The sequence below is a fragment of the Streptomyces alboflavus genome (genome assembly GCF_000716675.1).
Classification (GTDB): domain Bacteria; phylum Actinomycetota; class Actinomycetes; order Streptomycetales; family Streptomycetaceae; genus Streptomyces; species Streptomyces alboflavus.
On sequence record NZ_JNXT01000009.1, the window covers coordinates 1 to 173,466 of the forward strand.

Sequence of the window (173,466 nt, forward strand, 5' to 3'; positions counted from 1 at the left end):
CTTGGGGGTGGGCGTGGGTTTCGGGGGATGCGTCGGCTTGGGGGGCTTCGGGGTGGGTTTCGGGGGTGTGGGCTTCGGCTTCGGCGGGGGTGTGGGCGGCGGCGTACACCCCGGGCCGCTGCCCGCGTGGACGACCCCGCCCTGACCGGTCGACGCGTGCGCGCACGCGTCGGCGGGCGCCGCTGCGGCGCCCGCCGACGCGCCGAGGAGCCAGGCCAGGGTGAGCAGCGCGAGGGCGCGCGTGACGGGGGCCGTGCGGCCCCTGGAGGATCCGGGCACGACCGAGATCATGGACCGCGCGCCCCTCGCGCGGGCGTGAGCGGGCGACCAATCGTCCGAACGTGGGAGCGGCCGTACGCGGGTTCGCGCGCCCCTGTCGCGGGCGGGCGCCGTCGCAACCGTTCCTGGGGTGCCGGAAATTTTTTTTGAGAGCGCGTTGAACGCTGCGCCCACTCCCGCCCGTACCTAGGGCCATGCGTGACGCAGCAGGCGTCGCCGGACGCTACTGGCGTCACAACAGCCAAGCACACAGCGGGAGTTGAACATGCGGCATGTATCAGGGGGTTCCCCCAGGGCCTGGCGGAGCGCCTCGCTCGTAGCGGCAGCTGCGGCCATGCTGGCGCTGACGACGGCATGCGGTCAGGAGAAAGGGGAGCAGACCCCCAAGGGGCAGAACGTGGGCAACGAGGCCCCGGTCAAGGACGGGGCGGGCGCGGGTGACGGCTACGGCTCGGACGGTGGCTACGGCGCGGACTCCGGGAGCGGCGCGAGCAAGGCGAAGGCCGCCGGACAGCTGGCCGTGTGGGACAGCAAGAAGCTCGGCAAGGTCGTCACCGACAGCGCGGGCTTCACGCTCTACCGGTTCGACAAGGACACCGCCGAGCCCCCCAAGTCCAACTGCGACGGCGCCTGCGAGACCGCGTGGCCCGTGGTGGCCGCCAAGGGCGCCAAGGCCGCCCCCGGCGTCGACAAGTCGCTGCTCGGCGAGGTCACCCGGTCCGACGGCAGCAAGCAGCTGACCATCGACGGCTGGCCGATGTACCGCTTCGCCAAGGACACCAAGCCCGGCGACGCCAAGGGCCAGGGGGTGGGCGGCACCTGGTACGCCGCCGCGCCGGACGGGAAGAAGGCCGCGCCCGCCGCCGACTCGGGCGCGGACTCCGGCGGCGACGCCGCCGAGCCCGCCGACCTGGCCGGACTCTCCACCCGCAACGACCCGAAGCTCGGCGAGATCGTCGTCGACAAGAACGGCATGACCGTCTACCGCTTCACCAAGGACTCCGCCTGGCCCATGAAGTCCGCGTGCACCGGCCCCTGCCTGGAGAAGTGGCCCGTGGTCAAGCCGGTGGCCAAGAACGACACCAAGGGCATCCTGAAGAAGGGCTTCGTCACCTTCAGCCGCCCGGACGGCCTCAAGCAGCAGACGATCGACTGCTGGCCGCTCTACACCTTCGCCGGCGACAAGAAGCCCGGCGACACCAACGGGCAGGGCGTGGGCGGCACCTGGTTCGCCGCCGCCCCCACCGGCAAGGCGGTGGGCGCGACCAAGTAGCCCACCGGCCACGGCAGCCTCCCCCCACGCCGACCGGTCCGTTCCTTCCGCACCAAAGGGAAGGAATGGACCGGTTCTTTGGGCTGTGTACGGCACTTGCCAAAGGCAGTGACCGAGAACGGACGGCCAATTTCCGTTTTGACTCGCTCCGTTGGCTGACGATCAGTAGCCTCGCCTTCGAACACCGGCTCGCCTTGACTACGCCTAAGCCTTGGAGTGTTGATGGAGCGTCCCGACTGGGCCCCGCCGGGCATCGACATCACGATGCCGAGCGTGGCCCGGATGTACGACCACTATCTGGGCGGCTCGCACAACTTCGAGGCGGACCGGGAGGCCGCGCGCAAGGCGATGGAGTTCATGCCGGGGCTCCCCAAGATCATGCAGGCGAATCGTGCCTTCATGCGCCGAGCAGTGCGTTTCTGTGTCGACGAGGGCGTCACGCAGTTCCTCGACATCGGCTCCGGGATCCCCACGTTCGGCAACGTCCACGAGGTCGCACAGCGGGCCGACAGCACCGCGCGCGTCGTCTACGTCGACCACGACCCGGTCGCCGTGGCGCACAGCCGTGCGGTTCTCGAAGGCAATGACCAGGCCGCGGCGGCCTACGCGGATCTGCGCAAACCCCGCGACATCCTGGGCAGTTCCGAGGTCGGAAGCCTCCTGGACCTCGATCGGCCGGTGGCGCTTTTACTGGTGGCCATACTCCACTTCGTCGAGGACGCGTACGATCCCTACGCGGCGGTCGCCGAACTGCGGGACGCACTGCCGTCCGGCAGCCTGATCGCTGTGACGCACGCCTCGTACGAAGGGATACCGGTCCCGCAGGAACAGGCCGACGGGACCGTCGGCGTGTACAAGGACATCCGCAATCCATTGATCATGCGATCGCGTGCCGAGATCGCGCGGTTCTTCGAGGGATACGACATGGTGGAACCCGGCCTCGTGCCGATGCCGCACTGGCGGGCCGACACGGAGCTCGCGGAGGAGGACCCCTGGTCCTTCTCCGGGTTCGCCGGCGTGGGGCGTGGGCGTTGAGCGCGGACCAGGACGGGCCGGAGGACAGACTGCGCAGGTTCGCCACGATCTGGAGCCGCGCGCTGTTCCCGGTGACCGCCACCTCGCTCACCCGCCCCGAGTTCGAGAGCCGATTGCTGCCGCTCGCCCGGCAGTTGCGGGCGGCCCTGGACGAGCGGGTCTTCCGCGCCGCCGCGAGCGAGCACGTGGGTGCGGCGCTGGTCGAGGCGCACTGCACCGAGCCGGAGGCCCTGAGCCGCACGCTCGACGTCGTCGACGCCTATCTGGTCCTGTACTGCGGCGCCGGTGCCGCAGACGAGGGGGCCGCCGCGGCCGAGACCGGTGACCGCGAGGAGCTGCGGGCCCGCTGCTCCCGGATCCAGCACGCCGTCGCCGCCGGGTTCGCCCGGGCGCTGCGCGAGCGCACCCGCGCCGAGCAGGAAGCCATATCCCGGGCGGCCCTCGACGCGCGCGGCACCGTCGCCGAGGCCCTGCACGCCAGCGAGGCGCGGTTCCGCGCGGTCTTCCACGGCGCCGCCATCGGCATCGGCATCGCCGACCTGAGGGGCACGGTCCTCGAGGTCAACGACGCCCTGATCCGCATGTTCGGCGGCCTGGAGCACCAGCTGCGCGGCCGCAACGTCGCCGAGTGGACGCACCCCGACGACTCCCCGCACATCTGGCGCCTGTACGAGGAGCTGGTGCGCGGCGACCGCGAGCACTACCGCGTCGAGAAGGCCTTCTACCGCCCCGACGGCACCGTCCTGTGGACCAATCTGACGGTGTCCCTGCTGCGCGACGCCGACGGCGTGCCGCAGTACCAGCTCGCGCTGATGGAGGACACCACCGAGCGCCGCCTGCTCAACCTGCGCCTGCGCTACGAGGCCACCCACGACGCGCTCACCGGCCTGCCCAACCGGACGCTGTTCTTCGAGCGCCTGGAGAAGGCACTCTCGGCGGGCGCGGGCGCCCGCTTCGGGCTGTGCTACCTGGACCTCGACGGCTTCAAGACCGTCAACGACAGCCTCGGGCACGCGGCGGGCGACCGCCTCCTCGTCGAGGTCGCCGACCGCCTCCAGGCCTGCGCCACCGCCCCCGGCGAGATGGTCGCGCGCCTCGGCGGCGACGAGTTCGTGGCGCTGACCACGGGCCCCGACACCGAGCACGAGGTCGACGAGCTGGCCGGGCGCATCATGAACGCCCTCGCCACCCCGATCCGCGTCGACGGGCGCGAGCTGACGGTCCGCGGCTCCATCGGCATCGTCGAGGGACCCGCGGCCGAGCGCGGCGCCGCCGAGGTCCTGCGCAGCGCCGACATCACGATGTACCGCGCCAAGCACGCGGGCGGCAACCGCTACGAGCTGGCCGACCCGGAGGCCGACGCCCGCGCCATCACCCGGCACGGTCTGACCACGGCCCTGCCGGTGGCCCTGGAGCGCGGCGAGTTCTTCATCGAGTACCAGCCGCTCGTGCACCTCGGCGACGGCAGCGTGCGCGGGGCCGAGGCGCTGGTGCGCTGGCTGCACCCGCAGCACGGCGTCATCAGCCCGGACCGCTTCATTCCGCTCGCCGAGCACACCGGCCTCATCGTGCCGCTCGGACGCTGGGTCCTGGAGCAGTCGGTGCGGCAGGCGCGCGCCTGGGAGGCGGCGACCGGAGCGGACCAGGCCCCGGGCCCGCTGCGCGTCAACGTGAACCTGTCACCCTGCCAGCTCACCCACCCCGGCCTGGTCTCCGACACCGTCGAGATCCTGGAGCGCGCGGGCCTCGCGCCCGCATCCCTGTGCCTGGAGGTCACCGAGTCCGCGCTGATCGGCGCCGACGACGACCTGCTCAAGCCGCTGCGCAGGCTCGCCGAGATGGGCGTGGACATCGCGCTCGACGACTTCGGCACGGGGTACTCCAACCTCGCGAACCTGCGGCGCCTGCCGGTGAGCATCCTCAAGCTCGACCGCGCCTTCACGCAGGGCATGCAGCACTTTCCCGCCGACCCGGTCGACCTGAAGATCATCGAGGGGATCGTGTCCCTCGCGCACAGCCTTGACCTGGCCGTCACCGTCGAGGGTGTGGAGACCGGTGCGCAGGCCGACCAGCTGCGTGAGCTGGGCTGCGACACGGCTCAGGGCTGGTACTACGCCCGGCCCGGGCCGCCGGACCGGCTGCATGAGCTGGCGCTGGCCGACGCGACGTAGTCTGGCGGGGGCGCCTTGGTCGGGGGTGGGTTTTCGTTTCCCGGAGCCGGTGCGAGGCGTGGCTTTGGCGCTGCGGGGTGCCTCCTGGTGCTGTGAGCGCGGCTGCGGGGCCGTGGTGGTTGAGCGCGCAGTTCCCCGCGCCCCTTCAGGGCCCGAGCCCGCGCCCCTCAGTCATGGGCGTTCGGGTGTCGACGGTGTCGCCGATGGTGAGGGGCTGGGGGTCTCCACGGGGGACGTGACGTTGTTCGCCCAGGTGGTCGCGAGCACCGTGGCCACGGCCGCCATCGTCGCCACGAGGACGGCGCTCAGTGGTGTGGCCAGTGACGACAGGCGGCGGAAGTTGCGGATGTGGCCCCACAGCAGGTCCGCTCGGCGCACCAGGCGTATCTCCCAGTACAGGGCGAGCCCGAGGGCCAGGACGGTGCTCTGGGCGAGCAGCAGGAACACCGACAGCGCCACCGGCCCCTGCGGCACCCGCAGCCTCGGCACGAGCAGCAGGACCTGCACCGCCGACATCACCGTCCACAGCCAACCAGCTTTGGCCACGGGCGTGTTGCCCCGCAGCCACGGATACAGATAGCCGTACACGAAGCCGTGTGCGAGCCACACGCAGGTCGGCGCGCCCGCGACGGTCACCGCCTCCGGCACCCCGCTGTAGCCCTGGGCCTGCCATGCCGTCCACACCGTCCACGGCAGCGTGAGCAGTGCGGTCGCGGCCACCGCGGTCCGGCCGTTGTGCCAGGCGGTACGGCCCCCGGAGCCGCCGAGCGCCACGCCCTTGAGCCGCGCCGTCTCGTCCGCCGCGTCCGCCGCGGTGGGTCTGCGCAGGCTCTGCCACTTGTCCTCCCAGTCGTCGGCGGGCAGGGACGTGTCGGCGAGGGTGCCGCGCGACGACGTCAGGAAGCGGTGCCTGCCCTCGGCGAACAGCAGGGCGCGGGCGAGGGAGTTGAGGACCCGGGCGTGCGCGGCGCCGGTCAGGCGGTGCAGCCGCTTCGCGTGCTCCGCGCGGGAGGGCGGAAGCAGCAGATGGGCGCCCGCCCAGGCCATGAAGAGCGCGGCGGCGGTGGTCCAGTACGGCAGCCAGGTGTCCGGGGCGCCGATCACGGTCGCGGCCGCGGCGAACAGGAGCAGGGTGACGCAGTCGCGCCGGGCACCGGGGCCGAGGCGGCGCGGTTCGATGCCGGTGGCGTAGAGGTGCGCGACCAGCACGACGACGGCCGCGCACCACATGATCTGGGCGCCGGACGCGATGGTGCGCACGCCGTAGATGAAGTCGTCGCCCGGCCACTGGCCCGCGAGCTGGGCGAAGAGGTCGCTGGTGGGCGGGCGCTGCGGCTTGCGCAGGGTCGTCCACCACGGGAGCAGCGCGGTGACGAACACCGCGCCCAGGGCGAGGCGGCCCTTCCAGCCGGGCCGGATCAGCGGCGGGAGCAGCGGGCAGGTCAGCAGGAGCAGGGCGGTGACCCAGGGCACGGGCAGCAGGAAGGCAAGGGGCCAGGAGACACCGGCGGTGCGGTCGTCGGTCGTCCAGGCGTTGGCGGCGGGCGACCACTGGAAGTCCCAGGGCAGGACCTGCAGGACGACGGAGGTGGCCACGGTCGTCCAGGCCGCCACGGCGAGCGGCGCCGCCCAGGGGCGCGCGCCGCTCCCGCACAGGCCGAGCCGCAGCGCCGCGTACACGGCGGCGGCCGCGAGGGAGGCGGTGACCAGGCAGGTCACCACCGCCGGTGTCCAGCCTCCGGAGCCCATGAGCCAGGCCATCAGGACGAGGGCCACGGCGGGAGCGGCGAGCAGGCTCAGCTCCCCTCTGCGCGGGAGGCGTCCGCCGCGCAGATGCAGGGTGACGGTGACCGCGAGCACGGGGAGCACGAACAGAACGGTGCCGAGGAGCGTGCCTTGGGTGCGGGACTCCAAGGGCAGGGGCTTGGGGATCAGCCCGTTGTGCGGATAGCTGACGGAGCCCCACAGCCAGAACAGGATCCGCCACTTGGTGGAGTACGAGTGGATGAGCAGCGCCCCGACGGCGACGAGGAGCGCGGTGATCGTGACCGCGATGGCGGCGCGGGTCCGCCGGGGGCTCGCCGCTGAGCCGCCCGGCGCGGTGAGGAAGGCCGTGAGCGCCCCGCCGGCGACGGCGAGCAGGGCGAGCAGGGACAGCAGGGCCTCGGGGCTGCTGCCGGGGCGGACCTGCCAGACCGGCGGGGCCGCGTTCTTCTTCGGTGTCGCGGGGCGCACGAACTCGGCGCTGACGAGCATCGTCCTCAGGTTCTTCGCGCGCGGCTCGGGCAGGTCGTACCGGACGGTGCGAGCCGTCTGGCGGGAGGGCTGGCCGACGACGCTGAACCCCCAGCCGGGCGGCAGGTCCATGCTCCAGCGCCACCGGCCCGGCGGGTCGGGCACCGGGCGCCCCTCGCCGTCGGGGGCCCGGGAGCTGATGTGGAAGGGAAGCTGACGGCCGGGCACGACATCGGCGAAGGTGACGCTGTACTCGGCCGTGACGGTCACGGTGTCGCGCGCGGACGCCTGGCTGATCGTGCAGCGCACGGGGTAGGCGGTGCCCTTGGCGGCGGGCTGCATCGCCAGGAGGGTGCCGTAACCGCCCGGGATGACGTTGGACACCTGGCTGAAGAGGGACGGCGAGGAGCGGAGCTGTGCGACGAGCGGGTCCGCGTCGCGCAGCCGGAGCCGGTAGCGCGCGGTGACCCGCCAGTCGTCCCCCTTCGCCCGGCTGAGGCGCACGGCGATCTCGCCGCTGCCGCCCTTGCCCGGCCGGAAGTTCGCCGCCGCCACGGGCACGCCCGCGTTGGCCGGGGGCGGGACCACCCCTTGCCTGGGCTGCGCGCGTTCGTGCAACTGCGCGGCCACCTGGCGCCGCGTCGTGTCCCCCCACTCGTCCGACGCCCACACCGCACACCCCACGACCACCGCGCACAGCAGCACCACCGCCGCCGTCCGGCGCGCGGCGACCGCCTTCTGCCCCGTCGTCGTGCCCCCGCCCGCAGCTGTTGCCATGGGCGCCCCCTCCCGCTCACGGACGGCCAGGTTAGAGCCGGGCGTACACCTGGAGGGACCCGTCGGATGGCGTGAAATACCCAGCGCACAGGGCATATTGAGGGGCGCGCATGAGAGCACGCGCCCCTTCGGGCGACCCTCGCCGGGGCGTCACGTCACGGCTACCTCGCCAGCAACATCCGTTGCAGTTCCCGCGCCGCCCGGGGCGGCGCGACATCGCTGCGGTGGGCCAGCGCGATGGTGCGGCGAAGCCGGGGCCGGGACAGCGGGGTCATGCGCAGACCGCTGCCCGCGCGCTCCGCGACCATGCGGGGCACGACGGCGACGCCGAGCCCCGCGCGCACGAAGCCGAGCACGGCGTCCATCTCGCCGCCCTCGACGGCGAATTCGGGCTCGAAGCCCTCCGCGCGGCATGCGGCGACCGTCAGTTCGCGCAGGTCGTAGCCGTGCCGGAACATCACGAGGCGCTCGCCCTGGAGGTCGGCGACGCGCGCGGACGCGCCGAGGCCGGGCGCGTCCGGCGAGGACACCACCACCAGGTCCTCGCGCAGCAGCTCCACCGTCGTCAGGGCGGGCGACGGCGTCGGCAGCGGAAGCACCACCAGGGCCAGGTCGAGGGCCCCGCGCGCGAGGTGGCGCACGAGGTCGTGGCTGCCGCCCTCCTCGATCAGGAGCTGGATGCCGGGGTGCCGGTCGTGGAAGTCGCGCAGGACCTGCGGGAGCAGCCCCGTGCAGACGCTCGGGGTGGCCCCGAGCCGCACCCGGCCCCGGCGCAGCTGCGCCAGCTCCTGCACCTCGATGCGGGCGGTGTCGGCGTCCGCGAGGATCCGGCGGGCCAGCGGGAGCAGGGCCTCGCCCGCGTCGGTGAGCGCGATGTTCCCGCGAGCCCTGCTGAACAGCTCGGCGCCCAGCTCCTTCTCCAGGGCCCGCACCTGCTGCGACAGCGACGGCTGGGAGACGTGCACCTGCTCGGCGGCCCGGGTGAAGTGCCGGGTCTCGGCGACGGCGACGAAGTAGAGGAGCTGCTGGAACTGCATGCGCACCACGATAGGCCATGCATAGGCCATGTCTATCGAGATGAGCGCAACCATCTCTTGGACTGATCGGGACCTTCGGCCGTAGCGTCTCTGACATGGCTCTGGCAACGCGGACGGACAAACGGCCGTCCCTCCCGCGCACGGTGTGGGACTCGACCGTCGGCAAGAAGACCGTGATGGCGGTGAGCGGCCTGATCATGCTGCTCTACCTGGTCGCCCACATGATCGGGAACCTGAAGATCTTCTTCGGCCCCGGTGACTTCAACCATTACGCGCACTGGCTGCGCACCCTCGGCGAGCCCGTCATGCGCTGGGAGTGGACCCTGTGGGTCGTCCGCTTCGGACTCGTCGCCGCCGTCGTCGCGCACGCCGTGTCCGCGTACCAGCTCAGCCGCCGCGACATCAAGGCGCGCCCGAGCAAGTACGTGCACAGCAAGCCGCGCTCCAGCTACGCGACCCGCACCATGCGCTGGGGCGGGATCATCCTCGGCCTGTTCATCGTCTGGCACATCCTCGACCTGACGACGGGCACCGTGCACCCGGGTGAGTACGAGCACCTGCACCCGTACCAGAACGTGATCGACACCTTCTCCACCTGGTACGGCAACGTCATCTACATCACGGCCGTGGTGGCCCTCGGCTTCCACGTCCGGCACGGGTTCTGGAGCGCCGCCCAGACCCTCGGCGTGGGCAACGCGGCCCGCGACCGCTTCCTGAAGGCCTGCGCCAACGGCCTCGCGCTGCTGCTGACCGTGGGCTTCGTCTCCGTACCCGTCGGCGTCATGACCGGAGTGGTGAGCTGACCGATGAACGACTTCACCGAATACACCACCGGAGAGCCCGTCGTCGACGCCAAGGCGCCGAAGGGCCCCGTCGCCGAGCGCTGGGACACCCGCCGCTTCGAGGCGAAGCTGGTCAACCCCGCCAACCGCCGCAAGCACACCGTGATCGTCGTCGGCACCGGCCTCGCGGGCGGCTCCGCGGGCGCGACCCTCGCCGAACAGGGCTACCACGTCGTGCAGTTCTGCTACCAGGACTCGCCGCGCCGCGCCCACTCCATCGCCGCGCAGGGCGGCATCAACGCGGCGAAGAACTACCGCAACGACGGCGACTCCGTGCACCGCCTCTTCTACGACACCGTCAAGGGCGGCGACTTCCGCGCCCGCGAGTCCAACGTGCACCGCCTCGCGCAGATCTCCGTCAACATCATCGACCAGTGCGTGGCGCAGGGCGTGCCGTTCGCCCGCGAGTACGGCGGCCTGCTCGACACCCGCTCCTTCGGCGGCGTCCAGGTGTCCCGCACGTTCTACGCCCGCGGCCAGACGGGCCAGCAGCTCCTCCTCGGCGCGTACCAGGCCCTCTCGAAGGAGATCGCCGCGGGGAACGTCGAGATGCACCCGCGCACCGAGATGCTCGACGTGATCGTCGTCGACGGACGGGCGCGCGGCATCGTCGCCCGCGACCTGATCACCGGCAAGATCGACACGTACTTCGCGGACGCCGTCGTCCTCGCGTCGGGCGGCTACGGCAACGTCTTCTACCTGTCGACGAACGCCATGAACTCCAACGCGACGGCCGTGTGGCGGGCCCACCGCCGCGGCGCGTACTTCGCCAACCCCTGCTTCACGCAGATCCACCCCACCTGCATCCCGCGCACCGGCGACCACCAGTCCAAGCTCACCCTGATGAGTGAGTCGCTGCGCAACGACGGCCGCATCTGGGTGCCGAAGGCCAAGGGCGACAAGCGTCCGGCCAACGAGATCCCCGAGGACGAGCGCGACTACTACCTGGAGCGCATCTACCCCTCCTTCGGCAACCTCGTGCCGCGCGACATCGCGTCCCGCGCCGCGAAGAACGTCTGCGACGAGGGCAGGGGAGTGGGCCCCGGCGGCCAGGGCGTCTACCTGGACTTCGCCGACGCGATCCGGCGCATGGGCCGGGGGGCGGTCGAGGAGAAGTACGGCAACCTCTTCGACATGTACGAGCGCATCACCGCGGAGAACCCGTACGAGGTGCCGATGCGGATCTACCCGGCCGTGCACTACACGATGGGCGGACTCTGGGTCGACTACGACCTCCAGACCACCGTCCCCGGCCTGTTCGCGATCGGCGAGGCCAACTTCTCCGACCACGGCGCGAACCGCCTCGGTGCCTCCGCCCTGATGCAGGGCCTGGCCGACGGCTACTTCGTCCTGCCCTCCACCATCAACGACTACCTCGCGCGCAACCCCCACAAGGACGAGGTCGACGCGGAACACCCGGCCGTCCGCGAGGTCCTCGCCGAGACCGAGGACCGTCTGAACCTCCTCCTCGCCGTCGACGGCGACCGCACCCCGGACTCCTTCCACCGTGAACTCGGCGAGCTGATGTGGGAGTTCTGCGGCATGGCCCGCACGGACTCGGGGCTGCGCAAGGCCCTGGAGCGCATCCCGCAGATCCGCGAGGAGTTCTGGCGCCGCATCAAGGTGCCCGGCTCCGGCGAGGAGTTCAACCAGTCCCTGGAGAAGGCCAACCGCATCGTCGACTACCTGGAGCTCGCCGAGCTGATGTGCCTCGACGCGCTGCACCGCGCCGAGTCCTGCGGCGGCCACTTCCGCGAGGAGTCCCAGACCCCGGACGGCGAGGCCGAACGCCGGGACGAGGAGTTCTCGTACGCGGCGGCCTGGGAGTTCTCCGGCACCGGCACCGCACCCGTCCTGCACAAGGAAGACCTCGTCTTCGAGTACGTCCACCCCACTCAGCGGAGCTACGCATGAAGCTCACCCTGCGCGTCTGGCGCCAGAAGAACGCCGACGCCGAAGGCGCGATGTCCACGTACGAAGTGGACGGAATCTCCTCGGACATGTCCTTCCTGGAGATGCTCGACACCCTCAACGAAGAGCTCATCGTCAAGGGCGAGGAGCCGGTCGCGTTCGACCACGACTGCCGTGAGGGCATCTGCGGCGCCTGCTCGCTCGTCATCAACGGCGACGCGCACGGCCCCGAGCGCACCACGACCTGCCAGCTGCACATGCGGTCCTTCGACGACGGCGACACCATCGACATCGAGCCGTGGCGGGCGGCCGCCTTCCCGGTCATCAAGGACCTGGTCGTCGACCGCTCCGCCTTCGACCGCATCATCCAGTCCGGCGGCTACATCAGCGCCCCCACCGGCGCCGCCCCGGAGGCCCACGCGACCCCGGTGCCGAAGCCGGACGCCGACTTCGCCTTCGAGCACGCCGAGTGCATCGGCTGCGGCGCCTGCGTCGCGGCCTGCCCCAACGGCTCCGCGATGCTCTTCACCTCGGCGAAGGTGAACCATCTGAACGTGCTGCCGCAGGGCGCCCCCGAGCGCGAGACCCGCGTCCTCGACATGGTCGCGCAGATGGACTCCGAGGGCTTCGGCGGCTGCACCCTCACCGGCGAGTGCGCGACGGCCTGCCCGAAGGGCATCCCGCTGCCGTCGATCGCGGCGATGAACAAGGAGTGGCTGCGGGCCGCGCGCAAGGGGCGTCGCTGAGCGCTATGGGGGGGGTCGCCGTTCGTCATCTGCGGGTGCGTCGGGGCTGGTCGCGCAGTTCCCCGCGCCCCTGCGGGCGCGGGTTCCTCAGCGGCGGGGCCGTAGATCCGCCCCGTACGCCGTCTTGTAGTCAGGCACCACGAGCCGCGAGCCGGGGCTCACGGCACGGACCTGGGTGAGGAAGTCGTCCAGGTCCGTGCCGACCTTCCGGGGCGGCTCGGCCAGCGGCCGCTCGAAGTCGTCCCAGTGCACGGGCACGATCACGCCGGGCCGCGCCAGCGCGTCGAGCAGGCGCGGCACATAGCGGTACGTCGACTCGGTCGACGCCACCGCGAGCATCGCCACATCCGGGGCGAGCCCTGCGAAGGACCGCTCGTCGAAGTCGCTCGCCCCCATGAACAGCGCCGACGGCGCGCCGTCCGGCGTCACCTTGAACGCCAGCGTGTCGCCCTCCGGCAGGTCCGCGACCGTCCGGGGCGCCGTCGCGGGCGGCGCGGTCAGGGTGCCGGGCGCGAAGTAGGAGTACGCGGCGTTGCGGCTGTGCCGCGAACTCGCCACCTCCACCACGTACCCGTCGAAGTCGAGCACCTCGCCGCCCTTCACGACGACGAGTTGCGCCGCGTCCACGCCGAAGGACCGCAGCACGTGGTACGTCGTCTCGGTCCCGATGACCCGCGCACCCGTCGCCTTCGCGAGGAACGGCACGTCGTTGAGGTGGTCCCAGTGGGTGTGCGTGACACAGATGACCTCCGGTGTGCCCGCGTGCCTGCGGACCAGCGGCTTGTCGGTGCGCAGGCGCGTGGTGGGGTCGAAGGCGCCGGTGAACAGGCCGGTGCGGAAGCGGGTGACATAGGGGTCGACGAGCACGGTCGCCGTCTCCCCTTGCCCCCGCTTCCCCCGCCGTATGTCCGCCCGCCATCCCGAGGTGCCGAGCCAGCGGTACGTGACGGAGTCCGCGGCGCGCGTACGGCTGGCCGCCGGTTCGGTGTCGGCGGCCGCGGTGCCCGCGAGCATCGGTGCGGCCGCTCCGAGGGCGGCGCCTCGAAGGAGGGTGCGGCGGGCGGGGGTTGTGGTTCTCCCGTGGGTGGTCATGGCGGCAGCGAAGCAGGTGACGTGGCGTCATGTCCAAGATGGGATCGATCGGGGATCGATATGGTTTCGGCTATCGCGGCAGGTCGGGTGGGGGAGGTGTCCTGCCGGAGGCTCCCCAATCCCGCCCCTTCCCGAAACTGGGGGCGCTGCCCCCAGACCCCCGCTCCTCAAACGCCGGAGGGGCTAGATTTTTCGCCGGTGCGGCAAGGTTTTAGCCCGTCCGGCGTTTGAGGACGAGGCGCGGAGCGCCGATAACGGGGTCTGGGGCGGAGCCCCAGTTTCGGGAAGGGGCGGGACTGGGGAGCCCCGCGAGGGCCTACCGCCCCAACGCCCGCGCCAGATAAGGCCCCGTCCGGCTGCCGGCGACCCGGGCCACGTCGGCGGGCGGCCCCGCGGCCACCACCCGCCCCCCGTCGGCCCCGCCCCCGGGCCCGAGGTCCACCACCCAGTCCGCCCCGGCCACGACAGCCATGTCGTGCTCGACGACGACCACGGAGTTCCCCCCGTCGACCAACTCGTGCAACTGCCCCACCAGGACCTCGACATCCGCCGGGTGCAGCCCGGCGGTGGGCTCGTCCAGGAGGTAGAGGGTGTGCCCACGCCGCACCCGCTGCAACTCACTGGCCAGCTTGATCCGTTGTGCCTCCCCGCCGGACAGCTCGGTCGCGGGCTGCCCGAGCCGCAGATAGCCGAGCCCGACGTCGAGGAGCGCGCGCAGGCTGCGCAGCACGGCGGGGGTGTCGGCGAAGAAGTCGGCGGCGGCCTCGACGGTGAGGTCGAGGACGTCCGCGACGGTGAGCCCGGCGTGGGTGACCTGAAGGGTCTCGGGGTTGTAGCGGGCGCCCCCGCAGTCCGGGCAGGGGGCGTACGTGCTGGGCAGGAAGAGCAGCTCCACGCTGACGAACCCCTCGCCCTGGCACGTCTCGCAGCGCCCGCCCGCCACGTTGAAGGAGAACCGGCCCACGCCGTAGCCGCGCGCCCGCGCCTCGTCCGTCTCGGCGAACACCTTGCGGACGACGTCGAACAGACCGGTGTAGGTGGCGAGGTTGGAGCGCGGTGTGCGCCCGATCGGCTTCTGGTCGACGCAGACGAGGCGGTCCACCCCGGGGAGGTCCGCCGAACTCTCGGCGAGCTCCCCGATGAGCGTGGACTTGCCGGACCCGGAGACCCCCGTCACGGCGGTGAACGCGCCGAGCGGGAACTCCGCGGTGACGTCCCGCAGGTTGTGCCGCGTCACCGGACCCACCTTCAACCAGCCGTGCGGCTCCCGCACCTGACGTACCGTCATCGGTGTCCGGTCGAAGAGGAAGCGGGCCGTCGCCGACTCCGCGACCGCCTCCAGGTCCGCCACCGGACCGCTGTGCAGCACCTGCCCGCCGTGCTCGCCCGCGCGCGGGCCCACGTCGACGAGCCAGTCGGCGTGCCGCATCACGTCCAGGTGGTGCTCGACGACGAACACGGAGTTGCCCGCGGCCTTCAGTCGGTCGAGGACGGTGAGCAGGGACTCCGTGTCGGCGGGGTGCAGTCCGGCGGACGGCTCGTCGAGGACGTACACGACGCCGAAGAGGCCGGAGCGCAACTGTGTGGCCAGGCGCAGGCGTTGCAGTTCGCCCGCCGAGAGGGTGGGGGTGGCGCGGTCGGGGGAGAGGTAGCCGAGGCCCAGCTCGGTGATGGTGGCGATGCGGGCGAGCAGGTCGGCGGTCAGGACTTCCGCCGTCTCCGCTCCGGCCGCACCCGAGCCCGAACCGGCGGCATCCTCGAGGCGCGTGGCCAGTTCGGCGAGGGGCAGCGCGGACAGCTCCGCGATGGTGCGGCCCGCGAACGTGACCGCGAGCGCCTCGGGCCGCAGCCTGCTGCCGCCGCACGCCGGGCACGGCTCGCTGGCGAGGAAACGCTCGGCCTTCGTGCGCAGCGTCGGGCTCTTGGAGTCGGAGAACGTCTTCATGACGTAGCGCCGTGCGCTCATGTAGGTGCCCTGGTACGGGCGTTGGATGCGGCCCGCGTCACGCACCGGATGGACCGTCACGACCGGCTGTTCGTCGGTGAACAGGATCCAGTCCCGGTCGGCCTGCGGCAGCTCGCGCCACGGCCGGTCCACGTCGTGCCCGAGGGTGTCGAGGACGTCCCGCAGGTTCTTGCCCTGCCAGGCGCCGGGCCAGGCGGCGATGGCGCCCTCGCGGATGGACAGCGAGGGGTCGGGGACGAGCAGCTCCTCGGTCGTGCGGTGCACCTTGCCGAGGCCGTGGCACTTCGGACAGGCCCCGGCCGCGGTGTTCGGCGAGAACGCGTCGGAGTCGAGGCGCTCGGCACCCTCCGGGTAGTCGCCCGCGCGCGAGAACAGCATCCGCAGGGAATTGGAGAGCGTCGTCACCGTGCCCACCGACGAGCGGGAGGTCGGCGCCGCACGGCGCTGCTGGAGCGACACCGCGGGCGGCAGGCCGGTGATCTCCCCGACTTTCGGCGCGCCCACCTGGTGGATCAGCCGGCGCGCGTACGGGGCGACCGACTCGAAGTAGCGCCGCTGGGCCTCCGCGTAGATCGTCCCGAAGGCCAGCGAGGACTTCCCGGAGCCGGAGACGCCGGTGAACACGGCGAGGACGTCGCGCGGGACGTCCACGTCGACACCGCGCAGATTGTGCTCGCGGGCACCCCGGACCCGGACGAAGGGGTCGTGCTCGTGGGCGGGGCGGCTGTGCATGGGCGGGCTCCGTACCGGGCTCGGGGGCAAACCCCACGATTCTAGGCCGGGGCCCGATCCGCACCCCGGGGCGTCCGGGCCGGGCCTCAGGCGCCCTCGGGGGCTCGCAGCCCGGCGATCCGGGCGAGCCGCCGGAACGACTCCCTGAGGCCCTCGCGGTCGTACGTGCTCGTGGTGACCAGGACCTCCTGGGCGCCGCTCTCCTTGAGCAGCGTCTTAAGATCCGCGGCTACCTCGTCCTCGGTGCCGTGGATGTGCCCGCGCAACCCCGACTCGTAGAAGCCGCGCTCCTTCTCCGTCATCGCGCCCGTCGCCGCGCGCTCCTCGACGCTCTCGGCGGACGGCAGCGGCGGGAACGTGCCGTGCGTGCGGGAGTACGCCAGCGACCAGGCCTCGGGGACGAGTAGACGGCGGGCCGCCTCCTTCGACTCCGCGACGGCGATCGTGCCCGAGATGACCACGTACGGCTCGGCGGACCAGATGGAGGGCCGGAACGCGGCGCGGTAGCGGTCGACGGCGGCGAGCATCTTCTCGCGGCCCCTGATGTCGCCGACGACCATCGGCAGCCCCGCCTCCGCGGCGATCCTGGCGCCCTCGCCGATCGCGAGGACGTACGGCGGGACGCGCATCCCCTCGGCCGGGCGCGCGTGCACGCCCGTGTCCGAGGTGCCGTGGAACCAGCCGAGGAGTTCGGTGAGGTGCTCCGCGAAGTCGTCCGCGTCGTGCTTGTCGCGGCCGAGCGCCCTGCGCACCCCGTCCGTGAACCCCACCGAACGGCCGAGCCCCATGTCGATCCGCCCCGGGAAGAGCGCTTCGAGGACGCCGAACTGCTCGGCCACCACCAGCGGCTGATGGTTCGGCAGCATCACGCCGCCGGTGCCCACGCGGATCGTCCGCGTGGCACCGGCGACGGCCGCCGCGAGCACCGTCGGCGCGGAACCGGCGACTCCGGGCACGCCGTGGTGCTCGGACACCCAGAAGCGGTGGTAGCCGAGCGCCTCCAGCTCCTGGGCGAGGGCGACGGTGTCCCGCAGGGGCTCCGCGGAGTCGTGTCCCTCACGGGTGCGGGAGCGGTCGAGGACGGAGAACCGCACCCCCTCGGTGCGGGAGGCCGCTGTCCGCGGCAGGTCGCTCTGCTGTTGCTCTCGCACGGCTGCTCCGGGGGAGTGGGATCCGGCTGTCACCCGGCTGATCTCCGCTGCAGCTTCCATGATCCGTCAGGCGTGCGGGGCGGGCAAAGTGATTCTGATCTCCGCGACGGCGGCCTGTCAGCGGCGGCCCAGCAGGTCGGTGACCCGGATGAACCCGTCGGCGCCGTGGCCCTGCCCGATGGCGCGGCGGGCCAGGCCCTCGGCGGCACGCATCACGCCCGCGTCGATGCCGTGGGCCTCGGACGTGTGGACGATGTGGGCCATGGACGAGGCGACCGACGTGAGGGGGGTGCCCTCGGCGGAGGCCGTGCCCGCGTCCACCTCCGCCGCGAGCCCCTCGAAGATGGGCGGGAGGATGTCGCCGATGCCCTTGGCGAACGGCGCAAGATCGCCCGCGGTGATCCCCTCGGCCCGCGCCACGGTCACGGCGTGGGCATAGCCCGCCATGGCCGTCCAGAAGATGTCGAGCAGCGCGATGTCGTAGGCCGCGGCCCGGCCGATCTCCTCGCCGAGGTGGGTGTGGGTGCCGCCCAGGGCCTCCAGGACGGGCCGGTGCTCGCCGTAGAGGTCCTGCGGGCCGCTGTGGATGAACACCCCGGCCGGAGTGCCGATGGTCGGCGTCGGCGTCATGATCGCGCCGTCCAGATAGCGCACGCCGTGCTCGGCCGCCCAGGCCGCCGCGTCCCGCGCCCGGTCCGGCGTGTCCGCGGTCAGGTTGACCACCGTGCGGCCCTTGAGCGCGGCGGTGACCTCCTCGTGCCGCAACACGGCGTCCACCGCGTCGTAGTTCACCACGCAGACCACCGTCAGGTCGCTCGCGGCAACCGCCTCCGCCACCGTCCCCGCGCTCACCGCGCCCCGCGCGACCAGCTCTTCGTCCCGGCCCGGCGTCCGGTTCCAGACCGTGGTGCGCACCCCGGCGTCGAGGAACGCGCCCGCCAGGGCCCGACCCATCGGTCCCAGACCGATCACGGTGACGGCAGACTGTTCCGTGGATGTGGAAGTAGAAGTGGATGTGGATGTGGATACGGGCATGGCTCGACTCCATAGATGATTGACATGACGACAGATGTAGTGAGGGGCGAGGGGGAGAAGATGACGCGCAGTCGTGCTCAGGATCCGGACGTGTGCGGGGTGACCGCCGCGATCGCTGTGATCGACGGGAAGTGGAAGACCGCCCTGCTGTGGCTCCTCGAATCCGGGCCGCAACGCCCCGGTGCACTGCGTCGGCAACTGCCGGGCCTCAGCGAGAAGGTGCTGACGCAGGCGCTGCGCGAGATGGAGAGCGACGGCCTGGTGCACCGGGAGGTGCACGACACGCTTCCGCTCAAGACCCTCTACTCCCTGACCGTGTTCGGCCGGGAACTCTCCGAGGCGCTGGGTCCCGTCTCCGACTGGGGCCACCGCCGCCTGAGCAGGCTCACCGACGTCCAGTCGGCTTCCTGACACAGCACACGACCACCCCGCTTCCCGTCCCGGATCCGGTGGCCCCGCGGCCGCCCCACATCAGGATCACCCGAGCGCCGGACACCGCCAAGTACCCACAAAAAAGTGGGTACGGCGGGCGCTCAGGCCGGCTCGGCCATCAGCCGGTGGCAGGCGTCGACCAGCGGATGGGCGTCGTGGGGCCGCCCCGCCCGCTCCAGGCCCACGAGGGTCACCGAGGTGTCCACGAGCGTGCGGCACCGCTCCGCGCGCCGCCTCACGAACGCCCCGAGACCCGCCGCGGTCGACTCGTGCCGCTCCAGTTCCTCGGCGAGCAGCAAGCCGTCCTCGACAGCGAGGGCCGCGCCGCTGGCCATCTGCGGCGCGGGCGCGTGCGCGGCGTCCCCGATGACCACGCCGTTGCCCCGGTTCCACGGGCCTTTCAGGCACCCCGTCAGCACGGGGCGGCGTACCACCGCATCCGCACCGGACACCGCAGGGCGGATCTCCCGTACCCGGGCGGCGAAGGGAGCGAGCAACTCCCGCAGGCGGGCGGCGAGTTCATGCTCGGGCAGGACGTTCCGCGCCACGCCGTTCTCCGTGAGGAACACATACGCCTGGCTGTCCGAGACGGGCACGAGGCCCGCCGAGTCCGGCTTCCCGGCGAAGTGGTGGATCCCGGTGAGCCACGAGGGGCGGGGCACCAGCGCCCGCCAGACCATCTGCCCCTGATAGCCGACCGGGCTCTCGAAGCCCAGCAGCCGCCGCACCGTCGAGCGGATCCCGTCCGCGCCGACCAGCAGCTCGACCTGACGCACCGTCCCGTCCGACAGCCGCACCCGGACGAGCCCTCCGTCCTGCTCCACCGCCATGACAGTCAGCCCGTGCCGCACCACGACGCCGCACCGCTCGGCCTCCGCGCGCAGGACGCGGTGCAGCAGCGGGCGTGCGATCCCCGCCATCGCCGGTCGCCGCGCACCGATGAGGCGCGGCAACGGGACCTCGCCCGCGGGTTCGCCGTCCACCTCCACGTGCGTGATGACGCTCATGCCGTACGCCTCGGCCAGACACGCGTCCGCGAGGCCCAGCGCGTCCAGCGCGCGCAGCGCGGGACCCGTCAGGCAGAGCCCCCAGCCGGACGTCGAATCCGACGGGCCGAGCTCGGCGATCTCCACCTGCCAGCCCTTGCGTGCCAGGGCCGTGGCCGCCGTCAGACCGGCGACGCCCGCACCTACGATCACGGCTGTCCGTGCACCGCGAGAACTCTCCATGTACGCCTCCAGAGCGACGATTTCCTTCAGAGCGACGATGTCCTCGCGACCGTAGGCGGCGGCGGGGTGCCACCCTGTCCACATCCGGCGAGGAACATCCGCCGTCGGCAACGGGCCGCCGCCCACAACCCGCCGGGAGGGCTCTAAGGTGCCTGCGCCCCGGACCTAAGGCAGCGCGCGCCCCGCAGGATCCGAAGACCTCCCGATGCGGCGCCCCCACCTTGGTGACGACGCTGGAAGCACACCGAATGACCAGCTCGTCGAAGGAGGCCGTCGTGATGCATCACGAGTTCCAGACCGCCCGGCAGGCCGAGATCCTCGCCCGGGCCGCGCACCGCCGCCTGGCCCGCGAGGCCGAGGAGGCGGCGAAGGCAGCAAAGGGGGCAAGGGAGGCGAAGGAAGCGAAGGAGGTGAAGGAGGCGAAGGAGGCCCGCACCACCACCACCGACAGCCGCCCCGGCCCGGACAGCCGCACGCGCTACGCCCGCACCGCGTGACCGAACAAGAGCCGCGCGAGGCCGTGCACCCGGCCGGGGACGCCGCCGAATCGGCTGTCCCGCCTCTCGCGCGGCATGCGATGCTCGGCACCATGCAGAGCAGCCACACCAGCCCCGTCTTCGTCGGCCGCAGCGCCGAGCTGACCGCCCTCGGCGAGGCCCTGTCCCGGGCGAACGCCGGGGAGCCCCGCGCCCTCTTCGTGGGCGGCGAGGCCGGTGTCGGCAAGACCCGCCTGATCCAGGAGTTCCTCGGCAGGGCCGCCGCGGGCGGCGCCGTCGTCGCCCTCGGCGGCTGCGTCGAGATCGGCGCCGACGCCCTGCCGTACCACCCCGTCTCCACCGCGCTGCGCTCCCTGCGCCGCCAGCTCGGCGAGGAGCTCGACGCCGCCGTCGCCGGCCAGGAAGGTGAGCTGGCCCGTCTCCTTCCCGAACTCGGCGAGATGGACCGGGGCCACCTGGAGACCGACGGCCGCGCCCGGCTCTTCGAACTCACCGCCCGCCTCCTGGAGCGCCTCGCCGCGGACCGCACCCTCGTCCTCGTCCTGGAGGACCTGCACTGGGCCGACCGCTCCACCCGCGAGCTCCTGAGCTATCTGCTGCGCGCCCTCACGGACAGCCGCATGCTCATCGTCGCCACCTTCCGCGCCGACGACCTGCACCGCCGCCACCCGCTGCGCCCCGCCCTCGCCGAGTACGAGCGGCTGCGCACCGTCACCCGCGTCGACCTGCTCCGCTTCGACCGCGCCGAGGTCCGCCGCCAGCTCGCCGCCATCCGCGGCGAGGCCCCGCCGGAGCAGGTGCTCGACCGGATCTTCGACCGCTCCGAGGGCAACGCTTTCTTCGTCGAGGAGCTGGCCTGCAGCATCCTCGATGGCTCACCGGGCGGCATCAGCGACTCCCTGCGCGACCTCCTCCTCGTCCGGGTCGAGGCGCTGCCGGACGAGGCGCAGCGCGTGGTGCGGATCGCCGCCGAGGGCGGCTCCGAGGTGGAGTTCCGCCTCCTCGCCACCGTCACGGGCCGCACCGAGGACGAGCTGATCGAGATCCTGCGCACCGTCGTCGGCGCCGCCGTCCTGCAGCCCTGCGACGACGGCGAGTCCTTCCGCTTCCGGCACGCCCTGATGCGCGAGGCCGTGGCGGGCGACCTGCTGCCCGGCGAGCGCTCCCGGCTCAACCGCCGCTACGCCGAGGCGCTGGAGGCCGACCCCACGCTCGTACGCCCCGCGGAGCTGACCGGACGCCTGGCCGGGTACTGGTTCGGCGCCCGCGACGCGGCTCGGGCACTGCCCGCCGCGATCGCCGCGGCAGCCGCGGCGCGCGGCCGGCACGCGTTCGCCGAGCAGCACCAACTGCTCGAACGCGCCCTGGAGTTGTGGGACGACGCCCCCGAGGAGCTGCGCCGCAGAACGATGCGGCAGGGCGTCGAGGACGGCCTGGGCCTGGCGTTCTCCCCGGACGTCACCGGAGACTTCGTGGACCTGCTCGCCGCGGTCGCCGTCGCCGCGCGGCTCGCGGGCGAGCGGGAGCGGGCCCTCGCCCTCTGCAAGCGGGCGCTGCGCACGCTGGAGGGCGACCCCTCGTCGGACGCGTCCGGTCGCACGGCCGCGGGAGACCCCCTGCGGGCGGCCTGGTTCTGGACCGAGCGGCACCGGCTCCTGCGCGCCCTCTCGCGCTCCGACGGCTGGGACGAGATCGCCCACGCCCAGGAGCTCGTGCAGGGGCTGCCGCCGTCCGTCGTGCACGCCGAGGTGCTGATGAACGCGGCGTACTGGTGGGCGGTGCACCAGCCGGGTCCGACGGCGCTCAAGACCGCTCAACAGGCCGTGGAGATCTGCCGGTTGACGGGCGCCGAGATCGCAGGACTTGCCGCCCAGCAGACCCTGGCCTGGCTCATCATGGACACGGGAGACCTGGAGGAGGGGCTCGCACTGGCCCGCGACGTGTGCGAGCGGGAGCTGACGCCGGGCAACACGGACGTCGTGCTGCGCGGCTACGGCAACGTGGCCACGGCGCTGCACGGCATCGGCCGCTTCGGCGAGGCCGTCGAGGTCGCCGAGAAGGGCAGCGGCCTGGCCGACCGGCACGGGCTTCCGGACATCGCCTCCTTCGTCGACGGCAACCTCGCCGAGTCCCTCACCCAGCTCGGCCGCTGGTCCGAGGCCGACGCGGTGCTCGCCCGGGCCGTCGGCCGCCGCGGGGTGAGCGCCCGCACCTGGGGGCAGGTCGCCGAGCAGCGGGCCGAACTGACCCTGGCCCGGGGCGCGTACGAAGAGACCCGGCGCGTCCTCGACGAGTCCGGCGGCTGGACCAGCGGCCCCTACCCGGAGCCGCAGCACACCCTGACCGTGGCCCGGTTCGCCATCGCCCTCGCGGCCGCCGACGGCCGGATCCTCGACGTGCGCTCGCTGCTTGCGGCGGAGGTCGGCGACGGCATCCCGTCCGGCCACCAGCGCTACGGCTGGCCGCTGCTGTACGAGGCCGCGGCGGCGGAGGCGCGGGCCCGCGGGCAGGCGGTGGCCGAGCCGGGGCGCGCGGCGGCGGTGGCGCGGATCCGCGAGGCGATGCGGGGCCAGCCCGACTTCGTGCCGCTGTGGGCCGCGCAGGCCCTGATGATCGAGGCCGAACTGGTCACGGCCGAGGACGGTGACGCCACCGCTCCCTGGACGGAGGCCGTGGCCGCCGTCGAACAGCTTCAGACCCCGGTGCTCCTCGCCGGCGCCCGGCTGCGGCTCGCCGAGGCCCTGATCACCCACGGCGGCGGCGGGGCCCGCGAAACGGCCGGTGAGCTGCTGCGGCAGGCCGAGACGGTGGCGCGCGAGCTGGGCGCGGCGCCGCTGGAGGCGGAGATCGGCACGCTGGCCGGCCGCGCGCGGATCCCGCTGCGGCAGGCCGACGGGGAGGCGGCCCCGCCCCCGGCGGCGGCGCTGGGGCTGACCGCGCGGGAGCGGGACGTGCTGCGTCTCGTCGCCGCCGGACGGAGCAACCGGCTCATCGCGGAGGAGCTGTTCATCTCGCCGAAGACGGCGAGCGTGCACGTCTCCAACATCCTGGCCAAGCTGGGCGCCTCCGGCCGGGGAGAGGCCGCGGCCATCGCGCACCGCCTCGGGGTCTTCGACGAGTAGCCCATCGGGCCCGGTCCCGCGCGGCGTCCGCCCGGCGCGCGGGATCCGGGTCAGGCGGGACTGTCCACGGGTTCCAGCACGAACACGGGAATCACCCGGTCGGTCTTCTCGCGGTACTCGTCGTACGTCGGGAACACGGCGACCGCGCGCTCCCACCACGTCGCCCGCTCGTCCCCGGTGAGCTCACGGGCCGTCATGTCCTGGCGCTCGGCGCCGTCCTGGAGCTGCACGCGCGGGTCGGCCCTCAGGTTGAAGCACCAGTCCGGGTGGGTGGGGAAGCCGCCGTTCGTGCCCACGGCCGCGTACCGCCCCTCGTGTTCCACGCGCATGAGCGGGGCCTTGCGGATCTTGCCGCTCTTCGCGCCGCGCATCGTGAGGATGACGACGGGCAGGCCCGTGTCCCACAGCGTCGCCCCGCGCGTACCGCCCGAACTCTCGTACTGCTCGACCTGCTCGCGTATCCACTGCACCGGATTCGGCTCGTACTCGCCCTCAAGAGACATCGCGGTCCTCTCCGTCGTCACTCGCGGTTGATGCCGCGCCGTTCCCCACGGGCCTCGCGCGCGAGCGGCGAGGCCCTCGCCTCCCCCCTTCGTACCCCGGCTCCTGGCGGCCGAAGAGAGGACCGCGGCCTTTATGAGCGCTCCTTGCCCGGAGTATGAGCAAACGATGACGGCGGCCGGTGGGGCGCTCCGGGACTGTTGTGCTGGGGGCATGAACAGCAAGCGCAAGTCCCGTTCCCGTGCTCCTCAGCGCCCGGCCCGCCACGCCCTGGGCGCGGTCGCCGCCGTCGCCGCCCTCGGCATCGCCCTGGTCGGATGCGGTGAGAAGGGCTCCGGCACCAGGGACGAGGGGAAGAGCACGACGGCGAGCACCGACACGAAGGTGCTGTGGGTAGGCGACTCCATCGCGGGCGCGGAGGCCCCCGCCCTGGGCGCGGCCCTCAAGGCCAGTGGGGTGGCGTTCAAGGACTCCTCGTCCGACGGCGGCGGCACGATCGTCGACAGCGGCGAGAAGATCACGCGGATGATCTCCGGCGACACCTGGAAGCAACTGGCCAAGGACATCGAGTCGTTCCGTCCCACCGTCGTCGCCTACCAGCTCACGACCTACGACTGGGGCAGCGCGGGCCGACAGCGGGCCGCCTACGAGAAGCTCGTCGACACGGCCAAGCGCGCCGGCGCCGATGTGGTGTTCGTGCCGTCCCCGCCCATCAAGATCGACGGGTTCTACAAGCAGCACGAGGCGCAGATGCGGACGGCCCCCGAGGTGGCCGCGAAGGTGGCGGGCAGGAGCGGGGGCGCGGCGGCGTTCCTCGACGCCTCGCGGGTGTGGGGCACCGACCACACGGCGAAGAAGGCGCTGCGGGCCCCGGACGGGATCCACAACTGCCAGCAGGGCGCGGCCGCCTTCGCCCAGTGGTTCACCGGGGAACTCGGCAAGCGGGAGAACTTCACACCCGCGCCGGTGGACTCCTGGGCCCAGAAGACCTGGACCGGCGACGAGCGCTACGGCAAGCTCCGCTGTGCCGCGTGACGCAGCGGCAGCCGAGCCCATGCCCCCGCACCGTCCGGCACCCCTCTCCGCGCCTCCGCCCCCGCCCCCGCACGGCCGCACGGTGCCCGCCCGGCACCGTGCGGCGCGCCCCGGTGCGGCGGGCCGTGCGCACATCGCCGCCCTCGACGGGCTGCGCGGGTTCGCGGTCGTGGCCGTGCTGCTCTTCCACGCCGGGCACCTGAGCGGCGGGTTCCTCGGTGTCGACCTGTTCTTCGTGCTCTCCGGGTACCTGATCACCGGGCTGCTGCTCGGCGAGGCGGCGGGACGCGGACGGGTCGCCCTGGGCGCGTTCTGGGTCCGCCGGGTCCGCCGGCTGCTGCCCGCCCTCTGCTGTGTGGTGGTCGTGACCGTCGCGGCCACCTGGGCGTGGGGGAGCGCGGAGCAGCTGCGTTTCGCGCTCGACGACCTGCCGTGGGTCGGGGCCCAGGCGGTCAACTGGCACTACATCGCCGAGCAGATCGGCTACTGGAACGCCTCCGACACCCGCGTCTTCGCCCACCTGTGGAGCATCGGCGTGGAGTGGCAGTTCTATCTGGCCTGGCCGCTCGTGGTGGCCGTCGCCGCCCGGGGGCGGTGGGGCGAGCGCGTCGTGGCCGTGCTCGCCGGGGCGGGAGCCCTGGTCTGCCTCGCCCTGACCGTCTCGCTCGGCGCCGCGGTGGACACCACCCGCGCCTACGAGGGCACCGACACCCGGGGTGCCGCCCTGCTGCTCGGGGCGCTCGTCGCCACCGCGCCGGTACGCGGCCTCGCGCGCCGGGTGCCGCGCCGCGCGGCCGACCCGGTGTGCCTGGCCCTGGCGTGCGGCCTCGCGGCGGCGTGGGCGGTGACCGAGGGCGAGAAGGCGCCCCTGCTCTTCCAGGGCGGGCTCTTCGCGCACTCGCTGGCCGCGGCCGTCCTGATCGTCCTGATGGCCCAGGTGCCGGGCACCCGGTCGGCACGGATCGCGGGCGGCCGCCTGCCGCGCGGCCTCGGCAAGGTGTCGTACAGCCTGTATCTGTGGCACTGGCCGGTGTACCTGCTCCTGCTGCCGCGGCTGACGGCGCTCGGGGACCTCGGCGGGACGGCCGTCGCCATCGGGGTGTCGCTGGTGGCCGCCGCGGTGACGACACGGCTTGTCGAGGATCCGGTGCGGCTGCGGACCGGGTGGGCGCGGGGCGGGCGCGGGCCGGTCGCGGTGGCGGCGCTTGCCCTGGTGGGAGCCGTGCTGTGGGTGGTGGTGCCGGAGCCGGTGATGGGGGCGGGGACCGTGGACGTGGACCAGCTGAAGTGACGCCCGGGGGTGGGCCTCGGGCCCCAGCCAGGAGAAGGCCCCACCCGCCCGTACATTGAGCGATCCACCGGATGGCTCACGCGATGCCGGAAAACCCGCCCGCTGTGGAAGGACCCCTCCATGACCCGTGTCCTGCTGATCGAGGACGATCCGGCCGTCCGCCGCGGCGTCGTCCTCGGCCTGTCCCGCAACGGGCACGAGACCGAGGCGGTCGGCACCGGCGAGGACGGCCTGGAGGCCCTGGCCGCCTTCAAGCCCGACCTCGTGCTCCTCGACCTGATGCTCCCCGGCATGAGCGGCCTCGACGTGTGCCACCGCATCCGCGAGACCAGCCAGGTTCCCCTGGTGATCCTGTCCGCGCGCGGCGACGACATCGACGTCGTGATCGGCCTGGAGGCGGGCGCCGACGACTACGTGGTCAAACCCGCGGGGGCCGCGGTCATCGAGGCCCGGATCCGGGCGGTGCTGCGCCGCGTCGCCCCCGCCCAGGCCGACACCGCCCCGGGCGCCGGGCCGACCCGCGTGGGCGACCTCGAGATCGACCGCGACGCGCTGATCGTCCGCAAGCAGGGCGAGGAACTCCCGCTCGCCCCCTCCGAGTTGAAGCTGCTGCTCTTCCTCAGCGCCGCCCCGGAGCGGACCTTCAGCCGCCAGCAGTTGCTCGAGGACATCTGGGAGCACAGCTACTACGGCGACGCCCGCCTCGTCGACGCCTGCGTGATGCGGCTGCGCGCCAAGATCGAGGAGGATCCGCGCAGCCCGGTGTACGTCCAGACGGTGCGCGGCTTCGGCTACCGCTTCGGACCGCTGCCCGCATGAAGCCCGCCCTGCCCCGCGGCCTGCGCCCCCGCCTGGTCGTGGCCTTCGTCCTCGTCGCCGCGCTCAGCGCGCTGGTCACCGCCGCGCTCACCTTCCGGCAGGCCCGCAGCGCGATCCTGGACCGCACCCAGAACAGCGCCGTCCACGATCTGCGCCTCCAGATCGACTCGCTCGCCCCCAACCTGCCGCCCGACCCCACCGACACGGACCTGCGCACCTTCGCGCGCCAACTCGACCGCGCCTCGGGCTCGCGCGCCTGGCACACGGCCGTCTCCCGCGACGGCGGACCGCTCATCGGCACCGCGGCCGACATCGGCGGCGCCCTGCGCGACGCGACCAGGAGCGGCGACGCCACCTTCTACGAGCGCGTGGAGCACGCCGAAGGACCGCGACTCCTGATCGGCATGCCGATCGACTACGCCGCCGGGCACCGAGGAACGGGCGGGGGCGGAGGAAGCGGCCGTGGGGGAGAAGCCGGCAGCGGCGCGGCGGCGGCGAAGCCGTCGGGCCTCGTCGCCTACGCCGCCATGTCCCTGAAGGGCGAACGGGCCGACATCTCCGCCCTGATCACCGCGGCCTGGGCCGGCGCCGTCCCCGCGCTCGCCTTCGCCGTCGTGCCCGCCCTGTTCGCGGCCCGCCGCGTGCTGCGTCCCGTACGACAGTTGCGTACGGCCGCCGAGAAGATCACCTCGGGCGCCCTCGGTACCCGCCTCGACGTCGCGGGCAAGGACGAACTCGCCTCCCTGACGGGCACGTTCAACACCATGGCCGCCACGCTGGAGCAGGACGCCGCCGAGCTGCGGCGGATGGAGGCCAACGCCCGCCGGTTCGCCGCCGACGTCTCGCACGAGCTGCGGACCCCGCTCGCCGCGATGGCCGCCGTCACGGACGCCCTGGACGAGGACGCCCGTTCGGAGGCGCTGCCCCCGGACACCGCCGACGCGGTCCTGCTCATCAGCGACGAGACCCGCAAGCTGACCGCCATGGTCGAGGACCTGATGGAGATCTCCCGCTTCGACGCGGGCGCCGCCGAGCTGCGCCTGGACGACGTGAGCCTCGGCACCGTCGTCCACAAGACGCTTCAGCTGCGCGGCTGGCGCGAGCCGGACGAGGTGATCACCGAGCTTCCGCGGGAGGATCCGCGCATCCGGGTCGACGCGCGCCGCATCGACGTCGTCCTCGCCAACCTGATCGGCAACGCCCTGCGCCACGGCGCCGCTCCCGTCACCGTCCGGGCGACCGCCACACCGGAGACCCTGGTGATCGACGTCGCCGACAACGGCCCCGGCATCCCCGACGAGGTGCTGCCGCACGTCTTCGACCGCTTCTACAAGGCGGACGTCGCGCGCACCCGCTCCGAGGGCAGCGGCCTCGGACTCGCCATCGCCAGGGAGAACGCACGGCTGCACCACGGGACCCTGGTCGCCGCCAACCTGCCGGGCGGCGGCGCGGTGTTCACCCTCACCGTCCCGCGCACGCTCCCGCAGGAGGACCAGCCGTGAAGCGCCGACTCGCCCTTCTCACCGCCGTGTTGGGGCTCCTCGCGGCGGGCTGCGGCGTCGGCGCCACCGGCCCGGTGCGGGCAGGCGCTCCGGCGTCCGGCCTGCGGGCCCCCGGATCTGAGGGCCATTACGCCCACCTCTACTTCGTCGGTCCGTACGGCATCCAGGCCGTCACCCGCGAGGTCGACTCCGCCACGACCCCGCAACGCGCCCTCGACCTGCTCCTCAAGGGCCCCGACGCCGCCGAACGCGCCCGCGGCCTGATCACCGAAGTGCCCCCGATCCACGGGCGGCTGATCGCGACCGTCGACGACGGCGGCGTGGACCTGCGCCTCCCGGTGCCGGTGGCGCAGACGACCGGTGGCGGCGGTCTCGGGCTCAGCCAGATCATCTGTACGGCGGCCAACGCCCGGGTCGCCGACGGCAAACAGCCCGCCGACGTGGACGTACGGGTCTACGAGGAGGGCTATGGGAGCCCCTGGACCGTCCGCTGCAACGCGGCGGGCAACGTCGTCCCCGTCTCCACGCCCTCCCCGAGCCGGAAGCCCGGGGGATAGGCCGACCAGCCGGGTCGCTGCGACTGTGCCGACTACTTGGTGAACCGGCCCAGATACGCGTCCGCGCCGTCCGGGTCCATCAGCCACTCGCGGTACGTCGACGGGTCGGCGTAGCCGTTGGCGAACCGGTGGGCGACCTCCGGGTGGTCGAAGGCGGTCTCGATGGCGCGCCGCACCTGCTCGGGCTGTGGTTCGCGCAGCATGAACTCGGTGAAGGCGTGCGTGTGCCGGGCGTTGTCCCAGTACGCGGCGAAGGTCTCCCGCATCCACTGCTCGTCGAAGGGGAGTTCGCCACGGCTGAGGATGGCGTCGAGGTAACGGGCCGCCGCCCGCGTGGCGTTGTTCGCGCCCTGTCCGGTGATCGGGTCGTGGACGGCGAGCGCGTCCGCCATGCCGAGGACGGGGCGGTCGCCGTCCACGTGGGCCACGGGGCGGCGGACGGTCGGGGTGATCGCGCCGTACAGGGCCGCGCCGGGGTCGGTGGGTTCGGCGCGGCGGAAGCGCTCGTACTCCCAGGGCGCGTGCGTCCGCAGGAGTCCGAGGGCGCGCCGCCAGCCGGCGGCGGCGTCGGGGCGGTCGCCCCAGCAGTCGTAGGCCCCGCCCCACCGCCCCTCGAACAGCACGATGTCGCAGGGCCCGCCGACCGTGAGCGCCCGCATGATGATCACGTCACCGGCGGGCGGTACGCCGGTGGTCCGGACGTGTCCGGCGGCCGGGTCGGCGGCGTCGTGCGCGACGCCGTGCACGTAGAAGCAGGCGAGAGTGCGCTGCGGGCGGTCGTGGACCGGCCAGGACGTGTCGTGGGCGAAGAGCGCGGAGAGTTCCCCGCGTCCGGTGGCGAGCACGGTCAGGTCGTGCGCGGCCGCGAGGCCGGCCACCTCCGAGGGGCCGACGGACCGGAACTCCGCGCGCCCGCCCCGCTCCTCGAACAGCTCCAGCCACGCGGCCAGCTTGACCCGCTGGTCGACGGAGCGGACCTCGTCGTCGAACGGCGCGGTGAACCTGCGCACCGGCGCATCGGGTTGCCCGTCCGGCTCCCAGTGGCTGAGCTCGAACCCCGGCATCACGGGCGCGGTGTCGTCCCAGAGCGCGAGCCCGGCCTCCCGCTCGATGCCGAGGGCCGGTCCGAACATGAGCTGGGTCGAAGTGACCCGGCCGCCCCGCACCTCCTCCGGGCGCCGCTCGGCGACCAGCGTGACCTGATGTCCGGCCGCAAGGAGCCCGAGGCCCAGCTGCAGCCCCGCCTGCCCCGCCCCCACGATCGCGATCCCGCGCACCTCGTCCTCCGTCCCGCTCCGGCCGCCTCGGCCGGGCACGGTTCAGTCGTACCCAGGTCCGGCGTCGCCATCTGCGGTCGTTCCGTACGCTGACGGCGTGACGCACCCCAAGAGCCCGAAGCGCGACGGCGCCGCGGCCGAGCGGCCCCTGGCCGTGTTCGACCTCGACGGCACCCTCGCGGACACCGCGCACCGCCAGCGTTTCCTGGAGCGCAAGCCGCGCGATTGGGCGGCGTTCTTCGCCGCCGCCCCGCACGACCCGCCGCTGCCGACCGGGGTGCGCCTCGTCCTGGACAGCGCCGAGGAGTGCGACATCGTCTACCTCACCGGGCGGCCCGAGCGCTGCCGCGCCGACACCGAGGCGTGGCTGGCCGCGCAGGGCCTGCCCGCGGGGCCGCTCCGGATGCGGCCCGACCACGACCGGCGGCCCGCGCGCCGCACCAAGCTGGAGGCGCTGCGGGTCCTCGCCCGCGACCGCGAGATCCGGATGCTCGTGGACGACGACGAGTTGGTGTGCGTCGACGCCGAGCGCGCCGGGTTCACGGTGGTGCGGGCGCGGTGGGGGAGCGCCTCCGCGGAGCTGCGGGACGCGCAGGAGCGCCAGGGCCGTACCTGAGGGCGGTCCTGGCGGCCGTATGTGAGGCGGTCCGGGCCCGGTGGCTCAGGCCGAGTCCTCCAGGCGGAAGCCGACCTTCAGGCCGACCTGGTAGTGCTGGATCTGTCCGTCCTCGATGTGGCCGCGCACCTGCGTGACCTCGAACCAGTCCAGGCCGCGCAAGGTCTGCGCGGCGCGTTCGATGCCGTTGCGGATGGCCTGGTCGACGCCTTCGTGCGAGGTGCCGACGATCTCGGTGACCCGGTAGGTGTGGTCGGACATGGGCGGGCTTCTCCTCTCCGCGGCGTTGCGGTGCCCTCCACGGTAGTGCCGGGGACGGGTGGGGGCCTGTCGACGGATGTGGGGGGAAACTGTGCCCATGCGTCCACCGAAGTGTCACGAATGAGCGCACGCCCCTTGACCGGCGGGTTGGTCCATACCAAAATCCTGCACACCCGTTCGAGCTTCTGCTCTTCCCCACGTCGGGCTTCCCCCGCCCTGTCCGCAGGCAGAAAGTGACCGACGTGAACCGCCGCCGCCTCCGCATCGCCCTCTCCCTCACCCTGGCCCTCGCCTCCACCGCCCTGCTGCCCGGCTGCGGCCATCTGCCCGGGGGCGGGGACGACAGCAGCACCGTGCAGGTGTGGCTGATGCGGGGCAGCGCGTCGGACGCCTTCGTGAAGCGCTTCACCGAGGACTTCGAGAAGCGGCACGGCGACATCGACCTGGACATCCGCATCCAGGAGTGGACCGGCATCGGCGAGAAGGTCAAGGCCGCCCTCAAGGACGACGACGGACCGGACGTCATCGAGGTGGGCAACACCCAGGTCGCGCAGTACGTCGACCAGGGCGGCCTCGCGGACCTCACCCTGGAGTCCGCGCGCGACCTCGGCATGGAGGACTGGCTGCCGGGCCTCGCCGAGCCCGGGCGCTACGACGGCGGCCAGTACGGCATCCCCTGGTACGCCGCCAACCGCGTCGTCATCTACAACAAGGACCTGTTCGCGCAGGCCGGGATCGAGCAGCCGCCGAAGACGCGCGCGCAGTGGCTCGAGGACACCCGGCGGCTCAACTCCGGCGGAAACCAAGGTCTCTACCTGGCCGGTCAGGACTGGTACACGCTCGCCGGATTCATCTGGGACGAGGGCGGCGACCTGGCCAAGGGGGAGAAGTCCGGCTCCTGGAGGGGCACCCTCGACACGCCCGCCGCGCTGCGCGGCATGGAGTTCTACAAGCAGCTCCAGGCGCTCGGGGACGGGCCGCCCGACGCCGACGAGGAGCACCCGCCGCAGTCCGGCGTGTTCGCCAAGGGCGACGTCGCGCAGATCATCGCCGTGCCCGGCACCGCGCGCGCCATCGAGGCGAAGAACCCGAAGCTCAAGGGCAAGCTCGGCTACTTCCCCATCCCCGGCAAGACCGCCCGCGAGCCCGGCGCTGTCTTCACCGGCGGCTCCGACCTGGTCGTGCGCGACGGCACCGACGAGCGCAAGGGCGCCGTCGAGGTGGTGAAGGCCCTCGCCGGGGACAAGTGGCAGAAGGACCTGGCCCGCACGATGGACTACGTCCCGAACAAGACGACGCTGGCGTCCGCCGTGTCCGGGGAGGCCGGGGTCGCCGCGATGGCGGCCGGGGCCGCGCGGGGGCGGGCCACGCCCAAGTCGCCCGCGTGGGCGGCCGTGGAGGCGGACAACCCCATCAAGGCGTACATGTCCAAGGTCCTCGCCGGGGGTGATCCGGCCCGCGAGGCCAAGGTGGCCTCCGGCCGGATCACCAAGGCGCTGGACGCCCCGGGCCCGTGAGGCCGGATCGCCGGGCGCGCCTCAGGGCGCGCCCGGCTCCGTGGACACCACGGCAGGCCTCAGGCTCCGGCCACCGTGCTCAGGGACAGCGCGAAGCGGGCCCGCTCGTCCGTCCACCAGTGGGTCAGTGACAGGTCGGCCGCCGCCAGTTCCGACTTCACCACCTCCTCCCGGAACTTCGCGGAGATCTCCGTGCGCAGTTCCTCGCCCGCCGCGAAGTGCACGGCGAGGTCGAGCGCGGGGATCTTCACGGTCTGGGCGGACCGGGACCGGAGCCGCATCTCGATCCACTCGTGGTCGCGGTCCCAGACGGCGACGTGGGCGAACGCGTCGGGGTCGAAGTCCGCGCCAAGCTCGCGGTTGATGACGTGCAGGACGTTCTTGTTGAACGCGGCGGTCACGCCCGTCGCGTCGTCATAGGCGGCCACGAGCACCCCCTCCTCCTTGACCAGGTCCGTGCCGAGGAGCAGCGCGTCACCGGGGGAAAGGAGGCCGCGCACCGACGTGAGGAACGCGGCGCGCTCGGCGGGCAGCAGATTGCCTATCGTGCCGCCGAGGAATGCGACCAGGCGCGGCCCCGGCGTGCCGGGCAGCGCGAGACCGCGGGTGAAGTCGGCGATGAGGGCGTGCACATCGAGGGCGGGCCGCTCGGCGATCAGCGTGTTGGCCGCGCCGGTGAGCGCGGACTCGCTGACGTCGACCGGGACGTAGGTGTGCAGCGACTCCATCGCGTCGATCAGGTGCCGGGTCTTCTCCGACGAGCCCGAGCCCAGCTCGACGAGGGTGCGCGCGCCCGTCGCCGCGGCGATCTCGGCGGCCCGGGCGACGAGGATCTCCCGCTCGGCGCGCGTCGGGTAGTACTCGGGCAGCGTGGTGATCTCGTCGAACAGGGCGCTGCCGCGCGCGTCGTAGAACCACTTGGGCGGCAGGGACTTCGGAGTCCGGGAGAGGCCGTGCAGGACGTCGGCGCGCAGCGCGGCGCCCGCGGCGTCCTCGGGCAGGGTGCGGGTCAGCAGGAACGGGCTCACGCGGTGGGCTCCTTGAGCGGGGTCAGCAGGATGTCGGTCCTTGTGGCGGCGAGCAGGGTGCGGTCGGGCACCTCGCGCCAGGACGGGTCGTCGTCGTAGGGCTCGGAGGCGACGACGGTGCGGCCGGTGCGGCGGCCGGGCTCGGCCAGGTACCAGAGGGTGTCGCCCCAGGCCGTCGCGGCGATCGTCGCGCCGTCGGTGAGGAGCAGGTTCAGACGGGACGCGGGCGCGGCACGCGCCACCTCCACGGTGACGTCGCCGAGCGCCTGCGCCACGTCGTCGCCGCGCCGCAGCCGCTCCAGGACCAGCGCCCACACCAACGCCGAGTCGCAGCGGGCCTCCAGGGACAGCAGATCGGCGGGCGGCAGCGTGGTCGCGACCGCGGCGAGCGAGTCCGGCCAGCCGGACACCGCCCCGTTGTGGCTGAACAGCCAGGGCCCCGCGGCGAACGGCGCCGCCGCGGCCTCCCCGTCCGCGCCCGCCTCGGTGGCGTCCCGCACCGCGGCGAGTACCGCGCCGGAGCGCACCACCCGGGCCAGGTCCGCGAAGGACTGGTCGCCCCAGATCGGCCCGGCCCTGCGGTAGCGGGCCGGCACCGGATCGCCGGCCGCGTACCAGCCGACGCCGAAACCGTCCGCGTTGACCGTCCCGTACCGCTGCCTGCGCGGCGCCCACGACTGCCGGAACAGGCTGTGCGCGGGCTCCACGAGCAGCGCGCCGAGCGCCTCGGGCTCGCCCAGGAACGCGAGGTGACGGCACATCAGATGACCCCCTCGGAGGTCTCGGCGGCCGTGACGTCGCGCGCCGTGCGGAAGCCGGAGAAGATCTGCCGCCGCACCGGATGGTCCCAGTTGCGGAACGTGCCCCGGCAGGCCACTGCGTCGACCGAGAAGGCGCCGCCGCGCAGCACCTTGTAGTCGCCGCCGAAGAACACCTCCGAGTACTCGCGGTAGGGGAAGGCGACGAAGCCCGGGTAGGGCAGGAAGTCGCTGGCCGTCCACTCCCAGACGTCACCGATCAACTGCCGTACGCCGAGCGGCGACTCGCCCAGCGGATAGCTGCCCGCGGGCGCCGGGCGCAGATGCCGCTGGCCCAGGTTCGCCCGCTCCGGCGTCGGGTCCGCGTCGCCCCAGGGGTAGCGCAGCGACCGGTCCTCGCCCGGGTGGTGGCGCGCGGCCTTCTCCCACTCCGCCTCGGTCGGCAGCCGCCGCCCGGCCCAGCGCGCGTACGCGTCCGCCTCGTACCAGCTGACGTGCAGCACCGGCTCGTCGCCCGGAACCGGCTCCAGGGCGCCGAAGCGCCGCCGCAGCCACTGGCCCGCCTCGCGCCGCCAGAACAGCGGCGCCGTCAGCTTGTTGCGGCGCACCGCCTCCCAGCCGCGCTCGTGCCACCAGCGCGGCTCCTCGTAGCCTCCGGCGTCGATGAAACGCTGGTACGCGGCGTTGGTGACGGGCGTGGTGTCGATGAAGTACGGCGGTACGAAGCGCCGGTGCGCGGGACGTTCGTTGTCGAGCGCCCACGGCTCCGCCGACGTGCCCATCATGAACGGGCCGCCGGGCACGAGCACTTCGGGCGGACCCGTGAACCCCCCGAATGCCGCCGCCGGATCCGGGTCCGGCGCGGTGAGCGCGGGGGCGCCCGCCCGCAGCTGATGGGTGATCAGCATCGTCTCGTCGTGCTGCTGTTCGTGCTGCGCGATCATTCCGAAGGCGAAGCCCGCGTCGGTGAGCAGCGAACCGTGGAACGGCGTGCTCTCCAGCACGTCGAGCGCGCGGCCCCGCACGTCGGCGGCGTAGCGGCGGGCCTCGTCCGGCGCGAGCAGCGGCAGCGAGGGCCGGGTGGCCCGGGGGTGCTCGAACGCGTCGTACAGCGAGTCGATCTCGGGCCGCAGCGCCGCACGGCCGCCGACCGCGCGCAGCAGCCACTGCTCCTCCTGGTTGCCGATGTGCGCGAGGTCCCACACCAGCGGGGACATCAACGGCGAGTGCTGCGCCGTCAGTTCGCCGTCCTCGACACAGGAGGTGAGCAGCGCGGTGCGCTCGCGCGCGGCGAGCAGCGCGCTCTGCGCCCGGGCCCGCAGCGCCTCGGGGTCGGCCGGGGATGCGTCATGGGGTCCCGTCGTGGAACCGGTCATCGGTGTGCGTCCTTCCCGAAGAGAGGGGTCCCGTCCGTGCGGGCCCCGGCCCCGTGCGTTCCGTCTGCGTGCGCCCCTGTCCCGTCCGGGGGAGCCGCGTCGAGCAGGTCGTCGGCGGGGCAGCGGCCGCGGGCCACATAGCGCTCGGTGTGCGCCGCGACGACCGACAGGACGTGGCTGTCGGCGCCGAGTCTCGGCAGCGCGTCGAGCGCGGCGGCGAAACAGGCCGCGGCGGCCTCGTGCAGCTCCGGGTCGGCGAGTCCGTGGCGCGCCGCGTCCAGCCACAGCGGGCTGTGCGGCGGCGGGGTGGCACCCGCGCGCTCGGCCAGGGGCTTGACGGTGCGGTAGGCCGTCTCCGCGGCGCCCGCGTCGTCGAACAGCGCGCTCGTCACCGCGAGCGGCACGATCCAGCCGTCCTCGCCGGGCTGCGCGTCGACCATCCGCAACTCCAGGTGGCCGCGCGGCCGGACCGGCGGGAACAGCGTGGTGAGGTGGTAGTCGAGGTCGGCGCGGGTGGGCGGGCGCGGCGCCCCGGAGCGGGCCCAGGACCGGAAGCTCAGGCCATCGGGAACCAGCCAGGGCGCCTCGTCGGCAGGGTCGGTGCGCACGCACATCACGGGCGCGTCGAGCGCGTGCCGGGTCCAGGCCGCCCGCGGCTCCTCGTCGAGGGCGGGCGCCCCCGACCTGCCCGGGTCGATGCCCGCCCACACCGCCTGCCGGGTGGAGCGCCAGCCGGTACGGCGGCCGTCCTGCAGCGGGGAGTTGGCGAACGCGGCGACCAGGACGGGGCCGAGCAGATGGGCCAGCCGCCAGCGGCGGGCGTAGCCCAGCGGCCCGGGCTCCTCGTATCCGGCGTCCAGGCAGATCTGCACGGACGCCGTGGAGCACATCATGCGCCGCCCGGCCTCGCCGGTGCGGTCGAACCAGCTCTCCATCGCGTCGTAGCGCGGCTCGTGCAGGATCCGCGCGGGCGCGCGCCAGGGGTCGGCGCCGAGGCCGGTGAGGGTCAGGTCCAGGGAGCGGAGCGTGTCGCGGACGACGGCCAGATCGGCCGATACGGCTGACACGCACTCCATGAGGGACGCGGCGGGAAGCGAGCTGAGCTCCAGCTGGCCGCCGGGTTCGACGGTGACCGTCGAGTGCAGGGGCTTGGTCCGCAGAGCCGCGCGAGCTGCTTCGACACGGGCGGACGACACGGGCGTGCGGGGCGCGTCCGGTGCGTGCAGGAGCCATTCGAGCTCCACACCGGTGATGGCGGGCGGCCCCGTCTTGAAGCAGATGCCGCGCACCAGGGCCTCTATCTCGGCCTCGGTGACGGCCTGGCCGAGACGGGCTCGGCGTGTCGTACAGTCTCCCTCTGGCATGTCGCGGGTCCTCCTGTTCGGCCTGCGCGGGCGGACTGCCCGCGCAGCGCTCGTAACACCCAAGACCTTCAACCTATTTCGCACAAGACTGCCCTCGTGGCCGGGAAATACCGTTGCGACGGCCGACAGGCACGGCACACCATCTGTTCATGTTCGACACGGGGTATGTACGTGGACATGGCACCGGGGACACCGGGAAAGGGGCCACGTCCAGCATGGGGGACAGCGCGGCACACGGCACGCGGAGCACGGTGACGCCCGGCGGGAGGCGCCGGTGAGCGCGCGGCTGCGCGGGATCGCGCAGGACACGGTGGACATCGTCGCCGCCGGGGCGTACACGGCGCCGGACGGGCGGCGCGTCGAGCTGGCGGACGCGGTGGCCGCCGCGCGGGCCGGGACCCGCCTCTACGGCCCCGATCCCGTCGAGGTGCCCCCGCGCGCGCCCGGCCCGACGACCGTCGAGGTCACGGGGGAGTCCAGCCTGGCGGCCGCCCACCGCCTGCACGGCGCGGGCGGCGGCCCCGTCGCCGTACTGAACTTCGCCTCGGCCCGCAATCCGGGCGGCGGCTTCCTGAACGGCGCACAGGCGCAGGAGGAGGCGCTCTGCCGGTCCTCCGCGCTGTACGTGTGCCTCCTGGAGCAGCGCGGCTTCTACGACCACCACCGCGCGCACCGCGACCCGTTCTACAGCGATCGCGTCATCCACGCTCCCGCCGTGCCCGTCTTCCGCGACGACCGCGGCAACCTCCTCGGCGAGATGTACGCGCCCGGGTTCCTCACCTCGCCCGCGCCCAACGCCGGAGTGGTGCGGCGGACGGCGCCCGAGCGGGCCGACGCGCTCCAGGACGCGCTCGCCGTCCGTGCCGGGCGCGTCCTGGAGACCGCCGCGGCCTGCGGCTACCGGCGGCTCGTGCTCGGCGCGTGGGGCTGCGGGGTGTTCCAGAACGACCCGGCGCAGGTCGCCGAGGCGTTCCGGGCGCTGTTGGGGGCGGGCGGCCGGTTCGCCGGGTACTTCGACCACGTGGTGTTCGGGGTGCTCGACCGGACCCGGGGCGAGACGACGCGCCGGGCGTTCGAGCGGGTCTTCGGGGCGGCGGGGGCTACGGGGGCGACGGGGCGGTCCTCGGCCTGAGGACGCGGGCCGCGGGGGCGGGTACCTGCCTCACTCCCCGCCCTGCTCGATGCGGTACTGCTCCGCCAGCTCGTCGAAGGCGTCCGTGACGGCCTCCCGCAGGTCCGTCGGGTGCGCCTCGCCCACGAACGCCCGCACCCGGTCCCTGACCTCCGCGGCCTTCTCCGCGCTCGCGAAGATGCCGAGGACGAGGTCGCACTCCGGGTCGTCCGGGCCCCGCGCCTCACCCAGCGTGAAGCCCCACGGCACCTCACAGGGGCCGACGTGGTCCTCGACGGGACACAGCAGCCGGGCGAGCGGCTCCTGGAGGGCGAGTGCGGCGTCGGTCCCGGCGAAGGCGCGGATGTGGATTTCGTAGATCTGCACGCCCTGGACGGTAGGCGGGCGGGGCGGTGGCCGCACGGGGTTTTCGGCGGGGGCGCCGGGCGCGGTGGGGTTGTGGCGGGCGTGCCGGGGCTCTCGGGTGCGGTGGGGCGGTCGGCTGGCGGCTATCGGCTGTCAGTGGGCCGGGCGCGCGGCCCGTACGGCCTCACGGCGCGGCCTGCGTGTCGGCCAGCGGCGTCGGCCACTCCTCGTGCCAGCGCAGGTCGTCCTCCAACTGCGCCGCCAGCGAGATCAGCAGGGGCTCGCTGCCCTCGGGGCCGAGCAGCTGGGCGCCGACCGGCAGACCGCCCGCGACACGGCCCGCGGGCACGTTCACGCCGGGCCAGCCGAGCACGTTCCACGGCCACGCGTACGGGCAGGCCGCGATCATCGCCTGGTCGGTGCGCCAGCCGCTGAGCGAGGCCATGGTGCCGACGGGCGGGGGCGGGGTCGCCGTCGTCGGCGCGAGCACCACGTCGTACGTGTCGAAGACCGCCCCGACCCTGCGGTGCAGCGTCGCCTCCGCCCGCCGCGAGAGCCGCAGCGGCGCGCCGCCGAGCAGCCGCCCCAAGCGCGCCGCCTCCCGGGTGCGCGGGTCGAGCAGCGACGGATCGGGCACCCGGCGCACCCAGTCCGCCACGCCCGCCGTGGCCCGCGGCACGAACGCGAGCCCGATCTGGCCGTAGCGGGGGTCGGCCTCGGTCACGTCGTGGCCGAGCGCCGCGAGCCGTTCCGCGAGTGCCACGACCTTGCCGCGCACCAGCGGGTGCAGCCGCTTCGGCGTCGCGGTGAACGGCATGCCCAGCGAGAGGGCCACCCGCAGCCGCCCCGGCTCGCGCGTGGCCGCGTCGGCGGCGCGGATCGCGGGCGGCTTGTGCAGGTCGTCGGCGTGGTTGCCGCTGGCCACGTCCAGGAGCAGGGCGGCGTCGGCGACGGTGCGGGCCAGCGGGCCGTTGACCGTGATGCCGTTGAACGCCTCCGGCCACGGCCACGTCGAGATCCGCCCGCGCTGCGGCTTGATCCCGACGAGGTGCGTCCACGCCGCCGGGATCCGCACCGAGCCCGCGCCGTCCGAGCCGAGGGCCGCGGGGACCAGGCCCGCGGCGACCGCGGCCGCCGAACCGCCCGACGAGCCGCCCGGCGTGTGCCCGGTGTGCCACGGATTGCGGGTGTCGCCGAAGGCCGGGCCCTCCGTGAACGGCCACTGCCCCAGCTCGCACGTGTTGGTCTTGCCGACGATGACGGCCCCCGCCGCCCGCAGCCTGCGCACCGCCTCGGCGTCCTCGGCCTTCGGCGGGAAGTCACCGGGGCACCCGAACGCGGTGGGCTCGCCCGCCACGTCGGTGTCGTCCTTCACCGCCACCGGCACCCCGAGCAGCGGCAGCCGCTTCCCCGCCGCCAACTCCCGGTCGGCCGCCTCCGCTTCGGCCGTCGCGGCCTCGGCGCGCACCACCCGGAACGCGTTGAGGCGGGGCTGCGCCGCCTCGATCCGGGCGAGCGCCCGCTCGGTCAACTCCCGTGCGGTCACCTGGCCCTCGGCCAGCACACGGGCGGTCTCCGCGAGTCCCGGGGAACGGTCGGCGGTCATGTGGGGGCACCTTCCAGGGGCGGCACGGCCGGGGTGGGGTGGGACATGGGGGCCGCAGAGCGGGCGGGGCGGGGGAAGAGGCGGGGCGGGTGGTCGGCGGCCCGGTCGGGCATGTGACCGAACGGTAGCCTCCGGCCGCCCAACGCGGTATCCGGACGGGGGAGTTCACGCCGCTCGCCGGGTGTGCCCCGCCCTCGTGGCGGCGCGCGGGAGAGGCGTGCGACGCCCTCACGGGGCCGTGCGTGCGCCGTCGCGGGCGTACGTGACATGCCGCGCGACCAGGGACGACGGCGTGCGCGGCCGTGCCCCGCCGCCTGCCCGGCAGCGCCCCCGCGCCCGCCTGGGTGCGCCCCGGGGCCGTCTGGAAGGATTGCGAGGGTCATGGTGCAGATACCGAAGCAGCAGCCCGCGCCGGTCCCGGCGCCGGACGCGCCGAACTCCCCGCCCGACTCCGTGCCGCAGGGCACGCCGCACTCCGTCCCGACGAGCGCCGACGTCGCCCGCCTCGCCGGCGTCTCCCGCGCCACCGTCAGCTACGTCCTCAACAACACCAGCGCCGTCCGGATCAGCGAGCCCACCCGCCGCCGCGTCCACGCGGCCGCCAAGGAACTGGGGTACGTCCCGCACGCCGCCGCCCGCAGCCTGCGCGCCGGGCACAGCCGCATGGTCCTGATGCCGACGCCGCAGATCGCGGTCGGCCCGCTCTTCAGCGAGTTCATCAACGAACTCCAGTGGGCGCTCAGCCGGTTCGACTACACCGTGGTGCAGTACGGCAGCCTCGGCCTGACCGGCGAGGAGGCCGCCCGCGCCTGGGCGGAGCTGCGCCCCGTGGCCGTCCTCGCACCCGACGCGATCGCTCTCGGCGCCCGCGGCGTCGCCGTGCTCAAACGCTCCGGCGCCAAGGCCGTCTTCACCCTCGGCCCGCAGCGGGCGGACGGCGCGCACGCCCTGCTCATGGACCAGCGCCTGGTGGGCCGCGCGGCCGCCGCGCACCTCCTGGCCCAGGGCCGCCGCCGCATCGGCGTCATAGTCCCCGAGGAACCCGGCCTGGAAGCCTTCTCCCAACCGCGCCTTGACGGCGTCCGCACGGCCGTGCGCACCGTCGAGGGCTGCTCGGTGGCCGAGCTGCCCCTGGCCTACACCGAGGACTCCGCGGCCCGCCTCGTCGACGGCTGGCGCTCGCTGGGCCTCGACGGGGTCTTCGCGTACAACGACGAGTACGCGATGCTCCTGATGCGCGCCCTCCAGGACGAGGGGATCACCGTCCCCGACGACATCGCCGTCGTCGGCGCGGACGACCTGATGCTGGCCCGGCTCCTTCGCCCGCGTCTGAGCAGCGTCCGCATCGAGCTGCCGTCGGGCCGGAGCCTCGCGGAACTCGTCGACCGGGTGGTGCGGGAGCCGGGCGGGCGGGCCGAGGTGCACGACGTGCTCGGCGCGAGCGTGGTGCACCGCGAGTCGAGCTGACCCGCGCCGCGCCCGCGGGCGCCTCCCGCGGGCCGGGGCCGTTCAGACGCGTCGGGCGCGGGCACCGGGGTCGTCCACCCCGTCGCCCGCGCCCGCACCCACGCTCGTGACCCGCTGTTACTGCTCCTGCTCCTTGGCCTGCTGCTCGGCCACGGACTTGCGCACCTCGTCCATGTCCAGCTTGCGGGCCTGACCGATGACGTCCTCCAGGGCCTCCGCGGGCAGTGCGCCGGGCTGCGCGAACACCGCGACCTGATCGCGGACGATCATCAGCGTCGGGATCGACTGGATGCCGAAAGCCGCCGCGAGCTCCGGCTGCGCCTCCGTGTCGACCTTGCCGAAGACCAGGTCGGGATTGGCCTCCGCGGCCTTCTCGTAGACCGGGGCGAACTGGCGGCAGGGCCCGCACCAGGACGCCCAGAAGTCGATCAGGACGAACTGGTTGTCCGTCATCGTCTGGTCGAAGTTTTCCTTCGTGAGCTCCACTGTCGTGCTGCTCATGGTGTGTTCTCTCTTCCTGATGAGGGCGAAGCCGTCGTGCACAACGGCCGGGGCGACGGCCGTATTCCGCGCGCGTACCCGTGTGGCCACGCCGCACACCTGGGACCAGACTGTCCCCATGACGGATGCCACGGAAGCCAGCGAAACCATCACCTACGACGTCGTGGTCGTCGGCGCCGGACCGGTGGGCGAGAACGTCGCCGACCGGGCCCGCGCCAGCGGCCTGAGCGCGGCGATCGTGGAGAGCGAACTCGTCGGCGGCGAGTGCTCGTACTGGGCCTGCATGCCGAGCAAGGCCCTGCTGCGCCCGGCCGTGGCCCGCGCCGACGCCCGTCGCGTACCGGGCCTGCGCCACCTCGTCGAAGGCCCCCTCGACGCGGCCGCGGTCCTCGCCCACCGCGACTCCTACACCTCGCACTGGAAGGACGACGGCCAGGTCGGCTGGCTCGACTCCATCGGCGTGGACCTCTACCGCGGCCATGGACGGCTCGCGGGCACCCGCCAGGTCACGGTCACCGCCGGGGACGGCACGGTCCGCCGGCTCATTGCCCGGCACGCCGTCGCCGTGTGCACCGGCAGCCGTGCCGTCGTCCCCGACCTGCCGGGCGTCGCCGACGCCAAGCCCTGGACCAGCCGCGAGGCGACCAGCTCCGACCACGTACCCGGACGCCTCGTCGTCGTGGGCGGCGGCGTGGTCGGCGTGGAGATGGCCACGGCCTGGCAGGCCCTCGGGGCGCGGGTGACGCTGCTCGTGCGCGGCGGGGGACTGCTGCCCAAGATGGAGCCGTTCGCCGGGGAACTCGTCGCGGACGCGCTGCGCGAGGCGGGCGCCGACGTCCGCACGGACACCTCCGTGCGCGAGGTCCACCGCGATGGCGCCACCGTCACGGTCACCCTCGGCGACGGCACCACGATCGAGGCCGACGAGATCCTCTTCGCCACCGGCCGCGCCCCGCGCACGGACGACCTCGGCTTGGAGACGGTCGGCCTGGAACCCGGTGCGTGGCTGACCGTCGACGACAGCTGCAAGGTGACGGGCAGCGACTGGCTGTACGCCGTCGGCGACGTGAACCACCGGGCGCTCCTCACCCACCAGGGCAAGTACCAGGCCCGGATCGCGGGCGCGGCCATCGCCGCCCGGGCCCAGAAGGTCCCGCTCCTGGAGACCGACCGCTGGGGCACCCACAGCGCGACCGCCGACCACGACGCGGTCCCCCAGGTCGTCTTCACCGACCCCGAGGCCGCCTCCGCGGGCCTCACCCTCGCCGCCGCCGAGGCCGCGGGCCACCGCGTCCGCGCCGTCGACCACGACCTCGCGGCGGTGGCGGGCTCCGGCCTGTACGCGGACGGCTACCGCGGCCGGGCCCGCATGATCGTCGACCTCGACCGCGAGATCCTCCTCGGCGTCACCTTCGTCGGCCCCGGCGTCAGCGAACTCCTGCACTCCGCCACGGTCGCCATCGCCGCCGAGGTCCCCATCGAGCGCCTGTGGCACGCGGTCCCCGCGTACCCGACGATCAGCGAGGTGTGGTTGCGGCTGCTGGAGACGTACCGGGGCTGACGGCCGCCTCGTCGAGAGCCGTCAGGCGGCGCGGCGGACACCCCGCCGCGCCTCCCACCGCTCGGCCGCCCGCCGCTTGCGCCGCAGCGTCGCCAGCTCCGCCTCGTCCTTGCCGCCCCAGACACCCGACGTCTGCCCGGACCCCAGCGCGTACGCGAGGCACCGGTCCTGCACGGGACAGCGTGCGCACACCCGCTTGGCCTCCTCCTGATCCCTTTCGGCCGGTCCTGTCGTCCCCACCGGGAAGAACAGCTCGGGATCGGCGTCCGCGCACGCGGCCCGGTGGATCCACTCCTGTCGCAGCGGTACCTCATCCATGCGGCGCGGGTGCCCGGGGCGCCCCTGGACAAACAACCCCCGGTTTGACGATTCGGCCGAGTGGTTACACGTGGGTTTCCCGGCCCTGGCCGGAGCACGCCGGAGCCGGGGCCCGCAGAGGAAGGGGAACCAGCCGTGCCACGAGGGTCGAATGCCAAGCGCGAGCGCCAGTACGAACACATCAAGGAGAGCGCCGAGAAGCGCGGCGAGAAGCCGGAGCGAGCGCGGGAGATCGCGGCGCGCACCGTGAACAAGGAGCGGGCGCGCAGCGGCGAGTCCAAGACGGCCTCCCGTACGTCGACGCAGGACATCTCGTCCGGCCGCAGGGGCGGCCTGCGCTCGCACAGCGGCGCGCAGGGTCCGACCCGCGACCAGCTGTACGAGGAGGCCAAGCGGCGCGGGGTGAAGGGACGTTCGTCGATGACGAAGGCGCAGCTGGCGCGGGCTGTGGGGCGCTGAGGGGCGGGGCGGCCGACGCGACGCCCCGCACTCCACCGGCGTACGCCGACGCCTCATGCCCCGTCCGCGAGGATCCCCTCCAGATGCCGCAGCGCCGTCGTCACCCGGGCCGGGTCCTGCTGGAAGAACGGGTCGTCCGGCACCGGGAGCGACCCGGCCAGGGCGATCCCGCGGCCACGTGCCCACATCGCCTCGTCGGCGCCGACGGCCTCGCGGAACGTGGCGCGGGCCTCGGGAGGCAGGAACATCCACGCCGGTATCAGGTCGCACGCGGGGTCGCCCACGGCCAGCGTGCCGAAGTCGATCACCCCGGTGAGGTGGCCGTCGACGGCCAGGAGATTGCCGGTCGCGAGGTCGCCGTGCAGCCACACCGGCGGTCGGTCCCACGCGGGGGCGGCAAGGGCCTCCTCCCACACGGCGGTCACCGCGTCCGTGTCGACCATCCCGCGCAGCTTCGCGATCTTGCCGCGTACGAGGGAGTCGGCGGTCAGCGCGTCGCACTCGGCGCCGACCCGGGCACCGCGGAAGGCGTTGCTCCACTGCGGCTCGGGACCGCCCGTGGCGTCGATGGCCCGCAGCGCCGTCACGAACTCGCCGAGTTCCACGGCCGTCCGCCGCGGATCGGCCAGGCGGTCCGTCGTCGCGACCTCCCCGTCGAGCCACCGGCAGACCGACCACGGGAACGGATAGCCCTCGCCCGGCTTCCCCTGCGCCACCGGCTGGGAGACGGCGAGCGGCAGCCGCGGCGCCAGCCACGGAAGCCAGCGCTGCTCGCGCTCGACCTGCCCGACCCAGCGTTCGTAGCGCGGCAGCCGCACCGTCAGATCGTCGCCCAGGCGGTACGTGACGTTGTCCATGCCCGAGCGCGGCACCGGCCGGATCGGAAGCGGCGCCCACTGCGGGAACTGCGCGGTCAGCAGCCGCCGCACCAGCGCCTCGTCGATGCGGACGTCCCCGTCCTCACCCTGGTCGCCGTCTCCGTCGTCTCCATCGTCCTCGTGGTCTTCGAAGTCGTCGTGATCCTCGTACTCCTCGTACGCGAACGGCTTGCCGGCACCACCTGTTGACACGGACTCTCCTCGACGCGACTCGACCGGACACGGCCCGGCGGCCGTGGCCACCGGATCCGCGAAGACCTCATCCCACCCACCGGACGACCCGTTGTCCACCGAGTTTCCGCACGCCACAGCCGCCCCGGCACGCTCACGCGCCCCGACGCGCGCGACAATGAGGCCGCGGTCGTGGGCGGGGGCGCGGCACGCGGACGGCGTACGGGCACAGAAGCGGGAGACGGATGAGCGGGACGGTGGCGGCGCCGCGCGACGGGTGGCCGGTCCTCGCGGCGGTGGCCGCGGGCGGCGCGGCCGGGGCGTCCGCCCGCTACGGCGCGGCCCTGCTGTGGCCGGTCGGTCCTGGCGGCTTCCCCTGGACGACGTTCGCCGTGAACGCCGTGGGGTGCGCGCTCAGCGGCGTCCTGATGGCGCTGATCGCCGCGGCCCGGAAGCCCGTCCACCGCCTGGTCCGGCCGTTCCTCGGCGCCGGGGTGCTCGGCGGCTTCACCACCTTCTCCACGTACGCGGTGGACACCGAGCGACTCCTCGACGGCGGCCACCTGGGGACCGGCCTGGTCCATCTGGCGCTGACGCCGCTGACCGCGCTCGCGGCGGTGGCCGCGGCGACGGTGGCGACGCGCCGGGTCCTTGCGGCACGGCGGGAGGCGGGCGGACGGTGAACTGGCTCTGCGTGGTGGCGGGAGCGGCGATCGGCGCTCCGCTGCGGTACCTGACCGACCGGGCGATGCGCGCCCGGTACGGACAGGCCTTCCCCTGGGGGACGTTCACCGTCAACGTGGTGGGCTGCCTCGTCCTCGGCGTCGTCACCGGCGCCGCGAGCGCGGGCGCGGCGTCCGCGCACACCCAGCTGTTCCTCGGCACCGGCCTGTGCGGCGCGCTGACGACGTACTCGACCTTCGGGTACGAGACGTGGCGGCTGGCCGAGGGCCGGCTGCCGCTCGCCGCCGCGGCGAACGTCGTCGGCAGCGTCGCCGTGGGCCTCGGCGCGGCCTTCCTGGGCGTGGCGGCCGGCGAGGCGCTGTGGGGCTGAGCGGTGCCGCACCTCACGGGAGGCACGGCACCGGGACCTTCGGTCCGTCCCGTCGCGCCCTCAGCGGACCCGGCCCAGGGCCGACGACACCTCCGCGGCCCACTGCCACGGCTGCGCCGTCCCGCCCGGCTGCGAGTTGAAGTACTCCCAGCCCATGACGCCACCCATGTCCGGGTACTTGGCGACCAGACTGCGGATCGTCGACTTCAGCCGGGTCGGCGCGACGTACCCGCTGCCGCCGTTGGAGGGGTCGGTCAGTGTGCCCGCGACCACCTTGGACGCCGGTATCAGACCGCGCCGGACGACCGCGTCGTAGCTCGACGTGGACGTCATGCTGCCCCAGCCGTTGTAGAACTGGGCGTTGAACCAGGCGATGTCGTCGCCCCGGTCCCGGTAGAGGCGCTCGTAGTCGAAGCCCGACAGGTTCCCGCCCCCGCTGAGGGCGGACCCCACCGGGGCGAGCGTGATGAGGAAGCCGGGCCCGAAGTCGGCGCGCAGCGCGTCGATGACGCGCTCGATGCCCGCGAGGGACATCCGCTCCTCCACGTCCAGATCGACCCCGTCGAGCCCGTACCGCCGAATGAAGTCGCGGAGCAGCGGATAATACGTGTCGAATTCGTTGTCGAGCCGCGTGAAACTGCCCGGCGCCGCACCACCGACCATCGCGAGGACGTGCACGCCCTGCCCCTGCACCTCCTTCAGGTCCCGCCACATCTGGTCGTACTTCGCGGCCTCCGGCGGATCGTCGTTCACGTGCACCGGCGCGTAGGGACCGTTCAGGTCGTTCAGATGCACCGCGGCGACCAGGACATCGGTCACACCGGTCTTGTTCCTGGTCAGGCCCAGCGGCGAGACATACCTGCCGTTCGTGTACTGCGTCTGGTAGTAGACGACGACACGCCTGCCCGCCGCGGCACGCGGCGCAGCCGTGGCCGCCGCCCCTGACGCCACCGTCAGGGCGAGGGCGCCAAGAAGCACGCTCCGTCTCTTCATCCCGAACTCTCCTCCAGGTCCGTTGAATTGCCGTGCCAAGGCGGTTCCAGGTCTCGGCAATTCTGACGACGGAGGGGGAGCAAGGCTAGAGCGCGGAGGCAACTAATGCGCTTTAGTTGCCTCCGTGCCCCGTGCCCCCTTGGCCGCGCTAGTCCGTGAACGTGCCCGCAAGCGCCGCCGCCATCCGCAGCTGCGGCGCGGCTTCCGCGTCCCGGCCCTGGCGCTCCAGGGTGCGGCCCAGCATCAGGCGGGCGTAGCCCTCGACGGGGTCGAGGTCCAGGACCGTGCGCAGTTCGGTCTCGGCGCGGCGGAGCTGGGCCGAGTGGTAGTAGGCGCGGGCGAGGAGCAGGCGCGGCGCGACCTGCTCGGGGGCCTCGTCGGCGAGCGGGGCGAGGATGCGGGCCGCCGTCGTGTACTCCTTGGCGTCGAAGAACTGGCCCGCGCGCTCCCAGCGCTCAGCCGCGGTGCCGTGGTCGAAGTAGGTGAACTCCACTGTGTGCCTCCTTGGTCGCCCTCAACGACACCAGAAGGTTGAATATTCCACTACTGGCATGGGCGGGCCGGGACGGGATATCGGATGTATCGGGTGTCTCGCTCGAACAGCGGCTCAGGAGGGGGCGACGGGGTGGACAATGAGCCGACTCTCAGCACACCCGTCGCAGAGCGACATCCGTGGACGTGGCGCGGCCTGCGGCACGTGGCGGAACCAGCGGTGGCGGCGGACGTGGCGCAAGCCGCGGCCGGCCGCCCGAGTAGAGGGAGCACATGCGGTGAAGGACATCTGGGCCTATCCGCCCGGCAGCGGCCACCAGGGCGTGCCGCAGGAGCCCATGACGGGATTCACGGTCGAGGCGACCGACGGTGTCATCGGCCAGGTGGACCGGCACGTGGACCAGCCGGGCCGCCAGCACCTGGTCGTGGACACCGGTGTGTGGGTGTTCGGCAAGAGCGTGCTGATCCCGGCCGGGGCCGTCACGCGGATCGACCGCGAGGCCGGGACGGTGACGGTCGGTCACTCCAAGGACCAGGTCAAGGAGGCGCCGCAGTTCACCACCGACAGCCAGACGACCGACCCCGCGTATCTCAACGAGGTGGGCGCGTACTACGCCACGCTGGACAGCGGCTCCGAGCTCTGACACCGGTGCCGCCGCGCGGTGGCGGCACCGGTCGGATCCGGGCCGGGGCGTTGGCCTGTCCGCTCCGGGTGCGCGGGGCTAAGTTGTGCCCTATGAGCAATCTTGATCGCGAGGCGGTGCCCGCGCTGTGCGGCGGCCGCGGGTTCGTCGTCGCGGAACCGGTCCGGGAACTCCTCAGCCCACGACACGTGAAGCTCGGCGAGGCGACCGAGGTACGGCGACTGCTTCCGAACCTGGGCCGCCGGATGGTCGGCGCCTGGTGCTTCGTCGATCACTACGGCCCCGACGACATCGCCGACGAGCCCGGCATGCAGGTGCCCCCGCACCCGCACATGGGCCTGCAGACAGTGAGCTGGCTGCACGAGGGCGAGGTCCTGCACCGGGACAGCACCGGCAGCCTGCAGACGATCCGCCCCCGCGAGCTTGGCCTCATGACGTCGGGCAAGGCGATCTCCCACTCCGAGGAGAGCCCCGAGGAGCACGCCCGGCTGCTGCACGGCGCGCAGCTCTGGGTCGCCCTGCCGGACGCCCACCGCCACACCGAGGCGCACTTCGAGCACCACGCCGACCTGCCGGTCGTGACCGCCCCCGGCGTCAGCGCGAAGCTGCTCCTCGGCACGCTCGACGGCGCGGAGTCGCCCGGTACGACGTACACACCCCTCGTCGGCGCCGACCTGACCCTCGCCCAGGGAACGGACGTACGCCTTCCACTGGAGCCCGACTTCGAGTACGCCGTCCTGTCCATGTCCGGCGAGGCCCACGTGGACGAAGTCCCCGTACTCCCCGGCTCCATGCTGTACCTCGGCTGCGGCCGCACCGAACTCCCCCTGCGCGCCGCCTCCGACGCGAGCCTCATGCTCCTCGGCGGCGAGCCGTTCGAGGAGGAGCTGATCATGTGGTGGAACTTCATCGGCCGTACGCAGGAGGACATCGAGCAGGCGCGCGCGGACTGGATGACGGGGTCGCGGTTCGGTGAGGTGAAGGGGTACGACGGGGCGCCGCTGCCCGCGCCCACGCTGCCCGCGGTGCCGTTGAAGCCGCGGGGGAGGGTGCGCTGACCTGCGGAGGTGTGGTCGGGGGCGGCTCGGAGTGGCGGGTGAGTGCGATCGGCAAAGTGATCGTCGAGCCTCCGAGCGGACGGCCTCCGATCGACTGCTCATGACCTGGGCGGCATCGAGCCTGATTCCAGTCTGTGGGCAGGCGCGGTCGGCTCTAGCCGGACTCTTGCTGACCTGATGCTGACTTTGTTGATGGATCGTCAGGGGTAGTTCGGTACCTGTTCCGGCTGGTCACGTGTGCCCAGAGGTGGTGGCGGTCCGGCAGCGGCCGCGACTCATGCTGATGTGACGGATGACTGTCCAGTCGCCGGTATCGTCGTCCAGGCCGACGAAGCCAAGTTCGGCGATCGCGGCCAGGCCCGTCTCGCGCAGCCCGTGCCGGGGGCGTGTGAGCGCGATTGTCTTGTGGCTCGGCATGGTGCCGTCGGTCAAGATCCGTCCTGGCCGGTCCCGGCTGTTCACGTCAAGGTGATCGTCGGCTCGGTGTTGTCCGGGGTGACGAACCTGAGCAGCTGGGCGGCTTCGTCCTGTACTGCTGCTGTCTCGCTGTCCGACAGCGGCCGGAACGGTGCGATGTGCAGGCGGTCACCGGTCAGGGTCCAGGTGCCTTCGACGAAGCCGTCGAGGAGGAACACGGGTACGCCCGCGGATGCCCGGGGTGTAATCCGTCGGCGATTCTCCTCGCTGATCACGCGAGTTCGGTCCCGGTGCCCGAGGACGGCGTTGTCGAAGGCGGGCAGAAGCCGGACCGGCGCCGGCCGGTCCGGCTCGCCCAACGGTGCGTCGGGCAGGTCGAATAGTTCGCTGCCCTGTTCGTCCCGGAAGCTGCGCAGTTTCGGCCGCAACCCTTCGACGACCTCGCGGAGCCGGGTCAACCCCGACCAGGCCTGGATGTCCATGACACCGGCCGGACCGAACGCGGCGAGGTAGCGCAGCACCATCGTCTCCGGTTGTGGCGCGTCGGCCAGCGGATGGCCGAGCCATTCGTCGGCCAGGGCGAGCGGTGTCCCATTCCGATGCCCCCACCGGCCCCAGGTGCAATGGGGCGGTGGATGCACCGACGCCTCCAGCAGCTCGACGGCCTCGGCGAGCCGACCAGGGGTGCGGCCGGGGAATCGGTCTGCGAGCAGCCGGCCGAGCTCCCGGCGATGGAGCGGCTTCCCGGCCAGCAGCCGCCGGCCGACTCGGGCGAGTTCGTCCAGATCGATCCCCTCGATCTGCTCGGCGTAGTAGGCGTCGGTCAGTGCTTTCCGCACGATGGACGCGACCGTCGGCCACAGCCAACCGAAGTCCTCGCCGCGGGCCAGGTGCTGGGTACGGCGCAACATGGTGGCGTGTACCACATCGCGACCCTCCAGCAAGGAGGTCAGGTCGTCGGGCCGGAAGTTCTCCAACCGGGCCCACAACCCCACATAGGGTCCGTTCGGCATCTGCGCCTGCATCGCCACGAGGTGCTCGATCGCTTCCAGGGGCGTCCGAGGAACGCGCCGAGCCAGCAGTTGCCGCTCCAGCAGTGTCCGATTCAGGACCCGCCGGGACAGCTCACGTACGCCCGAACTCACGACTGGTCGGCCGGCCAGTCGACCGGTACTTCCTGGGTGATGGCGATCAGGTTGCCGTCGGCCGCCTTCAGGACGGCCAGCCGGGCACCAGGCATGTCCACGATGCCGGTGGCCGGATCGATGTTGTCACCCTCAGCGGCCTCAGCGGTGCCGACCTCGGCGAGTGATCCGTCGGCGACTTCGGTCATCGCCGTGGCCCCGGCGGCGACCAGTGTGCGATGGGACTGCTCGATGTCCTGGACCGTCCAGAAGACCAGCGGATGGTCCACCCAGGGAGCCGCGGTCAGCCCGATCTCCACGCCATCACCGGAGAACGCGGCGAAGTCGTCGCTCTGGAAAGCGGGTTGTCGGTCCAGCAGCGCGGTCCAGGCCGCGATGCTCGCGGGCAGATCCCGCGCGGGCAGGACCACATTGCCGAAACCGGTCAATCGGGCCATGAATACTCCACTGAGGTTAGGGCTGTCGTGGGCCGTCCGATCATAGGTAGTTGCGACCTCATGCAGGTAGTCCCATAGCGTCGTAATCGCCCTGGTCAGGGTGGGAGGCCGAAGGATAGTCATCTGACAGGTCGGGGATGGGGTTTCCCGCTTCGGCTGTGCCCTGGACAACGGGATTCTTACGCTCCTGGGCAGCGTGCCGTTCAGCAGGGGAACCGTGTCGTCGCTGGAGAAGATCGCAGCTCGCTGTGGCGGGCTGGACCAGCTCGGGAGGCGTTGGCCAAGAAGCTGGCCGAGGTGGATGCCGATCGCGAGGAGGTGGTGGTCGCGGAACCCTCGTCTGCTGACCGGCGAGGCCCATCTCGCCCCGCACCGCGCCATCTTGAGGGTCATCGACCTGCTGCACGAGGCCGGTGTCGCCGGGATCGTCCGACCGTCGTGCCCTCGCTGCCACCGAGCGGTTCGCATCGACAAGCTGCTCGACGGTCAGCGGGTCTGCCGCAATTGCATCGCCAAATCCCGCATCGAAGAATGCGTACGCTGCGGAGCCCGCCGCGAGCCGGCCACCCGCGACGAGCAGGGGCGCCCGCTGTGTCCGAACTGCCTGGTCAACGACCCCGCGAACGTCGAGGTCTGCATCAACTGCGGGAAGCGGAAACGAGTACAGAACCGCACCTCCAACGGTCCTCTCTGCTCGAACTGTTGCCCCCTGCCCGTCCTTGTCTGCTCGATCTGCGGCCGCACCGCACCAGCCAACCGCTCTCGGCTGACCGGCCTGCCCCGCTGCGGCGGCTGCGACCGACGCCAGGCTCACTGCACCGCATGCGGACGGCTTCGGGGCATCCACTCTGGGACCGCCGAAGCACCGGTCTGCGGTCCCTGCACCGCACCGGACGCCGAGCTCTGGCGCCCATGTCCCACCTGCGGGGAAGCGGAACGACTGCGGGCCTCCGGCCCGTGCCCTCGCTGCACTCTCAAGCAACGGCTCCACGAGCTTCTCGCCGACGACTCGGGCTCCATACCCCCCGAAGCTGCAGGCCCTCAGCGACGCCCTGGCCGCGACGGAACGCGCCGGCACGGCGATGCGCTGGCTCTCGGGCGGCATCGTCTCCACCGTCTTGTCCGATCTCGGATCCGGCCGTCGGCCCCTGACACACGAGGCCCTCGACGAACTCCCCGCGGGCAAGTTCGTCGAGCACATCCGCAGCGTGCTCGTGGCCACCGGCACGCTGCCCCAGCGGGACGAGCAGATGGTCCGCCTGGAACGGCACGTGAACGATCTCGTCACCTCCCACACCACCGCCGAGGGACGGAAGATCCTGCACCGGTACGCGACCTGGCACCTCCTGCGACGGCTCCGCCGACGCAGCCGCGGCAACGACATCACGCACACCCAGCTCACCGTCGTCCGCCAGCATCTGCGGGCAGCCGTCCACCTCCTCAACTGGATCGAGGCTCAGAGCCTGACGCTTGCGACCTGCCGTCAGACCGATCTTGAACGCTGGATGACCAGCGACGACGTCCGTCACCGCCGGGAGGCAGGACACTTCGTACGTTGGGCTCTCGCCCAGAAGATCGCCCGCGATCTCAGCTTCCCGGCCGTCCGATGGAACGGCCCCTCCCAGGCAATGGACGGCGAGGCCCGCTGGGCCACCGCCCGCCGTCTGCTGCACGACGACACCCTCAAGTCCGAAGACCGCCTCGCCGGCCTGCTGTTGCTCCTCTACGCCCAGTGGCCCGCGGCGATCTCCCGGCTCACCGTCGACCACATCGAGGAGTCCGACAGAACTGTCCGCCTCCGCCTCGGCGCCGTCCCAGTCGACTTGCCCGCACCCGTCGCTGAGCTCGCCCTTCAGCAGGTTGCGGTTCGCCGCAGCCATGCCGTCCTCGCCCGGACAGATTCGCCCTGGCTCTTCCCCGGCGGCCAGCCCGGCCGCCCGATCAGCGTCTGGGCCATGGGCGAACGTCTCCGTAAGCTCGGCATCCCGCTCGCCGAGACCCGCTCAACTGCCCTGTCCCAGCTCGCCACCGAGCTGCCCGCCGCGGTCCTTGCCCGCACGCTCGGCATCGACATCACCGTCGCCGTCAAATGGCAACGAGCCGCCGCCGGAGACTGGGCCGCCTACACAGCCGAGATCAGCCGCCGGAAGAAGGATTCATGTGGGTATCGCTAACGGTCGCGCAGTTCCCTATCACCTGGGACATCAAGCGGAATGTGGAGTTGATTTCCGAGGTCTTGGCCGAAGCCCGGCCCGACGACATCGTCGTCCTGCCCGAGGGCGCACTGTCAGGCTACGGGCCTGACCTCTCCGACCTTGACGGCCTCGACACTCTGGCCCTGGCGCAAGCCACAGACCGTGTCGCCGACCTGGCACAACGGCAAGCGGTCCATCTGTTCTGCGGCACGTTGCTCTTCGATCAGGGAGTTTGGAGCAACGCCGCCGTCTACTTTTCACCCACCGGCGCGAGGTGGATCTACCGGAAGATCAACCTGGCGATGAACGAACGCGGCCGGCTGGAAGCGGGGACCGACCTCTCCACCCTTTCCATCCCGATGGCTGGCGGGCATGTCAGCCTCGGTGTCCAGATCTGCCGGGAGATCCGCTTCCCCGAGCAATGGCAGTACCTCGCCAGCAGCGGAGCACAGGCGTTCATCTATCTCACTCACGCCGCAAATACAGCCGAGCCGGCTGGAGTTTGGAGAAGCCACCTCATCAGCCGCGCAGCGGAGAACCAGCGGTTCGTCCTTGCAGCAAACGTCGCGGACCCTCACCAGCACTGCCCCAGCATGATCATCTCGCCGCGAGGAGAGGTCCTAGCCGAGGTGACCTCCGGCGACACCTCCGTCATCAGATCCACCATCGATCTTGGCCAGTCCGGCAATTGGTACCTCGGCCAGCGGCGGCAAGACCTGCTGAGGCTGTCCTACGAAGGACAGGGCAGATCAATGTAAACGGTGCAAAGCGCGGCTGCTCACAGGCAGGCATTCGGAGGGTTCCAATACCCGAGCACACCATTAACGCCTCGCAAGGACGTGGTGATCCGTCGGCTTCTGGCCCACCATGCCGAGCAGACACGGCAGGCAGCCGCCCGCATCGCTCCGCCTCCGGCAGCCGACTACCGGCCGGAAAGTCTCGATGTGCTGTTCGGAACCGGTGCCCGGTGACCGTCACCTCGTCGCCGAGCGCCAGCCGCCGCACACCGGCTGCTGGACTGGAGCCTCAACTCACCCGCGTGATGGTCGCCCGGCAGCGCTTCCCCGCCCGCAGTGTTCCCGACAACTGGCCGGGCACCGAGCGCTCCCGCGCCGAAGCGGCCCGTTTGCTGTCCCGTCCGCCCTACACGCTGGAGAACGCCGGCAGCGAACTGCACCACAAGCACGGCATCGTCATGGTGTTGGACTGGCTGGAAGATCAGCCCGGGCAGACCTGGCAGGAGCGGTGGAAGGCCAGCGGCATCGAGCAGGCCGGTGCCGCCTGGCGGCCGGTGATCAAGCAATGGCTTCACGAGCGCGGCCTGAGGGCAGACTGGCGCATGCCGGTGGTGGGCCGGGCCCTGACGACGCTGATCAGTGCTGAGCTGCTGCGACCTTCGGTGGACTGGCTGGCCGCCGGGGCCAGCCGCCAAGGAGTGCTGGTCCGCTCCATGGCACACAGCCGAGACCCAGACGGATTCGAGCGCCTGCGAGAGCTGGGTGCTCAAGCCCACGGCGTGCGGTCGGGCGCCGTCACTACAACGCTCTGCCGCAGCGCCCTCATCCTCGCGGCGAAGGGCGGCACGATCGCCAACATCACCATCGGCGACGTCCTGGAACTTCTCGAGACCCAAGCCGTGGTGCTCAAGCGGGCGATGGCGGGGACCGAGGTGTTCTACCGCCTGCTTCACCAGTTCGGAGCCCTCGGAGAAGATGCCCCACGGAATCTGCGCGAGGTCCGCTACCTGGGACAACGGACCCCGGAGGAGCTGATCGACCGCTATGGCCTGCGCTGCCGTGCTGTCCGTGACCTCCTGGTGGACTATCTCCGTGAACGTCAGTCCGCGCTGGACTGCAACAGCTTGAAGTCCCTCTCCTACCACCTCGCCAAACGCTTCTGGCAGGACATCGAGCACCACCACCCCGGCGCCGACAGCCTCCGCCTCGCCCTGGACGTCATCGGGCAGTGGAAGCAGAGGATTCGCACCAAGGACAAGACCGTCACCACGCCCGACGGGAGCCGCACGAGCACCAAGGTCGAGAGGCTCAACCACCGGGACACGCTCACTCAGGTGCGGGCCTTCTACCTCGACATCGCCCAGTGGGCCCTGGAAGACCCCGGCCGCTGGGGCCCTTGGGTGGCACCGAGCCCGGTGAGGGCTGACGAGCTGGAGAACCGCAAAATACAACGACGGCGCAAGGCCAGGATGGACGCCCGCACCCGCGAGCGCCTGCCGGTCCTGCCCATCCTCGTCCGCTCGGTTGACCAGCGCCGCAGGGACACCGCCGCGGTACTGAAAGCAGCCCGCCAGACCGACCCCGGCGAGGTATTCACCGCTGCCGGTCAGCAACTCGTACGCGCCGTGGTTCCGTACGGAACGGCCGGCCGGATCTGGACCGAGGACCCTCACACCGGAAAGCGCCGCGATCTGGGACTCGAGGACGAGCGCGCCTTCTGGACCTGGGCCGTAGTCGAGGTCCTGCGGGCCACCGGCATCCGCATCGGGGAGCTGCTGGAACTCAGCCACCACAGCCTGGTCCAATACCGGCTGCCCACGACCGGTGAACTCGTCCCCCTTCTACAAATCGCTCCGTCCAAGACGGACACCGAGCGGCTCCTACTTGTCAGCCCCGAGCTCGCCGGCGTCCTCAGCGCGACTATCTGCCGAGTCCGGAACACCACCGGCGCCGTTCCCCTGGTCTCCTCCTATGACCGCGGCGAATGCGTGTGGCAGGAGCCCGCCCCACTACTGTTCCAACGGCGCATCTGCGGCGAGGACCGGGCGTTCACCGACGAAACCGTCCGCACCATGCTGGACCAGGCCCTCACCAACACCGGCCTGACCGACGCCGTCGGCGCCCCGCTCCGCTACACACCACACGACTTCCGACGGCTGTTCATCACCGAGGCCGTCCTCAACGGGCTGCCCCCGCACATCGCCCAGGCGATCGCAGGCCACCAGGACATCAACGTGACTCTCGGTTACAAGGCCGTCTATCCCGAGGAGGCGATCCAGGCGCACATGGCTTTCCTGGCCCGCCGCCGGTCCCTCCGCCCCAGTGAGGAATATCGCGTCCCCACCGACGATGAATGGCAAGAGTTCCTCGGTCACTTCGAGCGGCGCAAGGTCTCCATCGGCGCATGCGGCCGAGCGTTCGGCACCCCCTGCATCCACGAACACGCCTGCGTCCGCTGCCCAATGCTCTGGCCCGACCCTGCTCAGCGTGACAGGCTCGTCGAGATCCGCGACAACCTTCTCGCCCGCATCGCCGAGGCCGAACGCGAAGGATGGCTCGGCGAAGTCGAAGGACTGCAAGTGAGCCTCGCCGGAGCGGAGGAGAAACTCGCCCAACTCGACCGGCGCCAGACCAGCCGCACCGTCGTCGACCTCGGTATCCCCACACCGGTCTCCGCGAGGGGAGTCGGTGCAGTGCGGAACAAGTCCAGAAATTCCAGTGCTGGACACACCCCTAGATCTCTACCGTGATGGAGGCCGGTGACAAAGCGATTCGGCCGGCCATGTCCTGAACAGAGAGGCCCGCATGGAAGACATCTCGCAGTACGACGATGACCTCTGGGACGACTTTGAAGATGATTGGTTCGCACCGCCTCAGATCACTTACCAGGAGGCTGTCGAACGCCTTAAAAGCCTTGCGGGCAAACGCACCGACGTAGTCGTCGAGTGGGATGGCAAGCAGAAGTGGGATGGCCGGCGATGGCGCGACGATGCACGTGTCGTCTTTGCCGACGCCGATGGTCTGCGCATGCGACTGAGGTCGGCAGCGCAGCTTGAGCACGTCGAGCGCATCGTCAGCTCAGGAGTTCCGCTGGCTGAGCGCCATGCCATCTGGTACCCACAGAACGGAGTGATCACAGCTCGCCTTGTCGGCGACTTCGACCAGTTCCACAGTGCTTTGGTGCGTAGTCTCCTCCCACGGCAGAAGCGAGCCGTCGACCTGGAGGGCCCTCTGGGCGCTGATCTGGCCGGCATGCTTGCCTCGACGGGGGCGTTTCACGTGAGTGAGGAAGCAGACGGCTCAGGCAGGTCGTTGCGGCTGGTCTCCGTCCCACCTGAGCTGTCCCTGCTGTACAACACGCGCCACGGAGGAGGGCTCTCACCAAGTCTGGAACTCTCGGGGGTGTCGGCCCTAGACGCAGCAGAGGCACAGAAGGTGCTGGTCGCGTACGGCACCTCGTATCTCTTCGGCCTCGCCAAGGCTCAAGGAGCGTCACTGCGCCTTTGGGACACCGGATATCGCCTCGGGAGCCGGAGGGGCCCCTCGTACTCGACGAAGCTTCGTTTCCCTCGGCGGCAATACGACGCGGAGCCCGCCGAGCTTTATGGTGCTGGCAATGCTGTGGGGCGTCACCCTGTCGAGCGGTGGCTGAAGTACTACCAGGCGCTCGAGTTCTACATGCCGAGAACCGGCATCCCGGGGAGCGAGCGGAACCAACTCGATGCCGTGATCAACCTGGCAGTGGCACAGGCAGATGTCGCCGGACTCCTACGTGATCAGGAACTGTTCACGACGCTGAGTGACCCCGCGATCATCCAGCATGTCGAGACGCTTGAGGACGATGGCTCCGGCGCCCCGCTGCCCGGCAGTGACTACCGCACGGCCATCTCTTCACGGGTGTACGACATCCGGAACAGGATCGTGCACATGAAGGAGGGAGGCGGACGGACGGGTACGCCTCTCCTGGGTCTACACAGTCGGGAAGCACGAGATCTGGCCGCCGACCTCAGGCTGGTCCGCTACCTGGCCGAAAAGGCCATGGAGCACTGGGCCACAGCCCTGCCCTAGGACTGCTGATGAGCCGCCTCTTCAACCGCGAAGCGGATATCACCTCACGAACCGCCCTGCCAGTTCAGAGAAGGGGTGATCAACCAGGGCCTCTCCTACATGGCCTGGCTGACGAACCACAAGGACGCCTTCCGGAACCTGGTCCGCGACCGGCTCGGGGTGACGGCCGCGTCCCAGATTCTGTGGAGCACACCTCGGCTGATCTGCGTGGCCGGCGACTTCGCCCGCTACGACGCGCACGCCGTACGCGAGCACCGGCGCTCGATCGACCTGGTCCGCTACCGGTACTTCGGCAGCCACCACTTCGGCCTGGAGACCGTGGCCTCCGTCACCGGGCACTCGGCCGAGGCCAAGCCGGTACGGCGCCGCGCGGCCGGGCTGCCGCCGGATCGGAAGCAGGGCGGTGTACTGGCTGAGCTGGAGACCAAGCTCCTCGTCTACCTCAAGGCCGACCCGAAGGGGGTCGACCTGGTCCCCGGCTTCACCCGGGACGTGACGGGGCTCGGCCACCATGGCGCCGGCGACTTGGAGTTGCGGCTCCGTACGGAGCGGGACCTGGAGCGCGCTGGCGACCTTCTGCGCCTTAGCTACGCCGCGGGATAGAGGTCCGTCGTGGGCGTGCGGGCCCAAGTGGAGGGTGGAGTTGTGGGCTGTCGTCGTGGTACTCCGGGGGCCCAGTTCGAAGGACGCTCCGGCCTCGGCTGTCATGCAGTCGGCTCAGCGGCGGATGTTCACCGTGATCTGGAGGCCGCTGGCGGCGGTCGCGCTGGCGCCGACGGCGCCGATCGCGATCGCGGCTCCGGAGTGGCCAATGAGCGTCAGTGCGACGACGCCCACAATCGCTACCAGCCCGGTAAAGGCTGTGATCCAGCTGAGCGTCCACGCGCTCCCCGGCCTACTGTCTCGGGTACGGTCGTCAGATGCCATGAGCTGATCCTTCTCCTCGGTCGTCAGCGAGATGGGATACGGCTCTGACAAGCGCGAGGGAGATTCCCCGGACCCATGCTTGACCGGCTGGCCCGGGGTCTCCCTTCGCGTCGTCAGGAGCGAACCCCGGTAGGACGATCGCAGACTACGACGCGGAGATATGATCCGTGCGACCCCCGCCGGAAAGTGAGCAAGGGCCCCTTCCACGCGGTGCGCTACGGGACGAATCGCTCCACAGCACCCCGTTTGACGTGCAGATTCACCTGTTCACGCCTTACCGTCGGCGCATTTGGGACCATGCACTTCTTCGTCACCGGCGGAGCCGCCGCCTCGCGCGGCAAGTAGCCGACCGCTACCAGCCTCGGAGCGCTGGTGAAGACGCGCGGGCTGCGCGTCACGATGCAGAAGCTGGACCCGCCACCAACCCTAAGTCGATGTACGACATCCCAAAGCCCCTCCACGGCGAGGGGCTGGACGCCTGCGTCGTGCGCCGCGTCGATCTGCCGTTCACGCGCACCGGTGTTTAGTGGCTCCACTGCGTACCAAGTTGATCTGGCTCCACCGGTTTGACAAGGCAGTTCGGGCGGGGTGCCGTTGGTCTGTGCGGCACGTCCTGCTCGTGATCGAATAGGGGATGACTTCGTTCTGGACTGGTAGGTGGGTACGTCTGCGCGGTATTGAGCCTGAGGACTGGAAGGCGTTCATGGGCTTCGCTGTCGATGAAGAGCGATTGGGAGACCTGCTGCATCCGCCTCGGTCTGCCGAGGGGTTCCGCGCCTGGGCGAAGGAACAGGCCGTCGCGAAGTCCGACAGCGACTGCTTCGGCTTGGCCGTAGAAGCCTTGGACACGGGGCAGATCGTCGGGGCTGTCGGCTCGCGCCACGCAGATCCGCGTGCGGGGTGGTTCGAGTACGGCATCACGATGGGGGCCGGGCATCGACGCAAGGGCTACGCGGCAGAAGCCGTGGCCGTCTCGGCTTTGCCGAGGAAGGGCGCCTGCGCGATCACGTTTTCTTCGCGGGCCGACACCATGATCTGGTCGTCATGGGCATACTCGCCGACGAGTTCGCACCGTTGCACTCGATGAGCGAACTTGAGTGAATGCAGGGTCTCCGAAGCAGAGTGAGCCTGTTTCAACTCGTCCAGCGACGAGCCCACGGTGGAGTGAATGAGTTGGGCCGTCCGCAAGACGGACGCAGGGTGTCTCCCGTCGATCACGGTCATGCCGGAGGCCGTGTTGCTAGATCACGGTCGTGCCGGGAGGCCGGGATGGGTTCGCGGACGGAGCTGTTCGCTGCGATCCGGAGAGACAAGCGTCTCGATCCGGAACTGTCGCAGCGGGCTCTGGCAGAGAAGTACGGGGGGTGCATCGCCGGACGGTGCGGCAGGCCCTTCTGTCTGCTGTCCCGCCGCCACGGAAGAAGCCAACACCACGGTCTGCGACTACGTGCCGGCCAGGCGCCCGCAGATCTAGGCCGAGGTGCTGGAAGGCCGCCGGTACCTGACGGGGATGGTTCCGCAGGTTCATCTGCCCGGCGAGGAAGCCGAGGTCGACTTCGCCGATGTCTGGGTCCGCCTGGCAGGCCAGGCCGTCAAGTGCTAGTGCCGACCGCACCATCGCCCGTTCTCGTCCAGCCGCTGCGGCCACCGGGAGGTCCGCAACCTGAGTCGAGCCGGGTCGGCAACCCTCCACGCACCTGTCGGGGGCGCGCTGACGGAGGTCCACCTAGGCTTCAAAACTACCGCCAACACCACCCCCACCCCGGCCAACGGAACCACCCGATCGAAGTGGGGCCAAATCACCTTGCTACAGGGGCGTGAATCACACCAATACACGCCCCATCGGACCGATCGGTGGAGCCAAAACAACTCCTTGCACTGGAGTCAAAACAAGTGCTTACAGACAGGCCTGGCAGGACACAGCGCCGCCGGCCTCGGCTCCTACGCGCCCCTGAGCGTCAGGGTAGGCATCGGCCAGACTGATGTGGCGGAGCGACGTGTGATCACCACGCCGCACATAAGGCCTGTACAGCGCCGCAGATATTTGGCATTCCGCAAAGGCGGGGGAAGTCGTGAGTCGACCTGTGGTCGGTCACGGCACCGGTGGACTGCACGAGGGCTCGGCCGCGGCTGGTGCTCCGGTGTATCTGCCCTCGGAGGGAGGTGTGGTTTCAGCCGCCTGATGCGGGCCGCTCCTCGGGATGACTGGCCGCCGACAGGCCTTCGCCTTCTTCCTTTGCGGTCAGCGGACGCGGGTTTGGTTCAACTGCCGCTGCGCCGAGAGGTGTTCTCGATAGGCTGGATGCAGAGCGGCCAGGAACGGAAGGGCGGTACGGCCAGGTGTTTCGCTTTTCCCTGGCCTCACGGCCTGTCTTCAGCAGTCGCGTCGTCGTGAGCGCGATGGCCACCGCGGTCCTCGTGCTGGGCGCGCTGGATCTGGCGTACCGGAACCTGCGTCCAGGCATCATGGTAGGACTCGCTGTCGTACCGGCCATCGGTCTGCTCCTTCCGGCCTCAGGCAGCCGGCGATGGCAGCGGTTCCTTCCAGGAATCATGGCCCTCGTCGTCGCGCTGCTCCTGAGCATGGCCGAGTGGCGCAGCCGCCCCTTTGTCGTGCTGTTCACTCTCTTCGATGTGGTCGCCCTGACCTGGGTGGTCGGGCGGCTGACTCGTGCTCAGGACGACAAATGCGCCGCGGACGGCGGCGGAAGACCTCAAGCTGCCGTACGGCCGGATCCTGCCGTGGAGCGCGGCGTGTGGCGGATCAATGACCTGCGGGGCGAGTTCTGTCGCCTCGTTCCCGATGCCGGTGGCTGGACGAGCGACGACTTCCACGACGTACGCGTCAGTGCTTTCGGCACGCGCCTCCTCATGGTTGACCTCCAGGGCGCGGCCACCGGATCGGCAGCGGCAGCCGCTCTCCTGCACCACTGGCGCTCGCTCGCGAGCACGGAACCCAGCCTGGCGGAGATCGTCAGAAGGCTGGACATCGTGTTCAGCGAACATGGCGGGAACCACGCCAAGGCTTTGCTGATCAACATCGACGACACCGGCGACGCGTTGGACCTGGTGTGCTGCGGTCGACAGCCCCCCTACGTGTTGGTCGAGCAGACCGTGAGCCCTGTGTCGGTTCTGGCTCTGGCGCCCGCCCTCGGGGGCATCGCTGCTCCTGACGCCGGCCCACCCCTGTACGTGACCCGGGTGCGATTCCCTCCCGGAGGTCGGTTGCTGCTTGGCACGGACGCGCTGACCGCCTCCTGGGGTGCCCTGGACGAGCCCTTCCCCACAGCGGTCCGGGCGATGTCGCTCGATGGCTGCGACTCCGGCACGCTCCTGGAGCGGCTGGTCGAAGGGGTACGCGCGCACGTGGGGGCTGCCGCGCCTCCGGCCGGGACGCTCCTGCTCGTCGAGAACGACGACACTCTTCGTCCGGCATCCGTCGTCTGTGGTGCCCGGAGCCCGGGCGCGGTCGCGTAGCACCCTCAACGGCGATGTTCACGACCTCTGAGCGAGGCAACCGTGCAAGCGGTGTCGGCGCGCCGGTCGTGTTGTCTCCCAGTGATCGGGAGAGCTTCTCGGCGAGCGGATTGCCTACTGGACAGGCCACTGAACGCATGTTTAGCATGTTGAATATGCGTTCAATGCCAGACGATCGCACCACACGGGCCGTCATCCGGGACGAAGCCCTGCGCCTGTTCGCCGAGCGTGGCCCCGACGCGGTGACCGTGCGACAGATCGCCACTGCGGCGGGCGTCTCACCGGGGCTCGTCGTGCATCACTTCCGATCGAAGGACAATCTGCGGACGGAAGTGGATCAGTACGTACTCACCGTCTTCGAAGGTCTGCTCAATGAGTTGACCGCTGACGGGGGCACGGTCGCTGTCGATGGGCCGGAGGCAGCCACCACGGGTTCGCTCAGCGAGATCTTCCTGCGGCACCTTCCGGTCGGCTCACCGCTGCCCGGATATCTACGCATGCTCCTGCTGTCCGACACGGACGCCGGCCGAGGCCTGTTCCGCCGACTGTACGCGGTGAGTTGCAAGATCCTGGATGCCCTGGCGGACGCGGGGGTCGCATCAAGAGGGAAGGACCCGCAGGTGCGCGCCGCGCTGCTGTTGGTGAACGACCTCTCGGTGTTCCTGCTGCGCGACAAGCTCACGGCGGTCCTCGGCATCGACCCTCTCTCGGCGGCTGGACTCGCCCGGCTCGGCCCCGAGCTCCTGAGCATCTACGCGGGCGGGCTGAACGCAGCGGCCGTAGCACCGGAAGCACAAGGAGGTCAGGCATGACCGTAAGGCCACAGCACGCACTCACCGCCCGGGACATCCACAAAGCCTTCGGGAAACATCGGGTCCTGCGCGGCGCCGACCTCACCGTCGAACCGGGCCAACTGGTCGCGGTGGTCGGCGAGAACGGCTCGGGCAAGTCGACGCTCCTCAAAGCGATCGCGGGCACCCTGGCGGTGGACCGCGGCGAGGTTGGCCTCCGCGGCGAGCTCGGCTACTGCCCGCAGGACCCCGTGCTCAATTCCAACCTCACCGTGGACCAGCACTTGCACTACTTCGCCGCCGCCCACCGGCTGACCGGCCTGGAGCGTGCCGACGAACTGGTGCAGCTCCTTGGCTACGAGAAGTACCGCACCACGGCGGCCGGCGATCTTTCGGGTGGCACCCGGCAGAAGCTCAACCTGACCCTCGCCCTCCTGCATGACCCCGACGTCCTGCTTCTGGACGAGCCCTATCAGGGCTTTGACTGGGAGACCTATCTCCGCTTCTGGGATCTGGTGGAGGACCTGCATCAGCGGGACAAGGCCATCGTCGTGATCACCCACCTCGTCTTCGAGCAGGAGCGCTTCGACCTGCTCGCCGACCTCGTGGACGGCAGGCTGACGCCCCGTTCGTCACAGGAGAAGGAGCCCAGCCATGCCTCAGCTTGACCTCCCTTCCGGCCCACCGCTGTTCCGGCAGTTCCCCACCGCACTGCGGTTCTCCGTGCAGGAGCAGAGTCGCAACCGTCTCGCAGCCCTCCTCCTCGGCTTGTTCGTCCCGGTCTGGTACCTCCTGATGATCTCGATCGCCGGAAACAAGGACCTGGAGTTCAAGCTGTACTCGACCGGCGAGATGCTGAAGGTCGGCGGCCGCAACGTCACGCTGATCACTGCCGGGATGAACTCCCTGACGATGATCTCCGGCTTCGTCGTCTTCGACGCCGTGCGCAAGGCGCTGAACTTCGATCGTCGGCTCGCCTTCGCGGGCTTCCGTCAGTCCACCCTGATCGGCGCGAAGATGATGGCCATCGGCATCGTCACAGCCTCGATCGCGCTCTACACGGCGCTCGCGCTGTTCCTCTTCTGGCGTCCCGGCTTCACCGGCTGGGGGGCGATCCTGCTCGGATTCATGGCGATGACGCTCACCTACGGCTCGCTTGGCCTGTTGCTGGGTGTCCTGGTCAAGAACGACCTTGAGGGCTTCTTCCTCATCATCATGGGCGGGCTCACCGACACGTTCCTGCAGAACCCGCTGGGCAATCCGGCGGCCAACAAGCCGGTCCTGCAGTACTTCCCGTCGTTCGGGCCGATGCAGTTCTCCGTCGGTAGTTCGCTCGGCGACACGGTGATGTGGCGCTACCTGGGCATGGGCCTCGCGTGGGCGGCCGCGTTCGCCCTGATCGGCCTCGTCGTGTTCCACTTCAGGACACGCAGCCGCCGCCCCACGCGCTGATAGCGCAGCGGCAACCAGTCCCCTCGTTGTCACATGGGTGAGCAGTTTCTCCCGCCCGCGTCAGCGGGGGTGGTGGCCCTCACGAACCTCGAGCCGGACGAACGGAAGGGACCGTGCGGCCTCTCGGAACGATTCCTCGTTGCCGTTGGTGGGCAGCGGTGTGACAGCGCCGAGAATCTGCGCCAGCCAGGGGTGCCGGGACTCATACCGTGCCATCGCGTCCGCACTCTGGTCAGGGGAGAGGAAACGCGCGGTGACGGCGTAGCGTCGATTGCCGAACTGGATCACCGTCCGCGGGTGTTGGCGCAAATTCCGGTACCAGTCCGCCTTCGGCCCAAAGCCTGACGCGACGGTCCATGTCCCATGGCGTGAGTCGTGTGCCACGACTTCCAGAACCACTTGGCGCCGCCGCCCGGACACACGGCCCGTGTGATGCAGAAGCAGCAGTCGCTTCCCGAGGGCCGGGCCCAGCCCCACGTGGAACAGATGGACCGGTAGTCGTGCCACCAGGCGGCGCCATCCCGTGGGGCGCCGTGGGGCCTGAGAAGAACTGGATCGCCGCGTCATCGTTGCCTTCCGACAGTCGGGGAATCGGCCTGGAAGCGTGCGCTCGTACGCGCACAGTCGACGGAGCATGGCTCGCGTGGTCCGCGCGCATCACGCGACACTCGGGTGTCCACGGGCAGGCGTAGTCAATCGGTAGGCAGGATACGGAGGCGAAAGGGCCGATGCGCGGTTCGGCGGCCGTGACGAAGGCCGCGGCGGCCAGGAGCAGCGCGGGCACAAGCGCCGGCGGAAGCTCCGCGGGGCTGGCGGAGGTCCGACGAGAGAGGCAAGTCGGGACTGGGCCAGGATCGCGAGGTGAAGCACACGACCTACGCACTTTCTGCCGTCGACCACAGCGTGTGGCTCACCGGTGTCGTTGAGCACGACGAGAACGTGGTTGGAGCGCTGCGGAGCCGAACCGGCCCGCCCGGGCGTGTGGCCCTGAAGTCGAGCGTCGCGGCGGCAACGCGGTGCGCTGCCGCCGCTTCCAGCACCCGGGCCCCGGCATGCCGGGGCCCGGACCTCCCCCGGCGACACCTTTCTCTTGCATAGTGCAAAATCTGTCAAGGGGCGGAGGGGATCTGGGAGCCCCTCAGGGGGACCCGGCCGCCTCGGTGTGTGCGTGGTAGCGCAGCAACAGCAGGGCAGCGTCGTCGTGTTGAAGCCCATCGGAGTGTTGTGCCACGTCTTCGCGCAGCAGGTCGAGGGCGTTCTGGGCGTCGGCGGTCCGCAGGAGCGCCGCCCGGTCGCCGAGCGGGTAGAAGGAACCGTCCGCGTCGCGGGCCTCGCTGATGCCGTCGGTGTACAGCAGTATCTGCTCTCCGGGTGTGAAGCCCACACTGAACGGCTGCGGGTCGTTGCCGCCGTGCATACCGCTCAGGCCCAAGGGCAGCGCGTAGGACGGCGGTTGCGGGAAGTGGACGCCGCCATCGCGGTGCAGAATCAGCGGCGGCGGATGGCCGTAGTTGAGGAAGACAGCGCGGCCCTCCTCGGGCCCCACCTCGGCCAGGACCGCGGTGACGAACTTCTCGCTGTTCAGGTCCCGCGAGATGCTGCGGTCGAGGCGGGCTCCCAGCGCGAGGAGGTCCGGCTCGTCATGCGCGGCCTCCCGGAAGGCCCCGAGTACGACGGCCGCTGACTCCACCGCTGCCAAACCCTTGCCCTGGACGTCACCCACGATCACGCGGACGCCGTGCGGGGTCGCCACCACCTCGTACAGGTCACCGCCTATCCGGGCGTCGGCGACGGCGGACGTGTAGGAGACCGCTATCTGGAGGGGGCCTGCGGTGCGTGGCACGGGACGCAGTAGGACCCGTTGGGCGACCTCCGCGATGGAGCGCATGGTGGCGAGCTCCGCCTCGCGTCTGCCGCGCATCACCGCGGCCGTGACGCCGGCTGCGGTGACGCCGCCGACGGACGCCAGCGCCGTGTAGCCGCGGCGTGAGTCGAGCAGTCCGTCGTAGATCCCCAGCGTCGTGCAGAGCAGCAGGGCCACCGCGCCGATCACTGCCGTGCGCCGCCAGGTGCCGACCAGCCCGGCGAACGCGGGCCCGAGCGAGACCAGTGGCAGAAAACCCACCTCCGGACCCGCCGTCAGATCCACTGTCGCCACGATGGCCATCACCGCACCCGGCAGTGTGGCCAGCACTAGGTGGCTGGACGGATGTTTCCCTTCGGGCACGCACTCTCCTGGTGGTCGTGGCGGCGCCGAGAGGTGCCAGGAAGGGCACGTCGACGTCATTTTTTAGAGTATGCAAAGGTCCGGTCGGCGACGGCCCCTGTCACTCGCTTGTTATGCGCCCTTGAGATCCACGCTCTCCGCGGAGCCGGCGACGTCGGGGTGAGTCAGAGGGGGCCCGGTCGCCGTCAGGACGACAGGGTGAGCCGGAAGGAGCGGATGACCGCCACCGCGCAGACCACGACAAGGGCGCCGGCCAGACTCACGACTCCGCCGAGTGGCCACAGCCCGGTGCGGACGCCTTCGGCTCCCCTGGGGGGCACGCGTCCCAGCGGGTCGTACAGCACGGCTAGCGCGTCGCCCGGCTCGGTCGACGTTCGGCAGCCGCGCCATATCCGAGCGCGGAGAGGCGTGCCGTCGCGATTCTCGACGGAGCAGAAGTAGCGGTGACCGCCCCGGCTCTGCTGCGGAACGCTCTGGACCTCGACGGACGTCACTCGTGCTTCCTGTATCCGGCCTCGATGGGCGAGCACAAGCCCTGCGGTGGCCTGGGGGGCGGTGAGAGCGAGGCAGATGCCGAGGGTCAGGGCGAGCCCGACGAAGGCGCGCCCCGCCCGGATGGCCGCGAGGCGTACACCGAGCACGCACGCGATCACGAGGCCCGCTTCTCCGCTACCCAGCGCCGTCGGCCCCGTCCACATGCCCAGGGCACCGGCGCCGACGATGCCGCCCGCGCCCAGGAGTCCCGTGAGTACGCCCTTGCCGACCAGTCGCCGCGAGGGCAGTCCGATGAACTCCGCCGGTCCCCACACCCACGTGCTCACATGGCTCGCGAGTCCCGCGTCGGGAGCCGAGCGACCGAGGAGCGGCTCGATGCGCATGCGTCCCCCTTAAGTCAGTCCTGTGGCACGTGGGTCGATCTCCGGACCCATTTCCTTGCATGATGCAAAATCCGTGGGCCATAGAGTAACGAAGAGCTGCGGCGGGGCAGGCCTCAAGGGGACTCGTCGGCGGTGCGGCACACCGGGCACATGATCTTGCGTGCGGCAAGGTCGCGCACGATCTCGCCCGTTCCCGCGGGGCGCCGCAGGTCCGCGGTTGCGGTCTGTGCGTGGTCGGCGCACACGGCCACCCCGCACACGCGGCAGACGGCCACCGCGGTCCTGGAGTGCCGCACGAGTGCGCATTCGTAGCAGTTCACCGTGTCATCCCTGAGTCGGGGCCTCGTCGGCTCCACGGTCGGCGGTTGCCGGGCTCTGGCGTACTGGCGCGGTGCCCCGAAGGCGGCTGCGGTAGTCGTCGGTACATCCACTTCGCACCACTGCCGGGGGTTTGCCGATGAAACAGCGTCCACGTTCCCGCGACACCGCCCGGATCAGGGGCCGCAGAAGATGGCTCGGGCTCGGGGCTGTGGCCGTCCTTGCCGGACTCGACGCGCCGGCCGTCTTCGGCTTCGCGCGGGACCTGTTCTGTGGCGGTCATGCCCAACTGCCTGACGGCAAGGTCCTGGTCGCCGGTGGCACGGCGCTATGAGGTGCTCAAGGGCGACGTGAAGCGCGCCGGCGGGGCGATGCTGATCAAGAACGAGGGCCCTGATCGGGCGCGGGACGTCCGCAAGGGCACGGTCTTCCGCTCGCCGTCGGGCAAGGAGTATCGCTCGCAGGTGGCGGTGCGTGTGCCCGCAGCCAAGAAGTCCGTCGGAGCTCGGACCGGTGCGGCTCACGTCACTGCGAGCGAGACCCGTGTGTTCGTCCTTCTTCCTCACCGGCGAGCGGAAGATCTTCTACTCCGGCTCCAACGCCGGATACGGCCCGGCCGACAAGGGCCGCGTGCCCGGAGTCTGGGATCTGGACACCCATGCCTTCTCCCCGGTCACGGGCCGGCCCGACCCGGACATCCTGGAGACGTCGTCCTCCGTGCTGCTGCCGCCGGCCCAGGACAAGAAGGTCATGGTGCTCGGCGGCGGTGGAGTGGGCGAGTCCGCGAAGGCTACGGCGCGGACCGCGATCGTGGACCTGGACGACACCCGGCCGGCCTTCGGGCCAGGCCCCCGCCTTCCAGCTTCCAGAGAAGGCGCGCTATCTGAGCAGCGTGATCCTCCCCGACGACACGTTTGGAGGGCGTGACGTCGTCGACCCTCCCTGGCGGCACGCTGGCCCTGCGTACTCCAGACGGCGACCGGGTCACCAGGATCCATCTGATCCGCCCTGGATCGGCCACCCATGTCACCGACTTCGACCAGCGCTCCATTGCCCTGGACATCACCGGGCGAGAAGCCGACGGGCTCACCGCGCGCGTCCCGCGCGACCGATCCCTGGTTCCGCCGGGCCGGTACATGGTCTTCGCGGTCGACGGCCGGGGAGTCCCGTCGAAGGCGCGATGGGTGCACGTCCGGCAGGCGCGATGAGCGGCGGCACGCAGGCAGGACAGGGCACCGCAAGCCGCGTGCCGCGTGGGCGGCGGTCAGATGACGGGCGCCGCCGGTACGTCCGCCCACCCCAGCGGACACACGGCCGGGCTGCCTCCTGCGGCGGCAGGGGGCTCGCCACCCGCCTCGTTGAAGGCGGCGAGCGCCTCGACGAGAACCGCACGCCGCTCAGGCGCCATGCGCTCGACGATCGAGGCGATCTCCTGATGGCGCCGCGCGGTGACGTTCTCGACCGCGAGCCGTCCTGCCTCGGTGAGCTCCAGTAGCGTCTCCCGCCGGTTCGCCGGGTTGAGCCGCCGGTGCGCAAGGCCGACGGAGATCAACCGGTCGACCATGCGCATGGCGGTGGACGGGGCGACCTGCAGTTGGTCGGCCAGAGCCACCAGCTTGGTGGCGCCCCGGGACGACAGCACCACGAGCATCCGGAACTGCGGCAGCGTGAGACGGTCTTCCACTTCGGCCAAGGAGCGGGCGGACACCGCGACCAGCAATCGCGACGCGGTGAGCACCGCACGGGTCACCGCGTCCACATCATCCCGTCCAGCTGCGCCCGCTGAGGGTTCTTCGCACTTCGGCATGCCTTCTTTTTACCGCGCCTCCTCGATGCCCCAGGCAAGCGCTTTGATGACTTGATGACGCGTCCTAAGCGAAATCCTGGCATGGACACCTGTCCTAACGCTGCTGGAGAACGGCAAGGCGGCAGATCGTCGTCCAGCCATGAGGGACGTGAGGGGAGCACGACGGTTGGTCCCGGTGCGGGACGCCGGCGGATTCGGTGCCTAAGCGTTCGACACGGATGCCGACTTCGGCACGGCGGGGCTCGGGGGAGTGCCGGTCACCCTGGCGGCGTCCTATGAGAGCGTGATCGCCTGGCTGGGCAGTCTGACGGGCTCAGTGCTGATCGCGTACTCAGGCCTTACGGAAGCGGCTCGCTTCGGTCTGAGAGTGCCCGTTCCTCCTGGCCCCGCTGGCCGGCTGGTGGGCGACACGCGTCGTCGTCGGGGGAGGTAGGCGGCATGGTGTTTTCGTTAGCTTGACTGTGATCTCCGGGGATGGGCAACGAGTCGAGTCCGGCGACCGTTTCGCGGCTCTGACGGTCCACGCGCTCAACGCGGAGGACCAGCCTGCACCCGGCCAGGCAGTCAGCTTCTACGTGAACGACTCCAACGGAACGGGTACGGACTTCCACGGCAGTTCGCCCGTGATCGTCACCACTGACATCGACGGGATCTGCAGTACCGACGTGCCGCTCAGCGCCGGCCAGACAGCCGGCTCCGTGGAGATCATCGCCTCTTCCGGCCGAGCCCGGACGACCTTCACCCTGCGGGTGGTCGAAGCGGTATGACGCTGGTCCCTCCGTCTCTGCTCCTCTCTGCGTACTTCCTCCGTATGCTTTGGCCATCCATTACGGGGACATCGGAGCGCGCGGATGCACGTGCACTGGAAGATGCGGGCCGCTGTGGAGGTCCATGCCCCCCTGCGGTGTCGCGCATCGATGAGGAACCCGTGTGTGAGGGGCTCGGCGTCGCTTCCCCCCGCTGTCGCCGCACGCCCCGACCACCAGGGCGGTAGCAAGCATCGTCAATGTGACGGACGCGCTCTTGCGTCGGCGGGCTGGTCAACCAGTTCCGGGCCGTAGCCGAGGGCTTCAGTCAGTTGGTCTCGGGCGTGACCCTCTTCAGTACCCGGTACACCAGTTGTTCCCATGATGCGTCCTTCGGCAGCTTGGAGCCGGGCACCACACTCCCGGCGCGGTTCGGACTGCGGGTACCCGAGGCCGCGTGGTCGACTCCCGCCGTAGTCCGTCCGTGTCCTCGCTCGGCGCGGAACTGCGGTGCGTGTGGGCCCAGGCTGGGCTTGACGAGGGGGAATACCGGTAGAGCCGGGAGTGGTGGCGTGAGCACCGAGCGGGCAGGCCACCGTCCCTGAGGGCTCTTGTCTGCTCGGGCTTCTCCTGTTCAGCCTCGGGGTGAATCATGGTTCTCGGTCGGATCGGCTGCGGTGGGGCTGGTCGGGCCGGAGCCGGACAAGCCATCGCGCTGGTAGATGTCGGGGACGCCGTCCGCGTCTTCGTCCAGGTTTTCCTGTTCGTACAGGCGTCGGTACACGGCGTTCCTGCGGCGCAGCAGCAGTGCGGCCAGGAGGGCGGCGGTCAGGGAGCCGACGAGGACGGCGGCCTTGACGTGCTCTTGGACAGCCGCACCGGGGAAGGCGAGTTCGCCGATCAGCAGGGCCACGGTGAAGCCGATCCCCGCCAGCATGGAGAGCCCGAGTACGTCGGCCCAGGCCAGGTCGGGGTTGAGCTGGGCGCGAGTGAAACGGGCGGCCAGGTAGGTACCGGCGAAGATGCCGAGTGTCTTGCCGAGAACCAGGCCGATCACGACGCCCAAGGGCTCGGGGCTGGTGAACACGGCGCCCAGGGCGCTCCCGGAGATGCTCACCCCGGCGGCGAAGAGAGCGAACAGCGGGACGGCTACGGCGGCGGAGAACGGGTGCAGCAGATGTGCGACCAGGGAAGCGGGGGACGCCTTCTCGTCCCGTTCGCGGATGGTGCGCAGAATCAGGCCCATGGCGACGCCGGCGACGGTGGCGTGGACGCCACTGTTGTACATCAGTGCCCAGATCGCCACCCCCAGGGGCACGTACCACCACCAGCCTCGTACCCGCAGCCGCTGAAGCGAGTAGAAGGCCACGAGCCCGGCACACGCCCCGGCCAGGGCCCAGAGGTTGAGGTCGGAGGTGAAGAAGACGGCGATGATCAGGATGGCGCCGAGGTCGTCGACGACAGCCAGGGTCAGCAGGAACGCTCGTAGCGCGGCCGGGAGGTGGGTGCTCAGGACGGCCAGGACCGCGAGGGCGAAAGCGATGTCGGTGGCCATCGGCACCGCCCAACCGCCCGTGCTGCCGCCACCCACGGTGGCGGTGGCGGCGTACAGGGCGGCGGGCACCGCCATGCCGCACAGTGCGGCGATCACCGGCAGAGCGGCGGTGGCCGGAGCGCGGAGCTCCCCGACGACCAGCTCCCGCTTGAGCTCGATTCCGGCAACGAGGAAGAAGACCGTCAGCAGCCCGTCGGCCGTCCAGTGCTCCACTGACAGCTCCAGGCCCAGGGCGGGTATCCCGAAGTGAAGGTCTCGCAATTGCTCGTACGCCGCGCTCCACGGGCTGTTCGCCCAGACGAGAGCCGCCACGGCCGAGGCCAGCAGGAACAGGCCGCCGACCGTCTCGGTGCGCAGCGCGCGGGCGACGGCCTGTCGCTCAGGCAACGGTACGAGGCCCAGGAAGAGGGGGCGGGGACGGGCAGTCATGAGGGGAACACTTTCGGGTGGTGGCGAAAAGGGCACACGGCTCTCAGGACGCCGACCAGACTTCCCGGCACACCCCGCTCATCTTGACGCGTTCTTTACACTCTATCGATGGTCGTGTGGTCCGCGCGATCTCCGCCTGCGACTGTCTGGCCAGCCTCGGCCTGGGTCGGCTGGTGCAGGTCGGGGCTGGCCGAGCAGGCCTGGGTGAGGGACGGCTGCGCGGCCTTCTTCAAGGCGGTGATCGCCGCCCGTGGATCCGGGGTCCGCCTGGTCGTCTCGCACGTAGGCGAGAGGGCGCAGTCGGCCCTCGACCAGGTCGGCTTGTGGAGGAATCTGCTCGACCACGACGACACCTAGGCGGGCACTTCCAGCGGTGCTCAGGGTGGCGGCCGGGGCTCGTCAAGAGCCTGTCAATGCGGCGTAAAGAACGTGTATGGTTCCCAGCGGTGTGCCGGGAAGCCTGGTCGGCGGTCTTGCTAGAAGTCTCTTTGCCGATCGGGGATATCGACCATGGTGCTCATCGCGGTATTCGGAGTGGCGCTGCTCATAGCCGTACTGCTGTCCGGCCTGGCCGCCCGGACGGTGCTCTCCACCTCCTTCCTCTTCCTCGTCGGCGGGGCCCTCGTCAGCGACGGTTTCCTCGGTCTGATCCACATCACGCCGGACAGCGAGATCGTGACGGTGACGGCCGATCTCGCGCTGTTCGCGGTGCTGTTCACGGACGGCATGCACGTCTCGTTCCCCAAGCTGCGCAGCGCCTGGAGGAATCCGGCCCGTGCGCTCGGCCTCGGGATGCCGCTCGCCTTCGTCTTCATGGCACTGGTGACGCACTATCTGGTGGGCCTGGACTGGACGACGTCATTCCTGGTCGGGGCGGTACTCGCGCCCACCGATCCAGTGTTCGCCTCGGCGATCGTCGGCCGGAAGGAAGTCCCGGCGCGGCTGCGGCAGTTGCTGAACGTGGAGAGCGGCATCAACGACGGACTCGCACTCCCGGTCGTGCTGCTGCTGATCGCCGCCGCGGGCCCGGCAGCAGGCCACGCGAAGTCCGCGTCGCCTGGCAAGATCGCTCTCGAACTCGGTCTGGGCCTGGCCTTCGGTGTCCTCCTGCCGTTCATCGTCAACGGCCTCGTACGTTTCCGCCTCCTGGGAGCCGAGCCAAAGCTGCAGCCGCTGCTTCCGCTGGCAACGGGCGTGATCCTGTACGCGCTCTGCCACCTCACGCACGCCAACCCCTACCTCGCGGCGTTCTCGGCGGGCGCGGTCCTGGCCTCGCTGTCGACCGAGTCGAAGGAGGCCTTCGAGCCGCTCGGCGAGTCGCTGGCCGAACTGGCGAAGTTCGCCGCACTCCTGGTCTTCGGTGCGCTGCTGACGCCCCAGCTCTTCGGCGACTTGTCGATGGGGGGTTATGTCGCGGTCGTCCTGGCCATCATGCTGATCCGGCCCGCGTCCCTGCTGATCTCCCTCATCGGCACCGGGCTGGACCGCAAGGAGAAACTGGCCGCAGCCTGGTTCGGCCCCAAGGGCTTCGCATCCGTCGTGTACGGCCTCCTCGTCCTGCAGTCCGGCATCCCACAGGCAGAACAGGCGTACACCCTCATCGCTGTGTGCATCGCCTTCTCCATCGTCGCCCACAGCAGCACCGACGTTCCGGTCGCCCGCGCCTTCCATGTCGACGACATCGCGGGTGTCCCGGCGCGCGACGACGCCCACCGCTCCGTACCGCACCAGGAGAAGGGCACCCATGCGCGCGCGTGACCTCCTGACCCCCTACCCAGCCGTGTCCGTGGACGACGAGGCCATGGACGCCCTGCGCCTGGTGAGTACCGAACGGCTGCCCGCACTCCTGGTGGTCGACTCGGACGGGCGGCCTTACGCGATCGTTGCCGTCGCCCATCTGGTCGGTCGGCTGGTCCCCGACTTCGTACGTCAGGACCCTGTGCTCGCGGCGGTGATCGGGGACCGGTTCGACGTCGACGCCCGGGAGTCGGCCATCGGCACGACCATCGGCGCGTGGCTGCCGCACAACAGGGTCAGACCTCCGGTCGTCGGACCCGACGCGGCGCCGATGCAGATCGCCGCGTTGCTGGACCGGACCCAGAGTCCGCTGGTCGTGGTGATCGAACAGCAGGGTGACACCACCCGCCTGCTGGGAGCAGTCACACCGGACAGTCTGCTGGACCACTTCGTCGGAGGATCGTGAACGACGGGCACCGCCGGGCCGGAAAGAGCGATACATGAGCCACGACCACCAGCACCGCGCTCAGCGCGTTCCGAGCGACGGCGCCTCGCTTCCCCATCAGGGACACCAGCCGATTCCGAGCGGCCACATGGTCGTCTGCGGCGACGACGCGCTCGCCGAGCGCCTCGCCGCCGAACTGCGGTCGGTCTACCGCGAGCGTGTGACAGTCGTCATTCCTCCCACCCGGCCCGGCACCGGTCCTCGGAGTGGTTCCGGCGGGCGGGCGCGGGCCACCACACTGCTGGGCCGCATGCAGGCGATCATGGCACGGGCGGCCGGCGCACCCGGCGGAGAAGGTGAGCCACAGCACGAGACCCCCCGGGTCCTCGAAGCATCCGAGCCCGACGAGGAAGCGCTGATCGACGCCGGAATCCCCGACGCCGCCGCACTGGCTCTGGTCTACGACGACGATGAGACCAACATCCACGCAGCCTTGGCCGCCCGCCGCCTCAACCCCCGTCTGCGCCTGGTGATCCGGCTCTACAACCGCAAGCTCGGCCAGCATCTGGAGGAACTCCTCGACCAGGCCGCCGCCGTCGCCGCGCCCGACCTGGACCTGGCCGCGCTGGACACGTCCACCACTGTCCTCTCCGACGCCGACACCGCGGCACCCGCGCTGGCAGCCACCGCCGTCGCGGGCACCAGCAAGGTCGTCCAGGCCGACGGCTTGCTCCTGCGTGCCGTGGAACGCCCTCCGCCCGGACTTGGCGAGGTCGCCGACCCCGGCCTGTGCACGCTCGCCCTGCTCTCGTCGACCACCAACGACCCGGCAGGAGCCGAGGGTTCGGACGATGGCGGTCAGGACGGTCCGCTGCTGCTGCCCGACGACCGCGCCGTTGCCGCCGCAACCGGTCGGGGCACCGTAGTACTGGAGACCGTCTCGCACGCCGGACCCGCGGTGCCGGCCCGCAACCTGGCCGGACGCGGACTTCCGCTCGGCTCGCTCTTCTCACCTCGTCTGCGCTGGTCACTGGCCGGACTCACCACCTGCGTCCTCGGCTTGGCGGTGGCGAACTGGCTGACCGGCCATGCGCATCCCCTGCACGCCGGATACCTGACTCTGCTGGATCTGTTCGCCATCGACGACCCGGCGCTCGGCCAGTCCAGCGCCCGCCAGATCCTTCAACTCCTCACCGGTCTCGTCGGGTTGCTGCTCCTGCCCGTACTCCTCGCGGCCGTCCTCGAAGCCCTTGGCACCTTCCGGTCCGCCTCCGCGCTGCGCCGCCCGCCGAAGGGCCTGTCCGGGCACGTGGTCCTGCTCGGCCTAGGCAAAGTCGGCACGCGGGTCCTCGCCCGGCTGCGCGAACTCGGCATCCCCGTGGTCTGCGTGGAAGAGGACCCCGAAGCACGCGGCGTCCCCCTCGCCCGCCGTCTGCGCGTACCCACCGTCGTCGGTGACGTCACCGACGAGGGCGTCCTCGAAGCCGCCAAGATCCACCGCGCGCACGCCCTGCTCGCCCTCACCAGCAGCGACACCACCAACCTTGAAGCAGCCCTGTACGCACGGTCGGTGAAGCCGGGGGTCCGTGTGGCGCTGCGTCTCTACGACGACGCGTTCGCCACGGCCGTCTACCGCACCCTGCGTGCCGCGCACCCCCAGGCTCTCACCCGCAGCCGCAGCGTCTCCACTCTCGCCGCGCCCGCTTTCGCCGGAGCGATGATGGGCCGTCAGATCCTGGGCGCGATCCCGGTCGAACGCCGTGTGCTGCTCTTCGCCGCGCTCGACGTCGCGGGACACCCTCACCTCGAAGGGCGTACCGTCACCGAGTCGTTCCGGCCCGGCGCCTGGCGCGTCCTGGCCCTGGACTCCACCGCACCGGACGAACGCCTGCCCGACCTGGCAGCCGCCCCCTCGGGTGAGGGCGCCAACCACCCCACGGGACTGGTCTGGGACCTCCACCCCGGCTACGTACTGCATCCTCAGGATCGGGTGGTCCTCGCCGCCACCCGCCAGGGCCTGGCGGAACTCCTGGGGAGGAGAGCGTCTGTGCGCACGCGACTTGCCGATCCGTAGCCCCTGGCCGCGCCAGCCCGCCGACTCGACGACGAGCACAGCACCGGCGGAACGGGTCAAGGGAGAAGCAGGAGGCGACGCGACTGCCCGAGCCGGGGCCGAAACTCCTGGAGAAAGAGGTAGACGCCGGGCAACCATCGTCACGAAGCCGATGACGATGCCCTTGTCGCCGGTGACGCCGGCCAGGTGGCTGCCCATGGCGCGCTGCGCGGTGAGCGTGTCGTCGAGCGGGGTATCGATGCCGACCCGCGTCAGTGGGTGCGGCACTGGGCCGGGGGGGGGAAGAGTCCGTCGCGGTCGGCCACGCCGAGGGTGTCCTTGATGTGCAGGTAGCCCAGCAGGGCTTGGCTGCCACCGGTGACCGGAAAGCGGGAGTAGCCCGCCTGGGCCGCTACCCGCTCAAGGCTCGCCGGAGTGACCGTGTCGTCGACGGTGCGCATCCGAGCGGCCGGTACCAGGATCTCGCCGACCGGCCGCGTGCCCAGTTCCAGGGCGCCGCGCAGCCGTTCGCCGTCGGCGGCCGACAGCCGGTGCGGTCATGCGGACGCGGTCGGCCCGAGGGTGCTCGACTGCCTCGACCGTCAGGTGCCGGCCGTCCAGGTCGACGGTGTCGCCCACGGCCGGGACGCGAGCCGGATGTGTGGCGGCGACGACGATGCCGCGGTGGCCGGTGCTGTCGACCGGCAGGGTCGGCGACAGGGAAGGCGGGAGGAGCACCCTCAGCGGTCGGCGGCACTGCGAGTGTCTTCAGCCGCAGAGGTGCGTGCCGATCTTCAGGAACGCCTGGACCAGGGGGATCTGGGGGACGGCTGGGGAGACGACCTGGGAGGCGTAGTGGACGATCACCAGGTCGAGGGCGGGGGAGATGAAGAGGCGCTGGCCGTGGATGCCGCTGGCCATGAAGGAGCCGTAAGGGTCGTTGGGGATCCACCAGAGGTCGTGGTACGAGAGTGTGGCGGGCGCCTCGGGAGGCGCGGCGGGGAAGCGGACACGGCGGGGGTAGCCGTCCGGAACGCCGGAGGCGATGGTGGAGGCGACGGCCTCCGGGACGATCTGGCGGTCACCGATCGCGCCACCGCGGCGGATCATCTCGCCGAGCCGGGCAAGGTCGCGGGCGGTGGCGCTGAATCCACCGCAGGCGGCCTCGGCGCCTTCGGAGTCGAGGAGGTAGTACGCGTCCTCCTCCGCGCCGATGCGGGACCAGATCATCTCGGACAGCAGGTCCGAGGTGGTGGTGCCGGTGACGCGGCGCAGGACCTCGGCGAGGGCCTCGACGTTGCCGTTCTCGTAGCGGAAGGCGATGCCGGGCTCGCCGGTGGCGCGGGCGGTGGCGAGGTGCTCGCGGATCGTGGCCGGCCCGGTGTAGCCGTAGGGGCGCAGTTGGGGGGCCAGGACGGCGAAGTAGCGCTGCGCCTCCAGCGCCTTGTCGTACGGGCGGCCCGCGTAGCTCAACTGCGTGCCCATGTGGAGCAGATGGTCGACCTGGGCGTCTCCGAAGGCGGTGCCGGCGAGCTCGGGGACGATTCTGGAGACCTGCATGCCGCGGTCGAGCTGCCCCTCGTGGGCCAGGACCGCGGCGACGAGGCCGAGATAGGACTTGGCAGCCGAGGCGTTGAAGTGCGGGACATGAGGCTCGTACCCGTGGAGGTACTCCTCGTGCACGAGCAGGCCGCGGTGCATGACCAGGAGGGCGTCGGTCTCGGCCCGGGAGAGCAGCTCCGTGAGCGTGAGGGACCCGCAGGGCGCTCCGGTGAACCCGAGGCCGTCGAGGGCGCCTGCCGACGCGGTCGTCGGCAACGCGGACGCGCCGTCGGAGCCGCGCCAGACACGACGGCTCGAAACGAGTTCCCGGCCCGAGGTCGTGTGCCGTCGAGCCCAGGCCGGATCCGTGTATCCCCGCGCCCACACAAGATCAGCCAGTGAGGAAATGCCCGTCATATGTCCGCTCCGCTCCGCAGGCCGTGCGCCCCTTGAGCTCGATACCGTACACCGTGTCTTGTATCTCGGCCTTGTTGCCCTGGGTGGGGAGCGAGGGAGCCGCGTGGCTGAGGCGGGCTCAGGGGGTGAGGTCGAGGGCTCCGGGGGCGTCCGACGGGGCGAGTCCGGTGGCCCAGACGCGGCCGTAGACCGACAGGTCCCGCAGATTCGCGGTGATCTCGGCCGCGCTGTAGCCGGTGTCGTTCTCGACCCACCAGGTGAGCAGGCCGATGAGTTCCCCGGTCCACGCCCGGGCGACGACGTCGAGGGGGATGCGGGGTGTCACCCCGAGCTGTTCGGTCCGCGCGCGGAAGGCGGCCTCGGCGTGCGAGCAGATGAGATCCGTGAACTCCCGCAGGGCCCGGCCGTCACCCTCGCCCCGCAGGACGACTTGGTAGACGGCCTTCTCCTGCTCGGCATGTTCGAAGATGTACTTCACCGGCAGTCCTGTGAAGCCCTCCGCGTGCGCCTGCCGGACGGCCGGCAAGAGGCGCTCGCGGTCGTCGGCGAGGTCGCGCACGATGCCTACCAGCAGGTCCTCCTTGTCGCGGTAGTGCGCGTAGAAGGTGGCCCGGCCGATGTCGGCGTGCTCGGTGATCTCCTCGACCGTGATCGAGTGGAACCCCTTCTCCAGGACCAGTTCGACCAGGGCCTGGCGCAGCGCCGCCCGTGTCCTGCGGACGCGGCGATCTCCCGCGGGCTTCATGTCCACTTCGTTTCCTTCTCGTCCGGACCGTTGACCTGACCCTAACGCTGCCTTTACGTTTCCGCACGCCAAGCTTGTTACTGAACAGCTTGTTCGGGAACGCTGGAGGTGCGATGAACTTCGGGCGGTACGTACACCGGACTGCCGGTCACCAACCCGAGGCCGAGGCGGTGGTCTGCGGACCCGCCCGGCTGACCTACGCGGAACTCGACGAGCACAGCGACCGGCTCGCGACGGCCCTGCGCGCCCTCGGCCTGAACCGGGGCGACCGCGTGGCGACCCTCGCCGGCAACCGAGCGGAACTGGTCGTCACGGAAGTCGCCCTCTACAAGGCCGGCCTGGCCCGGGCGCCGATCAACGCCAGGCTCGGTACCGCGGAAGTGGCTCACCTGCTCGCGGAGTCCGACGCGAGGGTGCTCCTGACGGACGCCGCCCACCTGGACACCGCCCGCGCCGCAGTACCCGGTACGGGGGTCAAGACAGTCATCGGCTACGACGGCCCGAGCGATCTCGGCCCGGGCTACGCCGAGACCCTCGCGGGCACCGAGCCGGAGCCCGTCGAGACGGAGTGCGACGAGGACGACATCGCCGTGCTGCACTTCACCTCGGGCTCCACCGGCAAGCTCAAGGCGGCGGTTCAGACCTACGGCAACAGGCTCGCCCTGATGCGCAAGTCCGTGATGAGCGCCGACACCCGGGTGGGCCCCGGTGACCGGCAGATCCTGGCCGGACCGGTCACCCACGCCTCCGGCATGCCGCTGATGGGCATCCTCTTCGCCGGCGGCTGCGCGATCGTGCTGCCCCGCTGGGACGCCGAGGAGTTCCTCGCCGCAGTCCAGCGCGAGCGCGCCACCCACGCCTTCGTCGTCCCGACGATGGTCAACACCGTGCTCGCGCTGCCCAACGCCCGCGCCTACGACCTCTCCACCCTGCGCCAGCTGATCTACGGCGCCGCGCCCATGTCCCCGGCCCGGATGAGGGCCGCCTGGGAGCTCTTCGGCCCTGTCCTGTCCCAGGGGTACGGGTGCGGCGAGACGACCTCCGGCGTGCTGTTCCTTTCCACGGCGGACCACCGGCGGGCGATCGAGGGCCAGGACGAGGAGCTGCTGCTGTCCTGCGGCCGACCGCTCGCCGAGGCCGAGGTCGCCATCGTCGACGACAGTGGACAGCCCGTCGCCGACGGAGAGATCGGAGAGATCGCCGTCCGCGGCCCCGACGTCGTCCCCGGCTACCACAACGAGCCGAACCTCACCGCGGCGACCTTCCGGGACGGCTGGTTCTTCACCGGCGACCTCGCCCGCCGACGCTCCGACGGCTACGTCTTCATCGTCGACCGCAAGAAAGACATGATCGTCTCCGGCGGGTTCAACATCTACGCCGTCGAGGTCGAAGCCGTCCTGCACCAGCACCCCGACGTCTATGAGGCCGCCGTCGTCGGAGTCCCCGACGAGCAGTGGGGCGAGGCCGTCAAGGCGGTCGTCGTGGCACGCGACGGCGCCGCCCTCACCGAGACCGGCCTCGTCGACTTCTGCGCCCAGCACTTGGCCCGCATGAAGAAGCCCCGCTCGGTCGACTTCGTGGCCACCCTGCCCCACAACCCCAACGGCAAGATCGACCGCCGCGCCATCCGCGACCGCTACTGGGCGGGCGCCGAGCGCCGCGTCAACTGAACAGGACCCCTGGCATGCCCTTCACTCTCGAACCCTCCTACGACGACAACCCGAGCCTCCAGGACCTCGTCGGACGCCTGCGCGCCTACCTCAACGACGAGCTCGTCCCCTACGAGCGCGAGCACGGCATCACCGCCGAGACAAAGCTCGACCGCACCACCCTCGAACACGTCTGGAAGCGCAGCGCGGAACTCGGCTTCTACGGCATCAGCCTGCCCCCCGAGCTCGGCGGCCAGGGCCTGAGCGTCTACGAACTGTGCGCCCTCAAAGAGGAGTTGACCGCCTCCGGGGCGGCTCTCTCCCACTCGGTCCTCGGCGACATGGGCGGTCCGCTGCGGGTCGGCGCGATCGTGAAGTACGCCACCGAGGAACAGCGGGAGCGCTTCCTGATGCCCGTCGTCCGGGGCGAGCGGGCGTGCTGCTTCTCCCTCACCGAGGAGGACGCGGGCTCCGACGTACGCCGCATGACGACCACTGCCACCCCGGACGGGGACACCTATGTCCTCAACGGCAAGAAGGTGTTCAGCTCCGCCGCCCCCTTCGCGGACTTCGCGATCGTCGTCGCCCGCATGGCCGGCGCCGAGGAGGCGTACAGCGCCTTCCTCGTCGACCTGGACACCCCCGGCTGCCGCGTCCTCGACGGCGAAGTCCCCATGTCCGGCCAGCAGATGGAGGGCGACCTCCTCTTCGAGGACTGCCGGATCCCCGCCGCGAACCTCCTCGGCGAGATCGGCCAGGGCCTGCGCATCGGCATCGGCCGCATCACCCTCAACCGCCTGTTGCACTGCCCGTCCCTCATCGGCGCCGCCCGCCGCGCCTGGAACCTGTCGGTGGAGTACGCGATGAACCGCGTCGTCTTCGGCCAGCCGCTCCTCGCCCATCAGGCCATCCACCACAAGATCGCCGAGATGGCCACCGAGATCTACGCCGCCCGCGCGATGGTGATGACCACCGCCGCGAAGGCCGACCGGGGCGACAACGTCTCCGTCGAGGCCAACATGTGCAAGCTCTTCACCTCCGAGGCGTCCTTCCGCGTCGCCGACCAGGCCGTCCAGATCCACGGCAAGGCCGGTCTGACCCGCGGCCACGAGGTCGAGCAGATCTTCCGCAGCCTGCGGATGTTCCGGATCGTCACCGGAACCACCGAGATCCACAAGAACGCCATCGCCAAGGGCCTTCTCTGACCGACTCCTTGGCGCCCAGGGCGGTGCCGCGGGCCCGCTTCCACGCGCGGGCCCGCGGCGGCGGGGAACGGCCGCCCACCCGTACGACCCCCTGCTCCACCCGCACCCGCAGGAGTCGCCCCATGACACCCCGCACCGCCACCGCGCAGTCCCAGCCCCTCGTCGCCCTGGCAGCCGACCACCGCAGAGCCTGGCTGATCACGGCGATGATCGTGGCCTTCATGGTCATCAACTTCGCCGACAAGTCGGTCCTCGGCCTCGCCGCCGTTCCGATCATGGAGGAACTCGACCTCAGCAACAGCACCTACGGCCTCATATCCAGCTCTTTCTTCTTCCTTTTCAGCGTCTCGGGACTCCTCGTCGGATTCCTCTCCACCCGGATCTCCAGCCGGGTCCTGCTGTTCGTCATGACCGTGGTGTGGGCCGTGGCCCAGCTCCCGGTCCTCGTGGTGGCCTCGGTGCCCACCCTGATGGCCGGCCGCATTCTGCTCGGCGCCGCCGAAGGACCGGCGGCATCCATGTCGATGCACGCCCTCTACAAGTGGTTCCCGCCGCAGCGCCGCGCCCTGCCCTCAGCTCTCCAGATCGGCGGCGCGGCCCTGGGCACACTCATAGCGGCACTCTTGGTCACCTGGCTCATCGACGGCTTCGGCTGGCGCTCGGCCTACGCCGTCCTCGCGGTCATCAGCGCCTGCTGGGCGCTCCTGTGGTGGCGCGTGGGCCACGACGGATCGTACGACCACAAGCACACGACCGCCGGATCCAGCGGGCTCCGACTGCCGTACCGCAGAATCCTGCTGACCGGCACCGTACTCGGCAGCATCGCCAGCGCCTTCGGAGCGGCGTGGGCGCTGTCCCTCAGCCATGCTTGGCTGCCCGCCTACTTCAGGACGCAGATGGACATGACGGCGGCGGCCTCCGCGACCGCCATCAGCGTCATCTCCGGCTTCGGACTGGTGCTGCTGCTTGCGGTCTCGCCCTTTGTGGACGCGCTGAAATCCCGTGGCGTGAGCAGCCGTTGGTCCAGCGGGGCGGCACAGAGCATCGCCGTGTGCGCGGCGGGGTGCGCGATGACGGCGTTCCCGTTCGTCGACGAGTCCGGCCCACGGCTCCTGCTGATCGCGCTGGCCTTCGGCGGCACGGCCATCGCCATCCCCCTCCACTACATGACGACCGCGGAGGTCGTCCCTCCTGCCCAGTGCGGCGCCGTCTTCGGTGTCGTCGCCGGTATCGGCACTCTGCCGGGCCTCGTGGCACCGTTCCTGACCGGCCACCTCATCGACACGGCCGACACCCCGGCCGTCGGCTACACCACCGCCTTCTTCGTCGCCGGCGCGGTGATGCTCATGGCCGGCGCCTTCGCGCTGGCCGCCATCCGTCCGGAGCGGGACGCACGACTTCTGGGCCTCGACGTCGGTCACCAGCGCTGAACCGCATCGCATCAGGGGTCACCAACCGATCAGGCACATCCGATCCACCGGTCCACCGATCCCCGAGGCGAATGCCACATTCAGGCGATTGCCTCAAAAGTGATCGGAAGTGATGCGAGGAAACGGAAGTTGATGCTTTCGAGCCACTCGGGCTGCGCCACCTCGCACTTCCAGTTGGTGGTCCGACGCAGCAGCGCCCGCAGTGCGACGTCGATCTCGGTGAGGGCCAGTGAGGCGCCCAGGCAGTAGTGGATGCCGTGCCCGAACGACAGGTGATCAGCGGCCGGTCGGGAGACATCCAATGTGTCAGGGTCGGTGTAGCGGCGGGGGTCACGATTCCCTGAACCAAGAACCAGGGTCACCGACTGGCCGGCTCGGATCAGGTGCTCACCGAGTTCGATGTCGGCGAGTGCCTTCCGAGTGGTGAACTGGACCGAACTGTCGTATCTCATCAGTTCGTGCGTGGCGGGTGTGATCAGCTCAGGATCTCTGCGCAGCCGCTGAGTTTCCTCGTCGTTGTTCAGCAGGGCGAGGACCGCGTTCCCGATCATATGTGTGGTGGTCGCCTGCCCCGCGTCGATGAGCAGCAAGAGGTTGGCGAAGATTTCGTCCTCGGTGTAGTCGGCTGCCTGGAGTTGGGGACTGATCATACGGCTGAAGAAGTCGTCGGCCGTGCTGTTTCGACGAGCGGTGGCAGTGCGGTCGAAGGACTCCCTCAGTGCCTGTATCCGCGCGTTCTGGGAGTCGGACTGGGTGAAGAACTCATGCAACAGCCCCTGCCAGCTCTCCAGGAGGTGGGTGGCGTCGTCGGATACGCCTGCCAGTTTCGCGATGACGCCACGGCTGAGTGGTTCCGAGAAGTCGTGAATGATGTCCATGCGCCCGCTCGGCAGGACCTTGTCGAGCAGTTCGTCGGCCAACTCCTGGACATGAAAGCGCAGTTCCCTGGAGAGGCGGGGAGAAAGGCTCGGCCTGATCAGTCGGCGTAGCCGGGTGTGATGCGGCGGATCATTGAACAGCATCATGTCCGACAGTGTGCGAGCCAGCAGTGCGACATCGCCACGGGCCTGTTCGGGGAAGCTCTCGTAGAAATCCGAAATTCTGGCTACAGAAAGACGTCTGTCTTTCGAGAGATCGAGAATTTCTGGATGGCCGAACACCGCCCACGTCTGCATCCAATCATCCCACTGCACCGGTGATTTTGTGCGCAACTCGGCATAGAACGAGTATGGCTCCGCCGCGTGTTCGGGATCGAGCAGGTGAGAGAGATTCGTCGTATGGGCAGTGCGCATGGAGGATCCTCAGAACTGCGCCGGTGATGGAATGTCGAGGAAGGCTAGCCATGTCCGCGAACTGGCGTCAAGCGTCGCCAGCAAAGCACGGTTGACAGGTATTGCGCTCTTCTGGACGCATATTGCGAGCCGCCTCGCAGGCCCTCCTTTCGGCATTGACGCCCGGGGTGAGTTGGGGGAGATTCACTGCTGATCGCATTCCTTACCCGCCGGCTCGACCAGCGTCTCGGCGTTCAGGTCCCCGCCCGGACGATGTTGGCCGCTCGCACGCCGGGGCGGCAAGCCGAGGTCGTCCTTGGCCTGTTGGCACGCCATGAACCGAGCAGCATCAGCCGAGAATCAGTGTGGGAATTTTGATGACCTTGCCAGAACAGAACTTTGTGTCGGACGCTCCACCCGAGGAGCTTGGCCCAGTCCATGAAGTCGTGGCCCGGATAGCCGGCAGTGATCCGCTGAGGGTCGCCGTTCGGAGCGGGGGCACCGAGCTGAGCTACGGCGAACTCGACGCTTGGGCCAGGCGCATCGCAGCGTCTGTCCGTGCGGCGGGTGCGGGCAGAGGCGAGCGAATCGGTGTGCTCGTTGAACCTTCGAACGCGATGATTGCCGCCGTGCTCGGAGTCCTGTACGCCGGTGCCGCGTACGTCCCGGCAGACCCGGCCCACCCTGATCAGCGGATCGCTGATGTGTTCGCCGACGCGGGCGTTTGTGCCGTGATCGTCGCAGACGGCACATCTGACCGACTGCCCACGCTCACCTGCCCGGTCATTCGAGCGGAGGACGCCCGAGAAGGAGAAGAGGCCACGGCGGCGGCAGTCACGGTGACACCCCATGACGCCGCTTACATCATCTACACCTCGGGCAGCACCGGTGAGCCCAAAGGCGTCCTGGTCGAGCACGGTCAGCTGTCCGCTTCCACCTGGGCACGCCGCGCGGTGTATCCCGGCGCTCCAGTCTTCCTGCTTGTGTCTCCCTTGGCCTTCGATTCCTCGGTTGCCGGGGTGTGGGGGACCTTGACCGCGGGGGGATGCTTGGTCGTAGCTGCGTCTGATGAAATCCGCGATCCTGAGCGGCTGGTCGGCCTGGTGGAACGCCGGCAGGTGACCCGGCTGCTCTGCGTACCGCTCCTCTACGGCGCACTGCTGGACGCGGCGACACGGCAGGGCAGGCGGCTGGACGCGCTGGACACGGTGATCGTGGCCGGCGAGTCGCCGACTGAGGCATTGGTGGAACGCCATTTCGCCTTGCTCGGCCGCACAGTCGCCCTGGTCAATGAGTACGGCCCGACCGAGGCCACCGTATGGGCCAGCTACCGCCGTTATGAGGCCCCTGGACCGATATCCATCGGCGGGCCGGTACCTGGTGTCCGCCTGTACCTGCTGAATGAGGATCTTGAGCCGGTCCCACGCGGTGTGAGCGGCGAGTTGTTCATCGGCGGCACAGGGGTGGCTCGAGGATACTTCGGCCGCCCTGAAGCGACTGCCCAGGCTTTCATCGGTGACCCTTTCACCGACGTCGATGGCGCCAAGATGTACCGCACGGGGGACCTCGCCCTGTGGAACGACGACGGTGAGTTGGAATTCCTCGGCCGCCGCGATCAACAAGTCAAGATCCGTGGCCATCGGATCGAACTCGGCGCAGTCGAGGCTCATCTGCGTACTGCACCAGGGGTCAGCGACGCCGCTGTGGTGACGAACGCGGAGCGGACCCAGCTTGTCGGGTTCGTCCTGTCGCCTCCTGACATTTCTACGCCTCCTGACATTTCTCCAGAACTCATCCGCGAGCACGTGGCCCGCAGGCTGCCACAAGCCATGGTTCCGAACTGGATTCACGTGCTCGATCGGTTTCCCGTGACTGTCAACGGCAAAATCGACCGAAAGCGTCTCAGTGCTCTGGCAGAAACCTGTCCGGACTCCCAGACAGAGGATGCAGCCGCCGCCCCCACGGACGACACGACTGGACGGGTGTCCGCCGCGTGGGCCGAGGTACTGAAGCGGAAAGACGTTCCGATCGAGGTGAATTTCTTCGACCTGGGCGGCCACTCGGTCAAGCTCTTTGAGCTTCAGAACGCCCTTGAGCGACATGCGGGAGTTCGGCTCTCGGTTGTTGCTCTGTTCTCGCACACCACGGTGGCGGCGCAGGCAACGCTGATCCGTGACGGCGTGCCCTCGGACGACGGTTCGGCTGTGGTCGGGCGAGAGGCATCGGCCAGGCGCTCTCGCGCGCTGCGGGCACGGCGCCAGCGTTTGGAGGGAGGGCAACGGCGGTGACGGTGGAGTTGAGACAACCAGCCGGAAGGACTCGTCTCATGGGGGCCCATAGGGATGTGACCCTGACATGGGGAAATCCGTGGTGACGTACTTCTTCGACTCGAGCGGCCAGGCGATACGGCCGCAGGCCGTCCTCGCGGAGCTCCAGAAACACCCGGAGCACCAGGACTTCATGACCCTCACCGACCTGTTCCGGCACCCGGCGGTGGCCGCCGTGGATGCCCAGCTCGACCAGACGGCCGAACAGAAGGCGACCCGGCGCGGCAGCGACCGCCGGGCCGCCCCGCACAAGCTCCGTTCCAGGAAGGGCACGACGCGATGACGACCGACGAAGCCGCACAGCACGACCTTGAGCAAACGGTGGCCGTCGTGGGGATGAGTGGACGCTTCCCCGGCGCCCCCGACCTCGACGCCTACTGGGCCAACCTGCGCGACGGCGTCTGCTCGCTGTCCGAGTTCACCGAGGAGGAACTGCTCGCCGACGGGGCGGACCCGGCCGAGCTGCGCAATCCCGCGTTCGTCCCGGTGAAGGGGCATCTCGCTGACGCGGACCGCTTCGAGGCCGAGCTCTTCGGCTTCAACCGCACCGAGGCGGCCGCCCTGGACCCGCAGCACCGGGTGCTCCTGGAGACCGCCTGGTCCGCGCTGGAGGACGCCGGGTACGCCCCGCTGAACGCACCGCCCCGCACCGGCGTCTACATGGGCGGCAGCTCGACGGACCACGCGCTGGCCGCCGAGACGGACCCGGCGCTCGCCGCGTCGATCGGCGCGCTCCAGCTGCGTATCCTCACCGACCGCGAGTTCCTGGCGCCCTGGATCTCCTACCGCCTTGGCCTGGACGGGCCGAGCATGATGGTCCAGACGGCCTGCTCGACCTCGCTGACGGCGGTCCATCTTGCCGTCCAGGCCCTGCTGCTCGGCGAGTGCGACACCGCGCTCGCGGGCGGCGTCGCCATCGGCACCGTGCGCAAGGAGGGCTACGTCTACTACCAGGGCGGGACCTCCTCCCCCGACGGCCGCTGCCGCCCCTTCGACGAGAAGGCGGCCGGCACGGTGCCGGGCAGCGGGGTAGGGGTGCTGGTGCTGCGGCGGCTGGAGGACGCCCTCGCCGACGGCGACCCGGTGCGCGCGGTGATCCGGGGCACGGCTGTCACCAACGACGGGGCGGGCAAGATCGGCTTCACCGCGCCGGGCGTGGACCGGCAGACGGCCGCGATCACCGAGGCGTGGACGGCGGCGGGTCTTGAGCCGTCGGCGGCGCAGTACGTGGAGGCGCACGGGACCGGGACCGATCTGGGCGACCGGATCGAACTGGAGGCGGCGAGCGCGGCGTTCACCGCCCGAGCCGGCCTCGACCGCGGCGTCGGCATCGCGCTCGGTTCGGTGAAGTCGAACATCGGGCACGCCGACACGGCGGCCGGTGTGGCGGCGCTGATCAAGACGGTCCTGATGCTGGAGCACGCCACCCTGGCCCCGACGGTGAACATCACGAGCCCGGTCGCCGCCCTCCAGGACTCGCCGCTGCGGCTGGTGACCGAGGCCCGTCCCTGGCCGCGCAGGTCGGACCTGCCCCGGCTGGCCGGCGTGACGTCGGTCGGCATGGGCGGCACGAACGTGCACGCGGTGGTGCAGGAGGCACCCGCACGCGAGCCGCGCGCGCAGGCCGACGCCCGCCCGACGGTCCTGCCGCTGTCGGCCCGCACCGAGCATCAACTCGCCCTCGTGGCGACGCGGTTGGCGGCACGCCTGCGACAGGCCGACGCCCCCGCCCTCGCCGATGTCGCGCACACCCTGCGCACCGGCCGGGTCGGGATGCCCGTGCGTGCCTACGTGGTCGCCGCCGGTGTGCGGGAGGCGTCGGACAAGCTCATGGCACTGGCCGAGGGCCACCCGGATCCGGTGCGGGACCCGTCGGGGGAGGCGTGGCTGCGCGGCGAGGAGGTGACCTGGCCGACGCCGGACGGCGAGGTGCGCCGGGTACGGCTCCCGTCGTACCCGTTCGCGGGGGAGAGCTACGGCGCCCTGACGCCGCGCGGCCCGGCCGCTCAGGCGCCGGCGGAGAGTACGGCGCCCGCGCTGGGGAGCGAACTGGAGGCCAAGGTCACCGAGTTGGTGATCGAGGCGCTGGATCTCGACGGGCCCGCCGGTCTGGAGAAGACGTACGTCGAGGCGGGCGGCGACTCACTGACGTCCGTGCATCTGGCCGGACGTCTCCGCGACGAGCTGGACATCGACGTACCGATCGAGCTGTTCCTGGAACCGGTCACGCTCAAGGAGATGACGATCCGCATCGTCGAGGTCAAGGAAGGCGGCGAGGGCGCCGGGCGTCCTGCTCGCCGAGTCACGGCCGTGCGGCGGCCCACCTTCGCCTCGGTGCACGGCGAGGGCGTGACCGAGGTCCACGCGAAGGACCTCACCCTCGACAAGTTCCTCGACGCACACCTCATCGCCGACGCCCCCGCGCTGCCCCGCGCCGAGCGTGAGCCGCGCACCGTGCTGCTGACCGGCGCGAACGGCTACCTCGGCCGTTTCCTCGCCCTGGAATGGCTGCGCACCCTGGCGCCGGCCGGCGGCCGGCTGATCGCCCTGGTGCGCGGCGATGACGCCACCGCGGCCCGGCAGCGGCTGGACGCGGCCTTCGACAGCGGCGACCCGGAGCTGGTGCGGACGTACGAGGAACTGGCCGCGGTCCATCTCGAGGTCGTGGCGGGTGACATGGCGGAACCGCGGCTCGGCCTGGACGAGGCGGCCTGGGACCGGCTGGCCGACGAGGTCGACCTGATCGTCCACGCCGGTGCGGTGGTGAACCACCTCCTGCCGTACCCGCACCTCTTCGAGGCCAACGTCGTCGGCACCGCCGAAATCGTCCGGCTGGCCCTCACCCGCCGGGCGAAGCCGATCACCTACATCTCCAGCGTCGGGGTCGCCGACTCCTGCCGGCCGGCACTCGACGAGGACTCCGACGTCCGCGTCGCCCTACCGGCCCTGAACGTCGACGGTGGCTACGCCAACGGGTACGCGACCAGTAAATGGGCCGGCGAGGTGCTGCTGCGGGAGGCGCACGACCTGTGCGGACTGCCGGTCACGAGCATCCGGTCCAGCATGATCCTCGCGCACAGCCGGTACGGCGGACAGCTCAACGTCACCGATGTGTTCAGCCGCCTCCTGTTCAGCGTGCTCGCCACCGGGGTCGCGCCGCGCAGCTTCTACCGTGCGGACGGCGAACGCGCCCACTACGACGGCCTGCCGGTCGACTTCACCGCCGCCGCCGTGGTGGCGCTGGGGGGAGGCGGCACCTCCGAAGCCCCGTCCGGATACCGCACGTTCAGCTTCGTGAACCCCCACGACGACGGTGTCTCCCTCGACGCCATCGTCGACTGGCTCGCGCAGGACGGCCACACCATCGAGCGGGTGGACGACTACGACGAGTGGTACCTGCGGTTCGAGGCGGCGATGCGCGCCCTGCCCGAGGCACAGCGGCAGTTCGCGGCGCTGCCCGTCCGGCACGGCTTCAAGGAGCCCGAGGACCCGGTACGCGGATCCGTCATCCCCTCCGACCGGTTCCGCGCCGCCGTCCGGGACGGTGCGATCGCCGGGCACGGGAACATCCCGAGCATCACGCGCGACCTCGTCGCCAAGTACGGCCGGGACCTGAAGAACCTGATGGCAGCCGGGCGCCCCATGGACGGCGGTCACGTCAACCACTGAGGTGGCGCACAGGACGCGGAGCCGGGGTCATCCCCCGGCTCCGCGTCCCGCGCGTGCGGTCACCCTGTAGGCCATGGCGCGCCTGTTCATCGAGGTCGGGCACGAAGCCGCCACCGTCGCCGCACTCGTCGAACGGGGCGGCGCCCTTCTGCAGATCCTGAAAGGCTGAACAGTGCCTTCGCGGCGGAGATCCCGATCGTCGGCTTCCTGGCCGACTCCTCGGTCATGAACGACGCCCGGCCTATCGGCCGGGCGTGAACCGTATCGGCAGAGCCTTGATCCCGTATACGGGGGTCAGATCCGGAAACCACTCGATCGCCGCGTCATCGGCGACGGTGTAGTCCGGTATCCGGTCGAACACTTCCTCCAGCATCGCCGTGAACATCTCCCGCACCATGGCCGCGCCCACGCAATAGTGCTGGCCGGCACCGAAAGCGAGGTGGCGGCCGGCGTCGCGGTCCAGGTCGATCCGGTCCGAGTGCGGGAAGACGGAATCGTCGCGGTTCGCCGCGGCCCACCCGAGCATCACCTGCTCGCCCCGGGCGATGCGCTGCCCGCCGAGTTCGACGTCCTCGGCGGCAATCCGGCCCGTGCTCTGAACGGGCGAGACCCACCGCAGGAACTCGTCCACGGCGGTGCGGATCATCGAGCGGTCGGACATCAGCCGGGACCGCATCTCGGGTTGCTGGGCGAGGGTACGCAGCGCGATCGCGGTCACGCTCGACGTCGGATGGATGCCGAGCAGCAGCAAATACATCATCGAGACGATGTCATCGTCCGGTACCGGTGCTCCGTCGACCTCACAGGTTGCCAGGTGCCCGAGCAGCCCCCGCTTGTCGCCGTCCCGTTGCGCGTCGAGTGCTTCCACCAGCTCCAGGCAGATCAGTTGCGCGCATGCGCGGGCTGTCGATGGATCGTGCGGAGCGGCGAAAAGCGCCCGGTAGAGCAGGGAGTCGATGTCGAACCACCGCTCCTCCGGAAGTCCGATGTCCCGCATGGTCAGCATGCTGGGCAGCTTCTCGGTCATCGCCAGAACGATGTCACACTCGCCGCGCTCGATCACCTCGTCGATACAGGCCGCCGCCAACTGCCGGACCTCGCCGGCGCGCGCGGCGACCTGCTTCGGGGAATAGAAAACGGAGATCAGCTTGCGGTACTTCAGGCACTCCGGCGAGTCGAGTTCCAGCGGTATCATCCGGTTGCTCTGCCCGAGCGAGGGAATGGTCACCCCCTGCACCGTGCCGTCCGCCCTGTCCTGCGCGGTGTGGAAGGCCCGGGCGTCGCGGGCCGCCGAGGAGACCTCACGGTGGCCGGTCGTGACCCAATAGCCGTCCCAGGCGCGGCTCCACTGCACCGGGCAGGATTCGCGGAGTTTCGCATAGGTCGGAAACGGATCCACCGCTATCGCCGGGTCATGGCTGTCATAGTCGAACCCTGCTCGCATGTCCACCAAGGAAATCACCTTCGTTGTTACGGAGTTTGCTCGGTTTCGCGCTCCGTGACCTTAACAGCCGAATCGGCGACGGCAGATGACGCAGCAATATTGATCCAGTATCGGGCAACGATCGACAACAGCCTGTTCTGGGTCTTCGTATCCATCCTCATGCCGCGGAAGCCCTCTTCTTCCTCGATGCCGGTTATCGGCAGATGGGGCACCCGACTCATCGACGCACGGGCAGCAACACAGATCCCGTAGCGGGCAATATCTGTCAACTGCCCCTGTCGGAGAGGACATAGATTGCTCCTCAGAAGACCTCACACCCTCGATCTATACCTCTTGCGATCTCTGTATGGGGTCGCGGTTCTCAGGTCGCGAGGACAAGGTTCTGGAGAACGATGAATTTTGATGGGGCATTGCTCGAAGACTGGATGCGTGACCACTATCATGACGCTGCGATAGACATCGGGTCGAGCGGGGTTCTCGACTACTCGCTCGGAGAGGTGCGAGAACTCGCCGGCATCGATCCCGGTGATTTGGACGAGATCGTTTTCCGGGACAGTCCGTGCCTGGGCCGGGACGACCTGCGCGAGGCCATCGCGTCGCGCTGGGGGGACGGTGACGCGCGCAGGGTCATGCTTACGCACGGCGGCAGCGAGGCTATCTACGTCGCGCTCCAGACCCTCCTTGAGCCGGGTGACCAAGTCGTCGCCCTGCACCCGGCCTACCACTCGCACGTATCCGTCGCGGAGTCCATGGGGTGCGAAGTTCTGCGCTGGCGGCTGCGCGAGGAGGACAAGTTCCGGCCTGATGTAGAGGAACTTGCGAGGCTCGTCACCGCGCGCACCAAGGTTATTGTGGTCAACTTTCCGCACAACCCGACCGGCGCGACACTCGACCTCGATGGTTTCCGTCGCCTGCTTGAGATCGCTGACAACGTTGGCGCCCATCTCCTGTGGGACGGCGCTTTCACAGACCTGGTCTACGATGACGCACCGCTGCCGGACCCCGGACTGAGCTATCCGCGCGCTGTGTCGATCGGAACCTTCTCAAAAGCTTTTGGGCTGCCCGGCATGCGTTTCGGATGGTGCATGGCCGACCCGGAGCTGCTGCGGGCGATGACCAATCTGCGCGACCGCATCACCCTGAGCCTCTCTCCGCTTCTTGAGTACATAGCGCTGCGCGTCGTACAACGCGCAGACGTCTTCATCGCTCCCCGGCTGAAGAACGCCAAGGCCAACCGACGCCTGTTGGCCGACTGGGCCGCGCGGCACGAGGACCGTGTCGACCTCCCGCTGCCCCTCGGCGGAGTGACAGCGTTCCCGCGACTGCGCCCGTGGCGGGACACGACCGAGCTATGCCGTCGGCTGGGAGAGACCAGCAACATACTGCTCGTCCCCGGCCGGGCATTCGACCACCCGTGCCGCGTCCGGCTCGGTTTCGGCGGCGATCGCAGCCAACTGAGCAAAGGCCTGGACATTTTGGGCGCTGAGTTCGCCGCGAGTCTCCAACCGTGAGGCGGAAAGGAACCCTGACGAACATGCAGAGCATTGAACTCTCGGACATTGAGTTAAAGGAAGTCAACGACGTACTCGCTTCGGTCACGGCGAAGTTCCACTCGGTCAGTGACCCGGAGTTCGTCCGGCAGTGCGCGGTGTACGCACACGAGCTGCCGCGGCGGCTGCGGGCTGAGCTGAACGCGTTCCGCCTGGAGGCTTCCGGCGGCGTGCTGTCCATCCGCGGCTTCCGGATCGACGACGTCGCTGTCGGGCCCACTCCCGAGCACTGGCGTACCCAGGTCGGCCGGGCGTCCACGCTCCCCGCGGAGGTGTACTTCATGCTCTGCGCGTCTCTGCTGGGCGACCCCATCGCCTGGGCGACGCAGCAGGACGGCCGGGTCATGCACGACATCTTTCCGATCAAGGGTCACGAGAACGAGCAGCTTGGCTCGGGCAGCGAAGAACTGCTGACCTGGCACACCGAGGAGGCCTTCCACCCGCTGCGGGCCGACTACCTGGGCCTTGCCTGTCTACGCAACCACGACCGGGTGGCAACGACCTTCGCCTCGGTCGACGACCTCGAACTCACCGACGAGATCAGGGACCTGCTCGCTCAGGAGCGGTACCCGATCAAGCCCGACCGCTCGCATCTGCCGCACCACGACGAGGACAGCCGGGAGATGTCGGCGCGCGAACGCGAGCTGCTCGCGCGCAGCTATGAATGGATCATGGCCAAGGACAGCGAGCCTGACCGAGTCGCCATCCTCTTCGGCGACCGCGAAGCACCCTATCTACGCATCGATCCATTCTTCATGGAGGACGCGTACACCGTCCCGGACAGCGCCCGCGCGATGAAGGCCATCGAAGCGGAGGTCGATCGCAACATACGGGACTACGTGCTCGAACCGGGTGAACTGCTCTTCGTGGACAACTACAAGATCGTCCACGGCAGGGTGCCGTTCACTGCCCGCTTCGACGGCACGGACCGCTGGCTCAAGAGGCTGAACGTGGCGCGCGACCTGCGGAAGTCGCGCGATCGCCGCATCAGCCACGACGCGCGAGTGATCCATTGACGACCGACAGCGCCTCGGCCCTCGCGGCCGGACGGACCCTACCCGGAAACGACTGGGAGACGTCAGTGTCGACCACCCAAGACTCTGCGATGCAACCGAAAGACGGCCAGGACCGCCGCGTTGACAGGGATTTCCCCCTTTCCCTGGCACAGGAGCGAATCTGGGTCTCCGAGCAGCTCGCCGTTGAGGGCTCGCACTACGGGGCCCCGGTCGTGTTCGCCCTGCGCGGCGAGCTGGACCCCGGGCTGCTCGAGGTGGCACTGACCCATATCGTCGAACGGCACGAAGTGCTGCACTCAGTGGTGTCCGTCGCGTCTGGCTCGCCCCGGTTCGTCGTCGTCCCCGCACGCCCCGTACGGCTCGATCCGCAGGATGTGGCCTCGGAGCAGGAGATGACTGAGCGGGTGAGCGCCGCGACGGCAGCTCCGTTCGACCTCTTGCACGGGCCGCTCGTGCGGTTCGGCCTGTACCGCCTCGGCCCCGCGGATCACCGCCTGCTGGTGGACATACATCACCTGATCTTCGACGGAGTCTCGGCCGGCGTTTTGGTCCAGGAGCTCGCCGAGCTTCTTGCCGCGGGGGACGAGGGCCGCACACCCGAACTCCCCGTGCTGCCTCTCGCCTACGGGCAGTACGCCGTCGCGCAACGTCGCTCGCTCGACGAGGGCCTGTTGGACAGTCAGGTCGAGCACTGGTGCACCCAGCTCAAGGACGCGTCCTTCGCACTTGAACTGCCCACCGACTACCAGCGTCCCGCACGCATGAGCTTCCACGGCGCCAGCCACTCCTTCACCTTGCCGGCTTCGCTGCGCGTCGAACTCGCGGAGGCGGCCCGCCGCTGGAGCGTCACCCCCTATGTGGTCATGCTCGCCGGCTGGGCTGCCGTTCTCGGCCGCTACGCAGGCCAAGAGGACCTGGTGGTGGGCACCCCCATGGTCGGTCGGACCGAGCCGGGCACCGAGGAGATGGTCGGCATGTTCGTCAATGTCCTGGCCCTCCGGGTACGTCCAGAGCGAGATCAGACCTTCCACGGCCTGGTCAACCAGACACGCAGGGCTTCCATCGAAGGTCTCGCCCATCAGGAAGCGCCGATCGAGAAGGTCATCGAGCGACTTCGTCCGCCACACGACCCGAGCCGCAATCCGCTGTTCCAGACGGCGTTCATCTACGACGAGGCGCTGGAGGAGTCCACACACGTCGCGGGACTGACGATCGAGGGAGCCGCACCGCCACCGCGCACCGCCAGCAAACTTGACCTGAGCATCGAGGTCGTTGAGCGGGACGGCCGACTCGAAGCGGAAATCGAGTACGCGACCGATCTGTTCGCGCCGGAGACGATCCGCCGCATCGCCACGCACTACACGACCTTCCTCGCCAACGCGGTCCGCTCGCCGAACCGACCGCTGTGCGAGATTCCACTGGCCTCACAGGAGGAACAGGCTCTGCTGGTGACGCAGCAGAGCGGAGACGGCGCGACATACGATCCCGTCGTCCTCCCCTCGCTCTTCGAGGCCCAGGTCGCGCGGCGCCCCGACGCGTGCGCGGTCTCCTGCGGCGAGTCGCGGTGGAGCTACCGACAACTCAACGAGCGGGCCAACCGGCTCGCCAGAGTTCTGACCGCCCGCGGAATGGGACCCGAGAAGCTGGTGGGGGTCGCGTTGCCCAGCGGCCCGCTCCTGGTCCTGGCCATCCTCGCGATCAGCAAGGCGGGTGCCGCGTTCCTGCCGCTCGACCCGGCCTATCCGACCAAGCGAATCGAGTACGTCGTTGGCGACGCGCGTCCCGCCCTGCTGCTGACCGATGCCGCGGGCGCCACGGCCCAGCCCTGGACGACGCCGATTCTGGTCCTCGACGAACAGCAGGCCGGGCTGGACGCGGACGTGGACGCGTCGAACCTCTCCGACGCACAGCGGTCGCACCCTCTCACGCTCGCGCATCCGGCATACGTCATCTACACCTCCGGTTCGACCGGGACACCGAAGGGCGTGACAGTCACGCACGCGGGCCTCGCCGGGCTCTCCGGCGCGCAGATCGAGGCATTCGGCGTGCGGTCCGACAGCAGGGTCCTGCAATTCGCCAGTCCAAGTTTCGACGCCTTTGTCTCGGAGCTCTGCATGGCTCTGCTCAGCGGCGCTACGGCGGTGTTCGTCCCGGCTCTTCACGACTTCGTCGGAGGTTCGTTCGAAGCCGTGCTCGTCCGAGAGAACGCGACGCACGTGACCGTGCCGCCCTCGGTACTCGCCTCGCTCTCCCCCGACGAGGATCTGCCCGCGGACCTGACCGTCGTGGTTGCCGGGGAGAGGCTGACCGCCGACCTCGCCGCACGCTGGTCCGGGCGTTGCAGCATGTTCAACGCTTACGGGCCTACCGAGGCCACCGTGTGCGCCACGCTGATCGGCCCGCTGACGGGGAACGAGGGGAACGAACCGCCACCCATCGGCCGGCCCATCGCCGGCACCCAGGTCTTCGTCCTGGACGAGGGCCTGCGGCCGCTGCCGGTGGGCGTGGCGGGCGAGCTGTACCTTGGCGGCGCCGGGCTGGCCCGCGGATATCTCAGCCGACCCGACCTCACTGCGGCCGCCTTCGTCGCCTGTCCCTTCGGTCCGGCCGGGGGGCGGATGTATCGCACCGGGGATCGGGCCCGCTGGCGTGACGACGGGACTCTTGAGTACGTCGGGCGCCGGGACGACCAGGTCAAGATGAACGGCTTCCGGATCGAGCTCGGCGAGATCGAGAACGTGATCGCGGCGCACCCAGGTGTGGAACAGACCGCCGTCGTGGTGCGCGAGGACAGGCCGGGGCTGCGGCAAGTCGTCGCCTACGTAGTGGCCCAGGCGACCAACGAGGAGATCCTCGGCCACGCCGCGTCACAGTTGCCCGGTTACCTGCTCCCGTCTGCCGTGGTGCGCTTGCAGAACCTGCCGTTGACCACGAACGGCAAGGTGGACCGGCGTAACCTGCCTGCTCCGGATGATCGTGCATCTGTCACGGACCGCAGCCCGGGGACCGCGCGCGAGCAGCAACTGTGCAAGCTCATCGGCGAGGTGCTGGACCTCGCTGCGGTCGGCGTGGACGAGAGCTTCTTCGAACTCGGCGGCCAGTCGCTGCACGCGGTGCGTCTGCTGAGCCGGATCCGCAGTGTCATGGGTGTGGAGATCGGTATCAAGACCCTGTTCCAGGCGCCTACCGCGGCGTTGCTCGCGGCGCAGATCGACTCTGGTCAGATCGCCGTCATCACCCGGCCGGCACTCCTCCCGACGGCCCGCTGACCCAGGGCGGGCGCCGGATGACTTCCAGAGGAGTAGGGATCTCAATGATTGAGTCAAGCCGTTCGCGTGACCACATTCGATCCTCCCGTACCGCCAACACCATGTGGGACCAGTCATGATCCCTCTGTCGTTCGGGCAGCTCGGACTGTGGTTCATCCACCAGATGAATCCGGGCAGCTCGATATACACCATGCAGCTCGCTTCGCGGCTGACGGGGCAGCTGGACAGCACGGCCCTGGAGGAGGCAGTGCGGGACGTCGTGCAGCGGCATGAATCGCTCCGCACGGTGATCCGGGACAGTGGGGGCGAGCCGCACCAGGTCGTCCTGGACATCTCGGAATGCGCGGTGAGACTGGAGTACGAGGAGCTCGCCGAGGAAGAGCTGCACGAGGCGATGCACGAGGCCTCGGAACTCCCGTTCGACCTTGTGTGCGACCTGCCGATTCGGGCATGGCTGTTCGCACTGGGGCCGCAGGAGCACGTGCTGCTCATCTCGATGCACCACATCGTCAGCGATGGCTGGTCGTTGGGTCCGCTCACCCGAGACCTCGCCCGGGCCTACGCGGCGCGGCGCCGTGGTGCCGAGCCGAACATGCCGCCGCTGCCTGTCCAGTACGCCGACTACGCGCTCTGGCAGAGGCGGTTGCTGGGCCGCGAGGAGGACCCGGACAGCCTGGCGTCGAGACAGCTCGCGCACTGGCGCTCGGTGCTCGACGGCATACCCCAGGAGCTGCGGTTGCCGGTGGATCACCCGCGCCAACCGCTGTCCGACTTCGCCGGGGGCACGATCGAGTTCACCCTCGACGCCGATCTGCATACGGCACTGACCGAGGTCGCCCGCACCGAGAAAGCGACCATGTTCATGGTGTTGCAGGCCGGGTTTGCGGCGCTGCTGAGCAAGCTCGGTGCGGGCACCGACATTCCGATGGGCTCACCCGTGGCCGGCCGCATGGATGACGCGCTGACCGATCTCATCGGGTACTTCGTCAATATGCTGGTGTTCCGCGTCGACGTCTCCGGCGACCCGAGTCTGCGAGACCTGGTCAAACGGGTCCAGGCCGTCGCCCTTGATGCCTACGACAACCAGGACATCCCCTTCGATCACCTGGTCAGGGAACTCAATCCGGCCCGCTCGCGGACCCGTCACCCGCTTTTCCAGGTCATGTTCACCGTGGAGAACGACACCGACGCCGGGCTCAATCTGGATGGATTGACCGACGTGCCATGGGACATCGACGCCGGCAGCTCCATGTTCGACCTGGCCTTGAGCCTGCGGGAGAACTTCGGCCCGGACAAGGAGCCGGCTGGGATAAATGCGTTCCTGGAGTACCAACTCGACATGTTCGAACCGGAGACCGCACAGCGCGTGGCCGACGGATACCGGCTGCTGCTGGCCGCTCTTGTCGCGGACCCGGATGCGTCGACCAGCACAGTCGATGTGCTGGGGGAAGATCCCATGAATTCGGCACGCATATCGAATTGCGCGGCCGCTGCCGGATGATGACAACTTACTCAGGGGAGTGAAAGCAATGGCGAATCCATTCGAGGACCAAGACGGCGTGTACCTGGTGCTGGTCAATGCTGAGGGCCAGCACTCGTTGTGGCCCGCCGCCGTCACTGCGCCCAAGGGCTGGACCGTAGTACACGGCGAAGCTGGGCGAGAGGACTGCCTGGAGTACGTGAAACGGAACTGGACGGACATGCGGCCCAAGTCCCTGGTCGAGGCGACAACCTCTTGACGGCCCATCGCTGTGGTATCGCTGCCCGACCGGACCCGAAGAAACCAATACCTAGCCCTCGTGCCGGGACCTGAAACCAGCACGCGCGGAAAGAGGCGCAATGAGCGATGTAGGGGTCTCCGGCGAACGAGGACGCCGAGGCAAACGCAGAAGGCTGCTGGCTGACCGACACTTCGCCTGCTTATTGGCCGCTCGGCTGGGCTCCAGCTTGGCCAACGGCTTCCTGCCGGTCGCCTTGAGCTTCGCTGTCCTCCACACCACTGATTCTGCGAGCGACCTCGGCCTTGTCCTCGGGGTTCAGGCGGTGGTCTCGCTCGCCTTGTCGCTGTTTGCCGGCGTCGCGGCGGACCGCTTTCCGCGTGCCGCGTTGCTCGTCGTTTCGTCGATCGTACGCCTGGTCGCGGCGGCGACCTTGGCGCTAGGGCTACTCACGGATACCGCGACACTCGGCTGGTTCTTCGCTCTGGCGGTCGTATACGGCGGCGCTGACGCGCTCTTCGGTCCGGCCAGCATGGCGATCTTGCCGGACATCGTCGCGCGAGATGACCTGGACGAGGCCAATGCGTTGATGGGCACCTTTTCCTCGCTGGCGTGGACGGTGGCCCCTGCGTCGGCAGGAGTGATCGTGGCGGCGTACGGTTCGGGAGCCGCTTTCCTGGTGGAGAGCGTGCTGATGCTGGTCATCACTCTTTGTCTCGTATTCGCCAGGATCCCTGCCAAGGGCGAAGCCGAGCCGGAACACCATGGCGGGACGCTCACGCAGTTGCGGCAAGGATGGCGGGAGTTCCACATACGCCGCTGGCTATGGCTGCTCACCTTGCAGTGGACGTTGTTCTCGATGGTCCTGCTGGCTCCCCTCGCGGTCCTCGGCCCGTTGGTGGCCGACACCTATCTGGGCGGTCCCGCAGCTTGGGGTGTCATCGGCACCTGCATGACCATCGGCATGGTCTGCGCGCAGTTCACCGCCGGGCGGATCAAGCCGAAGCGACCGGTGGTCTTCATAGCGTGGCTGCCACCGCTGATCGTCTTCGAAGCGTTGGCCCTCGGCTCCGGCGTGCCGACGGTGGTGGTGGGGGGCGCCGCAGTGCTCTCCGGCTGTGCGATCGGCCTGCAAGGAGTGTTCTTCCAGACCCTCATGCAGCGAGCCGTACCGAGCGCGGTACTCGGCCGGGTGGCCGCCTTCGACCTGATGGCCTCGGAGATCGCCCAGCCGGTCGGCTTCGCCGTGGCCGGCCCCCTGGGCATCCTGTTCGGCCTACGCCCGGTGCTGGTGGGCTGTGCTGTGCTCGCTGTGGTGGGCACGGCAATGTTCGCCCTTGCCCTGGCCAGGGTTGAGCAACCAGAGCTACAGGTGCAGGACGAGCCGGACGACGCCGAGCTCTCCAGGAACGCCATCGAACCGCACGTACCTGACGGCGGCAGTGAGGCGTCGGTTCGCTGAGCGGTACGCGACTGCAGACGAGCCATTGACGAAGCCGGACCACCGCGGCACGAAGGAATCAGGAAGATGATGTACAAGGACAGATTGGCCATACCGGGCCCGACCCCGCTGCCGCCCGCAGTCATCGCGGCGGCGACGCACCCCATGGTCGACGAGCGCACCGAGGACTTCGCAGGCATATTCACACGCATCATCGACGGGCTCAGGCATGTGCTTGGTACCGCGGGGGACGTGCTGGTCTTCTCGTCAAGCACCACGGGTGCGTTCGAGAGCGCGGTGCAAAACCTCTTCAGTCCAGGGGACAAGGTACTCGTGGTGGACAACGGCGCCTTTGGAAGGCGCTGGGTGGAGCTGTGCCGCGCTTATGGCCTGGAGACCGTCGTACTCGACGTCGAGTGGGGTTGCGAGCCGGACCCCGCAGCGGTCGAAGCCTGCCTGGCGGCCGACCCACAGATCGTCGCGGCGATCGTCGTCCATTGCGAGACCTCCACAGGCGTCGTCACCGACCTCGAGGCCATCGGGCGCGCGACCCGCGGTGTGCTGACGATCGTGGACTCGGCCTCCGGGGCCGGCGGCTGCGAGATGCAGGCCGACGCGTGGGGGTTGGACGTCGTGGTCGGCGGGACGCAGAAGGCGCTGATGGCGCCGCCAGGGGTCTCTTTCGTCTCGGTCAGTGAGCGCGCCTGGCGCCGGCACGCCAAGGCCAGGCACCTGCGGTACTACTTCGACTGGACGATCACGCGTGACAGCCTGAGCCACTCCGTCCCGCGTACCCCCTGGACGCCGGCGATCGGCGTGCTGCTCCAGTTGTCCGCGGCGCTCGAACAGGTACTCGCTGAAGGCATGGAGCAGCGCCACCGGCGGCATGCGGAGCTCGGCCGGATGGCCAGAGCGGGCCTGCGCGGCCTCGGACTCCGGCTGCTGACCCCGGAAGCGGCGCGCAACGGCATCGTGACGGCCGCGTTCACACCGCCCGGAATAGGCGCGCAACCTCTCGTCGACGCGGTGGTCGAGCACACAGGCGTCCAGCTGACCACCGGCAACGGAGAACTGGCCGACCAAGTGGTACGGATCGGTCACTGCGGCCACGCCGACCCGCTCGACCTGGTGACCGCGCTGGCCGCGCTCGAGACCGGGTTCGCGGCCCTCGGCGCCCCGGTGCTGCCGGGCAGTGGTGTCACACCCGTCGTGAAGCTGATGGCCGAGCAGGTTGACGCCGCCGCAGGCCTCTTGACGTCGACGTCGCCCACCCCTGAGGAGTCCGCTGCGTGAACGCCGACGTCCAATCAGCGCGTGACGACGCGCCGAAGCTCATCCCGCACCTGCTTGAGCAGCACTCAAGGGTGACGCCGCACGCCCCCGCCACCGAGGACGCACAGCGGGCGCTGACCTACGCCGAACTCATCGCCGAAGCCGAGCACATGGCGGCGCGTCTGGCGGAGGCGGGAGTGCTTCCCGGCGATCGCGTCGGCGTGATGATGCGTCACTCCGCCGACCTGCTCGTCGCGATACTCGGCGTGCTGCGTGCGCGAGCGGCCTACGTGCCCATCGACCCGGACTACCCCGACCAGCGCAAGAGTTTCCTCGCGGCAGACTCCGGCATCAAGATTCTCATCGTGGACGGAGCGCAGGACGGGCCAACCAGCTTGCCCGTCACGACGCTTGCGCCGGACCGGGGGCGCCTGTCTCCCCGCCCGGACGCCCCCGCAGCCGCACCGGACGATCTGGCCTGCGTCATCTACACCTCGGGTTCCACCGGAGCGCCCAAAGGCGTCATGATCACCCATCTCGGCCTGGCGAATCTCGCAGCCGCCGCGAGTGCCGAGTTCGGCATGGGGCCGCGTGACCGCTACCTGATGCTGGCCGCCGCCGCGTTCTCCGCCTCACTCGAGGAGCTGTTCCCCCCACTCGTGCAGGGCGGGACAAGCGTGTTCCCGGCCGACCGGGTCGCGCTCTCCCCGGTGGAGGCACTGCTCGACTTCCTCACCGCGCACGACATCACGCTGCTGGAGATGCAGACCGCGCACTGGCACCTGCTGGTTGGCCACCTCGTGGACACCGGCGGGGCGCTGCCCCCGTCGCTGCGCCTGGTCGTCATGGGAGGAGATCGCGCCATGCCCGAAGCCGTCCGGCACTGGAACCGCTTCCGCCTTCCGCTGGCGCACGTCTACGGGCCGACCGAGACCACTGCGACCGCGTCGTACTGGAGCGTGCCGCCCGGACAAGCACCCAAGGACGGGGTGCTGTCCATGGGCGATGCCATCGCCGGAACCCGCATGTTCGTCGTCGACGAGCGGCTCGAACTCGTTCCCGCAGATGCCGAGGGCGAGCTGCTCGTCGGTGGTGACTCGCTGGCCCGCGGCTACCTGGGCAGACCCGACGTCACCGCGGAGAAGTTCGTCGCCGACCGCTACTCGGGGATTCCGGGGGCCAGGCTGTACCGCACCGGCGATCGGGTACGCCGTCTTCCCGACGGTCGGCTGCAATTCCTCGGACGCGGCGACCAGCAAGTCAAGGTGCGTGGATATCGCGTCGAACCAGGCGAGATCGAGGCTGCGCTCGACCGGCACCCAGCGGTGCGTCAAGCCCTGGTCACGACTGGTCGAGACGCGTCGGGCGAGCAGCGTCTGATCGGCTACGTGACTGCTGACCGGGACACGGTGAGCGCCGGTGAGCTGCGATCTTTCCTCGCCGACGAACTGCCGACCTATCTGATCCCTTCGGCGCTGATGCGGCTGGACGAGTTTCCGCTGACGACGCATCGGAAAATCGACCACGCGAAGCTTCCGCAGCCGCCGAGGCGTCGGCCCGACCTGCCCACCGAGTTCGTGCCGCCGACAGGCGAGATCGAGCGGCGCGTCGGCGCCGCCGCGGCGGAGCTACTGGGACTCGACGAGATCGGTGTGCTCGACAACCTGCTCGACCTGGGCGGGGATTCGCTGTTCATGCTGCGGCTGATCAGCTGGATCCGCACAGACGTGGGCATCAGCCTCGGTTTCCGGGAGGTCTTCGACGCGTATACGGTACGCGGCGTGGCAGCGCTGGCCGACGCGAAGGCGGACGTCACGGCGGTGGGCAAGCCGGGCAGTGGCCGGTGAGCATGCTTCCCGACCTGCCAGTGGCAGTGCTTCCGGAACCGGCGCCCGCCGATCTCATGACAGCGCTGCATGCTTCAGGCGTTCGACTGGCTCCGCCGGACCGGGCTCAGGGCCTGATCTGGACGGGCGAGCGGCCCTCGGCGCTGGCAGCCGCGCTGGAGTGCGCGCCGTCCGTGCGCTGGGTTCAACTGGCGAGCGCCGGCGTCGAGAACTACCTGCCGCTCATGGATCAGCGGATCCGCTGGAGCCGTGCCGCGGGCGTCCAGTCCGAGCTGGTGGCTGAACACGCCCTCATGCTCGCGCTGACCGTGCTGCGTCAGGGCACCGCCTCCGTGAGGGCCGGCGCGTGGCTGCCGCGCCCCGCCGTCGGACTGACGAACGCCGAGGTCCTTGTGGTGGGCGGCGGCGGGATCGCCCGGGCACTGCTCGCACTGCTGCGCCCGTTCAGGGTCCGCCCCAAGGTGGTGTGCCGTGGCGGCGCCCCGATGGCGGGCGCCGAGGTCGGCACGCCCGACCGCCTCGACGCATGGCTGCCCGAGGCTCGTGTGGTCTTCCTCGCGGCGCCGCTGACCGCGGACACGGCCGGGCTGATCGACGCGGTCAGACTCAGGTCCATGCGTCGGGACGCGTGCCTGGTGAACGTGGCGCGCGGCGGGCTTGTCGTCACAGATGACCTCGTACGTGCGCTGACCTCCGGGTGGATCGCCGGCGCCGGCCTGGACGTCACCGACCCCGAGCCGCTTCCTCCGGAGCACCCGCTGTGGTCCCTCCCCACCTGTGTGATCACCGCGCACTGCGCGGGCGATCTGGACCACGCACTCGGACCCTTCGTCGACCTGGTCCGGCGCAACATTCGTCGACTGGCGAACGGCCTTGAGCCGATCGGCCTGATCGACCGGGAACTCGGTTACTAGCCGACTGTCAGGAAGAGCGGATCATGAAGACCGAGCCAACCACCACTCCGAAGGCCACGCACCCGACCGGAGCACCCATGGGCAACCGACCGAGCGAGAGGATCTCCCTCCTGCAGGAGCAGATCTGGATCGCTGAGCAACTCGCCCCGAGCCGCAGCGTCTACGGAATACCCATGGTGATCCGACTGCGTGGCGCCTTGGACACGGACCTCGCCGCGCGCTGCGTGACCGAGATCGTGCGCCGGCATGAGGTGCTGCGCTCCCGGGTGGGCGAGGAAAACGGCGAACTGCACCTCATCACAGATCCGACGGAGCCCTTCGCGCTGCCTGTGTTCGACTTCCGCGCCCGGCCCGACGAGTGGCGTGTGTTCGTCGAGACCACCGCTCGCGAGCCCTTCGACCTTGTGCACGGCCCGCTGCTGCGGGCTGCTGTGCTGCGTCTTGAGGACGACGCCTACGCGTTCTACCTCGACATGCACCACATCGTCGCGGACGGTTGGTCGCTACGTCTGTTCTGGACCGAGTTCGTCGCGCTCTACACCGCATGGCACGCGGGCGGTGAGCCCGATCTGCCCGACCTCACCACGCAGTACCGCGACTTCGCCGCCGAACAGCGGCGCATCACCGAGGACGGCGGGTACGGCAACGCACTCGACGCGTGGGCCCGGGAATTGGACGGTGCGTCGACGATCCTCGCACTGCCGGTCGATCACAGTTCAGGGGAGTCCCGGGACTACCGGGGGGACCAGTTCACGACAGTGGTGCCGGAGCGGCTTCGGGCCGATACCTACGTCTGCGCCAAGCGGCTCGGGGTCACGCCCTTCGCGATGCTCGGCGGTGTCTGGGGCGTGCTGCTGGCCCGCCACACCCGTCAGGACGACCTGCTGATCGGAACGCCTCTGGCAGGACGGACCCGGCCCGAGTACCAGTCGCTCATCGGGCTGTTCGCCAACACCATGCCGTTGCGACTGCGGCTGGACGGGGACGTGTCCTTCGCCTCCCTGGTCCGCGAACTCCAGCTGAGTACTTTCGACGCGCTCTCCTCACAGGACGCGCCCTTCACCGAGCTCGCCAGACGGGTCGGCTCTCAACGCACCTCGCGTGAGACTCCGCTCTTCCAGACGATGTTCTCCTTCGAGCAGTCCACGGAGTTCGAGGCCACGCTGCCGGGCTGCGCGGTGACGGAGCTGTACGAGTTGCCCAATGGCGGGGCCCGGTTCCGTCTCAGCCTCGGCGCTGTGGACGCGCTGGGGGAGCTGAGCCTTCAGTTCGAGTACGACAGTGAACTGTTCGACCCGGGCACCATCGAGGCAATGGCCGAGAGCTACCTGGCGTTGCTCGGTGAGGCCGTGTCCCACCCCGAGTCCCCACTGGGAGCGCTTCGCACGTCGACCGACGCCGCGCCCGATCGGGAGCTCACCGGCCGACCCGTGCCGGGGGACGAGGCGGCCACCCTGCACGCGCTGTTCGAGCGACGGGTCCGGCAGAGCCCAGATGCGCCGGCGATCGAGCGTGAAGACGGTACTCCGGTCAGTTACGCACAGCTCAACAGCCAGGCCAACCGGCTCGCGCGGCATCTGCGTCAGCTAGGCCTTCGCACGGGCGATCGGGTGGCGCTCGCCCTGCCCCATGGCTCCTCCTGGCCGTCCGCCGTGCTCGCCGTGCTGAAGGCGGGCGGGGCCTACGTCCCTGTGGCTCCGGACGCGCCCGGCAGCCGCAAGGCGCATGTCCTCGCCGAGACCGCGCCCCGCTTGGTGCTCACGGTCGTGGACCTTGCCGAGGACTTTGCCGGGGCCCACCATGTGGTCGCCCTCGACGATCCGGCGGTTGCTTCCTCGATCGGGGCCCAGACCGATGAGGATCTCGATGACGTCGCTGTGACAGCCCGTCAGGTCGCGTATGTCCCGTTCACCTCCGGCTCGACGGGAGTGCCCAAGGGCACCCTCGTCACCCATGTCAACCTGACCGCGTTCACCCGCGCCGCGGTGGACACGTTCGAGCTGGGCCCGGAAGACAGGATGCTGCAGGTCGCCGCGATGACCTTCGACGTACATGTCGAGGAGCTCTTCCCCACCTGGCTGGCCGGTGGCTGTGTCGTCTTCTTCGACGGCGTGCTCGGCCGGACCAGCCCGGAGCAACTGCTGCACCTCCTCGCAGAGCGCGAGATCACCATGTGCGAGCTCCCCACCGCCTACTGGATCGATGTGGTGCGCCTGGTCGACCCGGCTGTCGTCCCCATTCCGCACACCTTGCGGCGCGTGCTGGTCGGCGGTGAACGCGCGCCGATCGAGGTCTACCAGCGCTGGTTGGACTTCGGGATTCCGCTCACCAATGTCTATGGGCTCACCGAAACGGCGGTGACCAGCACGACGTACCGGCCTGGTGCTGACTTCGACCGCGAGGCGCTGCCGATCGGACGCCCCATGCCGCACGCCGCCGTCTACGTGCTCGACGCCTTGCTCGCACCGGTCGGACGCGGCGTGCCAGGGGAGATCTACCTGGCCGGCCCCGGCGTCTGCGACGGCTTGCTCAACCGGCCCGAGCAGACCGCCGAGCGCTTCTTGGCGGACCCCTTCGCGGCCGAGCCGGGCGCACGTATGTATCGCACCGGCGACCAAGGCCGCTGGACCACCGAAGGTGACCTCGAATTCCTCGGCCGCGTGGACCGTCAGCTCAAACTGCGCGGCCATCGGGTCGAGCTCGCCGAGATCGAATCGGTACTCGACGGCCATCCGGACGTGGCGCGCAGCCTGGTCGTGCCTCGGCGCACCGAGGCTGATCCAGCGGCCGAGCTCGAACTGATCGCGTTCCTGATCGGTGCGTACGCCGACGAGGCAACAGTCGCGGCGTACGCTCGCACCCAGCTTCCCCCGCACCTGGTTCCCGCTCACATCTCAGTAGTTGAACGGTTCCCGCTCACCTCGCACGGCAAGGTTGACCAAGCAGCCCTGCTCGCACTGGAGAGCCGCGAGCCTGTCGTCCCCGAGGAGGCGCAGGGCAGCGAGCTCGAAGTCAAGGTCGCGGAGGTCTACTGTGAGGTACTCAAAGTACCGACGATCGACCTGCGGACGGACATTTTCGCGCTGGGTTTCCACTCCCTGGCCGCGCTGCGGCTCGTCTCCCGTCTCAAGAGTGTGTTCGCGGTACAGGTCCCGATTGCCGAGTTCTTCCTGGACTCCTCGGTCACCAGCGCGGCCCGACTGATCGTGGCGGCGGGGGCCGACCAACCAGTCGGCTGACTGCGTCATCGGCGCATACGACCGAGGTGCGGCGCGGGTCGGTGTTCACCGGGTTCAGTGGTCGTCCAGGCTGGAGGGGCCGGAGGCGGTCTGGGTGAGGCTTCCGTTGAGCCAGGCGGCGGTGAGTTCCCTCCGGGAGCGGGAGCCTGTGCGCTGGAACAGTCGCGTCAGGCGCTGTTCCACCGTTTTGGGGCTGCAGGCGAGTTCTGCGGCGATCTGCCGGTTGCTCGCGCCGTCAGTGACCATGCGCACCAGCCTGATGTCGAGTTCGGTCAGCTTCTGCCGGCCTTGGCGGAGTCTCGGTACGGGGATGTCGCGCTGCCGCGCGGCACGGGTGACCGCGGTGCGGAAAGGGCCTCCCAGGCCGAGGGTGTGAGCGTTGCCCACGGCCTCGGTCAGCCAGCGCCCGGGGTCGTCGGCGACGTGTGTCAGGCACAGGCAGCAGAGGACGCTCAGGTGCACGTCGCCGCGGAGCTTGATCAACTGGTGGGCGGTCAGCGCGCTGTCCGCGTCGTGGTGCGCGATGCCGCGTGCGAGAAGGAGAGCCTCGTGGGTCATGGGAGTGGCTGCCTCATCGTGCAGGGTCTCCACTTCCTCCAGGGCCTGTTGGACCGCGTACGGCTGATCCGCGTGGGCGGCGAGCGACAGGATGCGCAGCAGCAGCCGCTCGACACCGGCGAGGCGGCCGTCCTTTCGTGCCTGCCGAGCGTCGTGCCAGGCTTCCTCCAGCGCCTCCTCGCGTCGGCCCGACCAGTACCGGACCGCCAGCCGCGCGCGGGCGGCCAGAGGATGAGTGAGGGTGTCGGGGACCAGGTCGAGCCACGTTGTGGCGCGTGCGACGTCCCCGCGCGCGCAGTGGATCTCCGCGGTCAGTGCCCGTGGCAGGTGCGGGGTGCCCGCCGCTGTGTGGGTGCGGCTACGCACCTCGATGCGGCGGGCGGCCGCCAGAGCGGCGTCCCAGTCCCCTGACAGGTAGTCGCGCACCATGCCCCGGTACTGGACGGCGATGCCCTCGGGTGCCGCGACATAGCGGTCGCCGAGTACTGCCGCGAGAGCGCCGGCGAGGTCCGCGTATGCGGCGGCGCCGCGCAGCTGGTCCAGGGAGTGGTCGTCGATGGCGTCGGGGGGCATGTGCTGCCGCGCGCGGCTCAGTTCGGTGTGGCTGCCGACCGCGGCGGTCATCAGGTGGAGTTCGGTGGGCTTGGGCAGCGGCATGCGGCGGTGTCCAGGACCGGAGGTGTCCTGGATGTGGCGTGAGGCCTCGGTCGGCCGAGCGGACAGCGGGCCGATGCCGTAGAGGCCGCCGAGCGCCGCGAGTCTGGCCGCGGCGGGAAACCGGCCGGCGACCTTGCCCAGGCGACGGTGGACGCCATCGGCGCAAGGGGCCCGGTGTTCGTGAAGGGCTGCCCACACCCACGCGGTGGCAACGCTCGACAGGCCGGCCGCTCTCTCGACGCCCTCGGTGTGTTCGGTGTGCGGTGGGTCCACGAGGTCGAGCAGCGGCTTGCCGAGCGCCAAGAGCCCTTCGTGGTCGCCGTGTCGCAGACTCAGGCTGCTCGCCTCGTGGAGCACACCGCGGACGCGCTGGTCCTGTGGTGCGAGCCGGTGAAGCGCGGCCGCGTAAGCGCGGGCCGATCGGGGCCAGTTGGTCCTGGCCTCCTGGCGGGCCGCGGCCAGCAGCAGCGGCACGGCGAGGGCATCGTCCAGGCGCGGGCCGGAGGTTGCGACGCGATCGGCGAGCCACGGGTAGGCGCGGCCGGTGCCTTCGGCACCGACCTTGTCCGCCAACCGCTTGATGTACCGAGCGGAGTTGCCCTGCAGGTCGCCCTGGACGGGCAGGGTCCGCAAGGCCGCGCGGAGCGCCGGGACGGCGAATGACAGGAGGCCCTGCGGGTCCACGGTCAGGATTCCGTGCTTGATCAGGCGGTCCAGTGCGTACTCGAGGGACCGGGCTCCGGCAGTTGGCATCATCGTGAAGGCGTCAACGACATGCATTTCGGTGTGCTCCAGTACACAGGCGGTGACGATCGCCGCCTTGATGGTCGTGGCGTCCGCCGGTGTGTCGGGCCATCCGAACTGGAGCAGCTCGGCCGTCCCGGTGGCCAAGCGCAGCTGTTCGTCCGGCAGCGTGAGGCATAACCGACCGTCGAGTTCCACCAGGTCCTGCTCGTCCAGCGCGTCGAGCACCGACAGCACGGCGCGGGGGTTGCCCGCCAGCGTGCCCAGCGCCCGCGACACGGCATCCGCCACCGCGGATTCGGCCGGACGGCCGAACCGCCGTGTGACGTGGACGTCGACGAGCGCGGCGACGTCGGCAGGCTGCAGCGGGAGCAGTTCCAGGACCTGGTCAGCCGCTGCCGTCAGCCGGGCGCGGCCGGGTTCCGCCGCGGGCCCCGGCCGCCCGGCCATCACCACGGGTACACCTCGCGGGCGGAAGACCCGCAGCAGCAGCGCCAACGCATCGGCACTGCGCTGCGGCATCCGCTCGACGCCGTCGACAACCAGCGCGAACGGGGTCTGGCGGAACGCCTCCATCAGTACCTCGGAGAAGGCGGACAGCGCGCTCGCCCAGCCCTCCCGCACGGCGGCGCGCACCTGTGCTCGGCGGGCCGCCGTGAGAGGCGGCAGGCAGCCGTCGGGATCCTCGACGGTCAGGCCGCAGCCCGTGTCGAGGACGAAAGCGTCGGCCGTGTCCTCGGAGTCTTCGTCTTCCCAGCCGAGCCTCACCACCGCGGTGCCGTCCTGGGCTGCCGCACGCTGCGCCTGCTCAAGCACCGCGGTCTTGCCCATCCCTGCCTCTGCGGTGACCAGCAGAACACGGGCCGCTTCACCGGTGGCGCGCAGGGCCTCCACTACGTCACGGACCGCGTCGTCCCTGCCGATGACCGCTCCACGCTGTTGCCGCACGGTGCCGCTCCGCTCGTTCTCCTGAACCCAGAGGGGAGATGGCTCTTAGAAACTTTCCGTTCCCTTTACCTGGCCGGAAATGAACGGCACTTCTGGAGCCAGAAGTTGGCGCGCACGGGCCCTGGCGGTCCACGGCGTGGCGACGACGCTCATCGTGTCCGCGTGCCGAAGACAGGCCGGGTGCGGTCACACCGCCGGAGGTGGCCGCGTTCCTGTCCGCCCGGGCATATGCCTGAACAAGGAATTACCGCACAGTGGCTGCGTGGCCGGACACCAACGAACGATCCGCTGGGGTACGCCCGCGGGCCTGGACCGCACCGACGAGCGTCTGATCGGCCGCGAGAGTGAGTCGGAGAAGATCCACGACTTCCTCAACGATCTCGACGGCCCGCGCCTGGTGCTCATCCGGGGCGAACACGGTGTGGGACGCAGTGTGTTCCTGAAAGCGGTCGGCGAACGACTGCGTGCACGAGGGACCGCCGTGCTTGCGGTGCACTGTGTTCCTGGCGACGGTGAACAGCCTCTGCTGCTGGCCCTGCGGCTGGTCCTGGCGCTCGAAGAGCACCGATCCGCCTCGCCACGGCAGCGGCCGACCGGAGAACTGGTCACTCGGGCGCTGTCCGCTTTCGACAAGCGTGACCCGACGGCGATGCACGCGTTGCTGCACGCCTCCCTTGTCCATGCCACGCCGCTCGCCGTCATGGTCGACGACGTCCAGCATGCCGATCCCGACTCCCTGGCCGTACTGTGCCGGATCGACATCTCGCGGCTCGCGCCCGGTGTCCGGCTGGTGGTTTCCGCGGTGCGGCACGTCGCGCCGGGCCCAGGGCGCACGAGAGAGGGCGCGCCGGACGCCGTCGGCTCGGGCACCTCACGCCGTGGACGGAAGGCCAAGGAGGCCCGGGCGCCAGGCCGCGAGGGTCCGGCCGGGCTCCTGGAGCGGCTGGCCGGTGTCGAGGGGGCCCGCACGGTGGAGCTGTCCCCGCTGGGACCGGATGACGTCACCGCGCTGGTCGCGCGGTGGTTGCGGGCGAAGCCCGACGCCGTCCTCGCCCGGCAGGCAGGCGAGTTGACCCGTGGTATCCCGGGGGCGGTCGACGCCCTGCTCACGGGCTGGACTCGCCGTGGCAGGATCCGGGTCGCCGACGGTCACGCCTTCCTTGGCGCGAGGACGCCGGTACCGGTGCTGCCGGACGACAACGCGTTCGTCACGGCGGTGGACGCGCTGGGCGAGCCGTATCGTGCGGTGGCTGCGGCGTTGAGCATCCTGGGGCCGCTCGGCCGGCCGGCCCTGCAGCTGACCGCGGCGTGGGCCGGCCTGTCCACCGACGCTGCCTACGACGGGGTCCGCCGCCTGGTCGAGGCGGGCATCCTCGACCAGGTGCCCGGTCCGGACGGCGCCACGGCAGAGGGCTGGACGTTCCGGCTGCCGCTGACCGAGCACACCGTCCGGGAGCGGCTGAGCCCGGTGGACCGCAGCCGGTTGTCCGCCACGGCGGTCGAGGTCCTCTGGAAGGACGCGGACGCGGAGAGCGCCGGATGTGTGATCCGCCGGGCGCCGGGTCTTCTCGACGAGGCGAACGCTCTGGCCTACCGGGCAGACCGGGTCGCGGACGCGGGCAGCCGGGTGGACCGGGAGCGTGCGGTGGCCGAACTGACGGCTGCCGCACGGCGGATGTCTCCCGGCACCGGTGACGGGCGGGCTCTGCTGTGGTTGCGGGCGGCCCGTGACCTGACCGAGCACGCCGACGCCCGCGATCTCGTCCTCCAGGAGTACGGGACGACTGCCTACCTGGCCTGCGACTATCCCACCGGACAGGCCGCCGGGGAATCGCTTCTGCGCGACCCGGGTCCGGCGCTGAGCGATCTCGATCTGCAGGAGGCCGCCTGCCTGGTGGTCGCGGTCACCGCCAACCAGCACGACTGGACCACCATGTCCCGCCTCGCCACCACCTACTGGTGGGACCGGCTGCCGATACCCGCCCTGGCCAAGGTGAGCGGCCAGGCCCTGGCCCTGTGCCACCTCTCGCGATGGCAGCAGGCGGCGGAACTGCTCCAGCGCACCGAGACGGTGTGGAACACCTGCCCACGCGCCCGCGCGGCACCCGCCCAGTTCAGCGCCCTGGCCGACCTGGCCATGGGCCGGCCGGAACCCTACCGGCTCGAACTCACCCTGCAGGACGCCCCCGAGCTGCCCCCCGGCAAGGTGTACTACCTGACCGGCAGCATGATCGACACCCTGCTCACCGGCTACGACCTCGACGCGGCCACCACCCTGCTGGCCACCGCCGGCCTGACCGAACACATGCTGCCCCCGCTCAGCCAGTTCCTCTTCCACCACCTCAGCGGCCGATGGGACCAGGCACTGGACACGGCCCGCTGGCTCCTGGCCCACAACGAGATCCGGTCCACCCCGGCCTCGGACCACTCCCTGCTCCCGGCGCGCACCGCCGCCATCCTCCTCGCTCAGGGCCGCCCCACCACCGCCCTGCACCTCGTCGAGGACATGCGCGGCCCCGACACGAGCCCGCCGCAATGCGCGCTGCACGCGTCGGAAGCCGAACTGCACATGGCCCTCGGCGACGTGGACGCAGCCGAGACAACACTGCGCCGCGGGCTGGCCGCCGCACGGGAGCACGACCAGATCTACGGCACAGAGGAGCTGTGGGCCCTGCTGGCCGAGGTGAAAGTCGAGGCCGGACGCACCGCCGAGGCGGCGAACTGCCTGGAGAGCCTGGGGCAGTTCGCCTCCCGGACGGGCAGCGGACGGGCACAGCTCAGGTACCTGCTGGCCTCGGCCCGGGTCCTGCGCCAACAGGCCCCCGACACCGCCCGCGACCACCTGCGCGAGGCGGTGAACCTGGCCCGCTCCCGCGGCCTGCCCTTCGAGACGGCGACCACCCTCCTGGAGGCCGCCGACGGGGGTGCGGCCCCGGGCAAGCCCCTGTACGAGGCATACGAACTGTTCGGCATGGCCGGTGCCACCCTGTGGCGCTTCCACACCAGGACCATGCTGCGCGAGGCCGGACTCACCATCCCCGGCCGCAAGCAGGCCACCGCCGAGAACGACCACCTGCTCGCCACCTTGCTCGCCGAACAGCTCACCACCCGCCAGATCGCCACCATCCTGCGACTCCACGAGGACGCGGTCGTCGGACGCCTGACCCGGCTGCTCGCCCGCACCGGGAAGCGCTCCCGCACCGAACTCGTCACCGCCGTCCTCACGGGCACCCTCAACTCCCTCTGACCTGACCTGACCTGACCTGACGTGGCGTGACCTGACCGGGTCCTTGGCCCGCGAGCCACCCACCCCTGCAGTCGTCCGACGAAGCTGGGCAGCGGACGCGACGGTTCGCGATCAGTTTCCCTGTACTTAGCCGCTGGACGACCGAGACAGCCTGCATGGCCGATCACCCCTGCCAGCATGGTCACCGGCAGCGGCCGTGGCATTCGAAGGCGAATGCAGGCTCGCGCTCGGACCTGAGGAACCGCCGTCACTCCTCGTTTCCCCGACCCCAAGCAAGGGAGAACTACGTGACCATTACGTGCCGGGACCAATCCTATCGGGAAATCGTTGTGGAAGAGCGAGCCGCTGGACACGACAGCGGCACCTGGACCTACCAATTGCCGGACCAATGGTTCGGCATCGTCACGCCGATACGCGGTGTGTGTCAAATTGAAGGTCGAGAGAATCAAGGGTGGCTGCGTACCACGCTCAGCCCTGGAGAGGTCTGCCGGGTCGCACCCAACAACTTGATCCGGATCAGCAGGACACCGCCGAGACGTCTCCCCTTCGAAGTCGTTTACATCCAGCTTTCCGTGGAAGTCCTTCAACGAGCACTGGACACGCACACCACCGCCCCTGTCCGTGATGTTTCGGAGTTACAGACACTGCGCGCCTTCGATCCGCACGTCGCATCCATGGCGCAGACACTGCTTCACGCCCGAAAGACCGGTGCAGGAGAGCGCTTTGCCCTGAGTGCAGCCCATTATCTTGCTGAATATCTACTTCATCCAAGCCGCGACGCCTCGCCGCGCACCGGAGGTCTTAGCCCGGAACAGCTGCAAACGGTGACAACATTTATGAGCGCGAACTTCTCCTCGAGTATCACGCTTGATCAGCTTGCCAAGGAAGCAGGACTCAGCCGGTACCACTTCCTGCGTCGTTTCTCCGCAGCCACCGGTAAGACCCCTCTGCAATACCTCACGGAGTTGCGCATCGAAGCTGCCTGCTATCTGCTCGCTGTAGACAATGACCCGGTATCTCAAGTCGGTAGGCGCTGTGGTTTCCCTAACCCGGAGCACTTCGCCCGCGTGTTCCGTAAGCACGTCGGATGCGCGCCGTCGCAATACCGGCAGCAAGGGCAGCGTGCCCCTTCCCCCTGAGCGGGTGTCACCGCGTCGGGCTGCACGGCAGCAATGCCAGTACGACCGGCGCATTCGATCCGCGCCTTAGCCAGGGGGCGACTCGTCGGCGAGTCGGTTGCTGCGGTCGATCTCCGGCATGTGTGTCTCGGCCCAGGCCCGCAGGGCGGAGAGCGGCCTTTCGAGGGACAGGCCGAGTGCGGTGAGCCGGTAGTGGACGGCGGGCGGCACGGTGGGTTCCACTCGGCGCGCGACCAGGCCGTCGCGTACCAGGCTCTGCAGGGTGACGGACAGCATCTTCTGCGAGATGCCGGGGATGCGGCGCCGCAGTTCCGCGAAGCGGAGCTCGTCCGGGGCTTCTTCGGCCAGCACCTTGACCACCATCGACGTCCACTTGGTGCCGATGCGGTCGAGCAACTGGCGGACCGGGCAGCGCGGATCCAGCAGATCGCCCCGCTCACCGGGCCGCCGGCCGGGTTCGCCGGGCCTCGATGCGGTCACTCGGGGCTCACCACCTGAAGGGAAAGTGCCGTCTTGGACGGACCAGATTAGTTCCCTAGCGTGACCTGGTCACTGTTCCTCACCGAGCCACACCTGGAGCCTCCCATGCCCGAACTGCGGCGCGTCCCCGTCAACGGTGTCGAACTGAACGTCGCTCTCGCCGGATCGGGCCCGGCCGTACTGCTGCTGCACGGTTTCCCGCACACCTGGGAGCTGTGGACGGACGTCATGGCCGACCTGTCCGGCTGCTACCGCGTCATCGCGCCGGACCTGCGCGGGTTCGGCGCGAGCGGCCCGGCCGCGTCCGGGTACGACGCGGGCACCCTGGCCGAGGACGCCGAGGCGCTTCTCACCACGCTCGGCGTGTCCTCGGCCGCGGTGGTGGGCATCGACGCGGGTGCCACGCCGGCCTTCCTCCTCGCCCTGCGCCGTCCCGGTCTCGTCCGGCGCCTGGTCGTCATGGAGTCCCTCCTGGGCACGCTGCCCGGCGCCGAGGACTTCCTCGCCGACGGGCCGCCGTGGTGGTTCGGTTTCCATTCCGCCGCGCCCGGCCTCGCCGAGACCGTGCTGGAGGGCCACGAGGCCGACTACGTCGACTGGTTCCTGCGCACCGGCACGCTCGGCGACGGGGTGCGCCCCGAACTCCGGGACGCCTTCGTCCGCGCGTACACCGGCCGCCAGGCGTTGAGCCGCGCGTTCTCGTACTACCGGGCGCTGCCCGAGAGCGCGGCACAGATCGAGCAGGCGGTCGTCACCGCCCGACTGACGGTGCCTACGATGGCGTTGGGCGCCCGGCCCGTCGGCGATGCGCTGGAACGCCAGCTCCGCCCGGTCACCGACGACCTCACCGGACACGTCATCGAGGACTGCGGCCACATCATTCCGCTGCACCGCCCGCGCGCCCTGCTCGCGCTGCTGCGCCCGTTCCTTGCCGGTGAGGACACCCAAGCGGCCCGACCGGGGCCGGGGGCTTTGTTGCGAGAGGGGGCGAAACGATGACGTGGCGTTCGGATGTGGCCGAGTTGCTGGCGGGGGCCGGCATCGTCGACGTGGACGTCGACGATGCCCTCGCGGACGAGCACGTCCGATCGGCCGCGTACCAACGCGTCGTCTCGGTGACGGCTGCCTCGCGGAGCCGCGACCGGGACCGCGCGATCGTCGCCACCATCCTGCGCGACCCCCACGAGATGGCGTCCAAGACGGCGGTGGTCGCCCTCGTGGACAGGATCGCGACGCAGGTGAGTGGTCCTGCCGCGTTCCGGCAGTGGTCGGCCGAACTGCTGCCGGAGATCGAGCGGTTCACAGCGGAGGGGCACCGCGACTTCATCCGCCGCCGCATCGACGACTGGCTGTTCCACCTGTCCGTCGAGGACGGTCACGTGCCGACACCGGTCGAGTTGGCGAAGGTCACGTGCTGGATGCAGCGCGTCCTCGCCGAGCGGTCGACGTCACCGGAGGTGCTCGCCCTGCTCGCCGCGTCAGGCTGCAGCAAGAAGGTACGAAACATCGCGAAAGACCGGGCCGGAGTATCGCGAAAGACCGGGCCGGAATCCGCAGGCTGAGAACGCGATGAGTCCATCGTGGCGATGGGCGGGCGCGGAGACTGCCGCACCCTCAAGCACCGCGCCATGCCCCACCGTCAGGCTGTGTGTATCACCCAGTGGGCCAATCGGTGGAAGGCGGAGCGGTCTCCATCGGTGAGGGCCCGCCGGCGCGGAAGGATGCGTTCCATGCGAACCATGAAACGCGTACTTCTCGCGGCCGCGGCCGCGTCGCTGCTGGTGGCGAGCCACAGCGCAACTGCCACGGCCTCCGCGCCCGCACCCACGCCCGTACGGTCCACGTCGGCAGCCGGGCCGGGCTGGCACCACGTGGCGGACTTTCCTCCGCACGAGGAGAACCGCTGTCATGAGCGCGGCCGGTGGTACCTGGAGAACGGCGTACGCGCCTACGAGTGCCGGGCCGCCGGAGTCTGGCAGCTGTGGGTTCTCACCGAGCCCTCCTGACCGGGGTCGGGGCCGGATCGTAGCCCTCAAGGCGGCCGACGCTCACCGGAAGGATCGCCCCGCTCGGTCAGTTGCCGGGAGGAGCAGCCAGCGCGTCGACCACTTGCCCGGCCCGCGTCTGCGCGGTGTCGCCGCGCCGATGAGTTTCCGGGACCGGGCCGGTCTGCACCCGTATGGAGACTCACACCCTTGAGACCGCCGGCGCGGACCTCGTCCATGACGTTCGCGGGCCGCTGCCGACCACAGACGGACGCCCGCCGCTGTTCATGATCGGGCAGCCCATGGACGCCACCGGCTTCGTCGCGCTCGCCGCGCGCTTCCCCGAGCGGACCGTTGTCACGTATGACCCGCGCGGGCTCGGCCGCAGCGTCAGGAAGGACGGGCGGGTCGAGTACGCGCCGCAGACTCTGGCCGCCGACGTGCACGCAGTCATCGAGGCGCTCGGGGCCGGGCCGGTCGAGATGTTCGCCAGCAGCGGCGGTGCGGTCGTCGCGCTCGCGGTCGTGGCGGCGTACCCCGCGGACGTGACCACTCTCGTTGCGCACGAGCCGCCGCTCATCACCCTCACGCCGGACGGCCCGGCTGCCGTGCGGGCGCGGGCGGCGGTCCGGGAGGCCTACGAGAAGCGGGGATGGGGGGCCGGGATGGCGGCGTTCGTGGCCATGACGTCGTGGGAGGGGGAGTTCACCGAGGCGTACTTCGCGCAGCCGGAGGCCGATCCCGCCGCGTTCGGGATGCCCGTGGAGGACGACGGCTCACGTGACGATCCGCTTCTATCCAGCCGGTCCTGGGCGGTCAGCAGCTATCGGCCGGACGTCGAAGCGATCACCGCCGCGCCGACCCGTGTCGTGGTCGCCGTGGGCGAGGAGTCCGTCGACGTGCAGACCGGACGCACCTCCGTCGCGACCGCCGAGCTGCTCGGGCTGCCGGTCACCGTGTTCCCGAGCCATCATGGCGGTTTCCTCGACGGAGAGTTCGGATATCCGGGGAAGCCGGACGAGTTCGCGCACCGACTGCGCCAGGTCCTCGACGGCGCCTCGTGAGCCTGCCGCCGGGCGAGTAGTTCTCCGGCCCCGGGTGCGTACCCGGGGCCGTTCGAGAATCCGCCGAGGCCGCGGCACCGCTGCCCTCGCGGTCAGGTCCTCGGCGCAGCGGGCGCGCGTCGAGTCGTCGTTGCCGGACCGGAAGCCGAAACGGCCTGGGCGTAGCGGTCCGCGGCGTTGTTCACTCGGGGCGAGGTGACCGGTGGGCGGCCGCCGAGTCCGCCGTGACGCACGTCACCGAGACGGTCCGCGGCGGGCGGACAGGAGGCGACGTGGACCTTTCCCTACGCGCTCGCATACGAGCCGGTGACGCCCAGGCGTTCGCCCACCTCTTCCGGCAGCACGCGCAGGCCGTGCACGCTCACGCCGCACGGTGGCTCGGTGATCCGGGCCCGGCCGAGGACGTGGTCTCGCTGACCTTCCTGGAGGCCTGGCGGCTGCGGGAGAAACTCCTCGACGACGACGGCTTCGCCGCACGCGCCCCGCACAACGACCACGACGACCACGACGACGGCCTGAGGGCCTGGCTGTTCGGGATCTCCACCAACGTGCTGCGCAACACCCGCCGCGCGGCCCGGCGGCACCGGGCAGCCCTCGATCGCCTCCCCGAGCGACGGCCCGGCACCGGGACGGTGCCCGACTTCGCCGACACCCTGATCAGCCGCATCGAGGACACCGAACGCCTCGCCGCCGCCACGGCCGCCCTGCGACAACTGCGGCCCCGCGAACGCGAGGTCTTCGCGCTGTGCGTCTGGTCCGAGCTGAGCTACGCCGACGCCGCCGTGGCCCTGCGGGTGCCGGTCAGCACCGTGCGTTCCCGGCTCGCCCGCGCCCGGCAGCGCTTGCGGCGGCTGGCCGAGAGCGAACTGGCGCGCCGTACCGGAGCACCGGCCGGAAGGGACATGCCCGACGGAAGAACGAGACGCCTCCCCGCCCGCGGACAGGAACCGGATGACCGAGCCGCGACGGCCCGGTCGGCACAGGAGAGAGACCGATGAATCCCACAGAACGCCAGGAGCTGGCCGGGCTGCTGCCGAGCCCCGGTGCCCCGGCCCTGTCGAGCGACCGGATGACGCAGATGGAGGCCCATCTCATGCAGGAGATCACCAAGGAAGCCCCCGCTCCCAGTCCCACTCCCGCTCCCACCCCGCCCGGCTCCGGCCGGGTCCCGCCCCGGCGGCTGCGGCGGACGGTGGCCCTGCTGGCCGTACCCGTCACGGCCGCCGCCGTCCTCACCACCGTCCTCACCGTCGGCGGCGACGGTGAGGCCAGGCCCGCCACCGACTCGGAAGCCGTCGCGCTCCTCGACCGCATCGCCAAGGTCACCGCCGCCAAGAACGCTCCCCCTGTACGGGACGACCAGTACGTCTACACCCTCATCCAGGGCACCGACGACTTGACGGACGAGGGCCTGGACCGCTTCCGTCGCGCGGACTGGCACGCCGTCGACGGTCGGCGTGACGGGCTCGCCCGCACTACCGTCCTGTCCGGCCCTTCCGGCAAGGGCACCACGGACATGCGGATCCAGGCCGACCCGAACGCCACCACGTACCGGGAGCTGCAGGCCCTGCCCACCGACCCCGGCGCGCTGTACGACAAGGTCTGGTCGGAGACCGAGGGCCAGGGCCCCACCCATGAGGAAGCCGCCCTGGAGATGATCGGCAGCATGCTCGAAGGGGCCACCCTGCTGCCCGACGTGGGTGCCACCCTCTACCGCGCTGCCGCCCGGATCCCGGGCATCACCGTGGTCGACGACGCCAAGGACGCGTCCGGCCGCCCCGGAGTGGGGCTCGCCTTCGGCGACGGCGATGACCGAAAGGTCTGGGTCTTCGAAGAGAAGAAGCTCACCTACCTCGGCTCGGAGGACGTCGCGCTCCTCGACGTCACCGTGGTCGACCGCAAGGGGCAGAACCCGGCCGACTGATCGCCCGTACGACGCCGTGGCTGCACCACCGGCCCCGGGGCACCGCGCCGCGCGGTGCCCCGGGGCCGACGCGTGGCGCACACGTGGCCGGGGGCAACCACGGGGGGTCAGCCCGGCTCGGCGGCTCCGCCGGGGTCGCCGTGGTGCCGGTCGGCCAGGGCGATGATCCCTGCCGTGGCGGCGGTGGCGAGGTCGGTGACCATCGCGTCGTCGACGGGCAGGTTCAGGACGTACAGGGCGGACGCCAGGGAGCCGAGCAGCAGCAGGTGGGCCATCGCGGGGTCGACGGGTCCGGCCAGCTCACCGCGGGCCACAGCCTGGTCGACGATGTCGGCGAAGGCCGCCTGTTCCGCGGCCAGGAACGTGTCCTGGAACCGGGTGTCCAGTTCGGGGTTGACGGCGAGTTCACTGATCAGGGCCGGTGCCAGCTGCCGGGCTGCCGGGGCGGCCATGCGCACGTGAAACGCGCGGACCAGCGCCAGCAGGTCCCCGTGCAAGGAGCCGGTGTCGGCCGGTGGAGGCAACTGCTGCTCGTGCATGGTGGCGACGAACGCCATCTCGGCCTTGGAGGCGTAGCGGCGGTAGATCGCCGCCTTGCCCACCCCGGCGCGTGCCGCGACCTGGTCGACGGTCAGGGCCGGGTAGCCGACTTCGTCGATCAGTTCACGCGTGCTCTGCAGGATCTTGTGATCGACGCGACTGTCTCGGGGGCGTCCACCCCGTTGCCTTCCCACGGTCATGCCTGCACTATACGGAACGAGAGTATCGAAACTACGGTATCGGAATCACGGTTGCGCAGACCCTCGCCGGGCGGCGGCGGCCGTGGTGGAGCCGCCCTGTGCGGCTTCGCGACGAGAACGGAGAGTTCCGATGATCAAGTGGGCTGGCTGGATCATCACGTTGTACGGAACCGCGCACACGGTCGGCGCCCTGACGGTCGAGAAGGCCGCGCGCCATGCCGGGACCTGGTTCAGCGGCGGCCTGTGGGACGAGGACCTCGCCGACATGAGCCCGGCGGGCAGCGCGTACTGGCTGAGCCTGGACAGCTTCGGCATACCGCTCGTCCTGATCGGCCTGACGGTGCTGTGGCTGGACCGCCGCGGCATCACCCCGCCGGCCTTCATCGCCTGGACGCTGGGGGCCTGGACGCTCGTCGACGCCGTGATCCTCCCGCTCACGCCCTGGCCGCTCTTCCTGCTCGCGTGCGCCCTGCTGCTGATCGGGGCCCGCCGCGCCCGCCGCGACAACCCCACGCCCGAGGTCGGCCTCGATGAGCGGTACGAGACGCCCTGACGCGGCCTCCTGGTGGGGCTGCCCCCGGCCGGTGGCGCGGCGTGCTCCACGGCGCCAGGGCGGTCAGTCGGCTACAGGCCGATGTCGGTGAGCCACTGGCGTGTGGTCCGGGGGGTGATGCCGAGGAGCTTCTGGGCGGAGTTCTCGGGGGATATCGCGTGGTCGGGCAGGGCGCTCATGGCCTGGTAGAGACCGGCGACACCGGCGGCGGGCCCCTCGCCCAGCACCGGGGCGAGGGAGACCCGCATCTGTTCGGGCGTGATGGCCTCGAAGTCCACGTGCCGGCCGAAGTGTGCGCCGAACGCCTCGGCCAGGTCCGGTCCGGTGATCGCCGGGCGCCGCGATACGCCTGGGGCAGGTCCTCCACGCTGGAGTAGCGGGCGGCCGCCACGCGTGCGCCCTCCACGACGGCGTCCGCGTTGCGGGTCACTGCGGTAACTGCCTTGCCCGCAGCGGCGAGCGCAGCGACGACAGGGGCACCTGCCCGGGCCCTGACGGTGCCGGAGCCCGGGGCGGACGCCCCTGCTTGACGTACGTCCTCGCCCTCGGACTCACCCTCGGATCCGCGTCGGAATGGCGTCGTCGCGACCGCGGACCCGCAGGTCGGCGGCTGTGTGATGGCGGCGTCCCGGTGGGGGAGTGGTTGATGTAAGGATGGGGCCCATGCAGAACGTTTATTTCGACATCACCATTGACGGCAAGGACGCCGGGCGCATCGTCTTCCGGCTCTTCGACGACGTCGTGCCGGAGACGGCCCGCAATTTCCGTGAGCTCGCCACCGGCCAGAACGGCTACGGCTACGCCGGGTCGGCCTTCCACCGTGTCATCCCGGAGTTCATGCTCCAGGGCGGCGACTTCACGCACGGCAACGGCACCGGCGGCAAGAGCATCTTCGGCGCGACGTTCGCCGACGAGAACTTCTCGCTGAAGCACGACCGGCCGTTCCTGCTGTCGATGGCCAACCGTGGCCCGGACACCAACAGCTCCCAGTTCTTCGTGACGACCGTCACCACCCCGTGGCTCGACGGCAAGCACGTCGTGTTCGGTGAGGTCGTCGAGGGCGAGGACCTCGTCAAGCAGATCGAGGCCCTCGGCTCCCGCGGCGGCGCCCTGAGCTCCGACGTAGTGATCAAGGCGAGCGGCACCGCCGCCTGAGATCAGCGTCCGGCCAGGAGGTCGGCGGCGCCCTTCGGGTGCCGCCGACCACGGCGCCGCCGCCCTCCGAAGCTGTTCAGGGCGTACAGCTGACGGTCGCCTCGGCGCGGAACACATGGCCGAAGTTCGGATCGTTGAAGCTCTCGAACACCAGGGGCTCGCCGACGAGCGCACACGTGTAGAGCTGCTCGGCCCCGGCCGATGCCTCCGCGTCCCCGATGGCACTCTCGATCGCCACCGCGGCAGTCGGCCCGCGACCACCGCCCGTGAAGAGCTTGGCCTGGGCGCCCGCGTCGGCCACGGCCAGTGGCGAGCCCACCAGGAGGACCGTCAAGGTGACTCCTGTGACGGCCAGTTGGCCCGTGGTGCGCACCTTCATCGCCCTCATCCCCTCCCTGATCGCTCACCGAATCGGGGTACTTGACACACTACTGAACGAGGCCGAGCTGAACAGCGTCCCGACCGCCGCACGGCAGCGGGTTCAGCCGCGGAGGAGTTCGGCGACGTGGGCGTAGGAGTCGTCCCCGTAGCCGGCCGCCATGCCCCGGCGGGCGACGTCATGGGCGGCGGAGATCACCGTGCTGTCGACGCCGCGGCTGCGTGACGCCTCCCGGACGTGGGACATGATCGCCGCTGCCGAGCGGAGGTTGGAGCCCCCGGCGGGGTAGCTCCCGGAGTCGACCTGCTCCGCGAACGCGTCGATCACATCGGGCAGGAGCGCGGTGACGCCCTTGGCGTAGGGGGCCAGATCGGACGCGGTGACGCCCTCGGACCGGGCGAGGGCGAAGGCGTGGACGACGCCGGTCAGGGCCGTCCAGAAGATGTCGAGCAGCGCTACGTCGTGCGCCCCGGCGTGGCCCGGATCGGTGCCCAGGTGCACGCAGGTGCCGCCGATGGCCTGGAGGGTGACCTGATGGCGCGCGTACAGGTCGGCCGGGCCGCTGTGCAGGACCAGCGTGGACGGGCCGCCGACGAGGTACGTCGGGACCATGATCGCGCCGTCGAGATAGCCGACGCCGTGCGCGTCCGCCCACGCGGCGGTCGCACGGGCGTCATCGGGGGTACCGGCGGTGAGGTTGACCAGCGTGCGGCCCTTGAGGGCGGCGGCGTGCGGGGTGACGACCGCGCGGACGGCGTCGTGGTCGAGGACGCAGATCACCACGAGGTCGCTCGCCGCGATCGCCTCCGCGGCGGTCCCGGTCTCGACGGCACCGCTCTCCACCAAGCCGTCCGCCCGGCCAGGAGTACGGTTCCATACGGTCGTGGGATGGCCCGCGGCCAGGAACGCGGAGGCCAGGGACCGGCCCATCGGGCCGAGGCCGAGAACGGTGACGGGGGCAGCAGACATGGGGAACTCCGAGGTCGTGACGGTGACCGATTCGCACACGTGCGGGATGGGCGTGGCCGTCGGGGTGTTCGAGGGTAAGTGGAAGTCGTTCATCATGTGGGCGCTGTCCGAGCGTCCGCGCCGCTTCGGGGAGACCAGACGGCTGGTCACCGGCATCAGCGAGAAGGTGCTGACCCAGCAGCTCCGCGAGTTGCAGGCCGACGGATCGTGCACCGACAGGACTACGGCGAGGTGCCGCCCCGGGTCGAGTACGCACTGACCGAGCGGGGCCGACAGCTCTACGAACTCCTCGAACTGCTCTCGGCCTGGGGCCGGGACCACCTGGCCGCGAGGACAGGGCCGGAATCGGACGACGGACTTGGCGCGCCTCGACAAGACTTCCCGGTCACCGGTCCTTGATCAAGTACGTACCTTCAGGTACGTGGTCCCGGCCCGCGCCCGGCCGCTCCGTGACGTCCGCAAGGCCCGGCGCGGACGGGTCGCCCCGGCGGACGTGGGCGTGCCCGCCACCGGTCGGCGCCGGGTGGCGGGGCTGCGGCGTCGTCGTCGAGCAGACGATCACCGTGTATCAGGCGCCGGCCGGGAGGACGACGTCCTCCCGGCCCTCGTCCCGTCAGCCGGAGGAGACTGGTACGTACGGGCTCTGCTGTCGCGACAGCGTGAGCCGCTTGCCCGCCAAGGTGGCGCTGCCGACCGTGGGGGCCTTGGGCGCGGTGGCGGACGTGACGGACTTGGTGCCCGTCACGGAGTTCGACGCCCCGGACTCGTTCCCGACGGCGTCGATGCCCCGCACCTCGTACACGTACGTGAGACCCGCCTCGCCCTTGGTGTCACGGAAGGTGAGCGACGTCGTCGTACCGATCTTCGTGCGGTGGGCGCCCGGGCTCTCGGCGCGGTACACCGCGTACTTCACCGCGTCCGAGTCACCGCTGCGCCACGTCAGCGTCACACCGCGCTCGTCCTCGCGGACGCGGGTGAGGTCACGCGGCGCGAACGGTGCGACGGTGTCCCGGGTGCCGCGTCGGGGCTCGGTGTACGGCGAGACATGACCGGCGTTGTCCCGGGCGCGGACCTTGTAGGCGTACTCGACGTCGGGGTCGGCGTCGCCGTCGACGTACGAACCCGTGCTCACGGTGGCGAGCAGCGCGTAGGGACCGACCTCGTCCGGTCCGGTGCCCTCGGCCTCCGCGCGGTACACCTCGTAGGCGGTGGCCGCGGAGAGCGTGCCCCAGGACAGGGAGACGGCCTCACGCCCGGATGCGACGGAGAAGCCCTCGGGAGCGTCGTACAGGGGATTGTCGGGCTGGTCCGGATCGTCGCCGACACGGCCGGCGGAGCTGGCGGCCGCGTCCGGTACGGCGGCGTCGGCGGTGCCCCCTAACCCGAGCGCGAGGACGACGACGGCGGCCGCGGAGGCGATGACTGCGGGTCTGAGACGGTGCTGCTGAGACACGGCTGGCGTTCCCTTTCCGGTGGAACTACGGGCAGGTGTACGTGAGTTACGGGAAGCAGTCGTGGGGGGAGAGTCGCTGGTGCTGTGGGGGCAAGGCACTGTAGCTGTATACGGCCGGGATGTGGGAGGCGGCGCGCGAGGGCGACCAGGGCTCCACGGGCCGGTGCCCAGGCCGCGCCAGGCACCCGCACGGTGCGTCACTGCCCGTCGTCGGCCCTTGTGGTCGGGGCCGTGTAGCGCCTCTTCGCCCACCAGGGCAGGGCGAACCAGCACAGCACGTACCAGACGAGGATGACGGCCACGAGGACCGGCGCGATCACGTCGTGCGTCGCGACGCGCAGGATCAGCAGGAGCGCGGAGGTGAGGGTGCACAGCAGCAGGACGAGGCCGACCATGGTGAGCCGGGATGCCCAGATCACCGCCTGTGGTTTGATGCGGCGCCCGCTGACCATGCGATGGAAGGCGACCGGTCCGATGAGGGCGCCCGTCGACGCCGACCCGAGGAGCACGGTCACGATGTAGATCGTCCGGTCGGTGGTGGCAAGGTCGGGGAAGCGTGGGGTGAACACCACGGTGAGCAGGAACCCGAAGAGGATCTGTACGCCGGTGAGCGCGACCCGCATCTCCTGGATGAGGTCCGTCCACCGCCGGTCCGCCCGCTGGTCGGATGTCTCGTCGCGCCCGCTCCGGGGGTGGTTCTGCGGCACGGTTCCTCCTCGGCCTCGGCCGCCCAGCGGCTACTTGACCACGCGTACGGTGCCGAAGGCGGGGTCCGCGGCGTCGGGGAGGTGCATCCCGGCTGCCACACCGGTCCGCAGATAGGTCAGGACCGGTTCGGTGAGACGCTCGCCCGGCAGGATCGCCGGGATGCCCGGCGGGTAGGGAGTCACCATCTCCGCGGCCACGCGCCCCGCCGCCTGCTTGACGGGGACGTCCTCGGTCGGGGCGAAGAAGGCGTCCCGGGGCAGGCAGGCCTGTTCCATGCGCAGGCCGTCGGAGCTCGGCACCACCACGACCGGTGCCTTGTCCCAGCCGTCGGCGGTGTCCACGAGGTCGTGGAGCGCCCGCAGCAGGGGCTCCGTGGTGCGCCGGCTGTCGGCGTGGGTGATCTGCACGTTGATACGGCGGTGGTCGGCGATGTGGACGTTGATGGAGCGGTGCTCCCGCAGCCAGTCGGCGGCCCGGTAGCCGGAGAGCGCGGGGCCGGACAGGTCGACGACCACAGGCAGCGGGTCGAGGTCGTCCGCGCGGCCGGGGCCGCAGAAGTCCTGCGCGTCGTTCACATGGAGGCCGTCCATCTGTTCGATGGCCCGCCGGAGTTCACCGGCGGTGGCGAGGGCGTGGCCGATCAGCTCGTGTCCGTGCAGCGCCATCTGGCGGCGCCAGCCGTCCATGGCCGCGTACACGAGGACCGACGGACTCGTCGTGCCCAACAGGTCGGCCCGGTTCTTGAGCACTTCGGGCTCGACGAGGCCGCCCTGGAGGTGGAAGACGGACCCCTGCTCCAGGCCGCTGCCCATCTTGTGGATGCTGGTCACGCAGACGTCCGCGCCCGCGTCCATCGCCCAGGCGGGAAGATCCTGGTGGAAGGGCAGGTGGGCACCCCACGCCTCGTCCACGATCAGCGGCCGCCCATGGCGGTGGCAGACCTCGGCGACGCGGCGCAGGTCCGCGCAGCCGCCGTACGGGGTCGGGCTGGTGACCAGCGCGCCCCGGGCCCGGGGTGCGCGTGCGAAGGCGGCCGCGTACGCCTCGGCGGACGGCGGGTGTGCGAGGTGCCGTTCGTCGTCCCAGCGCGGTTCGATCCACACGGGTTCGATGCCGGACAGGATCAGCGCGGCGACCACGGACTTGTGGGCGTCCCGACTGATCAGGAGCTGCTCGCCGGGACCGGCGACGGACAGCATGGCCGCCTTGACCGAGAGGGAGCTGCCACAGGTGGTGAAGAACGTGTGGTCCGCGTGCACGGCGTCCGCCATCAGCTTCTCGGCGTCCTGGAGGTACCCGCCCCGCGTGCGCCGGTCGTCCAGGCCACCGGAGGCAAGGACATCGTGCTGGAAGACCTCCTGCCCCAGAAGGCGCCACACGTCGGGATCCACGCCCGCGCCCTGCTTGTGCCCCGGCGGTGTGAACGAGAGCATGCCCCGGCGTCGATGAGCGTCCACTGCCTCCACGACGGGGGCCCGTGAGTGATCGAGTGCCATGGTGCCTGCCTTCCCTGCTGAGAGCGTGGCTCTCACCTGCGGTACTCCGTGCTCGGCAGGAGAGCGCTGATGCCGTCCGCTGCGGCGAGGAGGCCGAGCCGACGCTGTCCGGCGGTTCCCAGGGCGTGGTGGTCATGGGCATGGTATCCGCGCGTCCGGGCGGCGGGGACTCGCGCGTACGGGTCGGCGATGGACGAACTGCCGTAGCGGGCCCGTTCGTGGCTCCGGCGGGGGCCGTGGCGCGCTCCGCCGTTCGTGCTTCCTGTCAGCGATGAGGGTTTCCCTGGTCGGGGTCGTCGTCGGGGGTCTGCCAGGTCTCGCCTCGCTGCGCTTCGCCGCCCGGGGGCCTGGTGCCGGGGGCGGGTGTGCTGCTTCGGGTGCGGCGGGCGGCGCGGCGGCGGCCTGCGACGAACATGGCGAGGAGGCCGACGACCACGACGACGCCGACGATGATGAGGACCAGCGAGGCGCCACCGGAGGCGGCCAGGACGGTGTGACTGTCAGTACGCATTCCGGTGGTGTACCCGATCGTCGGCAAAAATCGCAGGGCCGGGCGAGTGGGAAACGCGGGACCGGACGGCCGCCGAGTGGTGATTGCGGAAGCTCGCAGGGGGTACCGGGGTATCTCCACGCGCGCTCGCGTGCCCGAGGGCGCACCCTTGAGGAACGGGTCCAAGGCACAGCCGGCTGCCGGGGCCGGAGGCGTCCGGGCGTGATCCGCTCCGGAGTGCGAGGACGGGCGTGCGAGGACGGGCGTGAGGACGGACCAGACACCTCACGAGGCCCGCGTGACGAGAGGAAGGCGCATCGCATGTCCGACAACAAGCCGCTCGACGGCCACCGTGTACTGGTGCTCGTCACCAACTATGGAGTCGAACAGGACGAGCTGCTGGTGCCTGTCCGCCGGCTACGGGAAGACGGCGCGGACGTCACCGTGGCAGCCGTGAGTTCGGACCCCATCGCGACACTGGTGGGCGACCGGGACGCCGGCGAGACGGTCGAGCCGACCACCACGCTCGAGACGGTGGACCCCGGCGCGTACCAGCTGCTGCTGATCCCTGGCGGCACCATCAACGCCGACCAGCTGCGCCTGCAGCCCAAGGCTCTCGAGGTGATCAAGAAATTCGCGACGTCGGGCCGACCGATCGCTGCGATCTGCCATGGGCCCTGGGCCCTGGTGGAAGCCGACGTGCTGCGCGACAAGACCCTGACCTCCTACCCCTCCGTTCGTACGGACGCCTGCAACGCGGGCGCCAAGAGCTGGGTGGACGAGGCGGTCGTGAGCGACAGCGCCAACGGCTACACCCTGGTCACGTCCCGGACGCCGAAGGACCTCGACGACTTCGTGCGCGAGGTCTCCAAGGCCTTGGCCGGCGAAGTCCCGATCACCGGCGAAGCGCGCCGCTGAGGCCGGGACCGCGACTCCGGGGGAGGGGCTCAGAAACAGAACAGCACAGATCAGAAGTGAGGACGGGTCATGCCTGCTGGATCCAGCAAGAAGCGTGAACGGCAGTACGAGCACATCAAGGAGAGCGCGCAGGAGCGCGGGGCCTCCGCCGAGCGTGCGAAGGAGATCGCCGCGCGGACGGTCAACAAGGAGCGGGCGCGGGCGGGGGAGTCCAAGACGGCCAGCAAGACGTCGACGCGTGACAAGAAGTCGGCGTACCAGCGCGGCGGTGAACGCTCGCACAGCGGAGCGCAAGGCCCCACGCGCGACCAGCTGTACGAGGAGGCCAAGAAGAAGAACATCCACGGCCGCTCGTCGATGAACAAGCGGGAACTCAAGCAGGCCCTCGGCCACTAGTGAGTGCCCTCGGTCACTAGTGGGTGAGGAGCCGGAGCTCTCCGGGCCATCGACGTGTGCCGCTTCCTCGCTGGGCATCGCGTGTTCCACCACGGTGGGAGCGTCGCAGCGATGACCCGAGGCGGGCCGGAGCTGCGCTCACTCAAGGCCTCTCGGCCGCGCTGGGCCGGTCCTCGCGGTGGCGGCGGCCCGGCAGCATGTCCTGGACCTTGGCCTTGAAGCCCTGGCGGACCATGGCGGCGCGGTCGCTGTCGCCCTTGAGGACGGCGGCCGCGGCCGACTCGATCTGGTCGAGGGAGGCGTGCGGCGGGATGGGCGGTACCGCCGGGTCGGTGCGGAAGTCGATGACGCAGGGGCGGTCGGCGGTCAACGCCGCCTGCCAGGCGCCCCGCACGGCCTCCGGCTTCTCCACCCGCATGCCGTCAAGGCCCAGCGAGCGGGCGAAGTCGGCGTAGGCGACGTCGGGGAGCGACTGCGAGGGCAGGAACTGCGGGGCGCCGGACATGGCGCGCATCTCCCAGGTGACCTGGTTGAGGTCCTGGTTGTTGAGGACGGCGACCACCAGGCGCGGATCGGCCCACCGCTCCCAGTACTTGGCGATCGTGATCAGTTCGGCCAGGCCGTTCATCTGCATGGCCCCGTCACCCACGAGCGCGATCGCCGGGCGGTCACCGTGCGCGAACTTGGCGCCGATCACGTACGGGACACCCGGCCCCATCGTGGCGAGCGCGCCGGAGAGGGAGCCGCGCATCGCGCCGCGCAGCCGCAGGTGGCGGGCGTACCAGTTGGCGGCAGAACCGGAGTCCGCCGCCAGGATCACGTCGTCGGGAAGCAGCTCGTCGAGCGTGTGCGCGACGTACTCGGGATTGATCGGATCCGCGCCGACCGCGGCACGCCGCTGCATGACGTCCCACCAGCGGGCGGTGTTCCTCTCGATCTGCTTGCGCCAGCTGTGGCCCTCGGCGGGCCGCAGGAGCGGCAGCAGGCGGCGCAGCGTCTCGCGGGCATCGCCGACCAGGTTGATCTCGAACGGATAGCGCAGGCCGACCATGTGCGGGTCGACGTCGATCTGCACGGCGCGCGCCTGGCCGAACTCGGGCAGGAACTGGGTGTAGGGGAAGCTGGACCCGATCACCAGCAGGGTGTCGCAGTCCCGCATCATCTCGTACGACGGCCGGGTGCCAAGGAGCCCGATGGCACCCGTGACGTACGGCAGGTCGTCGTCCAGGGTGTCCTTGCCGAGCAGCGCCTTCGCGACGCCCGCGCCCAATTGGTCGGCGACCTCCATGACTTCCTGCCGGGCCCCGCGCGCGCCCTGCCCGATGAGGACAGCGACCTTCTCGCCCTCGTTGAGCAGCGCGGCGGCGCGCTCGATGTCCTGGTCGGGCGGGACCGGTGCGGACCGGGTCATGCCCAGGCTGGAGGGCACCATCTTGAACGCGTGGTCGGGAGCGGAGTAGTCGAGCTCCTGCACGTCCGCGGGGACGATGACCGCCGTCACCGTACGGCGGGCGATGGCGGTGCGCATGGCCCGGTCGAGCACGTTCGGCAGTTGCTCGGGGACCGTGACCATCGCGCAGAAGTCGGAGGCGACGTCCTTGTAGAGGCTCAGCAGGTCGACCTCCTGCTGGTACGAGCCGCCCATCGCGCTGCGGTCGGTCTGGCCGACGAGCGCGACGACCGGGACGTGGTCCAGCTTTGCGTCGTACAGGCCGTTGAGGAGATGGATCGCACCGGGCCCCGACGTGGCGGCGCACACGCCGACGCGGCCGGAGAACTTGGCGTAGCCGACGGCTTGGAAGGCGGACATCTCCTCGTGCCGGGCCTGGACGAACTCGGGCCTGTTGTCCGCTCGCCCCCAGGCGGCGAGCAGTCCGTTGATGCCGTCGCCGGGGTAGGCGAAGACGTGCTCCACCTCCCAGGCGCGCAGCCGCTCCAGGATGTGGTCGGAGACCTTCGTCGACATGGTGCTGACCTTCCGGTGGGGTGCTGAGGTGCTGGCGTCCGGGCAGGGCTGGGCCGGGCCGGGCGCGGGGGGATCTCGCGCGGCGCACCGCTGCGGCGGCACCAACGGCTACCGGTCCTTGTTGCCGCCGTTGCCGCCGTTGCCGCCGTGGCCGCCGTGGCCGCCCGTGCCGCGGCCCGCTGCCCGCCCGTCGTGGCTCTGTCGCTGCTTCTCGCGCTGTCCTTCGGCCCGTAGCCGCTCGTCGCCCAGCGCGATGCCGTCAGCCTCCTTCTTGCGGCCCAGCACCCGCTTGAACGCGGCCTTCATCCAGCCCATCCGTTGCCACCTGTTCCTTCGGCCGACCAGACCGACCCGGCCGGTGCGTGTGGCCCCCGGGTGCCCGGGCCGTGGCCTTCTACGCGGCGGGGTTCCCGCCGAAGTCCGCCGCCGTCCGGCTCTCCCGTTCGCGGGGTCCGGGCCGAGGGGGGTGGACGGAGCCGGGCGTTCCGGCGACGTGGATGGAGCGCGTCGGCTCGGGTACCCGGGCCGTGCGGCGGTGGCGGACACCGCCGGAACCTGCCGAAGGAGGCACTGTGGCCCAGCAAGTGCGCGACATCATGACGGACACACTCGTCGCCGTCGAACCGCTCGCTTCGGTGCGCGAGGTGGCCCGCCTCATGCGTGACGAGGATGTCGGGGCCGTCCTCGTGACGGAGGGGGACGAGCTGCGCGGGCTGGTCAGCGACCGCGACCTGGTGGTGCGGGTGCTGGCCGAAGGAGCCGACCCGGACCGGACGACGGCCGTCGGCGTGTGCAGCGAGGCGGTGGTCACCGCGGGCCCGGACGAGCACCTCAGCCGGTTGGCGGAACGGATGCGTGAGCACTCGGTCCGCAGGGTCCCGGTCGTCGACGGCGGCCGGGCGGTGGGCATCGTCGCCCTCGGCGACCTGGCCGTCGAACGGGACCCGGAGTCCGCGCTCGCGGACATCAGCGCGGCGAAGCCCAACCGATAGCGGCCGGGCCGCGGAAGCGCACCACACCACACCCAGTCACAGTGAAGGGAGCCCTGCCATGGGGCACGGCGGAAACGTGATCACGGAACTCACCATCGACCACCGCGAAGTCGAAGAACTCTTCGCGATGATCGAGGCCCAGCCGGTCGGCGACGAGCGGCACCGGAAGCTGGCCGACGAACTGACCATCGAGCTGGTACGCCACTCCGTCGCCGAGGAAGCCCACCTGTACCCGGCGGTCCGCGAGCACATCCCCGATGGGGACAAGATCGCGGACAAGGAGATCGCCGACCACGCGCGGGTGGAACAGCTCCTCAAGGACCTCGAAGGCCTCCACGCGAAGGAGCCGGACTTCGACCACCTGGTGGCCAAGCTGAAACTCGACGTGAGCGAGCACATGCGCGACGAGGAGACCCGGCTGTTCCCGCTGCTGACCGCGGCATGGACGCCCGAGGCCCTGGACGACCTCGGCGACAAGGTCCGCACCGCGAAGAAGACGGCCCCCACGCGCCCGCACCCCTCCACCCCGTCCACCCCGCCCGGCAACAAACTGCTCAGCCCCGGCCTGGGGCTTGTGGACCGGGCCCGCGACCTGCTCACGGGGCGCGGCAAGGGCTGAGCGCGGCCGCGAGACGGCGCGGGCTTGTGCTCGCTTCGAGCAATGACGCGGGGCTTGTGCTCGTTTCAGGCCATGACGCGGGGCCTGTGCTCGTTTCAGGCAATGAGCAGACGCAGCCCGAGATCCGCCGCCTCGCGGTCGGCGAGGTAGCCGTTGCGGTCGGCCCACCGGCCGGAGCGCAGGTCGGCGCGGAGGCTCTGGACCGCGCGTCGTTCGGATTCCGGGCCGACCCTCGTCCATACAGACATCGCGCGGCGGACGTGGTCCGCCAGGTACGCCTCCGGGCGGCGCCAGTACGCCTCGAACAGGCCGTCGGCGCAGTCCCACGGGACGGGTACGGGCTCGGTGCGGGCGCCGATCGCGGCGGCCATTGCGGCGAGCGAGGGGAAGTCGGCGAGGACGTCGGTGAATTCGGGCAGGTAGTCGCGGGTGAGCCAGAACCGGTCCTGCCAGCGGGGCTCGTCGGTGTCGAAGGTGAGCACCACCACGCGCCGGGCGACGCGCCGCATCTCGCGCAGGCCCGCGACGGGGTCGCCCCAGTGGTGCACGGTGGAGACGGCCATCGCGGCGTCGAAGGAGCGGTCCTCGAACGGCAGGCGCTCCGCGGCGGCGGACACGCACGGCGCCGCGTCGGCGGGCCGCTGCGCCCGCATGACCGCCGACGGCTCCACCGCGGTCACGTCGCGGTCGACGGGCTCGTAGGAACCGGTGCCCGCCCCGACGTTCAGCACCGTCCGCGCGTCGCCGAGCGCGTCCCAGATCTGTGCGGCGATGCGCGGATCGGTACGCCGTGTCGCGGGGTAGGCGCCGCCGATCGCGTCGTACAGCCGTGCACCGAGTACTTCCAGTTGTTCCTCCGGCGTCACCTTCAGTCCCTTCGCCCGCGCGTCAAGTTCCTTGTCGATGGCGGTCACCATGGCGTCGGCGCGGTCGCGCCGTTCTAGGAGCAGGCCGCGCAGCCGGCGCAGGTGCGCGACCGCGTCGACGGACGCGTCGTCCACCAGCGCGGCGACCTCCCGCAGCCCGAATCCCAGTCGCCGGTACGCCAGTACCTCCCGCAGCCGCTCCACGTCGTCCGCCGAGTAGGCCCGGTACCCGGCGGCGGTCCGTGCCGACGGCCGTACCAGCCCGATCGCGTCGTAGTGATGCAGCGTGCGCACGCTCACGCCGGCCAGCTCGGCCACGTGTCCCACAGTCCAGTGATCTTCCACGGCACCGACTATGCGGCCTGACGTCACGTGAGGGTCAAGGGCCTGCTTCGCGGCTGCAAGAGGCGCAGCCGACGGGCGGGTTCCCCCGACACCGACAGCCGAGGATTGTTGTATGACTCACACAGTTGGGAGCGATTCCTCGCCATGATGCGGGGCGTCCCGCGCGCTCCCTCGGGTGCGCCGCTGAGCCGCGGATGCGGAATCTCCGGCTCGGCATGGGCATGATGTGACGTCCGATGATGGCCGAAGGTGGCCCCTGTGGGGCAAAAGCCCCTGAGCGGCGTGTTTGCATGTGTTGATGATCGCTGACTCGCAGGACATCGCCACGCCCCGGACCTACGTGGACCGGATTCTGGAGCACTGGTACGAGGACGAGGGCGCCGAGGCACTCGTCCAGGGGACGCAGCGGCTGACCAGAGGGGAGGCCCGGCGGCGGCTGTTCGGTCTGGGGCACGCGCTGCGCGGGCAGGGGCTCCAACCCGGCGACGGCGTGGGGCTGTTCCTGGCGAACCGCGTGGACTCCGTCCTGGTGCAGCTCGCGGTGCATCTCATCGGCTGCCGCGTCGTGTTCCTGCCGCCCGAGCCGGGGCCCGGCGAACTCGCCGCGCTGGTCGAGCAGTCCCGGGCCCGCGCCGTGGTCACCGATCCGATGTTCGCGCGACGGGCCGCCGACGCCGCCGGGCGCAGCGTCCACGCACCCGCGCTGCTCAGCCTCGGCCCCTGCGAGCAGGAGTGCGCCGACCTGCTGTCGCTGGCGGCCGAGTGCCCCACGACGCGCCCCGCTGCCGTCCCGACCCCGGGACCGGACGAGGCCGTCACCGTCCTCTACACCGGCGGCACCCTGGGCCGCCCTAAGCTCGCCGCCCACAGCCACCGGCCCTACGAGATGCTCCTGGAGCCGGTGGCCGACGACCCCGAGGACTCCGGCACCGCGTTCTTCCCCGCCATGGACCCGGCCACGGACAGGGTGCTCACCGCCACCCTGCTCACGCACGGCAGCGGCCATCTCACCTCGATCCAGGCGCTGGTGACGGGGTCCGCCCTCGTCGTGCTGCCCGAGTTCGAGGCGGGCGCGGCCCTCGCGGCGCTGCGTGCGGAGCGGATCACCGCCACCATGTTCGTGCCGCCGATGCTGTACGCCCTCCTCGACCACCCGGAGTGCGTGCCGGGCGTCCTCCCGTCGCTGCGGCGGATCGTCGTCGGCGGCGCGGCCTCTTCGCCCAGCAGGCTGCAGCAGGCGGTCGAGGTCTTCGGGCCGGTGCTCAGCCAGGGCTACGGGCAGTCAGAGGCGCTCGGCATCGCCTCGTTCGGCGCGGAGGAGCTCGCCTCGGAGGGAGCCCGGCGGCCCGAGCTGTGGCGCAGCTGCGGTCGCGCGATAGCCGGCACCGACATCGAGATACGCGACACGGACAGCGCGGCGGCGCTGCCCGTCCGAGGAGTCGGTGAGGTGTGCGTCCGGGGTGAGACGGTGATGCTCGGCTACTACGAGGACCCGGCGCGCACCGCGGAGGCCCTGCACGACGGCTGGCTGCGTACCGGGGACATCGGCTACCTCGACGCCGACGGCTACCTCTATCTCGTCGACCGCGCCAAGGACATCATCGTCACCGGCAGCACGAGCGACAACGTCTACTCCCGGGTCCTCGAGGACTTCCTGCTCACGCTGCCCGGGGTGCGCAACGCGGCGGCGCTGGGCGTGCCGGACGAGGAGTTCGGGGAGGCCGTGCAGATCTTCCTGGCCACGGCCGCGGGCGCGGACGTCGTCCCGGCGGCCGTCGGCGCGGCGGTGACCGCGGAGCTGGGGGAGCTGTACACACCCCGGAAGACGGTCCTGCTCGACGAGCTGCCGACGACCAAGGTCGGCAAGGTGGACAAGAAGGCGCTGCGGGCCGCGTGGACGGGTGACGCGGTGGGCGCGCCGTAGCGGGGTGCCCCACCGGCCGCCCGGCCCGTCGGGCCGACGGGAACTGCGCCCGAGCCACGTAACGTCTCGGTCCTGGAACACATGACGGAATGGGGCAGGTGGGGATGGAGTCGCTCGCGGAGCTGCTGGGAGAGCTGAAGGAGCGGTCCGGGCTCAGTTTCGGAGTGCTGGCCAAGCGGCTTCCCCTCAGCGCGTCGACGTTGCACCGGTACTGCAACGGCGAGGCGGTGCCGACCGAGTTCGCGGTGGTGGAACGCCTGGCCCGGATCTGCGGTGCGACGCCGCAGGAGCTGGTGGAGGTGCACCGGCGGTGGGTCCTGGCGGACGAGTACCGGGGGCGGAGAGCGGAAGCCGCGGCGGCTCCTTCGTCCGACGCCGAGGACGCCCTGCGGCCCGCGCGCCCTCCTCGACCCGCGAACGGCCCGCACCCCGCCGGGTCGAGCGCCCCGGAGCCCGACGCCGAGACCCTGTCCGGCCCGGGCTCCGCACCGCCCCCGGCGCGCAGGCGCCGCACCCTCGTCCTCGCGGCCGCCGTCGCCGTGGTCGTCGCCGTGGGCTCCCTCGCCCTCGCCCTCAACGGCGGCCGTGACGACGGCGCCGACGACGACAAGAGCCGCCGGATCGCCGGGCCCACGGCCCCGCCCGACCTGAGCCCCAAGCCGTCCGATCCAACGGGAAAGAGCGCCGACAAGGACGAGCCCCACGGCAAGGGCACGTCCCACGAGACGAATCCGCCCAAGGACCCCGAGGGCGAGGACAGCCCCCGGGACGAGGGCAAGTCCCCCGGGGTGGGCGTGAAGGTCGCACCCTCCGGCCCGGCCTCCCGGACGGGGAGCCCGCCGCTCGGTGCCTCCCGGGGCGACGGCAAGGGTCCCGCGTCCGGCGACCCCGAGGGCGAGGCCCCGGGCGCCGCCCTGACGGCGCGCACCAGGCCGTACGCCTACGAATACGAGGACGACTGCGTCGAGAGCTTCCTGGTGAACCGCGCGCCGGACAAGGTGCCCGCGATGCCCGCGCGGCAGGACGTGCCCGCCTGGGTGGGCGAACTCGGCGCCGTCTCGGCCCGCGAGCAGTACGTCGAGGTCACCGTGCAGGGCACGGGCGAGGAGCCGGTCGTCGTGAAGGGCATGAACGTCCGGGTGCGGTCCACCGGCGCACCGCCCGCCTGGAACAACTTTCTCGTCGGAACCGGCTGCGGCGAGGTGGTGGAGACCAAGTACTTCTCCGTCGACCTCGACGCCGCGGCGCCGCGCCTCACGCCGAGGGCGGACCAGGACGACTTCCCGTACAAGGTCAGCGAGAGCGACCCGCTGGTGTTCTACGTCACGGGCCGCGCCGAGAAGCACGACGTCCGCTGGTACTTGGAAGTGGAGTGGTCCCAGGGCGACCGGCACGGCACGCTCCGCATCGACGACCAGGGCAAGCCGTTCCGCACCAGCGGTGTGCGGGGGCGCCCCACGTACGAGTGGGGAGGTGCGGGCGAATGGCTCCGGGTCGGCGGGAGGAACGCCTGGTGACGGCCTGTTGCCGAGTCACCGGGGTGCCCGAGTAGGGTCGGAGGCTGCGTGACGGCTGACGGCCGCGTCCTGGCCTCCCGGCCCTTGCGGGGGCAGATGCGTACGGGACCGTCCCGGCCCCACCCGGGACGGGCCCCGGCGTGCGCGCGTGCGGGAGGACTCCGTGCGCGCCGGGCACCGGGATGCGGCTCCCGACGTCTCACGGGCAGTACTGCGGGCCCCCGGGTCCGTACCCCCCACACAAAGAGCCGCGCGTGCGCGGCCGCAGATCAGGAGCACCAGTGCAGGGCATCCCCCACATAGCCAGCACACCGCACGACGGGCGTTCGTCGCCCGTACCCCCTGCGCGCGGGGCGCGGCCCACGGGCCGTGACATGACGCCGCGCGTGCCGTACGAGGCCGCGACACCGCGCGTGCCGTACGAGGCGGCGACGCCGCACGCGGCCCCGGTGACGCGGCACCCCCGGGCCGCCGACCCGCAACTGCCCGTGTTCATCGACGAGTCGGGCTGGCGCCGACGGGCCCTGCAAGGGGTCGCGGTCGTCGTGAGCTGCGCCTGCGTCGGGTATCTGCTGTTCGTCGGCACGCTGATGAGCGGGCTGCTGCGGCCCGTCGGCACGCAGCCGCCGAGCACGAACGAGTCGGTGCCCGCGGGACCCGACACCGGCAAGCGGGCGCAGCGCTCCGACGCGTCGGGGCGGACCGACGCCCACGCGGACCGCGACAGCCACCGCCGCCCGTCCTCCGGCAGATCCGTTCGACCCCCGGCCGGAGGCCCCGGGCAGTGAGGCGCGGCGCCGCTGTCCGCCGCCCGCCGCGCGGACACTGGCTCGTGCTCCTCCTCGTCCTGCTGGTGGTCGCCGTCACCCTCCTCTTCGAGGGCTGGACGACCCACCAGGTCGACGCCGCGCGCACCAAGCCGCCGTGCACCCGGCCGATCCCGCGCGCGGCGGACGACGGGAAGCCGCTGCTCCGGTTCGGCCCGAAGGGCGTCACCACCGCGGCCATGCCGCCGGGTACCGTCGCGCTCACCTTCGACGGCGGGCCCGACCCGGTGTGGACGCCGCGCCTGCTCGACCTGCTGCGCAGACACCAGGCGCGGGCGACCTTCTTCGTCTACGGCAAGGACGCCGCCCGGCACCCGAAGCTGCTGCGGCGGATCCTGTACGAGGGCCACGAGATCGGCTCGTACACCTACAGCGGCGGCGATCTCGGCGTAGCGTCGGCGCTGCGCGCCCGCCTGGAACTGTCGCTCACGCAGACCGCCCTCGCAGGCGCCGCGGGTGTCAACACCAGGCTGCTGCTGCTGCCGCACACCACGGCCGCGGACACGCTCTGCGGCCCCCAGTGGCCCGCGGCGAAGCGCGCCGCCGAGCAGGGGTACCTGGTGGTCGCGTCCGACTACAAGGACCGCAAGCCGTGGCGTGGCCTGGTGTCGCAGCACAGCCAGACCGACCTGGGCTACCGCGAGGCGCAGGACCTGCTGCGGGACCGCCGCGTGCAGCGGTTCACGACCATCAGCGGCGGACTCGGGCGGCCTTCGTTCGTCGACGCGGTCCCGGTCGCCGACGAGGTCAAGGGCGCGGGTCTGATCTGGTCGAAGAAGCTCGGGCAGGCCTTCCTCACCGTGATGGTGTGGACGCTGACCCTCGCGGGCACGCTCGGCGTCCTGCGGATGCTCCTGTTCACGGTGTTCGCCCGGCTCCACGTGCGCAGGCTGCACCGGTACCGTCCCGGCGCGCCACGGCTGCGCGAAGTGCGGGACCCGGTGACGGTGCTCGTGCCCGCGTACAACGAAGAGGCCGGTATCGCCTCCACCGTGTACTCGCTGCTCGCCTCCACCCATCCGCACTTCCAGATCATCGTGATCGACGACGGCTCCACCGACGCGACCGCCGACATCGCCGAGTCCATCGCCGACGCCGACCCGCGCGTGACGGTGATCCGGCAGCCCAACGGCGGCAAGCCGAGCGCCCTCAACACCGGCCTGGCGCACGCCCGGTACGACATCGTGGTGATGGTCGACGCTGACACGATCTTCGAACCGGAGGCCCTGGCCCGCCTCGTCCAGCCGCTCGCCCACCCGGCGGTCGGCGCGGTCAGCGGCAACACCAAGGTCGGCAACCGGCGCAGTCTGATGGGCAAGTGGCAGCACCTGGAGTACGTGCTCGGCTTCAACCTCGACCGGCGGATGTTCGAGGTCCTGGAGTGCATGCCGACGGTGCCGGGGGCGATCGGCGCCTTCCGCAGGGACGCGCTGATGGGCGTCGGCGGTGTCAGCGACGAGACCCTCGCCGAGGACACCGACCTCACGATGGCGCTCTGGCGGGCCGGCTGGCGCGTCGTGTACGAACAGTCGGCGGTCGCCTGGACCGAAGTGCCGGGCACCCTCAGGCAGTTGTGGCGCCAGCGCTACCGCTGGTGTTACGGCACCCTCCAGTCGATGTGGAAGCACCGGCGCGCGGTGGTGGAGGTCGGCCCCGCCGGACGCTTCGGCCGCCGGGTGCTGCTCTACGTCACGCTGTTCCAGATCGTGCTTCCGCTGTGCGCGCCGGTCGTCGACATGTTCGCGCTGTTCGGGGCGCTGTTCCGCGACCCCGTGGAGGCTGCCCTCGTCTGGTTCGGGTTCCTCTCCGTGCAGCTGGTCACCGCCGCGTACGCGCTGCGGCTCGACCGTGAACGGCTGCGCGTGCTGTGGGTGCTTCCGCTCCAGCAGTTCGTCTACCGGCAGTTGATGTACCTGGTGGTCATCCACTCCGTGACCACGGCACTGCTCGGAACGCGGCTGAAGTGGCACAGCATGAAGCGCGCGGGGACCGCCGACCCGTATCTGCTCGAAGCGCCGCCCGACGAGACGCGGCGGAGCCTGCAAGGGAGCCGACCATGACAGACCCGCTCGACCAGCGGGCCGGGGACTGCCCGCCCGCGCGGGAGCCCGGCCCGCTGGAGGACGCCACCGCGCCCGATCCGGCTCAGCGCTTCACCGACCGCCCCAGCTCCCGCTACGGCCCCCGGCGCGCCCACGCCCGCCAGCCGAAGAGGAAGCGCCGACGGCTGCGGCGGGCCCTGCTCGTCCTCCTCGCCGTGGTCGTCGTCGCGGCGGGCGGCGCGTACGGATGGGCCGAGACCCGGCTCCGGCGTGACGTCGACCTCGGCGCGTACGGGGACCGGCCGCCGCCCGGCGAGGGCACCAACTACCTCATCGTGGGCTCAGACAGCCGTGACGGGCTCTCCGAGGGCGACGTGCAAGATCTGCGTGCGGGCGGGGGCGGCGGGCGGCGCACCGACTCGATGATGCTGCTCCACACCGGCGCCCACGGCACCAGCATGGTGAGCCTGCCGCGCGACTCCTGGGTCACCGTGCCGGGCCGCCTCGACACCCTCACCGGCAAGATGAAGCACCCCGAGGGCGACAAGCTGAACGCGGCCTTCGCCTACGGCGGCCCCGAACTCCTGGTCCACACCGTCGAGAAGAACACCGGCCTGCGCATCGACCACTACGCGGAGATCGGTTTCGCCGGGTTCGTGAACATCGTCGACGCCATCGGAGGCGTACGCATGTGTCTGGACCGGGACATCAAGGACAAGAAGTCGGGTGCCGACCTGCGCAAGGGCTGCCAGACCCTGGACGGCCGGCAGGCACTCGCCTTCGTGCGCCAGCGGCACCAGGAGCGGGAGGGCGACCTCGGCCGCTCCAAGAACCAGCAGAAGTTCCTCTCGACCCTCGCCCACCAGGCCGCCCGCCCCGGCACGCTCTTCGACCCGACGGAGATCGGCCCCGCCCTGCGGGCCGGCCTCGACACCCTCATCGTCGACAAGGACATGAGCCTGCGCGACCTCGCCACGATGTTCCGCGCCGTGCAGGGTGTCGCGGGCGGGAAGGGCAAGCAGATCAACGTCCCCGTGTCCGGTATCGGCGTCCCCACCTCCAAGGGCAACGTCCTGAAGTGGGACGCGAAGCGGTCCGCCCGCCTCTTCGCCGACCTGCGGCACGACCGGCCCGTGACGGAGACGGGGGAGACGTCCCGGCAGCGCGAGCGGGGCGGCAGGGACCGCCCCGCCGGACGGCGAGCCGGGGCAGTCGCCCCTCAGGACTGCTCCGGCACCAGGAACTCCCGCAGGTCCACGACCCCGTAGCCCGCCGCCCCGATCGCGTCGAGGATCCGGGGGAGCGCCTGGGCGTCGAGCACGACCCCGCCGGTGCTGCTGCCCACGTGCATCTGGATGATCGCGCCGGGCGCGAGGGCGTCGACGGCCCGCTCGACCACCCGCTCCACGGTCATGCCGCGGCCCGGCCCCAGATAGCCGTTGGTGTCCGTGGTGAACTCGATCGCCGCGTACCCGAGAGCGTTGACGTCGGCGACCGACGCGGTCGTGGTGGAGCTGTAGGGGAAGCGGAAGAACGGCAGCGGCTCGGTCCCCGCCGCGGCCCGGATCGCCGCGTCGGCGCGGCGCACCTGCCGGTGGCGTGCGGCGGTGCTCAGGCCGTCGAAAGAGGGGTGGCTGTGGGAGTGGTTGCCGAGGCCGTGCTCGGCGCCCATGGCCCGCACCGCCGCGGGGTGGGCCTCGGCGTACTCCCCGGTCGGGAAGAACGTCGCCGCCAGGCGTCGGCGCCGCAGCTCGGCCAGGACCACGTCGACGCCCCGCTCGTCCCACGCCGCGTTGAAGGTCAGCGCCACCACCTCGCGTGCCGTGGGCAGCCGGCGGATCTCCCTGCCAAGCAGGGAGTCCGGCGGGTGGGGGCCCGCGGCCGCGGCCCGCCCCGCCGCCAGGGGCACGAGACCCGTGGCTGCCAACAACCCTGCCAGGACGGCCCGTCGTGTGGAGTCCATGGTGCGTGAGTCTGCGGGCGCCAGAGCCCTCGCCCGTGCACGCCGTGCCGCGCAACCGGGTGGTCCCGGCGGCGCTCCGGCACGGGAAGCGCCGAGGTCGCCCGTGCGCGGAGACGCGGCCGACTCGGACTTGCATCCTCCGCTTCTCCGTGCCGCACGGGCCGCTGGCGCGGACTCGCGGTTCGACTGGCCGATAGGCATACATGTATGACTCGTTGGAGTGACGGTGCCCAGGGTTCGGTTTTCCGGTACCCGGGGCGGGCATCCCGTGGAGCGGCACGCTGTCGACACGCGACTCGGCCCACGCGGTTCGGCATCCGGAGCCAAGAGGCTCGCCAGGGGGTGGCTGGATGCACATGGGGGACAGGCGCCGGTTTCGGCAGGATCCGCTGGAATACCTCGAAGACCTCCGTCGCCGCAGCACGACGGGTCTGATTCCGCTCCCCTGGGGCGGCTGGTGCGTCAGCGACACGGAGCTGGCGCAGACGTTGCTGCGCAGCCCGGAGTACAACGGAGGCAGGTCGGGCTTCTTCGGCGCACTCCTGCCCACCCGCGACGCCCAGATCGAGGTCGGCCACGCGGTACGCGACCTGATGCGCGCCGGCGTACCGCACTACCGCGCCGCACTGACCCGTGCGGCGGCCGACCTCCCCGCCGTCGGCCGCTGGCCCGACGCCGGGACGCGGCTGGTCCACCGGGGCCTGGAGGACCTGCTGCTCCACCCCGAAACCCCCGCCCGCACCCGTGAGTTGATGCGCCGGGCCGCGCTCGGCGGCGTGGCGGTCCGCGCGCCGCACGTGTGGCAGCGGGCCCGTGCGGAGGTGCTGCGCCCCCAGCTGCTCGCCGCCCTGACCGAGGAGGCGGCGCACCGCAGGGAGGACCCCGCCCGCGAGCCCCGGGACGTCCTGGACGCCGTGCTCAGCGCGTGCCCTCCCGGTGAGACGGGCGACCGGACCGTGGCCGAGCTGCATCTGATGATGTTCCGGGCGGTCATGGCGCCCCTCAGCTCCTCACTGGCGTGGTCCGTGCTCCTCGCGTGCCTGCGCCACCGGGCGGCCTCGCCCTGGCCGTGGCCCGCCGACGACATCGTGCGCGAGGCCCTGCGGCACCGTCCCATGGCCTGGATGCTAGGCCGCGTCCTCCCGCAGGCCGTCAAGCTCGGCGGCACCGCCTTCGAAGCGGGCGACCTCGTGTCCGTCAGCCCGTACCTGCTGCACCACGACACCCGCCACTGGGCCGACCCCGACGCGTTCCGGCCCGAGCGCTGGACCGGCACGGACACCCGGCACGGCCCCTATATCCCGTTCGGCGCGGGCCCCTTCACCTGCGCCGGCGCGGCGGTGGCGCACACGCTGATCACCGACTCGCTGACCGCCCTGTCCCGCGACGCCCACCTGACCGTCACGGGCGGCGACACCCGCCCGGCCATGGCCGAGGGCAACGTTCCCCGGCCGTTCACGCTCCGCCGCACGCTCAAGCCACCTGCCGAAGGCGACACCGGACCCGACACAGGAGGGAGGTGAACAGCAATGGCCACGATGCGTCGCATCTTCACCAACCAGCCGGCCCGCCGCTGGTACTGGTACTGACCCTGACAGTGCCACCACACGGTGGCCCGGACGTCGCCCAGACGTCCGGGCCATCCAGGCCGCTTGGCCCGACGGCCGCCGCTCAGCCGCGCAGACACCACTCGACGAACACCCCGATGCTGGGGTCCACACGCCCCCGCTCGTCCGCGACCGCCGCCGTGCAGAAGAACCGGACCTCGCCGAACTCGAGGTCCATCGCCCGCACCAGGTTCCGCAAGCCCAGCCGCTCGCGCAGCCACGTCCGGATGGCATCGCTGTCGTCCGGGGGGTCGGGCAGCAGGGCGGGCTGCCCGGCGAGGAGATCCCGCTTGCTGACGGCCACGGCGAGCCGCGCCTTGTCGAGACGCTTGCCCATCGTGTGGACCGTCTGCACCGACGGAGAGAACACGTCCTCCGGGTCGACCGTCGACGCCAGCGTGCCGTCCACCGTCGGGCGCTCCGGGGTGAGGCGGGTCCAGAACGCGTCGACGGCCATCGGGTCCAGGACGAAGACGAAGGTGCGGGCCGCGCGGACATAGCGCAGCGCGTCGGTCTCCTCCCGGTTGACGAACCGCTCACCGGCCGTGTCGAAGACGTGCACGAGGCGCTCGGCGCGACCGTCGCCGAGCACGAACGAGTGGGCCCTGGGCAGCGTCTTCTGCGTGGGGCGGGTGTGGCCCCGGATCTCCAGGACCTCGTTCAGGACCTGCTGGGCGGCGGTCGATTCGGGATCGGCGAGCCGGACCGCGGGGCCGCCGTCCGCCGCCGTGTCCTCCAGCGACTTCACCATCGCGGCCATCAGCTGCGTCTTGCCCGCGGCCCGGCCGCCGACCAGCGGCAGGACCAGCTCGGGCATGTGTCCGGCGTCCGGATTCATCGGCTTGCCGCAGTGCTCGTGCGCGCAGTGACCTGCGAGGCGGGCGTCCCGGCTCATGAACAGCAGCAGGGTCGGTATCCGGCGGTCGCAGGCGCACCGGCGCCGGAACAGGCCGAAGGTGCCCGGGCGGATGTCCGTGTGCCGCCGCCGACAGGACGGGTTCGGGCAGTCGTACGCGGGATGGGGGACGCGTTCGAAGCAGCTCGGGCACAGCATGCCCCGGGGCAGCCCGCGCAGGGCCATCACCGCGCGGTCGGTGCCCCGCAGGGCGAGCGCGGTCAGCCGGGCGCCGACGGTCAGCAGTCCCACGCCGAGGGCCTGTACGGCGAAGAGCACGCCCCACAGCGGCAGCGTGACCGCGGCGCCGATGCCGAGGCCCAGGCAGAGGGTCAGGCCGTACGGGATCGAGGCGGCCCGGTGCACGGTCGGCGCGGTGAACTGGCGGTCGGTCACCCGGCGGTAGGCGTCCTCGACCGAGCGGACGTACAACCGCCGTCCCTGGGTCAGGAGTTGACGCAGGTCACGGACGGCGGGGCCGGAGAAGTAGTTGCGGTGGGCCAGTTCGTCGGCGGGGCGGTACGGCGGGACCGTCACGAACTCGGGGGTGCGCAGACGCAGCACTCCGTGCAGCAACTGGACGTAACGCCAAAGGAGTTCACTGACCAGGGCGGCCCCGCGCAGGACCGCGATCAGCGGGGCGACGAACAAATAGAGCGCGAGCAGGACCAGATAGAGCGCCGGGACGACGATGAAGGTCAGGATCTCCGCCATCGCGGGCTCACCCCTCTTCCGGCCGGGGCGCGTCCGGTGAGCGCCGCTGGGTGAGCTTGCGGCTCCACTTCTTCACGCGGCCCCTGCGGCTCTCGGCGTACTCCCGATAGGTGTCGGCGAGCCCGGTGCTGTACGGGCGGAGCGCGCGGGCCAGGCGCTCCAGCTCGTCGGGCGGCCAGTGCAGCGCGACGTGGTGGCGCAGCGTCCGGACGGTCTCCAGCTGCGCGTGCGGCAGCCCGGACCGTTCGTCGTTGATCGCCACCACCCCGGTGACATGGCCGAACAGCACCTCGTCGGGTCGGCCGGAGGCGACGGCGGCATCCAGGACGGCGCGCAGATAGCCGTCGGCCAGGGTGAAGCCGAACTCCCTGATGTCCGTGCGCAGGCGCGCCGGGTCCACGGGCAGCGGCAGCATGGCGGGGACGAGCCGGTGCCGCTTCAGGGCCAGGGGCGGCGCCCAGACCTCGATCTGCGGGATCCGGAACGCGCGGGCGAGCGCGGTGGCCTCGGTCGCCTCGCGCAGGACCGCGTCCAGCTGGAGAGTGACCTGCACGCACTCCTGCGTGACGGGCCGCAGCCAGGCGTAGCGGCCGGGCGCCGACAGCGTCTCGCACAGCACCAGGCAGGCCCGCAGGTCCCGTTCGTCCCTGATCTTCTGCTTCACCGCGCGGTCGAACCACTCGCCGACCGCATCGGTCACCGGCTCGTCCGCAGGCAGCCGACGGGCGATCACGGTGGCCTCCTCGTGCGTCCAGGTCGGCGACGGCTGCCGCCACAGCCCCCGCAGCAGCGCCGCGTCCGGCGCGGCCTCGTCGCGCGCCGCCAGGATCTGGAACAGCAACTCGATCGTGCGGGCGGGCTGCCGCTCGGCCTGTGCCACCCAGTAGTGCTCCAGGAGCCGCCCCCGCCCGGCGAGGTCGCGCTCGACCAGCAGATCGGCGGGGAACTGGGTGAACAGCTGCTCCTGGCCGCCCCGTTCGTCCAGGACCTCCTGCACCGCCGTCGTCAGCGCCGACCTGAACTCCGGGAGGGCGTGCACGAGGCGGGCGACGTCCTCACGCAGCCCGGGGCCCGCGTCGCAGGAGCCGAGGAGCGCGCGGGCCAGGTCAAGGCTCTGGTCCACGACCAGATCCGGCGCCGGGTCGAGCCGCGCGCCCACCGCCCACAGCAGCAGCCGCACCCGCTGCAGGCTGGTGGCGGCCTCGTCGAGCAGCCACTGCCACAGGGCCGTGGCCCGCTCCCGCTCGGCGGGACGGGTGATCGGCACCGGGCCCGGCGCGTTCGGAACTCCGGTCATGTAGGCGCGGATCCGGGACTGGTGGAGCTTGCCCTCCAGCTCCTGGTGCAGCGCGGCGTCGCCGCCCGCCTCGGCGGCCGCGCTGAGCCGCGCGAGCTGGTCGTCGTCCAGGTCCCGGTGCCGGTGGTGGATGTCCGCCGCCACCGCCGCCCGGCGCGGCCCGAGATGATCGGCGCCGGGCAGCCAGTCGACCACCGCGCGGACATCGGCGTCGGTCAGCTCGATGCCGCCCGCCGCGGCGGCCGCCGCCACCGGAGCGTGCCAGTCGCCGAGCGCCCGCTCCTGGCCGTGCGTGTACTCGGCCGTCCAGGACCACACCGAGCGGATCGAGCCGACGCCGATCCGGGTCAGCAGCCGGATCAGATGGTGCGTGGGCACCACGTCGGGGAAGCGGCCCGCGCGGAAGTCGAAGACGGTGTACGACTCCTCGTCGTCGGGCCCGAAGTCGGGGTGCGCCTCGGGCACCGTGCCGATCAGGTGCAGTCGGCTGCGGGTGGGCCGCAGGAGGTAGGTGGCGAAGGTGAGGGTGCGGGCCAGCGGGGGCGGCAGGAGGTAGGAGACGGCCGCGAACCAGTGGGCGATCCGGTCCGTCGTCTCGTCGATCACGACGACCGAGCCGTCCTCCGCGAGGGCCGCGAACACCGCCGCGAGGAGGGCGGGGAGCTGCTCGGCGCCCGGGTGCGCGCGCAGGAAGGCATGTGCCGCGCGCGGGGACAGCGGGCCGCGGGGCAGGGGCGCGGGCAACTCCGGGATCTCGGTCGTGTCGGCGATCCGGGTGGTCCACACCGGGGAGTCCCACAGCTCGATGGCGAGCGGACCGCCGCTCTGCCGCGCGCCCTCGTCCGCGCTGTGCAGGGCGTGGGCGAAGTAGTTGCCGAAGCGCCGCGCCGAGTCCCGGCCGACGTACCGCACGCACAGCGTGGTGGCACCGCCCCGGCGGTCCAGGGTGTGGCACAGGTTCACCGGGCAGCGGGCGAGCAGCTCCGGGGCGTCCGACTCCAGCAGGGAGCGCGGCGGTTCGTACCCGGCAAGGCCCTCCACGCGGTGCCGGGTCTCGGCCGACACCTGCTCGCTGACCGCGTTGAACTGGAAGCCGGAGGAACCGCTGAGCCCGTGCTCGCAGGACGTGTAGTAGAGCTGCTGGAAGCCGCTCATCCGCGGCCCGCCTTCGGCACCGACCCGAACTCGCTCAGCAGCCACAGCAGCGGGTCCGCCACCCGGTAGGGCTGGATGCCGGTGGCGGCCACGCGGGCCTCGGGCGTCGCGCTGCGGCCCAGCGCGGAGACGCCGAAGTAGCGGTAGCGGGCGAAGGTGTTCTCCAGGGACTGGTCGATGGGCACGCCGTCCCACTCCTTGAGCAGCTGGCGCACCTCCTCGTGGACGCTGAGGCTGTCGCCGACGTCGAAGCGGCCGCGCGCGGGCGCGTGCGACCGCAGCGGGCTGCCGTTCTCCATCAGATGCCAGAAGGCGTCCATCTTGGAGAAGACCACCGCGATCGGGGTGTCTGTCTTCGCCGCCTTGCCGCCCCGCGCGGCGAGCAGCAGGCCGCTCACCCGGCTCAGCACGTTGATCGGCGGATCGATGCCGTCGGTGCCGGGCAGGGCGGTGCCGGGCGCCGCGCTGTCCCGGGCGCCCGGCATCTGCAGCGGGTCGAGCAGCAGGATGATGCCGTCCGCGTTCGTCAGGTAGCGGGTGTTCAGCTCCACGCTCTCGCGGCTGTTGAAGTCCTCGCCCGCCGTGTCGAAGAACGACAGGACGCTGTGCTGCGGCCGCTCCCCGAACAGCGTCTTGCGGCGGAGCCCGAACCTGAACACCAGCGGGTCCACCCGGTTGGCGTTGGTCGTCGCGGTCTGCGTCGGCGGGAACATCTGCCGGTCGCGGTAGAGCCGGTCCTCGTACTCCGAGCTGTAGCGGCGCATGGTGGTGTCGTCCAGACCCATCAGCGAGGCGCCGTAGGCCTCGCCGACCTGGTTGCGCATCTCGTGCAGGAGCACCGTCATGTAGATCGTCTTGCCGGAGGAGCGCGCGCCCACCATCGCGATCAGCCGGTTCTCCACCATGCCGAACTGCACCGGCAGTTCGACGTGGCAGACCGGGCAGACGCGGTAGGTGGTCTCGCCGTCGCAGTCCGGGCACACCGCCGTCGACCTGCGCCCGTCGGCGGCGAAGTCCGGGCCCACGTCGTGGCTCGGACGCCTGCCGAAGCGCTCGTCGAGCACCGGGTCGCGGCGCCGCTGGCACTGCTTGCGGGTGCGGCTGAGCCGGCTGTTGCAGCGGAACCGGATCTCGCGCGGGGCGAAGGTCTCGTAGCAGTAGGGGCAGGTGAGTCGTCTGGCCATTCAGGTCACTCGCAGCCGGTGCAGCGCCGTGGGGCGCAGGTCGATGTCGGTGTCGGGGGCGTCCGCCGGGAAGCAGACGAGCCAGGAGGGGCCCCGGGTGCCGGGGAAGGGGAACTTCACGACGAGCGGGGCACCGGCGGGCAGGCGCTGGGCGGGCACTTCGTGCAGGACGGCGCCCTCGGCCGTGCTGGTGGGGCGGTAGCGGCCGAGCCCGTGGACGACGTGGACGGCGGGGAGGTCGCAGCCGGTCCGGGTGGCGAAGGCGACGGTCGCGTAGCGGGTGCCGTTGAGGCGGCGGCGCAGCGTCGGTTCGTACTCGACGATCGGCGGTTCGGCAGCGATCCGCAGGGACGCTGCGCCCTCGGTGTCGACGGCGGGGTCGGGGACCAGGGCCTCGACGGTGAGGGTGACGGCGCCCCGTCCGAGGCGGAGGTCCAGGCCGCCGTCGTGTTCGTAGACCCGGCGCTGACAGCGGATGTCGCCGTCGCGGGGGCCGTCGCCGCCGGCGCTCGCGTCCTCACGGCGCCAGCGGACCCGAGCGGTCAGGGCGGCGTCGGGCCAGGCCCAGAGGACGAGGAGGTGGTCGTCCCGGCGGATGGCCTGGAGCTGGGTCACGGGGACGGAACGCTGGCGGGGCGCCTCCGGCGACGGGGGCGGTTGGGGTGGGGGTTCGCCTGCGGCTTCTGAGGGTGGGGTCGGGGTGGGATCGGGGGTGGTTTCGGTTGGTGGTTGGCTGTGGGGTGGTGGGGGCTGGTCGCGCAGTTCCCCGCGCCCCTTCGGGGTGGTTTCGGTCTGTGGTTCGCTGCGGGGCGGTGGGGGTTGATCGCGCAGTTCCCCGCGCCCCTGGGAGGCCGTTGGTCCGCTGTCGGCCGGTGAGGGGTCCTCGCGGTCCTTCAGCGCGCTCGCAGGGGGGATGCCGTGTGGTTCGGGGTCTTCCGCCGGTGTGGGCCAGGCTCCCGGTTCCGGGTCCTCCAGGGGAGGGGGGAAGCCGGTGCTCGCCGGTGCCGGGCCGGTGGCGACGCGCAGGAGCCCGAAGTCCTCCAGGAGCAACAGGCCGTGCACGACGGCCAGTTCGGGTGTACGGCAGCGGACCGTCAGGCCCTGGGCCTCGGGAAGGCTCTCGACGTCCGCGCGGCGGGCGGGCGTGGCGTACAGGTCGCCGGAGAGGAGCACGGCGTCCGGGGCGGCCTCCGCCAGCTCCCGGGCCAGCGCCGCCAGGCCGTGGTCGTCGGCCAGTTGTGCCGTGCGCGTGGTGACGACGCGCACCGTCAGGTCCGGGGTGATGGCGAGGACCGTGAGGTCCACCGCCCCCGCCGTCTGGTCGGCCACCAGGACCGTGCGGTGCACGCCCTCGGCTATCGCGCCGTAGTGCAGGGCCGCCGCGACCGGCTCCGGCACGATCCTGCTGACGCGCAGGCCGACGTCCTCGGCGGCCCGCCGCAGCCGCGCCTCGGCCCGGCGGTCGGCGGTCGCGGGCAGGGCGAGCGCCGCCTCCTCGTCGGTGGCTCCGGCGCCGAGCACGGCCAGCGCGGAGGCGGGGTCGGCGGCCACGTCCGCTCCGGCCAGGTCCGTCACCGTCACGGTGGGGCGGCCGTCCGGGGCGAGGCGGCCGACGCGGGCGACGCGGAGGCCGATGGCGATGGCGAGCATGTGGTCAGCCCTCCCCTTCCCCGGTCCCGGCCCGCGGCTCGTCGGCCCTGACCCACGGCGTGCCGTCGGCGTCGACGCCGAGCCGGATCCGGCTGCCCGGGGCCGGGCGGCGGGCCAGGAAGTGGGAGACCACGGCGGCCCGCAGCCGCTCCAGTTCGTTGCGGATCTGACGGCCGCCGTACGCCTGGTGCTCCGGGTCGCTCATCCGCTCGGTGATCCAGGGGTGCAGGCTGTCGGGGTCGGGGGCCAGCTTGACCTGGTGGCGTTCGCGGACGGACTCGGTGAGCTGGTCGAGGAGCCGGTCGGCGATCCGCACGATGTGCTCGCGGCGCAGCATGTCGAAGACGACCACGCCCGGCTTGAGCCGCCCGTAGATCTCCGGCCGCCCGATCGCCCGGAACTTCTCCTCCACGGCCCGCGTGAAGTGCGCCTCCAGGGCCGCGTACGGCACGTCCTCGTCGCCTTCGGACAGCAGGTCCTGGACCGCGTCCGCGCCCGTGTTGGAGGTGAAGATGATCAGGCACTGGGAGAAGTACGCGGTCTGGCCGCGGCCGTCGGTGAGGCGGCCGTCCTCCAGGATCTGGAGGAACTTGTCCAGGACCCGCGGGTGCGCCTTCTCGATCTCGTCGAAGAGGAGCACGCTGAACGGCCGTTCCTGGACGCGCCGGGTCAGCTCGCCGCCCTGCTCGTGGCCGATGTAGCCGGGCGGTGCCCCGGCGAGCCGCTCCGCCGCGTGCTCCTGCTGGTACTCGCTCATGTCGAAGCGGGCGTACGCGCTCTGGTCGCCGAACATCAACTCGGCCACGGCCTTGGCCAGTTCGGTCTTGCCGACGCCGGTGGGGCCGACGAAGAAGAAGGCGCCCCGAGGGCGTGCGGTGCCGGAGCCGCCGAAGTCCACGCCCACGTAGGCGGACCGGAGCGCGGCGGCCACCGCCTCGACGGCCGTGGACTGGCCGACCACCCGGTCGCCCAGGACGTCGGCCGCCCGGGCGACGGTGTCCCGGTCGAGCTGGGTCCAGGGGTCGACGCTCACATTGAGCCGGTGCAGTTCCAAGAGCTTGTCCGGTTTCTGGAGGGGTGCCTCGCGCAGCCACGAGGTCCGGGCGAGCGCGTCGATGTCCCAGCCCCGCATGCCGTCGGTCGCGCCGACCAGGGCCTCCAGGTCGTGCCGGGTGGCGTTCGTGGCGCCGTTGAAGTCGCCGCGCAGCCAGGTCAGCCACAGGCGGCGCTCGCTGGGGTCCGGCGGGCCGACGTGCAGGGTGGCGATCCGGGGATCCTCCAGGTGGAACCAGCCGGGCAGCCGGCCGACGTCACCCACCGCGCACAGGACGGCGTTGCGGGCATGCGGACGGCGGCCCGCCTGGGCCACGTGCGCGGGCACGGCGTCCGTCATCGCGGCGCGCAGACGGAGGTAACCGGCGTTCGACTCGGGCTGGCCGGGCGGGAGGTGGTGGTCGACGTCCTGGAAGACGAAGGCCGTGGCCGCGTCGGGGGACGCGGCGAGCCGGTGCGCGACGGCGACGGCGTCGTCGAAGGCGCGCGGCGGGGCGCCCGGGCGCGGCGCGAGCAGGCTCGACCGGTCGCGGCGGCGTTCGGCGCCGCGCTGGGTGCGCGCGTCGGACCGTGGCCGGCCGTCCTCGGGGGCGCGTGAGTCGGCCTGGGTCCGGTCGTCTTCGAGGGGGCCCGATGCGGCCCCCGCCCGGCCGTCGTCGGGGGCGCCCGACGCGGCCCATGGCCGACTGCCTCCAGGCGCGCGGGAGTCGGACCGCCGGTCGGCCCCGGGCGCGGCCGGTCCCGCGCTCCTCGTGCCGCCCCCCGGCCGGTCCGCCGCCAGCCGCGCGAAGCGTTCCGCGTGGCCCGGCAGCGGGAACGTGAGCCCGGCCACCGGATCCCACCAGCCCACCACGTCGGCGCCGCGCACCTCGAGCACCCCGGCGACCAACTCGCGGAAGGAGGCGGGCCGGTCCTCGAACCACCAGCGGTCCCGGATCTGCCCGCTGATGACCACCTGCCGGCCGCGCCGCAGCTCCCAGCCGAGCGACACCGCCCACAGCGGCATCATGCCGTCGGCGGTGACGGGCCCCGTACCGTCGTCCTTGCCGAAGTCGATCGCGCTCACGGCGCCGACCACCTCCAGGAGCTCTCCCGGGGCAGCGGCTCGGCGCGTCGGCCCGGCGGTTTGCCGTCCCAGGTGAGCTCACCCGGCACGAAGCCGTCGTCACCGCCCAGCGCCTCGTGCACCCGCTCCAGGAGCGCCTCGGTGGTGTCGCACACCGGCTCGTCCCGCGAGGCGTGCAGCGTCACGTCGGGCTCGCCCTCCACGCGGTACACGAGGACGGGCGTGCCGTCGTCCTCGACGCCGACCGTGGTCTCGTACCTCGCCCCGGTCGGCCGCGTGAAGTGCAGCCGGAAGCCGCCCCCTTCGTCCTCGCCGCCCTCGAAGGCGAACCCCTCGCCGGTCATCGCGTCACGGAGCGCCGCGACCAGGTCCCGGCTCCGCTGATACGCGAGCTCCAGCTCGTCCAGGCGCCGCTCGGCGTCGGGGAGGCGGTGCTCCAGGTCGGCGACGGCCGTCAGGGCCTCGGCCGCGGAGCGCGCGGTGAGCTGCTCGGTCGCCGTGCGCAGGGCGTCGCCGATCTCGTCGGCGAGCCCGGGGTCGCCGAGTTCGGCGGCGGTCTCGACGACGGCCCGGGCCGCCGGGCGCACGACGTCGAGCCGCTCGGCGGCCTCGGTGAGGGCCTGCTCCAGGGCCGCTGCCGCGGCGTCGGCGCGCTGTCGCTCCGCCGCCTCGCGCTCCTGTTCCTGTTCCTGTTGCCTTGCCTCGCGCTCCTGTTCCGCCCGGGTGTTCCGCTCGGCGGCTGCCCGTGCCTCCGTGACCGTCGCCACATGCCGGGCGAGGGCGTGCTCGACCGTGCCGAGCAGGGCGTCGAAGCGGACCCGCCGGTCCGGACCGGCGGCCACGCGCAGTTGGTCGAGCAGCTCCGTGCAGCGCCGGTGCCCGTCCGCGTCGAGGGCGGCGCCGTCCGGGCCGGTCGCGGCGAACCCGCGCTCCAGGCCGGCGAGGACGGAGGCGGGGTCGTCCGCGGCGCTGTCGGCGGCAGCGGGGCGCAGGCTGACGACCCGGCCGCGCAGGCGCTCCACCGCGTCCCCGAGCTGCTCGCCGCGGGCGACCCGGCCCCGCAGTGCTGCCAACTGCCCCTCCAGGGAGCTGACATCGGCCCGCGCCCCGGACCGCTGGGCCTCCTCGATGAGCGTCCGCACCTCGTCGAGGGCGCGCTCGTCGGCCCGGCTCTGCTCCGCCCGGGCGAGGGCGAGGCGGGCGGCACGCTCCGCATCGCGCCGGGCGGCCGACTCGGCGTCCCTGCGGGCGAGGTCGGCCCGCCGAGCCGCCAACTGGGCGCGCTGGTCCGCCCGTTTGCGTTCCCTGGCCCGGCGCTCCTCGGCCCGGCGGCGGCGCTCGGTCGCCTCCCGCTGGGCGTACAGCACGCCGATGCGGACGCTGCTGTACTTCGGTGATCCACTCATCGTTCCCTCCGTGCCTCGGTGTGCAGCACGAACCCCCGCGCCGCGAGCCGGTCCTCAAGTCTTCTCCGGAATCCGGGAGTCGGCGGCACGCCCGCCCAGGAGAGCGCTCCGTCCGACTCCACGGACACCTCGACCCCGGCGGTGCTGTCCGGCTCGGCCAGGCTCCGGGCGTAGCGGTCGGTGAGCGGGACGAGGCGCTGGTTGTCCGAGCCGCGCCAGCGCAGGCTGCCGTGCCGCGCCGCGACGTAGGGCCCGTCGACCAGCAGGTCGAGCCGCTCGAGGAGGGCCAGCCGGTCCGGCCCGCCGCGCCGCAGCGCCTCGTGGCGGAAGCCGGAGTACGCCATCGCGCCGAAGTCGGGCCGCCGCTCCCGTACCGCGTCGAGCAGCGCGGCCAGGGCTTCGGCCTGGCTGAACGGCTCACCGCCGGAGAGTGTGACGCCCTCGATGTCCTCCAAGTGGCAGAGCCAGTCCGTGAGGTCGGTGACCGTCCGGCTGGTGCCGCCCTCGAAGGGCAGGGTCTCCGCGGCCACGCAGCCGTGGCAGCGCAGCGGGCAGCCCTGCACCCAGACGACCGCGCGGACGCCGGGGCCGAGGACCGTGCAGCGGTCCAGTGTCCGGGCGACGGATATCAGGGTTTCCTCGCGCGAGCCGTGCCGTGGCTGGGGGAGGGCCGTCATGCTTCCTCCCGCGGCTGGTCGGGGTAGCTGTCGGAGCCCTGTTCGGCCTGGTCGCACCACGGGCACCACGGTCGTTCCACGGTGTGGACGTGACGGGCGTTCACCGCGCACACGCGCAGTCGGCCGGGGGTCAGCTCGGCCGCGAGCGCCTCGGCCCACGCGGCCGCCGTCGGACGGTGGGCCGGGTCCGTGAACGCCCTCCGGAAGAGTTCCGTGAGGCGTCTCGGCAGCAGGTCGGCGGGCGGCACGGAGCGGGGAAGCAGCACCGACGTGCGGTCGACGATCCGGCAGCGGCCGTGGAGGACGTTGTCGTCGTACGACCGGTAGTCGCCGCCGTCCGCCGGGTGACCGGCGAAGGGGTGCAGCCCGGCCAGGAGCAGCTGGTGCACGAGGACGGCCAGGGCGAAGTCGTCGGACGTGGTGTCGGGCGGCGCGGCGGTGGCCGTGCCGAGCCGCTCGGGGGCCGTGTAGCCGGGGGTGCGCATCCGGCCGGGGAACAGCTCGCGGCCGTCCCGGAACTGCCAGGAGTCGACGTCCGCCATGCCGACCCGGCCACCCTCGTCGACCCACAGGTTGTCGGTCTTGAGGTCGCCCACCACATAGCCCTCGGCGTGCAGTTCGCCGAGGAGCCGGGCGAGGGCGAGGGCGGCGCGCAGCGCGGTGGCCCAGGTCGCCCGGGGCAGGAAGGCGCGCCGGGCGGAGGTGCTGAGGAGGTGGCTGAACGGCTGGTAGGCGTGGCGCATGTCGGGCATCACATAGCCGTCGACGCGGTCCGCGGCGGCGCCGGCGGCCGTGCGGACCTGGACCAGCGGCCAGGCGAGGCGGACCGGGGTGCCGGAGAGCAGGCCGACGGTGCGCGGTTCGCGGCGCTGGCGCACCAGGCGGGCCACGCGGCGCCGGTAGGCCTCGGGTTCGGGCGGGTCGGGGACGAGCTTCGCGACGAGGGGGCGGGTGTCGTCCACGCCGTACACGAACCCCTCCGAGCCGCTGCCGATCTGCTCGGTGAGGCGCCATGTGTGTCCGTGACCGGACACCACTGTCAGTCCCACGCTCACCCTCCTTCGACCAGAGCACACACGACGGTCAGGTCGTCACCGGTGCGCCCGGCCTCGGGGCCGGACAGGCGTCGGCGGAGCGGCTCGGCGTCCCCGTGGTTCTCGCGGAGCGTGGCGGCGAGGCCGAGGAAGAAGCCCGCGGCCGGCAGCGGTCCGACGTCCGGAGGGAGCCGGTGGACGGCGGGGTGGTCGAGGGCGAGGGCGGCGCAGCCGTCGGTGGACAGGACCACTCCGGCGAGGTCCGGCTCCCAGACGGCGAAGGTACGCACGCGCAGGGCCGCGCCGGGGGAGGAGAGGAAGGCGGCCGGGGCGGCGGGTGGGGGCAGGACCAAGTGGCAGCGGTCGTCGCGCGTCAGCAGGGTGCCGAAGCCGTCGCCCAGCGAGACGAAGGCCACCCAGGGCGGGGCGACGACGGCCGCGGTGAGGGTGGCGGCCAGCGCGCCCAGGTCTGCCGCGACCGGGTCCGCGCTCACCGTGCGGGTGGCCGCTGAATCCGCGCGCGAGCCTCGCAGACAGGGGTCAGCCGAGTCCGCTCCAGGGCCTGACACCCCCGCCGCCGCACCGGTGCCCGCTGTGCCCGCGTCCGCGCCCGGCACGCGCGAGCCGGCTGCGCTCGAGTCTGTAGCTGGCGCGCGCGAGTCGGCTGCGCTTGAGTCTGCGCCTGGTACGCGGGAGTCCGGTGAGTCTGTGCCTGGTACGCGGGAGTCCGGCGCACTCGCGTCCGTCCCCAGTGCGCGAGGGTCCGCCGTGCCACCGCCCGTGTCCAGTGCGTGGACGTCAGCCGATCCCGCCCTACGGCCCGACGCCCACGCCATCGCGCCGGTGCCCGCCGCACCCGCACCCGCATCCGCGCCCGGCGCGCCGGAGTCGGCTCCACCCGCGCCCGCCCCCAACACCCCCGTCGCCGCCCGCAGATACTCCTCGATCACCCTCCTCCCACGCCCCGCGACCCACCGTGTCCACGCCTCCGGCGGCTCCTGTGCGTCCGGTATGCCCTCCGTCAGCAGGCGGCACGCCGCGTCGACCGCGATGTGGGCGCCGAGGGCGCTGCGGTCGCGGCTGCCCGCGCCGTCGGACACGGCGAGGACCGCAGTGCCGCCCAGGTCGACCGCCTTGAACGCGTCCTGGCAGCCCTGTCCGCGCGCAAGATGGGCGGTGCCCTGGACGGAGGCGCCCGCGACGATCACCGGAGGTCACTCTCCAGCCGGTCCATGCGGGCGAGCCGGGCGGCGCGGTCGTTGACCTGTTGGTGGACGAGGTCCGCGTCCTGGTCCGGGCTGCTGTCGTCCGTGCTCTGGAACAGCAGATCGAGGATCCGGCCGAAGTCGAGGTCCGCCAGGGGGGACGTGGCCTTCGGCGCGAGGACCCGGAGCATCGGCAGGTCGGCGCCGTGCACCCCGATCACCTGGAAGACCCACTCGCCCCGCACCTCGCCCTGCCGCACCCGTCCCGCCGTGCCTTCCAGAGCGGCCGCGTCCAAGGGGCGGCCCCGGGCGTCGCTCGGCGCGCCGTCGGTGAGGACCCACACGAAGGGGCGCCGGACCGGTACCCGCTGCCGTTGCAGGGCACGGTAGCGGGCGCGGGCAAGATCCAGGGCCGTCTCCACGGCGTCCGTCAGGCGGGTCAGCCCCTCGGCGCGCAGCGTGGGCGGGCGCATGCTGTCCACCGGGACGAAGAGCCGGTCGGCATCCGCCTCCTCGACCGGGACGAGGCGGCCGGGTCCCGGGTCGTGGACGCGCACGGCGGAGTCGAAGGTGAGGAGGCAGACCTCGACGCGGGTGCGCAGCCGCTCCTGCGCGCGGACCCCGTCGAACCAGCGGGTCAGCGCCCGGTTCAGCTCGTCGATCCGCGGGTGCTCCTCGGGGCGCCCCATGGACGCGGAGGTGTCGAGGAGCAGGAGCACGGGCTGCCGTTCCTCGTACCCGCTTCCGAATCCGATGCCGTCGACGCTCATGCGGCCGCTCCCTCCGTGTCGTCGGCGCGGGCCACGAGCCGCCGCCGTTCGGGATCGTGGCGCACGGTGACGGCCGTGCCCGGCGGCAGCCCCGCGGGCTCGGGCACCATGCGCAGCAGCACCCCGTCAACGAGTACGTACGTGTCGGGCGCGGGCCAGGTCACCGTGCGCCCGGCGCGGCCGTCCGCCCATGCGGCCATCCCCCCGGTCATAGGGTCACGGTAGGTGGCTGGGGCCCCAACATGCGTCGTCCTTACGTGAATTGACACAGCGTCATCGGTGGGCGGGGCGGGCACGGGCCGCCCGGGGAGGCTCCCCCGATGTGTTGTCCCCGGGCGGTCCGCCCCTTCAGTGAAGCGGACCGGCCGGGCGCGGACTGGTCGCGTCCCGGTCGGGTCCTGGCCGGGCGGCGCCTCTGGTGCCGGTCTCACCGGCGCAGTGGCTCCCTGACCGCCGAACGCAGCGGTTCGAGGAGCTGGTTGACCTCCTTGATGCCGTCCGGGGAGCCGAGGTCCGGGATGCCGCGGAACGGCAGGGCTTCGAGGGCGCCGTCCGCGCGGTCCGCGAGGCGGTCCCCGAAGAGCACCAGGGCCTGCTGGGACGGATTGCGGCGCGACTCCCAGATCATGCCCACGGCCTCGGGCGCCTGGGCCCGGATCTCCCGCGCCCAGGTCCGTGTGCGCGCGTAGTGCTCGGGCCCCTCCCTCTCCAGCAGGAAGGTGTCCTGGCAGACGGCGGCGAGGGCCGCCCCGGAGCGCAGCGAGACCAGCCTCAGCTCGCAGCGGGTCCGCACCACGTGCAGCGACTTGCCCCGTACCCACGGCCAGGGGACCAGCCGCATGCTGGTCTCCTTGTCGAAGTCGATCGAGCGCAGCAGGGTCTCGGCGAGTGCGGTCTCCGGGTCCGTCGCGGCGTACAGGCAGGGGTAGGGGTCCTCCGGTGTGCCGTGGAAGCGGCCGGGCGCGCGGTCCCGCGCGTCGAACGGCTTGAACTGCTCGGCCGCGAACCGGGACGAGTGCATCCGCCACAGGTGGGAGCCCGCGGGCAGCACCTCCCAGTGCGGCTGGAAGCGGTATGCGGAAGGCGAGGTGGTCGCGTCGTGCATCAGCTTCCCTCCGCCAGCACCAGGGCCGCGCCCACCAGTTCGCGGTCGGGACGGATGCCGAGGAGATCGGCGGGCGGACCTCCGCCCAGCCAGGGATTGCGGCTCAGCCACCACTCGGCGGCTCCCCACGGGTCCGCGTCGGCGAGCAGCACCCGGTTGACCTCGAGGACGACCTCGTGCGGCCCCCCGCCGCCGGGCTCGAACTGGAACTCCGGGTAGCGGTCGCCGAGATCGGGGTCGGCGAGCCGGATCAGCTCGGGGGGCGGCGCCGCACCGGCGCACCGCGTGCGGACCTCGGCGGCCGACAGGGCGGGCGCGCGCAGCAGCCGGTCCTCGGCGGCGGCGATGATGGCCGCGGTGTCGGGCGGCGGATCCGGTGGGGCCGCGATCCGCGCGAGCAGCACCCGCGTCCGCAGCACGGCGAGGTCGCCGACCGGGGCCGTACCGGTGAGCCGGACGGCGTCCAGGGCCTCGCGGACCGGATGGCCGAACGGCAGCGGCACCAGGGCCAGGCGTACGTTCTGGAAGGCGCGGCGGACGGCCCGGGCGTCGCTCGTCGGGGTTTCGGCGAGCGCGCGCAGGCGGGTGAGCAGCAGTCTGTACTGCTCGTCGCTCAGCCGCTCGCGGACGCTGTCCAGGTGTTCGTGGACGAGACGGAGCACCTTCGCCCCGCCGTCCTCTCCCTGGTTCATGCGCTCTCCTCTCCCCGGCCTGGGTGGCCCTGATGGATGAACGCGGCCCAGACGGCGGGCCGTTGCAGGTCGGTGCGGCGCACGTCCGCCCGCAGCTCGGAGCTCAGACAGCCCGGGTCCCGCCGCTCGGGGTCGAGCATCCACAGCTGCGCGGCCCGCAGCGCGTCGACCGGGCTGAGCCCGGCCCGCAGATGGTGGTGGAAGACCGTCATCAGGAGCATCGAGGCGCCGTCCCGCGCGGTCCACCGCGACCCCACGACATCGCGTGCGCCGCCCGAGACGAACGCGGTGGTGAGGGTCAGGGCCTCGTCGTGGTCGCGGGTGCTCAGGTCGGTCTCGCAGGCGCTCAGGACGATCAACGGGCCGTCCGGAGCGCCCCGTTCGGCAGGCTGCGGGCGGTCGAGGAGGCGCGTCACGGTCAGCCGGCCGACCTCCTCGCCGGGCTCGGTGGGGGCGAGGTGCAGGGCCGACTCGGTCGGCGACGTGCCCGCCATGCCGTGCGTGGCCAGGTGGACCATCGAGTGGTCCTGGCCGAGCAGGGCGAGGAGCTGGTCGGGGGTGCCGGCCGGCACCGAGTCGGGCGGGAGCGTGGCGAAGTCGCCGTACAGCCGCGCCCCCGGGTAGAACGCGTGGCGCAGCCCCAGGACCTCCAGTTCGGCGTACGTCAGCGAGATGCTCGGGTCGGCCACCATGGCCGGGGCCGAGACCGGGTCGCGCGGCGCGCGTCTCGCCGTGCGCAGGAACTGGCTGCCGGAGGCGGCGTAGCTGATCACGAGGGCCTGGCAGAGGTAGGCGTAAGGGGCGTCGGCGGGGAAGCGGGCCGCGTGCCAGGGGACGATGCCGAGCCGCCCGCAGGGGACCAGGACGACCCGGGGAACACGGTCCCTCGCGTCCTGCGGGAGGTGTTCGGCGAGGCCGGGCAGGACGTGGGCGAACACCTCGTACGCCCAGTCGCACAGGCCGGCGAGGGCCTCCTCCCAGACGCGTTCGGCCGTCTCGTCGACGTGGTCCGTTGGCCGGGCCGCGGCCGCGTCCAGGTACCGCTCCAGCGGGGCGCTCCGCGCGGCGGAGAGCACGGGCAGCGGGCCCACGCCGACGCCGATCTCGGGGCCCACGGCCAGCACCATGCCGGGGGCCTCGCCGTCGCTGCCGGGCACCAGATAGATGAGCGCGTCCGCACCGGCCTCGCCCACGCCGTCCGCGAGTTCGCGCAGGGTGGGGACGGACAGGAGCCCGCCGTCCTCCCGGTAGCCGAGGGCTTCGAGGGCCTGGCGGCGCAGGGTGCTCGGGAGCGCGGCGGGCAGCTCGGCGCCGTCGGCGGCGCCGGACCTCCGCCAGGCGGCGGCGAGTTCGTGATGCCCGCGCTCCGCAAGCAGCTCCGGTACGTCCCGGGAGGTGGCCGCGGCCTGCAGCACCAGCGCCCTGCCCCGTTCCAGGGCGGTCACCGCGTCGTCCACCCGCTCGTGCGCCGCGGCCCACAGAGCGGCCCGCAGACCGAGCGAGGCGCCGGTGCGGGCGGTCGTCAGCCGGTGTTCGGCACCGCGCTGGAGGAGGACGTCGGCGGCGAGGGTGGTCATGGCCTCGTTCGCCGTGTCGGTGACGGCGTCCGCGTCGGACTTGTTGTGCTCCCGGTGCCAGCGGGCGCGGTAGGCGTCGGCGAGGGACCACAGGGAGTCGGCGGCGACGCGCGGGGCCCGGCCGTCCCTGATGTGCTCGCGGAGCCGTTCCAGTGTGGTGATGAGGGCATCGAGGTCCGCGGGGTCCTTGGTGAAGTCGTGGCGCATGCCGAGGCGGGTGGCGGCGGAGTGCAGCCGGTCGGCGGGCGCGTCCGGCGGCGGCACCTCCCGGTCCGGGACGCCGGTGGCGTCGCCGTTGAGGTACGCCCGCATGGCCGCGGCCTCGGGGGCCATGGCCGCGAGGACGTCGTCCCCGATCGGGAGCTTGCTGTTGCCCGCGGCCGTCCTGCCCTCGTCGAGGTCCGCGAGGCCGTCGAGGAGCAGTTCCTTGTCCCTGGTGCACCGGCCGAGCATCATGCGGGCCATGGCGCGGGCCAGGACGGCCACCGCACGCAGCGCGTGGTCGTCGGGGACGGTGTCGGCGAAGGCCTCGGCCCTGGACAGCAGGGCGCGCAGCCGGTCCACGTCCTCGGTCTGCGCGGCGGTGCGGGCCTCGGTCATCAGGTCCATCGCCTCGGCCATGACGGGGAAGAGGTCGGCCATCGGGTTCCCGCTCTGCGACTTGCGCCGCAGGTAGTCGGTGACCGTGCTGGTGTGTGCGAGGCCGAGGGCCTGGTCCTGAAGGGTGCCTCCGGCGCCCTCGCTCACGCCGAGCAGCAGCGCCATCAGCCCGTCGAGGGCATCCTTGTCCGGCATGTCGTCGGGCAGCCCGTCCCGGGCCTCGCGCAGCCGCCCGAGCTGCTGGTTGAGCGCGGCCGGGTCGCCGCCACCGGCATGGTTCACGAAGTCGACGGACGTCGTCTGGACGGCCTGCCAGGCGGTGAGGAGCCGACGGACCTCCTCGGGGGTACGGGGCGTTGCCGGGGTGTCGCGGTCGGCGGGGGTGCCGGCGTCCGCGGGGGCCGGGGACGGCGGGGAGCCGGGCTCGGTCTCGGTGTCCGGGGCCGGGGTGCGGGCGTCCGCTGTGGCGGCGGGGCCCGGGGCGTGTGCGTCGGTCTTGGCGGCGGCGGGCGGGGGGTCGGCGGCGGGGGCCGCAGTGCCGTGCGTGGACCGTTCGCCCGCGTCCGTGCGGCGCGCCGTGCCCGGACCGGCCTGCGGGCCCGCGCCGCCGGTCATCGCCGTCAGCAGCTGCGTCATGGTCTGCCGCAGCTGTTCGCTGCCCGGAAGCCCGTCCTCGGGTACGAGGTTGCTGAACAGCTCGGTCAGCCCGGCGGCCGAGGGCCGGGCGTGCAGGTCGCGCACCTGCCGCAACTGCGCCAAGGTCTCCGGCGGCAGCGGGAGTTCGGCGGCTTCGGTCACCAGCTCCTGGACCTCGGCCGCGAACGCGGCCATCCCGCTCGGCCCCTTCCGCATCATCATGTCGAACATGGCGGTCGCGTCCGGCTCCGGCGCGAGCCCGCCCAGCATCTCCTGCAGCGGCATCGCGTGCGTCAGCAGGAACAGTGCGGCCCACCGCCGGTCCTCGACGCGCGCCGGGGCCCCGAGCGGCGTCGCCGGGTCCCGTGCCGCCCGCAGCAGCGTGTGCGCCCGCTCCCGGTCCTCGGGTGTGCCGCCCCCGGCGGCGTGGCGCAGGGTGAGGGCTCCGCCGAGCCATACCGTCACCGAGCCGCGCAGCTCCGGATCGTGGTCCAACAGGTGGGAGAGCGCGTCGAGTTCGGCGATCGACTCGTCGTGGGCGCGCCCGGGAGCGGCGACCGTCCCCGGTGCAGGAAGGAGCGCCCTCGCCCGCTCGACGGCGTCACCGGCCCAAGCCCGCACCGCCTGGACGCCACCGCTCTCCTCTACTTCCCCCACCGGCACTCCTCACGTCCCGAAGATCTCAACAGCCCGTCGCGGACTCCATGATGACGAGATGTCAGCCACGGCGGAGCCCGATCGCCGAGCTTTTCGTCCGGCGCCCGGTCAACGCCCCGAACTCGCCCGGAACGCGCCCGGACCGGTGGGGTCGGAGTGTGGTCCGGGGGCGGTGGCGGGGCCGGACCGGGACGGCCCCGAGGCGCCGAGGTCCGCGCGCATCCCGCGCCGCAGCTCCCGCAGCCGTTCCCACAGCGCGTCGATCTCCCCCTGCGCGACGTCGAGCGAGTCGTCCGGCCGGGGCACGCCGTCGTCCAGGCGCCGCAGCAGGCCGTAGAGGGCGCCGAGCGCGTGGGTGGCCTCTCCGGCGAGGGCGAGCAGCGGGTCGGGCAGCCGCATCTGGGCCTCCGCGTACACGTCCCGGTGCAGGTCCCGGGCCTCGATGAGGCGCTGTCGCGCCGCGCGCGGGTCCTCCGCGCGGGTCAGGGCGTGCGCCTGGTCGGTGAGGGCGGCCAGGTACTGGCGGGACGCGGTGTTGAGCGCGATGCAGCAGGCGCGCCGTTCCTCGGTCTCCCTGGCCCATGCCCGGGTCCGTTCGGCACGCTCCTGTTCGCGTTGCCGGCTCCGCTCGGCCGCCCGCTGGGTGAGCAGGGCCGACAGGAGGGTCCCGACCACTCCGACGGCCGCCACGATCGGCGCGCCCGCACCCGTGATGTCCATGGCCCTCGCCTTCGTGTCGCCGCACCCCTCCAGCGAACCGGCGCCGTCCCTCCCGGGGAACCCCACGACCGAAGGTCACCCGGTCTTCGCCCGGATCCCGCCCGGTGGCACGAACGACGGGCCGAGGCCCTCCGTCTCCTCGACGGCGAGCGTCACCGGTCCCGGCGGGCGGGCGCGGCGTCCGTTCCTGCGAGCGTCGACCGCAGGGTCCCGGCCCACCAGCGGAGCGTCCGCTCGCGCGCGGCCGCGTCCAGACCCGCGCTCCTGCGGAACTCGGCGCCGAACAGGGGCTCCATCGCGACGGCTTGGTGCAGCGCGGCCACCGCGAGCTGGACGGTCTCGCGGGCCGGGGGCGTCCGGCCGGTGGCGGCGCAGGTGGCCCGCGCCGCCGCGTGCAGGCGGTCCACGGCCTCGTCGAGCAGTCCGCTTCCGGTGTCCCGCCACCCCGACTGGTGCAGGGCGACGGCCAGTTCGGCGTAGCCGTCGGCGTAGGGCGCGGACAGGACGCGCACCAGGTCGGCCGGGTCGGCGGGTCCGTCGGTCCAGGTGTCGAGGGCGGCGCGCAACTCGGACTTGAGCTTCCTTCCGCCGAAGCGCAGCAGCGCCGACAGCAACTGTTCGCGGTTGCCGAAGTGGTGGTTGACCGCGGCGTCGGACACCCCGACCGCGGCGGCCACGGCCCGCACCTGCACGGCCGCCGGGCCGCCCGCGGCGAGCAGCGCGCCCGCGGCCTCCAGGATCAGCCGCCTGGCCTCGTCGGGTGTACGTCGTCTACGGGCAGCCATCCGGCCAGCTTACCTTGACGGTCCAAGGTAAGAGGCCTACCTTGGACCGTCAAGGTAAGGGGGTGTCGCGGTGAAAGGGGGTGCCGCCGTGAACGGACCGACCTCGGTCCCGTCGATGACCGATCTCGCGGCGTCGCTGGGCGTGCGGATCCACGATCCGGCGCCGCCGCGCGACGTGTACTGGACCCGTGCGGGCTGCCGGTCGCACGGATTCGACTGGGGCGGCCCGGGCCCCGCGGTGCTGCTCCTGCACGGCGGCGGACTGAACGCCCACACCTGGGACTTCGTCTGCCTCGGCCTGCGCGGGGCCGCCCGGCTCGTCGCACTGGACCTGCGGGGCCACGGCGACAGCGACTGGTCCGACGACTACCGGATCGGCGCGATGGCCGAGGACGTCGTCGCCGCGGCCGACCGCCTCGGCTTCGACCGCGTGCGGCTCGTCGGCATGTCCCTGGGCGGCGTGGTCGCCGCCCAGGTCGCCGCCGCGCACCCGGGCCGCGTCGAGCGCCTGGCGCTGGTCGACGTCGCCCCCGGCGTCGACTTCGACAGCACCGAGCGGGTACGGACCTTCATGGCGGGACTCGGCCCGGTCGACGCCATCGACACCGTGGTGGACGCCGCGCTGCGCGTCAGCCCGCGGGCCGACCGCGCCCGCGTCACGTACCGGATGCGCGCCCTGTTCCGCCGCGCGCCCGACGGCGGGTGGGTGCCGAAGGGCGATCCGCGTCCGCCCGACTTCCCCGCCATCCTCGCTGCCATCGACCGACTGGCCGCCCAGCTCACGGGCCTGCCGGTGCTCCTCGTGCGCGGCGGGCGCAGCAGGGTGCTCCCGCAGTCCACCGCGGAACGCCTGATCGCGCGCGTGCCCGACGGCGAACTCGTGGTGGTGCCGGACGCGGGCCACAACGTGCAGGAGGACGACCCGGCCGCCCTCATCACCGCGCTCCGCGCCTTCCTGACGCGCTGACCGCGGGGTACACACCCCCGGCCGGCTCTCGCCCCGGACACCGAACCATGCGCCGGACGCCCACCGGTGAACCACTGCCCGTGGCCGATGCGCCTCAGGGGTCCGCCCTGACCGCCTCGATGACACACACGGGGCCCGCCGCGATTCACAGGCTCGCGCGCGTGAACATCAGGTGGGTGACTCCGCTGGGCGTGGAGACGGCCTCGACCTCGTAGTCCTTCTCCAGGCCCTCCAGGCCGTCCCAGAGGCGCACGCCCCGGCCGAGCAGGATCGGGACCACCACGAGGTGCATGTGGTCGACGAGACCCGCGGTGAGGAAGTCGCGGATCGTGGTGGGCCCGCCGCCGAGGCGCACGTCCAGGCCGCCCGCGGCCGCACGGGCCCGTTCGAGCGCCTCGGCGGGCGAGGCGTCGAGGAAGTGGAACGTCGTGCCGCCCTCCATCTCGATCGAGGGCCGCGGGTGGTGGGTGAGGACGAAGACCGGCGTGTGGAACGGCGGGTTGGGACCCCACCAGCCCTTCCACTGCGGGTCCTGGTGCCAGCCGGGATGGCCGAACTTCCCGGCCCCCATGATCTCGGCGCCGATCCCCGGGGCGAACAGCCGCACGAGCGCGTCGTCGACACCGCGCGTGCCGCCTGTCCGGCCCAGCATCGCGCGGCCCCACTGGGTGGAGAACATCCAGTCGTGCAGGCGTTCCCCGGCGTGGCCGAACGGCGCTTCGAGGCTCTGGCCCTCGCCGGTCGCGAAACCGTCGAGGGAGAGGGAGACGTGCTGGACGCGGACGAGTGACATGACGGGGTTTCCTTTCCTGTCCTGCGGTCGGTCGCGTCCCATGGTCGGTGCGTTCCCGCGGCCGGGAGCGGCACCGGAGCGGCGTGGCGGCTACTTCGGCGGGTTGAGCTTCTTGAAGTACGTCCAGCTGGTCTCGTTCGGCTCGCTCCACTCCTTCGGGGCGTGGGCGAACTTCGGCTGGTGGTCGGCGATGTACGCGCGGGTGCGCGCGGGGACCTCTTCGTACGAGGCGAGCTTGCGGCCCCGGCAGTGGAAGGTGAGACCTCCGGGCCGCCGGCCGCGGGCCATCCAGGGCATCCACGGGGACATCCGCGTCCACGACATGGTCGCCGGGACGCTGGGCGCCGGACCCGCCAGGTCGGCGCGGTCGGCGAAGAACTGGAAGAGCTCCAGGGCCTTGTACGTGTCCCCGGCCGAGTGCAGCGGATACTGGGCCACCGGCAGGGGCGAGGGGTAGGACAGCGGGATCTCCAGGCTGAAGCAGACCTGGCCGCCGAGCTCCGTCGTCGGTATCGGGAAGGGACGCCACTTCTGGTTCGCCGGGTCGTTCCAGATGTGCACCACCGGCAGGTCCTGCCAGGTCTGAAGGATCTCGCGGGTGCCGGGGTCCAGGAAGAAGGCCGCCTCGCGGGTCAGCAGTCGGTACGCGTCGGGACCGGCGTCGGCGTCCTCGACCAGGCGGGCGACGTTGAGCCCCTCGAAGCCGAACACACGCCGGTAGGGCTCGTCGGGCGCCCAGGTGTACACGTCCCCGGACCACCAGTACGTGACCTCCTCGCCGTCGAGCGAGGCGCGGGTGCGGGCGAAGGAACGGAGCAGCTCTGCGGGAGTCGTCATACGGACCACTCTGCGCGGTCGCGCCCTGCCGGGCTCAGCCGGGGCGCGATCGGCCGGAAAGAGTCGGGAAGATCCGCACCACGCGGCGCACACGCGGGAGTGCGCGCCCCACGCCGACGCCTGCCGCCCCGGTCGCCCGCGCATCCGCCCCCCGGCCGGTTCCGGACCCGCTCCCGGGTCGATTTCGGGCCAAGGGTCCCGGCTTTTCGGGCCAAGCCCCCCGACTCCATGAGAAGGTGACCTCTTTGACGCCGACCGTCGGCAGTTTGCTGATCCCCCTTGGGGCGGAAGGGTTCTGACCTGGGAGACTCAAGCGTTCACGGACCATACTGGTCGGGCCCCGATCACCCACAGAACGATTCCATGGCCAAAAACACCACCTCATCGACCACCGCCCCCGACACCGCGTGGCTGGGTCGCGGGCGCCACCTCGGGCCCGAGCCCGAGCAGGACGTCCGGCGCAACCTGATCGCCCTCAAGGCGGCCGGGGTGCTCGACGACTTCCTGGACCTCGAACCGGCCGAGGCCGCACGCGCCACCGTGCTGCACCCCCGGGACGAGTCCGCCGACCCCGGCCCCCTCGCCCGCCGTCTCTTCGAGGCCCGCTGGCGCGTGGACGACGACGTCACGGTGCGCGCCCAGCTCACCACGTACGACCCGGAGAGCCGCCGCAAGGAAGGCGACGGCGTGACCTGGATCCTCGCCGCCGAGGCGGACCGGGCGTGGGACGCGCGCTGGCCCTCGCCCGCCACCATGTTCTGGCCCGACAGCGAGCAGGTCCCCTGGGACCACGACACGGTGCCCGACGTGCGGCTGCGGGCGGCGAACCACCTGCCGAAGGACGACGACGAGCTGCGCCGCCGGCTGCGGGACTGCACCCGGCAGAGCTGGTTCGTGCACGTCGTGGTGCACGAGGCGATGACGCCGGACACGGTCGGGCAGCAGCCGATCGCGACGTTCCTGCCGCCGGGCCTGCGGCACCGGGTGATCGAGCACCGGGGCACGCCCGAGCAGGCGCAGATCGCCGACTTCGCGATGAAGCGGGAGCTGGGCGTGCGGATGCCGCGCGGCGGCGCCGTCGTCCTGGCCATGGACCCGCCGGGCGAGGGCTACGACGCGGACCGCTTCACGGTGCGCAGCGTGTTCCTCGACGGCTCGGAGCCGACCGAACTCCTGGAGCGGATCAAGGAGTTCGCCGCCCTGCCGCGACCGCTGCCCGCCGAGGCCGAGCGGGCCCTGACACGGCTGCGCCAGGGCTGGCACCTGCTCACCCCGGACGAGGAGCTGACGCACGCCCAGGGCATGGTCACCAAGTACGCCGAGGCGCTCGACGCCATGACGAAGTCCCGTGACCTGTACCGCGAGGCGGCCGAGGCCGCACAGGCCGCGCTCGCCGAGGTGTCCGGCGGCGACGGCGCGGCCCTGCCGACCGCGGCCGCCAAGGCCGACGGCTCTCCGCTGAAGGCTCTCTCGAAGGCGTTCGGACGCTTCCGGGACCCGAAGAAGTAGGGCCGGGGCCCCAGCGGCAGCCGGGTGTCAGGGCGCGTTCGCTCCCGTCAGGAGCGGTGAGTACGACGGCCTGACCGGCGGCAACGGCGGGTTCAGCGCCGCGTGTTCGGCGGCGCCGTGGACCACGCGGCCGCCGACCATCGTCAGGACCGACGCCATCTCCGGGATGCGCTCCGCGGGCACGGTGAGGTAGTCCTCGCGGAGCACGGCCAGGTCGGCGTACCTGCCGGGGGAGAGGGTGCCCTTGTCCCGGTCCTCGTCGGCGAGGGCGGCGCTGCCCTGGGTCAGCAGGCGCAGCGCGGTGATCCGGTCGAGCCGGTGCTCGGGCGGGTGCAGGACCTGTCCGCCGACGCTGCGCCCCGTCACCAGCCAGTGCAGCGCGCGCCAGACGTTGTCGCTCGCCACGCGGGTCGCGTCGGTGCCGAGGCCCACGGGGACGCCCGCCCGCAGCATGCGGCGCACGGGCGGGGTGTGCGCGGTGGCCGCGGCGCCGTAGCGCGCCATGAAGGTCTCGCCCTGGAAGGCCATGCGGTGCTGCACGGCGATCCGACCGCCGAGGCGGGCCACGCGGTCGATGCTGCGGGCGCTGATCGTCTCGGCGTGGTCGAGGATGAACGGGACGTCCGGGCCGCCCCGCCCGTGGACGTCCTCGATGACGTCGAGGAACCTCTTGATCGACTCCTCGTACGTGGCGTGCAGCCGGAACGGCCAGCGCCGCTCGCCCAGGAAGGCGAGGACGCCGCGCAGCTGGTCCGCCATCGTGTCGGGCAGCCGGGGCCGCGGCTCCTCGAAGTTCTCGAAGTCGGCGGCGGAGTAGGCGAGCATCTCCCCGGCGCCCAGCATGCGCAGCATCCCGTCCCCGTCGCCCGGGGACACCAGGTCCGCCATGCGCCGGAAGTCCGCGAGTTCGTCGCCGGGACGCTGCGTGAAGACGTGGTAGCCGATCCTCGCGGTGAGCTGTCCCGCGCGGTGCAGGCGGCCCACGACGTCGTAGTCGTCGGGGAACGTCTGGTGGCCGCCGCCCGCGTCCATGACGCCGGTGACGCCCCGGGCGTTGAGGTGGCGCAGATAGTGCCGTGTCGACACCGACTGGTCCGCGGGGGACAGGCCGGGCAGCCGGGCGAGGGTCGAGTGCAGCAGGGTGGCGCTCGGCCTGGCGATCAGGAGCCCGGTCGGGTTGCCCGCCGCGTCGTGCTCGATCTCCGAACCGGGCGGCGCCGGGGTCGACTTGGTGAAGCCGAGGATCCGCAGTGCCGTACGGTTCAGGAGGGCGCGGTCGTACAGGTGGAGCAGGAACACGGGCCGGTCGGGCGCCGCCGCGTTCAGTTCGGCGAGCGTCGGCAGGCGGCCGTCCGCGAACTGGTGCCGGGTGAAGCCGCCGACCACCCGCACCCACTGGGGCGGCGGCGTGTGCTCGGCCTGGTGGCGGATCAGGCGCAGGGCCTCGGCGACCGACCGGACCCCGGCGAGCGACAGCTCCTGGGTGTAGCTGAGCCCTTGCCGGATGAGGTGGGTGTGCGAGTCGGTGAGCCCGGGGATGACGCGGCGCCCTCGCAGGTCGATCAGCCGGGTGTGGTCCCCGGCGAGACGGCGGATCCGGGCGTCGGGGCCCACGGCGAGGACTCTGTCTCCGCGCACGGCGAGGGCGGTGGCCTCGGGGCGGCGCGGGTCGAGCGTGGTGACACGGCCGTTGTGGAGGACCGTGTCGGCGACGGGGCGCTCGCCGCGGTCACGGGCCGCGGCCGCGCCCGGCGCGAGGACCGGGACGGCGGCGGTGGCGGCGGTGGCCGCGAGCGCGGCGAGGGTCTGCCTGCGGGTGGTGTGCGGGGTGGGCGCGGTGCGCGCAGTGGGCGGGGTGGGCG

147 protein-coding genes and 7 pseudogenes are annotated in these 173,466 nt (G+C 71.4%); 81 read left to right on the forward strand and 73 right to left on the reverse strand.

Annotated elements, in window-relative coordinates; genetic code table 11:
* A pseudogene (locus OO63_RS46295) lies at window positions 1-279 on the reverse strand (hypothetical protein); the annotation flags it as partial.
* A 265-nt stretch (window positions 280-544) separates the two neighbouring features.
* On the opposite strand from OO63_RS46295, the gene OO63_RS09220 reads away from it, so the two are divergent.
* From OO63_RS09220 to OO63_RS09230, 3 genes are all read left to right on the forward strand, one after another.
* Entirely contained in the window at window positions 545-1,552 is a 1,008-nt protein-coding gene (locus OO63_RS09220) for an SCO0930 family lipoprotein (protein WP_030362547.1), read from the forward strand.
* A gap of 222 nt (window positions 1,553-1,774) precedes the next feature.
* Entirely contained in the window at window positions 1,775-2,587 is an 813-nt protein-coding gene (locus OO63_RS09225) for an SAM-dependent methyltransferase (protein ID WP_030362548.1), read from the forward strand.
* On the forward strand, window positions 2,584-4,758 hold the full coding sequence (locus tag OO63_RS09230; protein ID WP_033263977.1) for a putative bifunctional diguanylate cyclase/phosphodiesterase: 2,175 nt from the start codon (window positions 2,584-2,586) through the stop codon (window positions 4,756-4,758). Before OO63_RS09225 ends, OO63_RS09230 begins: the two co-directional genes overlap by 4 nt.
* Window positions 4,759-4,929: 171 nt before the next feature.
* Here the strand turns inward: OO63_RS09230 and OO63_RS09235 are convergent, their stop codons facing one another.
* Window positions 4,930-7,770, reverse strand: coding sequence for a hypothetical protein (locus OO63_RS09235; protein WP_030362549.1), 2,841 nt, complete (start codon window positions 7,768-7,770; stop codon window positions 4,930-4,932).
* Between the two features lie 161 nt (window positions 7,771-7,931).
* Complete coding sequence (locus OO63_RS09240) at window positions 7,932-8,807, reverse strand: LysR family transcriptional regulator (protein ID WP_030362550.1); 876 nt, start codon at window positions 8,805-8,807, stop codon at window positions 7,932-7,934.
* A gap of 95 nt (window positions 8,808-8,902) precedes the next feature.
* On the opposite strand from OO63_RS09240, the gene OO63_RS09245 reads away from it, so the two are divergent.
* From OO63_RS09245 to OO63_RS09255, 3 genes are read left to right on the forward strand one after another with little or no spacing between them, the layout of a single operon-like run.
* Window positions 8,903-9,610, forward strand: coding sequence for a succinate dehydrogenase (locus tag OO63_RS09245; protein ID WP_051810692.1), 708 nt, complete (start codon window positions 8,903-8,905; stop codon window positions 9,608-9,610).
* Between the two features lie 3 nt (window positions 9,611-9,613).
* A complete protein-coding gene (locus OO63_RS09250) occupies window positions 9,614-11,563 on the forward strand; it encodes a fumarate reductase/succinate dehydrogenase flavoprotein subunit (RefSeq protein WP_030362552.1) in 1,950 nt (649 codons plus the stop codon).
* Window positions 11,560-12,306 (forward strand): succinate dehydrogenase/fumarate reductase iron-sulfur subunit, encoded by a 747-nt coding sequence (locus OO63_RS09255; RefSeq protein WP_030362553.1) that lies wholly within the window; start codon window positions 11,560-11,562, stop codon window positions 12,304-12,306. The genes OO63_RS09250 and OO63_RS09255 overlap by 4 nt, the downstream gene beginning before the upstream one ends.
* Before the next feature lie 87 nt (window positions 12,307-12,393).
* Here OO63_RS09255 and OO63_RS09260 read toward each other — a convergent pair whose 3' ends face one another.
* The 4 genes from OO63_RS09260 to OO63_RS09275 form a co-directional block, all read right to left on the reverse strand.
* Window positions 12,394-13,398 (reverse strand): MBL fold metallo-hydrolase, encoded by a 1,005-nt coding sequence (locus OO63_RS09260; RefSeq protein ID WP_030362554.1) that lies wholly within the window; start codon window positions 13,396-13,398, stop codon window positions 12,394-12,396.
* Window positions 13,399-13,714: 316 nt separating this feature from the next.
* A complete protein-coding gene (locus OO63_RS09265) occupies window positions 13,715-16,096 on the reverse strand; it encodes an excinuclease ABC subunit UvrA (protein ID WP_030362555.1) in 2,382 nt (793 codons plus the stop codon).
* Between the two features lie 86 nt (window positions 16,097-16,182).
* Complete coding sequence (locus OO63_RS09270; protein WP_234311401.1) at window positions 16,183-17,247, reverse strand: LLM class flavin-dependent oxidoreductase; 1,065 nt, start codon at window positions 17,245-17,247, stop codon at window positions 16,183-16,185.
* 117 nt (window positions 17,248-17,364) lie between these two features.
* Window positions 17,365-18,282, reverse strand: coding sequence for an NAD(P)-dependent oxidoreductase (locus OO63_RS09275; protein ID WP_030362557.1), 918 nt, complete (start codon window positions 18,280-18,282; stop codon window positions 17,365-17,367).
* 60 nt (window positions 18,283-18,342) lie between these two features.
* Between OO63_RS09275 and OO63_RS09280 the strand changes: the two genes are divergently transcribed.
* Window positions 18,343-18,693: a winged helix-turn-helix transcriptional regulator gene (locus OO63_RS09280; protein WP_030362558.1), complete on the forward strand. Its 351-nt coding sequence runs from the start codon at window positions 18,343-18,345 to the stop codon at window positions 18,691-18,693.
* A 122-nt stretch (window positions 18,694-18,815) separates the two neighbouring features.
* On the opposite strand, the gene OO63_RS09285 is transcribed toward OO63_RS09280, so the two are convergent.
* Complete coding sequence (locus tag OO63_RS09285; RefSeq protein ID WP_078619053.1) at window positions 18,816-19,913, reverse strand: FAD-dependent monooxygenase; 1,098 nt, start codon at window positions 19,911-19,913, stop codon at window positions 18,816-18,818.
* 305 nt (window positions 19,914-20,218) lie between these two features.
* On the opposite strand from OO63_RS09285, the gene OO63_RS09290 reads away from it, so the two are divergent.
* Together OO63_RS09290 and OO63_RS47360 are read left to right on the forward strand one after the other, a co-directional pair.
* Window positions 20,219-20,440, forward strand: coding sequence for a hypothetical protein (locus OO63_RS09290; protein WP_157853964.1), 222 nt, complete (start codon window positions 20,219-20,221; stop codon window positions 20,438-20,440).
* Window positions 20,437-23,562 carry a helix-turn-helix transcriptional regulator gene (locus tag OO63_RS47360; protein ID WP_282916680.1) on the forward strand — a complete coding sequence of 1,042 codons (3,126 nt, stop codon included), beginning with the start codon at window positions 20,437-20,439 and terminating at the stop codon, window positions 23,560-23,562. Before OO63_RS09290 ends, OO63_RS47360 begins: the two co-directional genes overlap by 4 nt.
* 50 nt (window positions 23,563-23,612) lie before the next feature.
* Here the strand turns inward: OO63_RS47360 and OO63_RS09300 are convergent, their stop codons facing one another.
* Window positions 23,613-24,065, reverse strand: a complete 453-nt coding sequence (locus OO63_RS09300) for a nitroreductase family deazaflavin-dependent oxidoreductase (RefSeq protein WP_030362562.1) — start codon at window positions 24,063-24,065, stop codon at window positions 23,613-23,615.
* Window positions 24,066-24,276: 211 nt separating this feature from the next.
* Here OO63_RS09300 and OO63_RS09305 point away from each other — a divergent pair, with 211 nt between their 5' ends.
* The 5 genes from OO63_RS09305 to OO63_RS09325 all read left to right on the forward strand — a co-directional run bounded on the left by OO63_RS09305 (window position 24,277) and on the right by OO63_RS09325 (window position 29,267).
* Window positions 24,277-25,098 carry an SGNH/GDSL hydrolase family protein gene (locus OO63_RS09305; RefSeq protein ID WP_030362563.1) on the forward strand — a complete coding sequence of 274 codons (822 nt, stop codon included), beginning with the start codon at window positions 24,277-24,279 and terminating at the stop codon, window positions 25,096-25,098.
* A gap of 133 nt (window positions 25,099-25,231) precedes the next feature.
* Complete coding sequence (locus OO63_RS09310) at window positions 25,232-26,389, forward strand: acyltransferase family protein (protein WP_030362564.1); 1,158 nt, start codon at window positions 25,232-25,234, stop codon at window positions 26,387-26,389.
* A gap of 120 nt (window positions 26,390-26,509) precedes the next feature.
* Window positions 26,510-27,208: a response regulator transcription factor gene (locus tag OO63_RS09315; RefSeq protein WP_030362565.1), complete on the forward strand. Its 699-nt coding sequence runs from the start codon at window positions 26,510-26,512 to the stop codon at window positions 27,206-27,208.
* The gene (locus OO63_RS09320) at window positions 27,205-28,710 is read left to right on the forward strand and encodes a sensor histidine kinase (RefSeq protein WP_030362566.1); all 1,506 of its coding nucleotides are present in this window, start codon (window positions 27,205-27,207) and stop codon (window positions 28,708-28,710) included. The genes OO63_RS09315 and OO63_RS09320 overlap by 4 nt, the downstream gene beginning before the upstream one ends.
* Complete coding sequence (locus tag OO63_RS09325) at window positions 28,707-29,267, forward strand: hypothetical protein (protein ID WP_051810693.1); 561 nt, start codon at window positions 28,707-28,709, stop codon at window positions 29,265-29,267. Before OO63_RS09320 ends, OO63_RS09325 begins: the two co-directional genes overlap by 4 nt.
* Window positions 29,268-29,299: 32 nt before the next feature.
* Here OO63_RS09325 and OO63_RS09330 read toward each other — a convergent pair whose 3' ends face one another.
* Window positions 29,300-30,583, reverse strand: coding sequence for a styrene monooxygenase/indole monooxygenase family protein (locus OO63_RS09330; protein WP_234311403.1), 1,284 nt, complete (start codon window positions 30,581-30,583; stop codon window positions 29,300-29,302).
* 58 nt (window positions 30,584-30,641) lie between these two features.
* Between OO63_RS09330 and OO63_RS09335 the strand changes: the two genes are divergently transcribed.
* Window positions 30,642-31,160, forward strand: a complete 519-nt coding sequence (locus OO63_RS09335) for a phosphatase domain-containing protein (protein WP_051810694.1) — start codon at window positions 30,642-30,644, stop codon at window positions 31,158-31,160.
* A 45-nt stretch (window positions 31,161-31,205) separates the two neighbouring features.
* Here OO63_RS09335 and OO63_RS09340 read toward each other — a convergent pair whose 3' ends face one another.
* A complete protein-coding gene (locus OO63_RS09340; RefSeq protein WP_030362570.1) occupies window positions 31,206-31,421 on the reverse strand; it encodes a dodecin in 216 nt (71 codons plus the stop codon).
* Between the two features lie 242 nt (window positions 31,422-31,663).
* Between OO63_RS09340 and OO63_RS09345 the strand changes: the two genes are divergently transcribed.
* On the forward strand, window positions 31,664-32,938 hold the full coding sequence (locus OO63_RS09345) for an extracellular solute-binding protein (RefSeq protein ID WP_397622276.1): 1,275 nt from the start codon (window positions 31,664-31,666) through the stop codon (window positions 32,936-32,938).
* A 59-nt stretch (window positions 32,939-32,997) separates the two neighbouring features.
* On the opposite strand, the gene egtD is transcribed toward OO63_RS09345, so the two are convergent.
* From egtD to egtA, 4 genes are read right to left on the reverse strand one after another with little or no spacing between them, the layout of a single operon-like run.
* Window positions 32,998-33,966, reverse strand: coding sequence for an L-histidine N(alpha)-methyltransferase (gene egtD, locus OO63_RS09350; protein WP_030362572.1), 969 nt, complete (start codon window positions 33,964-33,966; stop codon window positions 32,998-33,000).
* Window positions 33,963-34,727: an ergothioneine biosynthesis protein EgtC gene (gene egtC, locus OO63_RS09355; RefSeq protein WP_030362573.1), complete on the reverse strand. Its 765-nt coding sequence runs from the start codon at window positions 34,725-34,727 to the stop codon at window positions 33,963-33,965. The genes egtD and egtC overlap by 4 nt, the downstream gene beginning before the upstream one ends.
* Complete coding sequence (gene egtB, locus OO63_RS09360; protein WP_030362574.1) at window positions 34,727-36,100, reverse strand: ergothioneine biosynthesis protein EgtB; 1,374 nt, start codon at window positions 36,098-36,100, stop codon at window positions 34,727-34,729. The genes egtC and egtB overlap by 1 nt, the downstream gene beginning before the upstream one ends.
* Complete coding sequence (gene egtA, locus OO63_RS09365; RefSeq protein WP_078619040.1) at window positions 36,097-37,464, reverse strand: ergothioneine biosynthesis glutamate--cysteine ligase EgtA; 1,368 nt, start codon at window positions 37,462-37,464, stop codon at window positions 36,097-36,099. The genes egtB and egtA overlap by 4 nt, the downstream gene beginning before the upstream one ends.
* A 274-nt stretch (window positions 37,465-37,738) precedes the next feature.
* Between egtA and OO63_RS09370 the strand changes: the two genes are divergently transcribed.
* A complete protein-coding gene (locus OO63_RS09370; protein ID WP_030362576.1) occupies window positions 37,739-38,596 on the forward strand; it encodes a TIGR02452 family protein in 858 nt (285 codons plus the stop codon).
* Between the two features lie 30 nt (window positions 38,597-38,626).
* On the opposite strand, the gene OO63_RS09375 is transcribed toward OO63_RS09370, so the two are convergent.
* Together OO63_RS09375 and OO63_RS09380 are read right to left on the reverse strand one after the other, a co-directional pair.
* The gene (locus tag OO63_RS09375; protein ID WP_051810695.1) at window positions 38,627-38,962 is read right to left on the reverse strand and encodes a hypothetical protein; all 336 of its coding nucleotides are present in this window, start codon (window positions 38,960-38,962) and stop codon (window positions 38,627-38,629) included.
* A gap of 163 nt (window positions 38,963-39,125) precedes the next feature.
* A complete protein-coding gene (locus tag OO63_RS09380; protein ID WP_030362578.1) occupies window positions 39,126-40,547 on the reverse strand; it encodes an amidase in 1,422 nt (473 codons plus the stop codon).
* A gap of 381 nt (window positions 40,548-40,928) precedes the next feature.
* On the opposite strand from OO63_RS09380, the gene OO63_RS09385 reads away from it, so the two are divergent.
* The gene (locus OO63_RS09385) at window positions 40,929-42,014 is read left to right on the forward strand and encodes a LacI family DNA-binding transcriptional regulator (protein ID WP_030362579.1); all 1,086 of its coding nucleotides are present in this window, start codon (window positions 40,929-40,931) and stop codon (window positions 42,012-42,014) included.
* Window positions 42,015-42,131: 117 nt separating this feature from the next.
* On the opposite strand, the gene trxA is transcribed toward OO63_RS09385, so the two are convergent.
* Window positions 42,132-42,515, reverse strand: coding sequence for a thioredoxin (trxA, locus tag OO63_RS09390; protein WP_030362580.1), 384 nt, complete (start codon window positions 42,513-42,515; stop codon window positions 42,132-42,134).
* Between the two features lie 118 nt (window positions 42,516-42,633).
* Here trxA and OO63_RS09395 point away from each other — a divergent pair, with 118 nt between their 5' ends.
* Window positions 42,634-44,076 carry a dihydrolipoyl dehydrogenase family protein gene (locus OO63_RS09395; protein WP_030362581.1) on the forward strand — a complete coding sequence of 481 codons (1,443 nt, stop codon included), beginning with the start codon at window positions 42,634-42,636 and terminating at the stop codon, window positions 44,074-44,076.
* A 21-nt stretch (window positions 44,077-44,097) separates the two neighbouring features.
* Here the strand turns inward: OO63_RS09395 and OO63_RS09400 are convergent, their stop codons facing one another.
* Window positions 44,098-44,394: a WhiB family transcriptional regulator gene (locus OO63_RS09400; RefSeq protein WP_030362582.1), complete on the reverse strand. Its 297-nt coding sequence runs from the start codon at window positions 44,392-44,394 to the stop codon at window positions 44,098-44,100.
* A gap of 135 nt (window positions 44,395-44,529) precedes the next feature.
* Between OO63_RS09400 and OO63_RS09405 the strand changes: the two genes are divergently transcribed.
* On the forward strand, window positions 44,530-44,853 hold the full coding sequence (locus OO63_RS09405) for a hypothetical protein (protein WP_030362583.1): 324 nt from the start codon (window positions 44,530-44,532) through the stop codon (window positions 44,851-44,853).
* 53 nt (window positions 44,854-44,906) lie between these two features.
* Here the strand turns inward: OO63_RS09405 and OO63_RS09410 are convergent, their stop codons facing one another.
* The gene (locus OO63_RS09410) at window positions 44,907-45,923 is read right to left on the reverse strand and encodes an aminoglycoside phosphotransferase family protein (protein ID WP_030362584.1); all 1,017 of its coding nucleotides are present in this window, start codon (window positions 45,921-45,923) and stop codon (window positions 44,907-44,909) included.
* 224 nt (window positions 45,924-46,147) lie between these two features.
* On the opposite strand from OO63_RS09410, the gene OO63_RS09415 reads away from it, so the two are divergent.
* Both OO63_RS09415 and crcB read left to right on the forward strand, forming a co-directional pair.
* A complete protein-coding gene (locus OO63_RS09415) occupies window positions 46,148-46,585 on the forward strand; it encodes a FluC/FEX family fluoride channel (protein ID WP_051810696.1) in 438 nt (145 codons plus the stop codon).
* The gene (gene crcB, locus OO63_RS09420) at window positions 46,582-46,956 is read left to right on the forward strand and encodes a fluoride efflux transporter CrcB (RefSeq protein WP_030362586.1); all 375 of its coding nucleotides are present in this window, start codon (window positions 46,582-46,584) and stop codon (window positions 46,954-46,956) included. The genes OO63_RS09415 and crcB overlap by 4 nt, the downstream gene beginning before the upstream one ends.
* A gap of 60 nt (window positions 46,957-47,016) precedes the next feature.
* Here the strand turns inward: crcB and OO63_RS09425 are convergent, their stop codons facing one another.
* Window positions 47,017-47,949 carry a glycoside hydrolase family 18 protein gene (locus OO63_RS09425; RefSeq protein ID WP_030362587.1) on the reverse strand — a complete coding sequence of 311 codons (933 nt, stop codon included), beginning with the start codon at window positions 47,947-47,949 and terminating at the stop codon, window positions 47,017-47,019.
* Between the two features lie 148 nt (window positions 47,950-48,097).
* Complete coding sequence (locus OO63_RS09430; protein WP_030362588.1) at window positions 48,098-48,442, reverse strand: tetratricopeptide repeat protein; 345 nt, start codon at window positions 48,440-48,442, stop codon at window positions 48,098-48,100.
* A 277-nt stretch (window positions 48,443-48,719) separates the two neighbouring features.
* Here OO63_RS09430 and OO63_RS09435 point away from each other — a divergent pair, with 277 nt between their 5' ends.
* Both OO63_RS09435 and OO63_RS09440 read left to right on the forward strand, forming a co-directional pair.
* Window positions 48,720-49,085, forward strand: a complete 366-nt coding sequence (locus OO63_RS09435; protein ID WP_030362589.1) for a hypothetical protein — start codon at window positions 48,720-48,722, stop codon at window positions 49,083-49,085.
* A gap of 92 nt (window positions 49,086-49,177) precedes the next feature.
* A complete protein-coding gene (locus OO63_RS09440; RefSeq protein WP_030362590.1) occupies window positions 49,178-50,143 on the forward strand; it encodes a pirin family protein in 966 nt (321 codons plus the stop codon).
* A gap of 231 nt (window positions 50,144-50,374) precedes the next feature.
* Here the strand turns inward: OO63_RS09440 and OO63_RS09445 are convergent, their stop codons facing one another.
* Genes OO63_RS09445 through OO63_RS09455 form a run of 3 tightly spaced genes read right to left on the reverse strand, consistent with a single transcriptional unit; the run spans window position 50,375 to window position 52,142 of the window.
* Entirely contained in the window at window positions 50,375-50,575 is a 201-nt protein-coding gene (locus OO63_RS09445) for a hypothetical protein (RefSeq protein WP_030362591.1), read from the reverse strand.
* 26 nt (window positions 50,576-50,601) lie between these two features.
* Window positions 50,602-51,705 carry a winged helix DNA-binding domain-containing protein gene (locus OO63_RS09450; RefSeq protein WP_030362592.1) on the reverse strand — a complete coding sequence of 368 codons (1,104 nt, stop codon included), beginning with the start codon at window positions 51,703-51,705 and terminating at the stop codon, window positions 50,602-50,604.
* A complete protein-coding gene (locus OO63_RS09455; RefSeq protein WP_030362593.1) occupies window positions 51,702-52,142 on the reverse strand; it encodes a VOC family protein in 441 nt (146 codons plus the stop codon). Before OO63_RS09455 ends, OO63_RS09450 begins: the two co-directional genes overlap by 4 nt.
* A gap of 1,118 nt (window positions 52,143-53,260) precedes the next feature.
* Between OO63_RS09455 and OO63_RS42110 the strand changes: the two genes are divergently transcribed.
* From OO63_RS42110 to OO63_RS41405, 5 genes and pseudogenes are all read left to right on the forward strand, one after another.
* Entirely contained in the window at window positions 53,261-54,316 is a 1,056-nt protein-coding gene (locus tag OO63_RS42110; RefSeq protein WP_157853965.1) for a hypothetical protein, read from the forward strand.
* Entirely contained in the window at window positions 54,301-55,095 is a 795-nt protein-coding gene (locus tag OO63_RS09465; protein WP_030362594.1) for a carbon-nitrogen hydrolase family protein, read from the forward strand. Before OO63_RS42110 ends, OO63_RS09465 begins: the two co-directional genes overlap by 16 nt.
* A gap of 209 nt (window positions 55,096-55,304) precedes the next feature.
* A complete protein-coding gene (locus OO63_RS09470; RefSeq protein ID WP_234311404.1) occupies window positions 55,305-57,824 on the forward strand; it encodes a site-specific integrase in 2,520 nt (839 codons plus the stop codon).
* A 55-nt stretch (window positions 57,825-57,879) separates the two neighbouring features.
* Entirely contained in the window at window positions 57,880-59,142 is a 1,263-nt protein-coding gene (locus OO63_RS09475; RefSeq protein WP_030362596.1) for a hypothetical protein, read from the forward strand.
* A 72-nt stretch (window positions 59,143-59,214) separates the two neighbouring features.
* Window positions 59,215-59,745 (forward strand): annotated as a pseudogene (locus tag OO63_RS41405) (transporter); the annotation flags it as partial.
* A gap of 114 nt (window positions 59,746-59,859) precedes the next feature.
* On the opposite strand, the gene OO63_RS09485 reads toward OO63_RS41405, so the two are convergent.
* Window positions 59,860-60,069: a hypothetical protein gene (locus OO63_RS09485; protein ID WP_157853966.1), complete on the reverse strand. Its 210-nt coding sequence runs from the start codon at window positions 60,067-60,069 to the stop codon at window positions 59,860-59,862.
* 703 nt (window positions 60,070-60,772) lie between these two features.
* On the opposite strand from OO63_RS09485, the pseudogene OO63_RS47555 reads away from it, so the two are divergent.
* A pseudogene (locus OO63_RS47555) lies at window positions 60,773-60,979 on the forward strand (GNAT family N-acetyltransferase); the annotation flags it as partial.
* 38 nt (window positions 60,980-61,017) lie between these two features.
* Here OO63_RS47555 and OO63_RS47560 read toward each other — a convergent pair.
* Window positions 61,018-61,293 (reverse strand): hypothetical protein, encoded by a 276-nt coding sequence (locus OO63_RS47560; RefSeq protein WP_031192455.1) that lies wholly within the window; start codon window positions 61,291-61,293, stop codon window positions 61,018-61,020.
* Between the two features lie 1,176 nt (window positions 61,294-62,469).
* On the opposite strand from OO63_RS47560, the gene OO63_RS09495 reads away from it, so the two are divergent.
* From OO63_RS09495 to OO63_RS09510, 4 genes are read left to right on the forward strand one after another with little or no spacing between them, the layout of a single operon-like run.
* Window positions 62,470-63,546 carry a SpoIIE family protein phosphatase gene (locus OO63_RS09495; RefSeq protein ID WP_234311485.1) on the forward strand — a complete coding sequence of 359 codons (1,077 nt, stop codon included), beginning with the start codon at window positions 62,470-62,472 and terminating at the stop codon, window positions 63,544-63,546.
* Between the two features lie 14 nt (window positions 63,547-63,560).
* Entirely contained in the window at window positions 63,561-64,358 is a 798-nt protein-coding gene (locus tag OO63_RS09500; RefSeq protein ID WP_234311483.1) for a TetR/AcrR family transcriptional regulator, read from the forward strand.
* Entirely contained in the window at window positions 64,355-65,005 is a 651-nt protein-coding gene (locus OO63_RS09505; RefSeq protein ID WP_030363659.1) for an ABC transporter ATP-binding protein, read from the forward strand. Before OO63_RS09500 ends, OO63_RS09505 begins: the two co-directional genes overlap by 4 nt.
* Window positions 64,992-65,789, forward strand: coding sequence for an ABC transporter permease (locus tag OO63_RS09510; protein WP_031192453.1), 798 nt, complete (start codon window positions 64,992-64,994; stop codon window positions 65,787-65,789). Before OO63_RS09505 ends, OO63_RS09510 begins: the two co-directional genes overlap by 14 nt.
* Window positions 65,790-65,849: 60 nt before the next feature.
* On the opposite strand, the gene OO63_RS09515 is transcribed toward OO63_RS09510, so the two are convergent.
* From OO63_RS09515 to OO63_RS45330, 4 genes are all read right to left on the reverse strand, one after another.
* Window positions 65,850-66,425, reverse strand: coding sequence for a nitroreductase family deazaflavin-dependent oxidoreductase (locus OO63_RS09515; RefSeq protein ID WP_346009322.1), 576 nt, complete (start codon window positions 66,423-66,425; stop codon window positions 65,850-65,852).
* 502 nt (window positions 66,426-66,927) lie between these two features.
* On the reverse strand, window positions 66,928-67,956 hold the full coding sequence (locus OO63_RS09520) for a PP2C family protein-serine/threonine phosphatase (RefSeq protein WP_051810718.1): 1,029 nt from the start codon (window positions 67,954-67,956) through the stop codon (window positions 66,928-66,930).
* A 245-nt stretch (window positions 67,957-68,201) separates the two neighbouring features.
* Window positions 68,202-68,894, reverse strand: coding sequence for a hypothetical protein (locus OO63_RS09525; protein WP_031192451.1), 693 nt, complete (start codon window positions 68,892-68,894; stop codon window positions 68,202-68,204).
* Between the two features lie 113 nt (window positions 68,895-69,007).
* Window positions 69,008-69,214 (reverse strand): DUF2180 family protein, encoded by a 207-nt coding sequence (locus OO63_RS45330; RefSeq protein WP_030363744.1) that lies wholly within the window; start codon window positions 69,212-69,214, stop codon window positions 69,008-69,010.
* 260 nt (window positions 69,215-69,474) lie between these two features.
* On the opposite strand from OO63_RS45330, the pseudogene OO63_RS47745 reads away from it, so the two are divergent.
* Together OO63_RS47745 and OO63_RS44605 are read left to right on the forward strand one after the other, a co-directional pair.
* Window positions 69,475-70,125: pseudogene (locus OO63_RS47745) on the forward strand (hypothetical protein); the annotation flags it as partial.
* Between the two features lie 10 nt (window positions 70,126-70,135).
* Complete coding sequence (locus tag OO63_RS44605; RefSeq protein ID WP_234311499.1) at window positions 70,136-70,420, forward strand: galactose oxidase early set domain-containing protein; 285 nt, start codon at window positions 70,136-70,138, stop codon at window positions 70,418-70,420.
* A gap of 56 nt (window positions 70,421-70,476) precedes the next feature.
* Here OO63_RS44605 and OO63_RS09545 read toward each other — a convergent pair whose 3' ends face one another.
* A complete protein-coding gene (locus tag OO63_RS09545; protein WP_031192450.1) occupies window positions 70,477-71,019 on the reverse strand; it encodes a MarR family winged helix-turn-helix transcriptional regulator in 543 nt (180 codons plus the stop codon).
* Window positions 71,020-71,474: 455 nt separating this feature from the next.
* On the opposite strand from OO63_RS09545, the gene OO63_RS09550 reads away from it, so the two are divergent.
* On the forward strand, window positions 71,475-71,786 hold the full coding sequence (locus tag OO63_RS09550; protein WP_157853969.1) for a hypothetical protein: 312 nt from the start codon (window positions 71,475-71,477) through the stop codon (window positions 71,784-71,786).
* 613 nt (window positions 71,787-72,399) lie between these two features.
* Here OO63_RS09550 and nhaA read toward each other — a convergent pair.
* Window positions 72,400-73,749, reverse strand: a complete 1,350-nt coding sequence (nhaA, locus tag OO63_RS09555) for a Na+/H+ antiporter NhaA (protein ID WP_051810701.1) — start codon at window positions 73,747-73,749, stop codon at window positions 72,400-72,402.
* A 204-nt stretch (window positions 73,750-73,953) separates the two neighbouring features.
* Between nhaA and OO63_RS45340 the strand changes: the two genes are divergently transcribed.
* From OO63_RS45340 to OO63_RS09570, 4 genes are all read left to right on the forward strand, one after another.
* Window positions 73,954-74,106: a hypothetical protein gene (locus OO63_RS45340; protein WP_157853970.1), complete on the forward strand. Its 153-nt coding sequence runs from the start codon at window positions 73,954-73,956 to the stop codon at window positions 74,104-74,106.
* 153 nt (window positions 74,107-74,259) lie between these two features.
* A complete protein-coding gene (locus OO63_RS09560; protein ID WP_031192448.1) occupies window positions 74,260-75,507 on the forward strand; it encodes a cation:proton antiporter in 1,248 nt (415 codons plus the stop codon).
* A complete protein-coding gene (locus OO63_RS09565) occupies window positions 75,494-75,952 on the forward strand; it encodes a CBS domain-containing protein (protein ID WP_030363947.1) in 459 nt (152 codons plus the stop codon). The genes OO63_RS09560 and OO63_RS09565 overlap by 14 nt, the downstream gene beginning before the upstream one ends.
* A gap of 127 nt (window positions 75,953-76,079) precedes the next feature.
* On the forward strand, window positions 76,080-78,005 hold the full coding sequence (locus tag OO63_RS09570; protein WP_033263979.1) for an NAD-binding protein: 1,926 nt from the start codon (window positions 76,080-76,082) through the stop codon (window positions 78,003-78,005).
* Between the two features lie 135 nt (window positions 78,006-78,140).
* Here OO63_RS09570 and OO63_RS41410 read toward each other — a convergent pair.
* The 3 genes and pseudogenes from OO63_RS41410 to OO63_RS09585 form a co-directional block, all read right to left on the reverse strand.
* Window positions 78,141-78,532: pseudogene (locus tag OO63_RS41410) on the reverse strand (CBS domain-containing protein); the annotation flags it as partial.
* Between the two features lie 220 nt (window positions 78,533-78,752).
* Window positions 78,753-79,943, reverse strand: a complete 1,191-nt coding sequence (locus OO63_RS09580; protein WP_031192446.1) for a serine hydrolase domain-containing protein — start codon at window positions 79,941-79,943, stop codon at window positions 78,753-78,755.
* 118 nt (window positions 79,944-80,061) lie between these two features.
* Window positions 80,062-80,688 carry a TetR/AcrR family transcriptional regulator gene (locus tag OO63_RS09585; RefSeq protein ID WP_033263988.1) on the reverse strand — a complete coding sequence of 209 codons (627 nt, stop codon included), beginning with the start codon at window positions 80,686-80,688 and terminating at the stop codon, window positions 80,062-80,064.
* 113 nt (window positions 80,689-80,801) lie between these two features.
* On the opposite strand from OO63_RS09585, the gene OO63_RS09590 reads away from it, so the two are divergent.
* From OO63_RS09590 to OO63_RS09600, 3 genes are all read left to right on the forward strand, one after another.
* Window positions 80,802-82,358, forward strand: coding sequence for an acyl-CoA synthetase (locus OO63_RS09590; protein WP_031192445.1), 1,557 nt, complete (start codon window positions 80,802-80,804; stop codon window positions 82,356-82,358).
* A 14-nt stretch (window positions 82,359-82,372) separates the two neighbouring features.
* On the forward strand, window positions 82,373-83,542 hold the full coding sequence (locus OO63_RS09595; protein WP_031192444.1) for an acyl-CoA dehydrogenase family protein: 1,170 nt from the start codon (window positions 82,373-82,375) through the stop codon (window positions 83,540-83,542).
* Between the two features lie 122 nt (window positions 83,543-83,664).
* Complete coding sequence (locus OO63_RS09600) at window positions 83,665-84,972, forward strand: MFS transporter (protein ID WP_031192443.1); 1,308 nt, start codon at window positions 83,665-83,667, stop codon at window positions 84,970-84,972.
* A gap of 80 nt (window positions 84,973-85,052) precedes the next feature.
* Here the strand turns inward: OO63_RS09600 and OO63_RS09605 are convergent, their stop codons facing one another.
* Window positions 85,053-86,264: a cytochrome P450 gene (locus OO63_RS09605; protein ID WP_051810702.1), complete on the reverse strand. Its 1,212-nt coding sequence runs from the start codon at window positions 86,262-86,264 to the stop codon at window positions 85,053-85,055.
* A gap of 186 nt (window positions 86,265-86,450) precedes the next feature.
* On the opposite strand from OO63_RS09605, the gene OO63_RS47750 reads away from it, so the two are divergent.
* The 4 genes from OO63_RS47750 (at window position 86,451) to OO63_RS46300 (ending at window position 92,239) form a co-directional block, all read left to right on the forward strand.
* Window positions 86,451-86,621: a hypothetical protein gene (locus OO63_RS47750; RefSeq protein WP_078619045.1), complete on the forward strand. Its 171-nt coding sequence runs from the start codon at window positions 86,451-86,453 to the stop codon at window positions 86,619-86,621.
* Window positions 86,621-88,531 (forward strand): non-ribosomal peptide synthetase, encoded by a 1,911-nt coding sequence (locus OO63_RS09610; RefSeq protein ID WP_078619046.1) that lies wholly within the window; start codon window positions 86,621-86,623, stop codon window positions 88,529-88,531. The genes OO63_RS47750 and OO63_RS09610 overlap by 1 nt, the downstream gene beginning before the upstream one ends.
* A gap of 67 nt (window positions 88,532-88,598) precedes the next feature.
* The gene (locus OO63_RS09615) at window positions 88,599-88,853 is read left to right on the forward strand and encodes a hypothetical protein (protein WP_157853971.1); all 255 of its coding nucleotides are present in this window, start codon (window positions 88,599-88,601) and stop codon (window positions 88,851-88,853) included.
* Window positions 88,850-92,239, forward strand: a complete 3,390-nt coding sequence (locus OO63_RS46300; protein WP_051810703.1) for a thioester reductase domain-containing protein — start codon at window positions 88,850-88,852, stop codon at window positions 92,237-92,239. Before OO63_RS09615 ends, OO63_RS46300 begins: the two co-directional genes overlap by 4 nt.
* Window positions 92,240-92,480: 241 nt before the next feature.
* Here OO63_RS46300 and OO63_RS09625 read toward each other — a convergent pair whose 3' ends face one another.
* Both OO63_RS09625 and OO63_RS09630 read right to left on the reverse strand, forming a co-directional pair.
* A complete protein-coding gene (locus OO63_RS09625; RefSeq protein WP_234311486.1) occupies window positions 92,481-93,683 on the reverse strand; it encodes a cytochrome P450 in 1,203 nt (400 codons plus the stop codon).
* 26 nt (window positions 93,684-93,709) lie between these two features.
* On the reverse strand, window positions 93,710-93,895 hold the full coding sequence (locus OO63_RS09630) for a hypothetical protein (RefSeq protein WP_030363666.1): 186 nt from the start codon (window positions 93,893-93,895) through the stop codon (window positions 93,710-93,712).
* Window positions 93,896-94,075: 180 nt separating this feature from the next.
* Between OO63_RS09630 and vioD the strand changes: the two genes are divergently transcribed.
* The 10 genes from vioD to OO63_RS09680 all read left to right on the forward strand — a co-directional run bounded on the left by vioD (window position 94,076) and on the right by OO63_RS09680 (window position 109,949).
* The gene (gene vioD / locus OO63_RS09635; protein WP_031192439.1) at window positions 94,076-95,194 is read left to right on the forward strand and encodes a capreomycidine synthase; all 1,119 of its coding nucleotides are present in this window, start codon (window positions 94,076-94,078) and stop codon (window positions 95,192-95,194) included.
* 23 nt (window positions 95,195-95,217) lie between these two features.
* Entirely contained in the window at window positions 95,218-96,249 is a 1,032-nt protein-coding gene (gene gntD, locus OO63_RS09640) for a guanitoxin biosynthesis L-enduracididine beta-hydroxylase GntD (protein ID WP_051810705.1), read from the forward strand.
* 65 nt (window positions 96,250-96,314) lie between these two features.
* Window positions 96,315-99,518, forward strand: a complete 3,204-nt coding sequence (locus tag OO63_RS09645; RefSeq protein WP_078861747.1) for a non-ribosomal peptide synthetase — start codon at window positions 96,315-96,317, stop codon at window positions 99,516-99,518.
* Window positions 99,519-99,633: 115 nt separating this feature from the next.
* On the forward strand, window positions 99,634-101,019 hold the full coding sequence (locus tag OO63_RS09650) for a condensation domain-containing protein (RefSeq protein WP_031192437.1): 1,386 nt from the start codon (window positions 99,634-99,636) through the stop codon (window positions 101,017-101,019).
* Window positions 101,020-101,047: 28 nt separating this feature from the next.
* The gene (locus tag OO63_RS09655; protein ID WP_030363825.1) at window positions 101,048-101,257 is read left to right on the forward strand and encodes an MbtH family protein; all 210 of its coding nucleotides are present in this window, start codon (window positions 101,048-101,050) and stop codon (window positions 101,255-101,257) included.
* Window positions 101,258-101,357: 100 nt separating this feature from the next.
* A complete protein-coding gene (locus tag OO63_RS09660; protein WP_078619048.1) occupies window positions 101,358-102,698 on the forward strand; it encodes an MFS transporter in 1,341 nt (446 codons plus the stop codon).
* Window positions 102,699-102,764: 66 nt separating this feature from the next.
* Window positions 102,765-103,970 carry a pyridoxal-phosphate-dependent aminotransferase family protein gene (locus OO63_RS09665; RefSeq protein WP_051810707.1) on the forward strand — a complete coding sequence of 402 codons (1,206 nt, stop codon included), beginning with the start codon at window positions 102,765-102,767 and terminating at the stop codon, window positions 103,968-103,970.
* Window positions 103,967-105,796, forward strand: coding sequence for a non-ribosomal peptide synthetase (locus OO63_RS09670; RefSeq protein ID WP_051810708.1), 1,830 nt, complete (start codon window positions 103,967-103,969; stop codon window positions 105,794-105,796). The genes OO63_RS09665 and OO63_RS09670 overlap by 4 nt, the downstream gene beginning before the upstream one ends.
* A gap of 56 nt (window positions 105,797-105,852) precedes the next feature.
* Entirely contained in the window at window positions 105,853-106,710 is an 858-nt protein-coding gene (locus OO63_RS09675) for an NAD(P)-dependent oxidoreductase (protein WP_157853974.1), read from the forward strand.
* Between the two features lie 23 nt (window positions 106,711-106,733).
* Window positions 106,734-109,949, forward strand: coding sequence for a non-ribosomal peptide synthetase (locus tag OO63_RS09680; RefSeq protein ID WP_031192433.1), 3,216 nt, complete (start codon window positions 106,734-106,736; stop codon window positions 109,947-109,949).
* A gap of 54 nt (window positions 109,950-110,003) precedes the next feature.
* Here the strand turns inward: OO63_RS09680 and OO63_RS09685 are convergent, their stop codons facing one another.
* Window positions 110,004-112,856 carry a helix-turn-helix transcriptional regulator gene (locus tag OO63_RS09685; protein ID WP_051810710.1) on the reverse strand — a complete coding sequence of 951 codons (2,853 nt, stop codon included), beginning with the start codon at window positions 112,854-112,856 and terminating at the stop codon, window positions 110,004-110,006.
* A gap of 262 nt (window positions 112,857-113,118) precedes the next feature.
* On the opposite strand from OO63_RS09685, the gene OO63_RS09690 reads away from it, so the two are divergent.
* Window positions 113,119-116,103 (forward strand): AAA family ATPase, encoded by a 2,985-nt coding sequence (locus OO63_RS09690; protein WP_031192431.1) that lies wholly within the window; start codon window positions 113,119-113,121, stop codon window positions 116,101-116,103.
* Window positions 116,104-116,390: 287 nt separating this feature from the next.
* Complete coding sequence (locus OO63_RS43325) at window positions 116,391-117,242, forward strand: helix-turn-helix domain-containing protein (RefSeq protein WP_157853975.1); 852 nt, start codon at window positions 116,391-116,393, stop codon at window positions 117,240-117,242.
* Window positions 117,243-117,308: 66 nt separating this feature from the next.
* Here the strand turns inward: OO63_RS43325 and OO63_RS09695 are convergent, their stop codons facing one another.
* On the reverse strand, window positions 117,309-117,722 hold the full coding sequence (locus OO63_RS09695; protein WP_031192430.1) for a winged helix-turn-helix transcriptional regulator: 414 nt from the start codon (window positions 117,720-117,722) through the stop codon (window positions 117,309-117,311).
* 105 nt (window positions 117,723-117,827) lie between these two features.
* On the opposite strand from OO63_RS09695, the gene OO63_RS09700 reads away from it, so the two are divergent.
* From OO63_RS09700 to OO63_RS42120, 6 genes are all read left to right on the forward strand, one after another.
* On the forward strand, window positions 117,828-118,721 hold the full coding sequence (locus OO63_RS09700) for an alpha/beta fold hydrolase (protein WP_051810711.1): 894 nt from the start codon (window positions 117,828-117,830) through the stop codon (window positions 118,719-118,721).
* The gene (locus OO63_RS09705) at window positions 118,718-119,284 is read left to right on the forward strand and encodes a hypothetical protein (RefSeq protein ID WP_030363775.1); all 567 of its coding nucleotides are present in this window, start codon (window positions 118,718-118,720) and stop codon (window positions 119,282-119,284) included. Before OO63_RS09700 ends, OO63_RS09705 begins: the two co-directional genes overlap by 4 nt.
* 177 nt (window positions 119,285-119,461) lie before the next feature.
* Window positions 119,462-119,728 carry a hypothetical protein gene (locus OO63_RS09710; RefSeq protein ID WP_031192428.1) on the forward strand — a complete coding sequence of 89 codons (267 nt, stop codon included), beginning with the start codon at window positions 119,462-119,464 and terminating at the stop codon, window positions 119,726-119,728.
* A gap of 173 nt (window positions 119,729-119,901) precedes the next feature.
* Window positions 119,902-120,771, forward strand: a complete 870-nt coding sequence (locus OO63_RS09715; protein WP_031192427.1) for an alpha/beta fold hydrolase — start codon at window positions 119,902-119,904, stop codon at window positions 120,769-120,771.
* A 272-nt stretch (window positions 120,772-121,043) separates the two neighbouring features.
* Window positions 121,044-121,769 carry an RNA polymerase sigma factor gene (locus OO63_RS09720; RefSeq protein ID WP_031192426.1) on the forward strand — a complete coding sequence of 242 codons (726 nt, stop codon included), beginning with the start codon at window positions 121,044-121,046 and terminating at the stop codon, window positions 121,767-121,769.
* Window positions 121,766-122,695 (forward strand): CU044_5270 family protein, encoded by a 930-nt coding sequence (locus OO63_RS42120; protein WP_051810712.1) that lies wholly within the window; start codon window positions 121,766-121,768, stop codon window positions 122,693-122,695. Before OO63_RS09720 ends, OO63_RS42120 begins: the two co-directional genes overlap by 4 nt.
* A gap of 107 nt (window positions 122,696-122,802) precedes the next feature.
* Here the strand turns inward: OO63_RS42120 and OO63_RS09730 are convergent, their stop codons facing one another.
* Window positions 122,803-123,435: a TetR/AcrR family transcriptional regulator gene (locus OO63_RS09730; protein WP_031192425.1), complete on the reverse strand. Its 633-nt coding sequence runs from the start codon at window positions 123,433-123,435 to the stop codon at window positions 122,803-122,805.
* A gap of 130 nt (window positions 123,436-123,565) precedes the next feature.
* On the opposite strand from OO63_RS09730, the gene OO63_RS09735 reads away from it, so the two are divergent.
* Window positions 123,566-123,988 (forward strand): DUF6463 family protein, encoded by a 423-nt coding sequence (locus OO63_RS09735; protein ID WP_031192424.1) that lies wholly within the window; start codon window positions 123,566-123,568, stop codon window positions 123,986-123,988.
* A 71-nt stretch (window positions 123,989-124,059) separates the two neighbouring features.
* Here the strand turns inward: OO63_RS09735 and OO63_RS46305 are convergent, their stop codons facing one another.
* On the reverse strand, window positions 124,060-124,266 hold the full coding sequence (locus OO63_RS46305; protein ID WP_030363939.1) for a hypothetical protein: 207 nt from the start codon (window positions 124,264-124,266) through the stop codon (window positions 124,060-124,062).
* Window positions 124,267-124,651: 385 nt separating this feature from the next.
* Between OO63_RS46305 and OO63_RS09745 the strand changes: the two genes are divergently transcribed.
* The gene (locus OO63_RS09745) at window positions 124,652-125,143 is read left to right on the forward strand and encodes a peptidylprolyl isomerase (protein WP_030363713.1); all 492 of its coding nucleotides are present in this window, start codon (window positions 124,652-124,654) and stop codon (window positions 125,141-125,143) included.
* Window positions 125,144-125,219: 76 nt separating this feature from the next.
* Here OO63_RS09745 and OO63_RS09750 read toward each other — a convergent pair whose 3' ends face one another.
* On the reverse strand, window positions 125,220-125,522 hold the full coding sequence (locus OO63_RS09750; protein WP_030363714.1) for a hypothetical protein: 303 nt from the start codon (window positions 125,520-125,522) through the stop codon (window positions 125,220-125,222).
* Between the two features lie 102 nt (window positions 125,523-125,624).
* Window positions 125,625-126,491, reverse strand: a complete 867-nt coding sequence (locus OO63_RS09755) for an NAD(P)-dependent oxidoreductase (RefSeq protein WP_031192423.1) — start codon at window positions 126,489-126,491, stop codon at window positions 125,625-125,627.
* A gap of 94 nt (window positions 126,492-126,585) precedes the next feature.
* Here OO63_RS09755 and OO63_RS41415 point away from each other — a divergent pair.
* Window positions 126,586-126,890: pseudogene (locus OO63_RS41415) on the forward strand (winged helix-turn-helix transcriptional regulator).
* A gap of 214 nt (window positions 126,891-127,104) precedes the next feature.
* Here the strand turns inward: OO63_RS41415 and OO63_RS09765 are convergent.
* The 4 genes from OO63_RS09765 to OO63_RS09780 form a co-directional block, all read right to left on the reverse strand.
* Complete coding sequence (locus tag OO63_RS09765; protein WP_031192422.1) at window positions 127,105-127,944, reverse strand: fibronectin type III domain-containing protein; 840 nt, start codon at window positions 127,942-127,944, stop codon at window positions 127,105-127,107.
* A gap of 197 nt (window positions 127,945-128,141) precedes the next feature.
* On the reverse strand, window positions 128,142-128,651 hold the full coding sequence (locus OO63_RS09770) for a DUF6328 family protein (protein WP_033263981.1): 510 nt from the start codon (window positions 128,649-128,651) through the stop codon (window positions 128,142-128,144).
* Window positions 128,652-128,681: 30 nt separating this feature from the next.
* Complete coding sequence (locus OO63_RS09775) at window positions 128,682-130,148, reverse strand: aminotransferase class I/II-fold pyridoxal phosphate-dependent enzyme (protein ID WP_031192421.1); 1,467 nt, start codon at window positions 130,146-130,148, stop codon at window positions 128,682-128,684.
* A 265-nt stretch (window positions 130,149-130,413) separates the two neighbouring features.
* Window positions 130,414-130,659 carry a DUF6479 family protein gene (locus tag OO63_RS09780; RefSeq protein ID WP_031192420.1) on the reverse strand — a complete coding sequence of 82 codons (246 nt, stop codon included), beginning with the start codon at window positions 130,657-130,659 and terminating at the stop codon, window positions 130,414-130,416.
* A 300-nt stretch (window positions 130,660-130,959) separates the two neighbouring features.
* Between OO63_RS09780 and OO63_RS09785 the strand changes: the two genes are divergently transcribed.
* Together OO63_RS09785 and OO63_RS09790 are read left to right on the forward strand one after the other, a co-directional pair.
* Window positions 130,960-131,556: a type 1 glutamine amidotransferase domain-containing protein gene (locus OO63_RS09785; protein WP_031192419.1), complete on the forward strand. Its 597-nt coding sequence runs from the start codon at window positions 130,960-130,962 to the stop codon at window positions 131,554-131,556.
* A gap of 69 nt (window positions 131,557-131,625) precedes the next feature.
* Window positions 131,626-131,952 (forward strand): hypothetical protein, encoded by a 327-nt coding sequence (locus OO63_RS09790; RefSeq protein WP_030363729.1) that lies wholly within the window; start codon window positions 131,626-131,628, stop codon window positions 131,950-131,952.
* A gap of 142 nt (window positions 131,953-132,094) precedes the next feature.
* Here OO63_RS09790 and OO63_RS09795 read toward each other — a convergent pair whose 3' ends face one another.
* Both OO63_RS09795 and OO63_RS09800 read right to left on the reverse strand, forming a co-directional pair.
* The gene (locus OO63_RS09795) at window positions 132,095-133,918 is read right to left on the reverse strand and encodes a thiamine pyrophosphate-requiring protein (RefSeq protein WP_031192418.1); all 1,824 of its coding nucleotides are present in this window, start codon (window positions 133,916-133,918) and stop codon (window positions 132,095-132,097) included.
* Between the two features lie 108 nt (window positions 133,919-134,026).
* Complete coding sequence (locus OO63_RS09800; RefSeq protein ID WP_030363724.1) at window positions 134,027-134,233, reverse strand: hypothetical protein; 207 nt, start codon at window positions 134,231-134,233, stop codon at window positions 134,027-134,029.
* Between the two features lie 257 nt (window positions 134,234-134,490).
* On the opposite strand from OO63_RS09800, the gene OO63_RS09805 reads away from it, so the two are divergent.
* Together OO63_RS09805 and OO63_RS09810 are read left to right on the forward strand one after the other, a co-directional pair.
* Entirely contained in the window at window positions 134,491-134,910 is a 420-nt protein-coding gene (locus OO63_RS09805) for a CBS domain-containing protein (protein WP_030363725.1), read from the forward strand.
* A 58-nt stretch (window positions 134,911-134,968) separates the two neighbouring features.
* On the forward strand, window positions 134,969-135,529 hold the full coding sequence (locus tag OO63_RS09810; protein ID WP_030363726.1) for a hemerythrin domain-containing protein: 561 nt from the start codon (window positions 134,969-134,971) through the stop codon (window positions 135,527-135,529).
* Between the two features lie 95 nt (window positions 135,530-135,624).
* Here the strand turns inward: OO63_RS09810 and OO63_RS09815 are convergent, their stop codons facing one another.
* Window positions 135,625-136,722 (reverse strand): MerR family transcriptional regulator, encoded by a 1,098-nt coding sequence (locus OO63_RS09815; protein ID WP_031192417.1) that lies wholly within the window; start codon window positions 136,720-136,722, stop codon window positions 135,625-135,627.
* A gap of 316 nt (window positions 136,723-137,038) precedes the next feature.
* Between OO63_RS09815 and OO63_RS09820 the strand changes: the two genes are divergently transcribed.
* The 5 genes from OO63_RS09820 (at window position 137,039) to OO63_RS09840 (ending at window position 144,318) form a co-directional block, all read left to right on the forward strand.
* Entirely contained in the window at window positions 137,039-138,664 is a 1,626-nt protein-coding gene (locus tag OO63_RS09820) for a class I adenylate-forming enzyme family protein (protein ID WP_234335443.1), read from the forward strand.
* A gap of 89 nt (window positions 138,665-138,753) precedes the next feature.
* Window positions 138,754-140,181 (forward strand): helix-turn-helix domain-containing protein, encoded by a 1,428-nt coding sequence (locus OO63_RS09825; protein WP_031192415.1) that lies wholly within the window; start codon window positions 138,754-138,756, stop codon window positions 140,179-140,181.
* A 374-nt stretch (window positions 140,182-140,555) separates the two neighbouring features.
* Window positions 140,556-140,969, forward strand: a complete 414-nt coding sequence (locus OO63_RS09830) for a hypothetical protein (protein ID WP_157853977.1) — start codon at window positions 140,556-140,558, stop codon at window positions 140,967-140,969.
* A 44-nt stretch (window positions 140,970-141,013) separates the two neighbouring features.
* A complete protein-coding gene (locus OO63_RS09835; protein WP_248782204.1) occupies window positions 141,014-143,068 on the forward strand; it encodes a bifunctional polysaccharide deacetylase/glycosyltransferase family 2 protein in 2,055 nt (684 codons plus the stop codon).
* The gene (locus OO63_RS09840; protein WP_078619051.1) at window positions 143,065-144,318 is read left to right on the forward strand and encodes an LCP family protein; all 1,254 of its coding nucleotides are present in this window, start codon (window positions 143,065-143,067) and stop codon (window positions 144,316-144,318) included. The genes OO63_RS09835 and OO63_RS09840 overlap by 4 nt, the downstream gene beginning before the upstream one ends.
* On the opposite strand, the gene OO63_RS09845 is transcribed toward OO63_RS09840, so the two are convergent.
* Complete coding sequence (locus tag OO63_RS09845; RefSeq protein WP_031192412.1) at window positions 144,270-145,013, reverse strand: polysaccharide deacetylase family protein; 744 nt, start codon at window positions 145,011-145,013, stop codon at window positions 144,270-144,272. The two genes, OO63_RS09840 and OO63_RS09845, sit on opposite strands and share 49 nt — an antisense overlap.
* Window positions 145,014-145,369: 356 nt before the next feature.
* Here OO63_RS09845 and OO63_RS09850 point away from each other — a divergent pair, with 356 nt between their 5' ends.
* Entirely contained in the window at window positions 145,370-146,536 is a 1,167-nt protein-coding gene (locus OO63_RS09850; RefSeq protein WP_031192411.1) for a cytochrome P450, read from the forward strand.
* 148 nt (window positions 146,537-146,684) lie between these two features.
* Here the strand turns inward: OO63_RS09850 and OO63_RS09855 are convergent, their stop codons facing one another.
* The 17 genes and pseudogenes from OO63_RS09855 to OO63_RS09930 form a co-directional block, all read right to left on the reverse strand.
* On the reverse strand, window positions 146,685-148,229 hold the full coding sequence (locus OO63_RS09855; RefSeq protein ID WP_031192410.1) for a TRAFAC clade GTPase domain-containing protein: 1,545 nt from the start codon (window positions 148,227-148,229) through the stop codon (window positions 146,685-146,687).
* A 7-nt stretch (window positions 148,230-148,236) separates the two neighbouring features.
* Window positions 148,237-150,681: a GTPase-associated protein 1-related protein gene (locus tag OO63_RS09860; RefSeq protein WP_031192409.1), complete on the reverse strand. Its 2,445-nt coding sequence runs from the start codon at window positions 150,679-150,681 to the stop codon at window positions 148,237-148,239.
* Window positions 150,678-151,865 (reverse strand): TRAFAC clade GTPase domain-containing protein, encoded by a 1,188-nt coding sequence (locus OO63_RS09865; RefSeq protein WP_031192408.1) that lies wholly within the window; start codon window positions 151,863-151,865, stop codon window positions 150,678-150,680. Before OO63_RS09865 ends, OO63_RS09860 begins: the two co-directional genes overlap by 4 nt.
* Window positions 151,866-153,515 carry an Hsp70 family protein gene (locus OO63_RS09870; protein WP_031192407.1) on the reverse strand — a complete coding sequence of 550 codons (1,650 nt, stop codon included), beginning with the start codon at window positions 153,513-153,515 and terminating at the stop codon, window positions 151,866-151,868.
* A gap of 4 nt (window positions 153,516-153,519) precedes the next feature.
* The gene (locus OO63_RS09875; protein ID WP_031192406.1) at window positions 153,520-155,634 is read right to left on the reverse strand and encodes an AAA family ATPase; all 2,115 of its coding nucleotides are present in this window, start codon (window positions 155,632-155,634) and stop codon (window positions 153,520-153,522) included.
* Entirely contained in the window at window positions 155,631-157,040 is a 1,410-nt protein-coding gene (locus OO63_RS09880; RefSeq protein WP_031192405.1) for a hypothetical protein, read from the reverse strand. Before OO63_RS09880 ends, OO63_RS09875 begins: the two co-directional genes overlap by 4 nt.
* Window positions 157,037-157,717 carry a 4Fe-4S single cluster domain-containing protein gene (locus OO63_RS09885; protein ID WP_051810714.1) on the reverse strand — a complete coding sequence of 227 codons (681 nt, stop codon included), beginning with the start codon at window positions 157,715-157,717 and terminating at the stop codon, window positions 157,037-157,039. Before OO63_RS09885 ends, OO63_RS09880 begins: the two co-directional genes overlap by 4 nt.
* Window positions 157,714-158,766: a protein kinase domain-containing protein gene (locus OO63_RS09890; protein WP_234335441.1), complete on the reverse strand. Its 1,053-nt coding sequence runs from the start codon at window positions 158,764-158,766 to the stop codon at window positions 157,714-157,716. Before OO63_RS09890 ends, OO63_RS09885 begins: the two co-directional genes overlap by 4 nt.
* Before the next feature lie 2 nt (window positions 158,767-158,768).
* Window positions 158,769-159,245, reverse strand: coding sequence for a protein phosphatase 2C domain-containing protein (locus tag OO63_RS46690; protein WP_234335450.1), 477 nt, complete (start codon window positions 159,243-159,245; stop codon window positions 158,769-158,771).
* Window positions 159,246-159,713: 468 nt separating this feature from the next.
* Window positions 159,714-159,959, reverse strand: a pseudogene (locus tag OO63_RS46695) (protein phosphatase 2C domain-containing protein); the annotation flags it as partial.
* Window positions 159,956-160,726 (reverse strand): vWA domain-containing protein, encoded by a 771-nt coding sequence (locus OO63_RS09900; protein ID WP_030363911.1) that lies wholly within the window; start codon window positions 160,724-160,726, stop codon window positions 159,956-159,958. The gene OO63_RS09900 and the pseudogene OO63_RS46695, both read right to left, overlap by 4 nt.
* Window positions 160,723-160,938, reverse strand: coding sequence for a hypothetical protein (locus OO63_RS09905; protein WP_234335440.1), 216 nt, complete (start codon window positions 160,936-160,938; stop codon window positions 160,723-160,725). The genes OO63_RS09900 and OO63_RS09905 overlap by 4 nt, the downstream gene beginning before the upstream one ends.
* A gap of 215 nt (window positions 160,939-161,153) precedes the next feature.
* Complete coding sequence (locus OO63_RS09910; protein ID WP_031192400.1) at window positions 161,154-161,831, reverse strand: RES family NAD+ phosphorylase; 678 nt, start codon at window positions 161,829-161,831, stop codon at window positions 161,154-161,156.
* A complete protein-coding gene (locus OO63_RS09915) occupies window positions 161,831-162,523 on the reverse strand; it encodes a hypothetical protein (protein ID WP_031192399.1) in 693 nt (230 codons plus the stop codon). Before OO63_RS09915 ends, OO63_RS09910 begins: the two co-directional genes overlap by 1 nt.
* On the reverse strand, window positions 162,520-165,993 hold the full coding sequence (locus OO63_RS09920; RefSeq protein ID WP_031192398.1) for a CHAT domain-containing protein: 3,474 nt from the start codon (window positions 165,991-165,993) through the stop codon (window positions 162,520-162,522). The genes OO63_RS09915 and OO63_RS09920 overlap by 4 nt, the downstream gene beginning before the upstream one ends.
* A gap of 108 nt (window positions 165,994-166,101) precedes the next feature.
* The gene (locus OO63_RS09925) at window positions 166,102-166,713 is read right to left on the reverse strand and encodes a hypothetical protein (RefSeq protein WP_030363874.1); all 612 of its coding nucleotides are present in this window, start codon (window positions 166,711-166,713) and stop codon (window positions 166,102-166,104) included.
* Between the two features lie 152 nt (window positions 166,714-166,865).
* Window positions 166,866-167,498, reverse strand: coding sequence for a TetR family transcriptional regulator (locus OO63_RS09930; protein WP_063750388.1), 633 nt, complete (start codon window positions 167,496-167,498; stop codon window positions 166,866-166,868).
* Window positions 167,499-167,586: 88 nt separating this feature from the next.
* Between OO63_RS09930 and OO63_RS09935 the strand changes: the two genes are divergently transcribed.
* Window positions 167,587-168,465, forward strand: coding sequence for an alpha/beta fold hydrolase (locus OO63_RS09935; RefSeq protein WP_051810715.1), 879 nt, complete (start codon window positions 167,587-167,589; stop codon window positions 168,463-168,465).
* Between the two features lie 145 nt (window positions 168,466-168,610).
* On the opposite strand, the gene OO63_RS09940 is transcribed toward OO63_RS09935, so the two are convergent.
* A complete protein-coding gene (locus OO63_RS09940) occupies window positions 168,611-169,258 on the reverse strand; it encodes a dihydrofolate reductase family protein (RefSeq protein ID WP_031192396.1) in 648 nt (215 codons plus the stop codon).
* 90 nt (window positions 169,259-169,348) lie between these two features.
* A complete protein-coding gene (locus OO63_RS09945) occupies window positions 169,349-170,095 on the reverse strand; it encodes a DUF1838 family protein (protein WP_031192395.1) in 747 nt (248 codons plus the stop codon).
* Between the two features lie 363 nt (window positions 170,096-170,458).
* On the opposite strand from OO63_RS09945, the gene OO63_RS09950 reads away from it, so the two are divergent.
* Entirely contained in the window at window positions 170,459-171,604 is a 1,146-nt protein-coding gene (locus OO63_RS09950) for a hypothetical protein (protein ID WP_031192394.1), read from the forward strand.
* A 27-nt stretch (window positions 171,605-171,631) separates the two neighbouring features.
* On the opposite strand, the gene OO63_RS09955 is transcribed toward OO63_RS09950, so the two are convergent.
* Window positions 171,632-173,466 (reverse strand): amidohydrolase (locus OO63_RS09955; protein ID WP_051810716.1); only part of this gene is annotated, 1,835 nt, incomplete at its 5' end.

Bases quoted from the DNA above. Each gene is read 5' to 3' on its own strand.
- OO63_RS09220 (WP_030362547.1), top strand. From the start codon at position 545: ATGCGGCATGTATCAGGGGGTTCCCCCAGGGCCTGGCGGAGCGCCTCG.
- OO63_RS09225 (WP_030362548.1), top strand. From the start codon at position 1,775: ATGGAGCGTCCCGACTGGGCCCCGCCGGGCATCGACATCACGATGCCG.
- OO63_RS09235 (WP_030362549.1), bottom strand. From the start codon at position 7,770: ATGGCAACAGCTGCGGGCGGGGGCACGACGACGGGGCAGAAGGCGGTC.
- OO63_RS09240 (WP_030362550.1), bottom strand. From the start codon at position 8,807: ATGCAGTTCCAGCAGCTCCTCTACTTCGTCGCCGTCGCCGAGACCCGG.
- OO63_RS09245 (WP_051810692.1), top strand. From the start codon at position 8,903: ATGGCTCTGGCAACGCGGACGGACAAACGGCCGTCCCTCCCGCGCACG.
- OO63_RS09250 (WP_030362552.1), top strand. From the start codon at position 9,614: ATGAACGACTTCACCGAATACACCACCGGAGAGCCCGTCGTCGACGCC.
- OO63_RS09255 (WP_030362553.1), top strand. From the start codon at position 11,560: ATGAAGCTCACCCTGCGCGTCTGGCGCCAGAAGAACGCCGACGCCGAA.
- OO63_RS09260 (WP_030362554.1), bottom strand. From the start codon at position 13,398: ATGACCACCCACGGGAGAACCACAACCCCCGCCCGCCGCACCCTCCTT.
- OO63_RS09265 (WP_030362555.1), bottom strand. From the start codon at position 16,096: ATGCACAGCCGCCCCGCCCACGAGCACGACCCCTTCGTCCGGGTCCGG.
- OO63_RS09275 (WP_030362557.1), bottom strand. From the start codon at position 18,282: ATGCCCGTATCCACATCCACATCCACTTCTACTTCCACATCCACGGAA.
- OO63_RS09280 (WP_030362558.1), top strand. From the start codon at position 18,343: ATGACGCGCAGTCGTGCTCAGGATCCGGACGTGTGCGGGGTGACCGCC.
- OO63_RS09300 (WP_030362562.1), bottom strand. From the start codon at position 24,065: ATGTCTCTTGAGGGCGAGTACGAGCCGAATCCGGTGCAGTGGATACGC.
- OO63_RS09305 (WP_030362563.1), top strand. From the start codon at position 24,277: ATGAACAGCAAGCGCAAGTCCCGTTCCCGTGCTCCTCAGCGCCCGGCC.
- OO63_RS09315 (WP_030362565.1), top strand. From the start codon at position 26,510: ATGACCCGTGTCCTGCTGATCGAGGACGATCCGGCCGTCCGCCGCGGC.
- OO63_RS09320 (WP_030362566.1), top strand. From the start codon at position 27,205: ATGAAGCCCGCCCTGCCCCGCGGCCTGCGCCCCCGCCTGGTCGTGGCC.
- OO63_RS09340 (WP_030362570.1), bottom strand. From the start codon at position 31,421: ATGTCCGACCACACCTACCGGGTCACCGAGATCGTCGGCACCTCGCAC.
- egtC (WP_030362573.1), bottom strand. From the start codon at position 34,727: ATGTGCCGTCACCTCGCGTTCCTGGGCGAGCCCGAGGCGCTCGGCGCG.
- egtB (WP_030362574.1), bottom strand. From the start codon at position 36,100: ATGACCGGTTCCACGACGGGACCCCATGACGCATCCCCGGCCGACCCC.
- egtA (WP_078619040.1), bottom strand. From the start codon at position 37,464: ATGCCAGAGGGAGACTGTACGACACGCCGAGCCCGTCTCGGCCAGGCC.
- OO63_RS09380 (WP_030362578.1), bottom strand. From the start codon at position 40,547: ATGACCGCCGACCGTTCCCCGGGACTCGCGGAGACCGCCCGTGTGCTG.
- OO63_RS09385 (WP_030362579.1), top strand. From the start codon at position 40,929: ATGGTGCAGATACCGAAGCAGCAGCCCGCGCCGGTCCCGGCGCCGGAC.
- trxA (WP_030362580.1), bottom strand. From the start codon at position 42,515: ATGAGCAGCACGACAGTGGAGCTCACGAAGGAAAACTTCGACCAGACG.
- OO63_RS09395 (WP_030362581.1), top strand. From the start codon at position 42,634: ATGACGGATGCCACGGAAGCCAGCGAAACCATCACCTACGACGTCGTG.
- OO63_RS09400 (WP_030362582.1), bottom strand. From the start codon at position 44,394: ATGGATGAGGTACCGCTGCGACAGGAGTGGATCCACCGGGCCGCGTGC.
- OO63_RS09415 (WP_051810696.1), top strand. From the start codon at position 46,148: ATGAGCGGGACGGTGGCGGCGCCGCGCGACGGGTGGCCGGTCCTCGCG.
- OO63_RS09425 (WP_030362587.1), bottom strand. From the start codon at position 47,949: ATGAAGAGACGGAGCGTGCTTCTTGGCGCCCTCGCCCTGACGGTGGCG.
- OO63_RS09440 (WP_030362590.1), top strand. From the start codon at position 49,178: ATGAGCAATCTTGATCGCGAGGCGGTGCCCGCGCTGTGCGGCGGCCGC.
- OO63_RS09455 (WP_030362593.1), bottom strand. From the start codon at position 52,142: ATGGCCCGATTGACCGGTTTCGGCAATGTGGTCCTGCCCGCGCGGGAT.
- OO63_RS09465 (WP_030362594.1), top strand. From the start codon at position 54,301: ATGTGGGTATCGCTAACGGTCGCGCAGTTCCCTATCACCTGGGACATC.
- OO63_RS09475 (WP_030362596.1), top strand. From the start codon at position 57,880: ATGGAAGACATCTCGCAGTACGACGATGACCTCTGGGACGACTTTGAA.
- OO63_RS09485 (WP_157853966.1), bottom strand. From the start codon at position 60,069: ATGGCATCTGACGACCGTACCCGAGACAGTAGGCCGGGGAGCGCGTGG.
- OO63_RS47560 (WP_031192455.1), bottom strand. From the start codon at position 61,293: ATGACCGTGATCGACGGGAGACACCCTGCGTCCGTCTTGCGGACGGCC.
- OO63_RS09495 (WP_234311485.1), top strand. From the start codon at position 62,470: ATGGCCACCGCGGTCCTCGTGCTGGGCGCGCTGGATCTGGCGTACCGG.
- OO63_RS09500 (WP_234311483.1), top strand. From the start codon at position 63,561: ATGTTCACGACCTCTGAGCGAGGCAACCGTGCAAGCGGTGTCGGCGCG.
- OO63_RS09505 (WP_030363659.1), top strand. From the start codon at position 64,355: ATGACCGTAAGGCCACAGCACGCACTCACCGCCCGGGACATCCACAAA.
- OO63_RS09510 (WP_031192453.1), top strand. From the start codon at position 64,992: ATGCCTCAGCTTGACCTCCCTTCCGGCCCACCGCTGTTCCGGCAGTTC.
- OO63_RS09515 (WP_346009322.1), bottom strand. From the start codon at position 66,425: ATGCTCCGTCGACTGTGCGCGTACGAGCGCACGCTTCCAGGCCGATTC.
- OO63_RS09520 (WP_051810718.1), bottom strand. From the start codon at position 67,956: ATGGCCATCGTGGCGACAGTGGATCTGACGGCGGGTCCGGAGGTGGGT.
- OO63_RS09525 (WP_031192451.1), bottom strand. From the start codon at position 68,894: ATGCGCATCGAGCCGCTCCTCGGTCGCTCGGCTCCCGACGCGGGACTC.
- OO63_RS09545 (WP_031192450.1), bottom strand. From the start codon at position 71,019: ATGCCGAAGTGCGAAGAACCCTCAGCGGGCGCAGCTGGACGGGATGAT.
- nhaA (WP_051810701.1), bottom strand. From the start codon at position 73,749: ATGACTGCCCGTCCCCGCCCCCTCTTCCTGGGCCTCGTACCGTTGCCT.
- OO63_RS09560 (WP_031192448.1), top strand. From the start codon at position 74,260: ATGGTGCTCATCGCGGTATTCGGAGTGGCGCTGCTCATAGCCGTACTG.
- OO63_RS09565 (WP_030363947.1), top strand. From the start codon at position 75,494: ATGCGCGCGCGTGACCTCCTGACCCCCTACCCAGCCGTGTCCGTGGAC.
- OO63_RS09570 (WP_033263979.1), top strand. From the start codon at position 76,080: ATGGTCGTCTGCGGCGACGACGCGCTCGCCGAGCGCCTCGCCGCCGAA.
- OO63_RS09580 (WP_031192446.1), bottom strand. From the start codon at position 79,943: ATGACGGGCATTTCCTCACTGGCTGATCTTGTGTGGGCGCGGGGATAC.
- OO63_RS09585 (WP_033263988.1), bottom strand. From the start codon at position 80,688: ATGAAGCCCGCGGGAGATCGCCGCGTCCGCAGGACACGGGCGGCGCTG.
- OO63_RS09590 (WP_031192445.1), top strand. From the start codon at position 80,802: ATGAACTTCGGGCGGTACGTACACCGGACTGCCGGTCACCAACCCGAG.
- OO63_RS09595 (WP_031192444.1), top strand. From the start codon at position 82,373: ATGCCCTTCACTCTCGAACCCTCCTACGACGACAACCCGAGCCTCCAG.
- OO63_RS09600 (WP_031192443.1), top strand. From the start codon at position 83,665: ATGACACCCCGCACCGCCACCGCGCAGTCCCAGCCCCTCGTCGCCCTG.
- OO63_RS09605 (WP_051810702.1), bottom strand. From the start codon at position 86,264: ATGCGCACTGCCCATACGACGAATCTCTCTCACCTGCTCGATCCCGAA.
- OO63_RS09610 (WP_078619046.1), top strand. From the start codon at position 86,621: ATGACCTTGCCAGAACAGAACTTTGTGTCGGACGCTCCACCCGAGGAG.
- OO63_RS09615 (WP_157853971.1), top strand. From the start codon at position 88,599: ATGGGGAAATCCGTGGTGACGTACTTCTTCGACTCGAGCGGCCAGGCG.
- OO63_RS46300 (WP_051810703.1), top strand. From the start codon at position 88,850: ATGACGACCGACGAAGCCGCACAGCACGACCTTGAGCAAACGGTGGCC.
- OO63_RS09625 (WP_234311486.1), bottom strand. From the start codon at position 93,683: ATGCGAGCAGGGTTCGACTATGACAGCCATGACCCGGCGATAGCGGTG.
- vioD (WP_031192439.1), top strand. From the start codon at position 94,076: ATGAATTTTGATGGGGCATTGCTCGAAGACTGGATGCGTGACCACTAT.
- gntD (WP_051810705.1), top strand. From the start codon at position 95,218: ATGCAGAGCATTGAACTCTCGGACATTGAGTTAAAGGAAGTCAACGAC.
- OO63_RS09650 (WP_031192437.1), top strand. From the start codon at position 99,634: ATGATCCCTCTGTCGTTCGGGCAGCTCGGACTGTGGTTCATCCACCAG.
- OO63_RS09655 (WP_030363825.1), top strand. From the start codon at position 101,048: ATGGCGAATCCATTCGAGGACCAAGACGGCGTGTACCTGGTGCTGGTC.
- OO63_RS09660 (WP_078619048.1), top strand. From the start codon at position 101,358: ATGAGCGATGTAGGGGTCTCCGGCGAACGAGGACGCCGAGGCAAACGC.
- OO63_RS09665 (WP_051810707.1), top strand. From the start codon at position 102,765: ATGATGTACAAGGACAGATTGGCCATACCGGGCCCGACCCCGCTGCCG.
- OO63_RS09675 (WP_157853974.1), top strand. From the start codon at position 105,853: ATGACAGCGCTGCATGCTTCAGGCGTTCGACTGGCTCCGCCGGACCGG.
- OO63_RS09680 (WP_031192433.1), top strand. From the start codon at position 106,734: ATGAAGACCGAGCCAACCACCACTCCGAAGGCCACGCACCCGACCGGA.
- OO63_RS09700 (WP_051810711.1), top strand. From the start codon at position 117,828: ATGCCCGAACTGCGGCGCGTCCCCGTCAACGGTGTCGAACTGAACGTC.
- OO63_RS09705 (WP_030363775.1), top strand. From the start codon at position 118,718: ATGACGTGGCGTTCGGATGTGGCCGAGTTGCTGGCGGGGGCCGGCATC.
- OO63_RS09710 (WP_031192428.1), top strand. From the start codon at position 119,462: ATGAAACGCGTACTTCTCGCGGCCGCGGCCGCGTCGCTGCTGGTGGCG.
- OO63_RS09715 (WP_031192427.1), top strand. From the start codon at position 119,902: ATGGAGACTCACACCCTTGAGACCGCCGGCGCGGACCTCGTCCATGAC.
- OO63_RS42120 (WP_051810712.1), top strand. From the start codon at position 121,766: ATGAATCCCACAGAACGCCAGGAGCTGGCCGGGCTGCTGCCGAGCCCC.
- OO63_RS09730 (WP_031192425.1), bottom strand. From the start codon at position 123,435: ATGACCGTGGGAAGGCAACGGGGTGGACGCCCCCGAGACAGTCGCGTC.
- OO63_RS09735 (WP_031192424.1), top strand. From the start codon at position 123,566: ATGATCAAGTGGGCTGGCTGGATCATCACGTTGTACGGAACCGCGCAC.
- OO63_RS09745 (WP_030363713.1), top strand. From the start codon at position 124,652: ATGCAGAACGTTTATTTCGACATCACCATTGACGGCAAGGACGCCGGG.
- OO63_RS09750 (WP_030363714.1), bottom strand. From the start codon at position 125,522: ATGAAGGTGCGCACCACGGGCCAACTGGCCGTCACAGGAGTCACCTTG.
- OO63_RS09755 (WP_031192423.1), bottom strand. From the start codon at position 126,491: ATGTCTGCTGCCCCCGTCACCGTTCTCGGCCTCGGCCCGATGGGCCGG.
- OO63_RS09775 (WP_031192421.1), bottom strand. From the start codon at position 130,148: ATGGCACTCGATCACTCACGGGCCCCCGTCGTGGAGGCAGTGGACGCT.
- OO63_RS09780 (WP_031192420.1), bottom strand. From the start codon at position 130,659: ATGCGTACTGACAGTCACACCGTCCTGGCCGCCTCCGGTGGCGCCTCG.
- OO63_RS09785 (WP_031192419.1), top strand. From the start codon at position 130,960: ATGTCCGACAACAAGCCGCTCGACGGCCACCGTGTACTGGTGCTCGTC.
- OO63_RS09790 (WP_030363729.1), top strand. From the start codon at position 131,626: ATGCCTGCTGGATCCAGCAAGAAGCGTGAACGGCAGTACGAGCACATC.
- OO63_RS09795 (WP_031192418.1), bottom strand. From the start codon at position 133,918: ATGTCGACGAAGGTCTCCGACCACATCCTGGAGCGGCTGCGCGCCTGG.
- OO63_RS09800 (WP_030363724.1), bottom strand. From the start codon at position 134,233: ATGGGCTGGATGAAGGCCGCGTTCAAGCGGGTGCTGGGCCGCAAGAAG.
- OO63_RS09810 (WP_030363726.1), top strand. From the start codon at position 134,969: ATGGGGCACGGCGGAAACGTGATCACGGAACTCACCATCGACCACCGC.
- OO63_RS09820 (WP_234335443.1), top strand. From the start codon at position 137,039: ATGATCGCTGACTCGCAGGACATCGCCACGCCCCGGACCTACGTGGAC.
- OO63_RS09825 (WP_031192415.1), top strand. From the start codon at position 138,754: ATGGGGCAGGTGGGGATGGAGTCGCTCGCGGAGCTGCTGGGAGAGCTG.
- OO63_RS09830 (WP_157853977.1), top strand. From the start codon at position 140,556: ATGACGCCGCGCGTGCCGTACGAGGCCGCGACACCGCGCGTGCCGTAC.
- OO63_RS09840 (WP_078619051.1), top strand. From the start codon at position 143,065: ATGACAGACCCGCTCGACCAGCGGGCCGGGGACTGCCCGCCCGCGCGG.
- OO63_RS09845 (WP_031192412.1), bottom strand. From the start codon at position 145,013: ATGGACTCCACACGACGGGCCGTCCTGGCAGGGTTGTTGGCAGCCACG.
- OO63_RS09850 (WP_031192411.1), top strand. From the start codon at position 145,370: ATGGGGGACAGGCGCCGGTTTCGGCAGGATCCGCTGGAATACCTCGAA.
- OO63_RS09855 (WP_031192410.1), bottom strand. From the start codon at position 148,229: ATGGCGGAGATCCTGACCTTCATCGTCGTCCCGGCGCTCTATCTGGTC.
- OO63_RS09860 (WP_031192409.1), bottom strand. From the start codon at position 150,681: ATGAGCGGCTTCCAGCAGCTCTACTACACGTCCTGCGAGCACGGGCTC.
- OO63_RS09865 (WP_031192408.1), bottom strand. From the start codon at position 151,865: ATGGCCAGACGACTCACCTGCCCCTACTGCTACGAGACCTTCGCCCCG.
- OO63_RS09870 (WP_031192407.1), bottom strand. From the start codon at position 153,515: ATGCTCGCCATCGCCATCGGCCTCCGCGTCGCCCGCGTCGGCCGCCTC.
- OO63_RS09880 (WP_031192405.1), bottom strand. From the start codon at position 157,040: ATGAGTGGATCACCGAAGTACAGCAGCGTCCGCATCGGCGTGCTGTAC.
- OO63_RS09885 (WP_051810714.1), bottom strand. From the start codon at position 157,717: ATGACGGCCCTCCCCCAGCCACGGCACGGCTCGCGCGAGGAAACCCTG.
- OO63_RS09900 (WP_030363911.1), bottom strand. From the start codon at position 160,726: ATGAGCGTCGACGGCATCGGATTCGGAAGCGGGTACGAGGAACGGCAG.
- OO63_RS09905 (WP_234335440.1), bottom strand. From the start codon at position 160,938: ATGACCGGGGGGATGGCCGCATGGGCGGACGGCCGCGCCGGGCGCACG.
- OO63_RS09910 (WP_031192400.1), bottom strand. From the start codon at position 161,831: ATGCACGACGCGACCACCTCGCCTTCCGCATACCGCTTCCAGCCGCAC.
- OO63_RS09915 (WP_031192399.1), bottom strand. From the start codon at position 162,523: ATGAACCAGGGAGAGGACGGCGGGGCGAAGGTGCTCCGTCTCGTCCAC.
- OO63_RS09925 (WP_030363874.1), bottom strand. From the start codon at position 166,713: ATGGACATCACGGGTGCGGGCGCGCCGATCGTGGCGGCCGTCGGAGTG.
- OO63_RS09930 (WP_063750388.1), bottom strand. From the start codon at position 167,498: ATGGCTGCCCGTAGACGACGTACACCCGACGAGGCCAGGCGGCTGATC.
- OO63_RS09940 (WP_031192396.1), bottom strand. From the start codon at position 169,258: ATGTCACTCGTCCGCGTCCAGCACGTCTCCCTCTCCCTCGACGGTTTC.
- OO63_RS09945 (WP_031192395.1), bottom strand. From the start codon at position 170,095: ATGACGACTCCCGCAGAGCTGCTCCGTTCCTTCGCCCGCACCCGCGCC.
- OO63_RS09950 (WP_031192394.1), top strand. From the start codon at position 170,459: ATGGCCAAAAACACCACCTCATCGACCACCGCCCCCGACACCGCGTGG.